Raw genomic sequence first — 228,425 nt, 5'->3', positions numbered from 1 at the left:
AGGTCGGCTGGAGGCAATAGATGCCGCTTATGGCGAAAGGCTTCGCGTATGACCCGCTTTATGGCGTTGCGCGTGACCGAATCGGCCGCAAAGCGCTTGGCAATAATAAGGCCAAGCCGCGCCTGGTCGGGTTGTTGCGATAAGGCAGAGATGCGTGGCGTGCTTACAACGAACAACGCCCCTCTTGCAATCCGCTTACCCTTTAAGGCAGAGGCGTATTCGGAGGGGCGGTGCAGGCGAGCCGTTGCGGGAAACGTAGCCGGCGCGGCAGCAGCGGTTGCACTAGCCATGTTGCTGCCAGCCAGTGCCAGCAAGCGCTGGCTTAAACGGCCAGTTGCTTGCGGCCCTTGGCGCGGCGCGCATTGATGACAGCACGGCCACCACGCGTTTTCATGCGTACGCGAAAGCCATGGGTGCGCTTGCGTCGGGTAACTGAAGGCTGGAAAGTGCGTTTCATGGAAAATCCAAAATAAAGAGCTTCGTCTATGCCCCCGTGGCTACGGCTCGCGTTTTAAACGGTGCGTGGCCCCTAGAAGCAGCATTCGACGTTGGGGGTTATTCAATTTTTTAAGGGGTCAGCCCGCCATTTCATCAAATTTTGGGTGCTTAGTCAAATGCTTAGCGCTAATACTAGCGGTATGTTGTAGCCTGCCTTGTGGATAACTATGGGCCCGACAGGGTAGAATCGAGGTTTACCAAAGTGGTGGACATGAAAGAATTTTGGCAGACTTGCGTCCAACGCCTGGAGCAAGACCTTCCTCCGCAACAAATCAGTGCATGGATACGACCCCTGGTTCCACTTGCCTTCGACGAAGCGCAAGCGGTACTGCGGGTGTCTGCGCCCAATCGTTTCAAGCTCGACTGGGTGCGCAAGAACTTTTCCCATCAAATCGAAGTCCTGGCAACCGAGTGGTTCGAGCGTCCGGTGCAAGTGGCCTTTGAATTGGCCAGCGGTACCGCCACGCGCACCGCGCCTGCGGGTCGCCTGCCCTTGCCCCCAAAGGCAGGCAACGGAGCGCAGCCCGATGCGTCGGCGAAAGCGCCGGCACCACCCTTGGCAGCCAGCTCTGTAGCGGCTGAACTCGCCCACGATCGGTCGCGGCTTAATACCGACCTGACCTTTGGCAACTTCGTAACCGGGAAGGCCAATCAACTGGCGCGCGCTGCCGCCTTGCAGGTGGCTGAAAATCCCGGCGTTTCGTACAACCCCCTCTTTCTATATGGTGGCGTGGGCCTGGGTAAAACCCATCTTATCCATGCCATCGGTAATGCTTTGCTGGCCAACGGCAATGGCACACGCGTTCGGTATGTGCATGCCGATCAGTACGTCTCGGACGTGGTCAAGGCCTACCAACGCAAGGCCTTTGACGAGTTCAAGCGCTATTACCATTCGCTGGACTTGCTACTGATCGACGACATCCAGTTTTTCGCGGGCAAGAACCGTACCCAGGAAGAGTTCTTCTATGCTTTTGAAGCCATGGTGGCGCAGCGCAAGCAAATCATCATTACCTCCGATACCTACCCCAAAGAACTGTCCAACATCGATAGCCGCCTGATTTCCCGCTTCGACTCTGGCCTGACGGTGGCCATCGAGCCGCCCGAGCTGGAAATGCGCGTGGCAATACTGCTGCACAAGGCAGAAACCGAAGGCGTGACCATGCCGGAAGAGGTCGCCTTCTTTATTGCCAAGCATCTGCGCAGCAACGTGCGCGAGCTTGAAGGCGCGTTGCGCAAGGTGTCCGCGTATGCGCGTTTTCATGGTCGGGAAGTGTTGACCGTGGACGTATGCAAGGACGCCCTGAAAGACTTGCTGTCGGTATCCAACGGCCAGATCACTGTCGAGAACATCCAGAAAACGGTGGCCGACTTCTACAAGATCAAGGTGGCCGACATGTATTCCAAGCGTCGCCCCGCCAATATCGCCATGCCGCGCCAGGTTGCCATGTATTTGGCCAAAGAGCTCACGCAGAAAAGCCTGCCTGAAATTGGCGATCTGTTCGGGGGGCGGGATCACACCACCGTGCTGCACGCAGTACGTAAAATCGCCGACGCGAGGTCCAAGCAGACCGAGCTTAACCATGCACTACACGTATTAGAACAAACCTTAAAAGGATAACCATGCAACTTGTACAAGCGACTCGTGATGCATTGCTCAAGCCGTTATCGACAGTAGCCGGCATTGTTGAAAGACGGAACACGCTTCCCATCCTGGCCAACATCCTGCTGCGCAAAGAAGGCGCCAACGTGGCCTTCATCGCGACCGACCTGGAAGTGCAGATCACCACCCATGCCCAGTTCGGCATCGGCGATGACAACGAGTCGACCACAGTTGCCGCGCGCAAGTTGCTGGACATCTTGCGCGCCTTGCCCGATACCGGCGACATCAAGCTGGGCCTGGCCAGCGCCAAGCTGTCGGTGCAGGCCGGCAAAAGCCGCTTCGCGCTACAGACCATGGGCGCCGCCGAGTTCCCCACGCTGGCTCAGCCCGAGCAATGGGATGTCTCGTTCTCGCTGCCGCAAAAAACATTGAAGCACTTGTTCAACATGGTGCACTTTGCCATGGCCCAACAAGACATACGCTACTACCTGAATGGCCTGTTGTTTGTGTTCGAGCCCGGCTTTGTACGCGCCGTTGCCACAGACGGCCACCGGCTTGCCCACAGCGGTACGGCGGTCGAAGGCATCAGCAGCCGGCACGATGTCATCGTGCCCCGTAAAACCGTACTCGAGATGCAGCGGCTGTTGTCTGAAACCGACGACGAAGTCTCCATCGACGTGGCGGCCGGCCAGATCCGCTTTCGCTTCGGCGATGTCGAGCTTGTCTCCAAGCTGGTCGAAGGCAAGTTCCCCGACTTTACCCGCGTCATACCCAACAACTATACGCGCCACTTTTCCATCAATCGCGAAGCGCTGCAAGGCAGCCTGCAGCGGGCTGCCATTCTTACCACCGATAAGCTCAAGGGCGTGCGGCTGCAGTTATCCGATAACCAACTGCGCATCTCGTCGACCAATGCCGAGCAGGAAGAGGCTTTGGAAGAACTGGACATCGATTACGCCCACGAGCCGCTGGATGTGGGCTTCAACGTCAGTTACTTGCTGGACGTCCTGGCCAATGTGAAGACCGACGCCATCACTTGGTCGGTCCAGCCCGATGTCAATGCATCGGCGCTTATCACATCGCCCGACGACGACCAGTTCAAGTATGTCGTCATGCCCATGCGCATTTAAGCGACTCTCCGTTATGCACGCTGGGAAGCGTACCGAACCGCCGGTTCGGCGCGCTTCGATAGCCGCAAGGCTTATATAAGGTTCAAAACTATGTCAGACCAAACCATGACTGCTGCCGTACCCGGGTACGGCGCCGACTCCATCAAGATGCTCAAAGGGCTCGAGGCTGTGCGCAAGCGGCCCGGCATGTACATCGGCGACACATCCGACGGCACAGGCTTGCACCACATGGTTTTTGAAGTCGTCGACAACGCCATTGACGAAGCGCTGGCCGGATACTGCGACGACATCGTCGTCACCATCCATGCTGACAACAGCATTTCGGTCAGCGATAACGGCCGAGGCATTCCCACCGACATACACAAGGACGACGAATTTCATCGCAGCGCCGCTGAAATCGTCATGACCGAGTTGCATGCGGGCGGCAAGTTTGACCATAACTCGTATAAGGTTTCGGGCGGCCTGCATGGCGTGGGCGTCTCTTGCGTGAACGCACTGTCCGAATGGTTGCGCCTGACCATCTCGCGCAATGGCCATACCCACGAGATGGAGTTTCGTCGTGGCGAGCGGGTAGCGCCATTGGCTGTCATTGGCGATTCCGATACCACGGGTACGCGTGTGCAATTTCTGGCTGATAGCCAGATCTTCGAGAACATGGAGTACCACTACGACATCCTGGCCAAGCGCTTGCGCGAACTCTCGTTCCTGAACAACGGCGTGAAGATCCGCCTGCTGGACGAGCGCAACGGCAAGGAAGAAAACTTCGCCTTCCTGGGCGGGGTAAAAGGCTTTGTTGAATACATCAACCGCAGCAAGACAGTACTGCACAGCAACGTTTTTTCGGTCAGCACCGAATCGCAAGGAGGCGAGACGCCAATTGGTGTGGACGTCGCCATGCAATGGAACGACAGCTATACCGAAACCGTCTTGTGTTTCACCAACAACATCCCCCAGCGTGACGGCGGTACCCACCTTACCGGCCTGCGCGCCGCCATGACACGGGTCTTGAACAAATACATCGCTGACAACGACATGGCCAAGAAGGCCAAGGTCGACACCAGCGGCGACGACATGCGCGAAGGCCTGGCCTGCGTCTTGTCGGTGAAGGTGCCCGAGCCGAAGTTCAGCAGCCAGACCAAAGACAAACTGGTGTCCAGCGAAGTGCGCCCCGCAGTCGAAGAGGCCGTTGCCCGTACGCTGGAAACCTGGCTGTTGGAGAACCCCAACGACGCCAAGGCGCTGTGCAACAAGATTATCGAAGCCGCCCGCGCCCGTGACGCCGCCCGCCGCGCGCGTGAAATGACACGCCGTAAAAGCGTGCTGGAAGGTGCCGGCTTGCCGGGCAAGCTGGCCGACTGCCAAGAGAAAGACCCCGCCCTGTGCGAAATTTACATCGTCGAGGGTGACTCTGCCGGGGGCTCGGCCAAGCAAGGTCGCGACCGTAAATTCCAGGCCATCCTGCCGCTGCGCGGCAAGGTGCTTAACGTAGAAAAAGCTCGCTTCGACCGGCTGATAGCCAGCGAACAAATCACCACGCTGATCACCGCCCTGGGAACCAGCATAGGCCCCGACTTCAATATCGACAAGCTGCGCTACCACCGCATCATCATCATGACTGACGCCGACGTCGATGGCGCGCATATTCGCACTTTGTTGTTGACGCTGCTGTATCGGCAAATGCCCGAACTGGTCGAGCGCGGCCACATTTATATTGCACAGCCGCCGCTATACAAAGTGAAGGTCGGCCGCGAAGAGCGCTATCTGAAAGACGACGCCGAAGAGGCGCAGTTCATGCTGCAGGTTGCCCTGAAGGATGCTGCGCTTATCGTGAGAGAAGGCGCCGAGCCCATCACCGGCGATGCCCTGGCTGAGCTCGCGCGCCAGTACATCATGGCCGACTCCGTCATCAACCGCCTGGCACGCCACACAGACATGCCAGCGCTGTCGGCCATGGCCGAAGGCGTCGAGATCAACCTTGACAGCGCCGAGCAGGCTGCGGCGTCGGCTGCCCGACTTTTCGATGCTATCGACGACCCTGCGCTGCCGGGCAGCGTAACCGTTAGCGTCGATGAGAACGAAGAGGGCGACTCCTGGCGTTTGATCTTGCGACGCATGCACCATGGCAACGTACGCGTCAGCGTTTTCGACCGCATGTTTGTACGCGGCGCTGATTACGCCACGCTGTCCAAGGCTGCCCAAACCTTCCTTGGCCTGATGGGCGATGGCGCCCTGGTCGCGCGCGGCGAAGGCGAACGGCGCAAGGAAAAATACGTGTCTGACTTCCGCGAGGCGATGCAGTGGCTGCGGGCCGAGGCGGATCGCAGCATTACCAAGCAACGCTACAAGGGCCTGGGCGAAATGAACCCCGCGCAGCTATGGGAAACCACCATGAATCCGGCAGCTCGCCGTTTGTTGCGCGTGCAGGTGGAAGACGCGATCGCTGCGGATGAAATCTTTACGACTCTGATGGGCGACAACGTGGAGCCGCGTCGCGCGTTTATTGAGACGCATGCTCTGCAGGCGGCGAATATTGATGTGTAGGGGTGTGCTGGTTTTGGGAAAAGTTGATCAACGCCAATACTGATTCTAAAGAGGCTTTCCGTGCTTTCATTTAGCGCAGCACGATCTTCTCTGGTCCAAAATGCGTGTTGTCCACCGCTTCGATTACCGCGGCATCCAGGCGCCCAGCCGCGCCGGCCAGGCTGAGACGGGCAAGGGCATACTCCAGACGGGCTTGGGTGAGATCGAGCTGCGAGCGGTAGATTTGTTCTTCGGCATCCAGAACGTCGATTATGCTGCGCGTACCCACTTGATAGCCCATCTTTGTTGCCTTTAGAGCTTCGGCGCCAGACTTCACCGCAAGCTCCAGCGCTTCGATACGGTGGGCGCCGGTAACCACCGCCTGGTATTGCCGGGTGACTTCTACGGCCACGCGCTCGCGGGTGGCCGCAAGTTCCTGCGCAGCGCGCTCATGATTATGCCGCGCCTGCTTGACTTGGGCGCTGACCAGCCCACCCGAGAAAATGGGCAGGGCCAGTTGAATGCCGATGGACGTGCTTATGCTCGATTGGTCGCGCGTCGATATGGTTTCGGCAGCGACTTTTCGTCGTGCCGCTACGATATCCAGCGTAGGCAAATGCCCACCGAATGTACGATCGATTTCCTGATTTGAAATACGCAGGTTTTCTTGGCCTGAACGGATCTCCGCATTATTCTGGATAGCCAACGCCAGCCAGTCGTCCTCTGTGGCGGGGACAAGGGGCTGCGGAGTGAAATTGCGCTTGAGCGCGCTAAGCTGTACCGGGAGATAGCCCAGCATTTCTTGCAGCTCGCGCTGCGCCACGATGAGCCCATCTTCGGCCTTGATCAGGTCGGCGCGAGCCAGATCACGCCGGGACCGGGTCTCGCGCACGTCGGGTATGGTGCCCTCGCCACCTTCAAAACGCCGCTGTGCGGCCTGTAATTGTTTCTCGTTGGCTTGCCACTTTTCTTTGGCCAACGCTACGTTTTCGTAGGACAGCAAGGTCTGGAAATATCGGTTGATCAGGCGTATCGAGCTGTCTTTTGCTTTGGTTTCGAAAATGGCCAAGCTGTAGTCCGCACGTGCGTGGCCTTGACGATACTCGGCAATCCGGCTCCAGTTGAATACTGTTTGAGTGGCTTTGATCTCGTTGGTACGACTCGTGTAGTCCAAGTCGGTACAGGTGGGCCCGCACGCTCCGGGCGTTTCCAGTGTGCCGCGAATTTTATGGCGCCCCAGCGTAGCGGTGACCTGCGGCAGCAAACCGGCCCGGCCTATTGTCCTGTTGGTTTGACCCGCTTCCCGTTCACTGATGGCTGCATGATGCGTGGGGTCGTTTTGCATAGCCATCCGCCAAGCTTGCGACAGCGTCAGTGTCGTTTGCTCCGGCGCGGGCGGCACAGCCGCTGCGGAAGCCGCCACAGCAGTCAGACACCATGCCAATTGACAAACGAGTCCTGTAATGGTCAGAGCCCGGCGCATTCTACTGTTCCTTGAAGGACTTATCGAGCCTTTCCAGGAAGGGCTTGAGAAGGTAGCTGAGCATGGTGCGTTCGCCGGTGCGAATCAGCACAGAAGCCGGCATGCCTGGACGAATGTCATTAGGTCCCAGCATAGTCACGCCCTCGGGCGTGACTTCGACCTGAGCCAGGTAGTAAGGCATTTTGCTTTCAGGATCCGTCAACCGATCGGCCGACACGGTCAGTACATTTCCGGGAATGTTAGGTGTCTTTGCATGATTGAACGCCGGAAAGGTGATTTCTACGCCCAGGCCGGGCGCGACCTTGTCGATTGCTTGCACGGGCACCTTCGCATGAACCAGAAAAGCGTGTGCGTTCGGAACCAGTTCCATCAACACAGTGTCCGGCCCTATTACCCCACCGACGGTATGCACGCTTAGGTTCTGTACGTATCCGTCGATGGGCGCCCGAATGTCGGTTTCGCGCACTGTGTAATCCAAAGAAGCCATCCGGTCGCCCAGTGCGGCGGCCTCTTTTTGCACGTCCGATAGCTGTGATTGCACTTCTTTTTGATACTCCTGGCCTCGTTGCAAGATACGAAGCTTCAGCTCTGCGATCTGATTGCGCGCACGCCCGACTTCAACTACGTCGCCTGACAGGGCGGCCCGTAGATGCGAGGCGTCCCGCTCCAGTTCCAGCATGCGGTTACGGGGTAGATAGCCTTCCTTGGCCAGCTCGCGCACGCCCTTCAACTCGCGATTGATGAAGCCTACTTGGGCCCCACGATTGGCGTGCACCTGGGTCAGCCCCTTAAGCTGTGCTTCAGCGCCTCGCTGACTTTCTACAAGAATCGCGATTTCGCCATGGAAGGCTTTGCGGCGAGTATGGAACAGGCGCGCCTGGGCGCTCGTGGCTTCGATAAAACGCGGATCGTCCTTGAAACGCGCCACCAGCTCCGCATCATTGGCAATGGAAGACGAGCCGTCACCCTCGGCAAGGAGCCTGGCTTCGATCGCCTTTGCGATGATGTATTGCGAGCTGACCACACCCTGCTCGGCGAGGGCGCGGGTACGGTTCAGGCGCAGCAATACTTGGCCGGCACTGACTTTGTCCCCCTCGCGGATCAAAATTTCCTCGATCGTGCCGCCTTCAAGGTGCTGTATGGTTTTGCGATTGCCCGCCACGTGCACCGTTGCGTCGGCGGGTACGCCGGCATCCAGGGGTGCAAACGCGGACCAGTAAATGAAACCCCCAAAGCCTATCAGCAGCACAGCCAGGCCCCAGCGCAGCGGTGCATGCGTATTGGTATCCACTTCGAGGTCTGATCCGTCGATATCGTTTTTCGTGTATTGGTTCATGATCATCCTACGCGCTGGCAACAACATGGAGGGAGGCATGCGTTGGGGCTGGCGCATTGGCTGCCGCAGACGGTGCCTGCTGCTGGCGCAGCGCATTGAGCACTTCTTCGCGCGGACCATACATTGCCATCGCGCCATCACGCATCACCAGCAACTTGTCGACTGCTTTCAGGACATTCATCCGGTGTGTGACGACGATAACGGTTGCCGCGCGGCGCTTCAGATCGTTAACCGCCTGTACCAGGGCCGTCTCACCCGAGTCATCGAGGTTAGAGTTCGGCTCATCCAGTACGACGAGGGCCGGATCGCCATAAATGGCCCGAGCCAACGCTACACGCTGCTTCTGTCCACCTGACAATGAGGCGCCATTGGCGCCCAGCCTCGTGTCATAGCCCTTGGGAAGGCGCAAAATCATGTCATGAACCCCTGCGCGCTGCGCGGCCAGGACGATGTCCGCGTCAACGCCTGCACCGAAGCGGGCGATATTCTCCGCCACGGTGCCTTCGAACAGTTCGATATCTTGCGGCAAATAGCCCAAGCAGGGCCCGAGTTGGTCTTTATTCCATCGGAAGACGTCCGCCCCGTCCAGACGCACATGACCTCGATTGGCCTGCCATACCCCTACCAGAAGACGCGCCAGGGTCGATTTTCCCGAGGCCGAGGGCCCGATAACGCCTACGACTTCACCGGCATCAACGCTAAAGCCCAGGCCTTTCAGAATCAAGTCTTGGCCACCCGGGGCGGTTGCAAACACGTTGTCAAGTTCCAGGCGCCCGGTCGGTGCTGGCAGACTAGTGCTATCGCCCCGTGCTGGAGCCGCCTTCAGCATTTCATCGAGCCGCTGATAAGCGACTCGTGCACTCAGCAACTGTTTCCATGAACCGATGACAGCCTCGACCGGCCCCAAGGCCTTGCCCATCAGGATCGAACAAGCGATCATCATGCCGGCCGTGATGGTCCCTTCGATCACCAACATTGCGCCTGCGCCCAGGCTCAGCGACTGCAGGGAAATACGGACGAAGCGGGTAAAGGAGTTGATGCGTGCACTGCGGTCGGACGCCAGTGTTTGAAGAGAGAGCACGCGCTTGTGCTGACCGAACCAGCGAGACTGTAAGCCGGGCAGCATGCCCATCGACTCGATGACTTCAGCGTTGCGCAAATGATTATTGGCAAACAGCCCGGCCGCTATGGAAGCGCGGTTAGCGTCGGCCAACGGCTTTTGCGTTGAGGCGTTCGTGATGTAGGCCAGCACGAACAGAATGAGAGAGCCTCCCAGGGTTAAATAGCCCAGCATAGGGTGGACCATATACGTCACTGCGATATAGATCGGCGTCCAGGGCGCATCGAAGAATGCGAACAGTGCATTGCCAGCCAGGAACTGTCGCAAGTTGCCCAAGTCCTGCACGGCCTGCGACGGACTGCCTCCGGCGCCAATAAGGCTACGTTCGAACGCTGCGGTAAATACTCGGGTATTGAGCATCATGTCGAAACGGTTGCCAACGCGGATCAGCACCGAAGAGCGTGAAAACTCCAGAAAGCCTGACAGCAGGAACAATCCCAGCACCAACAAGGTCAGCATCTGCAAAGTGGTTTCGTTGGCGCTGGCCAGCACCCGGTCGTACACCTGGAGCATATAAAGCGCTGGCGTTAGGGCCAGGACATTGATGACACAGCTAAAGGCGGCCAGACAGTAAAACGTCTTGCGAAACCCGTGTAGCGCCTCGTTCAGCTCCGTGCGGCGGGATGGTTTCATCATCGATGCTCCTTGTTTATTGTTCTGAGCGTGCTACCAGCACACTGCCGCGAGGGGTGTTGTCGATCAGCGATACGACCTTGTTCAGATAGGTATCGTTGAGTTCGTCAAACGTGTTGCTATGCAGGTCTCCCACCGCCGCGGCCAGGCTGAGACGTGCCAGCAGGTATTCCAGTTGGGCCTTGGCCAGCTCGTACCGCGTCCGATAAAGTCGGTCTTGCACCTTCAGCACCTCGAGATTGCCGGTGATGCCAACCATGAATCCTTTCTGGGCCGAATGCAGACTAAGCTCGCCAGATGCCACCGCAGCGCGTAGCGCCTCGATATGATCAGCTCCCGCCTGCACATTCGTGTACTGGCGTGTAACCTCTGCGTCGGTTCTCTCCAGCGTGGCTCGAAGCTCATGCTGCAGGCGGCTCCGTTCGGAGCGGGCCCGCGCCACATTCGCCTTGCTATAGCCGCCGGCAAATAGTGGGATGCTGATTTGAATGCCGATGGAAAAGGTGTTGGTTCTTTGGTTTAATGCGGACAGATCCTCGCTGTTCGACCTGCCATAGGCGACCACCAGGTCTGTGGTCGGCATATACCTGCTGGCGGCCACATCGACTTCGGTACTGGCCACCCTGATGGCCAGCTGTGCGGCCTGCACATCGGCGTTGTCGCTGCGTGCCTTATCGAGCCATTCATGTAATTTGGCCGGCCTGAGCGGCGGCAGCGGGAAGTCGTCGCCCAGCGTGGCCAGGTGAGTGGGCACGATACTCAGCAAGGTCTCGAGCTCTCGCAAGGCTACAGTCGATTGGTCAGCCGCTACGATCAGATCCGCGCGTGCCACGGCCAGGCGTGCCTCGGTTTCCTGTACATCGATCCGTGTAGCTTCGTGCTGGCGATACAGGGACTCGATCGCGGCGGCTTGGCTTTGCAACGACGTCGTCAACGAGCGCTGTAGCGCCAGACCCTCGTAGGCAAGCAGGGTGTTGAAATAAGCGATCGCCAGTCGCATGCCTGCGTCCTGGCGTTTGACCTCGAATACAGCAGCGCCCATGTCGGCCCGCGCGTTGCCGCGCTGATAATCGGCGTAACGACCAGGACTCAATAAGGATTGCTGCAATTGGATGTATGCGTTGTATGAGTCGTAGTCGAGTCTGGAGCCCGACTGCCCGTCCAGAAAATCAAGACGAGTAAGGCTTCCTGTTACCCGGCTGCGCTGGTAGCCGGCCTGAACCTGGGGCAGCAGGCCGGCCCGCCCTTGAGCCCGCTCGGTCTGCGTAGCAGCCTGTTCACTGATGGCTGCCCGATAAGCGTGATCGTACTCAAGAGCGGCGCGCCAAGCCCTGGACAGGTCCAGCACATCGCGTTGCGCAGTGGCAACTGGCGCGCTCCGCGCTTCGGCGTCTGCGCCTTGCGCCCATGCACCGCTACACGTCAGGAAGAGCATCGTAATGCCAACCCAACGACAGCGTCGCGTTCCAGTGGGTATTGTGCTCGTGAGCATATTGTTTTTATCCCGGCAAGGCCTGCGGGCTGTGGCTGTCTGCGCCGGCCATCAGCCCGCACGGACCGGATTTCTCCGGTCCGATTGCTGCTTTAGCAAAGGAAGTAATCCTCGATGGGCGGAACAGTATTGACCAGCGCACCGCCCGCGTCGCCCTCCGTTGCCAGAATGAAGGAATCGATGCCGATATCTTGGGGATTGATATCCGAAACCATCATGGTGTCGCCCAGGATCGTCAACAACATATCGTCCCCTGAGGCCGTGACCATCACCTTGGAACTGAACGTGTTAGCGGTGATACCCAACTCGCGCAGATCGATTCTGTCATCGCCGATCGAAAAGTCGGAGATCCGGTCGTCGCCACCGAAGACGAAGATATCATCGCCGGAACCGCCGATGAGGATATCGTCACCCAGCCCGCCGTGCAGAATATCGTTCCCCGACCCACCGTTCAGAATGTCGTCGCCCGAACCGCCTTTAAGCGCATCGTCGCCGGAGCCGCCATTGAGCACATCGTCGCCGGCACCGCCATCCAGGACGTCGTTGCCTGACCCGCCGTTAAGAACATCGTCGCCAGATCCTCCGGTCAGACGATCATTTCCCGAACCGCCGCTCAGAACGTCGTCGCCAGACTTGCCGCTCATCCGGTCGTCACCTGATCCTCCATTCTGCCGACCGCCGTCGCTTCCGATCCCCTCAGTACGGTCATCATCGTGGTCGTCGTTGTCGCTGAGGGCATCATCGCCTTCCTGATCATCGTCATCGTCCCCGACATCCTCATCTTGATCGGCTTGATCGTTCTGATTTTGATCGGAAATGAACTGATCACCGCTAGCGAGGCGGATGGTCGGCATGCTGTCGCTGGCGAACGTAACGCTATGGTCGGCGCTGCTGATTGTGGTCAAGCCGTTTGTGCTGATAACCGTCGAGCCTTCCTGAGTCATACCCGCCGGAAGCTCAATGACATCCTGCGCACGCAGCGCGCCGATGATCATATCGTTGCCGCCGTTGGAGCGGAACACGATCCGGTGCGCCGAAAGCAACGAGTTGATATCGACCGAATCGTCGGCGGCGCTCCCATCGATCGTAATCGTGTTGAAGTCCAGGCTGGTTTCAGTGAAATCGCCCACAACCTGTATGAGGTCGCCGGCGTTCAGGCCGCCACCGTTGCCGCCGGGCGCCGTTACGTGTAGCGTGTTGACGCGAATTTCTTCGATGTTGTCCAGCTCGGCGATCACCAGGCCGTTGCGTGCAACCACAATCTCGGTATTCGTCGCAAGGACGAGACCCGCTATGGCCGCGGTTGCGGCGGTACGAGTGTAGATCGTGAAGATTTCGGGGCCCGCCACGCCATTCAGTTGGTAGGTGTCGACGCCCTCTCCGCCGTTGACAAGATCACGCCCGCCTGTGCCGCCGGTTTGCGTAATCGTATCGTTGCCGTTGCCCCCGTGAATCATGTCGTTTCCGGCACCGCCATTGATGGCGTCGGCTCCGTTCATGCCGAAAACGACCTGTGAACCGGCGGTTCCGTTGAGCCCGTTCAGGGCGGGGTTGCCGGCGTTGGTACCATTGACCACGGTGTAGCTGACGCCATTGAATTGGAGGGCTTCGACATTGGTCAGCGTGTCGACGCCTTCGGCACCGGTATTGTCGGTTACCGTGATCGTGCCGCCCGTGCGTTCCATCGAAAAGTTGTGCGCCGCGCCCACGTACACTGCCGTATCGCTGCTGCCAGCGCCTCCGTCCATTGTGTCGTCGCCCGCTCCGCCGTTCAAGGTATCAAGGCCTAGGCCGCCATGCAGGCTATCGTTACCTGCGCCGCCATCGAGCGCGTCGTCTCCGCCGGCGCCGGTCAGCGTGTCGTTTCCGGCACCGCCGAGCAGAAAGTCGTTGCCGTTGGCCCCGTTGGCGATATCATCGCCCTGTGTGCCCACGAACAGATCGGCTGCGCTTGTACCTGTCCAGTTGTCGCCCACGATGCCGGTGGGTGACGAGAACAGGGTTTCGATGTTTCCCTTGCCATCGGTGAACGTCGCAGAGACCCGCAAGCTGGCACCGACCTGGCCGGCCACGCCGTCTGCCGGCGTAAACGTCGCGTCGATTGCACCAACGATATCGCTCCACGTCGCGCCGCCGTCGGTAGATACCTGCCATTGGTAGTCAAAGCCGCCGGTGCCCAGCCCGTTTTCGTCGACGATGCCCGTGGTATCAACCGTAAGCGGCTGACCTTCGGTGGGTGTTGCATCGCTGATAACGGGCGCGCCGGTGGCAGGAATGTTGAAAAGCTGGTCAACCTGGTAATCCACCGTGCCGCCATTGCCATCCGAGAAGCGCAATACCTCTATATTGAAGAGCCGATCTACTCCGTCGGATACGGCGTTGACGATGTTTCCCTCGTCGCCATCCGGGCCCGCGTCTTCATCGAAGCCGCTATGATCAACCGTAATGCTTCCATCGGCATTGCGAGTGAAGGAGTAGTTTTCCACTACATCGGTATAGACGGCGGTGTCGATATCGGAGGCGACATTTCCGTCGAGAATCTCCCGCACAATACCGAGATTTCCAGGGTTGATCGTGCGATCGAACACCAGGGCATCAAGGGTACGCCCGTCGAAAAGTACATTGCCGTCGGCGTCATACACGGGGTGCCCCATGCCCTCCGCAGAACCTATTTCGCTGCCATTCGCATCATGGACTGCGATCCGGACGTTCAGCCAACGGTCGCCGTCGATGACGTCGTCGCCAGCTAGACCCTTGATGACATCGCTGCCGCCACCACCGAGCAGAATGTCCGAGGCGTCGGCTGTGTCCATCACGATGGTCTCTTCCACACCGGCGACTGTGACAGTCGTGCGCTCCTTGTGGGCAACAAGTTCCGAAAGGCCGGAGATGAGAGAGACGTTCTTCTCGAGCAACGCGTTCGAATAGGAATCGAGGGTGCTGTTCTCGGCGGGAATGGCGGCGGTGTTGTCTAGCTCGGCTCGCGCATTCGTGGGCAATACGCGGCCAGTAAGGGTATCGTCATGAACCCATCCTGACAGGCCTTCGACCAGGTCGAAGCGATCACGGAGAATGAAGGCCTCTTGTGTGCTGAATAAGGGAATGCCCAGATCCGAGTTGGCGGCGCTTTCGTCCCCCTTATGTATCGCCCAGTCAAATCCCGCCATGCCGTTGCTGCGTTGTATGCCGTCGTTCTGGAACATGATGTCATCACCCGACTCGGCATCGTAGTCGGTGTCGTTGCCATTACCATTCAGTACATCATGGCCGATGATGGACGAATTGAAGAATAGTTCGGAGTTGTCGCCCGCCAGCGTGTCGAAGCGGCCGCCACCCTCTATCCAGTCGTCGCCCTCGTTGCCCATCAGAAAGTCGACGCCGTCTCCTCCCAGAATGAAGTCGTTGTCTCGGCCACCCAGTACATGCTTGCCGTCGGGCCCGGCAATGATGAAGTCTTGCCCTTCGTTCCCGAAAATAAGGGCCATGCCGCTGCCGCCGTGTATGGCGTCGTTGCCCTTTTCTCCGTGCAGAAAGTCGGCCATCCCGATATCAGTGCCGGAGTTCGTGATAACGTCATCGCCGTCGCCACCGTGTACGTGGTCCACGCCATAGCCGGCCTCAATCGTATCGTTGCCGCCACGCCCCCAAATGCTGTCATCGCCGTCGCCGGCCTGCAGCACATCGTCCTCTTCAGTGCCGCCCAGCACAACATGCTCGCCGCCATGATAGATAAGAACGTCATTGTCGCCATCGCCATCCAGATCCTTGCGCACCACCTTCGGGCTGATCGCATTGAGAATCGGATCGTCGAACAGAGGATCAGCGCCGATCTGCCGCGACTGATCCATCTCGATCGTATGGTCCGGCGTCGAGAAGATATCGCCTGGCAACGCGGTGGCGTTCTCATCGCCCAGGTCGGTGGCACGCATCATCATCTTGCCAAACGAGTTGTTTTCCAGCTCGTTCAATAAGTTCAGACCTTGCACGCGGGACAGGTAATAGAAGCGATCCCCATCCTGCAGGTTTTCCAACTGCAGTTCGAAGACAAAACTAAAGGTGGATCCCAGCATGCCGCCGAAGTCCATGTGCTTTTCTGCCAGGCCGCCCACCCAGAGATCGATATCGTTAAGACCCGTCTCGGCCACGCTCCACGCGCCGGTCGAATTCAGGAAGTCCAGGCGGTCCAGGGGCGCATTGGCCCCTCCCAGCACTAGATCGCTTGCCGCGATTCGTTTGCCTTCTATGCCGGTCTGCGCAATGATGCTGGAGTGCGTGCCATAGGCGGCGATGAAGTTCACGATAGAAGCGGGATTCTTCAGATTCAGCGCAAAATCGGCCCAGCTCTCGTAAGGTTTAAGTTGCGTATCCTGGTTCGCCATCTGGTAAAACTGGGCACGCGCCTCGTTCAGCGACGGCAGGCCAGTGTCCCGGCCTCGCGCAATATTTATTGCAGGAAGATCCAGCGGTATGCCCAGCAACTGATTACGCAGCGCGTTCGTCACGAATTCGTCGATCTCGTTGCCGGCCTGGCGCGACATGCCGCGAATGATGGCACCCGCTGCGGTGTCGTGGTCGACAATCACGTTGCCGGCCTCGTCCACAGCGCCCAGCTCCAGCGGATTAAGGAAGCCGTTGAACAGAGGGATGGGGTTGAACGTACCGTCGCTCTCGATCCGATCGATGTTTTCATTTAGCATCGAATGGCCGAAGCGGTACACAGCATGCGCAAACTCGGCAAAGATCGCCGGATTGATGTCGGCCGAAGGTTCAAATACGAACGCATCGATGTCCGGCTGCATCTTGCGGGCGTACTCTTCAAAGACAAGATGTTGGTATTCCATTTCATTGGTGAACCGGCCGGCCTGGAACAGCCGTTCGCCGTTCCAGACCAGGGCGTCGATATCGGCCTGGTTCGTCGGCACTTCCGTTACGGCTTGCAGCAGCCATTCGTTCAGAAAGGCCAAGTCGTTGGACTCGAGAATGACGTCTTTCGTATGCTCGACCAGCCGATTGTGTTCGGCATGGAAGACATGGTGAATGGTGCTAAGGCCGATATTTTCGTTGCCCCGTCCGTCGCCGGTAATGTAGTGGGCGTCGAGCATTTCGTTATCGTAGGCCAGTTGCCGGCCCCCAGCGCCGTAGGCGCCGGCGTAGCCGACCAGATCGTCGGCATCGGTTTGAAGCACGCCATTCAGATCAAAAATGGGTACGGCAGCATGCGCGATATCATCCAGGAAGGCATGGTCCACACGCACTGCCATCGCCGTGCTGGCAGGCGCCCCGGGTGTCCCGGAAACTACCTCGTCATCATCAGTATTGGGAATGCCGTCAGGTCCCAGACCCACAACGATCTGCGGATACCCGTCGCTGTCGGGAATGAAATTTCCGTAAGGGTCGACCCGTAGCATAGGGATATTGCCGATATCGGCGTCCGTCAGCTCAATACCCAAAATATCGCGCGCCTGCGCTTTTATGTCAGCCCACGTCGCCAGGCCACGCGCGCCTTCCAGCAGATGCCCCGTTGCTACCGGCCTGCCATCGAGCAGGGCATACTCGCGCAGAAACACCTGATGCGATGGATCGGATGTATAGGTCTGATTTTGATCGACCCACGGTGTCGTGATGTTGTCCGGCTCCAGCGTGGCTCGGGACATCGCCATGAAGTTGGCGGGAGAACCTGGTACGTATAGCGGGTCATCCGCCTGTAGCGGAATAAAGATCGTGCCGTTCCCGGCTTTTGGGACCAGATCAAGACCGTGATCGAAGAACTGGCCAAAAAGGGTAAACAGGCCGTTGAATGGCGCAGAGTCGCCGATATCCGGCGAAATATTCGGGAACTGGTAGGTGACAACTTGCACGCCGTTGCCATCCAGCAGCGGCACTCCATTATTGAATACCGGCGTCTGTTGGACTTCGTAGCCTGCGTCGCGCCATTGCTGCGCAACGATAACTGCCGCGGGATTATTGCTGGTCTGGTCGACGATGAGGTTGGAAATCAGACGGGGATCGGCGTCGACAACGTTGCCGGTTTCGCCGTAATCGTTATTGTTCGTGATGGGGGCCAGGCTGTCGTCGCCCTCGTTACGGAAGACGCGCTCTGTGAGCGGGATGAAAGGCTGGTCGGCTGCACCCCAGGTTTCACGCCCCGCGATCAGATTATTATAGGTACCGTCGACCGTGCGCAATCCATACGGTTGCAGGTGAGGCTGTAACGGGGCGGCCCCCACTGCACCGGCCGCTTGCCCGGCCTGCGCAACGAGCTGTGCAAGGTCCCCGCCGTTGGCATGGGCCTCGGCAATACGGATTTGTTTGAGAATGAACTCTAGATCGTGTTTGACCAGTGTAACCATGACATTATCTCCTCGGGTAGTAGCGCATTCAGCGCACTTTTGTTGATCTTTAGAAAGCCTACCTACGACACTCCACAGTTACACGTGGATAAAAAAGTGAAGCAAAAAGAAAGCAGACGCGCGGAACAACGACTTGTATGTCTTAATGTTTCCGTAACGACTGAGCGGGCAGCTTAACTGTGCTCGAGTCCGCGCGTCGAGAGGGACAGATGGAGGGGGCCAATGGGTGTAAGCCCCAGTCAATGGCCGGGGTAAGCACTAGGCTATTAGGCTTAAATCGAACGGTTTTTTAATGTGTTTTCTTGGGCGTTCAATCTTGGCGCGGGAGATTCGATCTAAGCGAGTCGGTCGCGAACGAGCGGCTGGGTTCGGAGATTCTGGCCGCAAGATGATGTGCCCTAAGCCGGCTGGCCAGGGCTAAGTGGGGCTGGGACGATCATCCTGAAAGCAGCCCCGGGGTAGCGTCACGCCCTTTTCATGAACAAGTCCTGGAAGATCAGTGGGCCCCAAGTCTTGTCGCGAGCGTGCACAAGCTTGCCGCCCTCTTCGAGCTTCCCAAGATTGACAGGTGCGAAGCCAAGCTGCTCGGCGAGGGCCGCAACCGTCGCTATTGCGCCTTCATCGTCGCCGCTTAGAAACACGACTCTTCTGCCACCTTGTACCGCCGGATCCTGGTCCAGTGTGGCTGCGGCTAAATGATTGAACCCCTTAACCAATTTTCCACCGGTGAAAGCTTGCGCGACGGCCTTGGAAGAGGGCTGTCCTCCTAAATCCTCAGGAGACACGCCGTAGGTATTGGTCACGTCAATGATGATCTTTCCCTTCCAGGTCGGCAGCGCCTTCGCGACATCCCGGTGCGCCTCGTAACGGACGGCCAGAAATACGATGTCCGCCTTGACGGCTTCCGCCAAGGTTGTTGGAATGACCTTGGCTCCTATCGCGGCTGCGGTGGATGCAAAGCTTTGCGGGTCGCGGGTGGTTGCAACAGATACCTCGATGCCGCTACGGGCGAATGCCTTGGCAAGAGCCTGGCCGATCTGGCCGAAGCCAATAATTGCGTAGTTCATGGTTTGTCCTTTGATTAAATTTGCGTCAGGTTCGACGAATAAACATGCTAGACCCATCACTTGCAAAAAACAAGTGATATACGCAAATTAACTTGTAAAAGGCAAGCAAGGTTATAATCCACCTATGAAAACAGCGTGCAAGGAAAGCCTTAGGTCGACTTGCCCGGTGAACTACGGTGTGGAGGTCTTCGGCGACAGATGGTCGCTCCTGATCATTCGAGACATCGTTTTTTCCGGCAAGAAGACCTATGGCGAATTCATGAAGTCGGCAGAGGGCATCGCGACCAACGTCCTGGCCTCAAGGCTGGCTTTTCTTGAGCAGCAAGGGATACTGTCGAGGGCTCCCAGCCCTAGCGACCGGCGCAAGGATTTCTACACGCTGACTGAAAGAGGTCTGGACCTTATTCCTATCCTGCTTAGCATCATCATGTGGAGCGCAGAGCACGATACGACGTCATCCGTACGGCCACCCAAAGAGCTACTGGCCCGTTTGAAGCGCAGCCCGATGGAAGTCAGCGATGAGGTGAAAGCCTTGGTTCGAGACGGGGGGAGTGTCTTTCCCAAGGCGGTGCAGTAAGCAAGATCGTGGCGGCACGCCTAGCGCAGCGCTGCGACCTTCACCGCGACCGCCCCGCAGGCTTGTACAAACTCGGGGTCATGACTGGCGAACAGTACGACGCGATCCCGGCCCCAGGTGCTGAACTGTTCAGCCAGCACGCTGCGAGCCTGCTTGTCCAAGCCGTTGCTGGGCCCGTCTGCGATGATGACGACCGGATTTCCCATGGCTGCGGCAGTCAGGAAGACCTTCCGCCGCGTACCCGTCGACATCTGCTCGAAACGCTTGTCCAGATGCGGCTCCAGTCCCAAGCGGTATGCCAGGTCCAGCACGGCATGATTGAGCGTTGTGTTTTTTTCCGAGGCGACTTGCTCGAGCAACCCGCGCCCTGTCTGGGATGAAGAAGCCAGGCAATCGTCCGGCACGTAGGCCAGGCGGGCCTGCGCTTGCAGCGGCGCCTGGATCAGCGAATGCCCGTCTATCCAAACGTCCCCGTCGTCCGGTGCAATAACGCCCGCGATAATGCCAAGCAAGGTCGATTTACCGGTGCTCTCTTCTTCGCACAGCGCGACGCATCCCGGCGGGAAGCTATAGGTGAGCCCCTGGAATAGTTGATGGTCGCCGTAGCGTTTGCTGAGGTTGTCGATGCGTAGCATGCCGTGAAGTGTACATGCTGGGTCTGTGCTCAACGCCGCCCCGTCAGTTCCTTTATCTCGTGCAAGGCACGGTGGGCAGCATGCTCGCCTTCCTCTATTGCTTGCGCTGCGCGGTGGTAGTCCATCAGCGCAAAGTTGGCCAGCCGGGGGCGGATGAGTACGTCGGCAGGTTCGCCGGCCAGACGGCTGCGGGTAATGCGTACTTGCATGATGTTCAGGCTGATGCTCAGCACATCGAGGATGGAGGGCATTTGGGGGGAGGCGGGCGGCCCGCTACGCAGGCGTCCCAGCTTCATGGGAAGCTTGTCCAATACCGTTGAAAACGTACTGGATGGCTCGGCCGCCTTGGGCTGTTCCGGCGGGTCACTAAGGTCGAAATGTCGGCCTATCAGGTCGGAGTTCAAATCGACGGCGATGACCAGGTCGGCGCCCATGGCGCGACATAGCGATACCGGCACGGGGTTGACCAGCGCGCCGTCAACCAGCAGGCGGCCATCTATCTGATGCGGCTTAAACAGGCCGGGCAAGGCGGTCGAAGCGCGCAGCGCATCAATAACAGAACCCTCCCGCAACCAGACCTCACGCCCGGTGACGAGCTCGGTGGCAACGGCGCCAAAGGCTTTCGGAAATGAGGCAATGTCTTTGTTGCTGAGGTGGGTGCGAAGAAAAGCGAAAAGCCTTTCGCCATGGATCAGGCCGCCGTTGATCGTGAAATCGAGCAGTCCCATGACCCCTTGCCAGGTCAGGCTGCGGACCCACTTCTCCAGGGACTCCAGTTGTCCATCCGCGTAGGCAGCCCCTACCAGCGAGCCGATAGAGGTGCCGCAGACGATGTCTGGAACGATGCCCGCTTCTTCAAGTACTCTGATGATGCCGATGTGCGACCAGCCCCGTGCCGATCCGCTGCCCAGCGCCAGGCCGATCTTGGGCTTGGTAAGTTGCATGGAGTTCTCTTTATTGGTTTGAGTGCAATGGCAAGCCTAGTGCGGCGGGCCGAGCAAATCAAGCACTAGGTATAAGTGCGAACCAATCAAGAGACAAATCGATATTGGAAGCGGGTTTAGTCTGGTTTGGTCGGCGGCGGCTCGGTCGTACCGAGATCGCTGACGTCATTGTCTTCGTCGACATCAACGTCATCCGCCGACGATATGTTGATGGGCTCGTCCTTGTCCGTCGTTACGTCTGGCTCTGGCTTCGGCTGTTTCTTGACGGTGTCTTCGTTTTGCTTGGTGGTCATTTGCTATCCCCCGTTTGAACTTGGTCAGTCCGGCTAGCAAGCCTCATGCCGCCCGGTGGACAGGCATTTAATGGCGTTTCACGGAGCAAGCACATATACTGTTTGGCTTTCCGTAAGCAATATTATCTTTATCGCCCATACACCGGCGTAGCCTAATGCAAACAAAGAATAAAAACCTCGTGCCGGATGCGACTGTGCCGGATCTTTTCGACGTGGCCCCGACGTCCTTGTGGCTGGAAGACTACAGCCGCTTGCGTAGCTTGTTCGAAACCTGGAAGTCTCAAGGCATTACGGACTTGCGTGCCCATTTGGACGGGGATGCCGCGCGGCTGCAGGAGTGCGCCGCAAGCATAAGCGTATTGCGCGTCAATCAGCGCACGCTGACCCTTTATGGTGCAGCGTCGTTCGAGGAATTGGCAGATCGCCTTGACTACGTGCTGTCTGACATCACGGGTGGCTCCTTTATGGACGAGCTGGTCCAGTTGTGGTCGGGTAACGGCTCGTTCGAGAGCAAGACCGTCAACTATGCGCTTGATGGGCGACGCCTGGACATCCAGCTAAAAGGCGTCGTGTTGCCTGGGCACGAAGCTACCTGGAGCCGGGTGCTGCTAACGGTGGACGACATCACCGAGCTGGAGCAAGCGCATCAGCGGGTGTTGGCCAGCCAGCAATATGCGGAAGGCGTCTTTCAGCAAGCGCCCGTGTCGCTATGGGTGGAAGATTTCTCGGGGGTGAAGGGCTTGCTGGAAGAAATCCGCGAGCAAGGCATTACAGACTTCCGGACCTTTACCGATGTCCATCCAGAGTTCGTCGATCGCTGTCTGGCAGAAATAAAGGTTCTGGACGTAAATCGCTATACGCTTTACATGTATCACGCGCCCGATAAGGCCGACTTGCTGGCACGTTTGCCTGAAGTGTTCCGCGACGAAATGCGGCCGCACTTCAGAGAGCAATTAGTCGATTTATGGCAGGGGACTTTGTTTCAGCAACGAGAGGTGGTGAATTACTCGCTGGATGGCAATGCACTACACATACATATGCAGTTCTCGGTCTTTCCCGGCCGCGAGCACGATTGGGGCCTGGTGCTGTTGGCCCTGACCGACATTACGGCGCGCAAGAAGGCAGAGGCCTATCTGGAATACCTGGGCAAACACGATGTACTGACCAAGTTGAAGAACCGCTCTTTCTACGTGGAAGAACTGGCACGGCTTGAGCGGATTGGGCCGATGCCCGTTACGGTAATCATCATCGACTTGAACGATTTGAAGGATACCAACGACAGCTTGGGACACTCTGTCGGCGATGCGCTGCTGCGCCGCACTGGCGAGGTGCTGACCAAAGCGATAGACAAGCCATGGCAGGCGGCTCGCATCGGTGGCGACGAGTTCGCCATCCTGATGCCGGCGACAGATGAACAGACAGGCCAGCTGACGCTGGACAGCATTCAAAAGTTGATCGACCTGAACAACCAGTTTTACGGTGGTCCCTCATTGAGTTTTTCCATGGGGATTGCAACGTGTCAGCCGGGCGAACGCCTGGATGCCGCCTTGCGGCGCGCCGACATGGCCATGTACGAGGCCAAGCGCGACTACTATTCCGGCGAGCGGGCAAATCGGCGTAAACCTGCTGCCTGATTGCGGCTTGCCGCTGGGCCGCTGGCTTAGGCAGCGAAAAGCGGCAATACGATGGGGTATAGCGAGGCCACTAGTAACAAAGCCATGCAACGGTTGAACCACTGGATCGCCGCAGGCTTGCGCAGGGCGCGGCGCACCGCGCTGCCGCACAAAGTCCACAGGCTGATGCTGGGGAAATTGATGAGCGACAGGACGATCACCGCAGTGATCAGGTTGCTTAGAAATGGCTCGCGCGGCATGTAGGTGGCGATGATGCCCACGGCCATGATCCATGCCTTGGGGTTTACCCACTGAAAGGCAGCCGCTTGCAGGAAGGTGAACGGCTTGCCGGCGGTTTCTCCTGCTTCGACCGCGCCGGCGCGCGCTATCCGCCAGGCCAGGTACAACAAGTAGACCGCGCCGATGTACTTCAGGGCGACATATAGGCCAGGCATGGCTTCAAAAACGGTGCCCAGTCCCGCCCCCACCAGCAATAGCATGATGGCGACGCCTAAAGTGATGCCCAGCATATGGGGCAGGCTGCGGCGATAACCGAAGCTTGCGCCTGACGCGGTCAACATGACGTTGTTCGGCCCGGGAGTGATGGAGTTCACGAAGGCAAAAAGTGCTAGCGACAATAAGACATTGGACGTCATGGAAACGGCTGGAAAAATGGCTGGGAAGGTGTCATGCTAAGCGATAATCGCAGTACAGTACCGGTACAGTTTTGCGGTTCACTATTGCAACTGGCTTGGTTCATTTTGCATGACACTTTCTACGGGTATCCCGATGCTGACCTGGACTCCCATGCGTCGGTCCGGTGTATCGCTGGCAGACCAGCTGGCTACACATCTGGCCGAGCGTATTCGTAACCATGGCCTGCGGGCCGGCACTCGCCTGTCTTCGGTGCGCACGATGGCTCAGGAAGCGGGACTTAGTCGCTTTACGGTGGTGCAAGCCTACGAGAAGCTCGCCGCGCAGGGCCTGATAAGATCGCGGCGCGGGGCGGGTTTTTATGTGCTGGCGCCGACACCGGCGATGGCTGCTTCCGCTGAAGCCGCTGGCCTGCCGCCCGACCCAGAGGCTGCCTTCGATACCCTCTTCCTGCTGCGCAGCATGTTTCGCGAAGTCGCAGGCATGCCCGTGCCCAGCACGGCGGGTCTGCTGCCGCCGGCGTGGCTTAACCACGAGATGGTATCTGCGGCGGTGCGCAATGTGGGCCGCAGCGGTGGGCGCAGCCTGCTGGGCTACGGGGTGCCCAAAGGCTTGCTGGCGCTGCGTCAACAAGTGGCTTCAGGCCTGCAGGCGCAAGACGTGCCGGCGCATCCGGACCATCATCTGATGACAGTGGCCGGCGTTACCCACGGGCTGGACTTGATCTCGCGTACGTTTATTCGCCCGGGCGACACCGTGCTCGTGGAGGACCCTGGGTGGTTCATGATTTTCGGTCGTCTGACGGCGTTGGGCGCGCGTGTGGTCGGCGTACCGCGCCTGCCCGATGGTCCGGACGTCAGGGCGCTTGCGCAACTGGCGCAATTGCATAAGCCCGTGCTGTTCATTGTTAATTCAGCGGTGCACAATCCTACAGGTCATACCTTGTCGGCCGGGGTGGCGTACGAAGTGTTGCGCATTGCCGAGCAGTTCGACTTTCTGCTGGTAGAGGATGACACCTATGCCGATCTCCATCCGGGCGAACCCATGCGATTGGCCGCATTGGACAGGCTGAACCGGGTCTTGCTGGTGGGAGGTTATTCCAAAACCTTGGCGGCAAGCCTGCGTGTAGGCTACATAGCGGGCAAGCGGGATCTTATCGATCGACTGACGGATACGAAGCTGCTGGGTGGCTTGACCACGCCACAGCTGGGCGAGCAGGTGGTATATCGCATACTCGTGGAAGGCCAGTACCGCCGCCATCTTGAGCGATTGCGTGTCCGCGTCAATGACGCCCGGGACGAATGCCTACGCCGTCTGCTCGCCATGGGCTGCACCATTCCGCATGAACCTCATGCCGGCATGTTTGTGTGGGCGGATTGCGGCATGGATACTGAAGTGCTTGCGCGGCGGGCCGCGGCGCGGGGCTTGCTGATCGGACCCGGCGTGCTGTTCTCACCGACCCAAACGCCCTCGACCCATTTTCGCGTAGCGGTGTCGCTGGTAGAGGACGACAAGGGACTGCGGGTGCTGCAAAGCCTCCTCGGGCGGGATGATGGCAACCGCGATACGTGAACGCTGTTATTCGTACTGCACGCCGTGTTCTCGCGTAAAGTAGTTCTTCGGGGCGACAGCCCCTTAACCTTCAGGAGATACCCATGTCCGTAGAAAAAGTCCTTTATCGTGCACAGGCCACAGCCACCGGCGGTCGTGATGGTCGGGCTGTGTCATCCGACGGCATTCTTGACGTGAAGCTCGTGACCCCCAAAGAGCTGGGCGGTGCGGGTGGCGAAGGCACTAATCCCGAGCAGTTGTTCGCTGCCGGCTATTCCGCGTGCTTTCTCGGAGCGCTGAAACTTGTCGCCTCGCGCGAGAAAGTCTCTTTGCCCGATGACACCAACATCCAGGGCACGGTGGGTATTGGCCCCATTCCCGATGGCTTTGGCATCGAAGTGGAGCTGAAAATTTCGGTGCCTGGCATGGCGCGCGATCAAGCGCAGGCTCTGGTCGATAAGGCCCACATCGTATGCCCCTATTCCAATGCCACGCGTGGCAATGTGGATGTGACGCTTACCGTTGTGTAGTTGACAGCGCCGCGTGCCTGAAGCAGTCGGTCGTGTGGTCCATGAACCCGCCGACCGCTTGCAGGTAGGAATGACAAATGGTCGGGCCCACGAAAGTGAACCCGGCCTTTTTAAGCGCCCGGCTCATGGTTTGCGCCTCCGGCGAAATTACCGGAATGTCTTGATGAGCAGCGTAGTGATGGATAACGGGCTTGCCGCCGACAAAAGACCATAAGTAGTCGACGGGGTCGGATAGCTCCAGCCAGGCGCGTGCATTGCTGCGTGCCGCATTCAATTTCAAGCGGTTGCGGATGATGCCGGCGTCTTGCATCAGGGTCTCGATGTAGTCGTCGCTCATGGTTGCCAGCGCCTGGGCATCGAAGTTGAACATGACATCGCGGTAATGCGGCCGCTTTTTCAGCACGGTAATCCACGACAGACCCGCCTGAAAGCCTTCCAGCAGCAGTTTTTCGAATAGGTGCCGGGCGTCGTGGGACGGCACGCCCCATTCGGTATCGTGATAGGCTTGGTAGATGGGATCGTCGGAACACCAGCGGCAACGTTGCATGCGGGAATTGTAATGCGTCTTTAGCCGCCGCAGCCTCCGCAACATTCGCCATCTTCGCCATGCACCGGCTTGGCAATCTGAAAGCCGGCATCTTCGACAGCCACTTGCAAGCGCTGGGTCGACACCAGGAATTCGTCGAACGACACCGTGGCCCGGTTTTGGTCGAATGAAACCTTGGCGTCTTCGACGCCTTTGACCGCTTTAAGCGCCTGGGCAAGTTTGGCGGCACAGTGTTCGTCTTGCATGCCAGCAAGCTTAAGCATACCTATCTGCATATCCATTCCTTGGAGGTGTATTGAAGATGCATCGTAGGTATCGCCTTATGTTCTGGCAAGCTTCTCCTGACGCGCAAAGTGGGTATGGATCGCTGCTTGGGTGCATGCCGCCACGCAGCGTTGCGGATATCGAGGCGCCCGGGTATCATCTGTCGCGTCGTACAACAAGCATGCAGAAGAGACCGGCTCCACGCCGGCGCCGACGGAGCAACCGCCCCGGAAACTCTCAGGCAACAGGACTGCATGCCTACTGACAATCTGGAGAGCGGCCCAAAGTGGCCCACCGAAGGGGAACTGGCCGATACGGCAGTGAAACTCTCAGGTACCAAGACAGATGGGGCGTTGCCGTCATAAGGCGGCAGCCACCATTCCATTGGAGCGCTCTCATGCACCATGTAGCCGTTATTGGCGCCGGTATTACCGGCGTTACCTCAGCCTATGCCCTGCGCAAATTGGGCTGCGAAGTTACCGTTATTGATCGCCAACGCTATTGCGCCATGGAGACCTCTTACGCCAACGGCGGCCAGCTCTCGGCCAGCAACGCAGAAGTCTGGAACAACACCTCCACCCTGATCAAAGGCATACGCTGGATGTTTCGGCGCGACGCCCCCTTGTTGGTGAACCCCTCGTTCAGCTGGCACAAGTACTCGTGGATGGCGGAGTTCATGCGCAATGTGTCCAACTATCGCCAGAACACGGTCGAGACGACCCGGCTGGCCATCGCGGCCCGGCAACACCTGTATCAGATGGCTGAAGAAGCAGACATCGACTTTGACCTGGAGCAGCGGGGCATACTGCACCTTTATTACGACCGCAAAAGCTTTGAGGCGGGGCGCCGGGTCAATGCCTTGCTGCGTGAGGGTGGCCTGGAACGACACGAAGTCGATCCGCAGGAAGCCCAGCGTCTTGAGCCGGCTGTACAGCGCGATTGTTATGGCGGCTTTTATACGCCTTCTGACGCCACGGGTGATATTCACAAGTTCACCTGCGGCCTGGCCCAAGCCTGTGAGCGTATGGGGGTGCAGTTTCGTATGGATTCCGAGGTGACATCCATTACGCCTCAGGGCCGTGGGCATCGTGTCTTGCTGAAGCAAGCCGGCGGTACCGAGCAAGAACAGCTTAGTGTGGACGCCGTCGTCATTTGTGCCGGGACAGCAAGTCGGCGCTTTGGCGCGATGCTGGGCGATCGCATCAATATCTATCCGGTAAAAGGCTACTCCATTACGGTCAATCTGGATGACGAAAGAAGTGCCCAGGCCGCGCCATGGATCAGCCTGTTGGACGAAGAGGCAAAGATCGTGACCAGCCGCTTGGGCCGGAACCGCTTTCGGGTTGCCGGTACGGCGGAGTTCAATGGCTACAACAAGGACATACGCGCTGACCGCATACAACCGCTAACCGACTGGGTCCGGCGCAGCTTCCCCAATGTCGACACCTCGCGCGTGGTGCCGTGGACGGGCCTGCGCCCCATGATGCCCGACATGATGCCCCGTGTGCGCGCTGGCAAGCGGTCCGGTGTCTTCTATAACACCGGGCATGGACATCTTGGCTGGACGCTATCAGCCGTGACTGCCCAGATGCTGGCCGGGATGGTGACCACGCAACGGGCATGATCCGCGGGCATTCACCTATAATCCGCTGTGTATTCATCCAGCGGTCATTATGGAACCCGAGCCCACCCCGACTCTTGCCCCGCGCCGTATCGCCCATGTCGATATGGACGCGTTTTATGCCTCGGTAGAGCTGCTCCGCTACCCCGAACTGCGGGGGCGGCCGGTGGTCATAGGTGCAGGGTCGGCCGCGCAGCCGCGCGTGCTGGCCGATGGCAGCCGGGAGTTCTCCTATCTGCGCGGCTATGTCGGTCGCGGCGTCGTGACCACCTCAACTTACGAGGCGCGCGCGCTGGGCGTGTTTTCGGCCATGGGCATGATGAAGGCGGCCCAATTGGCACCCGAGGCCGTGCTGTTGCCCACTGACTTTGCCGCCTACCGCCGTTACTCCGGCCTGTTCAAGAACGCCGTGGCAACCGTTGCGCCGCATATCGAAGACCGCGGTATTGACGAAATCTATGTTGACCTGACCTTGCTGCCGGACGACACGCTGACGCTGGCCCGGCGCATCAAGACGGCGGTGCGCGAGGCCACCGGCCTGACCTGTTCCATCGGCATCTCTCCCAACAAGCTGTTGTCCAAGATCGCCTCCGACCTCGATAAGCCTGACGGCATCACAATTATTTCTGAAGACAACTTGTTGGGCCGGATCTGGCCCTTGCCGGTGGGCAAGGTGAATGGCATAGGCCCCAAGGCCAATGCGCGTCTGGCTGCTATCGGCATCGAAACCATTGCACAATTGGCGCAGGCTGCGCCCGATTTGCTGCAGCAGCATTTTGGGCTGAGCTACGCACGCTGGTTATTGAGCGTTGCACACGGCATTGATGACAGGCCGGTCGTCACGCATTCCGAGCCCAAGTCGATCAGTCGAGAAACCACCTTCGAGCGCGACCTGCATGTGCGCCACGATCGTGCCCTGCTTTCGCAGGTCTTCCTGGAACTATGCACGCGGCTGGAGTCGGACCTGTCGCGCAAGGGCTACGCCTGCCGCAGCGTCGGTATCAAGCTGCGCTTCGACGACTTCCGCACAGTGACCCGCGACATTACCTTGCCGTCTGCCATTGTTGACGGAGCCGCCATCCACAGGGCAGCGGGCTTATGCCTGAAGCGGATTCCTCTGGATCGCAAGATCCGCTTGCTCGGCGTACGTGTCAGCGGGTTGCGGTCCATTACCGAACTGGAGCGTGACCGGCAGGCGCAAGAGCCCAGGCAATTGAGTCTGTACTGACGCTGTCAGACGTCGTACATGAGCTCGACGCTGTCGCCTATGCCCAGCCGGGTTCCCGGGCTGACCCCTGCCACGACCGCGTTGACGCCAAACAGCACGCCTTCTGGAAACTGGCGATGCTCGGCCAGGGTGATGCCCGGTTCCGTACCGACCTTGGCTGTGAGGTGATCAATGTTGGGCACAGGACAACGGCCGCAACGCTTGACGAAAGCAAAAGTCAGGACACCCGCGCGCATGCCGGCCAAGTAGTCCTCTTCGTAAGCGGGCAGGCCGGACAGGACAACGTTGGGCCGAAAGCGGTTCATCGGTACGGGTTCGTGGCCCTTGGCCTGCAAGCGTTGGTTCAGCTCGTCCAGCGAGCCCTGGTTGGTGACCAGCAAGGGGAAGCCATCGGCAAAGCCAAAGCGATGTTTTGCGGGAAAACCAGGGGCTCCATCTTCGTGGCGTGCGCGCCACGCATTGACGTGATCAGGGCTGGCACAGCGTTCTGCTTCAGGATGTACTCGCAGCAGGCGGCAGGGCAGCTCGAGAAAGTCGCTCAGCCACTTCGCAGCGGCATCACCTTCGTCGAACCCCAGTGTGTGACTGCGCCAGATGGTGACGGGAATCTGGGTGGGTTCGGAAGTGTCCGTAAGCCAGGGCACCGTCAGCACCGGCATGCCCTGCGCATGCAGGGTAAGGTCGCCGGCGGAAGAAAGGTGTGGGCGTATGAGGGCCATCCTGGGGTACTGCCGCTGCGTCATGAAAATGCCGTGCCCATCGACAATGACCCATTGCCGGTCGCGATGCAGTCCGCCCTGGCTGAGCCCCACTTCAGAGTGTGCGATGCCGGCGCATGATTTGACGGGATAGGTGTATAGACTAAGGATGGAGACAGTCATAATCGGATCGCAGTAAAAAACGGACTTGTGATGGTGCTTGCCTGAAGCATAATACCGTTTTCATGAAGCACGCTGCGAAGGAACTCTATGCCCTTGAAGGATTGGTTGGCCGCGCTGGTGGTCATTACGGCGTGGGGAATGAACTTCGTTGTCATCAAGGTGGGGCTGGACGAAATCCCGCCTTTGTTGTTGGGTGCGCTGCGCTTTACATTGGTCGCCTTTCCCGCGGTTTTTTTCATCAAGCGGCCCGCCTTGCCGTGGCGCATCATTGTCCTGTATGGGCTTACGATCAGTCTTGGACAGTTCGTGTTCCTTTTCACCGCCATGTCGGTCGGCATGCCGGCGGGCCTGGCGTCGCTGGTGCTGCAATCACAGGCATTTTTTACGGTACTGATAGCGGCGCTTTTGCTGGGCGAGGGCGTGCGTCGCCATAATGTGCTGGGCATGCTGGTGGCTGTTGCAGGTTTGGTATTGATACATCAGGGGGCTGACGTCCGTACGATGTCGATGTTGGGTTTTGTGCTGACCTTGTTCGCTGCGCTGAGCTGGGCGATGGGCAATATCGTGGCCAAGACGGCCGGCCGCCAGATCGACATGGTGGGCCTGGTGATATGGGGCGCTTTGATTCCGCCCATTCCCTTTCTTGTCTTGTCGTGGTTCCTTGAAGGCCCGGACTTGATGCTGGCCAGCCTGGCAGGCATCAGCTACGTGGGGGTCGGTGCTGTCATTTACCTGGCGCTGGTGGCTACGATCGTTGGCTATGTGTTGTGGGGGCGGCTGCTGACGCATCATCCGGCCAGCAAGGTGGCGCCGCTAAGCCTGCTGGTTCCCATCATTGGGCTGGTGTCCTCGGCCGTGCTGCTGGACGAACGGCTGGCCGCTGTGCAGTGGGTTGGTGGGCTGATCGTCATGGCCGGTCTGGTCATCAATGTATTCGGCGCCAGGGCCCTGGCCCTTATGCGTTCGGCATCCAGGCCCTGATGTTGGCTCACGGCGCTTGTGCCTCGCTGGGCTAAAATCAAGCTTGCACATACGCTTCTTTTCACTTCTTTCGAATACAGGATGCCACATGGAATTTGATCGGTCGGGCGTAGACGCGCTTATGGATATCACCAAGCGCCCCGAGCTGGTTTTTGTGCGCGGGCAGGGCTCGTGGCTAGAAGATCACACCGGCAAGCGATATCTCGACTTCATGCAGGGTTGGGCGGTCAACAGCCTGGGGCATTGCCCCCCACAAGTGGTCAAGGCCTTGAGCCAGCAGGCCGAGCAGTTGCTCAACCCCTCGCCGGCGTTTTACAACGCGCCTTCCATGGCCCTGGCCACGCGGCTGACTGCTGCGTCGGTGTTTGACCGTATTTTCTTTGCCAACAGTGGTGCCGAAGCCAACGAAGGCGCCATCAAGCTGGCGCGCAAGTGGGGGCAATTGCATCGTGGCGGCGCCTATAAGATCATCACTTTCGAGCACAGCTTCCACGGGCGCACACTGGCGACCATGTCGGCGTCGGGCAAGCCTGGTTGGGACACCATCTTCGCACCTCAGGTCGATGGCTTTCCGAAAGCGCGCCTGAACGACCTGGCTTCAGTCCGCGCGCTGGTCGACGAGCAAACGGTTGCCATCATGCTGGAGCCTGTTCAAGGCGAGGCCGGTGTGGTGCCGGCAACGACCGAGTTCATGCAGGGCTTGCGCAAGTTGGCCGACGAGCAAGGCCTACTGCTTATTGTGGACGAGGTCCAGACGGGTTTCGGACGCACGGGCAAGCTGTTCGCCTACGAGCATTCCGGCATCACACCAGACATCATGACGCTGGGTAAAGGGATAGGCGGCGGTGTACCGCTGGCAGCGCTGTGCGCGCGCGAGGCGGTGTCCGTGTTTGCCCATGGCGATCAGGGCGGTACTTACAACGGCAACCCGCTGATGACAGCGGCCGGCGTGGCGGTATTCGATGCCTTGACGGCGCCAGGGTTCATGGCGTCCGTCAATGCGCGGGCCACGCAGTTGTCCCAAGGCTTGCAAGCCTTGTCGGACAAGTGGGGCATGAAAGGTGAGCGTGGCATGGGCTTGCTGCGGGCGCTGATGCTGGATCGCGACGACGGGGGCGCCATAGTCGAAGCCGCTCGCGACTGGGCGCCCGAGGGCCTGCTGTTGAATGCGCCGCGGCCCAACCTGCTGCGCTTCATGCCGGCCCTGAACGTAAGCGCCGACGAGATCGACGCGATGCTGGCGCGGCTTGACGAAGTTATCGACAAGATCCGCGCCGGAGCCGTGCTTACTGCGCCTTGACGACCTGGCGCCATTGGTGCAACAAGGGTTCGGTGTAGCCGTTGGGCTGCTCCAGACCCTTGAAGACCAGGTCGCAGGCAGCCTTGTAGGCAGCCGAAGTCTCGAAGTTGCCTGCCATGGGGCTGTACAGCGGGTCGCCCGCATTTTGCGCATCGACCACTGCCGCCATGCGCTGCATGGTTTCTTCGATTTGTGCTTTGTCGACGACGCCGTGGCGTAGCCAGTTGGCCATGTGCTGGCTGGAAATGCGCAAGGTGGCGCGGTCTTCCATCAAGCCCACATCATGGATGTCGGGCACCTTGGAGCAGCCGATGCCCTGGTCTATCCATCGAACGACATAACCCAGGATGCCTTGCGAGTTATTGTCCAGTTCTTGCTGGATTTCTTCTGCGGACCAATTGGTGTCGGTCGCAACCGGAATAGTCAGCAGCTTGTCCAGCAGGGCTTCCGACTTGCCTTCCATATTGCGCTGTATTTCTTGCACATCGGCTTGATGGTAATGCAGCGCATGCAGCGTGGCAGCGGTCGGTGAAGGCACCCAGGCGGTGTTGCCGCCGGCCTTCAGGTGGCCGATTTTTTGTTCCAGCATGTCGGCCATGAGGTCGGGCATGGCCCACATGCCCTTGCCGATCTGAGCGTGACCGCGCAAGCCGCAAGCCAAGCCGGTTTGTACGTTGTTCTTTTCGTAGGCGTCTATCCAGACGCTGCGCTTCATGTCGCCCTTGCGCACCATGGGGCCGGCCTCCATGGAGGTATGCATTTCGTCGCCGGTGCGGTCCAGGAAGCCCGTGTTGATAAAAGCCACGCGTTCACGCGCGGCAGCGATGCAGGACTTCAGGTTGGCACTGGTACGGCGCTCTTCGTCCATGATGCCCATCTTGATGGTATTGGGCGCCAGGCCCAGCAGCGCTTCTGTGCGCGCGAACAGCTCGTCGGCGAACGCAACTTCGGCCGGGCCGTGCATCTTGGGCTTGACGATGTAAATCGAGCCCGCGCGCGAGTTGCCGCGTGCCTTGAGATCGTGCATGGCAATCAGCGAGGTGAAGACGGCGTCCATGATGCCTTCGGGTATCTCGCGGCCTTGCTCGTCCAGGATGGCCGGATTGGTCATCAGGTGGCCCACATTGCGTATGAACATCAGCGAGCGGCCATGCAGCGACTGTGACTTGCCGTCCAGATCGGTGTACTCGCGATCGGGATTCAAGACGCGGGTAAACGACTTGCCGCCCTTGGCGACTTCTTCGGCCAGATCTCCCTTCATCAGGCCCAGCCAGTTGCGGTACGCCAATACCTTGTCCTGAGCGTCGACGGCGGCGATGGAGTCTTCGCAATCCATGATGGTGGTCAAGGCCGCTTCCATCAGGACATCCTTGACGCCTGCGGCATCTTGCTTGCCAATGGGATGCGTGGGATCGATTTGTATTTCGAAGTGCAGTCCGTTGTGGCGGAACACCAGTGCTTCGGGCTGTGTAGGCCGTCCGCGATAACCCAGTAGTGCCGCGGGCGATGCCAGGGTGGTTTCGGTTTCGTTGCCCAGTGTCACGCGCAAGCGGCCGTCCACCACGGAATAGCTGGTGGCGTCGGCGTGCGAGCCTTCAGCCAGCGGGATGGACTCGTCCAGGAACTGTCGCGCAAACGCGATGACTTTGCCGCCGCGCACGGGGTTGTAGGCGCCGGCGCGGGTCGCCCCGTCGGCTTCCGAGATGGCATCGGTGCCGTACAGTGCATCGTACAGGCTGCCCCAGCGGGCATTGGCCGCATTCAGAGCATAGCGGGCATTGGTGATGGGCACCACCAGCTGCGGACCGGCTTGTTGGGTGATTTCAATGTCGACGCGATCGGTCTTGATGCTGACATCGGCAGGGGCATCTTGCAGGTATCCGATCTCGCGCAGAAAGGCCTGATAGGCGCTTTGATCCTGGATGGGGCCGGGGTGCTGGCGATACCACTTGTCCAGCTCGGCCTGCAGGCGATCACGTTCGGCAAGCAGTTCGCGGTTCTTGGGCGCCAGCTCGTGTACGAGTGCATCCAGGCCGGTCCAAAAGGCTGCGGGCGTCAGGCCGGTGCCGGGCAAGGCTTCCTGTTCGATGAATTGGTGGAGTTCGGAGGCGACTTGCAGGCGTTCGCAGGACGTTCTTTCAGTCATGGCATTTCCTTGTAAGGTTCAAAAATTCGGGCGCACACGAGTCGGCGGATCCAGGCAGCCTGTCTGTATAGGCTTTGTAATCTGGAGCGAGTAGACTGTCGTCAGGACGCGGATGGAAGCAGGTGGGTGCCGTGTCGTCGCGATGAGGCGGGCGCTGTCCTATTATGGACTGTTGCTTAAAAGTACTCAACACCACGCAAAGTCACAGGACTTTATACAAAAAGTTATGTAATCGAATTGGCGCAGGCATGCGTCAGATTGCGATACTCGTACCTGGAAGGAGCTCACCATGAGCCAACTAAAACTTATCGGCGCGCCCTCTGCATTGTTGTTGCTGGAGGGCTGGGCGGCGGTGGAGGGCCGCGACGCCATACACAAAACCTTTATTTTCAAGAACTTCAATGAAGCCTTTGGCTTCATGACGCAAGTAGCGATGCAGGCTGAAAAGCTCGATCACCATCCCGAGTGGACTAACGTCTACAAGCGGGTCGCTGTCACCTTGACGACGCACGATGCCAAAGGCGTAACCGAACGCGATGTGGCCCTGGCGTTGTTCATGGATCAGCTGGCCTAGAGTATCTGCGCGTCTATCAAGGCCACCAGCGCCGACACCGTAATCAAGGACAGTACCGTCGAGATCAGGATGGCGCGTGAGGTCACGCCCGGTTCGCGCTCGTAAAGCTTGGCCAGCATGAAGGGGCCGGTGCCCACCGGCAGGGCGGCCAGCAGCACGGCTACGGCGGCCCACATGGGCGGCATCTGGAATACCCAATACACCAGCACGAAGGTCACCAGAGGATGCAGCAGCAGCTTCAGGCCGACGATGCGCCATACGGCACCGTGTCGTTCGTTTGGACTGCCCTGCGCCAGGAACAGGCCTATGGTTACCAAGGCACAGGGGCTGGCTGCCGCTCCCAGCAGCGTGGTGAACTGCGTGACGGCATAGGGCAAGGGCTGGCCCACCAGGGCGACGAGCAAGCCCAGCAGCGGCGCGGCGACCAATGGGTTACGCAGCAGCGAACGTCCCACCTTGCCTGCCGTGCGCCATACGCTGCGCGTTTGCAGCAGATCGATTTCAATCAACATGATGGAAAAGGCGAACAGCACGCAAGCGGTCAGCAAAATAGCCAGGACGACGGCCGGCAGGCTTTCAGGGCCGAAAACAATAAGGCATAGCGGTATGCCCATGAAACCGGCATTCGAGTACGAGGCGGCCAGTGCTTCGATGCTGACATCGGCCAGGCGGCCGTTGCGTCGACGATCCAGCAGGCACGAGGCCCCGAACACCACTGCAATGGCGAGCAAGGATCCGGCCAGGTAGCCCGGCTGATTGATCTCCTGCCAGCTGATTTCCGCCATGGCCTGGAATAGCAGCGCCGGCAGCGCCATCCACACCACAAACTTGTTCAGGCTGTCGACGGCGCCAGGGCCCATCAATCGCTTCTTGGCGGCGACATAGCCCAGCAATATGAGCGCGAACAGCGGGAATACAGCATTGAGGATGACGCTCATGGATCAGTACAGTCGTTTAGGCAGGCAGTGTATTAAAGCAAAAATTCGTTGCACACGGCTGCGGGTACCTTAATGGCCATATAGTGTCATGAAAGGTTTATATACTGACATTTTCACCGGTAGCATAATCATGTTTGATTCCACGGATGTTTTGGGCAACACGGTTTTGCCCCCCGTAATCCCGTATGCCAGCTTTACCGACGCCCGAGCGGCAGTCGAGCGGCTGGTTCAGATTTACGCGCGCAACACGGCCTTCATTCGCGACGGCTTCAGCCGCTATGCCAAGGGAGAGTTCACCGAGCCGCAGCGAGTGCGCGCCTACTACCCCGCCATACGCATACAGGTCAATACTTACCAGGAAGTGGATAGCCGCTTGTCGTATGGCCACGTGGTCGAGCCGGGGTCTTATATGACCACCGTGACGCAGCCCGCGCTGTACTTCGATTACCTGCTCGAGCAGATCGGCTTGCTGCTCAAGAATCACGGCGTACCGGTAGAGATCGGCGAATCCAGCATGCCCATCCCCCTGCACTTTTCCTTCGGCGATGGCGAGTACGTAGAGGCCGTGTACTCGGACAAATTGCTGGGCGAATCCTTGCGCGACCATTTCGACGTTCCCGAGTTGGCCGTTACGGACGATGCCATCGTCAACGGCACCTGGATAGGCGCAGCCGGCCAGCCGCAGCCACTGGCGCCCTTTACGGCCCCTCGCGTGGACTACTCCTTGCATCGCCTGCAGCACTATACGGCGACGGCGCCAGAGCACTTCCAGAACTTCGTCCTGTTTACCAACTACCAGTTCTATGTGGACGAGTTTTGCCAGTGGGCGAAAGAGTCCCTCGCGCAGGGTGAAGGTGGTTACACCGCCCTGGTCGAACCGGGTAACGTCGTTACGCTGGCGGGTGCAGACGCGCAGCGAGTCGGCACGCCGCTGATGCGCGGGCCGCAGATGCCGTCCTACCACCTGGTGCGCGACAAACACATGGGCATTACGTTGATCAACATCGGCGTTGGCCCGTCCAATGCCAAGACCATTACCGACCACGTTGCCGTGCTGCGCCCCTCGGCCTGGCTGATGCTGGGCCATTGCGCCGGACTGCGCACCACGCAGCGCCTGGGCGACTATGTGTTGGCCCATGGCTATGTGCGTCAGGATCACGTGCTGGACGACGACTTGCCCACCTGGGTGCCGGTGCCGCCACTGGCCGAAATTCAGATTGCCCTGGAGCAAGCGGTGGCCGATGTTTCCGGGCTGGAAGGGTGGGAGCTGAAGAGGATCATGCGTACCGGTACCGTCGCCTCTATCGACAACCGCAACTGGGAGCTGCGCGATCACCACGAGCCGGTACAGCGACTGTCGCAATCGCGGGCGATCGCACTCGATATGGAGTCGGCCACTATTGCGGCCAATGGCTTTCGGTTTCGGGTGCCCTACGGCACGCTGCTTTGCGTATCCGACAAACCGCTGCATGGCGAGTTGAAGCTGCCCGGCATGGCCAGCGACTTTTATCGCACCCAGGTCGGGCAGCACCTGCATATCGGCATACGCGCGCTGGAACTGCTGCGCGACATGCCCAAAGAACGTCTGCATTCGCGCAAACTGCGCAGCTTCATCGAGACTGCATTCAAATGAAAAGCATCTATCTTGCCGGCTTTGATGTCTTCCGACCGGACGCCCGCGAGTGGGGCGCGACACTAAAAGAACTGTGCAACAAGTATGGTTTCGAAGGGCTTTACCCGCTGGACAATAACGCGCCCAGGACACTTGCCGGCGCTGACCTGGCCTTGTGGATTTATCGCGCCAATATTGCGCTGATACAGCAGGCCGACATGCTGCTGGCCAATGTAAATGCCTTTCGCGGCGCGGAGCCCGATTCGGGTACAGCTTTCGAAATTGGCTACGCCGTGGCGCTGGACAAGCCAGTGTGGGCTTATACCGACGAGGCGCGGCCTCTGGTCAAGCAATTGCCCGCCATACGCCAGCCGGGCGGAGCCACCTACACCGACACGCATGGCTACACCATAGAAGACTTTGGCCTTAACCTGAACCTGATGTTGGCGTGCAGTACGGAAATTGTGATCGGTACGGCTGAAGACGCCCTGGCCGAGATGGCCGGGCACGCCTGATTGCTGCCCCGGCCCTGGGCGTATGCCCGGGGCCGGCTACAGCGGCTGCTTATTTCTTGCGGGCAGCGATGTCTTTTTGTGCCTGGGAGACCAGGTCTTCACCGACAGTCTTTTTCCATTTGTCGAACACGGGTTGGGTAGCCTTCACGAAAGCATCGTGTTGCTCGGGCGTCAGGTGGGTGACGGTAACGCCGTGGCTTTCGATGTCTTTCAGCATGGAAGCGTCGTCTTGGGTAACGCCTTTGCGCGCGATAACGATTTGCTGCTTGCCGGCTTCAACTGCAGCTTCGCGAACAATTTTGCGGTCTTCCTCGGTCCAGGACTCCCACACCTGCTTGTTCACGACAAATATCAGCGGGTCGGCAACGTAGTTCCAGAGCGTCAGGTATTTTTGCGCGACGTCATACAGCTTGGCGCCGGCGTAAATGGACAGCGGGTTTTCTTGCCCGTCCACCGCACCGGTTGCCAGTGCCGGCTGTGCATCAGCCCAGCTCATTTGCGTAGGATTGGCACCCATAGCTGTGAACGTGTCGATGTAGAGCGGCGAACCGACCACACGCAGCTTCATGCCTTTCAGGTCGTCCGGCGCCTTGACTTCACGCTTGGAGTTGCTGAGCTGCCGATAACCGTTCTCGCCCCATGCCAGTGGCACGACGCCGGCTTTTTCCACGATGTCGAACAGATCCTTGCCGACCTGGCCATGGATGAGCGCGTCGATGGCGGCGTAATCGGGCATCAGGAAAGGCAAAGAGAACAGATTCAGTTGCTTGACTTGCGGTGACCAGTTGATGGTCGACCCGATGGCCATGTCGATCAGGCCCTGACGGATGGCCGTGAACTCGCGCGTCTGGTCGCCTTGCACCAGCGAGACGCCCGGATACAGTTTGATATTGATACGGCCATCGGTGCGCTCACGCACCAGGTCTGCCCAGATCTGGCCGCCCTGCCCCCACGGGAAGGTGGTGCCGACCACCAGGGACATCTTGTATTCGGATTTATAGTCGGCCGCGCTGGCGGTGGACGTCGCTGTAAGCGCCGCCACCGAACAAGCGATGGCGCCAAGCAAGGTACGGATTTTCATGGTGTCTCCTCTATGGGGTGAAATCAAATCAGTGGTGTCAACAGCAAAAATGCCGACTGCGATGAGGCGGCAAGAAATCAGTATCCCAGATAACGGGGCAGCCATAAGGCCAATTCGGGGAAGGCAATGACCAGGATCAGCGTCAGGCTCATGGAACCGAGTAGCCACACCACCCAGCGCACGGTGCTTTCCATGGGCACTTGCGCGATGCGGCACGATACCATCAGGTTGACGGCCACGGGCGGCGTAAATTGGCCCAGGGCGACCATAAGCGTCAGCAGCACGCCGAACCAGACCGGATCCCACGAGAACGCCTGGGCGATGGGCATCAACAGCGGCACGAAGATCAGGAAGATCGAGATCCCGTCCAGGAACATTCCCAATACCATCAGCAGTACCACCAGCAGTGCCATGATGCCGTATTCGCCCAGGCCTGAACCGACGATGGCGCGGGCAATGGGATCGATGACGCTCAAGGTGGACAAGGCCCAGGCAAAAATACCGGCCAGGGTGACCACCATCATGATGACGGCGGACAGTTCGGCGGCTTCGCGGAAAATCAGGAACAGGTCGCGCACCTTGATGGTACGGTGCACCACCATGCCCACAAACAGGCCATAAAAAACGGCGACGACGGCAGCTTCGGTGGGCGTGAAGTAACCCATGCGCATGCCGCCCAGGATCAGGACGGGGGCGATCAGGCCCCACGCTGCGCCAAACAGGCTGGGCCAGAACGGCGGGCGCGGCAGGCTGGCTTCCAGTGTTCCCATGTTGTGCCGCCGGGACAGCCATACGGCAGGAATGATCAGGGTGATACCGGCGATGATGCCGGGCACCATCCCGGCCGCAAACAGCGCCGGCACCGAGGCTTGTGGAACCAGGACCGAATACACGATGAAGGCAATGGACGGCGGTATCAGGATGTCGGTGGAAGCACCCGCAGCGACGATACTGGCTGAAAACGGGCGCGGGTAGCCGGCCCGGTTCATGGCGCCTATCATCACCGCTCCGACGGCGGCGGCGCAGGCCGGCCCCGACCCCGAAATACCGCCCAGGAACATGGCAACGGCAATGGCCACCAGGGGCAGCATGCCTGGCCCGCGTCCCACGATGGCGATGGCGAAGTTGACCAGGCGGCTGGCCACGCCTGAGCGATCAAAGATGGACCCGACCAGCACGAACATGGGGATGGCCAGCAGCGGATACTTGGCCAGCCCGGCGTAGAAGCTTTGCGGCACTGCCATCAATCCGAACCATTGGGTGTCCAGGTTGGACATCACGATGGCCAGCGCACCGGCCACACCCAGCGCCACGCCGACCGGCAGGCCGATGACCATCAACACGGCAAATACGATGAACAGCGTCGTAACTATCATTTGCCGTCCCGCAACAGGCGGCGCAGTATGCCCGCCACGCGCAAGGTGATGGCGCCGGCCAGGACGGGCATCCAGACCGTATACCACCAGTTGGGCACCCCTATGGCAGGCGAGGTGTCGCCCCAGGTGTAGTCGTCGAAAACCATGCGGCCGGACAAGATGGTCAGCAACACGAAAAAGAGCAACACGATGGAGTTGCCGATGATGGCAAGCCGGCGCCGGCGCTGCGGCGGTCCGCCGTCGGCATAGACTTCAATGCGGATGTGTTGGTTGCGGACAAACGCGGTGGCACCTGCCGTCATGGTCAGGATGATCAGCAGGAAAACAGAGATTTCCTCGGTCCAGGCAAAAGAGCCATCAGTCATGTAGCGCACGATCACATTGATGAAGGTGATCAGCGCCAAGCCTGCCAATACCAATACCGAGATCCAGTCTTCGACCTTTAGCGGTACGCGTACAGGGGGGTCGACGATCTCGGGAAGGATGGGCTCAACGATCTCGTCGACAGGTTCTTGTTGTGAAGACATGGGTGCAACGACCAGCGGCGTAAGAATTTGCAATAGCCGACATGCTAACTTGCCGCGTGGGTTTTAGTACTTCGGGGTTTCCCGCGCTTGCCGTGATACTTAGCGCTTGCGCAGTGCCAGCATGGTGCCCCGACAGTTCGCCGTGCCGCACAGGCAACGGTATTGCTCGCGCAGCTTCTTGGTAATGCGACCGTCCATGATCAGGCCGTAGTCGTAGAACAGCTCTGACCCGGCCGCAATGTCTTCCAGGGCGACGACGTATACGCGTTTGCCGCTATCGTCTTCCTGCGCCTCGCAGTTGGGTCCGCAAGAGTGGTTGATCCATTTGGCGTCATTGCCGCGCTTGCCGCCGTTGATGATCTTGCCGCTGCTTAACGAGAAGAAAAAGGTGTGGAAGGGATCGTCCGGGTTGACCGGATGCATCTCGTCGGCTTCTTCCGAGGTGATGCGTTGGCCGCGGTACTCCAGGATTTGTGTGCCGGCCGGGATGTCCCTGGCGGCGAACACGCCCTTGCCGTGCAAAGTGGACTTTTTTACCGTGTGCCAGGGTGGGGTTTTTTGCGTCATAGTCCTGCGGAGAGTGGGCCAGCGAAAAGGGAATAAACTGACAGAGTCTATTATCTTATGCAATATCCAGGCGTAACGTGAATTCTTCTACTGAAACAGCCGGCCGCAATGGCGCTCAGGCCTTACTCGACACCTTGATCAGTCTTGGTGTCGACACCATTTTCGGCTACCCCGGCGGGGCCGTGCTGCCGCTGTACGATGCGCTTTACTCGGAGCCGCGCATACGCCACGTACTTGTTCGTCACGAGCAAGGAGCCGTGCACGCTGCCGAAGGTTACGCGCGCTCGACGGGCCGCCCGGGTGTCGTGGTGGTGACGTCGGGCCCCGGCATGGCGAACACCACATCGGGTTTGCTGGATGCCCTGTGCGATTCGATTCCCGTCTTGTGCATCAGTGGTCAGGTTGCCACCGGCGCTATCGGTACCGATGCTTTTCAAGAATGCGACGCTATCGGCATCTCGCGTCCGGTCACCAAATGGAACGCGCAGATCAGGCGTACCGAAGATGTCGTCAGCCTGGCGGCCAAGGCATTCAAATTGACGACCTCCGGGCGCCCTGGGCCCGTGTTGCTGGATTTCCCCAAAGACATACAGATTGGCCTCGTGCCCGAATCGGCCTTGAGCGCCGAGCTGGTAGAGACGCCGGTGGGCGTGGAGACCACCAGCCCGGCGTCCGAGGCGGCCGTCAAGCGCGCTGCGGCGCTGATCGCCAATGCCAAGCGTCCGGTCTTCTATGGCGGTGGCGGCTTGATCAATTCCGGCGTTGATGCCTGTCAGGCCTTCGCCGCCCTGGTGCAGGACACCGGCGCGCCTTGCACACTGACGTTGATGGGCTTGGGCGCCTACCCGGCGGACGACAAACAGTTTTTGGGCATGCTGGGCATGCACGGCACGCTCGAGGCCAACCTGGCCATGCATCATGCCGATCTCATCGTTTGCGTGGGCGCGCGCTTCGACGATCGCATTACCGGTCGCCTGTCGGACTTTTGCCCGCATGCCAGCAAGATTCATCTGGATATCGATCCGGCCTCGATCAACAAGGTGGTGCGGGCCGATGTCGCCATGGTGGGCGACTGCTATCCCCTGCTCCGGGCCCTGCGCAAAGAGCTGTCGCAAGCCGTGCTGGCGCCCGACAGACTGGACGCCTGGTGGCAGCGCATAGCCGTGTGGCGCGCCCAGGAATGCCTTAAGGTGCCAACGGCAGCCGATCACATCCTTCCGCAAGACCTGATGCAGCGTCTGGACCGCGTCTTGACGGGTACGGACGCCATTGTCTCTACCGATGTGGGCCAGCATCAGATGTGGGCCGCGCAATACCTGCGCTTTAATCGCCCCAACCGCTGGTTGACTTCCGGGGGGGCGGGAACCATGGGTTACGGCTTGCCGGCGGCCATAGGAGCCCAAATTGCACACCCCGACAAAATCGTTGCCTGCGTCAGTGGCGACGCCTCCATCCTGATGAACATTCAGGAACTGGGCACTGCGGTACAGCACCAGACCCCCGTCAAGGTCGTCCTGTGCAACAACGGCCACATGGGCATGGTGCGGCAATGGCAAGAGCTGATACACGAAGGGCGCTACAGCCATAGCTATAACGCTTCGCTGCCTGATTTCGTAGCATTGGCACGCGCCTTTGGCTGGGGTGCCGCCCGGGTTGAGAACCCGGCCGAGCTGGATGCCGCTTTGGCCGAATGCATGGCGTATGCCGGCCCCTTCTTCCTGGATGTGGCCGTGCTGGCACAAGAGAATTGCTTTCCCATGATGCCCGCCGGCTACGGACACCAGCAAGTGATGTTGTCCGAAGACACTTGGTATGTAGAAGACTAGCGCCAGGCACGATAGAAAACCCCAATGTTTTTCGAGCCCATATTCGGGTACAACCTTCGCACAGTGTTTTATTACTTTTTTGGTGGAAAAAAATATGCGTAAGTCCTGGTTTTCGAAATTGATGCTCGCTGCGTCCGTGGCAGGTGTTTTTGCTGCGGCACCTGCCCTGGCGGCAACGAACCTGAAGCTGGCGTACGCGCTCTCTACCAACTCCCATTATGGGGCCGGGGCGGATGCCTTGGCCAAGACCATCGAGGGTGAAACCGGCGGCGAATTCAAGCTGGAGCATTTCCCTAATAGTGCGCTGGGCGGCGAGCGCGAAGTCATCGAAGGCCTGCAGTTGGGCACGATCGACCTGGCCATCGTCTCCACCGGCGCAACGCTTAACTTCGTGCCCAATACGGGCGTGTTCGACATCCCCTTCCTGTTTCGCGATCTGACACATGCGCGCAAGGTGCTGGACGGCCAGATCGGCCAGGAAATGCTCGAAGCGTTTCCCAAGCGCGGCCTGGTAGCCTTGGCTTGGGGCGAACAAGGTTTCCGTCAACTTACCAACAACGTGCGCCCCGTGGTCACGCCTGACGACGCCAAGGGCCTGAAGGTGCGTACCACCGAAAACCCCATCCACATCGCGGCATTCCGCGAGCTGGGCATCCTGGCTACGCCCATGGCCTGGCCTGAAGTCGCCACGGCGCTGCAGCAAGGCACTATCGACGGCCAGGAGAACCCGATGTCCGTGATCGTGTCGGCCAAGCTTCCTCAACTGCAAAAGTATCTGTCGCTCACCGCGCACGTGTATGGGCCGGCCCTGGTATTGATGTCGCCCAATGTCTACAACGGCTTGTCGGACGAAGATAAGGCCAGCTTCAAGAAGGCCGGCCACGATGCCGCGCTTGCCATGCGCGCCTATGTCGACGATATCGAAAAAAGCGGTATCGAAGAGGTCAAGAAACAGGGCATGCAAGTCAATACGGTCGACCATGCCGCTTTCGTGAAGGCCGTTCAGCCGGTATACCCCCAGTACTACAAGCAGTTCGGCAAGGACTTGGTCGAGTCCATCCGCAATACTCAATAATTCCTGCGGCAGCAGGGTAGCTTCGTAGGGGCTGGCGCCGACGCCGGCCCCTTATCGTTTGTCAGGAGACACCGTGGCATTTATCGGCATACTCGATCGCACGCTGTTTCGGCTGGTTTCGGGGATCACACAGGTGCTGATCGTATCGTCCGTGGCCGCCGGTTTTTATCAAGTGATCGCGCGCTTCATACTGGAGTCGCCGGCCGACTGGAGCGAAGCCTGGACGCGAGCGTCGCTGATCTGGACCGTCATGCTGGGTATTTCGCTAGCCTTCCGGCAAGGCGCCATGCTAAGTGTCGAGATGCTGCACAGCGCGCTGGGTCCACGTGGCGCGCGCTGGCTGGAACACGTCATCCTCGCCATCTGCGTAAGCTTCCTGGGCTTCATGGCGTGGGTGGGTGCCCAGATGACCTGGCGGGTGCGCTTTCAAACCATGCCCAGCCTGGAGGTCTCCATCTCCTGGGTATATATCGCGATCCCCATCGGTACGGCCCTGGCCATCGTGGCCGTCCTGGCCCATTGGGCGGAAGGGCCCCACAAGGCGGTGGTCGACGAGACCACGATTTAAGCCGGCCATGCAGTTCTCTACCCCCGATACCCACTTACACCAGGTGCAGCCATGTCGCAGTTGATGGTCGTTTCGATGTTGTTGTTCTTTGTGCTGTCTGTACCTGTGGCGGTTTCGATCGGCCTGGCCAGTATGGTGGGCGTGGCCTACGACGGGCAGATGACCTGGCTGGTTGTGGCCCAACAGATTTACGCCTCGCTGGACAAGTATCCCCTGGTGGCCGTGCCCTTTTTCATCCTGGCCGGCAACCTGATGGAGGCTGGCGGCATCTCCGAGCGCATGGTGGACTTTGCCAAAAGCGTGGTGGGCGGCCTGCAGGGCGGTCTGGCCGTCACTTGCGTGCTGACGTGCATGATCTTTGCAGCCGTTGCGGGCTCCAGTGTGGCGACGACCTTCGCGGTGGGCGCCATCCTTATTCCAGCCATGGTCAAGCATGGTTACCCGCGCCCGTTTGCCGCGTCGCTACAGGCCTCGGCCGCAGAACTGGGCGTCATCATTCCGCCGTCCATACCCATGATCCTGTTTGCGGTGGCGACCGACACCTCGGTAGGCGAGCTCTTCATCGCCGGCATTGGTCCGGGGCTTTTGATCAGCGGGTCGCTCATGGTCTATGTCTGGATATATGCTCGTCGGCACGGCTTTGGCAAACATGACGGAGACGGGCGGCTGGGGCTGTGGGCGGCGCTGAAGCGGGCCTGGCTGGCCTTGCTGATGCCTGGCATTATTTTGGGCGGTATCTATGGCGGCATCTTCACACCCACCGAGGCTTCAGCGGTGGCGGTGGTGTACGCATTATTCGTCGGTATCTTTGTTTATCGTCGTCTGAGCTTCACCGTGCTGCGCAAGACCTTGCATCGTTCGGTGGTGTCGACTGCGGTCATCATGTTCATTATTGCGAACGCCGGCGTATTCGGCTTCTTGCTGAACCGGGCCGGCATACCGGCAGCGCTGGGCGAGTGGCTGGGCATGGTGTTCAGTGACAAATACACCTTCTTGCTGGGCATAAACATCGCCCTGTTCACCATAGGCATGTTCATCGAAACGTCCGCGTCCATCGTGGTGCTGGCCCCATTGCTGCTGCCGGTGGCGATGCAGTTCGGTGTCGACCCGGCACACTTTGGCGTCATCATGGTGGTCAACCTGGCGTTGGGCATGATCACGCCGCCGTTCGGGGTGAATTTATTCGCGGCGTGCACGGTGGCCAACATTCCACTGGAGCGGCTGGTGCGGCCATTGCTGCCTTTCGTGGCGGTCGTAATAGCTTGCCTGATATGCATAACCTACGTGCCGCAACTAAGCCTGTTCTTTAAGCAACTGGTATACGGTTAGGCCGCTAGTGCGAGCCATGAGGCGGCCGACTGGACGATGTTGATGGGCGGATCTTGTCCGTCCACACGCAGTAGCCCGCCCTCCTGGTCGGGTGGCTCCAGTGTCTGGAATTGGTTGTCTATCAGCGTGGTGGGAAAAAAATGCGCATTGCCTCGGCTTGCTACGCGGGTCTGGGCGGCCTCGCGTGCGACGTCCAGCCAGATAAAGCGCAAATCGGGCACAAAGTCGCGCAGTTGCTGCCGATAGGCGCGCTTCAGGGCCGAGCAGCTGAGCACCACGCCAGCGTCTTTGCCGGCAGCCAGCTCGCGTCCCAGTACGTTCAGCCAAGTATGCCTGTCCGCATCCGTCAGCGGTATGCCGGCCTGCATCTTGGCTCGATTGCCATCACTGTGGAAGACATCGCCTTCGATGAATTGCCAGTTCAGGTGGTCCGCCAGCAACTGGCCGATGGTGGTTTTGCCGCAGCCCGACACGCCCATGACGACCACCGCAGCGGCTGGAGAAGCAACGGGGTTCGTGGCGGCGTTCAGGGCGGCGGGCGCATCCATGGGCGTTCAGGCGGGTGGCGCGGGGCGTTAAAACGGCGGGTCGTCATCACCGGCCGTGGTGGTGGCCGGAGCGGCTTTCTTTACTGCCTTGCTTGCCGTTTTGCTTGCTTTCTTTGCCGCTGTCTTTTTCGCGGCCGTCTTCTTGGTGGCCTTCTTGGCGGCAGTCTTGGAGGCTGTTTTCGTAGCCGTTTTGCTCGTCGCCTTCTTGGCCGCAGTTTTCGCCCCGGGCTTGACGGGCCGCGGCTCGAATTCGAAGCCGATCTTGCCGCTCTCTTGCTTGACCAGGAAAGCCTTGAACTTGCGGTTGGTGCGGCTGGACACAAATCCATCGAGCAGATCGGTTTTTCCTTCCGTGAGAAGCTTGCGGACCTGGTCGGCGGTGATTTCCTGCTGCAATATCATTTTGCCGGTACGGAAGTCGCAGGACTTTTCAGGGCCCACCGAGCGCTCGCATACATAATTCATGCCGTGCTCATAGACCTTGCCGCTGCACTTGGGGCACGCTCCTAGGGGCTCGCGTCCGGAAAAGTCGACCGGCTCGGTGTCTTCGTCGTCTTTCTGGCCGAAGTCGAACTCAAGCTTGTATTCATCCGTGATGCGCAGTAGTGCGGCAAAGGGCCGGCCCATCTTGCTGATAAAGCCAGGAAGGGGGCCGAGTTCGCGTCGGGTAAGCAGCTCTTCGACCTCGGGGATCTCGAAGGTGCGCCCGCCCGGGTGCTTGCCGATAGAAAAGTCGCAACTGGTGCAGGCGTAGCGGCGATAGTTTTCCTTAACTACACTGCCACACTTGGGGCAAGGTGTTGCCAGCGTTGCATAGTCGCCGGGCACCGTGTCGCGTTCGTACTCTTTGGCCCGCTTGACGATCACTTGCGTCATTTGCGCGATTTCGCGCATGAACTCGTCACGATCGAGTTCGCGTTGTTCGATTTGCTTGAGGCGGTGTTCCCATTCTCCGGTCAGCTCGGGCGAAGTGAGCTCGTTGACACCCAGGCCTGATAGCAGGGTCATCAACTGGCGTGCCTTGGCGCTGGGGATCAGGTCGCGGCCTTCACGGCGCAAATAGCCTTCATTCAGCAGGCCTTCAATAATGGCCGCCCGGGTGGCCGGTGTGCCCAGCCCGCGCTCGGACATGGCTTCGCGCAGGGCCTCGTCGTCAACCAGCTTGCCCGCGCCTTCCATGGCCGACAGCAGCGTGGCTTCCGTAAAGTGTGCCGGCGGCTTGGTGACCAGCGCCTTGGCCTCGATTTCGTCGGTCTTGACCTTTTCGTTGTCCGATACGGCCACCAGGTTGGTGTCGTCCCCCTGCACCTCGCGCCCATAGATGGCGAGCCAGCCAGGCGAAACCAGCACCTTGCCTTCTGTCTTGAAGTGGTGGCCCGATACTTCGGTAATGCGTGTCGTCAGGCGAAACTCGGCGGCCGGAAAGAACACCGCCAGGAAGCGCCGGGTGATCATGTCGTAGATCTTGCTTTCCGCGTCGCTCAGTTCGCGCGGGATCTGCATGGTGGGGATGATGGCAAAGTGATCCGACACTTTCTTGTTGTCGAAAATACGTCGGTTGGGCTTGACCCACTTCTGTTTGCACACCGTTTCGGCAAAAGGCTGTACCGCAGCCGCGGCGCTGGAACCGCCGTCGGACAGAGCTTCCATGGTTTGCTGGACGGTCTGCAGGTAGTCTTCGGGCAGATAGCGTGAATCGGTACGCGGGTAGGTCAGCGCCTTGTGGCGCTCGTACAGCGTCTGCGCCAGCGACAGGGTGGTCTTGGCCGAGAAGCCGAAGCGCGAGTTGGCCTCGCGCTGCAACGAGGTCAGGTCGAACAGCGCGGGAGACATCTGCGTGGACGGCTTGGACTCTTCGTTGACATGACCGGGCTGGTCGCGGCAGGCCATGACTATGGTTTGCGCCGCCGTTTGCGACCACAGACGCGAATCGCGCTGCTCGGGATCACGTTCGTCGCGCGTGAACTTGGGGTCGAACCATCGACCGGTATAGAAGCCTGCAGCCGCCACAAAGGTGGCGTGCACTTCCCAGTAGTCGCGCGATACGAACTTGCGTATGCGCTCTTCTCTTTCGGCAACAATGGCCAGCGTAGGGGTTTGCACCCGCCCTACCGGCGTCTTGAAGAAGCCGCCGTCCTTGCTGTTGAAGGCCGTCATGGCGCGTGTGCCATTGATGCCCACCAGCCAGTCGGCTTCGGCCCGCGAGCGCGCCGCAGCTTCCAGCGGCTTCATGGTGTCGTCATCGCGCAAATTGGCAAAGGCTTCCCGTATGGCTGCCTGGGTCATCGACCGCAGCCACAGGCGCTGGACCGGCTTCTTGACGCCCGAGAACTGCACGATATAACGGAAGATCAGCTCGCCTTCGCGTCCCGCGTCGCAGGCATTGATGATGGCATCGACGTCCTTGCGCTTGAGCAGTTTGATCAGCAGCTTGAGCCGCTCGGCCGAGCGCTTGTCGGTGGGGCCAAGCTCGAACTGGGGTGGAATGACCGGCAGATGCGCAAAGCTCCATTTGCCGCGCACGGGATCGTTGGGCGCAACCAGGCTCAGCAGGTGTCCTATGCTGGATGCAAGAACGTACTGCTCGCTTTCAAAATAGTCGCCTTCCCGTGTAAAGCCACCGAGGGCGCGGGAGATATCAAGGGCGACCGAAGGTTTCTCGGCAATAATGAGCGTTTTAGTCATCTGTTTCCATTCACTGCGTTTCAGCAGCAGTAGCGCGGATCATACGAGGTGAGAATCGCACTATGCAAGTCGAGGGTCACAAAACCAGCCGCGCACCGGGCCTGCGCTGGGAAGAATTCCGGCGCAAAACCGCCTTGGGCGGCCTGCGCTGGGAAGAATTCCTGCGCAAAACCGCCTTGGGCTTGGGCTCGGCATTGCTTGCCAGCGCTGTCATTTGCTGGATCGCCGCCAATTGGCCCCACGCAAGCGCCGGCCAGAAGTTGGCCGGCATCCAGCTATTATTGGCTGCCCTGATTGTAACTAGCTGGTGCCTAGTGTACGTGCAACGCGGTACACGCGACCACAACCTGACCCTGGCAGGGCACATGGTGGGCCTGGCCGCGGTCCTTGTGGGCGGTCTGCTGGCCCTGGTGGGGCAGATCTATCAGACCGGGGCCGATACCTGGCAATTGTTCCTCTTGTGGTTGCTGTTTTCGTTGCCCTGGCTGTTGGCGATGCGTACGGTGTTTCTGGGACTGCTGGGCGTGGCGCTGCTTAATGTCGGCGCCGGTTTGTATTTCGACATGATCGCCGGACGATGGCTGACGGCAGTGCCGGATACGCTGGGCATGGGGTTGCTGCTGGCCCTCCTGAATGTCGGGGCGCTGGCGTTGTGGGAAGCTGCGCAGCAGCGTTTGGGAGATCGTTGGCGCGTGGGCCCCCGCTTGATCGCCATGGCCATCATCGGGTGGCTGTGGGTAGCGACGCTGGCCGGTTTCGATGCCCCGCATGGCACCCTGGGCGCAGTGGTGCCGGGCCTGATGTTGATGGCGCTGATGCACCGGGTGTATAGCGGTCGCCGCGCGGACCCCGCCATGGTGGCCCTGGCCATGCTGGGTGCTTTCGTGTTGCTTGCCATCCCTCTTATTGAGTGGGCTGACGGCTCGGCCTCGCTGGCGGTGGTCATCCTCGTACTGCTGGTGGTGTCCGGCTTCGGTTTGCGTAGCCTGGCCTTGCTGCTGCCCGAGCAAGCCACCCCATGGTTTGTCAGCCTGTTTCGCATAGCCGCCATGATCGTGACCGCCGTGTTGCTGATTGCGCTGCTCGCGCCGGAAGTACCGTCGCTATGGATCACAGGCCTGATCCTGGCCATAGTCGGAGCAGGGCTGCTGTTGACCAGCCGCCACACCTTGCCGCGCGAGGCCGGCATGACACTGGCGGCCAGTGGCGTGCTCATGACCGGCTGGGGCGTGTACGAGATGCACGAGGTCTGGCTTTGGGGCCGCCTTGCCGGCTTGCTGCTTTTCGGCCTGCTCATATATAGAGCCGTGGACAATGCGGCGTTACGCCTGCTGGTGGCCTTTGTTGTGCTCGGGTTGGCCTCGATGCTCACCTGGCCGGACAGCGGCCGCTATGGCCTGTTGGACGGCGCAGCCGCGCATGATCTGGTGGAGGCCGTGCCGGTTTATCTGCGTATGTGGTGGTTAATGGCTGCTGCGGTCGTGGCGCTGGTCGTGGGGCATCAGCGCAAGGATCCGCAGCTATGGCTGCCGGTGGGTTGGGCCCTGGTTGCCTTGTCTCAATTGCTGGCGCTGCTGGCGCCGGCACCTACGGTTTATGGCTTGGTCCACGGGCAAAGCCTTGCGCCGGCCCTGTTCATCATCTGGGCTGCCAGCGCGCTGTTGCCGGTGGTGGTCCTGGCTACCTTGCTGTTGCGTGCCGGGCCTGCCGAGGCACCTCTGCGCGCGGCCGCACCCGCCGCATTGGCCGTGGCCACCGTAGGCTGGATGGGTGCGCCGGGGATCGCCCTGGCCATGCTTTGGCTGCTGCTTGGCCATGCCCTTCGCCGACGAGCCTTGCTTGGGTTCGGCGTGGTTTGCCTGATAGGGTATTTGGCCGTCTTCTATTACCAGCTGGACGCCACCTTGCTGCATAAGGCAATGGTGCTGGCCTTGACGGGTTGCTGGCTGTTGGCTTGCTGGTACTTGCTGGCGCGGCGGCGTGGCCCGGCCAGTAACGCCACTGCCCCAGCCGAGCCTACCGCCGGGGTCAGCGCCTTGTTGGCGCCGGCCTATCTTCCCGGTCGGAGGCGCTTGCAGCGCGCGTTGGGGCTTGCGCTGTTGCCCGCTGGGCTGGTGTTGGTCCTGCTGCTGGTCAACTTGCGGGTGTATCAGGCAGAAAGCCTGCTGGCAAATGGACAGCGGGTTGTGCTGGCGCTGGGACCGGTCGACCCGCGCTCGCTGGTTCAAGGCGACTATATGGCTTTACGCTTTGATGTGGCCGCGCAAGTCAGGCAGGCCTTGGGCGACGCGCCGCCGGCTGTAGCGGCCAGCATAAGAAAGCAAGGGGGCGGCTACCTGGTGCTGCGCGCGGGCGCGGATGGCATATTTACGTTGCAGTCCCTTGTGACGCAGCCGCCTACGGATGGGAACGCAAGCGCCGATGTACCCACCCCGGACACGGCAATACTGGCCTTCGACCTACGCGGCGAGCGGATCCGCATCGTGACAGACGCCTGGTTTTTTGCAGAAGGCCAGGCCGGGCTCTATGCTCAGGCGCGCTTTGGTGAATTTCGCGTGGGGTCCGATGGGCGCGGCTTGTTGCTGCGCCTGCTGGATGAGGCGCAGCGCCCGTTGCCTTAGCGCAAGCCGTAGCGGTGGGCCCACTGCTCCTGCGCCCTGGTCCAGAACGCTTCCACACTGCCAGCTTGTAGCGTGTCAAAGCCCAGGGCCTGCCACGCACGGCCCAATGTGAGCAGGGGATGGCTCAGATCCATGGCGGCGGCATGATTCTGTTTGGAAAGCTTGCGCCCGGCGCTGTCGCGCAGCAACGGCACATGCATGACCTCCGGGTAAGCTATACCCAATTGCCGCGCCAGCATACGTTGGCGCGCCGTTGAGTCCAACAGATCGTGTCCGCGCACAATGTGGGTGATGCCCTGCTCGCCATCGTCGACCACGACTACCATCTGATAAGCCCACAGGCCATCGGCGCGCTTGATGATGAAGTCGCCCGTCTGCGCTGTGACGTCCTGTTGTTGCGGGCCCTGCCACCGATCATGGAAGTGTTCAATGCCCGGCTGCACGCGAAAGCGCCAGGCGCGTGCCCGGCGCCCCGGAGGCAGCCCCCGGCTGCAGGTACCGGGGTACGGTCCCTCGGCCGGCAACTCCTGACGCGTGCACGCGCAGCCATAGACCAGGTCGCGATCGGCCAGCGAAACGAAAGCGGCCTGGTATAGCGCCAGGCGCTGTGATTGCCAAACAATTTCCTCGTCCCAGTGCATGCCCAGTTTCGTCAGCTGGTTCATGATGACGCGGTCTGCGCCCGGCACCACGCGCGGCGTGTCGATGTCTTCCATGCGCAAGAGCCATTGCCCCTGGTGGACGCGGGCGTCCAGAAAGCTCGCCATGGCGGCCAGTAGCGAACCATTATGGAGCGGACCGCTGGGGCTGGGGGCAAAGCGTCCGCGATACGGACGCGCCCCCGGTTCTGCCCATGACGCCATGCAGCCGACCTTGCTTAGTGCGACAGGCGCGTGTGGTCGTCCGCCAGCAATTCTTCGAACACCAGGTGGTCGACCTCGGCTTCCTGGCTCCAAAGGACCATCAGCGCGATGATCTTGATCTTGGCCAGCGAGATAGGCGATTCGTGGGTGGCTTGTGCGCGTTCAATCAGGATCTCGCGCAGGCCGGCTGGCAGAACCCCCGAGTTTTCGAGAAAGGAGATGAAGCCGATGGCCTGGGAGCCGAGTGTTTGGTACTCGTGCTCGGTGAATACGCGGCGGCTGTCGGATTGTGGTTCGCGGGCAAGCTGGGCGCCCTGCTCGGTGCTTTCAGCCAGCCCATGCAGCCAGCCCAGTGCGTCGTGGATGTCTTCGTCCTCGAAGCCCACCGCGGCAAGCTTATGGGCCAGGACATCCGCTTCCGGACAGGCCTGCGGTGTATAGTAGGTTTCGAACAAATAAACCAATATATCGAACATAGGGATACGATTTCCGGTTGCCGTTTTATGAAAGTCAGTAGATATGAAGTTAACCGAAAGTTATGGGTGACTGTACGCTGATTTGCAATGCTGGGCAAATAGCCCTGTTGCGGCAGGCATACGTCCGGCGACAGCTTGTAAACGCACTTTAGGGGGCTAGCTATGGTTGAGGTCAAGCAGGCGCAGGCGCACGAGCCCGAAGCCGCCACTACAACGCTTTTGCCGCCTGCCGCGCATCCGGGCGATGCGTGCTCCTTGGTAGACACGCCTGCATTGCTGCTGGATCTGGATGCATTTGAAGACAACCTGCGCACGATGCAAGTGCTTGCCGAGCGCCACGGCGTTGCCTTGCGTCCGCATGCCAAGGCGCATCGCTGCCCCGAGGTCGCGCTGCGCCAGGTGGCATTGGGTGCCGTGGGCATTTGCTGCCAGAAGGTATCCGAGGCCTTGCCCTTTGTGGCTGCCGGCCTGCGCGACATCCACATCAGCAACGAGGTGGTCGGAGCGGCCAAATTGCGCTTGCTGGCCGAGCTGGCCCGGCGCGCGCGCCTGACGGTCTGCGTCGACGATGCGCAGGCGGCGCAGGCGCTGTCCGAGGCCATGCTGGAGCATAAGGCGAGCATCGGCGTCCTGATCGAGATCGATGTGGGCCAGAAGCGTTGCGGCGTACAGACGCCGGAGGCTACGGTGGAACTTGCCAGCATGCTGCAGTCTTTGCCCGGCTTGTCCTTCCTGGGCGTTCAGGCCTACCACGGCGGATTGCAGCACAAGCGGTCGCTGGACCAGCGCCAGAAGGCCTGCGATAAGGCCGCTCGTCTAGTGCGCCGTCACCTTGATGCGCTGAAGCTGGCCGGCATCCCTTGCTCCATCGTTACGGGGGGCGGAACCGGGACCGCCGTGTTCGACGTGGCCAGCGGCGTCTACACCGAAATTCAGGCAGGCAGCTATGCCTTTATGGATACCGATTACGGCAGCATCGATTGGGGCGAGGCCCTGGCCTTCCGGCACAGCCTGTTTTTGCTGGGCACGGTGATGAGCACGCCGACTGCTGACCGCGCCGTGCTTGACTTCGGGTTGAAATCAACCAGCACGGAAAGCGGCGCGCCCGAACTGCTGGGCCACGATGGCTTGCGCTGTGTGGCCGTGCACGATGAGCACTGCATCTTGCATGCCGCCTCGCCATCGGATCGCCCGGCGCTGGGCCAAAAGCTACGTCTGGTGCCCTCGCATTGCGACCCCACCTTCAACCTGCATGACAGCCTGGTGGCCATCCGCGGCGACAAGGTCGAGGGCGTATGGCCCATCTCGGCGCGCGGCCTTAGCCGCTAGCTGATGGCCGGCTAGTCGGTCAGCGATGCCAGCTCGGCCCCGTCGGCCACCTGATCGCCTACCTCGAAGAAAATTTCCTCTACCGTTCCGTCCGTGGGCGCCATGATGGCGTGTTCCATTTTCATGGCCTCCATCACCAGCAGGGTCTGACCGCTTTTGACGGCGTCGCCCGGCTTTACGGCGATGGCAATGATTTTGCCCGGCATGGGGGCAGTCAACCCGCCGCCATGCGCGCCGGCCGCGTCCTGGGCATGTTCGACCGGGTCGTGTACCTTCAGCACGCGCACGATACCGTCGGCGAAAACGTGGATGTCTTCACCGCGGAAGATGATGGTGCCCGACGCATCGGCGCCGTCCAGCCGGATGCGTAGCTGATACTGAGCTGCATCGACGGCCTGCGCATCCCATTCCAGCGTTTGCGTACTATCGCCGTGGGCCAGCGCCCACGTCGCGCCGTGACGCTTGACGGACACATCGTGAGCGAATTCGCCATCCAGCAGCGTAGTGGTTTGTTCATAGGCCCCGGCGATACGCCAGCCATCGCGTTGCGCCCAGGGATCGGCCGCAGCGGCATTCTGCAGTAGCCGCGAATGACGCAAGCCCCGCTGGGCCTGCAGCCCCGCCAGCGCCAACGCGAGGATGCGGCCGGGGGCCGGCTCGACAGGCGGAAACAAGCTGTCATGTCGCCGTGCGATCAGGCCGGTGTCCAGGTCAGCGCTGGCGAAGGCGCTATCAAGCATCAGCCGACGCAGGAAGGCGATATTGGTCTGTACGCCCACCGCTTGCACCTGTCCCAGCGCCTGCACCATGCGGGCGCGCGCTTGTTCTCGATCGGCCCCATGCACGATCAGTTTGGCGATCATCGGATCGTAATAGGGGCTGATGCTGTCGCCTGCCTGCACGCCGCCGTCCACGCGGATGTCGGCGTTGCGAAAGGCGCTGTGTGGCGGGAAGTTCAAGGCGGTCAGCGTGCCGATGGACGGCAGGAAGCCGTTGTCGGGGTTCTCGGCATAGATGCGTGCCTCGATGGCGTGGCCGGTGATAGCAAGCTCTGCCTGTGTAACCGGCAGGGCTTCGCCTGCTGCAACCCGTAGCTGCCATTCGACCAGGTCGTGGCCGGTGATCATCTCCGTTACCGGGTGTTCCACTTGCAGGCGGGTATTCATTTCCATGAAATAAAAGCGGCCGTCCGGCTCGACAATGAATTCGACGGTGCCGGCACCAACATAGTTGACGGCCCGGGCCGCTGCGACCGCCGCTTCGCCCATGGCCCGGCGGCGTGCTTCGGTCATGCCCGGCGCGGGCGCTTCTTCGATGACTTTTTGATGGCGACGCTGCACTGAGCAGTCGCGCTCGAACAGGTAAACCGCATTGCCATGGGTGTCGGCAAAGACCTGTATTTCGATATGACGCGGCTTTTGCAGATAGCGCTCGATCAAGACCTTGTCGTCGCCGAAACTGCTGGCGGCTTCCCGCTGACACGAGGCCAGCGCTGCCGCGAAGTCGGCGCTGGACTCGACGATGCGCATGCCTTTGCCACCCCCGCCGGCGCTGGCCTTGATGAGGACGGGGTAGCCCATGGCGTCGGCCTGGTCCTGCAGGAACTGCGGGTCCTGGTTGTCGCCGTGGTAGCCGGGCACCAGTGGCACACCGGCCTTGTCCATCAATGTTTTGGCGGCGGATTTGCTGCCCATGGCGGCGATGGCGCTATTGGGCGGACCCACGAACACGATGCCGGCGTCGGCGCAGGCCTGCGCAAAGCCTTCGTTCTCGGACAAAAATCCATAGCCGGGATGTATGGCCTGGGCCCCCATCTGCCGTGCCGCGGCCAGGATGGCGTCGCCGCGCAGGTAGCTCTCGCGCGGTTCGGGCCCGCCGATATGGACCGCGCTATCGCAGGCCGCCACATGGCGGGCCGTGGCATCGGCATCGGAATACACGGCCACTGTGCGCAGCCCCATGCGGCGCGCGGTAGCGGCTACGCGGCAGGCGATTTCTCCGCGATTGGCGATCAGTAAAGTGGTGAACACTTGCGGCTCCTTAGATTACATGCGGAACACGCCGAAGCGGGTGTCCTCGATAGGGGCATTGAGCGCCGCCGATAGGCCCAGCGCCAGCACACGTCGGGTATCCGAGGGCATGATGATGCCGTCGTCCCACAGTCTGGCGGTGGCGTAATAAGGATGCCCTTCCTTTTCGTATTGATCGCGTATGGGCGCCTTGAAGGCTTCTTCGTCTTCCGTGCTCCAGGTGCCGCCCTTGCCTTCGATGCCGTCGCGCCGCACGGTGGCCAGTACGCTGGCCGCCTGCTCGCCGCCCATGACCGATATACGGGCGTTAGGCCACAGAAAGAGTAGCCGGGGGCCGAAGGCGCGGCCGCACATGCCGTAATTGCCCGCACCAAACGAACCGCCGATCAGTATGGTGAACTTGGGCACCGATGCCGTCGAAACCGCCGTCACCATTTTTGCGCCATGGCGGGCGATGCCTTCGTTCTCGTACTTGCGGCCCACCATGAAACCGCTGATGTTCTGCAGGAACACCAGCGGGATCTTGCGCTGGCAGCATAGCTCGATAAAGTGCGTGCCCTTTTGCGCCGCTTCCGAGAACAAGATGCCGTTGTTGGCGATGATGCCCACCGGCATGCCGTGAATATGGGCAAAGCCGGTGATCAATGTGGTGCCAAAACGGGCCTTGAACTCGTCGAATACCGAGCCGTCCACAATGCGGGCGATGACCTCGCGCACGTCATAAGGCTTGCGCGTATCCTGCGGGATGATGCCATTGAGCTCTTGCGGATCGAATAGTGGCTCGGCATAGGGTTTGCGCTGCAGCTGGTCGGGCTTGCGATGGTTGAGCCGCGCTATGGCATTACGCGCCAGGTTCAGGGCATGCAGGTCGTTATTGGCCAGGTGGTCGGCCACGCCCGACAAGCGGGTGTGTACGTCGCCGCCGCCCAGATCTTCAGCGGTAACGACTTCGCCCGTGGCGGCCTTGACCAGCGGCGGACCACCCAGGAAGATCGTGCCCTGGTCCTTGACGATGATGGACTCATCGCTCATGGCCGGCACATAGGCGCCCCCAGCCGTGCAAGAGCCCATGACCACGGCGATCTGGGCAATGCCCTGCGCCGACATATTGGCCTGGTTATAGAAGATGCGTCCGAAGTGGTCGCGGTCGGGGAAGACCTCGTCCTGATTGGGCAGGTTGGCGCCGCCCGAGTCCACCAGATAGATGCATGGCAGGCGGTTCTGCTGGGCAATTTCCTGCGCCCGCAGGTGTTTTTTAACCGTCAGGGGGTAGTAGGTGCCACCCTTGACGGTGGCGTCGTTGCAGACCACGACGCATTCCACGCCGGCCACCCGCCCTATGCCAGTGATCAGGCCGGCACCGGGGGCGTCGTTGTTGTAGACGTCCAGTGCGGCCAACGGGGACAGTTCCAGAAAAGGGGTGCCCGGATCCAGCAGGCGCTCGACGCGGTCGCGCGGCAAGAGCTTGCCACGCCCCACATGCCTGGCGCGCGACGCATCGCTGCCGCCTCGCGCAGTTTGCAGCAGTTTTTGCCGCAAGTCATCCACCTGCACCTGCATGGCGCGGGCGTTATCCATGAAGGCTTGCGAGCGCGGATTGATGCGCGATTCGATCACGGGCATGGCGTTTCCCTCAGGCCATTTCGATGGCCAGCGCCACCGCTTCGCCGCCGCCGATGCACAGGCTGGCAATGCCGCGCTTGCCGCCGGTTTTACGCAGCGCGCCCACCAGCGTGGTCAGCAGGCGTGCGCCCGAAGCACCGATGGGATGCCCCAATGCCGTAGCGCCGCCATGAATGTTCACCTTGTCGTGGGACAGCTTCAGATCCACCATGGCCGCCATGGTGACGACGGCAAAGGCTTCGTTGATTTCGTACAGGTCCACGTCGTCGGCCTTCCAGCCGGTGCGATCCAGCAGCTTCTGGATGGCGCCCACCGGTGCGGTGGTGAACCAGCCGGGCTCTTGCGAGTGCTGGGTATGCCCGACGATGCGTGCCAATGGGGTGGCTCCCAAGCGGGTGGCGGTCGATTCGCGCATCAGTACCATGGCCGCTGCGCCGTCCGAGATGGATGACGAGTTGGCGGCAGTAACGGTGCCGTCCTTTTTGAAAGCCGGCTTCAGCGTGGGGACTTTTTCGGGCATGGCTTTGGTAGGCGCTTCGTCGGTATCGATGATGGTGTCGCCCTTGCGGCCAGCCACGGTTACCGGGGCGATCTCCCATTTGAAGCTGCCGTCTTCACTGGCGGCACGTGCGCGTCGCAGCGACTCCAACGAGAAAGCATCCTGCTGCTCGCGCGTAAAGGAGTATTTGTCGGCGCAATCTTCGGCAAACACGCCCATGGCTGTGCCGCGTTGGTAAGCGTCTTCCAGGCCGTCCAGCGCCATGTGATCGTAGACGGTGGAGTGGCCATAGCGATAGCCTTGGCGGCCGCGCAGTAACAAGTAGGGCGCGTTGCTCATGCTTTCCTGGCCGCCTGCAACCACCACATCGGCACTGCCCGCGACGATGATGTCGTGGCCAAACATGGCGGCTTTCAGGCCCGAGCCGCAGACCTTGTGGATGGTGGTGCAGCCCACGCCCAGTGGCAGGCCGGCGCCCAGAGCCGCCTGACGCGCAGGCGCCTGGCCCTGGCCCGCCTGCAGCACGTTGCCCATGATGACTTCATCGACGTCGTCGCCCGAAATGCCGGCGCGCTCCATGGCGGCCTTGATGACGACGGAGCCAAGTTCGTGGGCGGCCAGGCCGGAAAGGCTGCCCATCATACCGCCCATGGGGGTACGGGCAACGGAAACTAAAACGATAGGATCAGACATGAAGGTCTCCTGAGTGCATGGATTGATAAGTGGTCTGTGCAACCGGCGCTGTCGCATAAGCATGCAGGCGTCGGTCGCTGTCATAAGGGAATATATCTTCGATACGGCCTTGTGCGGCGCGGTCGCGGCAGGCTTGCCACCACTGTGCGTCCAGCAGCGGCGCGTGGTACTTCATGAAGGCGGCGTGTACGCGCGGGTCGCCAAGCAAAAAAGGACGAAACTCTTCGGGAAAGACATCATTGGGGCCGACCGGGTACCAGATCTCTCCGGACATTTCCGCTTCGGGATGGGGGGCGGGCGGTATGCGCCTGAAGTTCATTTCCGTCATGCGTTGGATCTCGTCGTAATCATAAAACACAACGCGGCCCAGGCGCGTAACGCCAAAGTTCTTGAACAGCATGTCGCCCGGGAAGATATTGGCGGCGGCCAGTTCGCGTATGGCATCCCCATAGCCCTTGACTGCTTTCTCCAGGACTGGATCCGCGGCCCGCCCCAGGAAAATATTAAGCGGCGTCATGCGTCTTTCAATATACACATGCCGCAGTACGATGGCCTCGTCGGTTTCTTCGATAAGGCTGGGCACCTGGTCGCGCAGCTCGGCCAGCAGGCGCTCGGAGAAGCGGGCGCGCGGCAGCGCCACCTGCGAATATTCCCAGGTGTCGGCCATGCGGCCCACGCGATCATGCTTCTTGACCATCTGGTATTTGCGCCTGACGGTGGCGTGATCCATGCCATCCTTGGCAATACGATCGCGGATCAGCTTGAATACATAGGGGTAGGAAGGCAGTGTGAACACGGTCATGACCATGCCCTTGATGCCTGGCGCGACATCGAAGGCATCGCGCGAGTGCGCGAGGTGGTGCAGGAAGTCACGATAGAACAACGTCTTGCCCTGCTTTTGCAGCCCGATCGTGGTGTAGATTTCGGCCTTGGGCTTGCGCGGCAGCAGCGTTGTCAGGAAATGCACATAGGCGGCGGGCGTTTCCATGTCGACCAGAAAATAAGCGCGTGTGAAGCTGAACAAGGTGCTCAGGTCATCTGCGCTGTACAGCAGCGCATCAAGCTGGATGTGTCCGGCCGGCGTATGCAGCAATGCGATGGCAAACGGATAGGTCGTGCCCTGGTTGATCAGTCGACCTACGGCATAGGCACCCTTGTTGCGAAAGAACAGCGAATTAAGCACGTGCACCTGGCAGTCGGGGGCGATGCGTTGTCCGGCTCCCTTGGGAAGCTGACGGCGCAGCTCGCCGATGGCCTTGCGTGCCAGTCGGCGGGCATCGGCGGGCAGGTCGGCAAAGGGCGCGGCCAGCCCGAAGTCGGCCATCATCTTGATGATGGCTGGCTCCAGCCCTTCGGTGGTCGGGTAGTACACCCGGTAAGAGGGCAACTTGCTGTCCAGGTATTCAGTCGCCACAGCGGGCCGTACGAACAGGAAATCGTTATGGAAATAGTCGCGATGCAAGATGCGGCACGACACCGAATTAAAGAAGGTTTCGGCGCATTCTGGCTGGCGGTGTCCGGACAGCAAGCCCACGAAATCTGCCTTGACCGCCTGCCAGAAGACCAGTTGCGCCGACGTCAGGCTTTGCTCGGCCGACGCCCCGCGCGGACTGGCGTCGCTGCCCTTCAGGGCGAGCGTCAGTTTGGCGGTGCACTCATGCACCCGCGTGTCGTAGTACTCGATGCGCTCTTGTGATAGCTGCTGTATGCCACGCCAGTTGCCCGATTCAAACAACGCCTTGGCCCGTTGCGCGCCATAACGAAACAAGGAATAGTGACGATTGAACCCATCCAGTATCGTCTGGGCGACCGCCTGCGGCGACAGGCCCGGCCGCGCAAGTTGTTCGACGAACTGGTGGTCTCCGGTATAGGTCATGGCATGCTCATGGGCAATGCCAGTGTGGGGCCCAGCAGTTGGCAACGATGGCGGGTCATGGCAGGTTAGGCGGTTTCGTTGAACAGTTCTCGTCCGATCAGCATACGCCGGATCTCGCTCGTGCCTGCGCCGATTTCGTACAGCTTGGCGTCGCGCCATAGCCGGCCGGTGGGGTATTCGTTGATGTAGCCGTTGCCGCCCAGTATTTGTACGCCCTCGCCGGCCATCCACGTGGCTTTCTCGGCGCAATACAAAATGACGGCCGCACAGTCTTTGCGCACTTCGCGCACATGGCCGGTGCCCAGCCGGTCCAGGTTCTTGCCGACCGCATAGCAGAAGGCGCGACTGGCCTGCAAGGTGGTGTACAGGTCTGCCACCTTGCCCTGGATAAGCTGGAACTCGCCGATGGCTTGGCCGAATTGTTTGCGATCGTGGATGTAAGGCACGACGTTGTCCATGACGGCCTGCATAATGCCCAGCGGACCGCCCGCCAGGACAGCGCGCTCGTAGTCCAACCCGCTCATGAGCACGCGTGTGCCGCCATTTAGCTGGCCCAGGATGTTTTCTTCGGGTACCTCGCAATCCTGGAACACCAGTTCGCCCGTGTGGCTGCCCCGCATGCCCAGCTTGTCCAGCTTTTGCGCTACCGAGAAACCCTTGAAGCCCTTTTCGACGATGAAGGCGGTAATGCCGCGCTGCTGCGCCTCGGGATCTGTTTTGGCGTAAACCACCAGCGTGTCGGCGTCGGGGCCGTTGGTGATCCACATTTTGGTGCCGTTCAATATATAGCGGTCGCCTTTTTTCTCGGCGCGCAGCTTCATGCTGATGACGTCCGACCCCGAGCCCGCCTCGCTCATGGCCAGCGCGCCCACATGCTCGCCCGACACCAGCTTGGGCAGGTACTTCTGTTTCTGGGCGTCTGTGCCGTTGCGATGAATCTGGTTGACACACAAGTTGGAGTGGGCGCCGTAAGACAGCCCCACCGATGCGCTGGCGCGCGAGATTTCCTCCATGGCGATCATGTGCGCCAGATAGCCCATGTTGGCGCCCCCGTATGACTCGTCAACCGTCATGCCCAGCACGCCGAGGTCGCCCAGCTTGCGCCACAAGTCCATGGGGAACTGATCGGTTCTGTCGATTTCGGCGGCACGAGGCGCGATCTCCGCCTGCGCAAAATTGCGGACGGCATCGCGCAACATGTCCAGGTCGGAACCCAGGTCGAAATTCAAGCCGGGAAGATTCATCATGGTCTCCAGAGTCGATTTGCCAGCGGTCTCGGATGAGGCCGTTATGCTTGGTCCGCAACGGTGTTGCCGGTACGCGTGGCCAGGAGGGCCTCGCAATCCTTTTGTTGCCTGCGGATTTCCTTCAGTGTGTCTTCGATGTCGCGTTGTTGCTGCTCCAGCACGCTACGGTGCTTTTGCAATACACCCAGGTAATGGCGCAACTGTATGGTGCTGTCGCCAGGCCCGTCATACATGTCGATCAGGCTGACGATCTCGCTTAACTGCAGACCCAGCCTTTTGCCTCGCAACGCGAGCTTCAGGCGGGTTCGGTCGCGCGCCTGATAGACCCGATTGCGCCCCTGGCGCATGGGACTGACAATGCCGTGATCTTCGTAAAAGCGCAAGGTCCGCGGTGTTACCGCGAACTCTTGAGCAAGTTCGGAGATGGTCCAGGTGAGATCAGGCATGGTAAATGGCAGTTTACGTTAACGTAAACTATGATGCCATAATATGCCGTTCCGGCCTACCCGCATGAACACGGAGACACGATGAACCCTAACGAACAGAAACTGGATTACCCCTGGGGCGACGAGCTGCCACCACCCGGCAAGGCGCAGACCGTGGCTGACGGCGTCCGCTGGATACGCATGCCGCTGCCCTTCGCGCTCGATCACATCAACTTGTGGCTATTGCGGGACCAACTGGACGGGCGCGATGGCTGGACGGTGGTCGATTGCGGCGTTTCGCGCGACGAGCTCAAGACATTGTGGGAGCAGGTGTACGAAGATCAGCTGGAAGGTCTGCCGATACTGCGGGTAATCGTCACCCATATGCATCCGGACCACGTTGGCCTGGCGCACTGGATTTGCGAACGCTGGAATGCGCCCTTATGGATGACCATGACCGATTATGCGCTGGCCCGGCTATGGTCCAGTCCCAACATCAGCGCGGGCGGGCCTAACGGTCAGTCGGCGGTCGAGCACTTCACCCGGCACGGCCTGGCCGATCCCGAAGCCCAAGCCAAGATTCGCGAACGTGCCAATTATTATCCCAGCCTGGTCCCGGATGTGCCCAAGCGCTTTACCCGCATCATGGATGGCGACGACATCGCGATCGGCGGCCGGCAGTGGCGGGTCATCGTCGGTTACGGCCATGCGCCGGAACATGCCTCGCTGTATTGTGACACCTTGCAGACGCTTATTTCGGGCGACATGGTGCTGCCGCGCATATCGACCAATATCAGCGTTTTCGATTTCGAGCCCGACAGCAACCCGCTGCCCTTGTATTTGAATTCGCTGAGCGCTTACGACGATCTGCCCGAAGCAACGCTGGTATTGCCTTCGCACGGCCGGCCATTTCGCGGCCTGCATGAGCGGATCAAGCAACAACATGAGCACCATGCGGATCGGCTGGCTGAAGTTGTGCAAGCATGTGTCACCCCGATGAGCACCATGGACATCCTGCCCGTGATGTTCAAGCGCAAGCTGGATGTGCACCAGTTGACCTTCGCCATGGGCGAGGCCCTGGCTCACCTGCATGCCTTGTATTACGACGGCAAGTTGGGGCGCCTAACAGGCGACGACGGGATCATACGATTCAAGGCTGTGTAGTAAACGCAGCAAGCGACAAATCGCCTTCTTTTTTGTCAGCATTACACGCACGCCGCCCTTTCGGGCGGCGTCGTTGTTTTTGGCGTTAGGCGCCAAGTCGGGCATTCAACGATTACCATTGGATACTCAAGCGGTCGATAGTCTGTACAAAATAGTCGGTAAAGTTGTTGACAATTTTGTATCGTCGGCTGTATATTTCATCTCACGCTCAAGGAGAGCAGCATGGCTGAAGCAACTCGAAGCAAACCGCGTACTAGCACCCAGAGTTCAGGCGGATCAGGGCCCAGCATGGAAGAAATCGTTGAGATTCTGCGCTCGCGCATTGTGAATCACGATCTTCCGCCGGGTTCGAAACTGCGTGAGGCGGTGTTGACGGATGAGTTCAATGTCTCCCGGCCACGCATCCGCGAAGCGTTTGGTGTACTGGAAGACCGCGGGCTAATCGAGCGGATTCCCAATCGCGGTGCTGTCGTCACCCGGCTGGAAGCCGATGAAGTGTTTGCCTTGTTCGAGGTACGCGAAGTTTTGGAGGCGCTTGCCATTCGGTTGGCTACCGAGAAGTCAGACCCCGCTTCCTGGTCCGACATCATCGAGCGCTTTGGAAAAGCAGGAGAAGAGGCTTTGGCGCGGGGCGATTTGGACTTTTACGTCGACTCCGTGAATCTGTTTCGCGAAAGGGCGATCGCGGCGGCACAGAACACCATTTTGGCGTCGCAGATGGAAAGCCTGTATGACCGAACAAAAGTATTGATCAGGCGTTTGGTGCTGGTGCCGGGTCGCGCCGCAGACGGTCTGCGACAACACCAGGAAATATTAAAGGCGATGGCTGCGGGTGATGCAGAACTGGCAGAGCGCTTGAAGCGCGCCAACATCCGTAGCTCAAGGGATAGCTTCTCGCACTATCAGAAATATCTGCTGTAAATGGGCGGCAGTGTTTGAAGGAGGTTGAAGGTGATCGATCAGGACAATGGCGTCAACGATGGCGCCGCCGCGTCAGGCCCACTAAAGGGGTGCCGCGTCGTCGAGCTGGGATCAACCGTGGCCGGGCCCTTCTGCGCCCGCTTGCTCGCCGACTTCGGCGCGGATGTGATCAAGATCGAGCAGAAGGAGGGCGATGCCGTCCGCTCGATGGGTAAGGTAAAGAACGGACGATCCCTTTACGGCGCCTCCATACTGCGCAACAAGCGTATTGTCTCTATCGACCTGCGCCTCCCTGAAGGTCGGGCCTTGGCCAAACGTCTATGTGAAAAGGCCGACATTGTCATCGAAAACTTCCGCCCGGGAACCTTGGAACGGTGGGGCCTTGGCTACGATGAGCTCAGCGCCGTCAACCCTGGCCTGATTCTGGTACGCATCAGCGGATACGGCCAGGACGGCCCGTACAGCCAACGTCCCGGCTATGGCGTCGTGTGTGAGGCTTTTAGCGGCATACGCGAAGTGACGGGCGACCCGGACCGCCCCCCGGCTCGAGTCGCTGTATCCATGACGGACTACATCACGGGGCTCTATGGCGCATTCGGGGCGACGATGGCGATGCTGGAGCGAAATCGCACCGGCCAAGGCCAAGTGATTGACTCTGCATTGTACGAAGCCGCCTTCAGTTTCATGGAGCCTCATATTCCTGCCTTTCAACAGCTGGGCCACATTGCTTCCCGCGCCGGTTCGCGCTTACCCGGTCATACGCCCAACTCGCTCTATACCAGCGCCGAGGGTCGCCATATCCACATTACGGCGGGGTCGCAGTCGGTGTTCCAGCGCCTCGCCCAGGTAATGGGCAAGCCGGAATTGCTGGCTGATCCGCGTTTCGCCACGCCCGTGGCCAGGTCGGACAATGACGACGAAATGGACGCCTTGGTCGATGAGTGGACTAGATCGCTGCCCATGACGGAGCTGGAACGCTTGCTGGACGGGGCCGGTGTCCCAGCATCACGCATCTTCAATCTTGAAGACATCTTCGCGGATCCGCATTATCGCGCTCGGAACATGCTGGTCGAGCCGGAAGACCGGGAGCTTGGGCCGGTAGCCATGGCCAATGTCGTACCCCGTATGTCGCGTACACCCGGCGCGGTGCGCTGGTCCGGCCGCGACATCGGGCAGGATACCGTCCAGGTCCTTGCCGATGAGCTTGGCCTTAGTCCCGAGCAAATCACCGAATTATCCGAAGCGCAGGTCATATACAGTGCCGGCGCATTCACACCAACCAGAGCGGTAGAGGCTTGATCCATGGGTGCAAACGAGTTGAAACAAGAGAACCTGGCCGATGAAGTCAGCGCGGCAGTCGCAGAGCTGCAACGGCGCAAGGCGCTTGCGCTGGGGATGGGCGGCGAAGCCAAGCTGGCTCGCCGTAAAGCAGCCGGCCTGCTGAATGCCCGCGAACGCATAGACTACTTCGTGGACGACGGCAGCTATATAGAAACCGGCATGCTGGGTGTGTCGTCGGTTGTGCCCGCAGACAGGGAGACCACGCCGGCTGATGCCAAGGTTGCGGGCTTCGCTCGTGTGGATGGCCGGCCGGTTGGCGTGGTGTCCAACGACTTTACCGTCAAGGGCTCGTCCAGCAGCCTGACCAACATGAAAAAGATGGGCCACGTGAAGCGCGTGGCAACAGAGCGTGGTTTTCCGCTGGTGTTCTTTGGCGAGTCGTCCGGCGCACGCATGCCAGACAATATGGGATCCAAAGGCATGGGCTCCTTGCTGGGCAATGACCCTCAGCAATATGTACGCCACCGCGAGACACCCTGGGCATCCGCCATCCTCGGTCAATGCTACGGTTCGTCGGCCTGGTATGCCTGCCTGTCGGATTTCACGGTCATGCGCAAGGGCTCGACCCTGGCGGTCGCCAGCCCCGTGCTCGCGTCACTGGCCATAGGCCAGACTGTTGAGCCCGAAGAGCTGGGCGGCTGGAAGCTGCATAGCGAAGTAACAGGGTTGGTGGACGCAGTAACGGACACCGACGAAGAAGCCATCGACCTGATCAAGCGATTTCTATCGTATCTGCCTTCTCATAATCAGGAGTCGCCGCCGCGCGTCCCCGTACCCGAGGGCTCGAACGAAGCGGCGGCCAAGCTGCCCGAAATTGTCCCCGAGAACCGTCGACGGGTTTATGAGGTACGCAAGGTCATCAATGCCATCGTCGACAAGGACAGCTTCTTCGAATTGAAGCCGCGATTCGGCCGCACCGCTGTTACCGCACTGGCTCGCCTGGATGGCCGCACGGTCGGCATTGTTGCCAACAACCCGATGGGCAAGGCGGGCGCCATGGACGTCCCTGGCTGCGAAAAGATTACCCGTTTCCTGGTGATGTGCGACTCGTTCAACATCCCCATCATCATGCTTGTCGACACCCCGGGATTCGTCATCGGCGTAGAGGGCGAGCGCATGAAGGCCCCCGGCAAGATCATGAACTTCATGACCGCATTGCAAATGTGCAGCGTGCCCAAGCTCTCGGTCATTATGCGCAAGAGTTACGGCCAGGCCTATCTGAATATGGGCGGCGGGCGCAACTCGGACGACGTCGTGGCATGGCCCACAGCCGAGGTCAGCTTCATGGACCCGACCTATTCAGTCCAGGTTGTGACCTGGGGGCGGGAGGTCGATGAGGCTACTCAGGAACAGCTGCGCGCCGAGATGGAGCGTGACAGCGACGTATGGGGCATTGCCGAGATGTATGCCGTCCAGGCGGTCATTGAACCGCAAGAAACCCGTGACTACCTGGTGCGCATGCTGGAAGTGCACGAGCTTCGTCGCACCGGCGGCATAGGCAAACATCATATGGCCGCCTGGCCAACGACTTATTAATGCATGGCACCGTACAGCAAAGGAGAATACACATGGCAAGAACAGAAATAGGCTCACCCGTGACTGGCACAGTTTGGAAAGTGGAACGAGCGGTGGGCGACAAAGTGGAAGATGGCGATGTCATCATGATCCTGGAGTCCATGAAGATGGAGATCCCGCTCGAGGCCACATGTGCGGGCGTTATCGCCGAGCTTACTGTCGAGCCGGGGGCCTCGGTAGACGAGGACCAGATCCTGTGCGTGCTCGAATCATGACGGCGGCAGTCAGTTCCAATTCGTCAGCCGAGCAAACGGACAACGAGCTGATTGCTGAACTGCAGTTTCGCCGACAGCAAGGGCAACTGATGGGTGGCCCGGCCGCTATCGAACGTCAGCACGCCGCGGGCCGGATGACAGTGCGTGAGCGCATCGCCGCGCTGATTGATGCAGATAGCTTCCGAGAAGTGGGCAGCCTGGCAGGCACCGGAAAGTACGACGAACACAACCAGCTGGTGTCTGTAACGCCCGCGCCCTATGTTGGTGGGTTGGCAAAGATAGACGGCCGCCCGGTGGCGCTGGGCGGGGAAGACTTCACCGTTCGCGGTGGTACGACATTTGGCAGCGCCCGTCGCAAAGGCGGACAGGGCGGCTTTGTCGAAGATCTGGCCCATCACTATCGTATTCCGCTGGTCAACTTGATCGATGGCGCGGGCGGTAGTGTCACCTCGCTGAAGCGGCGTGGCCACAGTGTCTTTCCGGGCGTTCACGGGTTCGAGCGTTCTGTTGGCCTGCTGGGTACCGTGCCGGTTGTTTCGGCTGTGCTGGGAACCGCAGCGGGTGGTCCTGCCGGCCGCGCGATTTTGTCGCATTTCTCGGTCATGGTGCGCGGCATCAGCCAGGTGTTCGCTGCAGGGCCTCCTGTGGTGAAGCGCTCGCTGGGCCAGGTTATCGACAAGGACGCGCTAGGTGGCGCCAAGGTTGCCGTCGACAAGGCGGGCACCATACACAACGCCGCCGCGAGCGAGGCAGAGGCGTTCGAGCAGATACGCCGCTTTCTAAGCTTCATGCCCTCCAATGTCTGGGAGCTGCCGCCCGTTGTGCAAAGCGCCGACCCTCAGGATCGTTGCGACGAACGTCTGGCCAGCATCGTTCCAGAGAAACGCACGCAGGCCTACAACATGCATCGCCTGCTGCGTATGGTGGTCGATCAGGATTCGGACTTCGAAATCCAGCCCACTTACGGCAAGTCCGTCATTACGATGCTTGCGCGGCTGGACGGGCGCCCAGTGGGGATTATTGCCAATAACCCCATGGTCTATGGCGGTGCCATGGACGTGCACTCGGCCCGCAAGCAAATTCACTTCATGGAGCTGTGCGATACCTTCCACATCCCTCTGGTGTTTTTTGTGGATGTGCCGGGTTTCATGGTGGGATTGAAAGCCGAAGAGGAAGGCACGCTGCGCGAAGGAATGCGCGCCGTCTATATTGCGGGAAATCTGCGTGTGCCCACCATCACGTTGGTTATTCGTAAATGCTACGGCATGGCCGGCATGGCAACCTGCAACAAGAACGACGTGGACATGAAGCTTGCTTGGCCTTCTGCAGAATGGGGTTCGCTGCCGGTGGAAGGTGGCGTGGCGGCTGCATTCCGTCGCGAGATCATGGCCGCGCCCGACCCCGTCGCCAAGGAAAGGGAGATGGAGGCCGAACTGAAGCCCTATGCCTCGCCCTTTCGCACTGCCGAAGCCTTCGCGGTCGAGGAAATTATCGATCCCCGTGAAACGCGACCAGTGCTCTGCGAGTGGATTGCCCTTGCAGAAATGCGTCTGCGCGGCGACCTCGGACCGAAAGCCCGCAGCGGCGTGCAACCCTAGTTAATGCATATATAAATAGGACGTGCTGAAACCATGGCCAAGAAACTGCTGATTGCCAATCGTGGCGAGATCGCCTGCCGCATCATTTCCAGTTGCAAGAAGCTGGGCCTGCAAACGGTGGCTGTCTATTCCGAAGCTGATGCCCATGCCATGCACGTCGAGCTGGCGGATGAGGCGGTGCTGGTCGGCCCGCCGCCTGCTCGTGAAAGCTACTTGCGGGTCGACGCGATTCTCGACGCTGCGCGCCGCACCGGTGCGGACCTTGTACATCCAGGTTATGGCTTCCTCGCGGAAAACGCAGATTTCGCCCAGGCCGTCATGGATGCCGGCTTGGGGTGGGTGGGCCCGTCTCCCGCTTCAATTATTGATATGGGCGACAAAGAACGCGCCCGCGAGATCGCGCGCCTTGCCGGTGTACCGATACTGCCCGGCAGTCAACGCTTTGCCTTGGGCCAGACTGAGGCCGTGATGGACGCGGCCCAGCAAGTCGGCTATCCCTTGCTCGTCAAGGCGGCCGCAGGCGGCGGCGGGATAGGCATGCGTCGTGTGGACGAGGCGACCCAGTTGCTGTCGGTGGTTGAGGCCACTCAGTCTATGGCAGGCAAGGCTTTCGGCGATTCCAGTGTGTACCTCGAGCGCTATGTTGCCGCCGCACGGCACATCGAAGTGCAGGTGTTTGGCTTTGGGGACGGCCAAGGCGTGCATCTTTACGATCGCGATTGCTCCGTGCAACGGCGTTTCCAGAAAATTATTGAAGAGGCGCCGGCGCCTGGTGTTCCAGAGGCAGTGCGTGCGCAGCTTTATGGCGCTGCATTGGCCCTGGTCGCTCAGCAGCGTTACAGCGGTGCCGGGACGGTCGAGTTCATCTACGATAGCGAACGCCAGCAAGCCTACTTTCTTGAAATGAACACGCGCATACAGGTCGAGCATCCCACCACCGAGATGGTCACGGGGGTCGACCTGGTCGCATGGCAAATACTTCAAGCATTGGGCGAACTCGCCCCAGTCAGCCAGGACGCCATTGCGCTGAATGGCCACGCCGTCGAGTGTCGCCTCTATGCCGAGCGGCCAGAGAAAAATTTTCTACCCTCACCGGGGCTGATAGAGACACTGGCTTGGCCTATGAAGCAGGAAGGCTTGCGGGTTGACACCGGCGTGCGTGCGGGCGATCGCGTGACGCCCTACTACGACCCCTTGGTTGCAAAGCTCATTGCGCATGGCATCGACCGCAGCGAGGCCATTGCGCGCTTGCGGCTGGCCTTGGAGGGCTTGACCGTAGAGGGACTGTCAACGAATGCCGAGTTCCTGCACCGGGTTCTGTCTGATGCTGATTTTTCTGCAGGTGGAGTCACCACGGCCTATGTCGGCCACTTTCTCGAGGTGCAGAAGCAGAGAAGCAGGAAGGCGGGATAGTGTTTTATGGCCAAGCTACCAAGCAGAAGTGGTCTGGTTTACAAGATCGAGATAATTAAAGCTACAAAATAGTTGACAATATTGGCATCAACTTATATCGTCTGTTGAAGCACGGACCAACGCGGAGTCACTTATGGCGTCCAGTTCCAGAGCTACATCGGCAACACCGGCTGTTACGCCCTTGCGCAAGGTCGCGGTAAAGAGCACGGACCGCCCGGACGTTCTCGCAATATTGCGAGAACGCATTGCGCGTTACGAACTGCCGCCCGGTTCAAAGCTTAACGAGTACGAACTGGCCAAGGAGTTCGATGTGCCGCGTACACGCATACGTGATGTTTTCACAGCGCTGGAACAACGTGGCCTGATCGAGCGCATACCCAATCGCGGCGCCATGGTGGCGCGGCTAGAGCCGCAGCAGGTGTTCCACATTTACGATATGCGCGAAGTGCTGGAAGGCTTATGCGCGCGGCTGGCCTGCCAGAATGCCGACCCGGCGTCGTGGCAAGATCTGCTTGACCAGTTCTCTGGACCGGTCGAGGTCGCAGTCAAGAATGGCGACTTCGAGGCGTATACCGAAATTTACGATAGCTTCCGTCGCCGCTGCATCGAAGCCGCGGCCAACCCGGTCCTCGCGCAAGCGCTGGACAACATTTACGAAAAAACGCAGGTACTCATCCGCCGCATCATCATCTTGCCGGGGCGCGGTGAGATCGGCGTGCGGGAACACCGCGCGGTGCTGGAGGCTATGCGCCGTGGGGACTGCGACGCCGCCGAGCAACTGCGTCGGGCCAACATACGCAACGCGAAGAAGTTTCTTGCGCGTTATATCAAGTACGTCCTGTAAAAGGGCGAGCGCTACGCCAGAAGAGCGCCACGAGTAGTGAAACAACACCGCGGGACAAACAGCGGAACATTGATCCAAAGGAGAACAAAATGAAGACAAAACCATACCTACAATTGGCGGCCGGCACCTTATGCGCCCTTATGATGGCCGGCGCAGCGCACGCTGAAACCAGCGAAGTCACGCTGGCGCGCCAGTTCGGCATCGGCTATTTGCCCTTGACGGTAATGAACAACAACCAGTTGGTCGAAAAGCAGCTTAAGGCAGCAGGCTTGGCCGACACCAAAGTGACCTGGTCACGGTTTGGATCCGGCTCTGCCGCCAATGACGCCCTGCTGTCCGGGCAGCTGAATTTCGCCGCGGGCGGCACGGGCCCGGCGATTATTCTTTGGGACAAAACGCGCACAAACGTGAAGGTACACGGCGTGGCCGCCCTAAGTTCCATGCCGAACCTGCTGGTCAGCATTGCGCCCGAGATCAAGACCATTAAGGACTTTACCGAGAAAGACAAGATCGCCATGGCGGGCGCGGGCTCATCGGTGCAAACGGTATATCTGCAAATGGCTGCTGCCAAGGAATGGGGAAAAGAGAACTACAAGAAGCTCAATTCCCTAATGGTGAATCTACCGCATCCAGAGGGGCTGAATGCAATGCTGTCTGGTTCGGCAGGCATCCGATCCACCTTCACGACGCCACCGTTCCAATATATGGCGCTGGATAAGGAAGGGGTGCATGTCGTATTGAATTCCTACGACATCATGGGCGGGGCCAACACGTTCTTGATGGTATGGGGCACCGACAAGTTCCGCACCGAGAACCCTAAGACCTTCAAGGCCGTTCTGGACGCACTCAAAGAGGCGACAGACTGGATCAATGCGAATCCGCGTGAGGCGGCAGAGCTTTACGTGAAGGATACGGGGGGCAAGGAAGCTGTCGAATTCATCGAGAAGATGATTCGCGACCCCGAGATCCACTACACGCTGGCGCCCGAGCGCGTCTTGCCATACGCCCAGTTCATGAATGACGTGGGTACGCTCAAGAATCGTCCGGAAGCCTGGACCGATCTGTTCTTTCCCGAAATCCATGATCTGAAGGGAAGCTAAGTCGCTCCGGCGCGCCAGGATTTTTGCTGGCGCGCCACTTAGGATAGAGGTTGCAAATGAATCAGCATGATGTGCAAGGGTCGCTACTTGAAGTTCAGGGCGTGACGCTGCAATACAAGACCGTAGAGCATTTAATTACGGCAACCTACAAAGTCAGTTTCAGTGTGGAATCGGGCGATCGATTCGTGCTGCTGGGACCTTCCGGCTGCGGCAAGTCTTCCTTGTTGAAGGCTGTGGGCGGTTACCTGACGCCTATTGAGGGCACCATCCGGCTGCAAGGCCGCGAAGTGCAACGCCCCGGCCCGGACCGCATGATGGTTTTCCAGGAATTCGATCAGCTGCTGCCCTGGAAGACCATAGCCGAGAATGTCGCTTTTCCTTTGCATGCCAGCGGAAAGCTGAACAAGCGAGAAGCGCGCGAGAAAGCCTTGGAATATATCGCCAAGGTCAATTTGACCAAGTTTGCTGACAGCCACCCGCATATGTTGTCCGGCGGGATGAAGCAACGTGTAGCCATCGCGCGCGGCATGGCAATGGAGCCGGCCATTCTTTTGATGGACGAGCCGTTTGCCGCGCTGGACGCCTTGACCCGCCGCAAGATGCAGGACGAGCTACTGCAGTTATGGGACGACACCAAATTCACGGTTCTGTTCGTGACGCACTCCATTCCCGAAGCCATACGAATCGGTAGCCGCATATTGTTGCTGACACCGCACCCCGGGCAGGTGAAGGCCGAACTGAACAGCCTCGCGCGGGACGAGCACGATCCGGCCCTGCATCAGGCGTTGGAAGACAAGATCAACCACATGCTGTTCGCCGACAAGGTCGAAGATGAACGGGAGGTGCATCATGCCTGATTCTATCGAGATGAGGCGGCCACGCCCCGAAGTCCACTACGAGCCCATCGCCTCGGAGTCTTTCGGAATCGTCGAGAAGCCATTGTCTGCATGGGAGCGTGTGTCCAACATCGGTGGCATACGCAAGCTTTTTATTCTTGTGGTCCTTGCCGTGATCTGGCAGGTCTACGCAAATAACCTGAACAACCCCTTGATATTCCCCACGTTCGTGGACACGGTGAGGGCGCTGTTCGAGGGTATTGCGTCGGGCGGACTGCTGCTTAAGGCCTGGACATCCATACGCGTACTGCTCGTCGGCTACGCAGTGGGAATCGCGTTGGCTGCTTTGCTGACGGTATTGGCCATTACCACACGCATCGGTACGGACATCCTCGAAACACTGACGGCAATGTTCAACCCTCTGCCAGCCATTGCCTTGTTGCCCTTGGCCCTGATCTGGTTTGGACTGGGCGAGGGCAGCTTGGTCTTTGTACTGGTGCACTCGGTGCTGTGGGCGGTCGCGTTAAATACCCATTCGGGCTTTCTGTCGGTCTCGCCTACGCTGCGGATGGTGGGGCGCAACTACGGCCTGGGCGGATTCCGCTACGTGTGGCGCATACTTATTCCGGCGGCCTTTGCAAGCATCTTGTCCGGACTGAAGATCGGTTGGGCATTTGCCTGGCGAACCCTGATTGCCGCGGAGCTCGTTTTTGGAGTCAGTTCCGGCTCGGGGGGCCTGGGCTGGTTTATCTATCAGAACAAGAACATGCTTGAAATACCCAGTGTCTTTGCAGGATTGTTCATGGTGATACTCATCGGCCTGTTTGTCGAGAACGTCATATTCAACTCTCTGGAAAAGTGCACGATTCGGCGCTGGGGCATGCAAAGCTAAATAGAGCAAAGTGATCCCCGACTGGGCGTTGCAGCACCTGCCCTCGCTGCCCATATTTGCTGTACTGGCCGGCGCTACCTTTGTCGGTAGCGCCATGAGGGGCTTCTCGGGATTTGGCGCCGGCTTGCTGATGGCGCCGGTGTTCAGTTTGCTGATGTCACCCACCGATGTCGTGGTGCTGGTGCTAAGTCTGAATCTTCTGACCACCTTTCAGATGCTGCCAGACGCTTTGCGTAATGTCGACTGGCGGCTGGTTGCGCGCCTGTTCGTTCCCTCATTGCTGGGCTTGCCTATCGGTCTTGCCATGCTGCATATGGTGGACCCTGCCGTCATGCGCAAGACGATCGCTGTCATTGTGATTCTGGTCGCGCTTCTGATGTTGGCCGGGTGGCATTATCGTGGTCGGCGTGGCCTGGTTCAGGACACAGCAGCCGGTGCCTTAAGCGGCGTTATGACGGCCATCGCTGGCATAGGCGGGCCGCCGGTCATTCTATATATGTTATCGGATCGCTCTTTGCCAATGGCCGTGCTGCGGGCAGTAAGCTTGGTCTATTTCAGTATGGCGCAAGTCGCAACCCTGGTGCCATTAGCTGTCGGTGGCTTACTTACGGCCCAGCAGGGCGTCTATATTCTGCTCTTGTTGCCGGCTGCTGTTCTGGCCAGCTTGTTGGGGGCCCTCTTGCATCGGTGGTCTATGGGCCAGCATCAAGAACGAGTGAGACGGGTGTCGCTGTTCATGTTGTTGGCTATCGGTTTGACCGCCTTGGTGGTGTAGCCGCGCCGGGCTACCGATGAGACATCGCCAGCTTCACGGCCAGTCCCAGGAACACCACGCCCGCCGCCCGGTTAAGCAGTTTCTGCCATCTCGCGGAAGACTGCATCTTCTCGCCCAGGGCACCTGCGAACCAGGCCAGCACGCCAAATACCAGTAGCGTTGCCAGCATGAAGAGCGCACCAAGCAATAAGGTTTGCAGCGCCACCGAACCCCGCGCAGGCGTGGTGAACTGCGGCAGAAAGGCAAGAAAAAAGATCGACACCTTGGGATTGGTCAGATTCATGACTATCCCGCGCCGATACAGCGCAAGGCCGCTGCTATGCAAGGGCTTGTCATCTGTGGTCGGGCGACCGTTGGCGGTCAAGGCCCCCCACGCCAAATAAACCAGGTAGGCGGCGCCGGCAAGCTTCAAAAAATTAAAGGCGGTTGCGGATGTCGCAAAAATGGCGGCCAGCCCGATGGCGACTGCAGCAGTGTGACCGATAAGGCCGGTGCACAGCCCCAGCACCACCAACATGCCCGAGCGGCGACCCCACATGGCCGACTGCATCACGACAAAGACGTTGTCGGGTCCGGGCGCCAGCGCGAGCAGCACGGCGATGCCAAAGAACGATAGGGCGATGTCGAAAGTCAGCATGATGCGCCGTAGCGGTATCCATTATCATCGGGGTTGGATTATCTGGAATTCTTTTACCACACACCATGGCCAAACCCACCTCTGCCCGCCTGGACACCCTGCTGCAACATACTGGCATGGCCAGCTTCGATCCCGTAACGGGCGCTGCCCCGGTAGCTTTGCCTTCCATGCGCACCAGTACAGTACGTTTCGAGAATCTGGCGGCGCTGGACAAGGCGCAGGCGGCCAAAGCCAGGGGCGAGCGCCGCGTAACCTATGGGCGCATGGGCATGGATACCCATGCCGCGCTCGAGGACGTGTTCTGCGAGCTCGAGGGGGCGGACCGCGCCTTCCTGGCGTCGTCCGGCCTCGCCGCGATCACGCTGGCCATGTTCAGCCTGCTTGATGCTAAAGATCACGTGCTGGTGGCAGACTGCGCCTATGGCCCTGTTCGCTATCTGGACAAGACGGTGCTGTCGCGCATGGATATCGAAGTTAGCTACTGCCATGCCACCGTCGCGCAATTGCAGGGGCAACTGCGGCCCAACACGCGCATGCTTTACGTGGAGTCGCCGGGCTCCTTGCTGTTCGAGATGCTGGACATCCCTGCGCTGGCCAGCTTTGCGCACGAGCATGGGCTGATACTGGCTGTCGACAATACCTGGGGCTCCGGCTATATATACCGCCCGCTGGATCTGGGCGCGGACGTATCTATCGTGGCAGGCACGAAATATGTGGGCGGGCACTCCGACCTGATGCTGGGCGCCGTCATGGCCAAGGACGCCGGTCTGATCAAGCGCCTGGGCGAAACCCATTATGCGATGGGGTATTCGATCAGTGCGGACGACGCCTGGCTGGCCTTACGCGGCGCGCGCACACTGCCTATCCGGATGCGGCAAAGCGCCGACAACGCGTTGCGCGTGTGCGCCTTCCTGGCAAGTCGTACCGAAGTCGAACGCATTTATCATCCGGCTCTGCCGGGAGATCCCGGGCATGCGCTCTGGAAGCGGGACTGCACCGGTTCCAACGGCATGCTTGCCGTAGAACTGAAGCTGTCCAACGATCAGGCCCGGCGTTTTGTGGATGGCCTGGCCTTGTTTGGCATTGGCTTTTCATGGGGCGGCTTTGAAAGCCTCGTCCAATTGGTGGATACCTCGCTTCTGCAGGGCCACGGCTACTGGCGGCAGAGTGGAAACGCCGTAGTCCGCCTGCATATTGGCCTGGAGTCGCCGGAAGACCTGATTGCCGATATCGCGCAGGCCTTGCATGCTGCTACCGGAGAAATCAATCCCAGCGTTGGCGATACGTAAAGGTAGGCAGCCGCCAATGAAAATGGATGGCCAGCAGACGCAAGCTCAGGCCGCTGGTGAAGCAAATTGCCGTATTAAGGTTCATGCCTACGCCCTGCGCTTTCAGTATCAGGAAAAGCGCACAGACGGCCAGCGAAACGCTGGCATATAGCTCGCGCCGGAATACGACCGGCACTTGGTTGCAAAGCACATCGCGCAAGATGCCCCCGCTGATGCCGGTGATCATGCCGGACATGATCACCACGACAGTCGGGTAACCCAATGCCAGCGCAATATTGCTGCCTATCAGCGAGAACGCGATCAAGCCCATGGCATCCAGCGCAAGAAAAATGCGATGCAGGCGATGCATGTAGCGCGCTATCACCGTAGTCAATAGCCCGGCGCCCAGCACCAGGTAGACGTACTCGGGGTGCTGGGTCCAGCCTATGGGGTAGTGGCCAAGAATGACGTCGCGGATGGTGCCGCCGCCCAGGGCGGTAACGAACGCAATGACGGCCACACCAAAGATGTCCATATGGCGACGTCCGGCCGCCAGCGCTCCGGACATGGCCTCGGCGGTAATGGCGACCAGATAAATAACGAGCATCAACTGGGTGTCGAGCTCGTGGACGGTTTCCACCGCTTAGCTGCGGCTGACTTCCTCAACCAGCCGTTGCGCCTCTTCTATGGTCGCCTCGTAGCTGTTGGTCATGGTGGGGGACGTTACATACTTGCCGCCCACGGCAATGCTGGGCGTGCCTTCTATCTTGTACAGTTTTGCCAGCTCGTTGGCGCGCGACACTTTGGATGTGATCCCGAACGAGTTAAAGACATCGATGAACGCTTGCTTGTCCACGCCCTTGCTGGCGGCCCAGTCGGCGATCGCGTCGGCTTCGTAGATGCGCTTGCGCTCTTTGTGTATGGCGGTGAAGACCTCGGCGTGCAGGTCAAGGCGATCGAGGGCTTCCAGCGAGTAGTAAAGCCGCTGCAGGTCTGCCATGCTGGCATTGAAGGCTACCGGAACGGGCTTCAGCACGACGTTGTCGGGTAGCGTTTTGGCCCACTTCTGCACCATGGGTTCTATGGTGTTGCAGTGCGGGCAGGTATACGCAAAGAACTCCAGCACTTCGATCTTGCCGGTGGTGTCGGACGGCTGTGGCGGCTCTACCGTTACGTAATTTTCAGCGGCCTGGGCCACGCCCAGCGGCGCAAACAGCGCGCCGGCGCTGACGGCGGCAATGGCAAGCGAGCGGACTAACAGGTTCTTTAGCGACATATGGATTTTCCTGGTGAATCAAAGCCATTAAGACTCAAAACATACTGACAAGTTCATCGGGTGGTGGCCGGTCAAGGGCGCACCACCGAAGACTCGATTTTTTCGGCGCCCAGTCGGGCGCGAGAGCGATTCATTTCGTCTATACCCTTGAAAGGCCCGACGCGCACACGATTGATGGTAGCCCCATTGGATTGTGCTTGTTGCACTTCGGCGGGCAGTCCCATCAATAAGATACGGGCTTTCATGGCCTCGGCGTCTTTCTCGGATCGGAATGCGCCGGCCTGCAGGAAGTAAGTCGTTTGGGTTTTGGCAGCCGCTGCTGGCGCCGGGGTCGCAGGCGCCTCGGTGCCGGGTACCGGTGTAGTCGTGGGTGCCGAGCGGGCCGGGGCAGGCGGCGCATCGCCGCTGGCCAGGCTGGCGATGAGATCGCCCAGGTTGTCCCCGCTGCGGTTCGCGCCGGCGACACCGGGCAGCGGCAAGGGAGGTGTGGCGGTAGGGCCGGTAGGCGCTACACCGGCCGCGCCGTCCTTGCCGTACAGGCCAATGTTGGGGTCGGGCGCGTTACGCACATCGGGCAGCAGCGTTTTAGCCGGGTCGCGGCTGGCTTTGTCGACGAAAGGCATGGGCACCTGGGTAACAAACAGCGCGACTGCCACAGCGGCCGCCAAGCCGAAGATCAGGCCGATCATGATGCCAAAAAGCGTGCTGCCGCCGGATTTGGAGGTGGTCTTGCGACTGTTGCGTGCCATAAGCGGGTTTACATCCTTTCGGGGGCGGACACCCCAAGCAATTCGAGGCCATTGGCGATGACCTGGCCGGTAGCGCGTGCCAAACGCAAGCGTGCCAACTTCAGTTCCGTGTCGTCCACCAGCACGCGCTCGGCGTTATACCAGGCATGGAAATCGGCGGCGCAGTCGCGCAGCCAGAATGCCAGGTGATGCGGCGCGAGTTCTTGTGTTGCCAGTGCCAGGGTGGCCGGGTATTCGGCCAGGCGCTGCAACAAGGCGAACTCGGTGGGAGCCACCAGCTTGTCTACCGCTGCCGTCGGAATGCTGTCGTGCAGTTGGGCCGATTGCGCCAGCATCGAGCAGATGCGGGCATGGGCATACTGAATATAGTACACCGGGTTCTCTTCACTTTTGGACAAAGCCAGATCGATATCGAAGACGAATTCCGAGTCAGCCCGACGCTGGCTCAGGAAGTAGCGCACGGCGTCGCGTCCCACCCAGTCGATAAGGTCGCGCATCGTGACGTAGCTACCCGCGCGCTTGGAGATCTTGACTTCAGCGCCCTCGCGCACCACTTTCACCATCTTGTGAAGGATGTAGGCGGGGAAGTCCTTGGGTATGCCTATGTCCAGGGCTTGCAGGCCGGCGCGCACGCGGGCGATCGTGCCATGATGGTCGGTGCCCTGGATGTTGATGGCCCGGTGAAAACCCCGCTCCCATTTGGCCACGTGGTAGGCCACGTCGGGCACAAAATAGGTATAGCCGCCCTCGGACTTGCGCATGACACGATCTTTGTCGTCGCCCGTGCCCAGCTCGGTGCTGCGCAGCCACAAGGCGCCTTCGCTTTCATAGGTATGGCCGCTGGCGATGAGCTCTTGCACGATTTTGTCGACGCGGCCACTGGTGTAGAGCGAGCTTTCCAGATAGTAGTTGTCGAACTGCAGGCCAAACGCTTGCAGGTCCAAATCTTGTTCGCGACGCAGATAAGCCACGGCGAACGCGCGGATATCGTCCAGCTCGTCTACGTTGCCGCTGGCCGTGACGGCCTGGCCGTCGCTGGCCTGGACCACAGCCCCTGCCTGGAAATCCCTGGCGATGTCGGCGATATAGTCGCCCTTATAGCCATCCGCGGGAAAATCGTCGGCGTCGGGCGCAATGCCCTTGGCGCGCGCTTGCACGCTGACTGCCAGGTTATCGATCTGGTTGCCCGCGTCGTTGTAATAGAACTCGCGCGTGACGTCCAGGCCCTGCGAGGTAAACAGGCGACATAGGGCATCGCCCAGTGCTGCTTGCCGTGCGTGACCGACATGCAGCGGCCCGGTAGGATTGGCCGAGACAAACTCCACCATGATCTTGTCTGGCGACGGCGGGCGATGCCCAAATCGGGGGCCGTCGGCAGCAATGGCATTCAGTACTTCGTGCCGCGCTGCCGTCGAAAGCCGGAAGTTGATAAAGCCCGGGCCGGCAATTTCGGCGCTATCTATAAGCTGCGCGCTTGCCGGCTGGGCCAGCAAGATGTCGACGATTTGCTGCGCCAGTTCGCGCGGGTTGCGTGCGGCTGGCTTGGCCAGTTGCATGGCCACATTGCTGGCCACATCGCCGTGCGCGGCAACCTTGGGCCGCTCCAGGAGCACCTTGGCTGTGGCGTCGGGCAGTATGCTGCGCACGGCATCCTGGATCAAGGAGATTAAGTGTTGTTGTTGCCCTGCAAGCATAAGACCGGTTCTGTATTGGTAACGAAAGGCGGCGCTGCTGGAAGGCCAGTCGCGCACGGTGCCGGCCGCCTGATTATCCTGGGCGCCGGGAAGGCCTAAATGATAACGTGAATTGCCGCTAGGGGCTTATGGGACCCCAGCCCAGTTCATCGTGCAGCCACCGTGCATAGCCCGCCATGTCGACCATCCCGACTGCAGCGCCGGCCTGCCTGCGCCAGTCTTCCAGTCGCTGGATCAAGGCTTCGGTTTGTGCGCGCTGTTCGCGGCCCAAGCGGGCGTGGTCGTCCTGATAGGCGTGTTGCCGTTCGCCGCTTGCAAAGGCCACGCTGCGATCGCCGTCTTGCACACTGCGCGCGGCGACAGAGCGGTCGTCGTGCAACACGGGATGGGTAATTTGCCGATCTGCCGGGTCGGACAGATCGAACATCAGCGCTGCGGCACGGGCTTGCCACAGCATCCAGTTAAGGGCCACGTCAGACAGGTCCGCCTGATGGTGGATGCCGGAAGACATGCCGCGCAGCACACCGCCGCCGATATCAGCATGGGCGCCGATGAAGGGGGCCTCGATAACGTTATGCCCATGGGCGTCGCCGGCGCTGGTCAAAGGCAATAGCCAGCGTCGCTCGTGCAGGGCTACAGCATGGGCCACCCATTCCCAGGCCGGAGAAATCGACAAATCGTATTGGGCGTTGTTCAAGCCGCCCAGTCCGAACTGGGCCACGGTATCGAACAAGCCCATGAAACGCAGGTCTACACAGGCGCTGATTACGCCACGCAGCGTGTCCTGAAACGCGAATAGCGTGCCGGTCATGTGCTGATTGATCAGATTGCCGAAGTGGCGGGCCAGGGCAGCGCCGCGCGAGTAGCCGATGATGTCTATCGGGATGTGCTCGCCCGTGTTGCTGGACTGATGCAAGACATCCAGCAGGGATTGCCACTGGTTCTCGATGATCTGCGGCGCGCTCGAGGCCGTGGCGGCATCCCAATCGATGGAGGTCGAATTACCCGGGCCGGCGTGGTAGTAGACGGGCCCATCGCGGTACGCCTGGCTTAGCTTCCAGACGTTGCTTTGTGTTTGAGGGCTATGCCGGGTGCCGTCGAAAGCAAACAGCAGCAAGCCCAGGGGGTCGACATGGCGGCGTGGTTGCTGGTCGGCATACCCGAGCGCCTGGCTGCCCGGTATCGGCCCCAGGGGGTCGGGCTCGAGATAGTGGCCCCATTCGGGCAAATAGGTGCGCAGCACGTTGTCGTGCCAACCGGTAGCGGCGTCAAAAATTTGCCCGGGCAATCGTAGGTCGATATCAAGGTCGCCCGCCAGGCGTTGCGCTTGGCCCATGGGGGTATAGCTGGCCAGCCACCGTAGCTTGCCCTGATGATCGGTGATCAGTCGCGGCGCGCCGATAAGGTCGGCGTGTACAAAGTTCAAGGTGGCTTGCCTGCTGTCGCCGTCGATATAGTCAATGAAGCCGACTGGCGTGTGATGCGCATAGATGTAGCGCCGGCCGACCGGCAGGCGTGGCGTTTGGTCGTCGGCTTCCGTCTTGCCAAGGACTGCATCGGGCGCCTGCCTGGTATGGCCGGGCAGTTGAGCGACCACTCGGTTATCCAGATAAAGAAAATGCTGGCTGCCCGTGGGGCCATGGCTGACGATACGGTGCCCATAGGCGTTGTGGTGGTACTGGGCAATTACTGTATTGCCTTCGTCCACCTGCTGTAGGCGCCGGTTGGCCCCAAAGCGCAATGTGCGACTACCGATGGACGTGGGCAGGCCGGAGACATCGCGCTTGATGGCCGGCTTCATGCTTATGCCCTGCACCCGCTTTGCGGCCAGGCTGCCATCACTATGCCAGGCATACCAATAAGGCTCAGGCGGGTCTCGCGCCGCCTCGTTGTCGTCCTGCCTTGTGCGCGTTGCGACGGCCAGGCGCCCCTGGGTATCGTAGCCGTAGGACCAGGTTTCGTCGTGCTTGGCATCCGGAACGGCATGGTGCTCGAGCGCCAGCCGCCCTTGCCCATCGTACTGCGTGCTTGTAGTCCATACGGGCTGATCGCCACGCAATAAGCGCAGTTGGCCAGCCCGGCCGTCGCGGTCCAGCAGGGTGACCAGGCGTAGTGCATTGCCGTACTGGTATCCCGCCTTGCCGGCGTTTGTGGCGATTACCACATGGCTTTTCCCGCCAACATCATGCCAGTGGATATTGGTGAGCCTGCCGTCGGCGTGCCATTCGTAGCCTAGCGAACCGCCTTCCGGCAGGTGGTGTCTGACGAGCCGGTCTGCGGTGTCGTAGTCGAATGATTCCGTATAGCGTATTGCGGCACTGTGGGCGGTGGCGGGCCGCTTGACCCGACGCTGTTGCAGGCGTTGATGGTCGTCGTAGCGGCGCAATTCGGCTTCTTGCGGGTGCTCGACGCGCATCAATTGCCCGCCGCGCCAGCTTAGCGAACTGACGACCGCCTGCCCGCCATGGTTGCGTTCAAGCACGCGATGAGGCCGCTGCGCGCCATCGTGGAAATACATGACATGGTCGCCGTTTGCATAGTCGCGGCGGACAGGCCGGTGCGCGCGGTTGTACGCCGTGGTCTCCATGCCCGTGAGCGTGGATTGCCACGAGTGCATGGCGCCGCCGGCCTGATAGTTCAAGACCAGCCCGGGCCAGCCCGAATCCGCGATCTGCAAGCTGCGTATCACGCCATGCTGATCGCGCTGCAACAAGGTGCCGTCCAGTTCGGTCAGGCGGCCTGCCTGGTCGTATCGAACGCCGCTGCGGGACAACGGGCAGGCCGGGCAGGCCCTGCTGCTGATTTCAGTCAGCCGCAGGCGTTGGCCATGCGCGGCCGTGATGAAACGTGTTTCTCGCCCTTGGGCGCCATGCACCGCAGTGAGCCCGGACGGCGTTTCTGGTGACCGTAGATACTGAAGGCTTAGCTTCTGCGCCGTGCTGTCTGGCGGCCCCGCGATGGACAGTATGGCTCTGCCTTGGGCATCGTATGCCCAGGTATTAAGGCGGCGTTGGTGTTGTTGGTCGGCCGAGACGATCTTGATGCCTGTCAGTGCGTGGTCGTTGCCGGCCTGGCGCTGGGCCTCGTAAAGATATCGCCGCTCCATGCCATCGGGGCGCAGCACTGCTGCCAGCCGCAACGCGTGTTGCCCGGGCTGGTGCTGGTAACTAAACCGGCCTATGGGTGTGTCGATATGACGCAAGCGGCGCTGGCCGTCCGCGATGTCGTAGGCGAAAGTCAGCGCTATCCCTCTTCGGTTGCTGATGCGCGTTATGGCGTGCTCCAGCGGACTGCCAGGGGGTTCGCGCTGTATGTCCACATGCAGCTGGCCATCGTGATGTATGCCCACCAGGTAGCCTTGTGCGTTGAAAGTAAGGCGTCGTCCGTTGGGCCAGGCCCATACCCATAAACCACCCTGGCTTGACAGGCTGCCGTGGTGCCCAATGGCGCTGGTAGCGTGGCTGTTGAGGAAGACAACACGGCTGCCATCGGCCTGTTCGATTTGCCAGCGCCGCCCCACGCGCCGCAAACGCGTGTCGTAAGACAGCTGCCAGCCGGCGCCCAGCCATGACGGGCGGCGATCTTGTGCGTTGTAGTGCCGCACGATTTCGATGCCCGGCGCCCAAGGCCCGGCAGGGAGGTCGGTTTCCTTCTGGTACTTGTTGCCGGTGGCCAGGTGTATGGGGTTACCGATGCCTAACTGCAGCGATGGCTCGGTATTACCGGCGCTGGCCACCCCGCCCTGCGCGCAGGGTTCCCCCAGGGGCGACGGGCCGCAAGTTCCCTGGGCCGGCGCCCAACTTGGTGCGCACGCCCAGGCCAGCAGCAAGAGCCGGATCGCAGGTTTCATGAAGATATCTCGCACGGCAAATTATGCGGATATTTTCTGGCTTGGCAGCCTCTTGAAGATGCTGTAGTGTAGGCATGTGTCTATTGAGGGAAACCGAATATGCTAGTTGTCTTTCACTCTAAAGCTGCCGCTGAAGTGCTCATGTTTGCCAAGGATGCCTTACCTATCCTGCAAGCCGCCGGCAAGCCCTATACCGACACGCTCCCCGAGCGCGGGGTTATTATCCGCGACCAGTTGGAATCAGCCATCAAAGGTATTGAGCAGGCCATGGCGATCGACACGTCGTCGGACGAAACCGACGACAACGACGATAACGACTCGAAAGAGCATCCCATATCGCAGCCAGTCAGTTTTCGTCGGCGTGCCTTCCCCCTGCTGTCCATGTTGCGTGTCTCGCATGAGCGCAATGTGGACGTCACGTGGGAGCCCGCTCCCACGTGGTAGTTTGCTTAAGGGCTAACTGCCGGCCTTGTCGCTGGACTGCGCGCTGGGGCTGACCGCCCCGGCGCCGCCTGATTCGCTGCCACCGCTGGTGGCGCCACCACTTGGCGATGTGCCGCCCGCGCCGCTGATGCCCTGGGCCCGTCCACCCGGCGTCGATCCGCCGGTGCCGCCGCGCTGCACCCGTATGCGGTTATCTACATCCTGTACGCCTGCGCAATCATCAGCACAATCTTCAATGGCATGTTTCATATACCGCTCAGGCACCGTGCCTGACAGCGTCACATGTCCCTGTGCTACATCGACCGACACCTCGCTGACATCAATGCCGCTATGGGCCAGGCGCTCGCAGACGTCTTCCCGTATGCGCTCGTCCGAACGCTGATAACCCTTGGGCATATAACGCTGTGAACGACCGCCTTGACTTTCGGAGGCGTCGCCGCCGAACCGGTCGAATCCGCGGTAAGAGCCGCCCTCCCAGTTGGCTGCTCCACCGCCGGGCGACTGAAACCGTTGGCCGCCACGGTAATTGCCTTCTGATTCTTCGCCGCCTGGATAAGGCAGATCGCGCCCGCCGTGGCGCCCGCCACGACCGCCGTAGCCGCCGCCACCGCCGTATCCCGAACTGCCATAGTCGTCGCCGCGTTGAAAGCCGCCCAGCTCGCCACCTTGACCGGCGCCAGTTCCTCTGCCGCCACGGCTACCGCGCGCACCATAGTCGCCGTATTCTCCGTCGTATCCGCCGTAGCCGGTTTCCGGGCCAGACCGTTCATGTATGCCGTATTGGGAGCTTCGCCGTCCACCCGCTCCGTCGTCGTCCATATTGCCGTAGTTGCTGCGCTCGAACTGGTTACGTCGCTCTTGGCCGCTTTGAAATAGCGACGACTCTGCTCGGTGCTGTCCCCGCTCACGGTACCCGCCGCCTTGCCAATCGGGCTCGCCGAAGTCGCGTTCATCATAGTCTCTGGCGCTACCTTGGCCGAACTCACGGCCACTAAAATCGCCGCGACGGCGCTGATCGTCGTTACGCATAGCATTCTCCTTTAAAAGTCGTTCCGGACGAGCCTTCGGCTCATCGTCATCGGTACAACTGCGGGCAAGTGCCATGCCATTCGACTCATGCTGCGGCCACAGCGGCAGACATAAAAAAACCAGCCTCGAGAGGCTGGTTGGATAAGAGGTGCCCAAACGCTGCTGCGGCGGCTAGTTATGCAGGGCTATGCCGCCAGGGCGTCCACCCCTTCGGCGACCACATGCCGGTTCACAGCGCTAAGAATGGCCATGAATGAGGCGGTGACAATGTCTTCATGTATGCCCACGCCGAATCCTGTGGGGGAATCGCCTACGCGCAGTTCTACATAGCTGGCCGCCCGCGTATCCGTGCCGGTGCCGATGGCGTGCTCGTGATAGTCCATGATGCGCACGCCCGCGCCCAGGGCGTTGACGAAGGCAGAAATCGCGCCGTCGCCTTGCCCTTCCAACTGACGAACCTCGCCGTTGTGCTCGAGTTCAACCTCGATGGCAAACTGTTTGCCGCTGCCCGCCTTGGGATCGCCCGTGATGCGGTGACGCACCAACTGCCAGGGCTGATTGCGCTGCAGGTATTCTTCATTGAAGATGTCAAACACCTTTGCCGCCGTCACTTCAGCGCCTGTTTCGTCTGTGACGCGCTGAATGGCACGGCTGAACTCAATTTGCAAGCGGCGCGGCAAGACCAGCCCGTGCTCTTGCTCCAGCAGGTACGACACCCCGCCCTTGCCTGATTGGCTATTGACCCGGATGACGGCATCGTAGCTGCGGCCCAGGTCGGCCGGGTCGATCGGCAAATAGGGCACTTCCCATGGAGCGTCCGCTTCCTGCCGGGCAAACCCCTTCTTGATGGCGTCCTGGTGCGAGCCCGAAAACGCCGTGAAGACCAGGTCGCCCGCATAGGGGTGGCGAGGATGGACAGGCAGTTGGTTGCAGTACTCGACGCAGCGGCGCACTTCGTCGATGTCGGAAAAATCCAGACCCGGATGTATGCCTTGGGTATAGAGGTTAAGCGCCAAGGTGACCAGGTCGACGTTGCCGGTGCGCTCGCCGTTGCCGAACAGGCAGCCTTCGATGCGATCGGCGCCCGCCATGACGGACAGTTCGGCAGCGGCTACCGCCGTACCGCGGTCATTATGTGGGTGCACACTAAGGACAATGCAGTCGCGCTGAGCCAGGTTCTTATGCATCCATTCGATCTGGTCTGCATACATATTGGGCGTCGTGGCTTCGATGGTGGCAGGCAGATTGAAAATAATCTTTGATTCCGGCGTGGGCTGCCATGCCTGCGTCACCGCATTGCAAACTTCCAGCGCGAACTCGGGTTCGGTGGTGCTGAAGACTTCGGGGGAATACTCGTAACGCCAGTTGGTTTCGGGATGCTGACGGGTCAGTTCCTTGATCAGGCGGGTGCCTGTCAGTGCGACTTCCTTGACTTCGTCTTTGCTCATGCTAAAGACAATCTTGCGAAAGGCCGGGGCGCAGGCGTTGTACAGGTGCACGATGGCGTTGCGGGCGCCTGCGGCAGACTCGACCGTGCGTCGGATGAGGTCCTCACGAGATTGCGTCAATACGATGATGCTGACGTCGTCGGGTATGCGGTCTTCGTCGACCAGTTTGCGCACGAAATCGAAGTCGGTTTGCGATGCAGACGGAAAACCCACTTCGATTTCCTTGAAGCCTATCTTCAGAAGCTGCTCGAAAAACCGCAGCTTGCGCTCGACGCTCATGGGCTCGATCAGAGACTGGTTGCCATCGCGCAGATCAGTGCTCATCCAGATGGGCGGTTTCGTAATGCGCTTGCTGGGCCAGGTGCGCTCGGAAAAGTCGCGAGTAAAGGGGACGAACGGACGATATTTATCGGACGGGTTCGAAATCATGGAAAGCCTCGTTGGAACTGGATATTTGTTTGTCGCCACCACCGGAGCTTCGTGCAACACGCTCTTTAAGATCAATTACGGTAGAGGTGGAAAAAGATGTGGCCGGAAAGGGCTGCCGAACTGCCACGCGTCGCTAGGCTCGGCAACCGATCGGTAGTAGCAGCGAAAGCGATAGGGCGGGAACGCCAATGAGGCTACGCAGGGCTGCGCAGGGAACACGCAACGCGCCGTCGGCAGAAAAACTGCTGGCGGCGACGTTAAAAGAGGAGGCGTGTTGCGAACTCATGCCCTATAGTCGATCATATTTTTAGACGCTTGGCAAGTCTTTAGCGCCTGCCGGGGCGCTCGGCGCATCGGCTAAAAGCGCTGCCTGTCGTCGTGCCAGGGTGATCTTGGCGTATCGACCATTGCGCAGCTCGGCGGCGGTGCGTTGCAGATCGCCCACGGTCAGTGGCTCGCGCGGGTCGCGCCAGGACCAGCGCAGGACCTCGCGCGCGGGCTCGGACAGGCGGGTCGCCAACATCTGTACGGTTTCCTCGCGAAGGTGCCTGGCGCGAGCACGGTTTAACGCCGCCCGTACAAAACCGTACAAAAAATAGGCAATAATAAGCGTACACAAGGCGACCACCGCCCACCAGAAGAAGGGGTTGTATTCTTTTAGCAGGGTTACCACCCGGGCCCCTAGTGCATGCAGGCCCTCGTAGTTGATACCGCGGCCAAATTCCACTAGCCGGTTAAGCAGGTCATACCAGACCAGCGCCACGACGGCGATGACTACGGCACACAAGATCTTTTGACCTGCGGTTAGTTTCAGCAAGGTCGTACGCAGCAGTGCGCGATCCTGGCTGGTGGGCTGCGGTGGTAGATTGGTTGATGTCATACGGCGTATTTTAACTATGCAATCGCGTCAGTCTCTGGAACTTCGTCAACATCAGCAGTTGGCGCTGACCCCTCAGCTGCAGCAATCGATACGATTCCTGCAGTTGTCGGCGCACGAACTGGAGCTGGAAGTGGCCCAGGCCCTGCTCGAAAACCCGCTACTCGAACGTGACGAAGAGTATGACACCGTTACGCCCGATACGGTAGCGGACGATGCCCACGCGCAGGAAGACCGATGGGATACCCCTGGCGCCTCCAGCGGCAGTGACGGCGCGGGATCGTCCGACGCTCCCACACGTCCAGAAACGGCCTTGGCTGTAAGCTTGCAGGAGCACCTGCACGAGCAATTGCGGCTGACGCGTGCCCAGGCCCGCGATACCGCCCTGGTGTCCCTGTTGATCGATGAACTCGATGAAAACGGCTACCTGCCTACACCACTGGAAGAGATTCTGGATTGCCTGCCCAAGGCGCTAGGCGTGAGAGCCAGCGAATTGCAGGCCGCTTTGAACCTGCTTCAGTCTTTCGACCCTCCAGGGGTGGGCGCTACTTCTCTTGGCGACTGCCTGTGCCTGCAATTGCGCCAATTGGCGGGAGGGTCGGATACCGGCATTCCCGGGGATGTTGTCGAGTGTGCCCAGCGTATAGCGCGAGAACACCTGGCCCTGTTGGCCACCGGCAATATGACCAGGCTGCGTGAAGCGCTGGATTGTCCGCTGCCCCTCTTGCGCGCCGCACATGCTTTGTTGCTGCAGCTTGAGCCCAAGCCGGCACGCGACTGGGCGAGCTCGACGGCCGACTACATCGTCCCGGATGTATTGGTGCAACGCGTGGGGGATCGCTGGATCGCCAGAATAAACCCCGCAGTCATGCCGCGCTTACGCGTTAATGCACTGTACGAAGGCATGCTCGCCACATCTACCGCGACCACCGGCCTGCACAGCCAATTGCAGCAGGCGCACGGCTTGATCAAGAGTGTGCAGCAGCGCTATGTGACGATATTGCGTGTGGCGCAGGCCGTGGTTGAACGGCAACGCGATTTTTTCGAACATGGCACCGCTGCCATGCGGCCACTGGGTCTGCGCGATATTGCCCAGGAGCTGCAAATGCACGAATCCACCGTATCTCGCTCGACCAAGCAGAAATACGCACAGACCCCTTGGGGCGTCATAGAACTGAAGCGTTTCTTTGGCGTGGCCTTGCAGACCGACGATGGCGAGGCCACGTCCGCCACAGCGGTGCGCGAACTGATCCGCAAGTTGGTAAGCAATGAACCCCCTGGCAAGCCGCTTTCGGACAGTCAGATAGCCTTGCGGCTGGCCGACCAAGGCGTCGTGATTGCCCGCCGTACCGTGGCCAAGTACCGGGAAGCGGCAGGCATCGAACCGGCTATCTTGCGCAAGGCCCGAGCCGCGCTGGATCCGGTGTAGTGTTTTGTGCCACAGGATGATTTTTCAGATTGATCTTTCGCGCAATCTGGATGATAATTGTTCTCATGTTCATTTGTATCTGTAACGCCATCACCGAACGCCAGGTTCAGACTGCGGTCGCGCAGGGCGCCACCACGATGTCAGACCTGCAAGGCCAGCTTGGCGTTGCGGCCTGCTGCGGCTGCTGCGCCGAGACGGCGGCAGAATACCTGCCGGGTGGTCGCTACGCTGGCCAGGTCATGCACCAGCACGATGCCGGCGCATTGGTGTGCGATGCCGCCAACGACGCACGTATCGTGGCAACATCCATGGTCGAAGTGGCCGTCCGTCGCGCCTGAAGTTTCTGGTAACGATTTTCCGCGGTCGCAATGGCCGCGGGTCGGGCTGTGCCCTCTGAATTCCCCAACCATTTCCGGTGCCGCCATGGTAGCCTTACGACTGACTTTGCTTCAGGAGTATGGCCATGAAAGGCGACACAACCGTAATTCAACATTTGAATGCGCAGCTCAAGAACGAGCTTACCGCCATTAACCAGTACTTCCTGCATGCACGCATGCTGGATCACTGGGGTCTGACCAAGCTTGGCAAGCACGAGTACGACGAATCCATCGGGGAAATGAAACACGCAGATCGACTGATAGAGCGTATTTTCATGTTGGATGGCTTGCCCAATCTGCAAGATCTGCACAAGCTCATGATCGGCGAGGACGTGCCTGAAATCCTGTCCTGCGACCACAAGCTGGAATCGGCTGCGCAGGCCACCGTCAAAGAGGCCATGGCCTATTGCGAGTCGGTGCGCGATTTCGTCTCTCGCGATCTGTTCCAGGACATCCTGAACGACACTGAAGAGCATATCGACTGGCTGGAAACCCAGATGGAATTGGTCGAGAAGGTAGGCTTGCAGAATTATCTGCAGTCGCAAATGGGCGAATAGCCTCTTTAACTGCTGACTAGAACGACTTGCTTGGGCAGTCGGCTACACGACCCCAGGCATTGTTCGGTTGGCAGTATTTATTGCGAGCGGCCCAGGCACAACTGGGCCGATCAAAAAAGCCCAGGGCGCTGCACGCCTGTAAATCTTGTCTAAGGCTGGCCTGCCACGATTGATTGCTTGGCGTGACGACCGCCGGGGGCGGCGGTGGTGGCGGCGCCACTTCTATCGGCTGCAGCGCGTGCTCGCCATGGGCGCTATTGCCTCCCAGACCCAGTCCGCCGACATCGGCAATACCTTGCAGTGTCTGACCGGCGCCATGGTCGGCAATCATTTGGGCTTCTTCCATGCTGATCATGGTGGTCGCCAGCTCGATATTGGTGGTGGCTTTGGTTTCTTCCAGCGACGTCGGTGGGATCTGCCAAGCGAATTGCTCGGGTGGCTCAGGCACGCCCAACTGACCGTTGGTCAGCGGCTGCGGCGGTTGCGCCACGTAGGGCCGGCCATCCGCATCCAGTACGGGAACCTCCGACAGCTCGGGGAACTCTGGAACTGGCGGCGCGACTGGTCCATGCGCCACGAGCCAGTCGCCCAGACGTATTCCACCCCAGGCTGAAGCCCCTGCGGCAATGACCAATACTGCAAAAATAACTCGCCAGGACATGATTACCCTCTGTCTGGAAAACGACGCCCAGTATACGGGCTGGGCGCCAAAGCAAAAAATCGCAGACAGCGTTGCTGGTTAAGCATTTTGCCCGAAGACGCGTCCACCGTGCTCGCGCATGGCGTGAAATTCCACGCCGGGGTAGAGTTCTTGCGCGACGCGAAGCTGAGCGGGGGAGCTGGCCAGGAAAGCGGCAGCATCGACGACATCATAGGCGATGTTGGCAGCATTGGCATTCATGAATTTTCGCAAGACAGCAGGGTCCTCGGCTGTAAACCAACGTGCCATGTTGTAACGCGAAGGCATCATGCGGGCGTCCACTTTGTATTCGGTCTTGAGCCTATGGGCCACGACTTCAAACTGCAGTTGTCCGACTGCGCCGAGCAACAGGGCGCCGCCCGAGGCCTCGGGCCTGAACACCTGGATTGCACCTTCTTCGCCCAGTTGAGTAAGCCCGATGCGCAATTGTTTGATGCGTAAGGGATCTTTGACTTCGACTGCCTGGAACAGTTCGGGCGCAAAAAAGGGCAAGCCGGTGAACTGCAGGGTTTCGCCTTCCGTCAATACGTCGCCAAGCTGCAGCACGCCATGGTTGGGGATGCCGATCACGTCACCAGCGTAAGCCACGTCCAGAAGTTCGCGACGCTGCGACAGGAAGGACACGACGTTATTGGGGCGCATTTCTTTACCGTTGCGAGCGATCTTCAGGCGCATGCCGCGCTCGAAGCGGCCCGAGCTGACCCGCACGAAAGCGACGCGATCGCGGTGGGCCGGATCCATATTGGCCTGTACCTTGAACACCACGCCGCTGAATTTTGGCTCATCGGGCTGCACTTCGCGCTGTATGGCGGTACGCGGACCGGGCGTGGGCGCCAGATCCACCAAGGCATCCAGCACCTCCTGTACGCCGAAGTTATTGATGGCCGAACCGAAAAACACGGGTGTCTGCTTGCCGGCCAGGAAAGCGTCGTGGTCGAATTCAGGCGCGGCGGCCTGTATCAGTTCGATCTCTTCATTGGCTTTGGCGTAGGCATCGCCAAAACGACTGGCGATCTCGGGATTATCCAGGCCGTCTATCATTTCGTCCTGCGCGCCACGCTTCTCTTGCCCGGCACGGAAGACCCGCATGCGATTGCGCCGTATGTCGAACACACCGCCGAACGAGCGGCCCATACCCACGGGCCACGAGAAAGGCACGGCGTCCATGCCCAGGTGCGATTCAATCTCGGACAGCAGGTTAAGCGGCTCTTGCACCTCGCGGTCCAGCTTGTTGATGAAAGTAATGATGGGCGTGTTGCGCGCACGGCAAACTTGCAGCAAGCGGATGGTTTGAGGCTCGACGCCGTTGGCCGCATCGATCACCATCAGGGCAGCATCGACTGCCGTCAGTACCCGATAGGTATCTTCAGAGAAGTCCTGGTGACCCGGAGTATCGAGCAGGTTGATGACGCAATCGCGGTATTCCATTTGCATGACCGACGAAGCGACGGAGATGCCGCGCTGCTTTTCGATTTCCATCCAGTCGGACGACGCATGGCGGCTGGCCTTGCGGGCCTTTACGCTGCCTGCGATCTGGATCGCGCCCGCGAACAGCAGCAGCTTCTCGGTAAGCGTTGTTTTACCCGCGTCGGGGTGAGAAATAATGGCAAATGTACGTCGTCGTGCGACTTCTTGGCTGATGCTCATAATTTGATTTTAGCGCGACCCCCGACCGATCCCGGCCGAGGACTGCCGGATTGCGTTTGGTTCTATTTATGGTGACTGAACGAGGCCAGCACGGTACCGGCCAAAATGAACATGGCGCCGAAACCGCGATTAAGCCAGCGGATATGGCGCGGACTGCGCAGCAGCTTAAGGATGCGCGCGGCCAGCGTTGTGTAGCAGCCCATGGCCACCAGGTCCGTCAGGCATAGCGTGGCCGCCAGGGCGGCATACTGCATGGGTAGGGGCGCCTGCAGGTTCAGGAACTGCGGCACCACGGCCAGCAGGAATACCGTGCCCTTGGGGTTGGTGATATTGATCAGGCATCCCCGCAGTATCAGCTCCCGACGCTTGAAAGGCGCCGGATCATGGGTCTGAACCGCAACCGGCGCGGCATCCGTGCGGAACTGCTTCCACCCAAGGTAAATCAGATAGGCCACGCCCAGCCATTTGACGATGCCAAAGGCGAATTCGGACGCGGCCAACAAGGCGCCCAGGCCCACCGCCACGATCAGGAACTGAATCAAGATGCCCAGGATTAACCCGACGGTAGTCCAGTAACCGCGACGAAAGCCATACTTCAGGCCGGACGCCATCGCCGAGATCGCACCTGGCCCGGGCGAAAACGAGATCGCCCAGGAGGCAGCAAAGAAGGCAAGCCAGGTGGAGAAAGCCATGGAAGACCTGGCGTGTTACTTACCCAGCAGCGCGGCGCGCAAACCCGTGTTGCCACGGCCGCCATCGGCAGCCGGACGCGGGGTGGCAGCATGGTTGCCGGCAGGCCGGCGGGCCGCTTGGCGAGGCGCCGAGCCGTCGCCACGCGGCGCCGCAGCAGAACGTGTGCCGGTGCCGTCGCTGCGTCGTGCATCGCCGGAGCGTTGACCGCCAGGGCGGCCATTGCCGCGACCACCGTTGCCGGCGCCGCCACGGGGCGCATTATTGCGGCGGGGGCGGTCCTCATCGGCTCGCACGTGTGCGGGTTCGGCCTTGACCATATCGACGGACCATCCCTTGATGGTGGTGCGCTCGATGGGGCGGTTGATGAGCTTTTCGATGGCAGTGAGCAGCTTGATCTCGGACTTGTCCACCAACGACATGGCCGAGCCCTCCGTGCCCGCGCGGCCGGTGCGCCCGATACGGTGCACATAGTCTTCCGGAACGTTGGGCAGCTCAAAATTGACCACATGCGGTAGCTGGTCGATATCGATACCGCGTGCGGCGATGTCGGTGGCAACCAGCACGGCGACCTTGCCGTCCTTGAAGCCGGCCAGTGCGCGGGTACGTGCTGCCTGGCTCTTGTTGCCGTGGATGGCAGCGGCCGCCAGCCCATCCTTGACCAGCTTTTCAGCCAGGCGGTTAGCGCCATGCTTGGTGCGTGTGAACACCAGCACTTGATGCCAGCCGCTTTCGCGGATGATGTAGCTGAGCAGGTCACGCTTATGGGATTGTTCGGTCAGCACCATGCTTTGCGAAACAAGTTCGGAAGCCGTATTGCGACGCGCAACAGAAATTTCTATCGGGTTGTTCAACACGCCCTTGGACAACTGACGGATTTCATCCGAGAAGGTGGCCGAGAACAGCAAGTTCTGCCGCTGCTTGGGCAACAGGGCCAGTATGCGGCGGATGTCGCGGATGAAGCCCATGTCCAGCATGCGATCGGCTTCGTCCAGCACCAGAATTTCAACGGCAGACAAATCCACGGTTTTCTGTTGTGCGTGATCTAGCAGGCGGCCGGGCGTGGCAACGAGGATGTCCAGCGGCTTGCGCAGGGCATTGATTTGCGGATTGATGTTGACGCCGCCAAACATCACCATCGACCGGATGGTGGTGTGCTTGCCGTAGGTGCGCACGGACTCTTCCACCTGGGCAGTAAGCTCGCGGGTGGGGGTCAGGATCAGCACACGGGGCTGGCCGGGCTTGCGTGTTTGCAGCGGGTTCGTCAGCAAGCGGTGCAGGATGGGCAGGGTAAAGCCAGCCGTCTTGCCGGTGCCCGTTTGCGCTGCGGCCAGCAGATCGCCGCCTTTCAGTACTTGAGGTATGGCTTGCGCCTGGATAGGCGTAGGGTGTTCGTAACCGGTTTCGGTAACGGCACGCAAAAGAGGTTCCGCCAGCCCGAGGGAGGAAAAAGGTGTTTGGGTATTCAAGAAAAACTCCAGCGACAGCCTATCGCTCGAGTTGAGAGATACCAATCTAGGCAGACGATAAAAGTAGTTGATTAGCAAAAAAGCTAAAGGCAAGGCCAGAATGGCTTGCAGACAGTATGCTGACTGGTGCGGCACACAAGGCGGTATTGTAGCGTACATATGGCGCATACAGAAATTTTTCGTGACGGCCCTGCATGGCGGGGGCAAATTAGGGTAAGTTTCCGGGATAACGTCTTTCGCTGAGCCTATCCATGAAACGCATCCTTTTGTTTGTCCTTCTGCCTTGCCTGTCCTTACTGCTGTCGGGCTGTGGCTACAACGAGATCCAGCGGTTGGACGAGCAGGTCAAGGCGGCCTGGTCGCAAACGCTGAATCAGTACGAGCGCCGGGCCGAGCTGGTGCCCAAGCTGGTCAACTCGGTCAATGCCTACATGGTCAACGAGCGCGCGGTGCTTACACAGGTAACCGAGGCCCGAGCCAAAGTGGGCAGCATACAAATTAATGCGCAAGACCTGGACAACCCGGCGGTCATGGCGCGGTTCAACGAGGCGCAGGGACAACTGTCGTCGGCGCTGTCGCGGCTGATTGCTGTCTCCGAGAACTATCCGCAACTCAAGAGCGACGGCCTGTTCAGGGACTTGATGACGCAACTTGAAGGCACCGAAAACCGTATTGCCACAGAGCGCGGCCGCTACGTGGAGGCGGTGCAGCAGTACAACCTGGCCATACGTCAATTTCCCACGCTGATCACCGCCAAGATTTTCGGCTATGACACCATCGAGAACTATGGCGTGTCCAGGCAGGACGAGATCACCCGCGATCCCGAGGTCAAGTTCAGCCTGCCCGAGCCGGCCCGGCCATGATGCGCTATTTGCATGCCCGTAGCTGCCTGGCAGGGTGGTGTGCCATGGTGCTGGTTTTGTTGATGGGCGCCTTGCCGGCTCGATCGGCACTTGCGCAAGCAGTGCCCGTACCCGAGATCAGTGGCTGGGTGACCGACCAAACGGCCACCCTGGATGCCAGTACCCGGTCGCAACTGGACGCGCTGCTGTCAGACCTTGAACAGCGCAAGGGCGCGCAGGTGGCTGTGCTTATCGTCCCGACGACAGGTGAAGACACCATAGAAAGCTACGCCAGACGAGTTTTCGACAGTTGGCGTATCGGCCGCGAGAAAGTCGACGACGGCATCCTGCTTGTCGTGGCCAAGGAAGACAGGCGCTTGCGGATCGAAGTCGGATATGGCCTGGAAGGCGCCGTGCCCGATTTGCTGGCCGGCCGCATCATCCGTGAGCAGATCACTCCGCATTTCAAGCAGGATGATTACGGCGGCGGCATCATGGCGGGCGTCAACAGCCTGGTAAAGCTCATTGATGGTGAACCGCTGCCGGCTCCTGCGCCGGGTGCCGAGGCCGGGGTGGATGAGGACGAATCGCCGCTGATCATGTTGGCGCCACTGGCTGCAATGAGTGTCTTCATGCCGGCCGGCTTCGCCGCCTTTGCGGTGGGCATATTTGTTTTCCTGATGTTCAACAGCGTTGTGGCCGGTGTCATCGCGGCGGTGGTGGCCTTGTTGCTTAGCTTGATCGGACGCCGCTTTGGTGCCGGAGGGCGCGGTAGCGCCAGTCGGGTATCACGCCGCGGCGGCGTAGTGGGAGGCCTGGGTGGCGGCTTCGGAGGCGGCTTTGGCGGCGGGGGTTTCGGCGGTGGTGGCGGGTTTGGCGGCGGCGGCTTCGGCGGAGGAGGCGGGGGCGGCGGTGGTGGTAGCGGGGGCGGTGGCGCTTCCGGCAGTTGGTGAATCGGGCAAGGAGGCGCCGTGCAACATCGTAAGGCAAGCTGGAAGCAAGTTACCGGTCTGGCAGGTATCGAAGGGCATTGGCTGCGCCGCAAGCACTTTACCCCGCAGTTGCTGGCACAAGTGGCCGAACACATAGGTCAAAGCGAGGCGGGGCACAGCGGTGAGCTGATGTTGGCGATCGAGGCGGTCAGCCCGCGTCACGAACCCGACAGCCGCTTGCGGGCACTGGAAGTTTTTGGCCGTCTACGCGTGTGGGACACGCCGCTGGATACCGGGGTACTGCTTTATCTGGCGCTGGACAAGCACCACATTCACATTGTTGCCGACCGAGGGGTCACGGCATCCGACGACCTATGGCAGGCCGTGTGCGAGCGGCTGCAAGAGCGCCTGAAGCGCAAGGACTACGGCCCTGGCCTGCTTGCCGCAATCGAGGACATCGAGGAAATCCTTTCCAGCCATTGTCCGCCCTTGCCGCTGGACGGGGATCAGGCCAACAACCTTCCCGATGCCCCGGTGATGCTTTAAGGAAACGCTTCCTCAGGGCTTACTGCAAGACGGCTTCGTCCTGAGCCAACTCACGCGCCAACAGGCGTAGGGCTTCCTGGCGTCTGGCAGTCGCCTGGTGGTCGTCAGCCAGGGCCGACCACTGCGGTTGGCTGCGCGCTTCGATCAGTACTTCCGGCAAATTCCGCCGTCCCCAGCCCTTATCCTGTTTGCCCAGGTCTGCCTGTAGCGCAATAGGCGTTTGCGCGGCATGGCCGCGTTGTTCCAGCGCCCTGACCAATACCAGCTGGCGCAGCGCAAGCAGCCGCAATACATTGTCGTCGACGCTGATTTCCTGATAGCCCTGCAGTCGGCCCAGGATGCGCTTGCCCAATTTGTCGACGCTCTGCCAAAGACCGCCAGCGGCAGCCCCCACGACGGTCGCCGCCCCCAGGCTGATACCCGCCATGAAGACATCCACGGTTGCGCCCGCCATGGCGCCGGCCGCCATGCCCTTGCCGACATGGATGCCCACCTCTTTCAGGGCCTGGGGGTGGAACAGGTCCATGCCCCAGCGCTCGCCTTCCAGGGGCAGGCTATGAGTGGGAAAGTCGCGGCGGCTGAAGTTATAGCGTTTCAACAAGGCGCGTACGCAAGCCTCTTCGCGAGCCCGCACGCGTTTACGCAGTTCCTGCGTAGCCGTCTTGATGGCATCCTGCTCGGGCTGGCAGCTAAGCCTGAACGCCGCAGCGTCGATCAGCAGTTCAGCGACCAGGCGCATGGCGTCGTCATGGCGCAATTGGCGTTGCTCTGCCACGTCTTGCTTCAGTCGTTGCAGTGCGGGCGCATAACGGTCCATCAACAGCGCGAGCTTGTCGCACAATTGCGCTTCGCCATCCAGGGCCGGCGCCACCGTGTCAAATTCCACCGTGGCGTGCAGGCCCAGCCTGGCCAATGCGTCGCGCCACGAGGCCAGACGCTGTTCAGGGCTATGGGTGAAGTTCAGCACGGGCAATAGCGGGTGGCCGCAACTGGCAAGAACGGCCAGTTCGTCCTTGTGCTTGCCCAATACGGGGTCTCGGACATCGACCACGTATAAGCCGGCATCGCAGTCCAGCAGCTTGCGCAGCACTCGCGCCTCTTGTTCGAAGCGCCGTTGGCTTTCGGGGCTGTCCAGAAAGCGCCGTATGCGTTCCGGCCCGTCAATGCGTTCGGATGCCGGGGCCAGTTGCTCCAGGTAGTCCAGCAAGGCCATGCCATCTTCCATGCCCGGGGTGTCGAACAGTTCGACCACCGCCGTGCCTTCGACAAGCAGCCTGGCGCCTTCCACATGGCGTGTCGTCCCCGGATGGTCTTCGACTTTGCCAAACTGCGGATCGCGGGTAAGCGTACGCAGCAAAGACGTCTTGCCGGTGTTGGTGTGGCCGACGACAGCGAGTCGCAAAGGACGATCAAGCTGCGTCATGGGGACCTCGATTTGCAGCCAGGGCTGGTTTGCCGGAGGTCAGCCACTGCGCCGCCTCGGTGATATCGGTATGAATCTGCTCGATGGTGAAGCCGGCGGCCAGCAAGCGCTCTCGCCATGCGGAGCTGCGAGTGCCATCCCGGGCATCGGAGCCGGCAAATGCCACCGCCGCTTCCGCAGCCAGGCCGGTAAGCTCTACCAATAGCGCAATGACGCCACGATCCGGAGTTTGCCGGGCGTCGCAGACCATCAGCAGGCGCTGCGGGCGTTGTGTTTGCAGGCGCTCCAGCATGGCTTTGCGTTCGGAGCGACTGTCCAGCACGCCCAGGTCGATGGCGCCGGCAGGGAAGGGCGCCAAGGGTGGCGGCATATCGGCAGGTAGCTCGATACCAATCGCCACATGCTCGCCCGTGATTGACGCGGCATGCCGATGCGGCGCTACGCGTGATTGATAGCCGGGCTGCTCGGGCGCATCGATACCGGATCTCTCGCTGGAGGGGGCCAGCCGCTCGCGCAGTTCCGCGTAGCCCGGCAGGCCGACGTCCAGCTCGAGGTTCGCCAGGCGCGCTTTGGTCCGCCAGGCGCTGAGTGCCAGGCAGATCAGTCGCGGCAGCAAGCCATAGACGACGATGCAGCCCAGCAACCAGCCCGACCACAAGGCTTGAGTGGCGTCGGGCACCTGTTGCAAGCCGTCGCTGGCGCGTATCATCGCCTCCGTGGGCATGGGAAAGCCCAGCCTGGCCGGCAACCAGCCCAGCGCCGAGGTCAGCCATACAAAGGCGTCGGGCGACAGAACGGTGGTTTCCCAGTTGAATTGGTAGCGACGTGCGGACAGCATGGCGAGCAGCGTCAGCAGCAGGCTGCCGGTTGCCAGACTCCACCATCCATGACTGACGGCGCCCAGCAGCCATCGCAAGCTGCGATTGCGGGCCAACAAGCCCACCAGTGCCCGCGGCACCAGGGCGGCGTCGGGTCCGCGTGCCAATTTGCGGGTCAGCCACAACCAAGATTCGCCCAGCCACGAGCCTCCGGCGCTGTCGCCAATCAGAAAGCTCATCAGCCAAAATAGCAGGGCCAGCAGGTTAAGACCCAGCGTGCCGACCAGCGCCAGCACCAGGTTTACCGGGCGGGTGCCGTCCCCAAGAGCGCCGAGCGCCGCAGCACCGCCCGCAACCATTGCAACAAGGGCCAGAAGCAGCAGCGCAATCCGGGCGCCGCGTCTCCAGCGTATGAGTAGTTCGTGATGTTGCTCGCGTTGGCCAAGATAGTGGGCGCGCAGCAGAATTTTGCGAGTGAGCTCGCCGCCATCGGCGCGCACGCGCCGCACTTCAGCGGCGTCTTCCACTGGCCCCCATAGCGCTTCGCGCAGACGCAGGGTTTCGGCAAGCCAGTGTGCTTGCACGTCCTGCATGCTGCGGCCCTCAGGCATTGGTATAGGCGGCGACCATGGGGGCCAGTGTGTTGATGATCATGCCCTCAATACTAACGCTTGCGGACGATCAGGCCATAGATGAAGAGGACGATAATGGCGCCTATGATGGATCCGATCCAGCCGGCGCCTTCTCCCGGCTCGTACAAGCCCATCGCGCCGCCGAGATAGCCCGCGACGATGGAGCCGACAATACCGAGGATGATGGTCATGATGATGCCCAGCTTTTGATCGCCCGGCATCAAGGCCCGTGCAAGCAAACCGACAATAAAGCCCACTATGATCATGCTGATGATACCCATGGTGTTTTGTCCTTTTTTGGTGGTTGTGGAAAGCTTAGCGGTACAGCAAGAACTAGTGGGTATCATAGGGACGGCGCTAGCGACCGTCCAGCAGGCGCTTCTGTATTTGGTATCCAAACGTTAAAGCGTAGGGGTTGGCGCAACACCGGCCAGGTCAGCCGACTTCTTCTGCGGCTTCCAGGCCTTCCCGAGACAGATAGTCCAGGGTAGGCATCAGTGACAGCAGATGGCGGGTGTAGTCGTGCTTGGGGGCCGAGAACAAGGTCTCGGTGTCTGCCACTTCAAGCAGTTCGCCGTGCCGCATCACACCAACGCGGTCACACATCTGGCGTATGACGGGCAGGTCGTGGCTGATGAACAATATGGTCAGGCCCAGCGACTCCTGCAGGTCTTTCAGCAGGTTAAGGATTTGAGCCTGTATCGATACATCCAGCGCAGAGGTCGGTTCGTCGCAAATAAGAAAACGTGGGCGTGTAGCCAATGCGCGGGCGATACAGATGCGTTGACGCTGGCCCCCCGAGAACTCGTGCGGATAGCGCATCAAGGCCTTGTCTCCCAGGCCCACATAGTCGAGCAACCCGCTGACGATTTGTCGCGTGATCTTCTCGGTGCTGGCCAGCTTGTGAAAGCGTATGGGTTCGGCCACGATGTCCAGGATGCGCATGCGCGGATTCAAGGACGAGAACGGATCCTGGAACACCATCTGTATCTGGCGGCGAAACGCATTCATCTGCTTGCCATCGTTCAACTCGGTGATATTGACGTCATTGAAGGTCACCGAACCGCCGCTGCTTTCATATAGCCCCGCTATCAGCCGAGCTATGGTCGACTTGCCCGAGCCTGACTCGCCCACCAGGCCGAACACTTCACCTTCCTTGATGGTCAGGTTGACATCCTTGACGGCCTGCAGCATGACGCGCTTGCGTTTAAAAAAGGATTGCTTGAGCACGAAGCGCATGCCCAGGTTCTCGACCTTCACCAGCGGCGCGCCCGACGATTTTCCGAAGTCGCGTTGCTGACCCATCCAGCGGGTGGCGATCGCCAGATTGCTGCCGTCGCTTGCCGTCTGCACATCTTCGATATAGGTAACCATGGGAAAGCGGCGCAGCTTGATGTCGGAGCGCGGCACGGCCGAGATCAGGCTTTTGGTATACAGGTGTTGCGGCGTTCCGAGTATTTGTCGGGTGGGCCCTTCCTCCACCAGCCGGCCACGGTACAACACCGCGACCCGGTCGGTGGTTTCCGCAATCACGCCCATATCGTGCGTGATCAGGATCATGCCCATCTGCTTTTCTTTGCATAGCTTGCGCAGCAGATCCAGTATCTGCGCCTGTATGGACACGTCCAGCGCTGTGGTCGGCTCGTCGGCGATGATGACCTCTGGCTCGCAGCACAAGGCCAGCGCGATCACCACCCGTTGCCGCATGCCGCCCGAGAACTGGTGCGGGTAGTGGTTCAGGCGGATGTCGGGCTCTTCGATGCCCACGCTTTCCATCAGGGCGACGGCCCGGGCGCGCGCTTGTTGGTGGTCCAGATGCAGGTGCACTTGCATGGTTTCGACCAGCTGGCTTTCTATCGTCTGCAAGGGGTCCAGCGACGTGAGCGGATCCTGGAAGATCATGCCTATGCGTCGGCCTCGCACCTTGCGAAACGCCTGCCGAGGCAGCGCATCGATGCGTTCGCCATTCAGCAGCACCGTGCCGCCCGTCATTTTGCCCGGATGCTCCAGCAGGCCAATGACGGCGTTGCCTATGGTCGATTTGCCTGCGCCCGACTCGCCCACCACGCCGAGGATCTCGCCTTTCTCCAGCGACAGGCTGACGTCCTGGATAGCCACCACGTTGCCGCGGCGGCTGGAGAACTCGATGTGCAGATTGTTGATGTCCAGTAATGCCATGTGCGCCACTTAACCCAAGCGGGGATTGAGCGCGTCGCGCAGCCAATCGCCCAGCAAATTGACCGACAAGGCAAGCAGCACCAGCGCAATGCCGGGGAAGATGGAAATCCACCAGTCGCCCGAGAACAAGTAACTGTTGCCGATACGGATCAGGGTGCCCAGCGACGGCGTGGTGGGCGGAATGCCCACGCCCAGGAAGGACAGCGTCGCTTCGGTAATGATGGCCACCGCCAGATGTATGGTGGCGATCACCAGCACCGGCCCCATGACGTTGGGCAAGATGTGGCGTCGCAGTATGGGGAAGGGGCGCATGCCGATCAAGCGGGCTGCCTGCACATATTCCTTGTTGCGTTCGACCATGGTGGCGCCGCGCACCGTGCGCGCATACTGTACCCAGCCCGAGATGCCGATCGCAAAAATCAGCACGTATAGCGACAGGCTGTCTTGCGCATCGCGCGGCAGCAGGCCGCGGGCAATGCCGTCCACCAGCAGGGCGATCAGGATGGCGGGAAAAGACAGCTGCACATCGGCAATACGCATGATGACGCTGTCGATGCGCCCGCCGGCATAACCGCTGATCAGGCCGAGCGACACGCCCAGCACCAGCGAGAACAATACGGACGCCACACCCACCAGCAGCGAAATGCGGGCGCCGTACAAAATGGCCGATAGCATGTCGCGGCCCTGATCGTCGGTACCCAGCCAGTAGCGCGCGTCGCCTTCCGCATTCCAGACCGGCGGCAAGTTGGCATCCAGCAGGTCCAGGGTGGCCAGGTCAAAAGGGTTGTGGGGTGCCACCAGCGGCGCAAACACCGCGCCCAGGCACAGTATGAGCGCTACAGCGGCGGAAATCATGGCCGTGGGCGAATGACGGAAGCTGTAAAAGATGTCGCTGTTGGACAGGCGGGACAGTAGCGTGGTGGCCATAGTGTTTCGCGGGGCCTTCTAGTTTTTCTGCACGCGCAGGCGCGGATCGACGGCAAAATAAAGCAGGTCGACGATCAGGTTGATGATGACAAAGAAGAAGGCGATAAGCAGCAGATAGGCAGCCATGACAGGGATGTCGACGGCGCTGATGGACTGGATGAACAGCAAGCCCATGCCCGGCCACTGGAACACAGTCTCGGTAATGATGGAAAAGGCGATGATGGACCCCAGCTGCAGGCCGGTAATCGTAATAACCGGCACCAGCGTATTTTTCAGCGCATGGCGAAAATTGATCATGCGTTCGGGCAGGCCGCGCGCGCGGGCAAACTTGATGAAGTCTGTTTGCATCACTTCCAGCATCTCGGCCCGCACCAGCCGCATGATCAGCGTCATCTGGAACAGCGCCAGGGTAAAGGCCGGCATAATTAGCGACTGCCATCCGCTTTTGGTCAGAAAGCCGGTAGACCACCAGCCCAGTTGCACGACCTCGCCCCGGCCAAAGCTGGGCAGCCATCGCAGCATCACGCCAAAGAAAAGAATCATCAAAATACCGATCAGGAAGGTCGGTAGCGATATGCCGATCAGCGACAGCGTCATGAAGCTGCGCGACAAGAAGCCCTTGCGCCTGAGCGCGGTATAGATGCCCATGGGTATGCCGCAGAACAGCGCCATCAGTGCAGATACGAACGACAATTCCAGCGTGGCCGGCATACGGCTTTGGATAAGCTCGCTGACCGGCCTGCGCTGGCGGTACGACATGCCGAAATCTCCCTGGATCGCATTCTTGACGAAGCGAAAGTACTGCACCAGGAAGGGGTCGTCCAGGCCAAGCTGCTTGCGCATCTCGGCCCGCTGCTCCATCGTTGTGTCCTGACCCACCATGTTGTTGATCGGGTCGCCCACGTAGCGAAACATGGAAAACGCGATCAACCCCACAGTCAGCATGACGAAAACAGACTGAACGACCCTGCGTGCTACGAAACCGAACATACTGGCCTAAGGCATGACCACGTTGCGGATGTCGAGCACATCGTCGGCGCGTTGAGCCACTGTAATGCCCTTGCGCACGCCCCACGACATCGGCTGCTGGTGCAGCGGCAGATAGCCGTAGTCGTTATGCAACATGGTGAAGGCTTCCTTGATCATGTTGTTGCGCTTGGCCTGATCGGTTTCGACGTCGATCTTGGCAGTCAGGGCGTCGATTTCCTTGTTGCAGTAACCGCCCAGGTTGAACTGGCCGGCGCCCGCCTTGGTATCGCGGCAAGCCACCAGGTTGGTCAGTGCGTTGGCGGCATCAATCGAGCTTGGCGTCCAGCCCAGCAGGTACATGCTGGTGTTGTTGCCGGCCTGCAGCAGCACCTTGGCAAAGTACTTGGACTTGGTCTGGGACAGCAGGTCGATCTTGATGCCGATACGCGCCAGCATGCTGGCCACCGCCTGGCACACTTTCTCGTCGTTCACATAGCGGTCGTTGGGGCAATCCAGCTGCACACTGAAACCGTCCGGGTAGCCGGCGTCGGCCAAGAGCTTCTTGGCTTGTTCGATGTCGGTTTTATAAGGCGCGCCGAACGATTCATCGTAGCCGTTGATTTTGTCCGCGATCAGTGTGCCCAGCGGTTTGGCCGCGCCACGCATGATCTTCTCGTTGATGATCTTGGTGTCCACCGTCAGGTCGATCGCCTGGCGCACGCGCTTGTCCTTGAAGGGGTTCTTGCCCTTGACGTTCGAGAACAGCAGTTCGTCACGGTGTTGGTCCATGCCGATGAAGATGGCGCGGGCCTCGGGTTCGTTCAGGACGTCGACATTGGGCTCGCTTTCCAGGCGCGGCCAGTCTTGCACCGGTACGGGCATGACCAGGTCCATTTCGCCCGAGATCAGCGCCGCCACGCGGGTGGATTCCTGTGAAATCGGCTGGAAGACAATCTCGCTGACATTGGTGGGCATCTGCTTGTTCCAGTAGCCGTCAAAGCGCTTGAGCGTGGTCTTGACGTCTGGCTGGCGGTCCACCACCATGAAGGGTCCGGTGCCGTTCTCGTGTAGGTTGGCGTAGTTGCTTTCCCCGCCTTTCACGTTGGTTGCTTCGGTGGTGTTGTTCTTTTCAGCCCAGCCCTTGCTCATGATGTACAGGAAGGTCCAGTCGCGCGGCAGGATGGGGTTGGGGGTAGGCGTGATGACTTCAACAGTGTGATCGTCGATCTTGTTGATCTCGGCCGCCTTGGCGCCGTAGCCCTTCATGTCGGAGCCCTGCGTCAGGCTGCGCTTCCACGAGAAAATGACATCGTCAGCGGTGAAATCGCTGCCGTCATGAAACTTCACGCCCTTGCGCAAATGGAACACCCATTTGGTGGGCTCGGGGTTTTCCCATCGTTCGGCCAGCATGGGCACCAGCTTCAAGTCCTTGTCGTAGCCGGTAAGCGTTTCATAGAACCAGCCCTGAAAGCCCAGGGTGAAGGTTTCGTTCAGCGACATGGGGTCCAGCGACATCATGTCGCCCTGGTAGGCCCATTTCAAGGTCTTAGCCTGCACGTCGGCGGCTGGGCCCAGGCCCAGGCTTAATGCCAGCGTGGCCGCGACGGCGGTGTGCGTGAACAGTTTGTTTAGTTTCATGGGTTGTCTCCTGCCTTTCGTATTAGGTAGTGGTGTGTTGGTATGCACCGTTAATCGGCGGAATCTAGCGTGCAAGCTGGTCGGTCAACTCCTCCAGAAATGCTTCGCAAGCCGTGACCTGCGAGATGTCGATGTATTCGTTGGGCTGATGCGCCTGGTCGATGGAACCAGGGCCGCACAGCACCACAGAAAAGCCCCGTTCCTGGAATTGTCCGGCTTCGGCCGCATAAGGCACGACATCGCCGTGCGCGTGGCCGCAAAGATTAAAAACAAGTTCTTGGGCGGGGCCGCCCTGATCTTTCAATGGTGGCGCGTCGGCCAGTATCTCGGTGCTGATGGCCGCGGCCGGGGCGATCGCTTGCATCGCGGGCAGCAGACTGTTGGCATACGCCTCGAAGCGCTTCAGGTAGGCGCGCCAATCGTCGCCGGGCAGGCTGCGTATGTCCCAGACAAAACTGCACTCGCGCGAGATGATGTTCAGTGCCGTGCCGCCATTGACCACACCCACGTGCAGAGTGGTGTAAGGGGGTTCGAACCGGTTGGCCGGGTCGGCGGCCGCCTTGTTCTCGGCCATCATGCCGTCGATGAAGGTAATGAGCTTGGCCGCCGTCATGACGGCGCTGACACCGCGTTGCACCTGGCTGGAATGCGCCTCGTGCCCGATAACGGTGGTGCGCAGTGCTGCTATTCCCTTATGGGCCACGATGGGCCGCATGCTGGTGGGCTCGCCCACAATGACGGCATGCGGCTTGGCGATGTCGGTAACCAGCTTGTCTATCATGGACGGCGCGCCGAAACAGCCGATTTCCTCGTCGTAGCTAAGCGCGAAGTGCACGGGCCGCTTCAGGCCCTTGCGCAGCATGTCGGGCACCATGGCCAGGGCGATGGCGGAAAAGGCCTTCATGTCGCAGGTGCCACGTCCATACAGCCGCCCGTCTTTCTGCACGATAGTGAAAGGGTCGGTGTCCCAGGGCTGGCCGTCAACGGGTACGACATCGGTATGGCCGGACAACACGATCCCGCCTTCTTCGTTTGGCCCCACAGTGGCATAAAGGTTGGCCTTGGAGCCCTCTGCATTGCCCACCAGGTGGCTTTGGACACCATGGCTGGCCAGGTAGTCGCGAACGTAATGGATAAGCGCCAGATTGGAGTTGCGCGAGACGGTATCAAAACCGACTAACCGGGTGATCATGTCCAGCGACTGAGACTTCACAGAGTGGCTCCATAGTCTTGAAAGTTGGCAGGGATGTATAGCGGTTCGATCTTAGTCAAGCGGATGCTTGAACGTCAATGATTCGGGATAGGGGTATGCCCTTGAGCAGACCAGCGGTCAAACGGCACTTGACCGCCGTGGCGCCGCTGGTTCAACTGACGCCATCGTGTCCTCGAAAGGAGCAGGTTTTATGAGCAGCGAAGAACGAAGTCCACATCGACCGGACTCGGCGCCGGCCTTGCGGCTGTTTTTTGGTTTATGGCCGTCACCAGAGGCCGCGGCCGAAATGTCGAAATGGGCCGAAGACGCCCATGCGCTTTGCGGCGGGCGGGTAATGCGCCCGGACACCTTGCACATCACCTTGGCCTTCCTGGGCTCCACATCGCCTGAGCGGGCAGAGCAATTAATGCGCGAGGTGCCAACGTGGCCGGCTGTGGTGGATGATCTGATATTGCAACGCTACGGACGCTTCACGGGCCCGCGTATCGTCTGGGCTGGTCCGGGGCGCTCGGACGCTGATCGTGTCCCCTGGCTGGACAGCCTTTATGACGAGCTTTGGGGGCGCTTGGCTGCGCTGGGCTGGCAAAAGCCCGCGTCCACATTTCGTCCGCATGTGTCGCTGCTGCGCAAGGCCGGGCCCTGCGCCCTGGACCAGTTAGGCCGCCCCCCGCTGTTGTGGCGTCCCCAGCGCTGTGTGCTGGTGGCATCGACCCCATCGCCGGGCGGCTCTCAGTATCAGGTGTTGGCGGCCATGCCGTTGGCGGGCCTGCAAGACTGAACTGCCCCGGCGGGTATGGCTCTTGCTGGTCAGCCATCCTACATCCGCAAGCCGCAAAGGGGCAGACATGGCAAACTCGAATACGCAAGGTGGACAAGGCGCAGAGTCCAACAAGAAGCCGACTCCTGTGCCGACGGACGACAGCCCACGTCGGGAGGACGAGCTGCTTGGAGACCTATTGCAGGACCCGTCACCCGAGGACGACGGCAAGCTTAGCGGACAGGACGAAAAGGGAGTGATTCCGGGCAAGAAAACGCCGGACTGAAGGAGGACCATCATGCAACTGGAAGGATCATGCCATTGCGCCGCGGTGCAGTTCGCCGTCCAAAGCATCAATCCCTACCCTTATCAGCGTTGCTATTGTTCCATCTGCCGCAAAACGCAAGGTGGGGGCGGGTTTTCCATTAACCTCAGTGCGGATGCGCGCAGCATGAAGCTGACTGGCGGCGAGCATATCTCGATTTACCACGCCTTGATCGCGCAACCCGATCACGAAGAGCGCCGCAAAAGCACGGCCGAGCGTCACTTCTGTAATCGCTGCGGCAGCGCCCTGTGGCTGTTCAGCCCAGAGTGGCCCGACCTTATTCATCCTTTTGCGTCGGCCATAGACACCAATTTGCCTGTTCCGCCTGAACACACCCATCTTTTCCTGGACGACAAGGCTTCCTGGGTAGAAGTGGCAGCGCGTCCCGCCGACAAGATGTTCAGGGGCTATCCGGAAGAATCGATTGCCGACTGGCACGAGCGCCTGGGCCTGGATACGCAATAAATAACGTTATGGAGATTTACCATGGTGACAGACAAAGACCTGGAACGGGCCCGACAGGACAAAGACTTCGAGGAAGAAGTCAGCCTGACCGGGACCGGCCTGACGGAGCCCAACCTCGGGCCAAGTGATTCCTCTGATTCCGGTAGCGATATGCCGGCCAGTTCGCCTGACACCGATAGTGATCGGCACAATACGGGGGAGCGACCGCAGGTCGAAAATACGGGCGAAGAACCCTTGGAAGACGACGTGGAGCCCGACAAGATCGTGTCCGAAGATAATGCCGGCCTTGCGTATACGCCGCCTGATCCGGAGCGTAACGGTGGTTAAGCGCAGCAGTCTGGCGGCCGTGCTTGCGACTGGCGCAATCCTGGCAACGGCGGCGCAAGCGCAACTGCCGCCGGTACAGACCGCAAACGGCGTGCAGTATGTCACGGGCGGCTTCGGCCAGGACGAGTCCAATGCGCTCAAGCAGGCGCGGTCGGACTATACGCTGGCCCTGACCTTTGCCGTCGCCGCGTCGGGCAGCGCATCGTCACCCTATGCGGGCAACGTCCAGGTGCGCCTCAGCGAAGCCGATGGCAAGGTCGTGCTCGATACGTTGTCTACGGGGCCTTATTTCCTGGCTGATGTAAAGCCGGGTGCCTATCAGTTGGTCGTCACCTACGAGGGCAAATCGCAAAGCAAGGATGTCACCATCGTGGCAGGCAAGACCACAGACCTGAAATTTACGTGGAGCCGGCCTGCGTCAGGTCCTGATTGAGCTTCTGTTTAGCGGCTGCGGCATTTCCGGTAAAAGTGGGCCGCCACGCTAAGGCAGACGCCGGCGACGACACCCCAATATAGGTGGGGCAGTGCCAGCAAGGTAACCAGGAAGGTGACGACGGCGATCACGCCATCGGACGCTTTGGCAGCAAACAGCTGTCGGAATGCGTTCAGGTCCAGCAGCGTCAGTACCGGTACGATAATGATCGCGGCCAGTACCGATTTGGGCAGGTGGAACAAATACTCGGTTAAAAACAATAGAAAGGCCAGCACCGTAGCAGCCGCGAATAAAGTCGACCATGCACTGACAGCGCCGCTGTACAGATTCAGGGCAGAGCGCGAAAACGAGCCGCTGACGGCAAAGGTGCCCGAGAATGCAGCGGTGACTTTTGCCAGCCCCTGGCCCAGAAGTTCTTGGTTTTCGTCCCATTGTTCATTGGTTTTTCGAGCCAGGACCCGACAGCTGGACATGGCCTCTGTGAAGCTGATCAGTGCGATGATCAGGGCTGCCGGCAGCAGATGGCGATGGCTGTCCAGAGAGATCGCCGGCGGTATGGCCAGCGGCGGCAGGCCGGATGGCACATCGCCAACCACATTGCCGCCGGCTGACGAATAGCCAACCATCGTGCTGACCGCGATGCTGCCTATCGTTACGATCAATATGCCCGGCAGTCGCGGCAGAAAGCGCCTGAGGGCCAGCAGCAAGGCGATAGCGGTGCAACCGAACACTGGCACTATCGGTATGGCGGCTGCGTTGCGCAGGCGCTCCATGATGCCGGCAGATCCGCCTGGCGATAGCTCCATACCCAATAGAGCCGGCAATTGACTGAAGATGATGATGACCGCTGCCGCGTTGATGAAGCCCACCATGACTGGCGTTGATACCAGGCTGGCGATACGGCCACCACGGAAGGCGCCCAGCAAAAACTGCATGATGCCGGCATACAGCGCCAGCCAGATTGCCAGTGCTACCCATTGTGGGCTGCCCGGCTGGGCGATGGGGGACAAGGCGCCGTACACCAGCAGGCTGGTCAGGGCGACCGGCCCAACAGCCAGCAAGGCCGACGAACCCCAGAGCACGCCGACGACGCTGGGCAGGAGCGCCGCGTACAGACCGGTATGGGCAGGCATGCCGGCCAGCGTGGCGTAAGCCAGCGCCTGCGGAATCAGCACCAGTCCCACCGTGATACCCGCCCAACAATCGCGGCCCAAGGTCTGGCGATTGGGTCTGGGCCAATTAAGGAAAGGAAAAAAGCGGCGTAGCACAGGCGTAAGCATAGGCCAACTGTGGGGGCTCAGGTCAGGCGTAAGCGTGTGGCACCAGGAAACTGCTGACGGCCTGCAAGTCTGGTGTAATGCCCAGGCCGGGTAGCTCGGACAAGGTGACGGCACCGTCCACCGGTCGCACGAGCTCGCCGGCAAACAGGTCGCGCAAAGGGTTGGGGTTGGAGTCGACTTCGACGAATCCGGCACCGCCTATGGCAGCCTTCAGTTGCATGGATGCGACCAGGCCAACCCCGCCGCCCAGCCAGTGAGGGCAAAACAGATGGTCGCTGGCCAGTGCCTGCTTGCCCACTGCAAGGCAGCCACTGAAGCCGCCCCATTTTCCCAGATCGGGCTGCAGGACGGCGAAGGCGCCAGAGGCAATGGCCGACGTAAACTCTGCCTCGCCGCGCATATTTTCGCCCGCTGCAAGTGGGATTTTGGAGGCGGTGGCCAGCTTCCGCCATTGCGCAAAGGTGTGGTCCACCTGTATGGGCTCTTCCAGCCACAGCGGATTGCACTCGGCCAGCAGGCCACTCATTTCGATGGCGGTGTCTGGGTCCCAGCCCTGATTGGCGTCTATCATCAGCGCGGTGTCAGGACCGAACATGCTGCGCAGCGCGCGCAAATTGGCCAGATCCCGCTCAGCGCCGAAGCCCACCTTCAACTTGAATGCCCGATAACCCTCATCCCTTTTCTGCGCGGCCAGTTGCTCTGGCGCAGTGGGGCTGAGCCCCGAGGCGTAGACCTGGATCTGCCGGCTTCCGCCCAGCAGCTTCCATAAGGGCTGATCCAGGCGTTTGGCGGCCAGATCCCACATGGCAATATCGGTTCCGGCGATGGCTTGTGCCATGGTGCCGGGCTCGCCGCTCTGCAGGCCCAATACATGCAAGCGTCTTGTCAGTTCTTCGAACGCCTGCGTGGGATGCGACCAGCTGCGCTCTTGCAGTATGGGCGCAATGCACGAGTCGACCACCCGCGCGCGATGCTCTGCGCCCACACCCGGAAAGTTGCACCAGACCTCGCCCCATCCGACGGCGCCTGCGTCGTCTTCGATGCGAATCAACACCGCCGGCCGGTCGTGCATAATCCCGAACGACGTTTGCACCGGATCGGTGATCGGCGCCCTGTAGACCAGCGTGTCGATTTTTGCGACGCGGATGGGGCCAAGCTCGGAGAGGGAAATCATCGAATCAACCTGCCTTTATTCATGCTTTGATGTAGACGGCGTGCTCGGTCGTGTAGAAATTAACCGCGCTCGATCCGACCGAATAGGCGCCCACGCCAGAATGCTTGATGCCGCCAAACGGCATGTGGTTCTCGGGTATGGTGCCGTGATTCACATGCAGCATGCCGTGTTCGCTTTCAGCGATAAACCGCTGGACCAATGCAAGGTCGTTGGTAAATAGGGCCGAAGTCAGTCCAAACTCGACGCCGTTAAGTATGGCAAACGCTTCGTCTATGGTGTCATAAGACAGGACGGAGATTACCGGGCCGAAAATCTCTTCGCGTGCCACCGACATCTGCGGCCTTACCTCGCCAAGTATGGTGGGCTCATAAAAGTAGCCGCCGTCGCAACCGGGCACCTTGGCCGCCTTTCCGCCGGTCAGCACCCGGGCGCCTTCGGCCACGCCGGCTTCGACCATTGCCACAACCTTGCCCAACTGTTGGGCGTTGTTCATAGGCCCCATCGTTACCCCAGCTTGCGTGCTGCTGCCCAACACCTGCTTGCGCGCCCGCGCCACCAGGCCGTCTTGCACAGCCTGCAATAGCGGCGCGTGAACCAGCACGCGACTGATACTCGTGCAGCGTTGGCCGGCGCACTGATAGGCCGCGCCAATGATCTGATCGAGGCAGGCGTCCAGGTCATCCGCGTCATGAACGATGGCGGCGTTCTTGCCGCCCAGCTCCAGCGCCACCTCTGCGAGGTTCTCGGCTGCTGCAGCATAGACTTTTTTCCCTACCGGCACCGAGCCGGTAAAGGCCACCCCGTCTATGCCCGGATGCGAGGCCAGCGCCTGTCCGGTTTCCGCCATGCCTAGCACGACCTGCAGCAGACCATCCGGCAAGATGCCTTGCGCGGCGGTAGCCACGATGCAGGCCGTCGCGGGCGTGTACTCGGAGGGCTTCAGTATTACGGCGTTACCGAAGACCAGCGCCGGTACGATCTTGCGCATCGGCGCCATGATGGGGAAGTTCCAGGGCGTAAGCGCAGCGATAATGCCACGGGGGCGGCGTATGACGGAATTTCGGAAACCCGCCCGCGAAGATGGCATGGCTGGGCTGTGACTGCGTGCCGCTTCTCCGATCATGAAGCGTGCTTCGGCGCAGGACTTATCAGTCTCGCCGCGCGACTCGACCAGCGGCTTGCCTTGTTCAAGCGAAATCGCTTGCGCCAGTTCGTCTTTCTTGGCCTCGATGGCAGCGACAAACTTCTCGACGATGACGCCGCGCTCTGTAGGCGGCAGGCTGCGCCAATGCGCTTGTGCGGTCCGGGCAGCGCGTACCGCCTCGTCCACCTGTGCGGCTGTGGCGGCTGTATAGCTGCCGACGACTTCGGCCGGACGTGCCGGGTTGTGTGTAGTAAAAGCCGCAGCCAAGCCGCGACGCCACTGACCGTCGATCAGGTTACCGTATTCAAACATTTGTCATTCCTGTCTTGTTGCGCTGGTATCAGAATGGGTCGTTCAGCACGTGGTGTGCACCCTTTTCACCGATCAGGATGGCGGCTGCATTGGTGTTGGCGGACACCATTTCCGGCATCACTGAAGCGTCGATGACACGTAGTTGCGTCACTCCGTTAACCTTCAGTGTCGGGTCCACCACAGCGCGTTCGTCCGAGCCCATGCGGCAGGTCCCGACGGCGTGGAAAACCGTACCCCCGCCTTCTCGTGCAAAGGCAGTAATTTGCTCGCGTGTTTTTCGATGGGATCCTGGCAGGACTTCGCCATCGATCAAGTCGCGGAACGCAGGCTGGTTATAGATTTCGCGCAGCGTTTCTATGCCTGCGGCCAAGGTATTGCGATCGATCTCTTCACTGAGGTAGCGGGTCTCGATGCGCGGTGAAGCAAACGGGTCGGTGCTTTGGATCTGCAGGCGTCCGCGTGAAGCGGGCCTGCATTGGCTGGCCGACGCGGTAAAGCCGGGGTAGTTGTGCAGCGGCGTGCCGGGCTTGTCTACCGACAATGGCATGACATTGAACTGCATGTCGCTGCGCGCGTCGCTGGCAAATTCGGTCCGTGCGAACCCGCCGACTTGTCCGGCTCCGACCGTCAGGGGGCCACTGCGCTTGAAGTACCACTCCAGCCCCATAGCGGCCAGCTTGACCGGATTGCGCACGTCATTGTTAAGCGACAGTTTTTTCTTCAGGCGTACGATGGTGCGCGCCTGATAGTGGTCTTTCAGGTTCTCGCCCACTTCAGCAGCGTCGACCCGTACGGGTATGTCTAGTTGCTCTAGCAGGTTGGCGGGACCAATGCCCGATAACTGGAGCAACTGCGGCGACTGAATGGCACCCGCGGCCAGGATCACTTCACGGTCGGCACGCGCCTGCTGAACCTGGCCCTTGTGCAGCCATTCGACGCCCACGGCCTTGGTGCCTTCAAAAAGCACGCGCGTCGTGTGCGACTCGGTCAGCACAGTAAGGTTGGTCCGGCTTTGGACCGGGCGCAGGAAGGCCACGGCGGCACTGGAGCGCCAACCATTTTTCAGTGTCAACTGATACGGGCCCACGCCATACTCGGTGGCGCCATTGAAGTCCGGATTAAACGGCAGGCCGAATTGCTGGCCGGCTTCGACCCATGCCTGGCAATAGACGTGATCGTTCTTCAGTCCCGAGACGCCCAGCTCGCCGCTGCCGCCGTGGTACTCGCTTTCGCCACCTTCATAGCCTTCCGAGCGCTTGAAGAAGGGCAGCACGGATCGGTAATCCCAGCCGCGTGCGCCCATTTGGCTCCAGCCGTCGTAATCGGCGTGTTGCCCGCGGATATACAGCAGGCCGTTTATTGAGCTTGAGCCGCCCAATACTCGACCACGCGGCCACACGATGTTCCGCCCCGCGGTGCCTTCGCACGCCTCGGTGTCGAACTGACGCGAGAACCGCGGATCGTAAATGGTGCGGAAATAGCCGACCGGTAGATGCAGCCAGAAATTCTTGTTGGCCTTGCCCGCCTCAAGCAAAAGCACCTTTACCGACGGATCTTTTGAAAGACGGTTGGCCAGGACGCAGCCTGCCGAGCCGGCGCCCACGATAATGTAATCGTAGGCGCCGGCTGTAGAGTCCTGCCGGGTGTGCGTGTTGTTCATGCTTTGACGATGTCGAGGTAAAGGCTAGGATCGAAGTAGGTTGAAGCAGGCACGGCGTTCGGGATGTTGGCGAAGTCGACAAAAAAGTCGGTTACCTGCTGCAGCCACTGGGTGACCGTGCCGTCCTTGTACATCTTGGCCCATTCCTGCGAAGTGAACATCTTCTGCGCCTGGTATTGTTCCTTGATGTCCGACAGCGGAACACGGGGATAGTATTTTTCCTGGATCAGCGCCAGGGATTCGTCGGTGTTATTGATCAGATGGTCGTTGGCCACTGTCCAGGTAGAAATGATCCGCTTGAGCGTGTCCTGGTTTTTCTCGAAGAAACCGTTGCCGGCGGCCCAGCCACCCGTGATCGCCGCTTCAGGATAGTAGGCCGAAGCATCGACCAGCATTTTTGCGTCTGGCACGCGGCTGCGTACCGAGATATTGAACGGAACCCACAGTGCGACAGCCGGAACCGCCTTAGAAATAAAGGCGGTCACCGCATCTTGCATACGTTGATTGACGATCTGCACGTCGTTCTTGGGGTCTACGCCGTTGGCGCGCAAGGCCTTGTCCAGGAACACGTGGGCGGTAGTGCCGGCCGTCGTCGAGATCTTCTTGCCTTTCAAGTCGGCGAAGCTATTGATGCCCATGTCCGGGTGTACCCATAGCTGAGCCGTGGCGAACTCGACGTTGTTGATCAGAAACGCTTTGCCCTGACCGCGAGCGGGGAAGTTCGACAGCACGGCGCCCGTGGACAGCACATCGATCGAGCCGCCGCTCATAGCCTGGAAGAGCTCCAGACCGGTTTGAAACTGAATGAATTCCGGGTTCAAACCATTCTTTTCCCATAGGCCCATCGAATCGGCCAGCCATAGCTGCCCATCGACTGCCAGGGTGTGCAAATAGCCCACTTTCAGTTTGCTGGGCGCTTGCGCGCGAACGATGGAGGGAGCGGCAATCGCCACGGCGGATGCTGCGCTTAGTTCAAGAAAGCTACGACGTTTCATGGGGTATCTCCGTTTATTATCGGAACGAGTCCGTTTAGTCAGGCGGTGGCCTTGGGCTTGCCTTGTGCTTCTTGCGCCGCGTACTCGCGCATCACCGAATCGTGTATGTGTGAGCGCAACGCGTTGAATTCCGGTGTTTCCTGTAAGGAACGATTCCGGGGGTAGGGGAAGGGGATATCAACCACCTCCCTTATCTGTGAGGGGCGGGCCGAAATGACCAGCACCTTGTTCGAGAGATAGACGGCTTCTTCAACCGAGTGCGTGATCAGCATGACGGTCTTGCCCTCGGCATGCAGAATCTCCAGCAGAAGATCGTGCATGGCGCTACGGGTTTGCGCATCAAGCGCGCCAAAAGGCTCGTCCATCAGTACGAATTCGGGCTGGACCGCATAGGTGCGGGCAAGCGCCAGACGCTGGCGCATCCCGCCTGAAAGCGTCTTTGGGAAAGCTTTGCGGAAATCCGCCAGGCCCATCAGGTTCAGGTAGCGTTCCACGATTTCCCGCTTTTCTGCTGCCGACACTTTTACGCTGTTGGCTTTCAGCTCGAGCCCGAAAGCGATGTTCTGCTCGACGGTAAGCCAGGGAAACACCCCATATTCCTGAAACATGACGCCGCGGTCAGGCCCGGGGCCTTCGATTTCCTTGCCGTCCAGTGTGACGGTGCCGCGGGTCGGCTTGAGGAATCCGGCAGCCATGTTCATCAGCGTCGTCTTGCCGCAGCCTGATGGCCCCACAAGAGAAATGAAATCGCCCTGCCGGATGCTGAAAGACATGTCGCGCACGACCGCAAGGGGGCCGTTGGCTGTTTGAAAGTCCATCGACACATTGTCGAAACCGATGCGTTCTATTTGCTGTTCCATGTTTAATGCTCCGCCTTGTCTTGCCAGCTTACGAGTCGGTTCGAGATCCGACGCAGCGCGATGTCCATAAGCAGCGCCAGTGCGCCGATGCTGATAATGCCCAGGTAGATCGTGCGCAAATCGAAGAAGGCCGACGCGTTCTGGATCATTGCGCCCAGCCCCTGTTGGGCTGCCACCAGTTCGGAGGCGACCAGCGTGGCCCAGGCAACTCCCAGCGCCACGCGCAGGGCAGTAAGCATGTGCGGCACCGTCATGGGCAGCATCACTTTTCGGAAGATTTCCAGGTCGGTGGCGCCTAGCGTGCGGGCGACGCGGATGTAGACCGGGCTGATCTGAATCATGCCCTCATACATCACGATGACTGCCGCAAAGAAAGAGGCATAGAACAGGATGGCGACCTTGGCCACCTCGCCGATTCCAAGATACACAATCGCCAGAGGGATCAAGGCGATCGGTGGCAGGGCACGGAAGAAGTTGATCAATGGATCGACAAAGCGGCGCACAGGCTTATACCAGCCGATCAGGAATCCCACGGGTACCGCCAGCAGCATACCCATCACCAGGCCGAGCACCACGCGCTGCACGGACATCCATACATTAATGAGGTAGTCGCCTTCGTTCAGGTGGATCCATAGCGTTTGGGCCACCTCGGTCGGTGAAGGCAGGAGCGTGGGGTTGATCAGTCCGGTCATGCGCAGCAGCGACCAGAACACCAGTAAAAAAATGAAGGGAAGAGCCGCCCAACCAAAATTGGCCAGGGCGTTACTGCTTTTATTCATGGATGTCTCCGGAGAAATTACTTTATGGCTGTTTTAGCGACGGTTTCTTTATTGGCCGTGCGCTTGCGGCCCTGCATGAGGTCGACATCGATTTGGATCATCTGCGCGGGGTATTGAATGTGCGCGTAATAAATGATGCGTTCTTGCTCGTCCAGCAAGCTGCGGCATACGTCGGCGATGGGATCGCCAACGCCGATGTCCAGATGCGGGGCGGTCTCTTCATCGCACACGGTAATACGCATAATCTGGCGACCATGAACGACGTCGACACCGGGCATCGAGACCAATTGTTGTACTGCCGGCTTAAGCTGGAAGCCTTTTGGGTCCGCTTCAAAAATGTCTTTTGCCACGTAGATGTCGATCAGGCAGTAGGGCTCGTCGTTGTAGTAGTGGACGCGCCGCATATGTTCGTAAGCTGGTCCAACGGTGCCGAAGTCCAGCGCGGGCTCCAGCTTGGATGCTTCGTGGTCTATGGAAAGTAAACGGATCTTCAAGTTGCCAACGGTATCGACAAGCTCGTCGAAGTTGTTGGGCAGCTTGAACCAGCGCTGGGCGGACAGATCCTTGGCCACGAAAGTGCCAACGCCGCGCGTACGCCGCACGATGCCCTGGTTTTCCAGCTGCGTAAGCGCTGCCCGCAGCGTTATGCGCGAAACCTCGTACTCGTCGGCCAGCTTCTCCAGCGTCGGAATTTGCGCACCGTAAGCCCATTCCTGGCTTTCGATTTTTTGCCGCATGAGCTTGGCGACCTGCAAATACAGGGGCATCCGGCTTTTATGGAAGACGTTAGGTTCTATAGACATAAAGTCATGGTAATAGACACAATCAGGCTTCGTCAATAGGGGCGAACATCAGTATCTGGCTTTGCTGATCCTGTAACATGCCCCTGAGGCGACACGCATCCTTGAGACAGGAGCAGCTATGACGAACGTGAATGCAGCATCCACCGAAGCGCATTGGCTTTCGGGCTTGGCCACGTCCATGCAGGACGAGCATGATTACGCGCCGCAAGTAGAAGGCGCAATTCCGCCCGGGCTGACGGGCACGCTGTTCCGCAACGGCCCCGGCCGCTTCGAACTGGGGGGCGTGCGCAAGAAGCACTTGCTGGATGGCGACGGCATGATACAGGCGTTCGACCTGGATGCAAGCCATGTCCGGTATCGCAACCGTTATGTTCGTACCGAAAAATACATCGCCGAAGAAGCCGCTGGAAAACTGATTTTTCCTACCTGGACCACGCGCTCGCCCAGAGGCTTGCTAAGCAACGTTGGCAACAGGATCAAGTCGCAGGCAGGGGTGACCGCGGTCGTCAAGAACAACATGCTTTACGCCTTTGATGAAGTCGGACTTCCTTACGGGCTGGATCCAGACACCCTTCAGACGCTGGGCCAGCAAGCGGTGGGCGAGCCCACCGCCCGGGTCGACTACAAGGCACACACCAAGACGGATGGCCATACCGGCGGATGGATACTGCTGGGCGTAACTTACGGCCGCAGCATGCATCTGCACATCGCCGAACATAATGCGCTAGGTTCATTGCGCTTCAGTCAACGCGTGCCGGCGCCGCGCTCGGCCTATTTCCATGACTGGTTTGCCACCCAGCATTACATCGTGGTGTCCCTGCAGCCGGTGCAGCCTTCTTTCGCTCGTTTCCTTACCGGTCTGGACAGCTTTACGGACAGCATGCGTTGGCGGCCCGACAAAGGCAACTTACTGATGGTGATCGACCGCAATGCGGTACAGCCGCCTGTCATCATCCCTGCTCCGCCCACCTTCATGTGGCATGCCCTGAACGCCTATGAAATCGGCAATAGCATCGTGGCGGACTTTGTCGGCTATGACGCGCCCGATCATTTCCTGGGCGAACACGCCGCCTTCCGCGCCATTATGGACGGGCGGGGCGGCGACCAGAATTACTCCGGCACCCTTCGACGCTACATCATCAACCTATCGCAGCGTAGCGCAGTAGAGGAAATCGTCAGCAGCGAGAATCATGAATTTCCCATGATCGCACCAGAGCGCGGATGCACCCCGCATCGCTACGGCTATTTCACCACCGCGCGCGGGCCCACCGTTTTTCATAATGGCCTCGCCCGCGTAGACATGAACACAGGCGCCCGCGAAGTCTTCCACATGGGCGACAAGGCGCACCTGGGCGAACCCATATTTGTTCCCGACCCGAAGGCCCAGGATGCCGAACAAGGTTGGCTGTTATCCGTCGGCCTGGACGGCGCGACGGGCCGCTCGTTTCTGGCGATCCTGCGGGCGGACCGCATCGCGGATGGTCCGATTGCCGTATTGCGTCTGCGTCATCCCACGCCGCTTAGCTTTCATGGCTGGTGGAAGGGGCAAGGGCATGCTTAGTTTGCGTAGGGTATGCCTTGCGGTGGCCTTTCTTGTTGGAGGGCTACTATTGGCAGTGGCCGCGGTGGCGGCCGAGCTTACCGTCGTGGTGCAGGGGGTCAATACGCCACAAGGCAGGGTGGCCGTAGCGTTGTTCGCGCAAGCCGAGGGTTTCCCCAAAGACGACAGCCTGGCGCTAGCCCGGATGATGGTTCCTGTCGATCCCCAGGCGAAGAAGGCAAGCGCGGTGTTTCCGCGCCTGGCACCAGGCCGCTATGCGGTGTCCGTTTTTCATGACCACAACGATACGGGCAAGCTGGAGACCAATCTGTTCGGCATCCCGCTCAAGGGCTATGGCTTCTCGCAGAACGTTAATCCTTCAATGCGGGCAGCGCGATTTACCGAGGCGCAGTTCGAGCTACCCGAGCCCGGCAAGACGATCGTTATTGACTTGATTTACAGGTGACGGCCAGGGGGCTTCAGTCGCCGACCAAACCGGAGAGACAAAGCCCCGCAGGGCTCTTGGGGTCCCCCAGGGCGAGGACAATGGTCATATGGTTCAGGCCGGGCTGGGCGATAAATTCCGCCTCTGGAACATCGTGCTGCAACAAAGACGCAAAGCGCTTGCCCTGGTCGTGATACGGCGGGGTGTCCATTTGCGCGAGCATCACGATGCGACGTGGCCCAGGCAATTGCTGCGATGTTAACGGCGACCACGCTGAGGCTTCAGCTGTGGTCATCTTGGCCTCGTCTTTCAGAAAGCTGCCGGGAATGTCCGTCAGATCATAGATGCCGCTAACCAGAAGCAGCCCTCGCAGCTCAGGCAAATTAACGGATGTGCTTTCCTGTGGGCCGATAGCGGCAAGATAGCTGGCCAGATGGGCGCCGGCCGAGTGGCCGCTGGCTGTCATCCTGGCCGCGTCTGCGCCGAGCTCCGACGCCATCGCTGCCAATTGCCGGGCGGCTGCGCGAACTTGGCCAACAATGGCGCCCAGCCGGGTGGCCGGCATCAAGTCGTAGGTAACCATGGCGGCAATTCCGCCTGCCGCCAGCACCGGCGCCGCGATCAATCGGTGATCTTCCTTGCTGCCCGAGCGCCAGTAACCCCCGTGGATGAACATATGTAGCGGCGCGCCTTTGGCAAGGCGTGGCGGCAAGATGATGTCCATTCGTTCACGCAGCCCGGGGCCATAAGGCACGTCGTGCCGAATATCGACCCGCGCGGCCAGCTCGCGCGATCGCGCTGCCGTTTCGGCGACGATGTCGTCAAAGTCCGGGATGAAGTCGCGATTGCGGTAGAGGTCCTGAGCCATGTTCAAAAGTCTACCGCAAAGTATTTTGGTTCCATGAACTCCAGGATGCCGGTTACGCCGCCTTCGCGCCCCAGCCCACTTTGCTTGACACCGCCAAAGGGGGCGGCAGGGTCCGACATCAAGCCACGGTTGATCGCGATCATCCCGCTTTCGATGCCCTTGCCCACCCGTAGTGCACGGGACAGATCGGCCGAATAGACATAAGCGGCCAGACCATACTCGGTATCATTCGCCAAGGCGATGGCCTCTGCTTCGTCCTCGAATCGATAGACACAGGCGACCGGACCGAATATCTCCGCATGCGCGATCTCCGCGTCCAGGGGCACCTTGTCCAGAACGGTAGGTGGATAGAAATAACCGTTACCCGGTAGCGGTTTGCCGCCAGTATGCACACGCGCGCCTTGTGCCACGGCAGCCGAAACCAGGCGGTCCAGCTTGGCCACGGCAGCGGTCGTGATCATCGGTCCCACTTCAGTGGCTTTATCGGTACCAGCACCGACCCGTAGGGCGGCCATGCGCTTGGTCAGACCAGCAACAAAGGCGTCATGGATGCCTGATTGCACATAGAACCGGTTGGCAGCGGTACAGGCCTCACCCGCATTGCGCATCTTGGCCACCATGGCGCCGTCCAGCGCCGCTTCCAGATCGGCATCGTCGAAAACCAGGAATGGCGCGTTGCCGCCCAACTCCATCGAGCACGAAACCACTGTCTTTGCTGCTTCAGCCAACAGCACTCTGCCGACCCCGGTGGACCCGGTGAACGACAGCTTGCGCACGCGCGGGTCAGCCAGCATGGCGTTCGTGATGGCGGCCGGTTGTGTGCTTGTCAGCACGTTGACCACGCCCGGCGGCACACCCGCCTGGGCGCCTAGCCGTGCCATCGCGTAGGCCGTCAGCGGGGTTTCAGAGGCGGGCTTCAAGATCACCGTGCAGCCGGCGGCCAGCGCCGGACCGATCTTGCGGGTGGCCATCGCGGCAGGAAAATTCCAGGGTGTGATCAGCACCGCGATGCCGATCGGTTGGTGATCGACCAGGATATGATGCGCGCCTGAGGGCGCATGACGAAACTCGCCAGGAATCCGCACTGCTTCTTCGGCATACCAGCGGAAGAATTCGGCGGCATAGGCGACCTCGCCACGTGCGTCCGACAGTGCCTTGCCATTTTCCAGGGAGATAAGTCTGGCCAGCTCGTCAGCGTGCTCGGTCATCAGTTGGAACCACCGGCGCAGAATCTCCGCTCGCTGGCGGGCTGGTGTCGAACGCCAGTTCGCAGCCGCGGCCTCGGCAGCATCGATGGCGCGCATTGCCTGCTCGGTGCAAGCGTCTGGAACCTCGGCCAGCAGATCGCCGGTGGCGGGATCCACAACAGGGATGCCGGTGCCGGGCAACCATTCGCCCGCTATATAAAGGCCTTGTGCATGAAGGGCCGGGTCGGCGTAGTCCTGGCCGTGTAGGGTGTCTGGTGCCATTATTGAAGGTTCCTGTCTTGCTGAATGAGGTTGGCGTCGCCCGAAAAGGCGGCGTCCAGAAGCTGACGCATGTCACGGCGATCAAGCTGACGGGGGTTATTCTGAATCAGCCTTTCGATGCCGCAAGATTGCTCTGCTACCCAGTCCAGTTGGTCTTCCGCCAGGCCAAGCTGGGCCAGCGTCGAGGGAATCCCTATCCGTCCGAACAGCGCCGAGATGGCTGGGATGACAGCCGCCCCGTCGGGTAGATTCATTACAGCGGCCATCTGCTGCAATTCTTCACCTATCGCCGGGCGATTCCACTCCATGACCCAAGGCATCAGGCAAGCCACGCCCGCGCCATGGGCGGTGTGAGTAAGGGCGCCGGCCGGGTACTGTATTGCATGAGCGGCTGCCGTGCCGGCGACGCCAAAAGCCAGGCCGGCAAAGGTTGCGCCCTGCATAACTTGCCCGCGTGCCGCCACATTGCTCCCGTCACGATAAGCGGCTTCCAGGCCTTGCCACAGCAGCGAGATCGCCCTAAGCGCGAATTGGTCCGATAAGACGTTTTTGCCAATGAACACGCGTTCCTGTGTCAGCTGTGGGGTGACGGGGCGGCGGGTGGCGGTAAATGCCTCGATGGCATGGGTCATGGCATCGGCACCCGCGATGGCGGTCAGTCCGGACGGGCAGGTCAGCGTTAGCTCTGGATCGCAAATCGCCGCAGTGGGGATCAAATGCGGGCTGGAAATACCCACCTTCAGACTGCGCTCGCTGTCGGACAGGACGGCAACCGGTGTGACTTCAGAGCCGGTGCCGGCCGTTGTCGGAATTGCGATCAGTGGCAAGATCGGCCCCGGGACTTTCAGCTCACCGTAGTAATCTTGTGGGCGCCCACCGTGGGTCAGCAATAGCGCCACGCATTTGGCCATGTCCAGGCAAGAGCCGCCGCCCACGCCGATGACGAGGTCCGGCGCGAAGTCGCGGGCTGCGTCGGCGATCAGAACAGTGGTTTCCGCCGGCACGTCGGGCAGGGTGCCGCTTTCGATGCGCAGCATCAGGCCCTTGCCTTCCAGATCGGTAATCATCGCGAGAAAGTCTGCATCCGACGCCAAGCGCTCATCAGTGACCACCAGCGCCCGACGGCCCAAGCCTTTGGCTACCAGGCCCAGCGCCCGGCGCTGCCCGGCTCCAAATATCAGTTCGCGCGGCGATCTGATCGTGCCAAAATTTTCCATGGTCTCTCTCCTTTTTATGTCCATTTGCAGTCGCCGCCCACACGTTGCAGTTCATCCAGAAGCGCGGCGGGAATATCGATCCCATCGCGTAAGGCCGCTATACGGCGGTGGCGCGCGCCATCTCCGGGCACGGCCACAGGCCGGTCAGGGTGTAGCGGGCGCGAAGCGCGTATGGCGTTCAGATATTCCGTCAACCCCGCGGCAAGGCCATCACGCGTACCCGGGTCAATCAGGATCAGCAGGTCGCCCTTGTTCGCCGGTTCGGACGCGTCCAGCGTGCCGCGTATCGCCGGGGCGAGGTCTGATCCTGCAAGTGCCGCCACCAACAGTTCAAAGGCCAATCCAAGTCCGTAGCCCTTGGCCTGGCCGAACGGTGCGATAGCGCCATGCTTGGCGGCCAGGGCATCGGTCGTAGGGCGGCCCGAGCTGTCGACGGCCCAGCCATCGGACAGCGGCTCGCCACGCAAGGCGTGGCTGTGGATCTTGCCCATGGAGACAAGGCTGGTTGCCAGATCGAGAACAAACGGCTCATCCGCCGTGGGAATGCCGATGGCAATCGGGTTGGTGCCCAACATGGCCTGGGTGCCGCCATAAGGGTGGACGAGTGCTTCACTGGTGGAAAGCACAATGCCAATGACGCCGCGTGCGGCGGCTTGTTCCGCGTAGTACGCGAGCATCCCGATGTGATTGGCATTGCGGATGGCGGCGAGTGCAATACCTGCAACTTGCAATCGGGGCATCATGGCTTCCAGCGCCGCCATCATGGCGATAGGGCCAAGTGCGCGTTGCCCATCAACTTCCAGCACGGCCGTGGTCCGCCAATGATGCAGGCCGACTGCAGCCGGGACAGCCAGCCCCTTATCGATGCGCGCGAGCAGGCGCGGTAAACGCAAGAGCCCATGCGAGGGCAGGCCTCGCAGCTCCGCTTCGATCAGGACGTCGGCTTGCAGGCATGCAGCGTCGGGCGGTGTGCCGCGATCTTCAAGCAGCCGCGCTGCGCACTGCCGTGCCCGCGCTTCCATTATCATATCGTATAGGATATTTTATTTGACATCCGATATCTTATATGCCAACATTTTTACATGTCAAGAACAACTGAACGAGGCTGCGAACGACCATGGTAGCGCTACGAGAAAAGCAGGCTGGGGCATTGGTACGCCCGCCAAGTGTGGTGGACGGTGTCTACGACAGCATCTACGAACGCCTTATGTCACTGGAGATCGCTCCCGGTGCGCGCATGCCAATCGACGTCATCGCGCGCGAGCTGAACGTGTCCCAGACGCCGGTTCGCGAGGCGCTCTCGCGGCTAGAGCGCGAGGGCCTGGTTCACAAGGCGCACCTGATTGGCTACAGCGCCGCCCCACAACTGGGGCGCAAGCAATTCGAGGATTTATTCAACTTCCGTCTGCTGGTAGAGCCCGAGGGCGCCCGATTGGCTGCCCTCAACATGACCCCCGTTGCGCTTAACCACATTGAAGAGATTGCCGCCGACATGGCGCATGGCGATGCGCCAGTCGACCGAACCAGTCGCTACTCGCGCTTTGCCCGTACCGATGCGCATTTTCATGACGAAATTCTGCGCATCGCCGGAAATGAAGTCATCCGCTCAACGCTATTCAACCAGCACGTCCACCTGCATTTGTTCCGCCTGATGTTCCATAGCCGGGTCACCCAAGAGGCACTCGAAGAACACGAGAACCTGTTGGCAGCCTTTCGTGCGCGCAATGCCGCGGCTGCAGAAGCGGCGATGCGCGTACACATAGAGCGTTCGCGCGACCGGTTAATGCTGGCCTTCGAATAAGCCATGGCTGCCACGCTTCCCATAACCGCCACGGCCCAAATGGCAGACACGTCTACCGATCCGCCGGCGCTTGCTGCTGCGGGTCTGACCAAGACCTATGGCGCCATCACCGTGCTCTCCAATGCCACCTTGGATATCCACGCGGGCGAGGTCCACGCCATCATCGGCGAGAATGGTGCGGGCAAATCCACGCTCATGAAGCTGCTGTCCGGCTATGTGCCGCCCACGGAAGGCCGCCTGCTTATGGCCGGGCAGCCTGTTGACTTCGCAGATGCTGCGGTTGCGGAGGCTGCAGGCGTGGTGCTGGTGCACCAGGAAATCCTGCTGGCGCCAGACCTGACCGTTGCAGAGAATCTTTTCCTTGGTCGTGAGCTGTCGCGTGGTGCCATGGTCGACGACCGCGCCATGAACCAGCGTACTGCCGAAGTCCTTGCTTCCATCGGCGCGCACTGCCGCCCTCGCGACCGCGTGGGTAATCTCCCGCTGGCGCAACGGCAACTGGCACAAATTGCCCGGGCGCTGCTGGAACCGCGCAAGGTAGTGATATTTGATGAACCCACCGCCGTGCTGGCCAACGACGAAGTGGCGGCGCTGTTGGATGTCGTTCGCGGACTCAGGGCAAACGGCGTTGCGGTCCTTTATATTTCACATCGCCTGGACGAGGTCGAGGCGCTGGCTGATCGAATAACAGTGTTGCGCGACGGAAAAATGATAGGCACCTGGCCCGCGTCCGACCTGACGCAGCGCAAGATGGCTGAATTGATGGTCGGCCGCGAACTGGACGTGCTGTATCCGGCAAAACGTCCCCAGCCGTCGGGCAGTCCACTGCTGTCGGTGGACCAATTGTCTGTCGATCATGGCGCGGTAGAAGCCAGCTTCGCAGTTCGACGCGGCGAAGTCCTGGGTATCGGCGGCATGATAGGCTCCGGCCGCACCGAGCTATTCGAGGGGCTGTTGGGTCTTCGGACAGCTCATGCCGTCCGGATCGACATGGCGGACCTCCCCGTCCAGCACCGCTCCGTCAAGGATTGGCGGGAACACGGCCTGGTTTACCTGACCGAAGACCGCAAGGGCAAGGGCCTGTTGCTGGAAGAGCCGCTCGCACCCAACCTGACACTCCAGGCACTGGATCGTGTCCACACGCGCCTTGCGCTGGATCGAAGCAAAGAGACCCGAGCACTGCAAAAGGCAGTGGGCGACTACGACATACGCGTGGGATCGCTTCATCTGAATGCCGGTCAGCTGTCCGGTGGAAATCAGCAAAAACTGCTGCTGGCAAAGGTAATGATGACCGACCCCTCGGTCGTCATCATCGACGAGCCTACCCGCGGCATCGATATCGGCAACAAGAGTCAAATTTACGACTTCATCGACCAACTGGTTCGATCAGGCAAAGCCTGCATTGTGATTTCGTCGGAACTCCCCGAACTGGTCGGCCTTGCCGACCGGGTTCTGGTCATGCGTGCAGGCCGCGTCGTGGCCGAACTGACCGGCGATCACATTACCGAACAGAACGTCGTCTACGCAGCCACCAGCGGCGATGCACACGAGGCAAGCCCACAAGACCGTTTAAACAGAAACGGCGCAGGAGACCAAAATGACAAGCACAACATCGAATATCCCAGTGGCTAGGCCTTCTGGCCGCATCCCCTGGGCCGCCTTGGGCCCATTCATTGCCTTGGCAATAGTGCTGTTGGTCGGCGTCATGCTGAACACCAACTTCGCTACCGGGACCAACATTGCCAACGTGGTGACACGTTCGGCGTTCATCGCCATTATCGCCATTGGCGCGACCTTCGTGATCTCGTCGGGCTGCCTGGATCTGTCGGTGGGCTCCATGATGGCCTTCGTAACCGGCATCATGATACTGATCATGAATCGGTTTGAACCCTCGATGGGCGCCAATGCGATCTTCATGGGGGCGGGCGCAGGTCTGGTGGTCGGTGCCGCCTGTGGGCTGCTGAACGGGGTGATCGTCACCGTAGGCAAGATCGAACCCTTTATTGCCACGCTGGGCACCATGGGGATCTTCCGCGCGCTGATCACATGGATGTCCGACGGCGGCTCTATCCCCATGGATAGGGCGCTGCGCGATCCTTACCGCCCGATTTACTTCGGCGACGTATTGGGCATTCCGATACCGGTGGCCATTACCTTGGCCGTGGCGCTGGTCGGTGCCTTCATCCTGTATCGCACCAAATACGGGCGCCGTTGCACGGCCGTGGGATCCAGTGCCGATGTTGCCCGCTTCTCGGGCGTGTCGGTTACCAAGGTTCGGACCATGGCTTTTGTCATACAGGGGCTGTGCGTGGCCATCGCCGCGATCTGCTATATCCCGCGTCTGGGCGCCGCGACGCCCACCACCGGCCAGCTATGGGAACTGCAGGTGATCACCGCCGTGGTGATCGGCGGCACGCTGCTACGCGGTGGCAAAGCCCGAATCTGGGGAACCGTCGCCGGTGCATTGATTCTGGAGGTAATCGCGAACCTGATGGTGCTGTCCAACATGGTTTCCGAATACCTCGTCGCCGCCGTGCAAGGCGTGATCATTATCCTCGCGATGCTTGCGCATCGCTTCATCAAGTAGCCGCCACGAGGAGGGGTGGAGGCTTTCAAGGAGAAAGAATTGACAACCATAATCAGGAGAGACAAATGAAAGCGATAACCAAAAAGGCACTTGGCCTGCTGTCCGCAGTCAGCCTCGTGGCACTAACCACCACCGGTGCCTTGGCACAAGAGAAAAAAACCATAGCCGTGTCCATCCCCGCTGCGACGCACGGCTGGACCGGCGGCGTTGTGTATCACGCGGAACAGGCCGCCAAAGAAATCAAGGCGGCATTTCCGAATATCGACGTGGTGGTGAAGACGTCGCCTTCGGCAACGGCGCAGGTATCGGCGCTGGAAGACCTGGCGGCCAGCCGCAAGCTGGATGCGCTGGTCATTTTGCCTTTTACGTCGGAAGAACTGACAGGCCCTGTTGAACAGGTCAAGGCGGCCGGTACCTTTATTGCGGTGGTCGATCGCGGCCTGACCGACCCCACCATACAGGATCTATATGTCGCCGGCGACAATATCGCCGTGGGAGCCAACACGGCGAAGTGGCTGGCTGACAAGCTGGGCAACAAAGGCAAGATCGTCGTGTTGCGTGGCATCCCGACCGTCATTGACGATGAGCGGATCAAGGGATTCACCGATGTGATGTCCAAGACTGACATCGAGATCCTGGATATTCAGTATGCCAACTGGAACCAAGACGAGGCCTTCAAGCTGATGCAAGACTACCTGGCCAAGTATCCGCATATCGATGCGGTCTGGGCCAATGATGACGACATGCTGTTGGGCGTGCTTGAGGCGATGAAGCAATCTGGCCGCAAAGAGATCCAATATGCGCTGGGTGGTAACGGCATGAAAGACGTCATCGAGCTGGTAAAAGCCAAAAACGCCATCACGCCTATCTCGACGCCTTATCCGCCATCGATGATCAAATCGGCCATCTACATGACGGCGGCCCAGTTTACCGGTCAGGCACCCATGCGCGGCAACTTCAAGCTGGATGCGCCGCTGATCACCCCAGAGAACGCAGATCAGTTCTATTTCCCTGACAGCCCATTCTGATGCAAACAGGCCGGGCCACCAAGCCTGGCCGCTCTAACTGCCCATAGGAGGACTATATGAACGGCAAGAAAATCCTCATGCTTTGCGGTGAATTCACCGAGGAATATGAGATCTTTGTTTTCCAGCAAGGCATGGAGGCCGTAGGCCATACCGTCCATGTCATTTGCCCGGATAAAAAGGCGGGCGAGATGATCCAGACATCGCTGCATGACTTCGAGGGACACCAAACCTATATCGAGCGCTTCGGGCATCTGGCCGAAATCAACAAGACCTTCTCCGAGGTGAACCTGGACGAATACGACGCGGTATATTGCGCCGGCGGGCGCGGGCCGGAATACATCCGGACCGACAAGCGCATTCAAGCCATGGTCCGTCATTTCCACGAAGAGAAAAAGCCCATCTTCACGATATGCCATGGTGTTCAGATCCTCGTCGCGGTAGACGGGGTCATTCGTGGCAAGAAAGTGGCGGCCCTGGGCGCCTGCGAGCCGGAAGTCATTCTGGCGGGCGGCACCTATATCGACGTCAAGCCGCATGAGGCCTATGTCGACGGCACCATGGTCTCGGCCAAAGGCTGGACGGGTCTGGCCGCTTTCATGCGCGAATGCATGAAAGTACTGGGAACCCAGATCACGCATACGTAAGCCGCAAGAACAGGCAAACAAGGCCAGTCGCGAACGACTGGCCTTTTGCTTGAGCGCTAGTTAAACAGCCTTCTGACAAGAAAGGCTTGTGACCCGGTGTCGATGCCGCAGCCAGATCATCAAGGCCAGGCCCATTGCAGAAAGAACAAGGCCTGCTTGCGTTGGAACGGTGGCCAGGACGGCAATGGACAGCCACGCGGCGATGTCGACAAACCGCCAACGGCTGACGCGTGCGCCACCAAAGAGATAGGCAAACGATGCCACGAATATGGCGCCGCTAAGCGCAGCTTCGAAATAGCCCACACTGAAGCTGGGGGTGAGCATAAGCGGGTACAACAGGAACAAAAACGGGATGACATAGGTGACAGCCCCTAGCGTGACTGCCCGGCGTGCAACGGCTACCCAACGCTCGCCCGCCAATCCCGCCGCCACGAAGACTCCCACGCAAACGGGCGGGGTGATGACAGACAAAGTCGCGTAGTAAAAGACGAACATGTGTGCCGCGATGGGACTGACGCCAATTTTAATGAGCGCGGGCGCGAGTGTTGCCGCGACCAGCACATAGGCAGCAGTTGTGGGAATGCCCATGCCCATAATCATGCATACTAGCGCGACAACCAGACCGATCATCAGTACAGGTGCGTTACCGTCGCCCACAATCATCGATGACAGCGTTACGCCGACCCCGGTGAGGTTGATCATGGACACTAGAATTTGCGCGCCTGCAAGCAGAATACCGACGATGATCAGTCCGGTCGCCCCCTCGTCCAACGCGCTGCGAGCTTGGCGCAGTATGGGCGCTAGCATGTTCGGATGCTTTTCCGTAGGGGGTGACTTCTTGGCAGAAGTCGATTGCAGTCGTTGCGAGACTGCTGCCACGAACATGCCGGCCACTGCACCCGCAATGCCATAAAACGCCGCCGTCTGCAGTGACATACCTTGCAGAATACCGATGGTCAGTCCAGCAATCGACAAGACGATAGAAGCCAGCCGGTCGACACGCAGAATAGTCGCCCATGCTGGAATCTGATCATCAGGCACTTGCCCCAGCTTCTCTTCTTGTGCCGTGACATGCACGGTGGCAAAGACACCCCAATAGAACAGTGCCGCCGGTAGCGCGGCTGCCGCAGCGATTGACAGGTAGTCGCTGCCGATGATTTCCGCCATGATGAAGGCAGCTGCGCCCATGATGGGAGGCGCCAGTTGGCCGCCAGTCGAGGCAACCGCCTCGACTGCGCCGGCAAGGGACGCCGGATAGCCCAGCCGCTTCATCAAGGGAATCGTAAAGGCGCCCGTGGTCGCGACGTTGCCGACCGCGCTGCCACTGACCATGCCGAATAACCCCGAAGCGATGGTTGCGATCTTGGCCGCCCCCCCAGTGGACCGACCGCTGACACGCAGGGCCAGATCCATAAACGTGGCGCCGCCACCCGAATGCAGCAGAAATGCACCGAACAGAGAGAAGATCGCAATAATTGTCGCCGCCACCCCGAGCAATGAGCCCCAAAGGCCTATATCGCTAAGCAGCAGCGTTTCGGTAATGAAATACACGTCAAAGCCGCGATGCCCCAGCGGCCCCGGAATATGCTGGCCCAGAAGCGCATAAGCCAGTCCCACGGCGACCATGGCCGGAAAGATAAGACCAATGGCTCGTCGTGACAGATCGAGTATGGTTACGACTAGCACAATGGTCATGCCGATGTGAAGCGTGCCGGCAGTGGGCAGACTGTTCATGATCGTGTCTGCGTTAAGCACGACCCACACACAGCTTGCGGTGGCCAGCAGGCCAAGCGCTGCATCTATCGCAACGCCCAGCCTCCACCACGGTGTGCCATTGAGCAATGGGTATCTGAGCAAGGCCACAAGAATGACCAGACCCAGGAAAATGGACCGCTGAACCAATGCGTCCCTTGCGCCAAAGATCGCCGTGCCTAGAACAAACAGACTCAAGGCCAAGGTCAGGGCAGTTGCCGCTTGGGATCGTAAAGGATGCATCGCCATGTATTCGCTATCGTCTTCAGCGAGCGATCAGTCGGTCAGGAACGTCCAGGCCGCGCTCCTTGAAGTAACGAATGGCGCCAGGGTGCAGAGGGGAGGCGGCATACTTTAACGTCATCTCGGCAATGTCCACGTCAGCAACATCTGCGAACGCGGCAGCTTGCACGGTCTTGTCTTCACAGATCGCCTTGACGATCTGGTAGACCGTCTCCTCATCCATTTGCGTAGAGGCAGCGGCACCGACACCGAAGCCCCAGGTTGTGTAGGCGGCGGTTCCTACGGAACTGTCTGCCGGCACGTCAACCATGGAGAGTTCAGGCATTGCCTCTTTGATTTTGTCTCGCTGACTGTCGGTCAAGCCCAGGATTTGAATAGGCGTAAAAGTGGCGATCTCGCGCGAGGACGCGTCCAGCTTCATGCCAGCCCCCGACTTTACGTAACCCACCGAGCGGTTGTCTTTGACGGCATCGACGATTTCACCGGTTGAGCCCCGTACCACATCCGGCTGGATGCCGAGCACTTCGAACACGGCGTCCGTGGTTTTTTCAGTGGCGGAGCCTTTGAGACCCGTGTTGAACTATTTTCCGTTCAGGGCTTGCAGATCGACGATGTTGGCGTCCTTTCTGACGATCGCGTTCTGGGGCGCCATGGTGTAGATCCACAGTAACCGGCTGTTGTTGGGTTTGCCGGCAAAGTCGCCGGTGCCTGCATTGGCGTGATGGATCACATTGGTGGTCACCAGTGCAAAGTCGACCTGATTACGCTCCATGCGTCGCAGGTTGTCCATGGTCGCACCGGTTTCGGTCACGGATGTGTCTACGCCTTTCACTTGTTTATTAACGACTTGCGAGACAGCGACAAAGTATCCGTAGTGGCTCGATGACGACGACGTTGTGCCAATAAGCAGCTTTTTGTCCTGCGCATGGGCAGTCAGGGGAAGCAGGCTTAGGCAGGTTGTTACGGCAGCGGTCATCAGCATGGCCCGGCGCCATGTGGAGTGAGCTTGTTTCATCGTTTGTCTCCTTGCGGTTATCAGCCATTTTTGGCTGTTATGGAAATAGGCTGGCTTAAGCTTGCTCAAGCCTTGCATCAAGATAAGAATGGCTCGTTTTCGCCGACCAGCAACGAGGCCAATTGCTCTGGAACGTCGATCGGCAGATCCAGCAGTAGGTACGAGAGGCTTTTGCCGTGTGCATCAAGGTTTAAGGCACTATTAACACCACCGTCCAACACACCGTCAAGCACGAAGTTCATTGCGTGTAGTTGGGGAAGCAGGTAGCGTCGAATGGTTGTGGGAGAACGATGGGCAAACAGCTTGGCCACGGCTGCTTCCGTTACCTGCTCCACCAACAATTCCCATAGCTCGGGCCTCCAGGCGATTACGCTGATGTTGGAGCGATCTCCTTTGTCGCCAGTGCGGCCATGGGCGGCGCGATACAGAGGTACAGTAGTCATGAGGATCAGTGCTCGATAAATACATGTCGCATGCGAACATGGCCGCGCATCACGGTGTGGCTTTCCAGGCCCAAACGCGCCCGGATGCTGGTGCGCACGCCGCCACCACCGGCAGGCCCGCAGGTGTACAAGGCCGTAACTTCGCGCGCCAGACGTTCTGCGGCTGTGCGGTCTTGATGGCTAAGTGCCACGCGCAGACGTACGTCGCGCCCATGGCCGGGCTTCTGTTGCGTATAGCTTTTCCCGCCATCATCAGCAAATATGCTCAGCACGCCTATCAGGTCTACACGCAACTTTCCCAGCCCTGCCAGGCGTTCGCGCAAGATATCAGCAGCCAGCCTGGCCCTTGCCTCGGCTCTTGCGCCGGCATAGGAGATTTCCCCCTCGGCCAACCAGCCGTTTTCATAGCAGATATTGACTTTCAGCTCGGCGGGGCGGGGGTGTCCGCGTACCCCGGCAAGGCGGATTCGGTCCGGCCCCACTTCGGTGACGGTGGCCGATCCGATGTCAGCTACGACGTCGGGTGTCATATAGGCCGTTGGATCGTGTATTTCGTAGAGCAGTTGTTCCTTTACACCATGCGTATCAATGCGCCCGCCCGTGCCCGCCGGCTTGCCGATAATGCAACTGCCGTCGGCATGGATTTCGGCCACTGGGAAACCGATGTTGGCCAGGCCGGGCACATCTTTGATCCCGGGATCGGCGTAATAGCCGCCGCAAACCTGCGCGCCGCACTCCAGCAAGTGGCCCGCCATTGTGCCGCCGGCCAGCTTGTCCCAGTCGCTCATGGTCCATCCAAAATGCGCCAAGGCGGGACCCAAAACCAGAGACGGGTCTGCTACCCGACCGCAGACCACGATGTCGGCGCCTTCATGCAGGGCCTGGGCAATAGACTCTGCTCCGAGGTAGGCGTTGGCGCTGACCACACGGCGCCCGGGCAGGCGAGCCCGCCATTGCAATTCATCATCTTCGAGCAGATCATCGCCCAGAACCACCGCCACGCGCGGTGCTCGAAGATGGAGCCGCGCAGCCATCGCAAGTATGTGTCGGGCCGCTCCTTTCGGATTGGCTGCGCCAAAGTTGCTCACGATCCGAATGCCGTGCGTGAGGCAGCGCCCCAGGATGGGCTCGAGCAGATCGTCGAGCAGCGGCTCATAGCCCGCTGAGGGATCCTGGCGCCTGGCAAGTTGCGCGAGCGCCAGGGTGCGTTCAGCCAAGGTCTCGAAGATCAGGACGGCCGGCCCGGCGGTCTTGATGAGCGCATCGACCACGGGTCCAGTCGCATCGGTGCGGTCGCCCGAGAACCCGGCGGCACTACCGACATATAGGACGTCGCTACGCCCGGAGGCGATGGGTTGAGGCAAAGGGGGGAACTCCAATAAAGCGCCTGGCAAGCGCGGATGCTTTCGGTCAAGAGTAAGTAACTTGGGTAACAGCTTAGGTTACGTGGGGTATGCTGTAAATTCGAATATTTGGATCTGTTTATCCAAAATACAAATGAATGCCAGACTACATACCCATCAGTTACGCGCCTTTCTTCATTTGGCGGAATTGAAAAGCTTCACGCGTGCAGCAGCGGCATCGCACTTGTCACAACCTGCCTTCAGCGCCTTGATCCGTGCGCTTGAGGCAGAGGTAGGAGCACGCTTGTTTGATCGCAGCACCCGCTACGTGGCGCTAACGATTGAGGGCCGTGAGTTCCTGGGCGGCGCTCAGCGCGTGCTCAACGAAATGGAGGCCGCATTGGCCAGCGTGCGCGAGCGGGTGGAACTCAAGCGTGGACGGGTTGCGCTTGCATTGCTACCGTCATTGGCTGCAGGCTGGTTACCGGACGTGCTGGCTGCCTTTCATGCGGAGTTTCCCGATATTGAGCTCGATGTGTTCGATGTGCTGTCAGAAAATTGTATTGAGAGCGTTCGATCCGGGCGGGCGGACATAGCGATCGCGGCCACGCGGGTAGATACCCCGGAGTTGGGTGCCGAGCCGTTTCAAACAGATGAGTTTTTTCTGGTTGCCCGACGTGGGCATCCCTTGCTGGGTCGGGCCAAACTAAAGCCGCGAGACCTCTTGCCCTTCGATTTTATTCATCTATCGCGGGACAGCAGCGTGCGACAGTATCTTGATGCGGCGACTTTACCGCTGCAAATGCGCACGCTAATTGAAGTTGATCAATTGGCGACCGTAATGGGCATGGTGCGCGCCGGGCTCGGCATCAGCGTAGTGCCTGCACTGACGCTATTTCATTTTCAACATCCCGATATCGAAACACGTCTGCTGCGGTGGCCCGGCCTGCGTCGGTCCATCTACCTGATCAAAAGGCGCGATCGCGGGCTATCGGTTGCTGCCGATGCGCTCTACCAGCGGCTGGTCGATGCCAGGAAATAAAGCGGGCAGCGGACCGTGTCGTTGCAACCTGGCGAATCTATCGCTGTTCAGTGAGTGCCAATAGGCATACAGCGGTACACGGAAAAGCAAAAGGCCAACCCCGAGAGGTTGGCCTTTTACATGAATCTGGTGCCGGTTAGAAGAGTCGAACTCCTGACCTTCGCATTACAAGTGCGCTGCTCTACCAACTGAGCTAAACCGGCGAACGCATAATTCTACTAGAATTTCGGATTCATGTTTTTTTAAAGAGTCGCGCCATGTCATTGCCTGTGAATCGCTTCAAACAAGCCATCGGTTCGGGTCAGCATCAACTGGGGCTATGGGTGTCGCTGGCGCATGCCTATAGCGCCGAGGTCGTCGCCGGCGCCGGTTTTGACTGGCTGGTATTCGACACGGAGCACTCCCCCAACGATGTGCCCACCGTGCTGGGGCAATTGCAGGCAGCAGCGGCTTATCCAGTGTCCTGCATCGTCCGGCCCAGCTGGAACGATCAGGTGCAGCAGAAGCGGTATCTTGATATTGGCGCCCAGACGCTATTGATTCCTTATGTTCAGACAGCCCAGGAGGCCGAACAGGCTGTTGCCGGTATGCGCTACCCGCCGCATGGAGTTCGCGGAGTGGGTGGCACCATGCGCGCCAGTGGTTTTGGCCGCATGACCGATTACGCCCGGCACTGCCAGGAGCAACTGTGCCTGCTGGTCCAGATCGAAACGCTCGAGGGGCTGAACAATTTGGAAAGTATTGCCGCTGTGGATGGCGTGGACGGCATATTCATTGGGCCCGCCGATCTTTCCGCAAGCCTGGGTCATCCCGGCGAGTTGCAGCACCCAGAGGTGCAGAAAGCGATAGAAGACGCGATCGGCCGAACGCGGGCTTGCGGCAAGGCCCCGGGCATCCTGACGTTCGACGAAACGCTGGCGCGTCGCTACATGGACCTGGGCAGCTTGTTTACGGCGGTCGGGATGGACGTGGCAATTCTGGCGCGGGCCACCGAAGCTTTGGCAAACCGATTCCGCCTTGCGGCCAAGCAATAAAAAGGCGCACTTGGAAGTGCGCCTTGCTCTACTTACTTCACTACCTTCAGCCGCGGCGGTTTGGGGTCGTCGTCGGGAGAGTCCTGCCTTCCGGCCATGACCGCTTCCGAATTGTCGGCAACAACCCTTGCCGTGCTTGTACCGCCCGCCGCAGCGTCGCTGGGATGGGGTGCCGATTCGGCAACGTCAAAGCCCATGCCGGCGCCGGTTTCGCGCGCATAAATGGCCGACACTGCGCCCACGGGAACAAAAATCTGCTCGGTAACCCCGCCGAAGCGGGTTTGGAATTCGATATAGTCGTTGCCCAGGGTTAGCCGGTTGGTTGCCAGCGTGCCGATATTCAGCGTGATCTGCCCGTCGTGTATATGCGCTGGCGGCACGATGGTGTTGGCGTCCACAGTGACTACGATATGCGGCGTATAGCCGTTATCCGTGCACCACTCGTGCAGCGCTCGGATGAGGTAAGGCTTCGTTGATGACTCTTGCATAGTCTTAGCGGCGCATCACCTTTTCCGACGGGGTCAGCGCTTCGATGTAAGCCGGGCGCGAAAAGATGCGTTCGGCGTATTTCTGGATCGGGGCAGCGTTCTTGGGCAGCTCGATGCCGTAGTGATCCAGGCGCCATAGCAGCGGTGCAACCGCCACGTCCAGCATGGAGAACTCTTCGCCGAGCATGTACTTGTTTTTTAACAGCAGCGGGGCAAGTTGTGCAAGACGGTCGCGGATATTTTGGCGCGCGAAATCTTGCGCTTTGGTATCCGTAGAGCTGCGGTCTTCCAATACCGAGACGTGGACGAACAGTTCTTTCTCGAAGTTGTACAAGAACAGCCGGGTGCGGGCGCGCATGACGGGATCAGCCGGCATCAATTGGGGATGCGGAAAGCGCTCGTCGATGTATTCGTTGATGATGTTGGACTCGTACAGCACCAGGTCACGCTCAACCAGAATGGGCACTTGACCATAGGGGTTCATGACAGCAATGTCTTCTGGCTTGTTGTACAGGTCGATGTCACGGATCTCGAAGTCCATGCCTTTTTCGAACAGCACAAAGCGGCAGCGTTGGGAGAACGGGCAGGTCGTTCCAGAATAGAGCACCATCATGTCGCGGATTCCAATCGTAGAATGAAGAACAAGAACACCCACCGAAGTGGGGTTCCGAATAGGGAAATAGGCGTATCAGCATACGCCTATTTCGTGACCGGTAGGGGGTCCTTGATGCAGCGCATGCCCGCGCTACCGGTTTGGCGGGCTTACTTGACGTTTTTCCAGTAGGCAGCGTTCAGGCGCCAGGCGACGACAAAGAAGATGGACAGGAACAGCAGAACCCAGACACCCAACTGGCGTCGTTCGCGTTGCATGGGTTCGGCCATCCAGCCCAGGAAGTTGCTGATGTCAGCGACGTCTTGGTCGAAGGCAGCCGCCTGGCGCGGGTTCTCGGCGGTGAACACGGCCTCGCTGATGGCGGCGCCCGTGTAGTCCTTGAGCACTTCGCTCTTGACCTCAGAGAAACCTTGGGCGTCGTAGCTTGCGGTTGTGCGCTCCCATTGCATGCTGCCATCCGCCTGGGCGGCTTCATGGATGGTGACCTTTTGCAGCGAACGCGGGCCCTGGAGCTCCCACATTACGTGGGGCATGCCCACGCTTGGGAACACCAGGTTGTCCCAACCGGTGACCTTGGAGGTGTCGCGGTAGAAGGTGCGCAGGAAGGTATAGACGTAGTCGACACCCGATGGACCCATGGTGGTGGACTTGGCGCGAGCGATCACCGACAAATCGGGGGGCGGCGCGCCAAACCAGCGCTTGGCATCTTCTGGTGTCATGGCGATACGCATGAGGTCGCCGATCTTGTCTGTCGTGAACAGCAGGTTTTTCTTGATCTGCTCGTCAGTCAGGCCGATGTCGGTGAGCTTGTTATAGCGCATCGAGTTGGCGCTATGACAGCCCAGACAGTAGTTGACGAAGAGCTTGGCCCCGTTTTGCAGGGAAGACATATCGTTGATGCGGTCGGGTGCGTGGTCTAGCCTGTACCCACCTTCTGCAGCGACTGAAACCGCGCAGACCAGTGATAGAGCAATGGTACCTAGCAACTTTTTAATCATGATCATTCCGTAACGTGTTGGTTGCCTTAATGAGCTTGAAACGTGACGCGGTCGGGCACTTGCTTGAACGTGCCCAGACGGCTCCAGACGGGCATCAGGAAAAAGAAGCCCAGATAGATCACGGTACCGATTTGGCTCATGAGGTTGAACGTCGGGTTGGGTGCCTGCGTACCGAGGTAGCCCAACACCAGGAAGTTGACGATGAAAATACCGTACAGATACTTGTGCCAGGTAGGGCGGTAGCGGATGGACTTGACTGGCGAATAGTCGAGCCATGGCAGGAAGAACAGGATGACCACAGCGCCGCCCATGGCGACCACACCCCAGAACTTGGCGTCGATGGCGCGGAACAGTACGGCAACGATCAACAGGACGACCGGTACGGCGATGCGCATGATGCCCTTCAGGTTGCCCTTCAGGAACAAGGCGGCAGCGGCGATGACGGCCCCGGCAACCAGCACCCAGGTGAAGTCGGCCGTGGTGGCACGCAGCATGGAATAAAACGGCGTGAAGTACCACACCGGCGCAATGTGCGGTGGTGTCTTCAGGGCGTCAGCCGGGATGAAGTTGTTGTATTCCAGGAAGTACCCGCCCATTTCGGGGGCAAAGAACATGATCGCCGCGAAGATGATCAGGAAGCCCGCCACACCCACGATGTCGTGCACCGAGTAATACGGGTGGAAGGGGATGCCGTCCAGGGGGCGACCGTAGCGGTCTTTGGGGCCTTGCTTGATTTCAACGCCGTCCGGGTTGTTGGAGCCTACTTCATGCAAGGCAATGATGTGTGCAACCACCAGGCCGATCAGCACCAACGGAATGGCAATGACGTGGAAAGCGAAGAAGCGGTTTAGTGTGGCGTCCGATACGACATAGTCGCCGCGAATCCAGATAGCGAGTTCTGGACCGATGAAGGGGATGGCCGCGAACAGATTGACAATGACCTGAGCGCCCCAGTACGACATCTGGCCCCATGGCAGCAGGTAGCCGAAGAAGGCTTCAGCCATCAGGCACAGGAAGATGGCAACGCCGAAGATCCAGACCAGCTCGCGCGGCTTGCGGTACGAACCGTAGAACAGTCCGCGCAGCATGTGCAGGTACACGACCACGAAGAACATGGAGGCGCCGGTGGAGTGCATGTAGCGGATGAGCCAGCCCCATGGCACTTCGCGCATGATGTATTCGACAGATTCGAATGCAAGCTTGGCGTCGGGCTTATAGCTCATGACCAGGAAAATGCCGGTGACGATCTGAATGACCAACACCAGCATTGCCAACGACCCAAAGAAATACCAAAAATTGAAATTCTTGGGGGCATAGTATTCCGACATGTGCTCTTTGAACATGGTAGTAAGCGGAAAACGCCTATCTATCCAGCCTAAAAGTCCTGTCGTCTCGACGGTTTTGTCGCCAGCCATGAAACGGCTCCTTATCTATCTTTACGGCGTATAACGGATTCTGTTCGCAAGGCGTTCGCGGACGCCTTTTAACGTATCAGGCCTTGTTGTTTTCGTCGACGCCAATGGTGATGCGCGTACCATCGGCCGAGAACACATAAGGCGGAACTTCGAGGTTGTCGGGCGCGGGTTTGTTCTTGAAAACGCGGCCGGCCAAATCGAAGTAGGAGCCGTGGCAAGGGCAGAAAAAACCACCTTCCCAGTCGGAGGGCAACCCGGGCTGAGGCCCAGGCGTGAATGCCGGTGAAGGCGAGCAACCCAAGTGTGTGCAGATACCTACACAGACGAAGAGCTCGGGCTTGCGCGACCGGTATTCGTTAACTGCATATTCGGGGGTGTAGCCCGGGCGCTGCGAATCGGGGTCGGCAAGTTCAGCGTCGTTGTCACCCAGGTGTTCGAGCTGTTCGGGCGTACGGTGCATGATCCATACGGGCTTGCCGCGCCATTCGACGGTGATCATCTGGCCCGGAGCAATATTGGACACATCAACCTCGACCGGTGCGCCGGCTGCCCGCGCCTTCTCGGAGGGGGCAAAGGAACTGACAAACGGAACTGCGGTGGCCACACCTGCGACGCCACCGACTGCACAGGCTGAAGCAACCCAGAAACGGCGCGAAGGATCGGGCGGTAGCGTGGGATCAACCGCGCCGGAATCGTCGAGCTGTGTCGTAATCTGACTCATTCTTGTATCCTTTTCATGCCCGGGCAGGGCATACCAATTTACTGTTTTTGGCTATGTAGTGTCTTTTCAACCGCGTATTATAGCGTTAGCCCGGTTGCGGGTGTAACCGCTAAGGAAAGACAACATGAGCAAAGCACGAGGTTTCCTCCAGGAATTTCAAGAGTTCGCCGTAAAAGGCAACATGATAGACCTGGCAGTGGGCGTTATTATCGGCGCCGCATTCAGCAAAATCATCGACTCATTGGTCAAAGACATCATCATGCCCATCGTTGCTTTTGTTGTTGGGGGCGAAGTCGATTTCACCAATCAATTCTGGGTGTTGCGCGCGCCGGCAGACTACGCCGGGCCCGAAACCTACGACGCCTTGACCAAGGCGGGGGCAGTCGTGCTGTCGTGGGGAAGCTTCCTTACAGTACTGATCAACTTCATACTGCTGGCCTTCGTGGTGTTTTGCCTGGTCAAGGCCATTAATGCGGCACGTGTGCGGGTGGCCCGGCAACAGGAAGTGGTGCAGGCGGAGGCTCCGCCACCCGCTGATGTTGCGCTATTGACCGAGATTCGCGACCTGCTGCAAAGGAAGTAAGCGCTTAGATCGGGTTGTCGATATCGACGAAGTCTACGCGTACGCCGAATTCGTCAGCGATGGCCCGACCCAAGGCCTGTACGCCGTAGCGCTCGGTGGCATGGTGCCCCGCGCCCAGGAAGGCGGTGCCGGTTTCTTGCGCCATGTGGAAGGTCGGTTCCGACGCTTCGCCAGTAATGTAGGCGTCCGCCCCGGCGTCGATCGCAGCCTGCAGCATGCTCTGGGCGCCGCCGGTACACCAAGCGATAGTCTCGATTTTTTGTTGTGCATTCCCGACAATCAAGGGTTGGCGTTGTAAGGCATTGCAAATTCTGTGACTGAGTTCGCCCAGCGTCGTGGCGGGCTGGCAGCGGCCCAGCCATACCAGCCCGTCCGGACCGCAGGTCCGAGCTTGCCCGGCCTCGTCAAGGTCGGGTACCAAACCGAGCAAACGGCCCAGTTGCGCGTTGTTGCCGAGTGTTGGGTGTGCATCTAGCGGCAGGTGGTAGGCGAATAGGTTGATATCATGGGCCAGCACCGTGGCCAGGCGCTTACGTTTTGGCCCGCGCACCACGGCGCTTTCGTTCTTCCAAAACCAGCCGTGGTGCACCAGAATGGCGTCGGCATTGGCCTGTACGGCGGCGTCCAGTAACGCCTGCGACGCAGTAACTCCGGTAATAATGTGGCTGACCGTGGCTTTGCCTTCAACTTGCAGTCCGTTGGGGCAATAATCCTTGAAGCGTTGCGTTTGCAAGGTCGCATTAAGCCAGCCCGCGAGTTCTCGTGTAGAAACTTGATTCATTGCTTGTTTTTTCCCTTATTGCCTTATGCGTCGATTGTGGTTGCTATTTGCCCAAACGGTAACGGTTTGCCTGGGCGTCCTGTTTATCGTGGCAACCTTGCGCCCCGATTGGATGAGTTCCGCGCCTACGCCGCCTGCAAAACCGTCTGCACCTGCACCCGGCGCAACGGCGCCGGTGGGCCAGGTGTCGTATGCCGCCGCTGTGGCCCAGGCCACGCCCTCCGTGGTGAACATCTATACCAGCAAGCATATCAATGTACCGCTGATTCCGCTGCCGCCAGACCCGGAGCTGGAAAGGTTGTTTCGCGACATCCCGGGATTCAGTCGCCGCAAGGAATCGACCAGCCTGGGCTCGGGCGTGATCGTACGCGGCGATGGCTACATCTTGACCAACTACCATGTGATCGAGGCGGCCGACACCATAGCGGTGGCCTTGAGTGATGGCCGGGAAACTTCCGCTGAGCTGGTCGGTGCCGACCCTGAAAGCGACTTGGCGGTACTGAAGATTCCGCTGCCTGATCTGCAGCCGATTTCCTTCAATGGCGAGCACAAGGTGCAGGTAGGAGACGTGGTACTTGCCATCGGCAATCCGTTCGGTGTGGGGCAGACCACGACGATGGGGATCGTTTCGGCGCTGGGGCGCAATCGTCTGGGCATCAACATCTATGAAAACTTCATCCAGACGGATGCGGCAATCAACCCGGGCAACTCCGGCGGAGCATTGATAGACACCAGCGGTCGGCTGGTCGGCATCAATACCGCAATTTATTCGGAAACCGGCGGCTCGCTGGGCATAGGGTTCGCGATCCCGGCGCAGGCGGCGCACCAGATCCTGGAGCAGATTATCCAGACCGGGACGGTGACACGCGGTTGGTTGGGCATAGAGCCCCAGGACATCACGCCAGATCTGGCCCGGGCGTTTCACCTGAAGCAGACGGACGGCGTGATTATCGCCAGCGTTCTACGCAACGGGCCAGCCTGGCGGGCCGGCATCCGGGTCGGGGATATTATTTTGGCCCTGGATGGGGAGCCTGTGGTGGATTCGATAGGTTTCTTAACGCAGATCGCGCCTTTGCCGCCGCGAGGCGAGGCCAGGTTGACGATACTCCGGGATGGGAAGAAGCGGGATATTGAAGTTCAGATTGGGACTCGGCCGCGGATTCGGAAGCCTTGACGGCCTATCTGCTTTGACCTGCTTTACGTGTTCTAAACCGGCCTGGGGCGGGTGGGACTGATTAGGCTAGACGGTCACGGTTCCGGCTGCGCCGTAACTTCCCGGCGTCTGCGCCATGACGGGGCGCCCGCGGAAGTCGCAACGTCGGGGCAGTGCCCCGACACCCGCGTTGCTCCAACAGCCGCGGGCTTGCCTCCCCGTCATGACACAGACACCGGCGTGCCCTAAAACGCCCAATCAGCCCCACCCGCCCCAGACCTTGGCGTTATGAGCATAGCCGCGATGGGGCGGTCTTCGTGATTTGGCTTTGGATGTCTTGGATGCGGCAATATTGAAGCGTACGACTGCAACCCATCTTGCGATTCGGAAGCGGTGTATCAGAGCGACGTATCAGTTAATCGTAGCGGCCACCACGCGAGCTGCACTGACGACCTGCGCGTACGTCACGCCACAGCCCACCCTTGCGACTCGAAAGAATAGTGAGTCAATCCATACCGGCAGGGGTGGTGCAAGGCCATTCTGGCGCTTATGCCGCGCCGGTTAGCGGTTTCGGGACGGGGGCCTAAGAGGGCGCGCTGTCCGAAGGGAAAAACAGTCCGGGGGACTGTTTTTTTCAAGTTCGCGCCCGTCCCCCGGAACGGGACCGCTAAACGGGAAATCCCGGCTTCAGCCGGGATCGCAGGGCATCAAGCCAGAATGGCCTTGCACCACCCCAGCCTGCTTGTTAACAGCAAACAAACCTTCCGAGCCATTCTGCAGTCGTAAAGTACGCAGTAAGGCAGCTTTGCGGATACAGCCTCACGCAACTACGACCGATCACTCATTCCGCGCAGCAACCTCAGCATCATCGTCAGCGTCCTTCTCTGTATCATCCAACGCCTCCCGCTTCTTCAGTGCACTGGCCACCAGCACCCCCAGTTCAAACAACAAACACAAGGGCACGGCCAGCATGAACTGGCTGACCACATCAGGCGGCGTTACCACCGCGGCGATCACAAAGGCGCCCACGATTACATAGCCGCGCGCCGAGCGCAGCTTCTGTACCGTGACCACCCCGCTCTTCACCAGCAGAATCACCGCAATCGGTACTTCAAACGTAACCCCGAAAGCAATGAACATCGTCATCACGAAGCTTACGTAAGCTTCGATATCCGGTGCCGGTGTGATCGACTCGGGTGCGAAGCCTGCAATAAAGTGGAAAACCGTCCGGAACACCACGAAATAACAAAACGCCATGCCCAGCAGGAACAGCAGCGTGCTGGAGGCGATCAGTGGTAGTGCCAGGCGCTGTTCGTGTCGGTACAGGCCGGGCGCGATAAAGGCCCAGGCTTGGTACAGCACCACCGGCAAGGCCACCACGAATGAGGCCAGCAGGGTTACCTTGATGGGCACCATAAACGGCGTAATGACGCCCGTGGCGATCATGCGCGTGCCTGTTGGCAGCGAGGCCAGCATGGGCTGCGCGAGCACATCGTATATTGCAGAGGGGCCAGGGTAGATCGCCAGCACGATGAAGACGCCCACCACGGCGATAACCGCGCGCATCAGCCGAGTTCGCAGCTCGACCAAATGCGATATGAAGGTGTCCTGGGAAGCTTCCTGTGTCACGTCGGCGTCTCTGTTTTTGTTTCTGCTTTTGTTATGGCGCCAGCGTCGGTGCTCACTGATACGGCGGGCGTTGTCGACGTGCTTGCTGTGGTTTCGGAGCGCGCTGTCTCGACCAGTGACTCGACCGAGGCGGATGCTTCGTTCAAGGCTTGTTGAGCTTCGTCCAGTGGTTTGCGCAAGTCGCCGGTGGCGTCTTTCAGGGAAAGCTTGACCGACTTGGCTGCGTCATCCATTTGGTTCTTCAGCGCATTCAGGTCATCCAGGTCGACCTCGCGCTGAATATCCGTTTTAACGTCGCTGACGTAACGCTGCGCACGGCCGACCAGGTGGCCGATCGTACGGGCGACCTTGGGCAGACGTTCTGGGCCGATGACGATCAGCGCAATCACGCCGATCAGCATAAGCTCGCTAAAGCTGACGTCAAACATAGCTTACGGATTCACGTCGGTTTTTTCTTTGGCCTGCACGTCTATCGTGTCGTTATCGCTTTGAACGCGTTCTGTGGTGACGGCTTCAGGCGTTTTGTCTTCGTTGGCGTCTTTCATTCCTTTCTTGAAGCCTTTTACCGCTCCGCCCAGGTCTTCGCCCATGTTGCGCAGTTTCTTGGTGCCGAACACCAAGGCGACAATGACCAAAACAATAAGCCAATGCCAAATGCTGAAGCTACCCATAATACAAGTCTCCGTTCAGGCGGCTGGAGCCGCACGTTTTGCCCAGGGGCGCGGGCCCCCGATAATATGTAAATGAAGGTGGGCGATTTCTTGCCCGCCTTCTGTGCCGGTATTGGCTACTACCCTGAAGCCGCCGTCTGGCCCCGGTGTGCAGCCGTTCTCGGCTGCAAGCTTGGGCGCCAGGGTCAACATTCTACCCAACCAGCCGGCGTCTTCCGGTACTACGTCGTGCAAAGACACGACGTGGTGTTTTGGAATTAACAGCAAGTGTACGGGAGCGGCAGGATTTATGTCGTGAAAAGCAAAAAATTCTTCGTCCTCGTAAACCTTCTTGGACGGAATTTCGCCTCTGGCGATTTTGCAAAACAGGCAATTATCACTCATAAGTTTTTCCAAGGTCAGTTGACGGGTCGGCTGGCTTTCTCAGCCAGCCCTGATGTCCCTTCGCGACGCGCGAGCTCTTGCAGTACCTGCTCGGGGCGCAGGCCGTAGTGCGCCAGGGCCACCATACAGTGAAACCATAGGTCGGCGGTTTCGGCCACGATGCGGTCTGGAGCGTTGTCTTTTGCCGCCATGACCAGCTCGGTGGCCTCTTCGCCGATCTTTTTCAGGAAGGCATCGGGGCCGCGCGACAACAGCTTGGCGGTGTACGAAGCGGCGGGGTCGCCTCCGTTGGCGGGCAGGCGTGATTCCAGGGTGTCTGCCAGTCGGGCAAGCACCGTTGCAGTGTCTGTCATTTGTAGATGAGCTCGGGGTCTTTCAGTATGGGGTCGACGGCTGCCCAGGTGGCTTTGCTCGATGTGCCGTCCAGTCGCCGGTAAAAGCAGCTTGCTCGCCCGGTATGACAGGCAATGTTGCCCTCTTGCTTGACCTTCAGCAGGACGACATCGCCGTCGCAATCGAGGCGGATTTCGTGCACCACCTGCACGTGACCGGACTCTTCCCCCTTGCGCCATAGGCGCTGACGCGAACGTGACCAATATACTGCCTGACCGGTGGCAACCGTTTCGTCCAGTGCCTCGGCATTCATCCAGGCCACCATCAGCACTTTGCCGGTGGTGGCGTCCTGGGCGATGGCGGGTATCAAACCCTTATCGTCGAACTGAATGGCGTCCAGCCAGGGGGAGTTTTGTGTCATGCCGTCAATCGTACCTTAATACCTTGCGCCGCCATAAATTCTTTGGCTTGCTGCACGGTATATTCTCCGTAGTGAAAGATGCTGGCGGCCAGCACGGCACTGGCGCGCCCTAGCGTGACGCCGTCGGCCAGATGCTGCAAATTACCGACGCCGCCCGAAGCAATGACCGGAATCGGCACGGCGTCGGCCACGGCGCGCGTCAGCTCCAGGTCGAAGCCGGCCTTGGTGCCGTCGCGGTCCATGCTGGTCAGCAAGAGTTCGCCGGCGCCGTAGCGCGCCATCTTGCGGGCCCACTCCAGGGCATCGATGCCGGTGGCCTTGCGACCGCCGTGCGTGAAGATTTCCCACTTGGGTGCTTCGCCTTCGGCTGATACGCGCCGCGCATCCATCGCCACCACAATGCATTGCGAGCCATGATAGTCGGCAGCCTCTCGCACCAGCGACGGGTTGGAAACCGCGGCGCTGTTGATTGACACCTTGTCGGCGCCGGCATTCAGCAGGCGCTGGATGTCGCCGACCTGGCGCACGCCCCCGCCCACCGTCAGCGGGATGAAAACCTGTTTGGCCACGGATTCGATGATGGGCAGGATGACGTCGCGCTCGTCGCTGGTGGCGGTGATATCCAGGAAGGTAAGCTCGTCGGCGCCCTGCTCGTTGTAGCGCTGGGCGATCTCGACGGGATCGCCCGCATCGACCAGGTCGACAAAGTTCACGCCCTTGACGACGCGGCCCGCGGTAACGTCCAGACAGGGGATGATGCGCCGGGTCAGGGCGTTGTCGTTCAGGGCGGTGTCCACTGCGGTCATGCCGTTCCCAGTTCGTCCGCCATGTTCTGGGCGGTGGCGAAGTCCAGCGTGCCTTCGTACAGGCTGCGGCCCAGGATGGCGCCCTCGATGCCTTCACCCTCGACGGCGCACAGCGCCTCGATGTCTTTCAGGTCGGTTACGCCGCCCGAGGCAATGATGGGGATGGTCACATGCTGGGCCAGCTTGACCGTGGACTCGATGTTGACGCCCGTCAGCATGCCGTCGCGACCGATGTCGGTGTAGACGATGGCCTCGCAACCGTAGTCTTCGAACTTGCGCGCAATGTCGAACACATCGTGGCGGGTAAGTTTGCTCCAGCCATCGGTGGCCACCTTGCCGTCGCGCGCATCCAGGCCCACGATGATGTTGCCCGGGAAGGCACTGCAGGCATCGCGCAGGAAGCCAGGGTCTTTGATTGCCGCGGTGCCGATAATGACATAGGTAATGCCGGCATCCAGGTAGCGCTCTATGGTGTCCAAGTCGCGTATGCCACCGCCAATTTGTACCGGGATGTCGTCGGCGACGGCGGCAATGATGGACTTGATGGCGGCCTGGTTCTTGGGCTTGCCGGCAACGGCGCCGTTAAGGTCCACCAGGTGCAAACGCCGGGCACCCTGGTCCAGCCACTGGGTCGCCATGGCGGCCGGGTCTTCCGAAAAAATAGTTGCGTCGTCCAGGTCGCCCTGGCGCAGGCGCACGCAACGCCCGTCTTGAAGATCGATGGCGGGGATGAGTAGCATGATGTTATGGATTCCAATCGACAAAGTTCCGGTAAAGGCGCAAGCCAGGGCTGGCACTCTTTTCCGGATGGAACTGTACTGCGAAAATGTTAGCCGCTGCCACCGCGCAGGTAAAGCGCAGGCCGTAGTGGCTTACCCCAACAGTCAGTGATTCGTCCGCCGGAGCGGCGTAGTAGCTGTGGACAAAATAAAAGTGAGTCTTGTCGGGTATGCCCGCCCATAGTGGGTGCGGCCGTTGCTGCTCTACCTGGTTCCACCCCATATGCGGAACCTTAAGCAGCTCGCGCTCCTGCGAGGGCGTGTCGTTGCTGGCAAACTGGGGGCCGGCAAAACGCTTGACGACGCCGGGGAAGATATCCAGGCACGGTACGTCGCCTTCTTCGCTGACGGTGAACAGCATTTGCTCGCCTACGCATACGCCCAGCAAGGGCTTGTTGCGCGCGGCCCGCAGGACGGCTTCACGCAGCCCCGATACCTCCAGGGTGCGCATGCAGTCGCGCATGGCGCCCTGGCCAGGAAAAACCACCCGCGAGGCGCGGTCTATGTCTTGCGCTTTACGGCAGATCTGTATGTCGGCATTGGGGGCTGCTGCCTGCAGGGCGCGAGCCACTGAATGGAAGTTGCCCATGCCGTAATCAACAATGGCGATAGTATTCACGGTGTTTGGCCGTTAATGGGTTGCGAAGAACCAGCCTGTGTGTCGCCTTACAGGACGCCTTTGGTCGATGGGACAACGCCGGCGTTGCGCGGGTCGGCTTCGGTCGCCATGCGCAAGGCGCGGCCAAATGCCTTGAAGACGGTTTCGCATTGGTGGTGCGAATTCTCGCCGCGCAAGTTGTCGATATGCAGGGTAACCAGCGCGTGGTTTACAAAGCCCTGGAAAAACTCGCGCGCGAGGTCGACGTCGAACTGGCCGATGTGCGAGCGTGTGAAGGGGATGTGGTAATACAGCCCGGGCCGGCCCGAGAAATCGATAACCACGCGCGACAGGGCTTCATCCAGCGGGACATAGGAATGGCCGTAGCGGCGCAATCCGGCTTTGTCGCCGACGGCGGCGGCGAAGGCCTGGCCCAGCGTAATGCCCACGTCTTCAACCGTGTGATGGTCGTCGATGTGCGTATCGCCGTCGCAATGGATGTCCAGATCGATCAGGCCATGGCGGGCGATCTGGTCCAGCATGTGGTCCAGAAAGGGCACGCCCGTGTTGATGGTCTGGCGGCCGGTGCCGTCCAGGTTGATCGAAACGCGTACGCGCGTTTCGTTGGTGTTGCGGGTGATATCGGCAGTGCGCATGTCAGGTAAGGGTATCGGTTGGAGTAAGGCGGTATTCGGCGCTGGCGGCGTGGGCTTGCAGCCCTTCGCCGTAAGCGAGGTTGGCGGCCACGCGGCCCAAAACTTGCGCGCCTTCCTGGGAAACCTGGATAAGGCTGCTGCGCTTCTGGAAATCATACACGCCCAGCGGCGAAGAGAAGCGCGCAGTGCGTGATGTAGGCAGGACGTGATTGGGTCCGGCGCAGTAATCGCCCAGTGCTTCCGAGCTGTAGCGACCCAGGAAGATGGCGCCCGCATGGCGGATCTTGTCGGCCCATTGCTGGGGATGCTCGGTGGAGATCTCCAGGTGCTCGGGGGCGATGTCGTTGGCGATGGCGCAGGCTTCGTCCATGTCTTTGACTTGTATCAGTGCGCCGCGCCCGGCCAGGCTGGCCCGGATGATGTCGGCGCGCGGCATGGTGGGCAGCAGGCGCGCAATGGCGGCTTCGACCTCGTCCAGGTAGGCCGCGCTGGGGCTTAGCAGTATGGCTTGGGCCAGTTCGTCGTGCTCGGCCTGCGAGAACAAATCCATGGCGATCCAGTCGGCCGGCGTGCTGCCATCGCCTAGAATCAGGATTTCGCTGGGGCCGGCGATCATGTCGATGCCCACCGTCCCGTATACGCGGCGCTTGGCGGCTGCCACATAAGCGTTGCCTGGGCCGACTATCTTGTCGACCGGCGTGATGGTCTGGGTGCCGTAGGCCAGCGCGGCCACGGCTTGGGCGCCGCCTATGCCCCAGATGCGGTCCACGCCGCTGATTGCGGCAGCGGCCAGCACAATGGGGTTGCGTACCCCGTCGGGGGTGGGCGTGACCATGATGACTTCAGGCACGCCCGCCACTTTCGCCGGCACGGCGTTCATCAGTACCGAAGACGGGTAGGCCGCCTTGCCGCCAGGCACATACAGGCCGACGCGGTCCAGTGGCGTGATCTTCTGCCCCAGCATCGTGCCGTCGGGTTCGGTATAGGTCCAGGTTTCTGCGCGCTGTCGCTCGTGATAGCTGCGTACCCGTTCGGCGGCTGTTTCCAACGACGCGCGTTGTTCAGCAGGCAAGCCGTCCAGCGCCGTCAGCCACTCGCTGCGGTCGATTTCCAGTGCCGCAACGGTGTCAGCCTGTACGCGATCAAAGCGACGTGTGTAGTCCAGCAGCGCGGCATCGCCTTGCGCACGCACCTGCTTGAGAATGTCGGCGGTTGCACGTTCGATGGACTCATCTTGCGACGCATCAAAGGCCAGCAAGGTATGCAGGCTGGCATGAAACTGTGGGGACGACGTATCCAGGCGGTGTATCAGTGACATGGCGACTTCCTAGGGGCCTTTGGAGGCCGATGCGCGTGCAAAGGCCTCGATCAGGGGTTGCAGCTTGGCGGCGCGGGTCTTCAGCGAAGCCTGGTTGACGATCAGGCGCGCGGAAATATCGGCCACGTCTTCCACGGCAACCAGCTTGTTCGCCTTCAGTGTGCCGCCGGTGGAGACCAGGTCGACAATCGCATCGGCCAGCCCTACCAGCGGAGCCAGCTCCATGGACCCATACAACTTGATGATGTCCACGTATACGCCCTTGCGGGCGAAGTGTTCGCGTGCCGCCCTGACATACTTGGTGGCGATACGCAGGCGCGAGCCCTGGTGTACGGCCGCTTCGTAATCGAAACCTTCGCGTACCGCCACGCATAGCCGGCAGCGCGCGATGTTCAGGTCGATGGGCTGGTACAGGCCGCCGGCATGTTCCGCGGCGTGTTCGTACAGTACGTCCTTGCCCGCAATGCCGAAGTCGGCGGCGCCATACTGCACGTAGGTGGGAACATCCGAAGCGCGCACGATAATCAGCTGAAGATCAGGACTGCTGGTGGGCAGGATAAGCTTGCGCGAAGTTTCGGGGTTTTCGCTGACCTGGATGCCGGCTGCAGCCAGCAGTGGCATGGTTTCATCGAAAATGCGTCCCTTGGACAGCGCCAGGGTCAGCGGACGATCAAGGCTGGCGGGGCTCATGCGGCCTCCCGGCGTAGGCGTTGCACGTCCGCGCCGATGCCGCGCAGTTTTTCTTCCATGCGTTCGTACCCCCGGTCCAGATGGTAGATGCGCTCGACTGTGGTTTGGCCGAATGCCGCAAGACCGGCAATGACCAGGCTGGCCGAAGCGCGCAGGTCGGTGGCCATAACGGTAGCCCCCGACAATTGCGGGACGCCGGTCACTACCGCCGTGTGCCCGTCGATGTCGATCAGAGCGCCCATGCGCACAAGTTCTTGTACGTGCATATAGCGGTTCTCGAAGATGTTCTCCACGATCACGGCCGTGCCGTCGGCGATGGCATTCAGGGCCATCAGCTGCGCTTGCATGTCGGTCGGAAAGCCCGGGTACTCGCGTGTGCGAAAGCCGGTGGCTTGGGGACGTTTGTTCATGGAACCGCGGATCCAGTCGTCACCGCACTCGATGCTTAAACCGGCCTCTTGCAGTTTATCGATAATGGCGCCCATGGTGTGCGGAGCCGCGCGGCGCAGCATGATGTCGCCCCCTGCGGCGCCCACCGCGCACAGGAAGGTGCCGGCTTCGATGCGGTCAGCCACCACTTGGTGGCTGGCGCCATGCAGGCGCTCTACGCCATCGATGGTGATGCGGTCGCCGCCCTGGCCTTGAATACGCGCTCCCATCTTGTTCAGCAGTTCTGCCAGATCGACGATCTCGGGCTCGCGGGCGGCGTTTTCCAGGGTGGTGCGGCCTTCGGCCAGCGTAGCGGCCATCATCAGGTTTTCAGTACCCGTAACGGTAACCATGTCGGTGCGTATGGAAGCGCCTTTCAGGCGCTTGGCCTTGGCCACGACAAAGCCGTGTTCGATGCGGATGTCGGCCCCCATCGCTTCAAGACCCTTGATGTGCTGGTCGACCGGACGCTGGCCGATGGCGCAACCGCCCGGCAGGCTGACACGCGCCTCGCCGAAACGCGACAGCAAAGGTCCCAGCACCAATATCGAAGCCCGCATGGTCTTGACCAGCTCGTAGGGAGCCTCCAGGCTGTCCACCTGGCTGGCATCCAGCGTAAGCTGCCCATCGCCATCGCGCGCAGACTTCACGCCCATGCGGCCCAGCAGACGCAGCGTGGTGCCGATGTCGTTCAGGTCGGGTACGTTGTGCAGTGTGATCGGGTCGGCGCTAAGCAGGCTGGCGCACAGATTGGGCAAGGCGGCGTTTTTAGCGCCCGATATATTGACTTCGCCATTCAGCCGATTGCCGCCAGTGATCTGCAGTTTATCCATTCGGGTTCGCCTTGTATTCCTCAGGCGTGAGGGTGCGCATCGACAAGGCATGGATCTCGGCTTTCATGCGTTCGCCCAGGGCGGCATAGACCAGTTGATGGCGGGCAATGGCCCGCTTGCCTTCAAAGTCAGGGCTGACGATAACGGCTTCAAAGTGTGATCCGTCGCCCCGGACTTCCAGATGTTCGCAATCGAGGTTGTCGGCAATGTACTGACGCACTTGGTCGGGAGTAGGCAACATAAGATCAATTCCGCAGTTTATAGCCGCTGGCCAGCAGGCGCAGCGCAAAGATGCAAAGGGCAAGGAATACGGTGCCCACGACAGCCAGGCTATGCCATGGCGAGATGTCCGATACGGCGAAAAACCCGTAACGGAAGCCATCTATCGTGTAAAAGACCGGATTCCAGTGAGAAACGGCCTGCCAGAAGGGCGGCAAGCTGTGTATAGAGTAAAACACACCCGACAAAAAGGTGGCCGGCATGATCAGGAAGTTCTGGAAGGCGGCCAGCTGGTCGAACTTCTCGGACCACAGGCCCGCGATAATGCCCAAGGTGCCCATGATGCCGCAAGAAAGGCCGGCAAATACCAGAATCCACGCCAGGTTGGCCACCGGCAGTTCTACAAAGAACAGCGCCACCAGCCACACGCAGGCTCCCACGCACAGGCCCCGCACGATGGCCGCCAGCACGTAGGCGCTAAAGATTTCGCGGTGCGAAAGCGGCGGCAGCAAAATGAAGACCAGGTTGCCGGTAATGCGGCTTTGAATCAGCGACGACGATGGGTTGGCAAAGGCGTTTTGCAACATGCTCATCATCATCAAGCCCGGGATCAGGAAGGACGTGTAGGGCACGGTGCCATAAACCTGCACCCGACCTTCCAGCACATGCGCGAAGATCAACAGATACAGCAGGGCCGTCAATACCGGCGCGGCGATGGTCTGGAAACCGACCTTCCAGAAGCGCAGCAGCTCTTTGCGCAGCAGCGTGGGAAAGCCCGAGCCCAGATCGTGACGGGGCGCAATGCGTGGTGTAGCGCTCATGCCGTTACTCCCAGGAACTCATCGTCGTGCATGATGCGCACGAACGCGTCTTCCAGATCCGAGCCGCCTACGCGCGCCAAGAGGGCCGCCGTGGTATCCAATGCCACCACCCGGCCGGCCTTCAACATGGCGATGCGCCCGCACAGGGCCTCGGCTTCTTCAAGATAGTGGGTGGTCAGCAAGATGGTGTGACCTTCTTTGTTCAGGCGGGCAATGAACTCCCATAGCGTCCGGCGCAGGTCCACGTCCACGCCTGCGGTCGGCTCGTCAAGAATAATGACAGGCGGCCGGTGCACCAGCGCTTGCGCCACCAGTACACGGCGCTTCATGCCGCCGGATAAAGCCCGCATATTGACTTCGGCCTTATCCAGCAGGCCCAGGTTGCTCAGTATCTCGTCGATCCAGTCGTCATTGTTGCGCAGGCCGAAATAGCCGGACTGTATGCGCAAGGTCTCGCGCACGGTAAAGAAAGGGTCGTAGACGATTTCCTGGGGCACCACGCCCAGCGAGCGGCGCGACTGGCGGAAGTCAGTCACGACATCGTGACCGCAAACGCTGGCGCTGCCGGTGGTGGCACTGGCCAGGCCGGCCAATACCGAGATAAGGGTGGTCTTGCCGGCGCCATTGGGGCCCAGCAGTCCAAAGAACTCGCCGTGCTCGACGGTAAAGGTGACGCTGTCCAGCGCCCGGAAGCCCTGTTGCTGCGGCGTTGACGTCAGCCGGTCCTTCCAGCTGCGGCGGCGCGGGGCATAAACTTTTGAAACGTTATCGAGAATAAGGGCAGGCATGGGCACACAAAAAAAGCTCGGCTCGAATGAGCCAAGCTTTACATTATAGTAGGCCGCAGCCGGCCTTATTTATTGCCGCTGTTCAGGGCGTCAATCAGGCCTTGTATGCCATTTTGCGAGATCTGCTGAGCGAACTGGTTACGGTAGTTCTGGATCAGCCAGATGCCTTCGACGTTAAGGTCGTAGATTTTCCAACCTTGTGGGGTTTTCTCGAGGCGGTAATCGACCCCAACTGCCGGCCCGTTGCCTTGCGACAGCGTCGAGCGGACGACCACGTCGTCGGCATTGGCGTCGCCCCGGAAAGGAAGGATGGCAATGGACGAGCGTTGATCCACGTTGGCCAAGGCGCCGCTATAGGTGCGTACCAGCGTGCCACGGAAGGCCTCGACCAGGTCTTTTTGCTGCTGCGGCGTGGCTTGACGCCAATAGCGGCCTGCGGCCAAACGCGTGGTCTTCTCGAAGTTGACGTAGGGCAGCACGTATTGGTCGATGACCTGATTGATGGTGTTCAGGTCGCCCGACTGCACGGCGCGGTTCTTTTTGACCTCGGCCAGTGCATTATTGGCAACGACTTCCACAAACTGGTTGGGAGAGGCGTTGGCGTCGACCGGGTCTTGTGCCAGGGCAGCGCCCGAACCCGCGAAGAATAAGCCCATGACGCCTGCGGTCAGCAGGCGAGTCAGGCGGCGGGAAAAAAACAAGGATGAAAATTTCTGCATAGTCCCTCTGGTTTACTGTGCTGCCGGGGCACCAGCATTGGGCGCGGCGCCGGCATCCGTGGCGGGATCGTCGCCATAGTCGGGCAGCGAGTCGTCGGAATAATCGGGCAGGGTGCTGTCGTTGCGGCGGCTATTTACCTGCGCATTGCGGCGTTGGATATAAGCATCGCGAATGAAGCTGTAGCGGTCAAGCGCAACGTCGTTGACGAGTTTGTCGGCGTTCAGCAAATTGGCACGGGTGTCGACGGCATACAGGGCAATGATGGAATTGCGCAGCGGTATGTTGTCGATCTCAAATACCGGGGTAATTGGCGAAACCCCTGCGGCGAAGGTGCCCAAGGTGGCCGTGCCATCGCGTACCGAGCTTGATCCCAGGAAAGGCAGCACGACGTAGGGGCCGGAATCGAAGCCCCACACGCCCAGCGTGACGCCGAAGTCATTGGGTATGCGATTGGCACCGTTCATGGAGGCGACGTCAATACAGCCGCCCAGGCCCATGGTGCTATTGAACAGCACACGGCCCAGGGTGTTGATGAAGTCGTGTCCGCGCCCTTGCAAAAAGCTGTTGATGGCCGACCATACATCGCCCACGTTGCTGAAAATATTGTGTATGCAGTTTTGCGCCGGATCAGGCATAAGCTGATCGTAGCCTGTTGCAATAGGCTTCAGGAATGCACGATCGACGGTGTCATTGAAAGCATACATGCTGCGGTTATAGCTCTCCCACGGATCATCCGGCGAGGGGTTGCTGACAGTGGCACAGCCGGTCGCCAGAGCGGCGGCGCCCACCAGGCTGCCCAAGCGTAACAGGCGTTGTGCATAGGGGCGGGGCATACGAGTAGAGTGTTTCATTTTTATTGTCCGTCGGGGGCAGGCTGCGATTGTAAACTGTCGGCGGAGCCTTCTTTACTGGCAGAACTGTAAAGGAATTTACTGATCAGTTCTTCCAGTACGACGGCGCTTTGCGTGTACTGAATCTGGCTGTCTTGCGTCAGCATCTTTTCTTCGCCGCCGGGGGTAATGCCTATGTATTGCTCGCCGAGCAGGCCCGAGGTCAGGATCGATGCCGACGAATCGGTCGGAAAGCTGTATTGCTCTTCCAGGTCCAGGGTGGCCACGGCCTGATAGCGTTCGTTGTCGAACCCTATGCTGGCCACGCGCCCCACGACCACGCCGCTGCTTTTGACGGGGGCCCTGATTTTCAGGCCGCCCAAGTTGTCAAAATGAGCCTGCACCTGATAGGTGGGGGCAAACGAGAAAGAGCTCATATTGCCGGCGCGCAGCGCCAGGAAGACCAAGGCAACCGCACCCAGCAATACAAACAGGCCTACCCAAAAATCGGTTTTTTCACGCGTCATGATTGATCCGTCTTAATCGTTAGTTGCTGAACATCAGCGCGGTCAGTACAAAATCCAGTCCCAGTACCAGCAGCGAGCCGCTGACCACAGTGCGAGTCGTGGCGCGCGATACGCCTTCGGGCGTGGGCTTGGCTGTCCAGCCGGCATGCAGCGCCACCAGCGTGACGGCTATGCCGAAGACCACGCTTTTGATGACGCCGTTAAGCACGTCTTTGAATACATCCACACCGCCTTGCATCTGCGACCAGAATACGCCCGGATCGATGCCTATCAGCACCACGCCGACGATCCAGCCGCCGATAATACCCACCATGGAGAACACCGCAGCCAGCACCGGCATGGCGATCACGCCGGCCCAGAATCGAGGCACCAGGACGCGGCGTATGGGGTCTACCGCCATGACTTCCATGGCGGCAATTTGCTCGCCCGCCTTCATCAGGCCGATTTCAGCCGTTAGCGAAGTGCCCGCGCGGCCCGCGAAAAGCAGGGCGGTTACAACCGGACCGAGCTCGCGGGTCAGCGACAGGGCAACCAGCAGGCCCAGGGCTTCTTCCGAGCCGTATTTGTTAAGCGTGTAATAACCCTGCAGGCCCAGCACGAAGCCCACGAACAGCCCCGACACAGCGATGATCAGCAAAGAGTAATTGCCGATAAAGTGGATTTGTTGCGATACCAGGCCAGGGCGTTTGAAGACTGCGCCACTGCGCTTGAGTATGGCGCCCGTCAGGCGCATGAAGGCGCCCAGGCCGCTGACGCTGTCGCGCACCTGTCTGCCTAGCGTGGCAATGGCTTGCACCGGAGAGGTCATGAGCGCCCCGTATGTTGGTCCAACCACTTCGTAAATGCCGGGGAAGTGGGGTAGTTGAAGGCTATGGGGCCGTCGGGAGCGCCGTCTAGAAACTGACGTACATAGGCGTCTTGCGAGTCAGACAACGATTGCGGCGTGCCGCTGGCGATCAAACGGCCCTGGCCCACCATATAGACGTGGTCGGCGATGGCGAACGATTCAGCCACATCGTGCGTGATCAGGATGGAGGCGCACTTGAGGCGATCAGTCAGGTTGCGTATCAGTTGCGCGGTAATGCCCAAAGAGATCGGGTCCAGTCCGGCAAAGGGCTCGTCGTACAGGATCAGTTCGGGTTCCAGCACAATGGCGCGCGCCAGCGCAACGCGCCTGGCCATGCCGCCGGAAATCTCCGAAATTTTCAAGTGCGCAGCCGCGCGCAGGCCGACGGCGTCCAGCTTGTCGAGCACGCGTTCCGTAATTTGCCCTTCCGATACCCGAGTGTGCTCGCGCAGCGGGAAAGCCACGTTCTCGAACACGTTCAGGTCGGTAAACAGGGCGCCCTGCTGAAACAGCACACCCATGCGCTGGCGCAGCTCGCGCAGCTTCTCGCCGCGAGCCTGACCGATGTCGCTGCCAAAGACCCGTATGGTGCCGCGCTGCGATGCAATCTGGCCGGTAGCGGCCCGCAGCAGCGTGGTCTTGCCCGAACCGGAACCGCCCATCATGGCCACGACCTGGCCGCGCGCGACTTCCAGGCTGATGCCCTGCAAGACGGTAAAGTCCCCGTAGCCCAGGGCTACGTCGGTGAACGTTACGATAGGTTCAGAGGCAAGGTCGCTATTCATGGGCCATAGGGCGCGTTGATATCAAGCCTTGCATTGTATCGTTTTGTCGCGCGACTGCAGCTTTAGCGTGGCAACACGCTAGCTCCCATCAAATATTCATCGACGGCCCGGGCGCATTGGCGGCCTTCGCGGATGGCCCACACCACCAGAGACTGGCCCCGGCGCATGTCGCCGGCGGCGAACACCTTGAGCGCGCTGGTTTGGTAATTGTCGGTGTTGGCGTGGGCATTGCCGCGGGCGTCCAGGTCCACACCGAAGGCTTCCAGCACGTTCTTTACCGGCGAGACGAAGCCCATGGCCAGCAGCACGAGATCGGCCTGCAGTTCAAACTGCGAGCCCTCGACTTCGCGCATTTTCATTTGGCCGGTGGCCTTGTCCTTGAACCATTCGATGCGGGCGGCAATCAGTTTCTCGACCTTGCCGTTCTTGCCTTCGAAGCTCTTGGTGGCGATAGCCCAGTCCCGTTCGCAGCCTTCCTCGTGCGACGAAGAGCTGCGCAGCTTGATGGGCCAGTAAGGCCAGGTCAGTGCCTTGTCTTCCACCTCGGGAGCTTTGGACATCAATTCGAACTGGGTCACCGATGCGGCGCCCTGCCGGTTGCTGGTGCCGACACAGTCCGAGCCGGTGTCGCCGCCGCCGATCACAATCACATGCTTGCCTTTGGCGGTAATCTGCTTGCTCAAGCGGTCCCCGTTGGTGGCCTTGTTCTGCTGGCGCAGAAAGTCCATGGCGAAATACACGCCGTTCAGCTCGCGCCCGGGCACGGGCAGGTCGCGCGGGGTTTCCGCACCGCCAGTCAGCACGACGGCGTCAAATTCGGCCTGCAGTGATTCGGGTGTGCGGCTATGCAGCCCTTCTTCGGCATGTTCGGGGGTGCCTACATAAGTCGATGGGCGAAACTCCACACCCTCGGCTTCCATCTGTGCCAGGCGGCGATCAATATGTGTTTTCTCGAGCTTGAAATCGGGGATGCCGTAACGCAGCAGCCCGCCGATGCGGTTGCTCTTCTCGAACACCGTGACGGCATGGCCGGCGCGGGCCAACTGCTGGGCGCAAGCCAGGCCGGCGGGGCCGGACCCGACAACGGCAACGGTTTTACCGGTCTTGTAGGCGGGCGGCTGCGGAACCACCCAGCCTTGCTCCCAACCCTTGTCGATAATGGCGTGTTCGATCGACTTGATGCCTACCGGGTCATCATTGATGTTAAGCGTACAGGCGGCTTCGCAGGGTGCGGGGCATACGCGGCCGGTGAACTCGGGGAAATTGTTGGTTGAATGCAGCACATCCAGCGCGCGGCGCCAATCCTGCCGGTACACCAGGTCGTTCCAGTCGGGGATGATGTTATTGACCGGGCAGCCGCTGGTGCAAAAAGGGATGCCGCAGTCCATGCAGCGTGCGCCTTGCTGTTTTGCCTCATCGTTGGTCAGGGTGTGTACGAACTCGCGCCAGTGTTGCAGGCGCACCTTGGGCGCCTCGTAGGTTTCCTTGATGCGTTCGAATTCCAGAAAGCCGGTAACTTTGCCCATGTTTATTCCTTAGGCGGCAATAGGTTGGGGGTTGGCCGAGCGCCACAGCTCGCCCAGCGCACGTCGATACTCTATCGGCATGACCTTCACGAAGAACTGCCGCGAGCGGGCCCAGTCGTCCAGCAGATCGCGCGAGCGGAAGCTGCCGGTATAGCGATAGTGGTTCTCGATCAGGCGGCGCAATATGGTTTCGTCGGTTTCTCGCTCGCCGTCCCGTACGGCACTGTGCCAGGAGTCCATTGCTGCCAGCTCGTCCTGGTCAGCGTGCGATTGCAGGCGCTCAAGCTCCACCATGGCCAGGTTGCAGCGGCTGCGCAAGCTGTCGTCCGGGTCCCATACATAAGCTATGCCGCCGGACATCCCGGCAGCAAAATTACGGCCAGTTGCTCCCAGCACCACAACCGTGCCGCCCGTCATGTATTCGCAGCCATGATCGCCGGTGCCCTCCACCACAGCAGAGGCGCCCGAGTTGCGCACGGCAAAGCGTTCGCCGGCGACGCCATTGAAATAGGCTTCTCCCGACAGGGCGCCGTACAACACCGTGTTGCCGGCAATGATGTGGTCGGGGCCGAAGCCGCGAAAGTCATTGGGCGAGCGAACGATGATGCGGCCGCCCGACAAGCCCTTGCCGACGTAATCGTTGGCCTCGCCGACCAGGTCCAGTGTGATGCCATGGGCCAGGAAAGCCCCGAAGCTTTGTCCCGCCGAGCCGTTGCACTGGATGTGTATGGTGTCGTCCGGCAGGCCTTCATGGCCGTAGCGCGCGGCCACCACGCCAGACAGCATGGCGCCTATGGTGCGATTGCGATTGCGCACCGGGGTAATGAAAGAGACCTTTTCGCCGCGTTCGATCGCGCCGCGGCTGCGTTCTATCAGTTGATGGTCCAGCGCGCCGTCCAGCGCGTGGTCCTGTTCTTCGGTCTGGTGCAGCGACACGGTGGCCGGCACGGCGTGGAAGACACGGCTGAAGTCCAGGCCCTGCGCTTTCCAGTGCTCGATGCCCGGGCGCATGTCCAGCAAATCGACGCGGCCGACCATGTCGTCGAAGCGACGGATGCCCAGTTGCGCCATGATTTCGCGCAGCTCTTCGGCCACGAAGAAGAAGTAATTCACAACGTGCTCGGGCTTGCCCTGGAACTTCTTGCGCAGCACAGGATCTTGCGTGGCCACGCCCACTGGGCAGGTGTTCAGGTGGCATTTGCGCATCATGATGCAGCCTTCCACCACCAATGGTGCCGTCGCAAAACCGAACTCATCCGCGCCCAGCAAGGCGCCGATGGCAACATCGCGGCCGGTCTTCATCTGGCCGTCGGCCTGTACGCGGATGCGGCTGCGCAGGTTGTTCAGCAGCAAGGTTTGCTGCGTCTCGGCCAGGCCCAGCTCCCACGGCGTGCCGGCATGCTTGATGGACGACACGGGCGATGCGCCAGTGCCGCCGTCATGGCCGGCAATGACCACATGATCGGCCTTCGCTTTGGCCACACCCGTCGCCACGGTGCCGACGCCAACTTCCGACACCAGCTTGACCGAAATCGAGGCGCGCGGATTCACGTTTTTCAGATCGTGTATCAGTTGCGCCAAGTCTTCAATGGAGTAGATGTCGTGATGCGGCGGTGGCGAGATCAGGCCCACACCCGGCACCGAATAACGCAACTTGGCGATGTATTCCGACACCTTGTGCCCGGGCAGTTGCCCGCCTTCGCCGGGCTTGGCGCCTTGCGCCATCTTGATCTGGATTTGGTCGGCACTGGACAGGTACTCGGCCGATACGCCGAAGCGTCCCGAGGCCACCTGCTTGATACGCGAACGCAGGGAGTCGCCCGCTGCCAGCGGTACATTGGCTTCGATGCGATCCGAGCCCAGGAAGGAAGCCAGCGTATCGCCTTTCTTGATCGTGCTCTTGCCGGCGCGCATTTCTTCGCGATAGCGCAGCTCGTCTTCGCCGCCTTCGCCGGTGTTGGATTTGCCGCCGATGCGGTTCATGGCAACCGCCAGCACCGTGTGGGCCTCGGTGGAGATCGATCCCAGCGACATGGCGCCTGTGGCGAATCGCTTGACGATGTCCTTGGCGGGCTCGACCTCTGAAAGCGGAATGGCGCGGGCCGGATCCACCTTGAACTGGAACAGGCCGCGCAGTGTCATGTGACGGCGCGACTGGTCGTTGATAAGCTGGGCATATTCCTTGTAGGTGCTGTAGTTGTTGGCACGCGTGGCATGCTGCAGCTTGGCGATGGAATCGGGTGTCCATGTGTGGTCTTCGCCGCGTATGCGCCAGGCGTAATCGCCGCCGGCATCCAGCGTATTGGCCAGGACCGGGTCGTCGCTGAAGGCGGCGCGGTGCATGCGCAATGCCTCTTCGGCCACTTCAAAAATCCCTATGCCCTCTATGTTGCTGGGCGTGCCGGTAAAGTATTTGTTCACCAGGCTGGCGTGCAGGCCCACGGCTTCAAAGATTTGCGCCCCCGTGTACGACATATAGGTGGAGATGCCCATCTTGGACATCACTTTGTTCAAGCCTTTGCCGATGGCCTTGATGTAGTTCTTGATCGCCAGCTCGGGGTCGGGCAGGGTGGCCAGCGACTCCAGCGCCAGATAGGGGTGTATGGCTTCTGCGCCGTAGCCGCCCAGCAGCGCCACATGATGCACCTCGCGCACCGAACCCGTTTCCACCACCAGACCGGTGTTGGTGCGCAGGCCCGCGCGTATCAGATGCAAGTGGATGGCTGAAGTTGCCAGCAGAGCCGGGATGGCCACATGTTCGCTGTCGACATTGCGGTCGGTGATCAGCAGGATGTTGTAGCCGCTGCGCACCGCATCGGCGGCGTTCGAGCACAAGGCCGCAATACAGGCCTCGATGCCGTCCGGACCCCAGGCGACGGGGTAGGTAATGTCCAGCTCGAAGCTGCGGAACTTGTCGGAGGTGATCTTGGCGATGTTGCGAATCTGCGCCATCGCCGCGAAGTCGAGCACGGGCTGAGCCACTTCCAGGCGCAGCGGTGGGTTGACGTTGTTGATATCCAGCAGATTGGGTTTGGGGCCTATGAAAGACACCAGCGACATCACCAATTGTTCGCGTATGGGGTCGATGGGCGGGTTGGTCACCTGCGCAAACAACTGCCTGAAATAGTTATAGAAGGGCTTGCTGCGGTTGGACAGCACGGCCAGCGGCGCGTCGTTGCCCATGGATCCGGTGGCTTCCTCGCCATAGGTGGCCATGGGTTGCAAGATGAACTTGAAGTCTTCCTGCGTCCAGCCAAAAGCCTGCTGCCGATCCAGCAGCGTGGCAATTTTTTGCGGAGGCTCCTCCACCGTTTGCGAAGGCAGAGACTCCAGCTTCAGGCGCAGCCGCTCGATCCACTGGCGATAAGGCCGCGTGTTGGCCAGTTGCGACTTGATTTCCGTATCGTCAATGATGCGGCCCTGCTGCAGGTCGATCAAAAACATCTTGCCCGGCTGCAAACGCCATTTCTTGACGATGCGGTGTTCAGGCACAGCCAGGGTGCCGGCCTCGGACGCCATGATGACCATGTCATCGTCGGTAATCAGGTAGCGGGCAGGGCGCAAGCCGTTGCGATCCAGCGTGGCGCCGATCTGGCGCCCGTCGGTAAAGGCGACGGCCGCGGGGCCGTCCCACGGCTCCATCATGGCAGCGTGGTACTCGTAGAATGCCCGCCGGTTCACGTCCATGTCGGTGTGCTGTTCCCACGCTTCCGGAATCATCATCATCATGGCGTGAGCCAGCGAGTAGCCGGACATCACCAGCAGTTCCAGGCAGTTGTCGAAGGTTGCAGTGTCAGACTGCCCTTCGTACACAATGGGGTAGAGCTTGGGCAGGTCGGCGCCCAGTACGGCCGACTGCATCATGCCTTCGCGGGCGCGCAACCAATTGAAGTTCCCCTTGACGGTATTGATCTCGCCGTTGTGGGCGATCATGCGGTAGGGGTGGGCCAGTGGCCAGGCCGGAAAGGTATTGGTGGAAAAGCGTTGGTGCACCATGGCCAGCGCCGACACGGCGCGGCTGTCGGCCAGGTCGCGGTAGTAGCTGCCTACCTGGTTGGCCAGCAACAGGCCCTTGTAGACGACAGTGCGTACCGAGATGGACGGCACGAAGTATTCCTGGCCATGGGCCAGTTGCATGTGCTGGATGGCATGGCTGGCCGTCTTGCGGATGACATACAGCTTCCGCTCCAGCGCGTCGGGCACCATGATGTCGGGACCGCGGCCGATGAACAGTTGGCGGATGATGGGGGCGCAAGCGCGCACGGTGGGCGACATGGGCATGTCGGTGTCTACGGGCACATCGCGCCAGCCGAGTACGACTTGCCCTTCGTCGCGCACGGCGCGTTCAAGCTCTTGCTGACAGGCCAGGCGCGAGGCGGTTTCCTTGGGCAGGAACACCATGGCGACGCCGTATTCGTCGGGGGGCGGCAGGTTTACGCCCTGGGTGGCCATGTCGGCACGGTACAGGGCATCTGGAATCTGGATGAGGATGCCGGCGCCATCGCCCATCAGTTCGTCTGCGCCGACAGCGCCGCGATGGTCGAGGTTCTCCAGGATCTTCAGGCCCTGCTGAATGATGGCGTGACTGCGTCGGCCTTTGATATGGGCGACGAAGCCAACCCCACAGGCGTCATGTTCGTTGGCAGGGTTGTAGAGGCCCTGACGGGGGATGACGCGCGGGCGGTGTTGTTCTGGCATGGTGGGACTCACGGAATGGTGCAGTGCGAGATATTCAAGATACAGCCAGGAGCGGCGGTGCGCAATAAAAAATAAAGGGGGTGCGTCCCTGTTTTTTGTGCCATCCTTTGTGGCCTATTTAAAATAGGGACGTATCTAGGTGCTTGTTCTGGTTCGGGCAGCTGGCTTTGAGACACCTTCGTCATGGCAGTCGCCTTGTTTACGGAGGCTGCCAAGACGCCAAAAAATGTTGCGGCATCGCCCATTTTCCCGTTCGTGTTCTTAAGCCGGCATGGGCGGGCAAGCGCTGTTGCGGCTTAATGGTCACGGTCCGGCTTACGCCGGACTCCCCGTCCGATCAGCGCTATCGGGGCGCCCGCAGAACTCGCGCCATCGAACAGCCCCCGGCTGTTCGAAAACTCGGCGCTCAAACAGCTGCGGGCTTGCCTCCCCGATAGCACCGATCGGACGGCGTGCCCAATGCGCCTACACAGCGCTTGCCCGCCCATGCCTACGAGATGCGCGAGGTGGGAGGTGGTGCTTCTAAGTCGGGCGCCGGTGGCTTGGCATTGTCGGGAAGACCTTCTATCGTATGTGTCTTCAATATCCATGGGCCCATAACATGACGATTGCGACCTTATCCAGTAGTTATCGTATTTCCATTCCGAAGTCGGTATGTGATGCTCAAGGATGGGCTGCAGGCCAAGAGTTCGCGCTCATCCCCAAGGGCAAAGGCGTATTGCTTATGCCTGTTCCCAGTCGTGAAGAGCTCGCCGGGATAGCGAAAGGCGCAACGCCCGCAGAATATCGTGATCGCAATCTTGAGACTCCGTAGAGGTCTGGGCGGGCAGGCGCTGTGGCGGCGCATTGGGCACGCCGGGTGATCAGTTCATATCGGGGGACAAGCCCGCAGCTGTTTGAGCGCCGCGTTTTCGGACAGCCGGGGGCTGTCCGATGGCGCGAGTTCTGCGGGCGCCCCGATATGGACTGATCGACCGGGAAGTCCGGCGCAGCCGGACCGTGACCATTAAGCCGCCACAGTGTCTGCCCGCCCAGGCCGACTAAAGAAACCAAATAGCGACTCTATAAAAACCTCAATCACTCCCGCTCTGGAGCCCTTTCCCGATTCATATCATGCAACACCAGCGCCAGCTGATACTGTAGCCGCAGCCGCGGGTTCAGGATGTCGCGCCGGGTAAGGGTATAGATCTGCGAAATCCGGTAGCGGACGGTGTTGTGGTGGACATGCATCAATCGCGCCGTCTCACGGTAATTGCCATTGTTGTCCAGGAACACCCGCAGCGTTGCTACCAGCCTGGACCTGCGCTTACGGTCGTACTGCAGTAGCGGTTGCAGCCATTCATCAATAAAGCGCCGAATGTCGTTCTGCATGGCGGGATGCGACAGCAGACGGTAAAGACCTGTTTCGTCATGCAGCTTCACCCGACACTTCTCGCCTGACTTCAAACTGTGGCCCAGCGCGTACTCCGCTTGCTCGTAAGCGCGGTCCAGGTGGATTACCCCGGTGGCCTGGCTGATGCCCGCGTTCCAGTCGGGCGCTGCCTGGAACTTTGCCACTTCCGCGATATAGCGTTCGATGCAGCCGGCTCCGCCGTCCAGATGCAGGTCTGATTGTTCCGTTTCTGGCACCAGTAGCAAAAAGCGTGTGCTGTCCAGGCTGCTAACCAATAGATGGTCATCATCCATCTTTGCGTGGAACAGGCTGGCTACAGCACGAAACACATGCTCGTCGAGATTGTGAAACTTGATAACGGCGGCGAAATACCGGTCGTGCAGCGGTATGCCTTTCTCTTTGCCCCGCGCGATATGTGCCTGCCGCGCGCCTTCCGACAACTGAGGATCGACCAGCGTATGAACAAACTCGTTGTGCTTCTCCCGCGTAATACTGATGTTGGCACGCCGCTGCAACAGGCTCATGGAGATGGCTTCGCGGGCGTGGACCAGGCAATGAAGCAAGGGCGGGTCTATCGGCTCTCCGGTTTCCAGGGCTGCAATATAGGCATGCGGGTCAGCGCCTTGGTCCAGCCGAATGTAGACAACATTGAAGTCAGCGCTGCGCTTGCGCATTACGCCGGGGCAGGATGCTACATGTTCTGCTGCGGTGTCGGGGCAGCGCAGTATCTGCATGACATCATCCACTTTTGCGGCGACCTCAGGCAACCATACGGTGTGAGCATCGGCCGGGCTGGTCAACAGCACAGGGCGCCCCAGCATGGAATAAAGCAAGGCCATCAAGCTTTCCAGCCCGGCCCCCGAGAACAGCTGCTTGGTGAACTGACTACGTATCTCTTCCGACCGGATCAGATGTTGCGCATCGGTGTCGAGCACGCGCGCAAAGATCGGGCTGATGATCTCGATCCAAGCGATATGGTCCGGTACCCTGAAGATCGGAAAAGCAAGCTCGTTCGCCCGCGCGATCATGGCGTCGGGCAGGGTGGTCATGTAGCGATGTAGCTTCAGGCCCAAGCCGGCCACGTTTCTTGCCACGAGCTCCTCCACCAGCATGTTCAACCCATTACGCCGTTTAAGTAGTGGAAAAGTCGAGGTAAGAGCCAGTTCATGTCCCTGTAACCATAACGATGCGTCAGGGGCGTCAAGGACGGTTACGGATTTGATGTTGCGGCCCAAGCCGTCGTGCCCAGCAATAACATCGGCACCGCGCATCACGTCGATACTGAGCACATCTTCTACTGTAAGCCACATCTTTATCCTCGCTATATGCCGTCTATGGAGTTGGGCCTTCGCGTTAGCTTAACGCAGCTTTGTGCCATTGGTACAAAAATTCCGCCTCAATTCTATTGACATGGCGAATAGGCGCGCTCTAGCCCCCTCCATATAATCATTTCGAAACATGAGAGGAAGCCAGTATGCCAGTGGAGGAATTGATGTCCCGCGATCAACGGTCAGAAATCGAGGAATGTGTTCAATTCCTGCAAGAAGCCGTGCGCTGTGACACCGTAAGCAAGGTAGGGGATGAACACGTTCTGGCCCGCATGTTGGCCGCGCGCATGGAGCAAGAAGGCATCTCCTGCACCATACACACCTTGGACGATAAGCGTGCCAACCTGATTGCCCGCGTAAGCAGTGGCCGTCCTGGGCCCTGTGTCGTGCTAAGTGGGCACATGGACACCGTCCCCGTGGGCAGTGTTGCCTGGCAGCATGGTCCCTTTGATGCCGTCATCGAAGACGGAAAAATGTACGGCCGCGGTACGGTCGACATGAAAAGCGGCCTGGTTGCCCTGATGTATGCGCTTATTCGTTTTGCGCGCCGCCCGCGTGATTCCTGGTCGGGTGAGTTGATACTGGCGGCTACGTCGACCGAGGAAACAGGAGCAGAGGGCGCCAAGGCCATGGTCGCAAACCAGCAACTGCCCGAATTCGACGCCCTGATCATCGCGGAGCCTACCGATACCCGCCTGGTTATCGCGCACAAAGGCGCCTTATGGACGCGGGTTTGCAGCTGTGGCAAGGCTTCGCACTCGTCCATGCCCGAGATGGGAATCAACGCGATCAATAAACTGTTTCCCTTCTATGCGGGTCTTTCGGAAGTCGACATTTCCAGTGACCCCCACGAGCTTCTCTCGCCCCCGACCATGGCGGTCACGCTGATCAATGGCGGCAAGCAGGCCAATGTCATCCCGGACCGATGCGAAATTACGCTCGATATGCGAACGTTGCCCGATCAGAACCACAGTAGCTTGATGGGCCAGATGAGGGCCTTGGCAGGCCGGGTCAGTGCAGCGGACAAGGATACAAACCTCGAGTTCGAAACCTTGCTGGATGTACCAGCGGTATCCACCGACCCCGGGTCTGACCTGGTGTCCATAGCCCGGCAGGCATTGCTAAGCGCCGGAGCATCGTCTGACGACGCCCGGCCGCGCGGGGCTCAGTACTTCACCGATGCTTCCGTTTTGCAGGCCTTGGGAAAAAACATTATTGTGCTTGGCCCTGGCGATCCCAAGCTGGCGCACCAGGTTAATGAACATGTGCACGTCAATGACTACATAGCCGTCATTGATATTTACGACGAAATCCTCAAGAAGTACATGGCGTAACGAGGGTCGTTTTTTTCAAAACCACAGCTGGAGGAGCAAACCATGATCAATAAGCGATTGAAATTCATACCCAAGGCAGCAGTATTGGGACTATTGGCCGCAGGCTGTATGTTAGGTGCTGTCGCGCAAGCGAAGGTCACCTTGAAGGCGGGACACATCTCGGCGGTCGGACATCCCTGGCATGAGGCCTTGGTCGGTATGGCCGAAGACGTCAAGACGGCAACCAATGGCGAGGTAATCATTCAGGTGTATCCCAGTTCGCAACTGGGTGGCGAACGAGAAATGGCCCAAGGCTTGGGCTTGGGCGTGCTCGAAATGGGGCTGTTTGGTACCGGAGCCCTGCAGGCGTTGGACAAGCGCCTAATCATTGAAGAGCTGCCGTACGCCTGGCCAACTCGCGAGCACGCTTACCGTGCATTGGATGGAGAGTTGGGCGATGCCTTGGCCAAAGTTCTGGCCGAGCAGAAGATCACGACACTAAGCTGGTGGGAAAGCGGATATCGCCACATCACCAACTCGGTCCGTCCCATCCAGACGCCCGAAGACCTGAAGGGCATCAAGCTGCGCGTGCCAGAGGCAGAGATGCGCATCGATACTTTCAAGATCATGGGCGCACTGCCTACGCCGATGCCGTTCTCGGAAGTGTTCTCTGGCTTGCAGCAAAAAGTCGTGGACGGTCAGGAAAACCCCTTGGCTACCATCTACGCTTCCAAGTTCTATGAGGTACAGGAGCATCTTGCGCTGTCAGGCCACATCTGGGGTTCTGCAGTCTTGACCATCTCCACCAGTGCATGGAACAAGCTTTCTGATGAGCATAAGGCTGCCATCCAGACCGCTGCGGACAAGTGGAAGCTTAAAGAGCGCGCCATGATCGCCAAAAGCGATGATGAAGCACTCCAGAAGATGAAGGCGGCCGGCGTCAAGGTCACTACACCCGATCCGGCTCAATTCCAGAAGGCTGTTCAGCCAGTTTGGGACAAGTACGAGGGTACCTTCGGCAAGGACCTGATGGATTTGGTTCGTAAGTACGCTGGTTAAAACGTAGCCGCGCGCCGCCTCAGCGGCGCGCTCGCACGCTTACAACGGAGTTAAGGATGTCTATGCGCGCGTTAAGACTCGCCATGTCCAACTTGGTCAAATGGACACTCGTCGTCATGCTGCTTGCCATGACGACGGTGCTATTTGCGCAGATTGTTTTTCGTTACTTCTTTGAATTGCCACTGGTGTGGTCAGAGGAGATGGCACTGGTCCTGATGCTATGGATCACCTTTCTTGGCGCAGCCCTGTTGCTCGAAACCAAGGAGCACATCAGCATAGATTTCCTGGTCGAGATGATGCCTGCGGCTTCGCAGCGCATACTGGCCATCCTGGCAGCCATTCTGTTGCTGATATTCAATATTGCACTGACCTATGGTTCGTTTCTGGTCGTCGAGGCCACGGCTTCGTCGATTACCCCCGGCATGAAAATATCTGTCGGATGGCACTACGGCGGTGCCATGGTGGGTGGGTTTCTGCTGGCGGTGGTATCGCTTGAGCAACTGGTGCAGTGTTGCCGCGCGCCGGCTAGCAAGGAGCTCTCTTCATGACCGCGACAATTCTTCTTGTCACCTTGCTGGTACTGATTCTTTTAAACATACCCGTGGCGTTTGCCATTGGTGTCACCTGTGTCGGTTATTTGCTGTTCAGTGACATCAGCCTGGCCATACTCGGCCAGCGTGTCAGTCAAGGCATTTATTCCTATCCCTTCCTGGCATTACCCATGTTCGTGTTTGCGGGTGTGCTGATGGAGTTCGGCGGGATCACGCGGCGCCTGATGCGCCTGGCTAACGCGCTAATTGGGCATATTGCAGGTGGTTTAGCCGCTGTCACCGTACTGGGCAACGCGCTGTTTGGGACCTTATGCGGGTCGGCCATTGGCGGCACGGCAGCCGTTGGCTCCATCATGATTCCCGCCATGAAGGAAAAGGGCTATTCCGCCTCCTTCTCGGCGTCGCTGCAGGGCTGTTGCGGCATTCTGTCTTCACTTATTCCGCCCAGTCTGACCATGGTCATCATGGGCGTGACCGGCAACATCTCGATCGCTGATCTCCTGATAGGCGGCTTCCTGCCCGGCGTGCTGATGGCAGCATTACTGATGGCAGTGGCTGTGGGTATAAGCAAACGCAGGGGTTATGGGCAAGGCAGCCAGGTAGAGGCCGGCGAGCTGGGACGGGCATTTGTGGGGGCCTTGCCTACATTGATGCTGCCGGTAATTATTCTTGGCGGTATCTTTGGCGGCATTGTTACGGTCACGGAAGCCGCAGTGCTGGCCGTGGTCTACGCCTTCTTCCTGTCCTGCTTTGTCTATCGCGAGATTCGCTTCCAGGACCTGCCCAATGTCTGCATGAAGGTATTGCGCATTGCTGTGCCCATACAACTGATCGTGGCCATCTCGGCCATGTTCGCCTGGATCGTGACTACCGAGCAAATCACGCAGAATTTCGTGATGCTGTTCACGCAGATGACCTCGGATCCGCTGATGTTCCTATTGTTGATCAGTGGCTTTTTGCTGATCCTGGGAACGTTCATGGAAAGCAATGCGCTCATCATCATCTTGATCCCCATCCTGATGCCTGTGGTCGCACAGTACGGTATAGATCCCGTGCACTTTGCCATCCTGTTCGTAACCAACCTGTGCATAGGCGCGGTTACGCCGCCGCTGGGTGTTACGCTGATGACAGCCTCTAAGATCGCCGAGATTCGTCTATCGGAAGCCTGCAGGAGCTTGTGGCCATTTCTAATGGCCATGGTCGCCACCCTTGTGTTGGTGGTGCTCGTTCCCGGGCTGTCGACATGGTTGCCATCATTGATGCGCTAAGCGCTGCAAGGAGAATACATTGACCGATAAAGCCGCTATTCAGATTCGTGATATTGATCACGTTGCCACAGCCATTAACGAGCTATTGCCGAACGAGACGGTGAAGATACGCGGGGTGGGTGACGAATACGAAGTCGTAGCCAAAGAACTCATACCTGTGGGGCACAAGATTGCTCTACGCGATATTGCGCTGAACGAAGAGATCCGAAAGTACGGAGAAGTCATCGGATCGGCTACCAGCCCGATAGGCGCCGGCCACCATGTGCATGTGCAGAATTGTCGCGGCCTGAAAGCGCGACGTTTTTCGGGCCCTTCCGAAGGAGAAGATCGAAATGCTTAACACCAAATTTATGGGTTATCGGCGCAGTAATGGCGCCATAGGCATACGTAACCACGTGCTGATCATACCGACGGTTTCCTGTGTCAATCGTGTGGCCATGGACATTGCCAACAAAGCCGGCGGTGTTACTTTCATGCACCCCTATGGCTGTACCTTTGATGCTGAAGAAAATTTCATCACAGAGCATTCCTATATAGGCCACGGGCTGCATCCCAACGTGGGTGCGGTGCTGGTTTTAAGCTTGGGATGCGAGACAGCTTCAGCGGCTCGGGTGGCGGAAGAGATCGCCAAGTCCGGCAAGCGCGTGGAAACGCTTATTGTCCAGAAGGTGGGTGGTTCGCGCAGTACCGGCACCGCCGGTATAGAGATTGTTCGTGAAATGCGTCGTGATCTCGATGCCCAGCCTCAAGAAGAGGGCGATCTGTCCGAGTTGCTGATCGCATTGGAGTGCGGTTCATCCGACGCCTTCTCGGGCTTGACGGCCAACCCCGCCGTAGGCGAAGCAGCAGACATCATCGTCTCGCATGGCGGCACCGTAATCCTGTCCGAGGTCACCGAGATGGTGGGCGCCGAGCAGGTGCTCGCCCGACGCGGCAAAAGCGATCAAATCAAACAAGATCTGCTCTCTTTGATCAAGAAATACGAAGTGGATTTGTCCATGTCCACCGAGGACGATAGCGGCGTGTTCATTTCGCCCGGAAATATCGCCGGAGGGCTGACCACGATCGAAGAAAAGTCCTTGGGATGCATCTATAAGGCGGGCACCAAGGCCATTACCGAGATCGTCGATTACGGCGTCGCCCCTACCCAAAAGGGCGTCATCATCATGGATACCCCGGGGTTTGACATTGCCTCTGTCACGGGCAAGGTCGCGGGCGGTGCACATATGGTGTTGTTCACAACCGGCAAAGGCACGCCTACAGGCTCGTCTATTGCCCCTGTGATCAAGATCAGCTCCAACAACAAGACCTTTCATCATCTGAACGAAGATACCGACATCAGCGCGGGTGATGTACTTGAAGGAACCAAGACGCTGAAGCAAGTAGGCGTCGAGATCGCCGACCTCGTCATGGACACGGCGCGGGGCAAGGAAGCCAAGGGCGAATACTTCAACATACAAGAGTTCGCCATCCCGAACGTTAGCGTCGTCAAGAAAGAAGTCATACACGCCAAGCTGGCCAAACTTAACGATTTCCGGTTCGTACAACCATGAAACTAGCTTATATGTATGCCACACCCGATGTGCGGCATTCACAGGTAACCGCCATCCAGGGCGACATCGCGCCCACGCTTGCCCAGATACGGCAGGTGGGCTACGAGGGGGTGGAGTTTCTGGTCTGCGACCCGGCCACCATCGACGTTGCGGCGATCCAGAAGGCGGTGCGCGACACCGGGCTTGATGTGCCGGCCGTATGCACCGGGGAAGTCTATGGCGAGGCGCGCTTGTCGTTCGCCGATACGGATGCCGGCAAACGGCAGCAGGCACGCGACCGCATGAAGGCAGCGATGGAGTTTGCCGGACGATTTGGCGCTGCTGTAAACGTAGGCCGCTTGCGCGGACGCTACCAAGAGGGTGTCGATCCAGCCCAGACGCTGGAATGGATCAGCCAGGCGATCCGCGAGTGCGCACAAGAGTTTCCCGATACTCGTATCGTGATGGAACCCGTCAACCATCTTTACGCCAACTGCCTGATGGGCACGCAAGACATGCTCGACTTCGTCGATAGCGTTGCATTGCCCAATGTCGGCATCATGCTGGACATGGTTCATATTCTTATCGAAGGCGAAGACGTCGGTGCCTCGCTGCGCCTGGCGCAAGAGCGGCAGTGCCTTTGGCATTTTCACGTCAGCGACTCTGATCGCCTGCCCATGGGTGACGGAAGCTACGACATCGGCGCGGTCATCAAGGCACTGCGTGAGGTTTCTTACGACGATTACGTCACCGTCGAAACCTTCCAGATTCCGGATAGCCAGCACGCTATCCAACAAAGTTACAACACGCTACGCCCGTATTTCGGGGCTTAATACTTATCTGATTATCCAAAGGTACATACATGAGATTCGCGCGGTTTTCCAAAAACGGGCAAACAACATTCGGCGTTGTCGAAGGGGACGCAGTAAAGGCTTTACGTTCCGGTCTGTTCGAGACGCCGGAATACACCGGCGAAGAATACGCGCTGGCCGACGTACAGTTGCTGGCCCCGGTACAGCCGGGCAAGCTGGTCTGTGTGGGCCTTAACTATCGCCTGCACGCCGAAGAGTCCGGTGTTCCCGTTCCTGCGGAACCCATGCTGTTCATGTGTTCGCCCGAGGCGATCATCGCAAACGGCGACACCATTGTGCTGGACAGCGACAAAGACCGCGTGGACTTCGAGGCCGAGATCGCAATTGTGGTTGGCAGCCGCTGCAAGAACGTATCGCAAGACCAGGCCAAGGACCATATCTTTGGCTATACCTGCGCCAATGACGTGTCCAATCGCGATCTTCAACGCAAGGATGGCCAGTTCACGCGCGCCAAGTCTTTCGACACCTACAAGCCCTTGGGCCCCTGGATAGAAACCGAGCTCGACCCTGACAACGTCGCGATACAGCTGTGGCAAAACGGCGAATTGCGACAATCGTCCAATACGAATGACATGATCTTCCCGATCAAGCGCATCTTCGAGTTCGTGTCGAGCATCATGACGCTTAATCCGGGTGATGTCATCATCACCGGAACCCCGTCCGGCGTCGGCCCCATGAAGCGCGGCGACACCATCGACATCGAGATCGAAGGTATCGGCCGGCTTAGCAATACGGTGAAGTGATTCTCGACCTCGACCAAGAGTACGACAATGTAAAAAAGGTGGCGCCGGAGTATTTCCGGCGCGTGCTGGCGCAGCTGGACGCAGCAAACACTGCGGCAAGGCGCAAGCATCGGGCCGTGCTGGACGTCCCCTATGGGGCTTCCAGTCACGAACGCCTTGATATTTTCCAGGCCGGGAGTTCCGGCATGCCCGTGCAGGTATTCTTTCATGGCGGGTACTGGCATTCGCTCGATAAACGCGATTTCAGCTTTATTGCCGACGGGCTGGTGCCACACGATGTGACAGCCGTAGTCGTCAACTTCCCCCAGTTACCCGCCGTGCGCATGGACGCACAGATTGCAGCGTGCCGCCGCGCACTGCTTTGGGTGTACGACAACATCGATAACTATGGCGGCGACCCACAACGACTATCCGTATCGGGCCATTCCGCCGGCGCCCACATCGCGGCCATGCTGCTTGTGGACGACGCCGAACAAGGCACCGACGCGAGGCGACCTATCGTCGACCGCGCCTGCCTGGTCAGCGGGATCTACGACTTGAATCCGATCAAGCGCTGTTTCGTCAACGATACGCTGCAGCTTTCCGCAGAAGAGGTCGCCAAAAACAGCCCCGTCACGATGAGACCTCAGGGGGCCTGCGCCTTGGCCCTGGTCGTGGGCGGAGACGAAGGGCGAGAATACCTGCGGCAGACTCATGATCTGGCACGCGCTTGGCGTAACCTAGAACCCCATCTTTCACTTAGCGCCCTCGAAGGTGAAAATCACTTTTCGCTCAGAGTGCAGTTTGGCGATCCGGACAGCAAGGTAATAAAGCTGGCTGTGGGGTCAGTTCCAAGGTACTAAACAGCCGCTGCTGCGTCCGTGTTCTTGCGTGGCCGCCCGCGCGGCGCCGGCGCGATTCTGCGTGTGGCGCGTGAGCGCAGGTCTGCCAGGAAGTCGGGCTCGCCCAGTGCCCATTGGCCGAAGAGCGCGTCGCGGATACGGGTGGATTGACTGCTGGGCAAGCCATCGGCCAGGCGCTCGGCGTATCTGGCTTGGCGCGCGAAGGGTGTGTTGCCCAGTTGCCAGTAGTCTGGATGATCGGTCAACAGCGCGTCGTATCGGTGGTCTGTACCGGTGTGGGTGGCTGCGGACGACCAGGGCCAGGCTTGAGGGCGGTCCACATAGTGCAGGGTGACGGGTAAAGATTCCAGCCAGACCTGGGTGGGAACAAGCCAGTGGCCCGGTTGGATCAGGGCGCTGCGGTAGCGGCTGGAAAACACACGGCCGTGGCGCATGCCGGCGGCTATCCTGCGGCCCAGCGACTGTATCAGTTTGGGCAATGCTTGCGCATCGGGCGGGGTTCCCAGCAAGCTGATGCGGTCATTCAGCAGCAGCCAGCCGTGCACGGCAACCTGGTATTCACGGGCATCCCGCTGCAGCCACTCGTGTAGCTGATCAAGCTGGGCTGATGGGGTGGGGTCGTGAATGGCGGCCAACGGACGCACGAACTCGGCCTGCACCAATTGTGGAATATGGGGTGCGTAAAGGCGTGGTAAGCGAGCCATGGCGGCGTTTTGATAAGGTTGTAAGCGACTAATTCTACCGCGCTCTTTACATGGCATTGCAGATGCATCGGCCTGGATAATGAACTAATCTAAATATTCGATGTAGGTGGGCCACGTCTATGGGGGTGCTTATGCAGTCTAGTGAATCCGGGCAATCGCAAGTTTCGAAGGGCGGCCGTTTCCAGCTACGCAAGGTCGCGGTATGCGGCGCGGGCGTGATGGGGGCGCAGATTGCGGCGCACTGCATCAATGCGGGCGTACCCGTGGTGCTGTTCGATCTGGCTGCCAAAGAGGGCGACAAAAACGCTATCGTGAAAAAAGCCATCGCCGGCTTGAAAAAACTTAATCCGGCGCCGTTGGGTTCACCCGAGCTTGCTGACGCGATCGTGCCGGCCAATTACGATGAGCATCTGTCTTTACTGGCTGAATGCGACCTCGTAATTGAAGCGATTGCCGAGCGCCTGGACTGGAAGCGCGACCTGTACGAGAAGCTGGCGCCGGCAATACGGCCCGACGCGATCATCGCCAGCAATACCTCGGGGCTATCCGTTACTGAACTGTCGCAAGCCTTGCCCGAGAATCTACGGCATCGTTTTTGCGGGGTGCACTTTTTCAATCCGCCGCGCTACATGACGTTGGTGGAGCTGATTCCAACAGCCCATACCGAACCGCGCCTGCTTGATCTGCTGGAAACCTTTTTGGTGTCGCAACTGGGCAAGGGCGTTATACGGGCTCGCGATACGCCCAATTTCGTGGCTAACCGCATCGGCGTCTTCGGCATTCTGTCGGTTTTCACGCAAGCCGAGAAGTACGGGCTTAGCTATGAAGTGGTCGACGAACTGACGGGTACACGCCTGGGGCGGGCCAAGTCGGGCACTTTCCGCACGGCCGACGTTGTGGGGCTGGACACGCTGGCCCACGTTATTCGCACCATGGACGAACAACTGCCCGATGACCCCTTCCATAGCCAATACAAGGTCCCGCCCACCCTGGCTGCCCTGATCGAGCAAGGGGCGCTGGGCCAGAAAACCGGCGCGGGCTTTTATCGCAAGGAAGGCAAGGCCATCCTGCGGCTGGATCCGGCCACAAAAAGCTATGTGCCGGCCGACGCCAACATTGACGAGGGCGTGGCTGCTATCTTGGCCGAGCGCGATCCGGCGGCAAAGCTAAAGGCGCTGCACGATTCCGCGCATTCCCAGGCGCAATTCCTGTGGGCGGTACTGCGCGACAGCTTCCATTACAGCGCGGTCCACCTGGCCGACATCGCCGACACGGCGCGTCAACTGGATCTGGCCATGAAGTGGGGCTTTGGTCATGCCCAAGGCCCATTCGAAATCTGGCAAGCGGCCGGCTGGCACGATGTCGCGCAATGGATCAATGACGACATCGCTGCCGGCAAAACCTTATCCAATGCACCGTTGCCCGAGTGGGCCACCCGCGGTCCCGTTTGGGAAGCGCAAGGCGTGCATACGTCGGCCGGCTCGTGGAACCCCACCGACAAGCGGTTTGAAGGGCGCAGCACTTTGCCGGTGTACGAACGCCAGATCGGTGCGCCGCGCCTGGTCGGTGAAACGCCCAGCCTGGATCCCACCATCGTGTTTGAAGACGAAGCCGTGCAATGCTGGACCTTGCCGGCCCCGCAGCCTCGCGATGTCCTCATCTTGTCCTTCAAGACCAAAATGCACACACTTAGCCCAGCCGTGGTGCGTGGCGTACTGCGGGCCGTAGACTTGGCCGAGGCCTCGTACAAGGCGCTGGTGATCGGGCAGCTTACCGAGCCATTTTCCGCTGGCGCCGACCTGAAGGCGATGCTGCCGGTTTTCGAGCAGGGCGGCCCCGACGCCGTCGAACCCATAGAGCGCGAGATGCAAGACATGGTGCTGCGCGTTAGATACGCGCAAGTTCCTGTCGTTGCCGCCGTGGCCGGGATGGCACTGGGTGGTGGTTGCGAGCTTTCCGTACATTGCGCCAGGCGCGTCGCACATTTTGAATCTTATATCGGCCTGGTGGAGGTCGGCATCGGCTTGGTGCCGGGGGCCGGCGGCTTGACCTATGGTGCCCGCAGAGCGGCTGAATTGCAGGCCGAAGCGGCGCCCGACGCGCCACTGCTGGCGTACCTGAAGAGGTTTGCGCTGGCTGCGGCCACGGCGCAGGTGTCCAAGTCGGCGATCGATGCGCGCAATATTGGTTATTTGCAGCCCTCCGACCCCATCGTCATGAACCGCCACGAGCTGTTGTATGTGGCGGCTCGTGTGGCGCTTACCATGGCCGAGAGCGGCTGGCGTCCACCCTTGCCCGCACACTTCCCCGTTGCAGGACGGGACGGCATCGCCACCTTGCAGGCGCAACTGGTCAACATGAAGGTGGGCGGTTTCATTTCCGAATACGACTACGAGGTGGCGCTGCAAGTGGCTACCGTTATTTGCGGCGGCGATGTTGACCCGGGCGCGCTGGTCGATGAAGCCTGGATGCTGCGGCTAGAGCGGCTAGCCTTCCTGCACCTGCTGACACAGCCCAAGACCCAGGAGCGCATCGCAGGCATGCTCAAAACCGGCAAGCCGGTACGCAACTGAAAGGACCGAAAATGCCATCCATACAACAAGCTTATATTGTCGCGGCAACCCGTAGCCCCATCGGCAAGGCGCCGCGCGGCGTCTTCATGCACACGCGTCCGGACGAACTTCTGGCCACCGTCATTAACGGCTTGCTGGCGCAGGTGCCCAACCTGGACCCGGCCGCCGTCGAAGACGCCATCGTGGGCTGCGCCATCCCCGAAGGGCCGCAAGGCCTGAATGTGGCGCGCATCGGCGCCTTGTTATCCGGCCTGCCCTCGTCCGTGGCGGGCGTTACCGTCAATCGCTTCTGCGCTTCCGGCCTGACTGCCATCGCCATGGCGGCAGACCGCATACGCGTGGGCGAGGCCGATGTCATCATTGCTGCCGGGACCGAATCCATGAGCCAGGTACCCACCATGGGTGTCAACACCTCGTTCAGCCCGGAAATTTTCGCGCACGACGAGAACCTGGGCATAGCCTTCGGCATGGGACTGACGGCAGAGCAGGTCGCCAAGCAATGGAAGGTGTCGCGCGAAGACCAGGATGCCATGGCGCTGCGCTCGCATCAACGCGCCATCGCAGCGCAGCAGGCCGGCGAGTTCAACGACGAAATCCTGCCTATCGAGGTGGTGCGGCGTCTGCCTAATCTGTCGGCCGGCAAACGCGCCGGCAGCAGCAGGCAGGACGACGACTTCATCGTGCAGCGCATGATGGTCACGCAAGACGAAGGCCCCCGGCCCGATACCAGCCTGGAAGCACTGGCCCGACTGCGTCCGGTGTTTGCAGCCCGCGGCAGCGTGACAGCCGGCAATAGTTCGCAAACCTCGGATGGCGCCGGCGCCTTGCTGGTGGTGTCCGAACGCGCGCTCAAGACACATAAGCTGACGCCGCTGGCCCGCTTCGTGTCCTTCGCTGTAAAGGGCGTGCCGCCCGAGATCATGGGTATCGGCCCCAAGGAGGCCATACCGCATGCGCTGAAGTTGGCCGGCCTTAGACTGGACCAGATCGGCTGGATAGAACTTAACGAGGCTTTCGCCGCACAGGCGCTGGCCGTCACACGCGATCTGGGCCTGGATCCCGAGCTGACCAACCCCCTGGGTGGCGCCATCGCCTTGGGTCACCCGCTGGGTGCCACCGGTGCCATACGTGCCGCCACTGTCATCCACGGCATACGTCGCCGCAAGCTGGACTACGGCATGTTGACCATGTGCGTGGGCACCGGCATGGGGGCGGCGGGGATTTTCGAAAGGGTTTAAGGCGGGCTCAGCCTGTTCATATCAGCGGCCAAGGTGCTAGGACGAGAGCTCCCAGCCCCTCCATTTGCTTGGAGCGGCGCGCTGATACGGAGCAGGATAATCGAGCGTCACACCGAGCTGTCGGGCCGCAAGCCATGGCCAGCGCGGATTGGCGAGCATTGCGCGTGCGATGGCGATCATATCGGCTTTGCCCTCCTTGATGATCGCCTCCGCCTGGTTTGCGGAATGAATCATTCCGACCGCGCGTACAGGAACATTAGTGCATTTGCGAACCTGTTCCGCAAACTCTACTTGGTAGCCAGGCTTGACGATGATCGTTGCAGTGGGGTCCAGGCCTCCGCTGGTCACGTCAATGTAATCGCATTGCCGCGCTTCCAGTTCCTTCGTGAAAGCGACAGTCTCTTCGATCTCGATTCCGCCCGGCATCCAATCCGAGCCAGTGAGGCGCACACCTAACACCGTATTGGGGCAGGCTGCCTTGACCGCATCAAATACTTCCAGCGGAAATCGCATGCGGTTTGCGAGGCTGCCGCCATAGTGGTCGCTACGTTGGTTCGAAAGCGGCGACAGAAACTGATGGAGCAAGTACCCATGAGCGGCATGAAGTTCCAGCACGTCGATGCCGATGCGAACGGCGCGTATGGCATTGTCGACGAATGCATCCTTGATGCGAGCCAGATCCGCGCCCTCTGCCGTACGGGGCGTTTGCCAACCGTCCCGGAAGGGGAGCCCACTGGGGGCCACGGTTTGCCACGGAGACTCGTGCGGCGAGAGCGGCACCCCCCCCTGGGAGTCCACGGTGGCAGAGCCTTTTCTGCCCGAATGCATCAGCTGGATGCCCAGTGGCGTGTCGCTGTAACTTCGAATTGATCTCACGACTTGGCCCAGCTTCGCTTCGTTGTCATCGTTGTATAAGCCCAGACAGCCGTGCGTGACACGCCCGACTGGTTCGACACAAGTGCCTTCTATCATGAGGAGCCCCGCGCCCGAGGTGGCCAGCATGCCTAAGTGCATGGCGTGCCACGGGGTAGCGCTGCCGCTGTCGGCACTGTATTGCGCCATCGGTGCTATGACGATGCGGTTGCTGAATACTTTTTGCCCTAGTTTTATTGGGCTGAAGAGAACACTCAAGGCGGGCATCCAAAGGAAGGTGGAAAATGAAGGTACAAAAGTCCAGACTGTCAGGCGCCGCTAAGCGCGCGCGTGGCCTCTATGACCCGAGGACCAATGCGATGGCAGAACGCCTCCGGCGTCCATTCTGCCAACGACGCGGAGACGTGGATTGCAGCGATTGGCCTGCCTTTGGAATCGAGTATGGCGGAGGCAATAGCGATCTCGCCAAGCAGCCACTGCTCTACGGCAACGGCATAACCGTCTTGCCTGGCTTGCTTAATACACTGCCAAAGCTCCTTCACGTCTGTTGTCGACTTGACGGTTCGTGGCTGAAGATCGGAGCGCGCCAGGATACTGTTTACTTCGTCATCGGGCAGGTGGGCCATGATGGCGCGGCCGCCAGACGATAGGAAGGTTGGTACGCGCCTTCCGGCCAGGTTCGCGTAGAAGAAATCCCGCTTGCTGAGCAAGCGGTATGCATAGATGACCGTCAGGTCATCAAAAAGACTGAGGTCGACTCGCTCTTGTAAGTCTCTGCGCAAGTTGACCAGTATGGGCGCGGCGCGTTCGATCAAGGGGTTATAGCGAAGGTAGTCGAATGAGCGCTCGAGGATTTTCTTTCCGGGCACCAGCCCGCGACCATTGTGCGCGCGCTCAAGATAGCCTAAGGCCTGCAGTGTGTAGCAAATACGCTGGGCGCCGCTTTTATCGATTCCGACCAGCTGCGCGATTTCTGCAAGAGTCAGGGGGTGCTGGGCTTTCCCGAAAGCCTCCAGTACCAGGAAAGTGCGCTCCACCGACTTCATGAATACTCGGTCGTCAACCTGAGCGCTTCGCGGGGCTGCGCTGTTTAAGGTCTCGGGCGCTGCGGGTGCGGAGCCTGTAGTCGATTCCGTGGTCAATGTTTCGTCTATGTGTTTCTGCACCTCTTCCCCTCGGAAAATGCTAAGCAACGTGCCCATTATAGACGTGCATAAGTGAATTTTCCAAATCGATCGATTTGTGTATCAATACGAATTGTCGCGGCGTAGCACCCGGATTTTGCCCCAGTGGAGCGCTGCGATCGCCTTCCATGCTGGGGTTAACCATAATTGTGCTGGCCTTGGGCGAAGTGCAAAATTCAATCGTTCGATTTGATAGGCAATACGGTTGAATCGATAAAAAGCATAGGCAGGCAGTTTGAGGCTTTGTCCGGGCCGCGTCCCGGGAAGAATTCATTTCAGGGGTTTTCTGATGGACACACCAAAAACGGTAGCGTTATCTGAATTTGTAGGCGTCGAGGTGCTGGGTCGAGTCCAGGACTACATGAACGATCGAGGCAAAGATGTTCTTTATGAGCTCTTCCTCCAGCATCGCGTTTTGCTGTTTCGCAACCAGGAGCTTGATGGGGAAGAGCAGGTGCGGTTCGCCGAAATGTTTGGCGATCCTTCGCGTCGCGACTATATGGCGAAGGCAGAAGGCGGCTATGCGCATATCTCCAACAGCCGGCCTGATGGCATCCTGAGCAACGGCGAACTGTTCTTTCATGCCGACCATTGCTTCTACGCCGATCCTTTGAAGGCCATCTGCCTGTACGCAATCGAAGTCCCGGAATCGGGTGGTGAGACCAAGTTCGCTGATGCCGCCGAGGCCCTCAAGCGCATGCCAGCTGAACTTCGGCAACGCATCGAAGGGCGGACAGGGCTGCACTTGTACGACTATGCCGGTGATTACGGAAACAGAATGCTGGAAGAAAATACCAGTGCCGACGCGCCCAGGCATGAGCATCCGATCGTATGGCGGCACCCGGAAACGGGCAAAGAAATCCTCCTGGTCAACAAGATATCAACAGCCAAGATCATGGGGCTTCCAAGGCAGGAAGGAGACGACCTTCTGGAAGAGCTTGCCTCATACGTCGACAACGAAGATCTGACGTACTGCCATAAGTGGCGCCCGGGCGATCTGCTGATTTGGGATAACCGTGCTTTGCAACATGCCCGCATGGACTTCGACCCGTCACAAAAGCGCACCATACGCCGAGTCCCGCTTGTCGAGTTTGGCGGCGTCTAAGGCGATCTAACCTACATCAGATGAAACAAGCATGAAATACAACCCCGAGCAGCCGCTGGCTATCACCTACTTTGATGCCATACCGGCCTTTTTGTCTGGTTCGGATACCCCCAGGGATTATCTGGAGCGCTGCCTTGAAACCATTGCCGAAAAGGAGCCCACTGTAAAAGCCTGGGTAACCTTGAACGAAGAGGGTGCCCGGCAGGCTGCCAATGAGGCGACCCAGCGATACAAGGCCGGCAAGCCGCTCTCCGCTATTGATGGAATGCCGTTAGGCATCAAAGACCTGATCCATACGAAGGATATGCCTACAAAAATGGGCAGCCCTTTGTACGAGAACAATCATACCTATACTGATTCGTCAGTCGTGCAGGCATTGCGTAGCGCGGGAGCCGTTGTGCTCGGCAAAACCGTAACGACTGAGATGGGCATGTCTCATCCCGGCCCGACAACCAACCCCTACGACTCCAGCCGCACACCTGGCGGTTCCTCTAGTGGCTCCGCTGCGGCAGTAGGCGCCGGCATGGTGCCCGCCGCGATCGGAACTCAAGTCATAGGGTCCATAATCCGGCCTGCGGGCTATTGCGCCAACTATGCGCTCAAGCCGACCTATGGTGCCATTAATCGCGGGGAAAGACAGGGCTATAGCCAGAGCCATCATGGCGTGCATGCTGGCAGTCTTGAGGATATGTGGCAGGTTGCCATAGAGGTGGCCATGCGCGCTGGTGGAGATCCAGGGCATCCCGGCCTGTTTGGTACCGCAATCAATCCACGGGCGGAACGCCCGACGCGCCTGATCGTTATGCAGGGAGAGGCGTGGTCCCGGGTAGATCCGCTTGCTAGAACCGGCTTCGAAAAACTCGTCGACGCCATCCGGGCCAGCGGCGTGCAGGTTCTGTGGGGCGACGACAACCCCCTGATCCGGGCCTTCGAGGAGAGCGTAGCCGACTGTATGGCCTTGTGTCGCGATATATGTGGATACGAATTGCGCTGGGTGCTCGAGAACCTGGTTGAGCGGCATCCGAACGATCTAAGCGACAGCCTCACCGGCCGCCTCGAGTTGTCCCGGAAAATGACTGTAAATGACTATAGGGCACTGCTTGGACAACGAGATAATATGCAACGTCGCCATGCTGCGTTGGCGGGGTTGGGCGACGCCCTGATCAGCCTGTCGTCACTCGGTCCGGCACCCAAGATGGGGGACGCTACTGGCAGCGACCCGGGCATAGACCACACGACTGGGTCACCCATAATGAACGCTCCTTCCTCAGCGTTGTGGGCTCCAACCGTTACTCAACCGCTATTGGCGGTAAATGGTATGCCGGTTGGTATTCAGTTGCTCGGGCAACTCCATACGGACGAGCGACTGGTTCGGCTTGCTGCATGGTTGCGCGATAACGTCACCCCGGTATCTGTCCATTGATCTTGCAAAGGCACTTGACATGCTTTTATCGGTAGAAGACCTGAACGCCCATTACGGCAAAAGCCATGTGCTGCAAGGCGTGGATTTCACTATCGGTGAAGGCGAGATCGTTACGCTGCTTGGTAGAAACGGGGCTGGCAAAACAACAACTCTGCGCAGCATAGCGGGCCTGATCGAACCAACGTCCGGCCGAGTAAGCCTTGAAGGCAAGGACTTGGCTGGCCTTCCTGCGCATGAAATCAATCGCATGGGCGTTGCTTTGGTTCCGGAGCATCGAGGAATCTTCTCACAATTGACCGTACACGAGAATCTGACCATTGCCGCGCGCCCCGGCCCGACCGCCTGGACGGTTCCAAAAGTCTATGAGCTGTTTCCTCGTCTTGGAGAGCGGCGGCGAAACGGCGGTGGGAAGTTGTCCGGTGGTGAACAGCAAATGCTGTCAATCGGACGGGCTCTTCTTACTCACCCAAAGCTATTGCTCCTGGACGAGCCGACTGAGGGTTTGGCACCTGTCATTGTTCAGCTCTTGGTTCAGACCTTTAAAGAGATCAGCAACTCCGGTATCTCGATCCTATTGGTCGAGCAAAACTTGAAGGTATGCGCCGAACTGGCCAGTCGCCATCATATCCTGGTGATCGGTCAGAGCGTGTTCTCGGGCACTTACGAAGAGTTGACACAAGGCGATCTGATCGAACGCCATCTAGGCGTCGCGACATAGCCTTATTTAATTGAATTTATGCAGGAGCAGGCCAATGAAATGGATGAATGGTGCCAAAGCGGTAGTGCTACTTACCTTCGATTTCGATGCGGAAACCCTGTGGCTGTCCCGTGACGCGTCAAACTGGGAGCGTCCGGGTACGCTCTCGCAGGGCGGGTACGGAGCAAAGGTGGGCGTACCCAAGATACTGGAACTGCTACGCGACGAAGATTTGCCAGCCACCTTTTTTGTGCCGGGCTGGACTGCGCAGTTTCACGCCGAGCGCACGCAGATGATAGTGAAGGACGGCCACGAAGTTGGCCATCATGGTTATCTGCACGAATGGGTGGACCCCAAAGATCCTGGAAGAGAACTGGAGGCGCTGGAGAAGGGGCTGGAAGCGTTGCATCAAGCAGTAGGTGTGCGACCAAAAGGCTATAGGTCTCCCGCTGGTGAAACCAGCCATAACGTATTCAAGCTTCTGAAAGAGAAGGGTTTTCAGTACGACAGCTCCATGCTGGACGACTACCAGCCCTATCGCACAACCTTACTCGATGGAACGCGGGGCGTCATAGAGATTCCCTGGCATTGGTCGATCGATGACGCGATTTACTGCCTGTTTCATATCAAAAGCCCTCGAGCCGTGTTCACCAATGAACACATACTCCAGATATGGAAAGACGAGTTCGATGCCATTCGAGAATGGGGGGGCGTCTTCAATCTGGTTATGCATCCTCAAGTTATCGGACGACCGTCGCGAATGCAGCTCCTGCGTGACTTCATCGCGTACGTAAGGCAGTTTCCCGACACCACATTTGCTCAGTGTTCCGAAGTGGCGCAATGGTATGCCGACCACGAGCCGGAATTTGTTCCTCAACCCCACGCAGTTCAATTCCGCCCCGATTCGGTCTAGACGCGATACGCGTGCTGGCGAGTCAAACACCTCAGTACAGGAGAACACAATGCAGCGCAGAACATTCCTCAAGCGAACAGCAGCCACTGCTGCAATGATGTCCGGCCCTTGGATTGGCGGACGCGCCTTTGCGAAAGAGAAAGCCACGATAGCCGGCACGGTTTCTATGTCGGGTCCGTTTGCTAGCGTGGGTACGCCTGTAGACGTAGGGAACCGACTTGCTGTCGAGGTGTTCGGTCAAGGCTTGCCGGTGGAATTGGGATACATAACGTTGGACGACCAAAGTGATCCGGGCAAAGCTGTGCGCTCGGTACAAGAAGCGCACGCACAGGGGGTGAGGCACTACGCAGGTACGTCAAACTCAGCCAGTGCCCTCGCCATCTCGAAAGAGCTTGAGAAGTCCGGCGGCATTTACACCAATCAGGCCGGTGCAGACTCCATGACGGGTACTGACTGTGCAAGGTCAACGTTTCGGTGGCCGGCTGGCACCTATGGTGCGGTAGAGCAGTCCGTGCGCCCTCTTATTGAGCAGATGCCCGATGCCAAGCGCTGGTACACCATTACCGGTCAATATGTCTTCGGTGAATCGCTGCTGCAATCCACCAAGAGTGTGCTGGCCGAAATGGGTTGCGAGCACATAGGCAATAGCTACCACTCGTTGTCCGAGAAAGAGTTTTCCGGCTATATCGCCAACGCCATGGCTGCTCAACCTGACGTCCTGTGTATCAGCAACTTCGGCAACCAGACCATGGACGTGATTCGAACCGCCGTGAGTTTCGGCATGAAACGCAATACCACGATTATTGTTCCATGGTCCACCGGGCTGGATCAGTTCCGAGCCCTGGGGTCCGATGTCATTGAAGGCTTGTACTTCGGCACCCAGTATTGGCACGACCTGAAAACCCCGGGCAATGAGCGCTTGCTCAAGGCCTACAGCCAGAAGCACAATGACCGCCCCATCCATAGTTTTGCCACCGGCTATGCAACCATACAAATGCTTGCCGAAGCCATGAAGAAGGCGGGCACGGCCGACTATCGCGAGATGATCAAGGCGATGGAAGGTTTGGAGTATGAAGGCATCAGCGGAGTCGAAAAAGTACGTGCCGGAGACCACCAAGTACTGAAGGACTGCTATCTCATGAAGGGTAAGGCGCGCAGTGCCATGAAGGACGAGTTCGACTTCGCCGAGATCCTCAGTTCCGGAAAATCGTTCCTGCCGGTAGAGAAGACCGGCTGCAAACTGGCCTCAACCTAACACTCTAGATAATGCAAATCTACTTTTTCCAGCTGCTCAATGGCATCGGACTTGGGATGATCTATTTCCTGATGTCCGTCGGCTTGTCCATATTGTTCGGCTTGATGAATTTCGTCAACTTCGCCCACGGAGCCTTTTATCTGTTGGGCGCTTATATCTGTTACGAAATCGTCAGCCGCACAGGCAGCTTCTACTTGTCCATGTTGGTAGCGCCGCTTTGTATTGCGGCGTTGGGCTGGATCCTGAACAAGAGTTTGCTGAACAAGGTCATGGCGCTGTCGCACAGCGCCCATATTCTGATTACGTTCGGAATCATGCTGATCATTCAAGAGGCGGTGGTGTTTATATGGGGGCCTCTGCCGCAGAACGTGCCAGTGCCCGCCGAGCTGGCAGGGGTGTTTATAGTTGGTAACTTTGTCTACCCACAATACAGGCTCTTTATCATCGTCTTTACCGCGATAGTTGCCGTCCTTCTCTATCTTTTGCTGGAAAAGACCAAGTTCGGGTCATTGTTGCGGGCATCCAGCCAAGAGGCACCCATGGTGTCCCTGCTAGGCGTCAACGTGGCCCGCATCTTCTCCGGCGGGTTTGCGTTGGGTGGTCTGTTGGCGGGTCTAGGCGGAGTCATGGCGGCACCGCTCCGAGGTGTCGACCCTGCCATGGGATTCGACGCCTTGGCGATCGCATTTGCAGTGGTTATTGTTGGCGGCCTTGGGTCTTTTACAGGAGCGTTGTTTGGAGGGCTTCTGGTTGGCATAGTGCAAAGCTTAATGAGCACTGTCTGGCCTGAGGGCGCGCGTCTGATGATTTACTGCGCTGTTGGTGCTGTTCTGCTGCTCAAGCCCAACGGTTTGCTTGGCAAGAGCTGAGCCCCTCGCAATCTGGAGTACATAATGCGTTGGAATATTATTGGGCTGGCCCTTGTTATTGCCGTGACTTTAGCTATGTCGGGGTCAGCATCGCTGTCGAGCGAGATCTTTATCTTCGCCATCGCTGCGTTGGGTTTCAACGTGTTGTACGGGATGACTGGCCTGTTATCGTTTGGACAAAGTGTGTTCTTTGGCGGGGCCGCGTATCTGTCGGCGATGTTGACGGCAACGCTTCCCTTCAGCGCTCCCCTCGTAACGTTAATCGGCGGTGCGATCGGGCTTATCCTGGCTGTTCTGTTTGCCCTGCTTGCAACCCGCGTCAGAGGAATTTACCTGGTCATGTTGACCCTGGTGCTTCAGCAGGTCGGATATTTCCTGGCCCTGACTTTCAAAGATTACACTGGCGGCGAGAATGGCTTGGCGGATGTGGTCCGGACCGACATCACACTGTTCGGTCACGTGCTTTTTGATCTGCAGTCACCGGCGGCATTCATGATCTATACCGCATGTGTGCTGATCGTTGTTTTTGTGTTCATTCAGCGCTTATCGCTCGCGCCGCTGGGCAGCGTCTTAAATGCCTTGCGCTTGAATGAGGTACGCACCGAAGTTCTTGGCTACCGCACGAAGTATTTCATGATTTCCGCATTCGCAGCTTCGGGCTTTATAACGGGTATGGCAGGTTCGCTGTACGCCATGCTAATGCGTTTCGTTCCCCTGAACAGCGTCGATTTCGAAACAGCAGAAAAGCTTGTCATTATGGCAATTGTCGGCGGAGTGGGCACCACTCTGGGGCCGGTCGTAGGGGCTGCCATATTCCTGCTGGCAGCGGATCTTCTTGCTCCCATTTGGCCGCGATGGCTCATGCTGATGGGTGCGCTGATGATCTTCGTCATTGTCGTGCTTAGGGGGGGGTGGTGGACGTTCTGGTGCAGCGTATACAACAGTGGCAGTCGAACCGAGCGGCGGCATTGCCGCTGCAAGTGAAGGATAGGTCATGACCGAGACAGTGCTACGTGCGCGTAAGCTTACTGTTCGCTATGGTGCTTTTCTTGCGGTAGACAGCGTTGACCTGGACGTCGTGCCCGGCAGCGTCCATGCGATCATCGGCCCCAACGGCGCAGGTAAAACCACCTTGTTCAATGCCTTAAGCGGGCTAGTCGGGATTTCCTCGGGCCAGATCGAGCTTCGCGGTGAAAGAATTGACGGCTTACCGGTATCGAAGCGCTTGCAGCGTGGACTATCACGTTCCTTTCAGGTCACTAATCTTTTTTTCGACCTGACGGTGCACGAGAACATGCGGCTGGCGCTTCAGGGAAAGTCAGGCTTGGGCGCATTCAACTTCGTAACGCAATGCAGTAGTCAGGCTTCCCTTGTCGAGGGCGCGCATCACCTGCTCGAGCGTTTTTCGCTTGAACACAAAGCACGGTCATTCGCTGGCGAGCTATCACATGGCGAACAGCGCCGACTCGAGATCGGACTGGCACTGGCCAGCAATCCGTCGGTACTTTTCCTGGATGAGCCAACCGCGGGAATGGGCAGCGAAGACATCGACTTCACCAAGCGTTTCCTTAGCGGCTTAGTCGAAGCAGGCGGACTCACGATAGTGTTGATTGAACACAATATGTCGTTGGTCATGGACATCAGCGACACTATCACGGTGCTCCAACAAGGACAGAAAATAGCAGAGGGCTCTGCGGATGTTATCCGCGCCGATGCAGCAGTTCGAGCCGCATATCTCGGCGAGTAACTCATACTGAAACCAATACGGGAAAGCAAACATGGCATGTCTGTCCGGAAGAACTGCGCTTATAACTGGAGCGGCGAACGGTATCGGCGCATGTATCGCCAGACGATACGCACAAGAGGGCGCCGTTCTGGCGCTGGTCGATGTCGACCAGGAAGGCCTTGAACGGATACGTAAAGAACTTGAAGAGATCGGAACACGCGTTGCTGTTGCGTTGTGCAACGTCGCCGATCCGAAAGAGGTGGACCGCGCGGTAAGCGAACTTGTCGATGTTGTAGGTCCGATCGACATCCTGGTGAATAATGCCGGTGGTAGTGGTCCTCATCCTTGCCTTAATATCGATGACATCAGCGAGGACGTATGGGACTACGTCATGAACCTTAATCTGAAGAGCGCATTTCTTTTTAGCCGGCGAGTGGCCCCGGCCATGAGGGAAAAAGGCTACGGTCGCATCATCAATATGTCGTCCACGCTGCGCGACGGTATGGCGGGCCCCTTGAAGACTGTTAACGCCCGCTTGCCGTATGCCACGGCCAAGAGTGCGCTGGTAGGTTTTACCCGGCAACTTGCAAAGGACCTTGGCCCGTATGGCATTACCGTGAATGCGCTTGCACCCGGACTGATACACGCTGATCCCGAGGCCAGAATCGCCAAGAAGTATCGTTCGCTTAGCGAAAGCGAACAACGCAAGATGACGGCCGATATTCCTGTGGGCCGTCCGGGTACAGGAGAAGAGGTCGCCGATGCTGCACTGTTCTTCGCGTCGAGCGGCAGCAGCTACGTATCGGGCGACCTCATGCAGGTTAGTGGGGCCTTGTAAAGCTTTCCTGCCGAGCGGCTAAAATTCGCCGACGGGCGGCCGCTGGCTGCCAGCATTGCAAGGAAAGCGCCATGAAGGTGCACGATACCGCGCTCGCGGGCGTCAAGCGTATAGAACTTGAGGTTTACCACGATGAGCGCGGCAGTTTTCTAGAAAGCTATCACGCGCAGCGCTACGCAGCGGTCGTGGGCACGCACCGCTTCGTCCAGGACAACTGCAGCTATTCCGGGCGCGGCGTCCTGCGCGGCCTGCATTATCAAGTCAAGCATCCGCAAGGCAAGTTGCTACGCGTGTCGCAGGGCGAGATTTTCGACGTCGTCGTGGACTTGCGCCGCGATTCGTCCACCTTTGGGCGATGGGAAGGCATGGTGCTTGCCGCTGATGGGCATACGCAGCTTTGGATACCGCCAGGCTTCGCCCATGGTCTTTACGTGTTGTCCGACAGCGCCGTGGTCGAATACAAATGCACCGATATCTACAGGCCGGACGACGAGGCCTGCCTACGTTGGAACGATCCAGAATTGGCCATCGCCTGGCCTGAGGGTGCCAAGGTGCTCTCGAGCAAGGATCGTAACGGCGCCAGCCTGACACAGCTGCACGAAGAGGGCCGCCTGCCCTGATCCATACGCCAGCAAGAGGAGCAGCCATGAAGATTCTGCTAACAGGGGCACGAGGCCAACTGGGCCGTTGCCTGCAGGACCGCTATCCGGACCAAGCCCACTTGCTGATGCCCGACCGGCAAGAGCTGGACATGTCACAGCCGGCCTCCATTGCGGAGTATGTGCGACAAGCGCAGCCAGACTGGATCATCAACGCGGCGGCCTATACGGCCGTGGATCGCGCCGAGACCGAGCCCGACTTGGCGCTTGCGGTCAATGCGACGGCGCCGGCCGAGTTGGCGGGCGTCGCACGCGAAGTTGGCGCGCGCCTGGTGCATGTTTCCACCGACTACGTGTTTAATGGCTCGGCGGTCCAGCCTTATGGCGAGGCCGATCCAACCAACCCGCTAAACGTATATGGCGCCACCAAGCTGCAGGGCGAGAAAGCAGTGCTGGCCGCCATGCCTGCAGCATGCGTCATACGGACTTCGTGGGTGTATAGCGAATACGGCAATAATTTCCTGAGGACCATGCTGCGAGTGGCCGAGCGCTATCAGGCAAAGGAGGAGCCGCCATCGTCACCCATACGGGTGGTGGATGACCAGATTGGCTGTCCGACTTATGCGGGCGACCTGGCTGACGCCATACTGGCTATTCATGGCATGTCGCAGCCGGTGTCCGGGCTTTATCACTATTCCGGCGCCACCGTGTTGTCGTGGTTCGTCTTTGCAAAGCGCATCTTTGACTGCAAGCACAGCATGGACGCTAGCTTTGTGGTGCCGGCGCTGGAGCCGATACCGACCAGCGACTATCCAACACCTGCTGCCAGGCCAGCGTCATCGGTGCTGTCTTGCGAGAAGATCGCGAGCCTGGGCATTGAACCCAGACCGCTGGAGCAAGCGCTGGCTTATGTGATGGCGCGCGTGTAAGCCTTATTTACGTTGTAGCCGTACCTCGTCGACCTTCATGTGCTTGTGGCACCACGTGACAAGACCTTCAAACAGGTTGGCGTGCTTTCCTTGCCCATCATTCAAAATGGCATAGTAGGCTTCCTCCACCTCTAAACCGAATGAGTGCGCGCGAACCAGCGTTTTGCTTTCAAGCTCTTGTGTGATCAAGGGTGCATGAACCAGCGCGACGCCTATGCCGCTCAATGCCGCCTGGACGCATAACGAAGTACTTTGAAAAAGTACGTTCTTGTCGACGGCGATGGTTTGCCCGAAGGCCGCGTCGCTCCAGCGTTCCCAGATGCCGGGCCAGTTCCTGGCATGCAGCATGGTGATCCCTTGTGTATTTGTTACTCGCAACGCGCCATTAAGCCGCTGTAGATAAGCCGGCGAGCAAACCGGAATGGCCAGGTCGGGTGCGAGCAGGCGCGCGCCGTTGTTATGTTCAAGCGAACTGGGCAGTGCATAGCGAAACTCAAAATCACAGGTGCTTTGATGGCTGCTGCTTTCATCGACTGCTCCACCCGCCCAACTTATGATCTCAAAGCCGACACCCTTGAAGCGGTCCAGGAGATCCGACATTTTTGGCAAGAGCCACAGGCTTAAGAAGGCCTGGGTTGCCAGAATACGTACCGGAGCCTGCTGCTGTTCTTCGCGCGACCTTCTTAGAGCATTCTGCATATGCCTTAGCGCCGCTGTGATATCGAAATGAACCGACTCGGCAAACTCTGTCGGCTTCATTCCGTGGGGAGATCTTACAAACAGCTTTTGCCCAAAAAGACGCTCCAGTGCATTGATCTGATAGCTGACTGCTGGTGGTGTCAGGTGCAGATGCTCGGCCACCTTGTTGACGCTGCGCAGTATGAACAAGTGCTTGAAGACGTTCAAGGCAGCCGTCGAGGGCAGGTGTTCGCTCATACAGACGTCACCAAGGCACCAGATACCGCGCAATCGCTCATCATCACAGGCGCCTCCTTCTACGGGCGGGGCTATTAAAATTATTTTTCGTTGTCGGAAGAAATTTTCAAATATTCAAAGGAGGGGTAAGACCATACAATCAATTGAGTATAAAAAATAATTAGCCGTAGTTCCACTCCGTAATATCACCGTGGCGACCGCTGGTTTAGTCCTGGCGTGCGTATTGAAGATTCAAGGAGATTTACATGGCAGAGACATCTTTAACCCGCAAGCCCCTTCGATGGGCGCGTTGGTCCTTACTTATATTCTTGTTCTGCGGTCTCTTACGCGGTCCGGCCTTCGCCGCCGAGGCGCCGCCGTCGGGCTCGCCGGAAGTATGGACGTATCTTAATAGCCTCGAGCCAACCAAGCGTCTTGAAGTGATGGAAGCGCAAGCTCGCAAGGAAGGTCGTCTGACCGTTTATGGTGCCTTGGGAATTGATAGAGCCGACGTGCTAATTAGTTTCTTCAATAAGCAATACCCGGATATGAAGGTTGACTTTGTACGCCTGCGCGAGCCGGAAATCGTGCAGCGCGTTAACACCGAAGCGCGGGCTAAACGGGTCGGTGGCGACGTTGCCATTTCGAGCGTAGGTTGGCTGGATTTGCTCAAGGACTCACTGGGAGCATATGAGCCCACGAGCTGGCAAGACTTTGATTCGGGCTTTGTTTTCGGTAGCGGCCAGGACGGCTGGACGGCAGTTGCCTACGAGGTGTTGCCATCGACCATCGCGTGGCGTACTGACCGCGTAAAGAATGAGGAAGCGCCAAAGACGCTGGAGCAAATTGCCGATCCAAAATGGAAAGGGCGAGTAGGCACCACATCGCATCTGCCAGCGCTGGTATCGGGGCTGAACGACGCTCTTGGGGAGCAAAGCGCAAAGAACCTCGTCGATAGGCTTGCACAACTGGACAATCGCTTGTATCCAAGTATTGCCTCGCTCGCGGACGGCTTGGCCCAAGGTGAGATCGACGTTGCTTGGAATATGGGGGCGCATCGGCCGGTCCGCTTGAAATTCCAGGGAGCACCGATCGACTTCGTCATGCAAGACCCGCTGTTGGGCCAGGGCATTACCGTGTCGGTGATCGACGGCGGCAGCAATTCCTATGCGGCTGCGCTGTTTATGGAAGTGTTAACTCGTGCGAATACCTTAGAAGCCATTGACCAAGCAGAAGGAGGCCGCTTATTTGGCAACAACAAAGGCACGTATGAGATCGACTTGGCGGCCTTGCCACGCTTGACCATCTTCCAGCCGATTTCGCCGGAACGGTTTGAAGAGCTGAGCCGCTCGACAGAAGAACAATTCCTGCGCCGCTAACTGTTGTCGACCGTTACGTGCAATTCCGTTTTCGTTTCATTAGCGAGGAAGACTTATGAAGTTAGTCAGCTTTGCCGCCCCCCTGGCGCGCATCGGTTTTCTGGAGGGTGACAATGTTGTCGACTTCCAAGCGTCCTATGGCTTGTACCTGCAAGACCGAGAGCGGGTGGGCAACGCCGCCCACGTAGCAAGAACGTGCATCCCGGACAGCCTTAATGATTTCATAAGACTTTACAGCGGCAATATGCGGCGTTTCGAGCCGTTGATGGCTTATGCCCAGCAAGAGCGTGGCCGTCTTGCCGCCCTAGGCATTGCCAGGCCTCTTGCTCAAACCACTCTGCTTGCTGCGAACCCCGACCCGATCAAGATAGTGTGCTGCGGTAATTCGTACGCCCGGTATCTGACTGAATGGGGCTTGCCAAAAGAAGAATGGCCCCAGGATGTGAAGATCTCCTTCCTGAAATCGCCCGCATCCTTGGTGGGCCACGATGACGAGATCAGGTTTCCACCCGATTCCGAACAATGGGATTACGAGAACGAGCTCGCTATTGTTATCGGCGCGCATTGTTCCGACATCGAAGAGGCGGACGCGTCGCGCTATATTTTCGGCTACACCATACTGAACGACGCTTGCGTGCGCGACATACCATCCTGGACGGGCCGCTATGATTCTCCTCGCGGCAAGGCCGGCGATACATTCGCGCCCTTGGGTCCTTGCATTACACCGTCCGAATATCTGCCGAAGTCCCCCAATGCTTTGCATATCCGTACAACGGTAGACGGAGAGGTGCGCCAGGACGACACCACGGCGGGGCTGTTGTGGCCGGTAGAGCGTATTGTTGCGTTCGTATCACGCTACATGACGCTATCGCCGGGCGACATCCTGGCTACGGGAAGCACCAGTGGCAACGCTTTGGTTTGCGGGAAATGGCTGAGGCCCGGACAAACCATCGAATGCGAAATCGAAGGTATTGGTGTGTTGCGCAGTCGTATCGCTCGTCGCGAATGGACTGCCGCACTGTGAGATCTTGGCTTGCTCCGATCAGATTGGCCCAAGCGGCCAGTCTGATTGTAGTGAGCTTGCTTGTTCTGCCTCCGCTGCTTGTTCTATTAGTAAGTGCGTTCTCATCGCAGCCGCCCGGAGCCGCCCTGTCATTCTCCTTTGATAATGCCGAGCGAGCCTTTTCAAATAAGTATCTTTTCGGATCGCTGCTCAATTCGCTGATCTATGCCGCCTGCACCGCTAGCCTGGTGCTAATAATGGGTATCTTCCTGGCATTCGCAGTGGAGCGCACGAATTGCCGCTTTTCGCGCTATGCCGAAGTGTTCTCGGTGATTCCGGTACTCATGCCGGCGGTAACTTTGGTGAGCGCGTGGATCATGTTGTTGTCGCCGCGCAGCGGCTTATTCAATCAGATGTACCAGGGCATCACCGGCGCCACGACGCCGCTATTCGATGTCTATTCTTTTCACGGCATGATATTAGTGGGCATCCTTCAAGAGCTACCGCTGGCTTTCTTGTGGCTGCAGCCGGTGTTCCGCTCCATGAACCCGGATCTCGAGGAGGCGGCACGGATCAGCGGCGCCTCGCATTGCCGGACCATGCTGGCGGTAACCTTGCCGTCGATTGCGCCCGCCCTGCTCGGCGCATGGCTAATGTTCTTTATATACAGCTTTGGTGCCTTGTCGGTGCCGATATTGATCGGCCTGCCATCGAAGATATTTCTGTACTCCACCGAGATCTATCTCGCGTCCACAAAAATACCTACGAACTACGGTGCGGCAAGCTTCTACAGCATTCTGTTGTTGGCCATGACAGCCGTCGCCATCGTGATCTACAACAGATTGATGGGGAGCAAAGATCGCTACGCCACGATACGGGGCAAGTCCTTCAACCCCAGGCGTTTCCAGCTCGGCCCCTATCGTGTCTGGGTCGACGCGGCCATGTTTCTTGTTGTCATGCTGACGGCGGGCCTACCGATACTGATACTGATATGGAATGCCTTCATGCCATATCCACAAGTACCCACGCTGGACAGCCTAAAGACGGCTACTTGGCAAAATTTTGGCAACGCGTTGAATTACGGCCCCGCCATGCGAGCCATCTGGAATAGTTTTTGGATAGGTTCGGTAGCGGGAGTTATCACGACCGCCATAGGCGCAACCGTGGCATGGCTGAAGCTGCGTAGCGATGATCGTTTCAGAATGATGATGCTCAGCGAGCAGATCGGTACGCTGCCCATCGCAGTGCCCGGCATGATCGTCGGGGTCGGTTTAATGTGGCTGTTTCTGACGATTCCGGTTGGCATATATGCCAGCCCATGGATACTCATGCTGGCTTACGTCATCCTTCATTTGCCGTATTCCATCCGCATGTGTGCCTCAGGTCTCGTGCAACTGCATCCCGAACTTGAAGAGGCCGCGCGCGTGGCCGGCGCAAGCTGGTCCAGGGTCTTGCAAAGAGTGGTTCTGGCGCTCATCGCCCCCACGCTGATCTCAGCGGCAATCTACGTGTCGCTCCGGTCATTCCGAGAGTACGCCGCATCGCTTTTTCTGATTACTCCCGGCAATGAGGTGTTCTCGGTAGTGGTGCTGGACATGTGGCAGGGGGGCAATACCAATACGCTGGCTGCCTACACCGTGATGGTGATGATAGGGCTGATGCTGATGCTTGTCGCCATTAGTGTCCTGAATCGACGATTGGGCGTGCGTCATGCCGTACCCCTTGCCAAGGTTTAACAGGAGATCACTGCGTGAAAATACTGAAAGCGGCGCCGGGCCTCGACCCTCACAATTATCTTGCCGCCCAACTGCCGGACGATGTCGTCACTGAGGCCGATTTTTCGCGCCCACTTGGAGACCAGGTAGCCGATGCTGAGGTGCTATTGCTGCGCGATGTACCCATTACGAAAGAAGTCATCGACGCTGCGCCCCGCCTGAAGCTCCTTCAGCGGTACGGACAGCATATCGTGGATGTCGACATCGCGTATGCCCGCTCCCGGGGTGTACCGGTAGCTCGCGTGCCCTCGTCGATATCGAAGTCGGACGTGGTCGTGGCGGAGCACGCCTTTTATCTCATGATGGCCCTTGCCAAGCGGCAGATTGAATCGCAGCAGGCATTCGGAGAAGGGCGGCTGGGCTTTCCCGAGACTCAATTACTGGCTGGCAAAACATTGGCATTGATTGGTGTCGGCGGTACGGGTGCACAATTGGCCCGCATGGCGTATTCGTTTGGCATGGAGGTCCTTGCCAGTAAGCGCAACCTGTCCGACTTGGACGGTGCCGACGCTTATATTAAGCAAACTTGGCCAGCGGCGCATATGCAAGAGATGCTTTCCGCTGCCGACTATGTATCGCTGCATCTACCCCTTAATCGGGGAACGCGCGGCACGATCGATAACAAGGTCTTCCATGCCATGAAGGCCTCGGCTTATTTTATCAATATCGCCCGAGGGGAAATCGTCGATAAAGCTGCTTTGCTGCGAGCTCTAGACGAACAGCGGATTGCGGGCGCGGGAATCGACGTATTTTGGGACGAGGATAATTTCAATCCAGCGGAGTTCGAAGGACTTAAGAACTTGCTCTGTACTCCACATATCGCTGGCGCGAGTGTCGATTGTCTGCATGCCTTGGCCGACGCGGTGGCTCTTAACGTGAATCGCATTCGTGACGGCAAGGCGCCCTTGTACAGTGTCGAGGACGGTGATGACTGAAATGATCTCGTTGGAAAGCATAGTCAAGACGTATCCTGGTTCCCGGGTACCCGCTCTTAAAGGCGTGTCGCTTGATGTGCGCGATGGCGAATTTTTCACTTTGCTGGGTCCTAGCGGATGCGGCAAGACGACCTTATTGCGGTGTATCGCTGGGCTCGAGAATCCCGACGCGGGCGCTATCCGCATCGGTGGGGCGGCTGTGTTTGATTCTCATCGGGGGCTCAACACGGGTCCGAACAAGCGCAATATCGGCATGGTGTTTCAGTCGTATGCGATTTGGCCCCATATGACTGTCTTCGAGAATGTTGCTTTTCCTTTGCGCTGCCGCGGCGAACGCGATCTAAAAGCCAAAGTCATGCATGCCATGGAGGTGGTGGGACTCGAGGCCTTTGCCGATCGTTATTCTTCAAGACTCAGTGGTGGGCAGCAGCAACGGGTAGCACTTGCCCGCGCAATCGTCGCGCAGCCGGACGTAATGCTGCTGGACGAACCCCTTAGTAACCTGGATGCCGCACTTCGTGGGCAGATGCGCGTAGAGCTACGACGTTTGCAGCGCGAGGTGGGTATCACCACTGTGCTGGTCACGCACGATCAGCACGAAGCTTTGGCGATGTCCGATCGAATTGCCGTGATGTCGGGCGGCGAAGTGTTGGAGGTCAACGATCCACGCGAGCTCTACGAGCGCCCATCCACGATCTTTTCAGCGCAGTTTCTGGGTAATGCAAATCGTCTGCAGGGCACCCGCGCGGAAGGCTCACATACGGTGTCCACCCCCATCGGGGTGTTGAGCGTCGACACGCTTCCTGCAACGGGCGACGTCGCTTGCTTCGTCAGGCCGGAACACATAGAGCTTCATCTTCCGTCGACCCTCAACGGCGTGCCCAACAGTTTTAGCGCCACGGTTACCGAAATAAGATACGTCGGTGAGTATTGCGAGTGTGATGTGACGATCAATGGCAAGGACGGAGCGGTAACGCTACGCGCGCGTATGGCCTTGTCGGATGCCTTTCAGTCGGGAGCCGCCTGCATTGTCAGGCTTCCCCCTGAGTCCATCCATTGCATTCCCATTACCGCAGCGACTCTTTAAACCTCTTTACCCAATGCGTCGTCGAGGCATCGTGCTTGGGATCTGCCGCTTTGCCGGACAGCTCGCCCGCGATACCTTTCGCCAGCATCTTGCCGTACTCTACGCCCCACTGATCAAACGGGTTGATGCCCCAAATCACCGCCTGCACAAACACTTTGTGCTCGTAAAGGGCCAGCAAGGCCCCCAGCGTGTAAGGAGATAAACGCGGCAAGACGATAAGGTTGGATGGCCGTCCGCCGGCATGGACTTTGTGGTGGGCTAGCCAGCGTGCGCGCTCTTCCGGTACACCTTCGTTAAGACTGTCTTGCAAGACTTCTTCAAAGCTCTTGCCTGTCAGCAGGGCCTCGCGCTGGGCCAGGCAGTTGGCCAGCAGGCTTTTATGATGCTCTGGCCAGCCATGGTCGGCGTGTTGGCATACGATGAAGTCAACTGGCGCGCCGTCGCTGCCCTGGTGCAGCCACTGAAAGAAGGTGTGCTGCGCGTCGGTGCCCGGCATGCCCCACACAGCGGGGCCGGTGGGCACGCCCACGGGTTCGCCCGCCAGGTTCACCGACTTGCCGAGTGACTCCATTTCCAACTGCTGTATGTAGGGCACCAGGTTGGCCAAGCGGAAGTCGTAGGGCGCGATGTTCAGCGACCCATAGTCCAGGACGCTGCGGTTGACGATGCCCGACAAGGCCATCTGCACTGGGGCGTTCTCGGCAAACGGGGCTTCCGCAAAGTGCGCGTCCATGGCGGCGGCGCCTGCCTGCATGCCGGCAACCACATCCGCGCTGACCGCCAGGGCGGTGGTCAGACTGACAGCCGACCACAAGGAGAAGCGGCCGCCGACCCAGTCCCAAAACTTGAAAATATGGGTGTCGGGTACGCCCCATTCGCGCGCGACATCGGGGCGTGCGGTAATGGCGACCACTTGCTGATAGGGGTCGCTGACGCCAGAGCCTTGCAGCCACTCGATGGCCCGTTGGCCGTTCTGCAACGTCTCGGCCGTGGTGAAGGATTTTGACGCCAGGACAATAAGGGTGTCGTGCGGGTCGAAGCCCGCCAAACCACCCTCGATGGCGTGGCCGTCAATATTGGCTACAAAGTGCACTTGCCGCCAGGTGCCAGCGTAGCCGAATGCGCTGACCGCCAGGCGCACACCCCAGTCGCTGCCCCCGATGCCTATATGCACGATGTTGCGCCAACGGCGTTCCGAGTCGGCCATACGCACGAATGCATTCAGCCGCTGACGCTCGGCGGCTATTTCTTCGGTGGGGGCGGGGGCGCGCAAGGCGCTGTGCCAGGCGGCGCGCTCTTCCGTGACGTTGGCGACGCCGCCCGTAAGCAGGCGTTCGCGCATCTGCGGAAAATCGCGCGCAAGCAATAAGGCCTCGGAGGCAGCGGCAAGCCCGGGTGAGCTACCTTGTCCGCTGATATCGATGTCGATGTCGGCGGCCCTGATGACGCGCAATGCATTGACGTCGATGGTGACTGCCGAAGCCGCTTTCTCGAAGGCAATCCATTCGGGCAAGCCGGCTAGTGTCGGTTGCTCGGGGAGATCTCGCGAGTAATCTGTGGCAGTTTGTTTGCTGGTCACCGGCGTTCCTTCGGCATGTCGATCGTTAATCGATTGTAATGCCTTCAGGACTGCCGTTTATGCAAAATGCAAGCCGTGTCTCCGGCTGTTTCAGTGCTTAACGGCGACGCTGGCTGGGGCCGCCTGGTGCACGACCGGCGATATGGCGGAAGGTGATGCGACCTTTGCTGAGGTCGTAGGGGGACATTTCCAGCGAGACTTTGTCGCCTGCCAGAATGCGGATGTGGTGCTTGCGCATTTTTCCGCCGGTGTACGCGACAACGGGGTGGCCGTTATCCAGGGTGACACGAAAACGAGAGTCGGGCAGAACTTCAGTTACGAGACCACCCATTTCGATCAATTCTTCTTTAGCCATATATGTTTCCTGTAAAAATTTAAGGAAAGCACCATCGCGCCGGACTCGCGCTGCGTATCATCCGACAGACCGCCGACGGCGGCTAAAGGGCGAACAGGTGCTTCGTAACGCCATGTTGGCGTTGGGTGCTGCGGCCATAAAGTGGCCGTGTATGGAGTTGTGCGTTGGTGCAATGTGCGGCTGTATTTAGCTTTAGCACTGCTTGGGGTAATTACCAATACACACCAGTAGCAATGTTAGCATGGCGGGCTTGCAAAAGCCAGTTTTTTATGTCATATGCGACGTTCAGTGCATGGGACGTCGCGTCATACATACGCGATAATGGCGCTTTGCCTTCTTCAGAGTGCGCAACATGTCTTCGACCATCCTCGTTACTGGCGGTACGGGTTTCATAGGAAGTCACACTACCGTGGCCCTGCAGCAGGCCGGGTATCGGGTCTTGATACTGGATAACTTGTGCAATAGCAGCATGGCGGTTCTGGACTCGATTGCTGCCATCACGGGCACTCGTCCCGAGTTCATGCTGGGCGACGTATGCGATGCCGAGTCCTTGCACACTGTTTTCAAGCGTAATGACATCGTTGCTGTGCTGCACTTTGCCGGCCTGAAGGCCGTGGGCGAATCCACACGCATACCGCTGGCGTATTACGACAACAACGTGCATGGTAGCGTCCAGTTGCTGGCGGCCATGCAACGGGCTCAGGTGCGCTGCTTTGTGTTTTCTTCCTCGGCCACCGTTTACGGCGATCCGCAAAAGCTGCCACTGACCGAAGACCATCCTCGATCCGCCACCAATCCCTATGGGCATACCAAGCTGGTGGTGGAAGACATCATGGCCAATCTGCATGCCAGCGAAGACGGCTGGCGCATGGCGCGCTTGCGCTATTTCAACCCGGTCGGTGCCCACCCCAGCGGCCTGATAGGCGAAGCGCCGCAAGGCACGCCCAACAACTTGATGCCTTATGTCGCGCAAGTGGCCACGGGCCATAGGCCCAGCCTGCAGGTGTATGGCAACGACTACAACACCCCGGATGGCACGGGCGTACGCGATTACATACACGTAATGGACCTGGCCGCAGGCCACGTGGCCGCCTTGCGTCATTGCCTGGATGCCAAGCAGGCCTTGTTGACGGTAAACCTGGGCACGGGCAAGGGCTATTCGGTACTGGAGATGGTACGCGCGTTTGAGGCGGCCAGCGGTCGGCCTGTGCCTTACGATATCGTGGCCCGTCGGCCTGGCGACATTGCGGCTTGCTGGGCCGATACCGAACTGGCTCATCAGACGCTAGGTTGGCGGGCCACCAAAGAGATCGATGAAATGTGTGCCGACGCCTGGCGCTGGGAAACCCAGCGCGCCCAACGCAAGTAGCTTAGGCTCTGTGCCGGTATTGCCGTGTATGGGCTTTGTCCTTGTGGCCATGCGCCAGCGGCAGGGCGGTTTTGTACGACACCTGTTTCAGTGCGAAGCTGGAGCGTATCTTGTCGATGCCGGGTATGGGCGTAAGCTGCTCCAGAATGAAGTGTTCCAGCGCCCCGATGTTGGCCACAGCCACCCGGATCAGGTAGTCCGAATCGCCAGTCATCAAATAGCACTCCATCACTTCGTCGTGCTCGGCAATGCGTTGTTCGAAGTTGGCCAAGGCTTCCTTGTCTTGCGACTTCAGGCTGATAGAGATGAACACGTTAAGTCCCAGGCCCAGGGCCGCCGCGTTGGCCAGGGCAACATAGCGCACGATAATGCCGGCCGCCTCCAGTGCCTTGACGCGAGCCAGGCAGGGCGATGGCGACAGATGCACGCGTTTGGCGAGCTCTACATTGCTAAGCGAGCCGTCGCGTTGCAACTCGCCCAGTATCCTCAGGTCGGTTGCATCCAGTTTCATCTGCCGAGTATTGTCGTTCATGCGGCATTTTATGCTGAATTCTGCCGGTAAGCTTGGCAGCATCAAAAGCACATGCTGCCTTGATTATCGGAGAATAGGGCGTTGTCATCTGATCATTCTGGACCTTGGCCATGAGTTCTCCCATCCCTACCAACATGTTGCTGCCCAACGCCGTTGATATCGATCCCGAAGAGACAGCGGAGTGGCATGAGGCTTTCCAGTCTTTGGTCGAAGCCCATGGCCCGCAGCGCGCCGCCTTCATGCTGGACGAGCTGGCTCGGCTGGCTGCCAGCCAGAGCGTGCGCTGGCGGCCCACGCTGGGCACGCCCTATGTCAACACCATACCGGCGGCGCAACAAGCAGCCTTCCCGGGCGACCTGGCCATGGAAGAGAAGCTGGGTGCATTGATGCGCTGGAACGCGCTGGCCATGGTGGTGCGCGCCAACGCCGCGTACGGAGAGCTGGGCGGCCATATTGCCAGCTATGCCAGCGCTGCGGATCTGTTCGAGGTTGGCTTCAACCATTTCTTCCATGCCAGGTCCGAACAGCATGGCGGCGACCTGGTCTTCTTGCAGCCGCATAGCGCACCGGGCGTTTATGCCCGCGCTTACCTGGAAGGACGGCTGACCGAGCAAGACCTGTCCTTTTATCGGCAAGAGCTTACTGCTCCGCAACATGGGGCGCGCGGGCTATCCAGCTACCCCCATCCTTACCTGATGCCGGACTTCTGGCAGTTTCCCACTGGCTCTATGGGCATAGGCCCCATCAGCTCCATCTATCAGGCGCGCTTCATGCACTACCTGACCGACAGAGGCCTGCTGAACTGCACCGGGCGCAAGGTATGGGGCATATTTGGTGACGGCGAAATGGACGAGCCCGAATCCATGAGCGCTTTGACGCTAGCCGCACGCGAGCGTCTGGACAATCTGGTCTGGGTCGTCAACTGCAACTTGCAAAGACTGGACGGCCCGGTGCGCGGCAACAGCCGGGTCATCGACGAGCTGGAGCGGTTGTTCCAGGGCGCTGGGTGGAACGTCATCAAAGTGCTGTGGGGCAGCGACTGGGACGGCCTGTTCGCACGCGATCACAGTGGCGCCCTGATGCGTGCCTTGTCCAACACGGTGGACGGCCAGATGCAAACCTTTGCCGCCAAAGACGGCCGCTATAACCGCGAACATTTTTTTGGGCAGACGCCCGAGCTGGCGCAGCTGGTTGAAGGCATGAGCGACGAGCAGATCGACGCCTTGCGTCGGGGTGGCCATGACCTGGTCAAGATCCATGCCGCCTATGCGGCGGCCGCCACGCATACCGGCACGCCTACGGTGATACTGGCGCATACCAAGAAGGGCTACGGCATGGGCAGCGCCGGCCAGGGCCGCATGACGACTCACTCGCACAAGAAGTTCGAAGACACCGATTTGCTTGGCTTCCGCGATCGCTTCAAGCTGCCTTTGACCGACGAACAGACGCTGGGCTTAAGCTTTTACAAGCCGACGCCAGACAGCCCCGAACTGCAGTACCTGCGCAAGCGGCGGGAGGCCCTGGGCGGGCCCATGCCCGTACGCCACACGGCTGCTCCCGTGCTGGACCTGCCGGCCATCGACAACTATGCCGGCTTTGCTGCCAAGGAGGCCGGCCGCGAGATGTCCACCACCATGGCCTTCGTGCGCATGCTGGGCGGTCTGCTGCGCGATGCACAGTTGGGGCCACGCATCGTACCCATCGTGGCGGACGAAGCGCGCACCTTTGGCATGGCCAATCTGTTCAAGCAAGTGGGCATTTATTCCAGCGTCGGCCAGCGCTACGAACCCGAAGACATTGGGTCCATCCTTAGCTATCGCGAAGCCATCGATGGCCAGATTTTGGAAGAAGGAATCAGCGAAGCGGGCGCGATCTCCAGCTGGGTGGCCGCAGCCACCAGCTACAGCGTGCACGGCATCGCCATGCTGCCCTTCTATATCTATTACTCCATGTTTGGCTTCCAGCGCGTGGGCGACCTGATCTGGGCCGCCGCCGATCAACGCCCACGCGGCTTCCTAATCGGCGCAACGTCCGGCCGCACAACCTTGGCCGGGGAAGGCCTGCAGCACCAGGACGGCAGCAGCCACCTGATGGCAAGCACCATCCCCAACTGCAAATCGTATGACCCCGCCTTTGCCGGCGAGCTGGCCGTTATTGTTGATCGCGGCATGCGCGAAATGGTTACCGAGCAGCGGGATGTTTTCTACTACATCACCATCACCAACGAAAACTATGCACAGCGGCCCTTGCCGGACGGAGCGGCAGAGGCTGTGCTGCGCGGGGCCTATCTGTTCGAGCGCGTCGAAGCTGATGCGGCCGCCTTGGCAGGGGGCGCCGCGCCGCAGCGGGTCGTGCTGCTGGGCTCGGGCGCCATCTTCACCGAAGTGCTGCAGGCGGCAAAGCAGTTGGCCGCGCGCGGCATCGCCAGCGACGTGTACAGCGTGACCAGTTGGACAGAGTTGGCACGAGACGGCCAGGGCCACCAGCAGGCTTACATTACCGGCCTGCTGGAAGGCTCCCCAGCACCCATAGTTGCGGCCACCGACTACGTGCGCCTGCTGCCCGAATCCATACGGGCCTATCTGCCGCCAGGGCGCCGGTATGTCACCCTGGGCACCGACGGCTTTGGTCGCAGCGACACCCGCGCTGCACTACGGAAATTCTTTCAGGTTGATGCCAATGCCATCGAGCAGGCGGCCCTGCGCTCATTGGCATAGCACTGGGCGACCTGATATGCTTTCGGGAAAACCCCAAAAGAAAGCGCTCGCCCCTGAATGAAACCCGCAACAATGCAGTTGATTCTGATCGGCATCATGGCCATCTGGGGCTTGAACATCTCCGCCATCAAGGTGCTGACGGATTACTTCGACCCCCTGCTTATCGCCGTCATTCGCATGATCATGGCGGCTGTGGTTATCAACATCGCCGTCGTCTGGACGCGCCGTCCCATGCCGCTGTTGGACATTACATCGGGCCAGTGGCTGCGCCTGACCTTATGCGCCGTGCTGATGGTTTACGCCAACCAGATCATGTTCACGACCGGCATGCAGACCGCCAGCGCCACGAACTCGTCGATTGTCCTGGCACTTAGCCCCTTGGTGGCCTCGCTGCTGGCCGCCTTGATTTTCCGGGAAACGCTGACCGGCGTGCGCGTGTTGGGCATCGCGCTGGGCTTTGGCGGCGTGTTTGCCGTGGTCTTCAGCGGCCAGGGGGCGGCGCTATCTGGCCCCACCTGGGGCGATGTCTTGATCTTTGCCGCCATGCTCAGCTTCGTGGGCGGCGGCCTGTTAATCCAGGATCTGGCACGGCAGTTCAATGCCCTGACCATCAGTTGCATCATCTACACCATAGGCGCTGTCTTCCTGTGCGTGCACGTTTCCTTCAGCAGCGTCCCCCTTGATCTGGCGGTACTGGCCGCGCCTGGCGTGTGGCCCTGGTTGCTGATGATCTTCTCGGGTGTGATGGCTACCGCTGTTTGCAACGTGATCTGGAATCGCGCCATCGCCGAACTCGGCGTGGCACGCACGTCCGTGTTCCAGTACTGGATACCCGTGTTTGGCGTGGGCTTTGCCATGCTGTTGTTGGGCGAACCGTTCTCGTGGTGGCATCTGGTGGGCCTGGTCGGCATTTTGCTGGGGACCTACCTGGGTACCCGCCGGCCGAGGGTTCGATGATGACGCCGGTGCTGGTCATCCATGGCGGCGCGGGCGCTATCTCGCGCGTTTCTGCCAGCCCGCAGGTATTGCAAGAGTACGAAACGGCCTTGCTGGCAGTGCTAGAGGGTGCCAGTCGTGTTTTAGCGGAGCAAGGCAGTGCGCTGGATGCCGTCACCGAGGCCGTGCGCCTGCTGGAAGAATGCCCCTTATTCAATGCCGGTCGTGGCGCTGTCTTTACCAGCGATGCACGGCACGAGCTGGACGCGGCCATCATGGATGGGCGCACGCTTGCCTGCGGTGCAGTGGCCAACGTCAGCACACTGCGCAACCCCATTCTGGCAGCGCGCGCCGTCATGGAACACAGCCCGCATGTTTTGTTTGCGGGCGCCGGCGCCGAAGCGTTTGGTGCGCAGCACGGGTTGGAAATCGTCCCGCCCGATTTCTTCTCCACCACAGCACGCCGTGAACAACTGGAGCGCGTGCGCCGTACCGGCGAAGCCACCATCGCCTTGGACCACGACGCCCCGCTGGACGAAGGCAAGAAGATGGGCACCGTCGGTGCAGTGGCATTGGACGCTTATGGCAACCTGGCCGCCGCGACCTCCACTGGCGGCATGACCAACAAGCGGCCCGGCCGCGTCGGCGATACCGCCATTATTGGCGCCGGTTGCTATGCCAATAATCAAACATGCGCCGTGTCGGCCACCGGCACCGGCGAAGCATTCATGCGCCTTGTCGCCGCCTACGACGTGTCGGCGCGGATGCAGTATGGCGGGGCTTCGTTGGACGACGCAGCGCGCCATGTCGTGGCGCATAGCCTGCCAGCCGTCGGCGGAGCGGGCGGACTGATTGCCGTGGACGCGCAGGGCAATCTCGCCATGCGGTTCAATACGCAGGGCATGTATCGCGGCTATGTGCGGGTGGGGCAGGATGCGGTGGTGAAAATTTACCGTTGAAGCTATAGGCCCTGCCGTTCCGCTACGAGCAGTTACAGAGTTGCTGCAGAACTATTACAGAACAGACCGATACGGCCGTAGTTATTTCACGCTGCTGCAAACTGACGTTTTCGCCTTGCCCGGTTAGATCAGGCTGACTACGCTGGCTTCACTGACATTAATAGGAGTCGTCATGAAGCTGCATCGTAATTTTGTTCGCGTCGCCACCGTCGGATTGTTGGCCCTCACATTGGTCGGGTGTGCGCACCACGACCGCAAGACTAGCAATACCTTGATGGGTGCCGGTCTGGGTGCCGCTGCCGGTGCAGTGGTAACTGGCGGCGATCCTCTGTATACCTTAGGTGGTGCAGCAGCGGGCGGGTTGCTGGGCAACGTCCTGACTGAAGATCGTCAATACCGCGGCAAGGAAAGCCGCAGTCGCGGGCGCGGCCATAAGAAACACCACCGGGGCCGACGCTGAGGTAGCAGCGGCACAGCGAGTGGGGGGTCAGGCAATTCCGGTTACTAGCACCAGCGCTCGCTCGACCGCCCGCATTCTTTCGTCGTCTATCCGCCCGAAGGTTTTGCCTATTTTCGCCCGAGGGATAGTTGCAATCTTATCTGCCATGACTTGAGACAGGGCTTGCAGCCCATTGCTCAAGTCCGGCTCTATCGTGATGCGAAAGAGGGCGTTACGCAGCTCGCTGGTAATCGGGCATACGATTACGCTTTCCAGCTCAGCCAAGAGATTGGATTGGATGATTAAGGCCGGGCGAGGCTTGCCATAGTCCCCTTGTAAAGACACTGTTACTAGATCGCCACGAACAGTCACTGCCAGCCTTCAGTTTGCGCAGCAGCCGCTTCGACGAACCCCAACATGTCGTGCTCGGCTGGATCATTCTTTAGCTGGCGACATTGTTGCTGAAGCTGCTGCGCGATCTCGGGTATGCGAGTGTCAGGAACCCACATCTGAATTGGGCGCAGACCTGCAGCGCGCAGCTTGGCGCGATGGCGCTCTACTTTGCTTATCGTCGGCATGGTCGTCCTGTTAAAGTGGCTAAGCGGGGTTACATGTTACCTTGCATGGAGCGATTAAACAATATGCAGGCGTTGCTTGCACAGCGGTTCAGCATTAGGGAATCAAGAGCTTGACGCTGGCAAGACCGAATCATTGGCCGATGTAGTGGCCAAACTGAAAGCCAGTAGAGACTCGAGTTGATGCCAGGCGCACGAACGGCTATAAGATCTTGCCGACTTCGCGCGAAGTGAAGATTGATGTGCGGATGAGCTGGTTTAGGTCGCGATCCAGCCAACGAAAGGCGGCGGAAACTATCAACTACAAGCCCAGCCGCTCTCGCTGATAGCTGCCATCCTGCACATGCTGGCACCATTCTCGGTTATCCAGGTACCACTGCACGGTTTTCCGGATGCCTGATTCGAAGGTCTCTTGCGGCGTCCAGCCCAGCTCTTGCTGGATCTTGCTGGCGTCTATGGCGTAGCGCATGTCGTGGCCGGGGCGGTCTTGCACATAGGTGATCAGATCCCGGTATTGCGCCACGCCCGCCGGCTTGGCGGGGGCGAGCTCTTCCAGCAAATCGCAAATGGTTAGCACTACCTCGATATTCCGCTTTTCGTTGTGACCGCCCACGTTGTAAGTCTCGCCCAGCTTGCCCTCGGTTACTACCTTGTATAGCGCACGGGCGTGGTCTTCGACGTATAGCCAGTCACGCACCTGCAAGCCTTTCCCGTAGACCGGTAAGGGCTTGCCCTCCAACGCATTCAAGATCATCAACGGGATCAGCTTTTCGGGGAAGTGATAAGGCCCGTAATTGTTGGAGCAGTTGGTAATAATGGTGGGCAAGCCATAAGTGCGACGCCAGGCTCGCACCAGATGGTCCGAACTGGCCTTGCTGGCAGAATAGGGCGAGCTGGGGGCGTATGGCGTGGTTTCGGTAAACAAGTCTTCCGGGTCTTCCAGGTCGCCGTATACCTCGTCCGTAGAAATATGATGGAAGCGGAAGCCGTCGCGGGCGGCACCTTGCAGGCCGGCCCAGTATTGCCTTGCGGCTTCCAGTAGGGTGTAAGTGCCCACAATATTGGTTTCGATGAAAGCTGCCGGCCCATCGATAGACCGGTCCACATGCGATTCCGCCGCCAGATGCATCACCGCATGCGGCTGGTGTTGCTGGAACACGCGGTCCAGCGCCCCACGATCGCAGATGTCGACTTGTTCGAAAGCGTAGCGGTCGCTGCCAGCCACTTGCGCCAGAGACTCCAGGTTGCCGGCGTAGGTAAGCTTGTCCACGTTGATAACGGCATCGCCTGTGTCGCGGACAATATGCCGGACCAGTGCCGAGCCGATAAAGCCGGCACCGCCGGTGACAAGGATTTTCATGAATTTTCTTCTAGCGTAACGAGGTTAATTGTAGGTGCAGGTCTGGTGCCGACTGTTTAGGCTTCGCCCGACTCAACTACTTGGGCGCTACCGCGAGATCTGGGATCTGGCCTAGGACATACCGAACGCAGGCCGTCAATATGCTCGTTGAGGTCATCGGGTATGGGACGCCACATGGGATCCAAAACAAAGTCTATTCCCTCGCGCCGCGCGAGCTTGGCTGCTGGGACAAAGTCAGCATCGCCAGCGACTAGAACAATTTTGGAGACTTGTTGTTTAAACGTCAAAGAGGCGATATCCAAGCCTATTCGCATGTCCACACCCTTCTGGCGAAGGTCAAGCTCAACGTCAGCGTCCGTAAGCTCCTCAAGCGTTTTCTTGCCTTTTAACAAATCTGTCGCGCTTGCAGGTTTAAGCCTCCAGTCAGCATGTGTCAGGTTACCCAACCGCAGAGCTAGCTTCCTCTTTTTTAGTAAGGCGTGGTGAAGTTGATGTCTGAATTTCGCTTCTTCTCGCTTAAGTGCATGAGTGCGTATCTACAGGCCAAATCTGCAGCTCTTTTGCCATCGTATAGATTGTGCGGCTCGATAGCACGAAATCGCTTGATGAAGTAAGCGCCATCAATCAGTATCGCTGCAGTCATAGCGTACGACCCCGTTGGGCAAAAGAAAAGCCCAGAGGTTCGGCGGTCACGGGATGTGTGTGGCGCTTACTGCTAAGGGCTTGATGTGGAAATTATACGGAAATCCCTGGCAAATATCTAGAGCTATGGATATTTTGATCCTCCGGTGGAGTACTTCGGCTCAATACGGAACGCGTAAAATAAGCAGCATGACAGCACCCGCCGCCGATCAACCGACCCCCTGGCATGTGGCCTACACCAAGCCGCGCCAAGAGAACGTCGCCAAAGATAACCTCGAACGCCAAGGGTTCGAGGTGTATCTTCCCTTGTTCAAGACATTCAAGAAACCCCGCCAGATGGCTGATAAGGCAGCAACCGAAAAGTTGCTGACTTTCGAGCCCATGTTTCCGCGCTATATTTTCTTCAGGCCGACCAGCGCTCAGCAGTCCATGGGTACGCTGCGCTCGACCCGGGGTGTGTCTACTGTGGTGATGTTTGGTAATACGTTTGCTCAGGTCCCCCTGGATCTACTGGATTCAATCCGGCTTGCGGAAAGCCTGCGCAACGAGGCGGGGCTGGAAGAGGTCAGCCCTTACAAGCCGGGCAGTTGGGTTCGCCTGCGCGATCCGGCGCTGTCGGGCCTGGAGTGCCTGGTTCAAGAGGTATCGTCCGAGCGGGTTACGGTGCTGCTGCAGATACTGGGTCGGCAGAAGTCGCTGAAGGTGGACTTCAGGCAGATTGAAGCGCTGTAGCGGCAAGCGCCCATAGCGCCTAAAACCGCGTTTGCACACCCATCATGAAGATGTCCCGCTGGTTGTCGTTGAACGCCACATTAGAGCGATTGCGCGCATGCATGTACTGGGCTCGTACCACCAGGTTGCGGCCCGCCCATCGGCTTACATCCCATAGCGCGGTCAGGCCGACAGTCTGTTGACGGTCGTCCCGTACATCGGGAAAGAAGGCCATGGCTTTGTCATAAGTGACATTGGTGTAGCGATAGTTGGCGATAAATTCCAGATCGTGCCGCGCTTTCCAGACGGCATACACGGATGGGCCGTTGGTTCGTCGCGAGAACACGTCTTCGTTGGCATGTTCGCGCTGCAACACGTATTCCGCGCCCAAGTTCCAATCAGGAATCAATTGGGTGTTAACGCCCAAACCGGCATGCAAGCCGTGGGCGTCGCGCCGCCTGTCTACTTGTACCCGCCGATCGAAATAGCCGGTGCTGAAGGTAAGGTTCACCTTGTGGATCACAGCCTTGGACACGCGCCCGACCACACCAGTGTTCGCTTCTTGCAGACGGCTATCCTGGCGTATGTACCGGATGCTCGGTTGCAGGCTGGCCGATACCCCATGCTGCTGGTTGCGGTAGATCAGTGCCGTGGCCAGCGTCAGGCTGTCGTTCGTAAAGTTGGCATCTTCGAAATAGTCGGTGCGCGATACGCCGCCCTGGAACAGCAGCGAGAAGCGCGGACTAAGCCGGTGGGCATAGCTGCCATTGAGGCTGGTGTTGGCGCCCCAAGACGACTTGGGCATTGCTTCGGGTACCAGGCGAAACTGTATCGGGGTGGTGCCCACCACGGCGGGGACGATGTCAGACGTTGGGCCGCCGTTGATGTTGCTGTCGTGTATAAGGCCGGCGAATAGCTCGATTGCCCAGGGCTTGCTTGCCGTGCCGGCGATCAACGCCGCCGGATCGTTGGCGCCCAGCCGTTCGGCTAGGTTTTGCATAATGGGCGAGGCTTCGTCGCCAGGCCCGACGCGCGCTGCATCTGCAAACAGGGGCCCGGCAAGCCCGGGTTGACCGGCTTTCACATATAGGGCTGCCAGTTCGGCTCGGGGGCGCGTGGCATTGGGCAGCAAGGCGATCAACTGGCGGTAATAGGCAATGGCCTCTTGCGTGTTGCCTGAAGCATCGGAGCAGCGCGCCAGCAGGTACAGGCTGTTGGCATCTGCGGTCGCTGCGCCGCCAGCGCGCTTCAGTATGATGCAGGCGGCCCCGGGCCGATTCTCTTCCAGCATCAACTGGGCCAGGGCGTTGCGTTGAGCCGTGACGGTCGCTGATGCGCTGCTCTGGGCGTTTGCGGCGCCTGCCGCGAAGGTGGCCGTCATAGCCAGGCCCGCAAGTGTCGATAGCGACACGCTGGCGCGTCGTTTCCAGTGTTTGGTTTGCATAGTTTATGTGCCGGTGTTGGTGCTAGCGTTTGCCGTTGAAGGTGCCGTCCGCCGATGCCGATCCGCTATCGAAGTCTATGCCCCAGGTGCCGCCCACTTCTTCTGCGGCCGGCCCGTAGAACATGCCATTGATATCTACGCCAGTCACAATAAGCGGATTGGGATCCAAGCTTGCTCCATAGCTACCGCTTGCCGCACTGACCGAAGTGAAGCTGTTGCCCGGCTGCTGGATCGTGAAAATTGCCGCGCCCATGTTGTTATCGAAGAATATTGACGATTCAATCTGCTCGGCACTGAAATCGGCCACCATGGTGAGATCACCGTTTAGAGCCGTTCCATTGGCAAAGGCGCCGCTAGCCCGGCCGTTGTATAGCGCAGTGCCGGTGAAGGGCATATCCGAAATGGGCGTAACGAACCCGGCATCGAAGTACGGATACATAGCGACCTGATCGGCACTGGTCGCCGCCTGTACGACGGATTCTTCTACCAGTTGACCGATAAGTACTTCATTGGCGATTTGATCCGTCCAGGCAAGGTTGTCGTTCGACTCGGGTGGCGCATCCGGATCGGCGGCGCCTGAGTCGGTAGTGGTTTGATCGGTGTCCGCCCCAAGCATGCCGGCCAGGTCTTGATTGGTGACTTCGCCTTCCGGGTTGGCGTCGGTGGGATCGACCATGTTTTGGTCCAATACCTGGTCGCCCAGGATGGCGACCGACGCTGTAAAGGCTGCGTTAATAAGCTGCTCGCGAGTTGCCGGCTGGGTGTAATCGGAGAACCCGGGCATAATGCCGGCCTCAACCGCAGCCTTTATGTACCCTTGCGCCCAATCGCTTGCGCCCGGCACGTTGGGGGTGTTGTCCATGTTCTGGTCCAGCTCCAACAGCTCTACCACCAGTTTTGCCAGATCTTGTAGGCTTACATCCCCGCCCGGACTGAATACTCCCTCGGGTGACTGGGGAGTCTGGTCGGCACCTTGAAGGTTGGCGATGTCCCAGCTGGAACGAGATGTGTCGGAAAAGTTCGGTTGCTGCGGAGGGCTGGGCACTGCTTCCAGACCCATGAGCAAGGCAGCGACTCGCGCGAACTGCGCGCGGTTCATATTTTGATCGATCGCCGCGTCAGCCGACGTCCCAGTAATAATACCCTTGGCCGCGAGGGCATCGAACTTTTCCTGGGTGGTAAGACCTTCGCCATGCGCCAAGGCGCATACGCTTGATAGCAGCAGCGTTGCTGCATATTTGAATGGTGTCGTCACTAAGGGCTCCTGGCGAGCAGGAATATAGCGCGTAACGTTTGCTCGCAATTATTATTATTTGTAGCGTTGGGTAGTCTACGGCCAGATGGTCAAACACGCAACAGAAAATGTCGGTTACCGTAGTGGCTAATCAAGTTGCCGGGCTCTACATTTGCCTGCACGGGGAATGATCCAAACTACGCTTCAACCAAGCTGGGAAACCGCGGTCTCAGCCAGCGTTTTCTTCTTTTTCGCGCTGATGTTGGCTGTGCCGTCGGGTTATTCGTACGGCGCTGCCGCCCTGTTACTGCTGAGTCTTGTCTGGCTTGTCCAGCATCGCAGTCTGCGTATAGACGCTGCAGATAAAACCCTTTGTTATCTGCAGCTTGCTGTGTTTGCTGTAAGTCTGATCATGCTGCTGGTTCACGACAACGCAGCCCGTAGCCTGGATCAAAACAGCAGGTGTCTCCTGGCCATCCCGATACTCATCTTTCTGCGTGCTGTGCCGCCCCGGCTGGAAGCGTTATGGGCGGGGCTTGTTGCCGGTGCAATTGCAGCCGCCTGCGTAGCAGCTTGGCAAGTTCATTGGGCCGCTGTCACCATCGACCGGGCTACCGGCTTTGTGACCAGCGCCGTGCCTTTCGGGAATATGGCGTTGATGTTGGGGCTGCTATGCGTTGCGGGGATGCCGTGGGCGAGGTCCCAGCAACGGTCGCACCAGCCATACTGGATTGCAGCGCTACTGCTGGGCGCCACGGCCGGAGCTTACGCGTCGGTGGCATCGGGCTCGCGGGGTGGCTGGTTAGCACTTGCACCCGTTGCGCTGATTCTTATGGCAGCGTTCGTGACACGACGCAACGCGGCTCGCTGCACTCTTGGCATTGCTGCATTGGCCGCGGTACTGGCTGTAATGTGGACTATGCCCGATAGCACAGTGCGTCAACGCTACGACGAAGCCGTGGTAGAAATAAGCAGCTATGTGCAGGAAAACGATTCCCGCTCTTCCATAGGAGGACGGCTGGAGATGTGGCGGGCGGCTGCCGCCAGTATTCCCGAGCGTCCACTGTTGGGCTACAGCCGCGCCGAGTATCCCCAGCATCTGCAAGTGCTTATCGAGCAGGACCGCGTTGCCCCTTATGCGGCGGAACTTGTCAACACACACAACAACTATTTAGAGGTTTGGCTGTTCGAGGGTCTGCCGGGCTTATTGGCCTTGCTGGCCCTCTATGGCTTTCCATTGTGGTTCTTCTGCCAGAGGCTGCGATCAGAAGATCGTACGGTGCAGTCGCTGGCGGTGGCCGGCGCTGTGCTTCAGGTGGGCTTTTTCACGTTCGGGCTGACCCACGTGATTCTAGGGCGCAATAGCGGGGTGGTTTTCTTTACGGTTACGCTGGTGATTCTGTGGGCGGGGCTACGAAAACGAGAAGCCTACTTCTAGTAACTACAGTGAGAGGGTAAGCTGCGCGCCGGGATGTGACGCTCACTTAGATTCCTACCACCTATAGCTGATGGCCAAATGATATAAAATGCGGGCCTACACCGATGATCGGCGGTCGAATAGGCCTGTCGCATACTTCCCATCCAGCTGCTTGGTTTGACGGGAGGAGGTCAGAACGACGTGTCGAAGCCGGCATGCTCCTAACTGACAACCTAAAAAGTCCGATAACATGATAGGCACGCCATCCGCCTTCAGATTAGTATGAATATAGTGTCTAGATGAGTGCGACCCTCCCCTTAGAATCACGCCGCTGCTTCTCTTTGGCCGCGTCCTTGAGCGCCTTTCTCTTTTACGCCCTCTGCTTCGTACTCCCTTCGGGGTACTCATATGGGGCCGGCTTGGTTTTGCTCGCGAGCGTTTGGTTTTTTATTAGCAACAAGACAGTGAGCGGCCTCTCGGTCGAAGATAAGCGCCTAGCCTTAGTGCTAGGCGGCACCTTTCTAGTGGCGCTCGCGGCCTTCCTAGGCCATGGAAACAAGCCCAAGACGCTAGACCAAGTCAGTCGATGTTTGTTACTCATTCCAGTATTGTTCTTTTTGATAAAGATACCGCCTAGGGTAGGCTACTTATGGTCGGGTGTTGCCGTCGGAGGGATTACAGCAGCATGTATAGCGGCTTGGCAAAAGTTCGGCTTAGGCATCGAAAGACCATCAGGTTTCATGACTAGTGCTATACCTTTTGGCGACCTAAGTCTTGTCACTGCTTTCCTATGTTTGGGTGGTCTGCTTTGGGAGCGGCCCACCGATGGAAGAGCAATGAATAACCTCAAATTCGCAATGCTGTTGTGTGGTTTTCTTTGCGGTATTTTTGCTTCATTTGTCTCAGGAACGAGAGGTGGATGGCTCGCTGTGCCGTTGGTTCTGGTTCTTTTTTGCACTTCACTCCTGCCCAAGATGGCGGTTCGACAGAAGATTACAGGCGTGCTTATAGTGCTTGTCGGATTGGGCGGTACCTTCGGCGTATTGCGCGACGATTTGTATGCTCGCTACGACACGACCGTAACGGAGCTCCAACAGTATGTTGAAGGAGACCGCTCCGCTACGTCCATTGGCCTAAGGTTAGAAGCGTGGAGCGTCGCAGCGGCTCATATTGCTCAACGACCGATATTAGGGTGGGGCCACGAGGAATACATCAACTCAGTAGAAGCGCTCACCCAAGAGGGGGAGATTGGCCGGTCTGTCGGTGGCCTTTCGAATACCCATAATAACTATTTAGAAGTTTGGCTGCACCAGGGCGTCTTTGGCTTGGCGATGCTCATAGCTTTATACTCGCTGCCATTTTTCTACTTCTGCAAGAGGCTCGGTTCGGACCGGCGGAATGTAATGGCCCTGGCAATATCCGGGGCTTCCGTAGTTGCATCCTTCGCAGTGTTTAGTCTTACACAGGTTATTCTGGGTCGGAATAATGGAGTAATCTTCTACCTCCTGTCGGTCGCCTTACTCTGGGGCTGCATGAGAAATGAAGAGGGCCGGGTCTGGTCTGATGGCGACCCCAAAGGTGGATTGATTACCGGCATAGATGAACTGCCAAGTTGAAGCAACAGGCAATACGAGCCTACGTGAGTGAATTTAAGATGGGAAAGCCTAAGGGCAAAATATTGTTAGTCGCATATGGCGGAGGCCATGTCGCGATGCTCGCCCCCATCGCTTTAGCATTGATGGAAGCGCGCCGCGAGTTCGTTTTCCTGGCGATGACGACAGCTCGCGAGCACCTCGAACGGCTTGGAATTCCGAGCATCGGTTTCAAGGATTTTCCAGAGGCGCAGAGCTCCACTGTGCGACAACGGGGTTTAGCACTGGCCTCGGATATTCCGCGGGGTGGTAGTGTTAGCCTCGAAGAGTCGGTGGCTTACCTGGGGCTTAACTTTCAAGCCTTGGTGGAAGAGCATGGCGAAGAGCGCGCCAACGCGCTGTACTCCAAGCATGGCCGCCAAGCATTTTTACCCGTAAATCTCCTGAAGAGCCTTATAAGGCGCGTAGGAGCCAGCATTGTTGTCGCCACTAATTCACCTCGAGCTGAGCAAGCGGCTATTGTGGCTGCAGGTGAGATAGGTATCCCGTCGGTCTGCGTTATCGACATGTTTGCCCTTCAGGAAATTGCCTGGATAGGCCAATCTGGTTACGCTGACCGCCTCTGTGTACTCAACGAACAGGTCAAAAGCCTATTCTTGGAAGCGGGACGTGAACCTTCCGAGATCATCGTCACTGGTAACCCGGCTTTTGATAGCCTGATGGACGAATCTGTAAAGATTGCCGGCCAACAAATGCGTGAGAAACGCGGCTGGGGGGACGGTCTAATTACCATCTTATGGGCATCGCAGATGGAGCCACAACGTCACCCGTTCGACGGCCGAGTGGGCGATCCGGAGTTGCCCCGGAAAGTCGAGGCACAACTGCGGATTTTTATAAAATCCAACAAGCGCTTCAGGCTGGTCGTTCGCTATCATCCGAGCGAGCATGTTCAGTTTGCGCAGGGTAGCGAGCGAGTGGAACTTAGCGTCTCATCCGAACCAATTGACGTTTTGCTGCATGCTGTTGATCTCGTCGTTGTGTCAGCCTCAACGGTAGGCCTTCAAGCTTTCATCGCTGGCCGCCAGGTAATATCGGTGGACTGCTCCATCTGGGCTAAAGATGCTCCGTTCTCGCAGATGGGAATCTCGCATGGTGTTCAGGAAATTGGCGAGCTGTCGCGGGCGATTTTGGATATTACTAAGCGGCAAGATAGCGACCATGGTCGTGTGTCGCGCCTGGGTTTAGAGGGTACGAGCGCGACCCAGCACGTGGTCCAGGTAATTAATTCCTTGTTAAAGATGTAGTAGCTTTGGAGAATTTAATGGAACGTATTTTAGTACCGCAAGAAACCGACAAAAGTTTATTTAGTAATGATCGTTCCGACTTGCAAACAAAGTATGGGCTCCCCAAGCACGTGCAGTACTGCACCAAGTGCGTGATATCGAATCAAAGGCCGAATTCTGCTGTGGAGTATACCCACACGAAGGCATCGAAGAAGGCCACGATTCATTTTGATGATGCCGGTGTTTGTGACGCGTGTAACTTTGCAGAGAAAAAGCGTACGGCGATAGATTGGGCCGACCGAGAACGTCAGCTAAGGGAGCTCTGCGATCGTCATCGTAGCAATGACGGCAGTTATGACTGCATCGTTCCGGGTTCCGGCGGCAAGGACAGCTTCTACGCTTCGCATATCCTACGTACTAAGTATGGCATGCATCCTTTAACCGTGACCTGGGCACCTCACGTTTATACTGAATGGGGATGGAAGAACTTTCAGCGGTGGATACATGCCGGTCACGATAATCTTCTTATGACCCCGAATGGGCGGGTCCATCGGCTGCTAACTCGGCTTGCGGTAGACAACTTGTTCCATCCGTTCCAAGCGTTTATGTTCGGACAAAAATCATTGGCACCGAAAATGGCGCTGTTGCATAAGATTCCGCTCGTTTTTTATGGTGAGAATGAGGCTGAGTATGGGAATCCTATTGGCGATACCGACACCGCGAAACGGGACTGGTCGTACTTTACCGCTGGAGATCAATCTAAAGTTAGCCTTGGCGGTGTGTCCATAGCCGATCTAAAGAGCCATTTTGGTGTTGAGCAGCAAGACTTATTGCCCTATCTCCCTGCCAATCCAGAAGAAATAGAGCGACAGAAAGTCGACGTCCACTACTTGGGGTATTACTTAAAGTGGCATCCTCAAAGTTGCTACTATTACGCGGTAGAACACGGGGGCTTTGAAGCCTCTCCTGAGCGGACGCCCGGAACCTATAGTAAGTACAACAGTATTGATGACCGGATCGACGACTTTCATTATTACACTACAGGCGTCAAATTCGGTATTGGACGTGCGAGCTATGATGCAGCACAAGAGATCCGATCTGGAGATATAACTCGTGACGAAGGCGTCGCGCTTGTTAAGCGATTCGATCACGAGTTCCCTGAACGATTTGCAGACGAAATATTTCAGTATCTCAGCGTCCCGGAAAATGAATTTCCGGAGGCTAGCAAAATGTTCGAACAACCTATTATGACTCGTGACTATTTCATGAGGCTTGCTGATACTTTTCGGAGCCCTCACCTATGGAAGTGGGAAGGCAATGTATGGTCGTTGCGACACGCTATCAGTTAATAAGAACGATATCTTAGGGTAGGATTACATGAGTAATTTGCGGCTCATCCCACGATTGGATATTAAAGGACCGAATCTAATCAAAGGCATTCGGTTGGAGGGACTTCGTGTGGTGGGAGACCCGCAAGAGTTTGCCCTGCGCTATTACGAAGCTGGTGCTGACGAGCTGATTTACATGGATATTGTCGCAAGCCTATATGGAAGAAACAATCTTGCCGCAATAATTAAAAGAGCGGCTGACCAAGTATTCATTCCGATCACAGTAGGCGGAGGGATTCGCTCTGTAGACGATGTGCGCGAGATGCTGCGTTCCGGAGCCGACAAGGTTGCAATTAACACGGCGGCCATTGCGCGACCAGCGCTTATATCAGAGGTGTCCCGCCGGTTCGGATCCCAAGCTATGGTGTTGTCAATCGAAGCCAAGCAGGTAGCGCTTGGGAAATGGGAAGCATATACCGACAACGGGCGTGAGCGTACGGGGTTCGATGTGGTCGAGTGGGCTGCGCGGGGCGTGGCGTTGGGCGCGGGCGAGGTACTTGTTACGTCGGTAGACCAAGAGGGCACGCGTAAAGGATTTGATGTGAAGTTGATCCGAGCCGTCAGCGAAGCGGTAACTGTTCCGGTTATTGCAAGTGGGGGAATGGGACATGTTGACCATATGGTTGCGGTGGCTCAAAGTGGGCTTGCCGCGGCGGTCTCGATGGCTAGTGTTGTGCACTACGGCTATATCCCGCTAGAACAAATACGCGCCGCAGCAATACACGCGAAGTTACCTGTGAGGAAGATTTAGATATGCCGAAGGTAACGCTCCTGGATTACGGCATGGCGAACTTGCTCAATGTCGCGCGCGCGTTTGAGTATTGCGGTGCCGAGGTGAAAATAACGACGGACGCCGGAGAGGCTCGGCGAGCGGATCGTCTTGTAGTACCTGGGGTTGGCGCCTTTGAGGATAGCCTTATAGAGATTCGTGATCGGGGCTTTGATGATGCCATTCACGGGTTCATCGGCTCCGAACGACCTCTTTTTGGGATTTGCGTCGGTATGCAAATGTTGTTCGACGTCAGCGACGAGTTTGGCGAGCATGCTGGTTTAGGTGTTCTGCCCGGGCGGGTGAGGGCTGTGCCGAACATGACAACCAATGGGGCGCCTCAAAAGGTACCTCATATTGGGTGGAATCATCTAATTTCACCGCTTTCTCAAAGGAACTGGAGTGACACCTTGCTGCACCCATACGTGGGCTTACATCCTGCCGTATATTTCGTGCACTCATTTTCGCCGGAACCGAGCGAAGTATCACATCGCTTGGCCGACTGTATGTATGGCGGGCACCGAATATGCGCAGCAGTTCAACATGAGAACATCATGGCTACGCAATTTCATCCTGAGCGTAGCGGTAAAGTTGGTCTGCTATTACTGCAGCGGTTTATGGATTTGTAGGTCGGTTGCGTGGGTGACGCAAACTCGTCATTGCGCGGATACACGGAGGTTTGGGTGAGTACGGTATTAGTAACAGGAGCCGACGGCTTCATAGGCTCGCATCTAACAGAGTTGTTGGTGAAGGAAGGTTATACGGTTAAGGCATTATCGCAATATAACTCTTTCAACTATTGGGGATGGTTAGAGGATGTCGATTGTCTGCCCCATATAGAGGTCCTGAACGGCGATGTGCGGGATCCAAATTATTGTGACCATATTACAAAAGGGGTCGACGTAGTTTTTCATCTCGCGGCACTGATCGCAATACCATACTCATATATCGCGCCGGATAGCTATGTCGATACGAATATTAAGGGCACACTCAATATCTGTCAGGCGGCTAGGAATAACAGTGTGGAGCGGATAATCCATACCTCGACGAGTGAAGTCTATGGAACTGCTCAATATGTTCCCATTGATGAGAGGCATCCGTTGCAGGCCCAGTCTCCGTACAGTGCCTCAAAGATTGGTGCCGACGCCATGGCAATGAGCTTTTTCAACGCATTTGATTTGCCGTTGACTATCGCTCGCCCCTTCAATACCTACGGTCCTAGGCAGTCAGCACGGGCTGTGATTCCCACAATAATCAGTCAGATCGCGGCTGGTCATCGGCAAATTAAACTTGGCGACGTTACACCGACACGGGATTTCAACTATGTGGCCGACACTTGTCAGGGTTTCTTGAAATTAGCTCGCTGTGATCAAGCCATCGGTGAAACGGTAAATATCGGATCAAACTACGAGGTTTCTATAGGGGACACGCTTAACATTATCAAGGAGATCATGGGTAGCAATGTGGAATTCTTGACAGAAACCCAGCGAATCCGCCCCGAGAAATCAGAGGTATTCAGGTTGTGGTGCGATAACAAGAAGCTAGTCGATCTCGTCGGTTTTAAGCCAGCATTCTCGCTTCGCAGTGGCCTTGAAGAAACCATTGAGTGGTTCACAAGGCCAGAGAACTTAGCCAAGTACAAGGCCGGTATATATAACGTCTAGGACAATATGTTTGACGCCATCATAAAATTCGTTCGCGAGCAGTACGCGACGAATGATTTTGTACCGTTGCACGCGCCGGTTTTCAGAGGGCGAGAGCAGGAGTATGTGACGGAGACGATAACTTCGACCTTTGTATCCAGTGTAGGGACATTTGTCGATCAGTTCGAGCATGATGTTGCTGCGTACACCGGTAGTGCACGGGCGACTGCCACGGTGAACGGGACGGCTGCACTGCATACCGCCCTGATGCTTGCAGAGGTCGGTAGAGGTGATTTAGTGATCACTCAGCCGTTAACCTTCGTCGCCACCTGCAATGCTGTGGCGTATTGCGGGGCGGAGCCAGTTTTTATTGACGTTGATCGTGCAACGTTAGGTCTCTGTCCCCATGCTTTAGCAAAGTGGTTAGAGACCCACGCATTCGTCGGCGACGACGCGTTATGTCATCGTAAATCTGATGGCAGAATAATTCGGGCATGCTTACCCATGCATACGTTCGGGCACCCCGTAGCTCTTGACGAGATGGTGGCGGTATGTGCGTTGTGGAATATCGCATTGATAGAAGATGCAGCCGAGTCGCTTGGGAGCCTATATAAAGGAAGGCATACCGGCACCTTCGGAAAACTGGGTACGTTAAGCTTCAATGGGAATAAGATAATTACAACTGGCGGTGGCGGAATGGTGCTGTCAGGAGAAGCTTTAGGGTCGCGTGCCAAGCACATTACGACCACGGCAAAGAGGCCTCACCCGTACGAGTTCGACCATGATGAAATTGGCTTTAACTATCGACTTCCTAACATTAACGCTGCATTGGGGTGCGCGCAACTAGAGCAGCTTGATAAGTTTATCTGCGCAAAGCGGGAACTTGCCTCCCGTTATCGTGAGTTGCTCCGAAGCTCTCAGATTCGCTTTGTCGAAGAGCCTGAGAATTGCAGATCTAACTATTGGCTTAACGCTGTCATATGCGAAACGAAAGCGCAGCGTGATGCAATGTTAAAGGCTACTAACGAAGCCGGCGTAATGACGCGGCCCATCTGGAGGCTGATGACTGGCTTGTCCCACTATAGCAACTGCCAACGTGGCGACTTGAGCAACGCTCAGTGGTTAGAAGAGCGCATCGTAAATGTACCGAGTAGCGTTCTTCCCGAGGGCAGTCTATGATTCGAACAGTAGCGGTATTCACCGGCACCCGAGCCGAATACGGGCTACTTTACTGGTTGCTGAAGGATATACAGGCGTGCGCCGACTTCGACTTGCGCATCATTGCAGGAGGCATGCATTTCTCTCCCGAGTTTGGAGAAACCTGGCGACAAATAGAGGAGGACGGCTTTCATATTGATGCTAAGGTGGAGCTCCTGCTTTCATCCAACTCATCGGTAGGGGTCGTGAAGTCGATGGGAGTCGGCATGATAGGGTTTGCTGACGCATTAGATCGCTTGCGTCCGGATATCCTATTGGTGCTTGGCGATCGGTTCGAAACAATCGCGATTGCTCAGTCTGCCCTAATCATGCAAATTCCGATTGGCCACATACATGGTGGTGAAATTACAGAGGGTGCCTACGATGACGCAATCAGGCACGCGATTACGAAGATGGCCAGTTTCCATTTCGTTGCTGCTGAGCCGTATAGAGAGCGGGTAGTACAAATGGGAGAACAACCGGACCGCGTACTCTGTGTAGGGGCAGTCGGTTTAGACCACATTACCCGATCTACTAGGCTGACGTTGCATGAATTAGCGACTTCGTTGCGATTTGACCTGCGACGGCCCTATTTTTTAGTGACGTATCATCCGGTCACTGCTGCGAACGAGGATCCAGTTAGCGTCTTTAAATGCTTGCTCGAGGCGCTAGACTTTTTCCCTGATTATCAGGTCATAATCACGTACCCGAATGCAGATAATGGCGGCCGTTACATTATTCCCCTCTTAAAGCAGTATGCTGAAGAGCATCCATCCAGGATACTGGCCATTGCTTCATTAGGCTCTGAGCGGTACCTTAGTGCGATGTCGTACGCCGCAGCTGTGGTTGGTAACTCGTCCAGCGGAATCATCGAAGCTCCCGCTCTGAACCGCCCCACTGTCAATATTGGAGTTCGCCAGGAGGGACGCTTGGCTTCGGCCAGCGTAGTGAACTGTGGCGTAGATTTACCTTCGATTAGGGGTGCCTTAAATGTGGCGCTATCCGAGGCGCATTCAGACGCAATCAAGAAGGCAAAGAATCCATATGGTCAGGGGGATGCCGCTGCGGCCATTGTCCAGTTCTTAGCGAGTAGCAAGTTCGATGTCCCAAAGAAATTTTATGACTTGGAATGATTTATGAGCGACCTCAACGGCGGGTCCGTGTACATCATTGCCGAAGCGGGCGTGAATCACAACGGACGCAAGGACCACGCATTCTCATTGATTGATATTGCTGCCGACGCGGGCGCGGACGCTGTGAAGTTTCAGACCTTCAGCGCGAAGAAACTGGCTTCCAGGAGCGCGCCAAAGGCAACGTATCAGAAAGCCCAGACCGATCATAACGAGAGCCAATTGTCTATGCTCGAGAAGCTCGAGTTGCCGTATGAGTGGCACGTCGAGTTGCAATCCTATGCTCATCGTAAAGGCATCGAGTTCTTGTCTACAGCGTTTGATATTGAGAGTCTACGGTTCTTAAATACGCTGGATATGCCCCTCTACAAGATACCGTCAGGCGAACTGACGAACGGCCCTTTACTCTGGCAGTTCGCGCGGATGGGCAAACCGCTTATTCTTTCTACAGGTATGGCGCTGCTAGGGGAAGTCGAAGAGAGCTTGGCTGTGGTCGCCCATGCCTTGTGCTCGATAAATGAACCATCCAACTTCGAAGAGGTCTGGCGTTGCTGGAGTAACGAGCAAAATCGAAGACGCTTACAAGGACATGTCACTTTACTGCACTGTACCTCGCAATACCCTACGCCTCCCGAGGAAGTTAACTTATGTGCGATGGACACATTGGCGCATAGCTTTGGGCTTCCAGTCGGATATTCTGACCATACTGAAGGTACCCTTTTCCCCGTTGCTGCTGTTGCCCGCGGAGCGCGCGTAATAGAGAAGCACTTCACCATTGATCGTGGGATGAGCGGACCGGATCATCAAGCTTCCCTCCAGCCGGATGAACTCCGTGAGATGGTCCGCGATATTCGTCAGCTTGAACGTTCTTTAGGAGATGGCAGGAAGGCGCCTCAGGCGAGTGAATGGGACACACGATCTGCTGCTCGTCAACAAGTAACGGTGACGCGGGACATTAATAGGGGTGAAGTATTGAGCCGTGAAGATCTCACGACTGCCCGTTGTGGAGGCGGCAGACCCGCCAACGGATTGTGGGATAGTGTCGGGATGCAGGTAAGCCGAGGCTACAAGGCCGGGGACAGCATAGATATATGACCGATCTTCGATCCTTGGTTCTGTTGGGCGCAGG

At 59.2% G+C, this 228,425-nt stretch carries 211 protein-coding genes, 1 tRNA gene, 1 pseudogene and 1 riboswitch (2 of these 214 only partly in view); of the genes and pseudogenes, 101 read left to right on the top strand and 112 right to left on the bottom strand.

Annotated elements, in window-relative coordinates; genetic code table 11:
• Both rnpA and rpmH read right to left on the bottom strand, forming a co-directional pair.
• A protein-coding gene (rnpA, locus tag CKA81_RS14355) for a ribonuclease P protein component (protein ID WP_128355904.1) crosses the window boundary here: on the bottom strand, positions 1-290 show its 5' portion. It extends 103 nt beyond the left edge of the window; only the first 290 of its 393 coding nucleotides appear in the window; its start codon is at positions 288-290; its stop codon lies beyond the left edge, outside the window.
• A 32-nt stretch (positions 291-322) separates the two neighbouring features.
• Positions 323-457 carry a 50S ribosomal protein L34 gene (rpmH, locus tag CKA81_RS14350; protein ID WP_128355903.1) on the bottom strand — a complete coding sequence of 45 codons (135 nt, stop codon included), beginning with the start codon at positions 455-457 and terminating at the stop codon, positions 323-325.
• A 252-nt stretch (positions 458-709) separates the two neighbouring features.
• Between rpmH and dnaA the strand changes: the two genes are divergently transcribed.
• The 3 genes from dnaA to gyrB all read left to right on the top strand — a co-directional run bounded on the left by dnaA (position 710) and on the right by gyrB (position 5,769).
• Positions 710-2,116 carry a chromosomal replication initiator protein DnaA gene (gene dnaA, locus CKA81_RS14345; RefSeq protein WP_128355902.1) on the top strand — a complete coding sequence of 469 codons (1,407 nt, stop codon included), beginning with the start codon at positions 710-712 and terminating at the stop codon, positions 2,114-2,116.
• Between the two features lie 2 nt (positions 2,117-2,118).
• Complete coding sequence (gene dnaN, locus CKA81_RS14340; RefSeq protein WP_128355901.1) at positions 2,119-3,228, top strand: DNA polymerase III subunit beta; 1,110 nt, start codon at positions 2,119-2,121, stop codon at positions 3,226-3,228.
• A 90-nt stretch (positions 3,229-3,318) separates the two neighbouring features.
• Positions 3,319-5,769 carry a DNA topoisomerase (ATP-hydrolyzing) subunit B gene (gene gyrB / locus CKA81_RS14335; protein WP_128355900.1) on the top strand — a complete coding sequence of 817 codons (2,451 nt, stop codon included), beginning with the start codon at positions 3,319-3,321 and terminating at the stop codon, positions 5,767-5,769.
• 70 nt (positions 5,770-5,839) lie between these two features.
• Here gyrB and CKA81_RS14330 read toward each other — a convergent pair whose 3' ends face one another.
• The 6 genes from CKA81_RS14330 to CKA81_RS14305 all read right to left on the bottom strand — a co-directional run bounded on the left by CKA81_RS14330 (position 5,840) and on the right by CKA81_RS14305 (position 19,229).
• Positions 5,840-7,093, bottom strand: coding sequence for a TolC family outer membrane protein (locus tag CKA81_RS14330; RefSeq protein ID WP_164878414.1), 1,254 nt, complete (start codon positions 7,091-7,093; stop codon positions 5,840-5,842).
• A gap of 139 nt (positions 7,094-7,232) precedes the next feature.
• Positions 7,233-8,567, bottom strand: a complete 1,335-nt coding sequence (locus tag CKA81_RS14325; RefSeq protein WP_199287547.1) for an HlyD family type I secretion periplasmic adaptor subunit — start codon at positions 8,565-8,567, stop codon at positions 7,233-7,235.
• Positions 8,568-8,574: 7 nt separating this feature from the next.
• Positions 8,575-10,323 carry a type I secretion system permease/ATPase gene (locus tag CKA81_RS14320; RefSeq protein WP_128355897.1) on the bottom strand — a complete coding sequence of 583 codons (1,749 nt, stop codon included), beginning with the start codon at positions 10,321-10,323 and terminating at the stop codon, positions 8,575-8,577.
• 13 nt (positions 10,324-10,336) lie between these two features.
• Positions 10,337-11,812 (bottom strand): TolC family protein, encoded by a 1,476-nt coding sequence (locus CKA81_RS14315; protein ID WP_128355896.1) that lies wholly within the window; start codon positions 11,810-11,812, stop codon positions 10,337-10,339.
• 92 nt (positions 11,813-11,904) lie between these two features.
• The gene (locus CKA81_RS14310) at positions 11,905-18,162 is read right to left on the bottom strand and encodes a peroxidase family protein (RefSeq protein WP_128355895.1); all 6,258 of its coding nucleotides are present in this window, start codon (positions 18,160-18,162) and stop codon (positions 11,905-11,907) included.
• A 464-nt stretch (positions 18,163-18,626) separates the two neighbouring features.
• Positions 18,627-19,229 (bottom strand): NADPH-dependent F420 reductase, encoded by a 603-nt coding sequence (locus tag CKA81_RS14305; RefSeq protein WP_128355894.1) that lies wholly within the window; start codon positions 19,227-19,229, stop codon positions 18,627-18,629.
• 166 nt (positions 19,230-19,395) lie between these two features.
• Between CKA81_RS14305 and CKA81_RS14300 the strand changes: the two genes are divergently transcribed.
• Positions 19,396-19,806, top strand: coding sequence for a winged helix-turn-helix transcriptional regulator (locus CKA81_RS14300; RefSeq protein WP_317135163.1), 411 nt, complete (start codon positions 19,396-19,398; stop codon positions 19,804-19,806).
• A gap of 20 nt (positions 19,807-19,826) precedes the next feature.
• Here CKA81_RS14300 and CKA81_RS14295 read toward each other — a convergent pair whose 3' ends face one another.
• The 3 genes from CKA81_RS14295 to CKA81_RS17115 form a co-directional block, all read right to left on the bottom strand.
• On the bottom strand, positions 19,827-20,441 hold the full coding sequence (locus CKA81_RS14295) for an ABC transporter ATP-binding protein (RefSeq protein WP_128355892.1): 615 nt from the start codon (positions 20,439-20,441) through the stop codon (positions 19,827-19,829).
• Between the two features lie 29 nt (positions 20,442-20,470).
• Positions 20,471-21,385, bottom strand: a complete 915-nt coding sequence (rssA, locus tag CKA81_RS14290) for a patatin-like phospholipase RssA (protein WP_128355891.1) — start codon at positions 21,383-21,385, stop codon at positions 20,471-20,473.
• Positions 21,386-21,501: 116 nt separating this feature from the next.
• Positions 21,502-21,678 (bottom strand): hypothetical protein, encoded by a 177-nt coding sequence (locus CKA81_RS17115; RefSeq protein WP_164878413.1) that lies wholly within the window; start codon positions 21,676-21,678, stop codon positions 21,502-21,504.
• A 155-nt stretch (positions 21,679-21,833) separates the two neighbouring features.
• Here CKA81_RS17115 and CKA81_RS14285 point away from each other — a divergent pair, with 155 nt between their 5' ends.
• On the top strand, positions 21,834-23,312 hold the full coding sequence (locus CKA81_RS14285; RefSeq protein WP_128355890.1) for a sensor domain-containing diguanylate cyclase: 1,479 nt from the start codon (positions 21,834-21,836) through the stop codon (positions 23,310-23,312).
• Positions 23,313-23,338: 26 nt separating this feature from the next.
• Here the strand turns inward: CKA81_RS14285 and CKA81_RS14280 are convergent, their stop codons facing one another.
• Complete coding sequence (locus tag CKA81_RS14280; RefSeq protein WP_128355889.1) at positions 23,339-23,947, bottom strand: LysE family translocator; 609 nt, start codon at positions 23,945-23,947, stop codon at positions 23,339-23,341.
• A gap of 109 nt (positions 23,948-24,056) precedes the next feature.
• Here CKA81_RS14280 and CKA81_RS14275 point away from each other — a divergent pair, with 109 nt between their 5' ends.
• Positions 24,057-25,517: an aminotransferase-like domain-containing protein gene (locus CKA81_RS14275; RefSeq protein WP_128355888.1), complete on the top strand. Its 1,461-nt coding sequence runs from the start codon at positions 24,057-24,059 to the stop codon at positions 25,515-25,517.
• 83 nt (positions 25,518-25,600) lie between these two features.
• On the top strand, positions 25,601-26,026 hold the full coding sequence (locus CKA81_RS14270) for an organic hydroperoxide resistance protein (protein ID WP_128355887.1): 426 nt from the start codon (positions 25,601-25,603) through the stop codon (positions 26,024-26,026).
• Here CKA81_RS14270 and CKA81_RS14265 read toward each other — a convergent pair.
• Together CKA81_RS14265 and CKA81_RS14260 are read right to left on the bottom strand one after the other, a co-directional pair.
• Positions 26,013-26,573 (bottom strand): DNA-3-methyladenine glycosylase I, encoded by a 561-nt coding sequence (locus CKA81_RS14265; protein ID WP_128355886.1) that lies wholly within the window; start codon positions 26,571-26,573, stop codon positions 26,013-26,015. The two genes, CKA81_RS14270 and CKA81_RS14265, sit on opposite strands and share 14 nt — an antisense overlap.
• Before the next feature lie 20 nt (positions 26,574-26,593).
• The gene (locus CKA81_RS14260; protein WP_228255730.1) at positions 26,594-26,836 is read right to left on the bottom strand and encodes a heavy-metal-associated domain-containing protein; all 243 of its coding nucleotides are present in this window, start codon (positions 26,834-26,836) and stop codon (positions 26,594-26,596) included.
• A gap of 175 nt (positions 26,837-27,011) precedes the next feature.
• Positions 27,012-27,100, top strand: a riboswitch (glycine riboswitch).
• Positions 27,101-27,234: 134 nt separating this feature from the next.
• On the opposite strand from CKA81_RS14260, the gene CKA81_RS14255 reads away from it, so the two are divergent.
• On the top strand, positions 27,235-28,461 hold the full coding sequence (locus CKA81_RS14255) for a D-amino acid dehydrogenase (protein ID WP_128355884.1): 1,227 nt from the start codon (positions 27,235-27,237) through the stop codon (positions 28,459-28,461).
• A 49-nt stretch (positions 28,462-28,510) separates the two neighbouring features.
• Complete coding sequence (dinB, locus tag CKA81_RS14250; RefSeq protein WP_128355883.1) at positions 28,511-29,686, top strand: DNA polymerase IV; 1,176 nt, start codon at positions 28,511-28,513, stop codon at positions 29,684-29,686.
• A gap of 5 nt (positions 29,687-29,691) precedes the next feature.
• On the opposite strand, the gene CKA81_RS14245 is transcribed toward dinB, so the two are convergent.
• Complete coding sequence (locus CKA81_RS14245) at positions 29,692-30,567, bottom strand: MOSC domain-containing protein (RefSeq protein WP_128355882.1); 876 nt, start codon at positions 30,565-30,567, stop codon at positions 29,692-29,694.
• Positions 30,568-30,654: 87 nt separating this feature from the next.
• Here CKA81_RS14245 and CKA81_RS14240 point away from each other — a divergent pair, with 87 nt between their 5' ends.
• Positions 30,655-31,548, top strand: coding sequence for an EamA family transporter (locus CKA81_RS14240; protein WP_128355881.1), 894 nt, complete (start codon positions 30,655-30,657; stop codon positions 31,546-31,548).
• 88 nt (positions 31,549-31,636) lie between these two features.
• A complete protein-coding gene (locus CKA81_RS14235; protein WP_128355880.1) occupies positions 31,637-32,848 on the top strand; it encodes an acetylornithine transaminase in 1,212 nt (403 codons plus the stop codon).
• Here CKA81_RS14235 and CKA81_RS14230 read toward each other — a convergent pair.
• Positions 32,835-34,994 carry a malate synthase G gene (locus CKA81_RS14230; protein WP_128355879.1) on the bottom strand — a complete coding sequence of 720 codons (2,160 nt, stop codon included), beginning with the start codon at positions 34,992-34,994 and terminating at the stop codon, positions 32,835-32,837. The two genes, CKA81_RS14235 and CKA81_RS14230, sit on opposite strands and share 14 nt — an antisense overlap.
• Positions 34,995-35,283: 289 nt before the next feature.
• On the opposite strand from CKA81_RS14230, the gene CKA81_RS14225 reads away from it, so the two are divergent.
• The gene (locus CKA81_RS14225; protein ID WP_128355878.1) at positions 35,284-35,568 is read left to right on the top strand and encodes a 4a-hydroxytetrahydrobiopterin dehydratase; all 285 of its coding nucleotides are present in this window, start codon (positions 35,284-35,286) and stop codon (positions 35,566-35,568) included.
• Here the strand turns inward: CKA81_RS14225 and CKA81_RS14220 are convergent.
• Positions 35,565-36,506, bottom strand: a complete 942-nt coding sequence (locus tag CKA81_RS14220; RefSeq protein ID WP_128355877.1) for an AEC family transporter — start codon at positions 36,504-36,506, stop codon at positions 35,565-35,567. The genes CKA81_RS14225 and CKA81_RS14220 overlap by 4 nt on opposite strands.
• Before the next feature lie 130 nt (positions 36,507-36,636).
• Here CKA81_RS14220 and CKA81_RS14215 point away from each other — a divergent pair, with 130 nt between their 5' ends.
• Positions 36,637-38,139: an AMP nucleosidase gene (locus CKA81_RS14215; protein ID WP_128355876.1), complete on the top strand. Its 1,503-nt coding sequence runs from the start codon at positions 36,637-36,639 to the stop codon at positions 38,137-38,139.
• On the top strand, positions 38,136-38,633 hold the full coding sequence (locus CKA81_RS14210) for a nucleoside 2-deoxyribosyltransferase (protein ID WP_128355875.1): 498 nt from the start codon (positions 38,136-38,138) through the stop codon (positions 38,631-38,633). Before CKA81_RS14215 ends, CKA81_RS14210 begins: the two co-directional genes overlap by 4 nt.
• Positions 38,634-38,682: 49 nt before the next feature.
• On the opposite strand, the gene CKA81_RS14205 is transcribed toward CKA81_RS14210, so the two are convergent.
• From CKA81_RS14205 to CKA81_RS14190, 4 genes are all read right to left on the bottom strand, one after another.
• Positions 38,683-39,714: a DctP family TRAP transporter solute-binding subunit gene (locus tag CKA81_RS14205; RefSeq protein WP_128355874.1), complete on the bottom strand. Its 1,032-nt coding sequence runs from the start codon at positions 39,712-39,714 to the stop codon at positions 38,683-38,685.
• A 77-nt stretch (positions 39,715-39,791) separates the two neighbouring features.
• A complete protein-coding gene (locus tag CKA81_RS14200; RefSeq protein WP_128355873.1) occupies positions 39,792-41,090 on the bottom strand; it encodes a TRAP transporter large permease in 1,299 nt (432 codons plus the stop codon).
• Positions 41,087-41,617, bottom strand: a complete 531-nt coding sequence (locus tag CKA81_RS14195) for a TRAP transporter small permease (protein WP_128355872.1) — start codon at positions 41,615-41,617, stop codon at positions 41,087-41,089. The genes CKA81_RS14200 and CKA81_RS14195 overlap by 4 nt, the downstream gene beginning before the upstream one ends.
• A 99-nt stretch (positions 41,618-41,716) precedes the next feature.
• Positions 41,717-42,184 (bottom strand): SET domain-containing protein, encoded by a 468-nt coding sequence (locus tag CKA81_RS14190; RefSeq protein ID WP_128355871.1) that lies wholly within the window; start codon positions 42,182-42,184, stop codon positions 41,717-41,719.
• 77 nt (positions 42,185-42,261) lie between these two features.
• Between CKA81_RS14190 and ilvB the strand changes: the two genes are divergently transcribed.
• From ilvB to CKA81_RS14170, 4 genes are all read left to right on the top strand, one after another.
• Positions 42,262-44,010 (top strand): biosynthetic-type acetolactate synthase large subunit, encoded by a 1,749-nt coding sequence (gene ilvB / locus CKA81_RS14185; protein WP_128355870.1) that lies wholly within the window; start codon positions 42,262-42,264, stop codon positions 44,008-44,010.
• A gap of 94 nt (positions 44,011-44,104) precedes the next feature.
• Positions 44,105-45,085, top strand: coding sequence for a TRAP transporter substrate-binding protein (locus tag CKA81_RS14180; protein WP_128355869.1), 981 nt, complete (start codon positions 44,105-44,107; stop codon positions 45,083-45,085).
• A gap of 73 nt (positions 45,086-45,158) precedes the next feature.
• Complete coding sequence (locus CKA81_RS14175; RefSeq protein ID WP_128355868.1) at positions 45,159-45,653, top strand: TRAP transporter small permease; 495 nt, start codon at positions 45,159-45,161, stop codon at positions 45,651-45,653.
• A 51-nt stretch (positions 45,654-45,704) separates the two neighbouring features.
• Complete coding sequence (locus CKA81_RS14170) at positions 45,705-46,982, top strand: TRAP transporter large permease (protein WP_128355867.1); 1,278 nt, start codon at positions 45,705-45,707, stop codon at positions 46,980-46,982.
• Here the strand turns inward: CKA81_RS14170 and CKA81_RS14165 are convergent.
• Together CKA81_RS14165 and CKA81_RS14160 are read right to left on the bottom strand one after the other, a co-directional pair.
• Positions 46,979-47,530, bottom strand: a complete 552-nt coding sequence (locus tag CKA81_RS14165; protein ID WP_128355866.1) for a gluconokinase — start codon at positions 47,528-47,530, stop codon at positions 46,979-46,981. The genes CKA81_RS14170 and CKA81_RS14165 overlap by 4 nt on opposite strands.
• Positions 47,531-47,557: 27 nt before the next feature.
• Entirely contained in the window at positions 47,558-50,215 is a 2,658-nt protein-coding gene (locus tag CKA81_RS14160) for a DNA topoisomerase III (RefSeq protein ID WP_128355865.1), read from the bottom strand.
• 62 nt (positions 50,216-50,277) lie between these two features.
• On the opposite strand from CKA81_RS14160, the gene CKA81_RS14155 reads away from it, so the two are divergent.
• A complete protein-coding gene (locus CKA81_RS14155; RefSeq protein WP_128355864.1) occupies positions 50,278-52,836 on the top strand; it encodes a GDYXXLXY domain-containing protein in 2,559 nt (852 codons plus the stop codon).
• Here CKA81_RS14155 and gluQRS read toward each other — a convergent pair.
• Both gluQRS and CKA81_RS14145 read right to left on the bottom strand, forming a co-directional pair.
• Positions 52,833-53,699: a tRNA glutamyl-Q(34) synthetase GluQRS gene (gene gluQRS / locus CKA81_RS14150; RefSeq protein ID WP_128355863.1), complete on the bottom strand. Its 867-nt coding sequence runs from the start codon at positions 53,697-53,699 to the stop codon at positions 52,833-52,835. The genes CKA81_RS14155 and gluQRS overlap by 4 nt on opposite strands.
• Before the next feature lie 14 nt (positions 53,700-53,713).
• Positions 53,714-54,175 (bottom strand): DUF494 family protein, encoded by a 462-nt coding sequence (locus CKA81_RS14145; RefSeq protein ID WP_128355862.1) that lies wholly within the window; start codon positions 54,173-54,175, stop codon positions 53,714-53,716.
• Positions 54,176-54,337: 162 nt separating this feature from the next.
• Here CKA81_RS14145 and CKA81_RS14140 point away from each other — a divergent pair, with 162 nt between their 5' ends.
• Positions 54,338-55,504 carry a DSD1 family PLP-dependent enzyme gene (locus tag CKA81_RS14140; RefSeq protein ID WP_128355861.1) on the top strand — a complete coding sequence of 389 codons (1,167 nt, stop codon included), beginning with the start codon at positions 54,338-54,340 and terminating at the stop codon, positions 55,502-55,504.
• Between the two features lie 11 nt (positions 55,505-55,515).
• On the opposite strand, the gene CKA81_RS14135 is transcribed toward CKA81_RS14140, so the two are convergent.
• The 6 genes from CKA81_RS14135 to CKA81_RS14110 form a co-directional block, all read right to left on the bottom strand.
• Positions 55,516-57,534 (bottom strand): acetyl/propionyl/methylcrotonyl-CoA carboxylase subunit alpha, encoded by a 2,019-nt coding sequence (locus CKA81_RS14135; RefSeq protein WP_128355860.1) that lies wholly within the window; start codon positions 57,532-57,534, stop codon positions 55,516-55,518.
• A 15-nt stretch (positions 57,535-57,549) separates the two neighbouring features.
• A complete protein-coding gene (locus tag CKA81_RS14130) occupies positions 57,550-59,157 on the bottom strand; it encodes a carboxyl transferase domain-containing protein (RefSeq protein WP_128355859.1) in 1,608 nt (535 codons plus the stop codon).
• 10 nt (positions 59,158-59,167) lie between these two features.
• The gene (locus tag CKA81_RS14125; RefSeq protein WP_128355858.1) at positions 59,168-60,349 is read right to left on the bottom strand and encodes an acetyl-CoA C-acyltransferase; all 1,182 of its coding nucleotides are present in this window, start codon (positions 60,347-60,349) and stop codon (positions 59,168-59,170) included.
• Entirely contained in the window at positions 60,342-62,225 is a 1,884-nt protein-coding gene (gene aceK / locus CKA81_RS14120; RefSeq protein ID WP_128355857.1) for a bifunctional isocitrate dehydrogenase kinase/phosphatase, read from the bottom strand. The genes CKA81_RS14125 and aceK overlap by 8 nt, the downstream gene beginning before the upstream one ends.
• A 65-nt stretch (positions 62,226-62,290) precedes the next feature.
• The gene (locus tag CKA81_RS14115) at positions 62,291-63,469 is read right to left on the bottom strand and encodes an isovaleryl-CoA dehydrogenase (RefSeq protein ID WP_128356825.1); all 1,179 of its coding nucleotides are present in this window, start codon (positions 63,467-63,469) and stop codon (positions 62,291-62,293) included.
• Positions 63,470-63,513: 44 nt separating this feature from the next.
• The gene (locus tag CKA81_RS14110) at positions 63,514-63,918 is read right to left on the bottom strand and encodes a MerR family transcriptional regulator (protein ID WP_128355856.1); all 405 of its coding nucleotides are present in this window, start codon (positions 63,916-63,918) and stop codon (positions 63,514-63,516) included.
• An 81-nt stretch (positions 63,919-63,999) separates the two neighbouring features.
• On the opposite strand from CKA81_RS14110, the gene CKA81_RS14105 reads away from it, so the two are divergent.
• The 12 genes from CKA81_RS14105 (at position 64,000) to CKA81_RS14050 (ending at position 76,571) form a co-directional block, all read left to right on the top strand.
• Positions 64,000-65,061 carry an MBL fold metallo-hydrolase gene (locus tag CKA81_RS14105; RefSeq protein ID WP_128355855.1) on the top strand — a complete coding sequence of 354 codons (1,062 nt, stop codon included), beginning with the start codon at positions 64,000-64,002 and terminating at the stop codon, positions 65,059-65,061.
• A gap of 288 nt (positions 65,062-65,349) precedes the next feature.
• Positions 65,350-65,982 carry a GntR family transcriptional regulator gene (locus CKA81_RS14100; protein ID WP_228255729.1) on the top strand — a complete coding sequence of 211 codons (633 nt, stop codon included), beginning with the start codon at positions 65,350-65,352 and terminating at the stop codon, positions 65,980-65,982.
• A 30-nt stretch (positions 65,983-66,012) separates the two neighbouring features.
• Positions 66,013-67,281, top strand: coding sequence for a CaiB/BaiF CoA transferase family protein (locus tag CKA81_RS14095; RefSeq protein WP_128355853.1), 1,269 nt, complete (start codon positions 66,013-66,015; stop codon positions 67,279-67,281).
• A 3-nt stretch (positions 67,282-67,284) separates the two neighbouring features.
• Entirely contained in the window at positions 67,285-68,859 is a 1,575-nt protein-coding gene (locus CKA81_RS14090; protein ID WP_128355852.1) for an acyl-CoA carboxylase subunit beta, read from the top strand.
• A gap of 32 nt (positions 68,860-68,891) precedes the next feature.
• Positions 68,892-69,113, top strand: a complete 222-nt coding sequence (locus tag CKA81_RS14085; protein ID WP_128355851.1) for an acetyl-CoA carboxylase biotin carboxyl carrier protein subunit — start codon at positions 68,892-68,894, stop codon at positions 69,111-69,113.
• Positions 69,095-70,711: an acyl-CoA carboxylase subunit beta gene (locus CKA81_RS14080; protein ID WP_228255728.1), complete on the top strand. Its 1,617-nt coding sequence runs from the start codon at positions 69,095-69,097 to the stop codon at positions 70,709-70,711. Before CKA81_RS14085 ends, CKA81_RS14080 begins: the two co-directional genes overlap by 19 nt.
• Positions 70,712-70,744: 33 nt before the next feature.
• Positions 70,745-72,124: an acetyl-CoA carboxylase biotin carboxylase subunit gene (locus tag CKA81_RS14075; protein WP_128355850.1), complete on the top strand. Its 1,380-nt coding sequence runs from the start codon at positions 70,745-70,747 to the stop codon at positions 72,122-72,124.
• A gap of 133 nt (positions 72,125-72,257) precedes the next feature.
• The gene (locus CKA81_RS14070) at positions 72,258-72,968 is read left to right on the top strand and encodes a GntR family transcriptional regulator (protein WP_128355849.1); all 711 of its coding nucleotides are present in this window, start codon (positions 72,258-72,260) and stop codon (positions 72,966-72,968) included.
• Positions 72,969-73,057: 89 nt separating this feature from the next.
• Complete coding sequence (locus CKA81_RS14065; protein WP_128355848.1) at positions 73,058-74,068, top strand: ABC transporter substrate-binding protein; 1,011 nt, start codon at positions 73,058-73,060, stop codon at positions 74,066-74,068.
• Positions 74,069-74,124: 56 nt separating this feature from the next.
• Positions 74,125-74,925, top strand: coding sequence for an ABC transporter ATP-binding protein (locus CKA81_RS14060; protein WP_128355847.1), 801 nt, complete (start codon positions 74,125-74,127; stop codon positions 74,923-74,925).
• Positions 74,900-75,796 carry an ABC transporter permease gene (locus CKA81_RS14055; RefSeq protein WP_394342516.1) on the top strand — a complete coding sequence of 299 codons (897 nt, stop codon included), beginning with the start codon at positions 74,900-74,902 and terminating at the stop codon, positions 75,794-75,796. The genes CKA81_RS14060 and CKA81_RS14055 overlap by 26 nt, the downstream gene beginning before the upstream one ends.
• 10 nt (positions 75,797-75,806) lie before the next feature.
• Positions 75,807-76,571 carry a sulfite exporter TauE/SafE family protein gene (locus CKA81_RS14050; RefSeq protein ID WP_128355845.1) on the top strand — a complete coding sequence of 255 codons (765 nt, stop codon included), beginning with the start codon at positions 75,807-75,809 and terminating at the stop codon, positions 76,569-76,571.
• Between the two features lie 10 nt (positions 76,572-76,581).
• Here CKA81_RS14050 and CKA81_RS14045 read toward each other — a convergent pair whose 3' ends face one another.
• Positions 76,582-77,208, bottom strand: a complete 627-nt coding sequence (locus CKA81_RS14045; RefSeq protein ID WP_128355844.1) for a LysE family translocator — start codon at positions 77,206-77,208, stop codon at positions 76,582-76,584.
• Positions 77,209-77,273: 65 nt separating this feature from the next.
• On the opposite strand from CKA81_RS14045, the gene metC reads away from it, so the two are divergent.
• On the top strand, positions 77,274-78,497 hold the full coding sequence (metC, locus tag CKA81_RS14040; protein WP_128355843.1) for a cystathionine beta-lyase: 1,224 nt from the start codon (positions 77,274-77,276) through the stop codon (positions 78,495-78,497).
• On the opposite strand, the gene CKA81_RS14035 is transcribed toward metC, so the two are convergent.
• From CKA81_RS14035 to CKA81_RS14015, 5 genes are all read right to left on the bottom strand, one after another.
• The gene (locus CKA81_RS14035) at positions 78,472-79,083 is read right to left on the bottom strand and encodes a trimeric intracellular cation channel family protein (RefSeq protein ID WP_128356820.1); all 612 of its coding nucleotides are present in this window, start codon (positions 79,081-79,083) and stop codon (positions 78,472-78,474) included. The two genes, metC and CKA81_RS14035, sit on opposite strands and share 26 nt — an antisense overlap.
• Before the next feature lie 36 nt (positions 79,084-79,119).
• Positions 79,120-79,752, bottom strand: a complete 633-nt coding sequence (locus CKA81_RS14030; protein WP_128355842.1) for a thiol:disulfide interchange protein DsbA/DsbL — start codon at positions 79,750-79,752, stop codon at positions 79,120-79,122.
• A 71-nt stretch (positions 79,753-79,823) separates the two neighbouring features.
• Positions 79,824-80,501 carry an SPOR domain-containing protein gene (locus CKA81_RS14025; RefSeq protein ID WP_128355841.1) on the bottom strand — a complete coding sequence of 226 codons (678 nt, stop codon included), beginning with the start codon at positions 80,499-80,501 and terminating at the stop codon, positions 79,824-79,826.
• 8 nt (positions 80,502-80,509) lie between these two features.
• Entirely contained in the window at positions 80,510-82,195 is a 1,686-nt protein-coding gene (gene argS, locus CKA81_RS14020; RefSeq protein WP_128355840.1) for an arginine--tRNA ligase, read from the bottom strand.
• A 118-nt stretch (positions 82,196-82,313) separates the two neighbouring features.
• Positions 82,314-86,045 carry a phospholipase effector Tle1 domain-containing protein gene (locus CKA81_RS14015; protein WP_128355839.1) on the bottom strand — a complete coding sequence of 1,244 codons (3,732 nt, stop codon included), beginning with the start codon at positions 86,043-86,045 and terminating at the stop codon, positions 82,314-82,316.
• Positions 86,046-86,144: 99 nt separating this feature from the next.
• Between CKA81_RS14015 and CKA81_RS14010 the strand changes: the two genes are divergently transcribed.
• Positions 86,145-86,489 (top strand): DUF1840 domain-containing protein, encoded by a 345-nt coding sequence (locus CKA81_RS14010; RefSeq protein ID WP_128355838.1) that lies wholly within the window; start codon positions 86,145-86,147, stop codon positions 86,487-86,489.
• Positions 86,490-86,501: 12 nt separating this feature from the next.
• Here the strand turns inward: CKA81_RS14010 and CKA81_RS14005 are convergent, their stop codons facing one another.
• From CKA81_RS14005 to CKA81_RS13995, 3 genes are all read right to left on the bottom strand, one after another.
• A complete protein-coding gene (locus tag CKA81_RS14005; RefSeq protein ID WP_128355837.1) occupies positions 86,502-87,518 on the bottom strand; it encodes a BON domain-containing protein in 1,017 nt (338 codons plus the stop codon).
• A 185-nt stretch (positions 87,519-87,703) separates the two neighbouring features.
• The gene (leuA, locus tag CKA81_RS14000) at positions 87,704-89,395 is read right to left on the bottom strand and encodes a 2-isopropylmalate synthase (protein ID WP_128355836.1); all 1,692 of its coding nucleotides are present in this window, start codon (positions 89,393-89,395) and stop codon (positions 87,704-87,706) included.
• A 307-nt stretch (positions 89,396-89,702) separates the two neighbouring features.
• Complete coding sequence (locus tag CKA81_RS13995; protein ID WP_128355835.1) at positions 89,703-90,275, bottom strand: hypothetical protein; 573 nt, start codon at positions 90,273-90,275, stop codon at positions 89,703-89,705.
• 16 nt (positions 90,276-90,291) lie between these two features.
• On the opposite strand from CKA81_RS13995, the gene rpoN reads away from it, so the two are divergent.
• The 3 genes from rpoN to bfr all read left to right on the top strand — a co-directional run bounded on the left by rpoN (position 90,292) and on the right by bfr (position 92,635).
• Positions 90,292-91,701, top strand: a complete 1,410-nt coding sequence (rpoN, locus tag CKA81_RS13990; protein ID WP_128355834.1) for an RNA polymerase factor sigma-54 — start codon at positions 90,292-90,294, stop codon at positions 91,699-91,701.
• A gap of 65 nt (positions 91,702-91,766) precedes the next feature.
• Positions 91,767-92,039, top strand: coding sequence for a (2Fe-2S)-binding protein (locus tag CKA81_RS13985; protein WP_128356818.1), 273 nt, complete (start codon positions 91,767-91,769; stop codon positions 92,037-92,039).
• 125 nt (positions 92,040-92,164) lie between these two features.
• A complete protein-coding gene (gene bfr, locus CKA81_RS13980) occupies positions 92,165-92,635 on the top strand; it encodes a bacterioferritin (RefSeq protein ID WP_128355833.1) in 471 nt (156 codons plus the stop codon).
• Between the two features lie 16 nt (positions 92,636-92,651).
• Here the strand turns inward: bfr and CKA81_RS13975 are convergent, their stop codons facing one another.
• From CKA81_RS13975 to CKA81_RS13960, 4 genes are all read right to left on the bottom strand, one after another.
• Positions 92,652-93,296 (bottom strand): hypothetical protein, encoded by a 645-nt coding sequence (locus tag CKA81_RS13975; RefSeq protein WP_128355832.1) that lies wholly within the window; start codon positions 93,294-93,296, stop codon positions 92,652-92,654.
• A gap of 78 nt (positions 93,297-93,374) precedes the next feature.
• Complete coding sequence (locus CKA81_RS13970; RefSeq protein WP_128355831.1) at positions 93,375-94,982, bottom strand: peptide chain release factor 3; 1,608 nt, start codon at positions 94,980-94,982, stop codon at positions 93,375-93,377.
• Positions 94,983-95,044: 62 nt separating this feature from the next.
• Entirely contained in the window at positions 95,045-95,674 is a 630-nt protein-coding gene (locus tag CKA81_RS13965) for a LysE family transporter (protein ID WP_128355830.1), read from the bottom strand.
• Between the two features lie 15 nt (positions 95,675-95,689).
• Complete coding sequence (locus tag CKA81_RS13960) at positions 95,690-97,141, bottom strand: DEAD/DEAH box helicase (protein WP_164878412.1); 1,452 nt, start codon at positions 97,139-97,141, stop codon at positions 95,690-95,692.
• A gap of 251 nt (positions 97,142-97,392) precedes the next feature.
• Here CKA81_RS13960 and CKA81_RS13955 point away from each other — a divergent pair, with 251 nt between their 5' ends.
• From CKA81_RS13955 to CKA81_RS13945, 3 genes are read left to right on the top strand one after another with little or no spacing between them, the layout of a single operon-like run.
• On the top strand, positions 97,393-98,004 hold the full coding sequence (locus CKA81_RS13955) for a LemA family protein (RefSeq protein WP_128355829.1): 612 nt from the start codon (positions 97,393-97,395) through the stop codon (positions 98,002-98,004).
• Complete coding sequence (locus CKA81_RS13950; protein ID WP_228255727.1) at positions 98,001-98,936, top strand: TPM domain-containing protein; 936 nt, start codon at positions 98,001-98,003, stop codon at positions 98,934-98,936. Before CKA81_RS13955 ends, CKA81_RS13950 begins: the two co-directional genes overlap by 4 nt.
• 18 nt (positions 98,937-98,954) lie before the next feature.
• Entirely contained in the window at positions 98,955-99,461 is a 507-nt protein-coding gene (locus tag CKA81_RS13945; protein ID WP_128355828.1) for a TPM domain-containing protein, read from the top strand.
• 19 nt (positions 99,462-99,480) lie between these two features.
• Here the strand turns inward: CKA81_RS13945 and CKA81_RS13940 are convergent, their stop codons facing one another.
• From CKA81_RS13940 to argE, 8 genes are all read right to left on the bottom strand, one after another.
• Positions 99,481-100,884 (bottom strand): GTPase/DUF3482 domain-containing protein, encoded by a 1,404-nt coding sequence (locus CKA81_RS13940; RefSeq protein ID WP_128355827.1) that lies wholly within the window; start codon positions 100,882-100,884, stop codon positions 99,481-99,483.
• Positions 100,871-102,295 (bottom strand): DUF2868 domain-containing protein, encoded by a 1,425-nt coding sequence (locus CKA81_RS13935; RefSeq protein WP_164878411.1) that lies wholly within the window; start codon positions 102,293-102,295, stop codon positions 100,871-100,873. The genes CKA81_RS13940 and CKA81_RS13935 overlap by 14 nt, the downstream gene beginning before the upstream one ends.
• Positions 102,296-102,366: 71 nt before the next feature.
• A complete protein-coding gene (locus tag CKA81_RS13930; protein WP_128355825.1) occupies positions 102,367-102,615 on the bottom strand; it encodes a GlsB/YeaQ/YmgE family stress response membrane protein in 249 nt (82 codons plus the stop codon).
• Positions 102,616-102,769: 154 nt separating this feature from the next.
• Positions 102,770-104,512: a dipeptide ABC transporter ATP-binding protein gene (locus tag CKA81_RS13925; protein WP_128355824.1), complete on the bottom strand. Its 1,743-nt coding sequence runs from the start codon at positions 104,510-104,512 to the stop codon at positions 102,770-102,772.
• Between the two features lie 9 nt (positions 104,513-104,521).
• Positions 104,522-105,439: an ABC transporter permease gene (locus tag CKA81_RS13920; RefSeq protein ID WP_128355823.1), complete on the bottom strand. Its 918-nt coding sequence runs from the start codon at positions 105,437-105,439 to the stop codon at positions 104,522-104,524.
• Between the two features lie 18 nt (positions 105,440-105,457).
• Positions 105,458-106,429, bottom strand: coding sequence for an ABC transporter permease (locus CKA81_RS13915; protein ID WP_128355822.1), 972 nt, complete (start codon positions 106,427-106,429; stop codon positions 105,458-105,460).
• Positions 106,430-106,435: 6 nt separating this feature from the next.
• Entirely contained in the window at positions 106,436-108,046 is a 1,611-nt protein-coding gene (locus CKA81_RS13910) for an ABC transporter substrate-binding protein (protein WP_128355821.1), read from the bottom strand.
• Between the two features lie 64 nt (positions 108,047-108,110).
• Positions 108,111-109,259 (bottom strand): acetylornithine deacetylase, encoded by a 1,149-nt coding sequence (gene argE / locus CKA81_RS13905; RefSeq protein WP_128355820.1) that lies wholly within the window; start codon positions 109,257-109,259, stop codon positions 108,111-108,113.
• Positions 109,260-109,449: 190 nt separating this feature from the next.
• Between argE and thpR the strand changes: the two genes are divergently transcribed.
• From thpR to CKA81_RS13880, 5 genes are all read left to right on the top strand, one after another.
• The gene (gene thpR, locus CKA81_RS13900; RefSeq protein WP_128355819.1) at positions 109,450-110,037 is read left to right on the top strand and encodes an RNA 2',3'-cyclic phosphodiesterase; all 588 of its coding nucleotides are present in this window, start codon (positions 109,450-109,452) and stop codon (positions 110,035-110,037) included.
• 67 nt (positions 110,038-110,104) lie between these two features.
• Positions 110,105-110,302: a hypothetical protein gene (locus tag CKA81_RS13895; RefSeq protein WP_128355818.1), complete on the top strand. Its 198-nt coding sequence runs from the start codon at positions 110,105-110,107 to the stop codon at positions 110,300-110,302.
• Positions 110,303-110,314: 12 nt separating this feature from the next.
• Entirely contained in the window at positions 110,315-110,806 is a 492-nt protein-coding gene (locus tag CKA81_RS13890) for a GFA family protein (RefSeq protein ID WP_128355817.1), read from the top strand.
• A 21-nt stretch (positions 110,807-110,827) separates the two neighbouring features.
• Positions 110,828-111,133, top strand: coding sequence for a MatE family transporter (locus CKA81_RS13885; protein ID WP_228255726.1), 306 nt, complete (start codon positions 110,828-110,830; stop codon positions 111,131-111,133).
• Positions 111,126-111,566, top strand: coding sequence for a carboxypeptidase-like regulatory domain-containing protein (locus CKA81_RS13880; RefSeq protein WP_128355816.1), 441 nt, complete (start codon positions 111,126-111,128; stop codon positions 111,564-111,566). The genes CKA81_RS13885 and CKA81_RS13880 overlap by 8 nt, the downstream gene beginning before the upstream one ends.
• A gap of 8 nt (positions 111,567-111,574) precedes the next feature.
• On the opposite strand, the gene CKA81_RS13875 is transcribed toward CKA81_RS13880, so the two are convergent.
• Genes CKA81_RS13875 through CKA81_RS13840 form a run of 8 tightly spaced genes read right to left on the bottom strand, consistent with a single transcriptional unit; the run spans position 111,575 to position 120,573 of the window.
• A complete protein-coding gene (locus CKA81_RS13875) occupies positions 111,575-112,846 on the bottom strand; it encodes a SulP family inorganic anion transporter (protein WP_128355815.1) in 1,272 nt (423 codons plus the stop codon).
• Positions 112,847-112,868: 22 nt separating this feature from the next.
• Positions 112,869-114,020, bottom strand: a complete 1,152-nt coding sequence (locus CKA81_RS13870) for a mandelate racemase/muconate lactonizing enzyme family protein (RefSeq protein WP_128355814.1) — start codon at positions 114,018-114,020, stop codon at positions 112,869-112,871.
• Between the two features lie 19 nt (positions 114,021-114,039).
• Complete coding sequence (locus CKA81_RS13865) at positions 114,040-115,476, bottom strand: aldehyde dehydrogenase family protein (RefSeq protein ID WP_128355813.1); 1,437 nt, start codon at positions 115,474-115,476, stop codon at positions 114,040-114,042.
• A 28-nt stretch (positions 115,477-115,504) separates the two neighbouring features.
• The gene (locus CKA81_RS13860; protein WP_128355812.1) at positions 115,505-117,136 is read right to left on the bottom strand and encodes a GMC family oxidoreductase; all 1,632 of its coding nucleotides are present in this window, start codon (positions 117,134-117,136) and stop codon (positions 115,505-115,507) included.
• Positions 117,133-118,131: an ABC transporter substrate-binding protein gene (locus CKA81_RS13855; protein ID WP_128355811.1), complete on the bottom strand. Its 999-nt coding sequence runs from the start codon at positions 118,129-118,131 to the stop codon at positions 117,133-117,135. Before CKA81_RS13855 ends, CKA81_RS13860 begins: the two co-directional genes overlap by 4 nt.
• 38 nt (positions 118,132-118,169) lie before the next feature.
• Positions 118,170-118,991, bottom strand: coding sequence for an ABC transporter ATP-binding protein (locus CKA81_RS13850; RefSeq protein WP_128355810.1), 822 nt, complete (start codon positions 118,989-118,991; stop codon positions 118,170-118,172).
• 2 nt (positions 118,992-118,993) lie between these two features.
• Entirely contained in the window at positions 118,994-119,770 is a 777-nt protein-coding gene (locus tag CKA81_RS13845) for an ABC transporter permease (protein WP_128355809.1), read from the bottom strand.
• Positions 119,771-119,787: 17 nt separating this feature from the next.
• Complete coding sequence (locus tag CKA81_RS13840; RefSeq protein ID WP_128355808.1) at positions 119,788-120,573, bottom strand: GntR family transcriptional regulator; 786 nt, start codon at positions 120,571-120,573, stop codon at positions 119,788-119,790.
• 118 nt (positions 120,574-120,691) lie between these two features.
• Here CKA81_RS13840 and CKA81_RS13835 point away from each other — a divergent pair, with 118 nt between their 5' ends.
• A complete protein-coding gene (locus CKA81_RS13835) occupies positions 120,692-122,134 on the top strand; it encodes a carotenoid oxygenase family protein (protein WP_128355807.1) in 1,443 nt (480 codons plus the stop codon).
• A complete protein-coding gene (locus CKA81_RS13830; RefSeq protein ID WP_164878410.1) occupies positions 122,127-122,579 on the top strand; it encodes a DUF2141 domain-containing protein in 453 nt (150 codons plus the stop codon). Before CKA81_RS13835 ends, CKA81_RS13830 begins: the two co-directional genes overlap by 8 nt.
• 13 nt (positions 122,580-122,592) lie before the next feature.
• Here the strand turns inward: CKA81_RS13830 and CKA81_RS13825 are convergent, their stop codons facing one another.
• From CKA81_RS13825 to CKA81_RS13810, 4 genes are read right to left on the bottom strand one after another with little or no spacing between them, the layout of a single operon-like run.
• On the bottom strand, positions 122,593-123,426 hold the full coding sequence (locus CKA81_RS13825) for an alpha/beta hydrolase (RefSeq protein WP_128355805.1): 834 nt from the start codon (positions 123,424-123,426) through the stop codon (positions 122,593-122,595).
• A gap of 2 nt (positions 123,427-123,428) precedes the next feature.
• The gene (locus CKA81_RS13820) at positions 123,429-124,895 is read right to left on the bottom strand and encodes an NAD-dependent succinate-semialdehyde dehydrogenase (RefSeq protein WP_128355804.1); all 1,467 of its coding nucleotides are present in this window, start codon (positions 124,893-124,895) and stop codon (positions 123,429-123,431) included.
• Positions 124,895-126,112 carry an iron-containing alcohol dehydrogenase gene (locus CKA81_RS13815; RefSeq protein WP_128355803.1) on the bottom strand — a complete coding sequence of 406 codons (1,218 nt, stop codon included), beginning with the start codon at positions 126,110-126,112 and terminating at the stop codon, positions 124,895-124,897. Before CKA81_RS13815 ends, CKA81_RS13820 begins: the two co-directional genes overlap by 1 nt.
• A gap of 14 nt (positions 126,113-126,126) precedes the next feature.
• Positions 126,127-127,134 carry an Ldh family oxidoreductase gene (locus CKA81_RS13810; RefSeq protein ID WP_199287546.1) on the bottom strand — a complete coding sequence of 336 codons (1,008 nt, stop codon included), beginning with the start codon at positions 127,132-127,134 and terminating at the stop codon, positions 126,127-126,129.
• A 95-nt stretch (positions 127,135-127,229) separates the two neighbouring features.
• Between CKA81_RS13810 and CKA81_RS13805 the strand changes: the two genes are divergently transcribed.
• The 5 genes from CKA81_RS13805 to CKA81_RS13785 all read left to right on the top strand — a co-directional run bounded on the left by CKA81_RS13805 (position 127,230) and on the right by CKA81_RS13785 (position 132,172).
• A complete protein-coding gene (locus tag CKA81_RS13805) occupies positions 127,230-127,913 on the top strand; it encodes a GntR family transcriptional regulator (protein ID WP_128355801.1) in 684 nt (227 codons plus the stop codon).
• A 3-nt stretch (positions 127,914-127,916) separates the two neighbouring features.
• Positions 127,917-129,545 carry a sugar ABC transporter ATP-binding protein gene (locus CKA81_RS13800; RefSeq protein ID WP_128355800.1) on the top strand — a complete coding sequence of 543 codons (1,629 nt, stop codon included), beginning with the start codon at positions 127,917-127,919 and terminating at the stop codon, positions 129,543-129,545.
• Positions 129,511-130,500 (top strand): ABC transporter permease, encoded by a 990-nt coding sequence (locus CKA81_RS13795; RefSeq protein WP_128355799.1) that lies wholly within the window; start codon positions 129,511-129,513, stop codon positions 130,498-130,500. The genes CKA81_RS13800 and CKA81_RS13795 overlap by 35 nt, the downstream gene beginning before the upstream one ends.
• A 65-nt stretch (positions 130,501-130,565) precedes the next feature.
• The gene (locus CKA81_RS13790) at positions 130,566-131,528 is read left to right on the top strand and encodes a substrate-binding domain-containing protein (protein ID WP_128355798.1); all 963 of its coding nucleotides are present in this window, start codon (positions 130,566-130,568) and stop codon (positions 131,526-131,528) included.
• Between the two features lie 56 nt (positions 131,529-131,584).
• Positions 131,585-132,172, top strand: a complete 588-nt coding sequence (locus CKA81_RS13785; protein ID WP_128355797.1) for a DJ-1/PfpI family protein — start codon at positions 131,585-131,587, stop codon at positions 132,170-132,172.
• 60 nt (positions 132,173-132,232) lie between these two features.
• Here CKA81_RS13785 and CKA81_RS13780 read toward each other — a convergent pair whose 3' ends face one another.
• From CKA81_RS13780 to CKA81_RS13765, 4 genes and pseudogenes are all read right to left on the bottom strand, one after another.
• Positions 132,233-134,173: a TRAP transporter permease gene (locus CKA81_RS13780; protein ID WP_128355796.1), complete on the bottom strand. Its 1,941-nt coding sequence runs from the start codon at positions 134,171-134,173 to the stop codon at positions 132,233-132,235.
• Positions 134,174-134,189: 16 nt separating this feature from the next.
• Positions 134,190-135,143, bottom strand: a pseudogene (locus CKA81_RS17370) (TAXI family TRAP transporter solute-binding subunit).
• A 116-nt stretch (positions 135,144-135,259) separates the two neighbouring features.
• On the bottom strand, positions 135,260-135,625 hold the full coding sequence (locus CKA81_RS13770) for an AtuA-related protein (RefSeq protein ID WP_128355795.1): 366 nt from the start codon (positions 135,623-135,625) through the stop codon (positions 135,260-135,262).
• Positions 135,626-135,630: 5 nt separating this feature from the next.
• The gene (locus CKA81_RS13765; protein WP_394342515.1) at positions 135,631-136,989 is read right to left on the bottom strand and encodes an acyclic terpene utilization AtuA family protein; all 1,359 of its coding nucleotides are present in this window, start codon (positions 136,987-136,989) and stop codon (positions 135,631-135,633) included.
• 133 nt (positions 136,990-137,122) lie between these two features.
• Here CKA81_RS13765 and CKA81_RS13760 point away from each other — a divergent pair, with 133 nt between their 5' ends.
• Positions 137,123-138,010, top strand: coding sequence for a LysR family transcriptional regulator (locus tag CKA81_RS13760; RefSeq protein ID WP_128355794.1), 888 nt, complete (start codon positions 137,123-137,125; stop codon positions 138,008-138,010).
• A 127-nt stretch (positions 138,011-138,137) separates the two neighbouring features.
• Here CKA81_RS13760 and CKA81_RS13755 read toward each other — a convergent pair.
• Positions 138,138-138,213, bottom strand: a tRNA-Thr gene (locus tag CKA81_RS13755).
• Positions 138,214-138,267: 54 nt separating this feature from the next.
• Between CKA81_RS13755 and CKA81_RS13750 the strand changes: the two genes are divergently transcribed.
• Positions 138,268-139,044: an aldolase/citrate lyase family protein gene (locus CKA81_RS13750; RefSeq protein WP_128355793.1), complete on the top strand. Its 777-nt coding sequence runs from the start codon at positions 138,268-138,270 to the stop codon at positions 139,042-139,044.
• A gap of 32 nt (positions 139,045-139,076) precedes the next feature.
• On the opposite strand, the gene CKA81_RS13745 is transcribed toward CKA81_RS13750, so the two are convergent.
• The 5 genes from CKA81_RS13745 to petA form a co-directional block, all read right to left on the bottom strand.
• Complete coding sequence (locus tag CKA81_RS13745; RefSeq protein WP_128355792.1) at positions 139,077-139,532, bottom strand: ClpXP protease specificity-enhancing factor; 456 nt, start codon at positions 139,530-139,532, stop codon at positions 139,077-139,079.
• Between the two features lie 4 nt (positions 139,533-139,536).
• Positions 139,537-140,145: a glutathione S-transferase N-terminal domain-containing protein gene (locus CKA81_RS13740; protein ID WP_128355791.1), complete on the bottom strand. Its 609-nt coding sequence runs from the start codon at positions 140,143-140,145 to the stop codon at positions 139,537-139,539.
• Positions 140,146-140,294: 149 nt separating this feature from the next.
• Positions 140,295-141,149, bottom strand: coding sequence for a cytochrome c1 (locus CKA81_RS13735; protein WP_180016180.1), 855 nt, complete (start codon positions 141,147-141,149; stop codon positions 140,295-140,297).
• A gap of 20 nt (positions 141,150-141,169) precedes the next feature.
• Positions 141,170-142,558: a cytochrome b gene (locus tag CKA81_RS13730; protein WP_128355789.1), complete on the bottom strand. Its 1,389-nt coding sequence runs from the start codon at positions 142,556-142,558 to the stop codon at positions 141,170-141,172.
• A gap of 76 nt (positions 142,559-142,634) precedes the next feature.
• The gene (gene petA / locus CKA81_RS13725; RefSeq protein WP_128355788.1) at positions 142,635-143,279 is read right to left on the bottom strand and encodes a ubiquinol-cytochrome c reductase iron-sulfur subunit; all 645 of its coding nucleotides are present in this window, start codon (positions 143,277-143,279) and stop codon (positions 142,635-142,637) included.
• Between the two features lie 124 nt (positions 143,280-143,403).
• Here petA and mscL point away from each other — a divergent pair, with 124 nt between their 5' ends.
• Positions 143,404-143,862: a large conductance mechanosensitive channel protein MscL gene (gene mscL / locus CKA81_RS13720; RefSeq protein WP_128355787.1), complete on the top strand. Its 459-nt coding sequence runs from the start codon at positions 143,404-143,406 to the stop codon at positions 143,860-143,862.
• A gap of 4 nt (positions 143,863-143,866) precedes the next feature.
• Here the strand turns inward: mscL and CKA81_RS13715 are convergent, their stop codons facing one another.
• Positions 143,867-144,643, bottom strand: coding sequence for a Nif3-like dinuclear metal center hexameric protein (locus CKA81_RS13715; protein ID WP_128355786.1), 777 nt, complete (start codon positions 144,641-144,643; stop codon positions 143,867-143,869).
• Between the two features lie 25 nt (positions 144,644-144,668).
• Here CKA81_RS13715 and CKA81_RS13710 point away from each other — a divergent pair, with 25 nt between their 5' ends.
• Entirely contained in the window at positions 144,669-145,817 is a 1,149-nt protein-coding gene (locus CKA81_RS13710) for a S1C family serine protease (protein ID WP_128355785.1), read from the top strand.
• An 816-nt stretch (positions 145,818-146,633) separates the two neighbouring features.
• Here CKA81_RS13710 and tatC read toward each other — a convergent pair.
• The 23 genes from tatC to CKA81_RS13595 form a co-directional block, all read right to left on the bottom strand.
• The gene (gene tatC / locus CKA81_RS13705) at positions 146,634-147,362 is read right to left on the bottom strand and encodes a twin-arginine translocase subunit TatC (protein WP_394342557.1); all 729 of its coding nucleotides are present in this window, start codon (positions 147,360-147,362) and stop codon (positions 146,634-146,636) included.
• A 59-nt stretch (positions 147,363-147,421) separates the two neighbouring features.
• Complete coding sequence (tatB, locus tag CKA81_RS13700; protein WP_128355783.1) at positions 147,422-147,853, bottom strand: Sec-independent protein translocase protein TatB; 432 nt, start codon at positions 147,851-147,853, stop codon at positions 147,422-147,424.
• Between the two features lie 3 nt (positions 147,854-147,856).
• Complete coding sequence (gene tatA / locus CKA81_RS13695) at positions 147,857-148,096, bottom strand: Sec-independent protein translocase subunit TatA (RefSeq protein ID WP_128355782.1); 240 nt, start codon at positions 148,094-148,096, stop codon at positions 147,857-147,859.
• Positions 148,097-148,111: 15 nt separating this feature from the next.
• Positions 148,112-148,480 (bottom strand): histidine triad nucleotide-binding protein, encoded by a 369-nt coding sequence (locus CKA81_RS13690; protein WP_128356808.1) that lies wholly within the window; start codon positions 148,478-148,480, stop codon positions 148,112-148,114.
• Positions 148,481-148,494: 14 nt separating this feature from the next.
• On the bottom strand, positions 148,495-148,833 hold the full coding sequence (locus tag CKA81_RS13685; protein ID WP_128355781.1) for a phosphoribosyl-ATP diphosphatase: 339 nt from the start codon (positions 148,831-148,833) through the stop codon (positions 148,495-148,497).
• Positions 148,830-149,234 carry a phosphoribosyl-AMP cyclohydrolase gene (gene hisI / locus CKA81_RS13680; protein WP_128355780.1) on the bottom strand — a complete coding sequence of 135 codons (405 nt, stop codon included), beginning with the start codon at positions 149,232-149,234 and terminating at the stop codon, positions 148,830-148,832. The genes CKA81_RS13685 and hisI overlap by 4 nt, the downstream gene beginning before the upstream one ends.
• Positions 149,231-150,040, bottom strand: coding sequence for an imidazole glycerol phosphate synthase subunit HisF (gene hisF / locus CKA81_RS13675; protein WP_128355779.1), 810 nt, complete (start codon positions 150,038-150,040; stop codon positions 149,231-149,233). The genes hisI and hisF (CKA81_RS13675) overlap by 4 nt, the downstream gene beginning before the upstream one ends.
• On the bottom strand, positions 150,037-150,780 hold the full coding sequence (gene hisA, locus CKA81_RS13670; protein WP_128355778.1) for a 1-(5-phosphoribosyl)-5-[(5-phosphoribosylamino)methylideneamino]imidazole-4-carboxamide isomerase: 744 nt from the start codon (positions 150,778-150,780) through the stop codon (positions 150,037-150,039). Before hisA ends, hisF (CKA81_RS13675) begins: the two co-directional genes overlap by 4 nt.
• A 4-nt stretch (positions 150,781-150,784) precedes the next feature.
• Positions 150,785-151,438 (bottom strand): imidazole glycerol phosphate synthase subunit HisH, encoded by a 654-nt coding sequence (gene hisH / locus CKA81_RS13665; protein WP_128355777.1) that lies wholly within the window; start codon positions 151,436-151,438, stop codon positions 150,785-150,787.
• A gap of 47 nt (positions 151,439-151,485) precedes the next feature.
• Positions 151,486-152,073: an imidazoleglycerol-phosphate dehydratase HisB gene (gene hisB / locus CKA81_RS13660; RefSeq protein WP_128355776.1), complete on the bottom strand. Its 588-nt coding sequence runs from the start codon at positions 152,071-152,073 to the stop codon at positions 151,486-151,488.
• A 1-nt stretch (position 152,074) separates the two neighbouring features.
• Positions 152,075-153,391: a histidinol dehydrogenase gene (gene hisD / locus CKA81_RS13655; protein WP_128355775.1), complete on the bottom strand. Its 1,317-nt coding sequence runs from the start codon at positions 153,389-153,391 to the stop codon at positions 152,075-152,077.
• Positions 153,392-153,400: 9 nt separating this feature from the next.
• On the bottom strand, positions 153,401-154,081 hold the full coding sequence (gene hisG, locus CKA81_RS13650; protein WP_128355774.1) for an ATP phosphoribosyltransferase: 681 nt from the start codon (positions 154,079-154,081) through the stop codon (positions 153,401-153,403).
• A complete protein-coding gene (gene murA / locus CKA81_RS13645; RefSeq protein ID WP_128355773.1) occupies positions 154,078-155,343 on the bottom strand; it encodes a UDP-N-acetylglucosamine 1-carboxyvinyltransferase in 1,266 nt (421 codons plus the stop codon). Before murA ends, hisG begins: the two co-directional genes overlap by 4 nt.
• Positions 155,336-155,584, bottom strand: a complete 249-nt coding sequence (locus CKA81_RS13640) for a BolA family protein (RefSeq protein WP_128355772.1) — start codon at positions 155,582-155,584, stop codon at positions 155,336-155,338. The genes murA and CKA81_RS13640 overlap by 8 nt, the downstream gene beginning before the upstream one ends.
• A gap of 4 nt (positions 155,585-155,588) precedes the next feature.
• A complete protein-coding gene (locus CKA81_RS13635) occupies positions 155,589-156,383 on the bottom strand; it encodes an ABC transporter permease (protein ID WP_128355771.1) in 795 nt (264 codons plus the stop codon).
• Positions 156,380-157,171 (bottom strand): ABC transporter ATP-binding protein, encoded by a 792-nt coding sequence (locus CKA81_RS13630; RefSeq protein WP_128355770.1) that lies wholly within the window; start codon positions 157,169-157,171, stop codon positions 156,380-156,382. The genes CKA81_RS13635 and CKA81_RS13630 overlap by 4 nt, the downstream gene beginning before the upstream one ends.
• 65 nt (positions 157,172-157,236) lie before the next feature.
• The gene (locus tag CKA81_RS13625; protein ID WP_128355769.1) at positions 157,237-157,890 is read right to left on the bottom strand and encodes an MlaC/ttg2D family ABC transporter substrate-binding protein; all 654 of its coding nucleotides are present in this window, start codon (positions 157,888-157,890) and stop codon (positions 157,237-157,239) included.
• A gap of 12 nt (positions 157,891-157,902) precedes the next feature.
• Positions 157,903-158,742 (bottom strand): MlaA family lipoprotein, encoded by an 840-nt coding sequence (locus CKA81_RS13620; RefSeq protein WP_128355768.1) that lies wholly within the window; start codon positions 158,740-158,742, stop codon positions 157,903-157,905.
• Between the two features lie 2 nt (positions 158,743-158,744).
• On the bottom strand, positions 158,745-159,248 hold the full coding sequence (gene mlaD, locus CKA81_RS13615) for an outer membrane lipid asymmetry maintenance protein MlaD (protein ID WP_128355767.1): 504 nt from the start codon (positions 159,246-159,248) through the stop codon (positions 158,745-158,747).
• A 19-nt stretch (positions 159,249-159,267) separates the two neighbouring features.
• Positions 159,268-160,056: a lipid asymmetry maintenance ABC transporter permease subunit MlaE gene (gene mlaE, locus CKA81_RS13610; RefSeq protein WP_128355766.1), complete on the bottom strand. Its 789-nt coding sequence runs from the start codon at positions 160,054-160,056 to the stop codon at positions 159,268-159,270.
• Positions 160,053-160,880 (bottom strand): ABC transporter ATP-binding protein, encoded by an 828-nt coding sequence (locus CKA81_RS13605; protein ID WP_128355765.1) that lies wholly within the window; start codon positions 160,878-160,880, stop codon positions 160,053-160,055. The genes mlaE and CKA81_RS13605 overlap by 4 nt, the downstream gene beginning before the upstream one ends.
• Before the next feature lie 62 nt (positions 160,881-160,942).
• Positions 160,943-162,406 carry a glutamate synthase subunit beta gene (locus CKA81_RS13600; RefSeq protein ID WP_128355764.1) on the bottom strand — a complete coding sequence of 488 codons (1,464 nt, stop codon included), beginning with the start codon at positions 162,404-162,406 and terminating at the stop codon, positions 160,943-160,945.
• A gap of 9 nt (positions 162,407-162,415) precedes the next feature.
• Positions 162,416-167,104 carry a glutamate synthase-related protein gene (locus tag CKA81_RS13595; protein WP_128355763.1) on the bottom strand — a complete coding sequence of 1,563 codons (4,689 nt, stop codon included), beginning with the start codon at positions 167,102-167,104 and terminating at the stop codon, positions 162,416-162,418.
• 601 nt (positions 167,105-167,705) lie between these two features.
• On the opposite strand from CKA81_RS13595, the gene CKA81_RS13590 reads away from it, so the two are divergent.
• Complete coding sequence (locus CKA81_RS13590) at positions 167,706-167,918, top strand: AbrB/MazE/SpoVT family DNA-binding domain-containing protein (protein ID WP_128355762.1); 213 nt, start codon at positions 167,706-167,708, stop codon at positions 167,916-167,918.
• Between the two features lie 263 nt (positions 167,919-168,181).
• Here the strand turns inward: CKA81_RS13590 and CKA81_RS13585 are convergent, their stop codons facing one another.
• Positions 168,182-169,807: a PucR family transcriptional regulator gene (locus CKA81_RS13585; RefSeq protein WP_128355761.1), complete on the bottom strand. Its 1,626-nt coding sequence runs from the start codon at positions 169,805-169,807 to the stop codon at positions 168,182-168,184.
• A gap of 182 nt (positions 169,808-169,989) precedes the next feature.
• On the opposite strand from CKA81_RS13585, the gene CKA81_RS13580 reads away from it, so the two are divergent.
• The 9 genes from CKA81_RS13580 to CKA81_RS13540 all read left to right on the top strand — a co-directional run bounded on the left by CKA81_RS13580 (position 169,990) and on the right by CKA81_RS13540 (position 178,005).
• The gene (locus tag CKA81_RS13580; RefSeq protein WP_164878409.1) at positions 169,990-171,159 is read left to right on the top strand and encodes a M20 family metallopeptidase; all 1,170 of its coding nucleotides are present in this window, start codon (positions 169,990-169,992) and stop codon (positions 171,157-171,159) included.
• A gap of 42 nt (positions 171,160-171,201) precedes the next feature.
• A complete protein-coding gene (locus tag CKA81_RS13575; protein ID WP_128355759.1) occupies positions 171,202-172,197 on the top strand; it encodes a TRAP transporter substrate-binding protein in 996 nt (331 codons plus the stop codon).
• Positions 172,198-172,280: 83 nt separating this feature from the next.
• A complete protein-coding gene (locus CKA81_RS13570) occupies positions 172,281-172,745 on the top strand; it encodes a TRAP transporter small permease (protein ID WP_164878408.1) in 465 nt (154 codons plus the stop codon).
• Positions 172,742-174,016, top strand: a complete 1,275-nt coding sequence (locus CKA81_RS13565) for a TRAP transporter large permease (protein WP_128355757.1) — start codon at positions 172,742-172,744, stop codon at positions 174,014-174,016. The genes CKA81_RS13570 and CKA81_RS13565 overlap by 4 nt, the downstream gene beginning before the upstream one ends.
• Before the next feature lie 19 nt (positions 174,017-174,035).
• Positions 174,036-174,356, top strand: a complete 321-nt coding sequence (locus tag CKA81_RS13560; protein ID WP_128355756.1) for a UxaA family hydrolase — start codon at positions 174,036-174,038, stop codon at positions 174,354-174,356.
• The gene (locus tag CKA81_RS13555) at positions 174,349-175,569 is read left to right on the top strand and encodes a UxaA family hydrolase (protein ID WP_128355755.1); all 1,221 of its coding nucleotides are present in this window, start codon (positions 174,349-174,351) and stop codon (positions 175,567-175,569) included. Before CKA81_RS13560 ends, CKA81_RS13555 begins: the two co-directional genes overlap by 8 nt.
• A complete protein-coding gene (locus tag CKA81_RS13550) occupies positions 175,566-176,381 on the top strand; it encodes a sugar phosphate isomerase/epimerase family protein (protein WP_128355754.1) in 816 nt (271 codons plus the stop codon). Before CKA81_RS13555 ends, CKA81_RS13550 begins: the two co-directional genes overlap by 4 nt.
• Before the next feature lie 29 nt (positions 176,382-176,410).
• Entirely contained in the window at positions 176,411-177,163 is a 753-nt protein-coding gene (locus tag CKA81_RS13545) for a fumarylacetoacetate hydrolase family protein (RefSeq protein WP_128355753.1), read from the top strand.
• Positions 177,160-178,005 carry an alpha/beta hydrolase gene (locus tag CKA81_RS13540; RefSeq protein ID WP_128355752.1) on the top strand — a complete coding sequence of 282 codons (846 nt, stop codon included), beginning with the start codon at positions 177,160-177,162 and terminating at the stop codon, positions 178,003-178,005. The genes CKA81_RS13545 and CKA81_RS13540 overlap by 4 nt, the downstream gene beginning before the upstream one ends.
• On the opposite strand, the gene CKA81_RS13535 is transcribed toward CKA81_RS13540, so the two are convergent.
• Positions 178,002-178,709: a hypothetical protein gene (locus CKA81_RS13535; RefSeq protein ID WP_128355751.1), complete on the bottom strand. Its 708-nt coding sequence runs from the start codon at positions 178,707-178,709 to the stop codon at positions 178,002-178,004. The two genes, CKA81_RS13540 and CKA81_RS13535, sit on opposite strands and share 4 nt — an antisense overlap.
• A 131-nt stretch (positions 178,710-178,840) precedes the next feature.
• Between CKA81_RS13535 and CKA81_RS13530 the strand changes: the two genes are divergently transcribed.
• Both CKA81_RS13530 and CKA81_RS13525 read left to right on the top strand, forming a co-directional pair.
• Positions 178,841-181,282 (top strand): 3-hydroxyacyl-CoA dehydrogenase/enoyl-CoA hydratase family protein, encoded by a 2,442-nt coding sequence (locus CKA81_RS13530; RefSeq protein ID WP_128355750.1) that lies wholly within the window; start codon positions 178,841-178,843, stop codon positions 181,280-181,282.
• Positions 181,283-181,293: 11 nt separating this feature from the next.
• Positions 181,294-182,520, top strand: a complete 1,227-nt coding sequence (locus tag CKA81_RS13525) for an acetyl-CoA C-acyltransferase (protein ID WP_128355749.1) — start codon at positions 181,294-181,296, stop codon at positions 182,518-182,520.
• Positions 182,521-182,556: 36 nt separating this feature from the next.
• Here the strand turns inward: CKA81_RS13525 and CKA81_RS13520 are convergent, their stop codons facing one another.
• Complete coding sequence (locus CKA81_RS13520) at positions 182,557-183,651, bottom strand: NADH:flavin oxidoreductase/NADH oxidase (protein WP_128355748.1); 1,095 nt, start codon at positions 183,649-183,651, stop codon at positions 182,557-182,559.
• Between the two features lie 50 nt (positions 183,652-183,701).
• The gene (locus CKA81_RS13515; protein ID WP_228255725.1) at positions 183,702-184,439 is read right to left on the bottom strand and encodes an IclR family transcriptional regulator; all 738 of its coding nucleotides are present in this window, start codon (positions 184,437-184,439) and stop codon (positions 183,702-183,704) included.
• A gap of 427 nt (positions 184,440-184,866) precedes the next feature.
• Between CKA81_RS13515 and CKA81_RS13510 the strand changes: the two genes are divergently transcribed.
• The 11 genes from CKA81_RS13510 (at position 184,867) to rfbD (ending at position 194,931) form a co-directional block, all read left to right on the top strand.
• A complete protein-coding gene (locus tag CKA81_RS13510; protein WP_128355746.1) occupies positions 184,867-185,682 on the top strand; it encodes a TauD/TfdA dioxygenase family protein in 816 nt (271 codons plus the stop codon).
• A 31-nt stretch (positions 185,683-185,713) separates the two neighbouring features.
• Positions 185,714-187,105, top strand: a complete 1,392-nt coding sequence (locus CKA81_RS13505) for an amidase (RefSeq protein ID WP_128355745.1) — start codon at positions 185,714-185,716, stop codon at positions 187,103-187,105.
• Positions 187,106-187,124: 19 nt separating this feature from the next.
• Entirely contained in the window at positions 187,125-187,823 is a 699-nt protein-coding gene (locus CKA81_RS13500; RefSeq protein WP_128355744.1) for an ABC transporter ATP-binding protein, read from the top strand.
• Between the two features lie 34 nt (positions 187,824-187,857).
• On the top strand, positions 187,858-188,715 hold the full coding sequence (locus CKA81_RS13495; protein ID WP_128355743.1) for a polysaccharide deacetylase family protein: 858 nt from the start codon (positions 187,858-187,860) through the stop codon (positions 188,713-188,715).
• A gap of 49 nt (positions 188,716-188,764) precedes the next feature.
• The gene (locus tag CKA81_RS13490) at positions 188,765-189,970 is read left to right on the top strand and encodes an ABC transporter substrate-binding protein (RefSeq protein WP_128355742.1); all 1,206 of its coding nucleotides are present in this window, start codon (positions 188,765-188,767) and stop codon (positions 189,968-189,970) included.
• Positions 189,971-189,981: 11 nt separating this feature from the next.
• A complete protein-coding gene (locus CKA81_RS13485) occupies positions 189,982-190,839 on the top strand; it encodes a branched-chain amino acid ABC transporter permease (protein WP_128355741.1) in 858 nt (285 codons plus the stop codon).
• A gap of 24 nt (positions 190,840-190,863) precedes the next feature.
• Complete coding sequence (locus CKA81_RS13480; protein WP_128355740.1) at positions 190,864-191,823, top strand: branched-chain amino acid ABC transporter permease; 960 nt, start codon at positions 190,864-190,866, stop codon at positions 191,821-191,823.
• A 10-nt stretch (positions 191,824-191,833) separates the two neighbouring features.
• A complete protein-coding gene (locus CKA81_RS13475; protein ID WP_128355739.1) occupies positions 191,834-192,586 on the top strand; it encodes an ABC transporter ATP-binding protein in 753 nt (250 codons plus the stop codon).
• A gap of 31 nt (positions 192,587-192,617) precedes the next feature.
• Entirely contained in the window at positions 192,618-193,403 is a 786-nt protein-coding gene (locus tag CKA81_RS13470) for an SDR family NAD(P)-dependent oxidoreductase (RefSeq protein WP_128355738.1), read from the top strand.
• A gap of 71 nt (positions 193,404-193,474) precedes the next feature.
• On the top strand, positions 193,475-194,023 hold the full coding sequence (gene rfbC, locus CKA81_RS13465; RefSeq protein WP_128355737.1) for a dTDP-4-dehydrorhamnose 3,5-epimerase: 549 nt from the start codon (positions 193,475-193,477) through the stop codon (positions 194,021-194,023).
• A 26-nt stretch (positions 194,024-194,049) separates the two neighbouring features.
• On the top strand, positions 194,050-194,931 hold the full coding sequence (gene rfbD / locus CKA81_RS13460) for a dTDP-4-dehydrorhamnose reductase (protein WP_128355736.1): 882 nt from the start codon (positions 194,050-194,052) through the stop codon (positions 194,929-194,931).
• Positions 194,932-194,934: 3 nt separating this feature from the next.
• Here the strand turns inward: rfbD and CKA81_RS13455 are convergent, their stop codons facing one another.
• Positions 194,935-195,867, bottom strand: a complete 933-nt coding sequence (locus CKA81_RS13455) for a LysR family transcriptional regulator (RefSeq protein WP_128355735.1) — start codon at positions 195,865-195,867, stop codon at positions 194,935-194,937.
• Between the two features lie 245 nt (positions 195,868-196,112).
• Here CKA81_RS13455 and CKA81_RS13450 point away from each other — a divergent pair, with 245 nt between their 5' ends.
• The 5 genes from CKA81_RS13450 (at position 196,113) to CKA81_RS13430 (ending at position 202,025) form a co-directional block, all read left to right on the top strand.
• Positions 196,113-197,225 carry an ABC transporter substrate-binding protein gene (locus CKA81_RS13450; RefSeq protein ID WP_128355734.1) on the top strand — a complete coding sequence of 371 codons (1,113 nt, stop codon included), beginning with the start codon at positions 196,113-196,115 and terminating at the stop codon, positions 197,223-197,225.
• A 55-nt stretch (positions 197,226-197,280) separates the two neighbouring features.
• Positions 197,281-198,249 carry a fumarylacetoacetate hydrolase family protein gene (locus CKA81_RS13445; protein ID WP_128355733.1) on the top strand — a complete coding sequence of 323 codons (969 nt, stop codon included), beginning with the start codon at positions 197,281-197,283 and terminating at the stop codon, positions 198,247-198,249.
• A 236-nt stretch (positions 198,250-198,485) separates the two neighbouring features.
• Positions 198,486-199,964, top strand: coding sequence for an ABC transporter permease (locus CKA81_RS13440; RefSeq protein ID WP_164878407.1), 1,479 nt, complete (start codon positions 198,486-198,488; stop codon positions 199,962-199,964).
• A gap of 14 nt (positions 199,965-199,978) precedes the next feature.
• The gene (locus tag CKA81_RS13435; RefSeq protein ID WP_164878406.1) at positions 199,979-200,938 is read left to right on the top strand and encodes an NAD(P)-dependent oxidoreductase; all 960 of its coding nucleotides are present in this window, start codon (positions 199,979-199,981) and stop codon (positions 200,936-200,938) included.
• Positions 200,931-202,025: an ABC transporter ATP-binding protein gene (locus tag CKA81_RS13430; protein WP_128355730.1), complete on the top strand. Its 1,095-nt coding sequence runs from the start codon at positions 200,931-200,933 to the stop codon at positions 202,023-202,025. The genes CKA81_RS13435 and CKA81_RS13430 overlap by 8 nt, the downstream gene beginning before the upstream one ends.
• Here CKA81_RS13430 and pgi read toward each other — a convergent pair.
• Positions 202,006-203,604 (bottom strand): glucose-6-phosphate isomerase, encoded by a 1,599-nt coding sequence (pgi, locus tag CKA81_RS13425; RefSeq protein WP_228255723.1) that lies wholly within the window; start codon positions 203,602-203,604, stop codon positions 202,006-202,008. The genes CKA81_RS13430 and pgi overlap by 20 nt on opposite strands.
• Positions 203,605-203,701: 97 nt before the next feature.
• Positions 203,702-203,959 carry a translation initiation factor IF-1 gene (gene infA, locus CKA81_RS13420; RefSeq protein ID WP_013744218.1) on the bottom strand — a complete coding sequence of 86 codons (258 nt, stop codon included), beginning with the start codon at positions 203,957-203,959 and terminating at the stop codon, positions 203,702-203,704.
• A gap of 352 nt (positions 203,960-204,311) precedes the next feature.
• Between infA and galE the strand changes: the two genes are divergently transcribed.
• Entirely contained in the window at positions 204,312-205,328 is a 1,017-nt protein-coding gene (galE, locus tag CKA81_RS13415) for a UDP-glucose 4-epimerase GalE (RefSeq protein ID WP_128355729.1), read from the top strand.
• Between the two features lies 1 nt (position 205,329).
• Here the strand turns inward: galE and CKA81_RS13410 are convergent, their stop codons facing one another.
• Entirely contained in the window at positions 205,330-205,839 is a 510-nt protein-coding gene (locus tag CKA81_RS13410) for an Lrp/AsnC family transcriptional regulator (protein ID WP_128356804.1), read from the bottom strand.
• A 131-nt stretch (positions 205,840-205,970) separates the two neighbouring features.
• On the opposite strand from CKA81_RS13410, the gene mdeB reads away from it, so the two are divergent.
• The 4 genes from mdeB to CKA81_RS13390 all read left to right on the top strand — a co-directional run bounded on the left by mdeB (position 205,971) and on the right by CKA81_RS13390 (position 210,932).
• A complete protein-coding gene (gene mdeB, locus CKA81_RS13405; RefSeq protein ID WP_128355728.1) occupies positions 205,971-208,577 on the top strand; it encodes an alpha-ketoglutarate dehydrogenase in 2,607 nt (868 codons plus the stop codon).
• Between the two features lie 57 nt (positions 208,578-208,634).
• On the top strand, positions 208,635-209,534 hold the full coding sequence (locus tag CKA81_RS13400; RefSeq protein WP_228255722.1) for a DMT family transporter: 900 nt from the start codon (positions 208,635-208,637) through the stop codon (positions 209,532-209,534).
• A complete protein-coding gene (locus CKA81_RS13395; RefSeq protein WP_128355727.1) occupies positions 209,531-210,472 on the top strand; it encodes an isoaspartyl peptidase/L-asparaginase family protein in 942 nt (313 codons plus the stop codon). The genes CKA81_RS13400 and CKA81_RS13395 overlap by 4 nt, the downstream gene beginning before the upstream one ends.
• A 172-nt stretch (positions 210,473-210,644) precedes the next feature.
• The gene (locus CKA81_RS13390; protein ID WP_128355726.1) at positions 210,645-210,932 is read left to right on the top strand and encodes a hypothetical protein; all 288 of its coding nucleotides are present in this window, start codon (positions 210,645-210,647) and stop codon (positions 210,930-210,932) included.
• A 27-nt stretch (positions 210,933-210,959) separates the two neighbouring features.
• Here the strand turns inward: CKA81_RS13390 and CKA81_RS13385 are convergent, their stop codons facing one another.
• The 4 genes from CKA81_RS13385 to CKA81_RS17480 all read right to left on the bottom strand — a co-directional run bounded on the left by CKA81_RS13385 (position 210,960) and on the right by CKA81_RS17480 (position 213,160).
• A complete protein-coding gene (locus CKA81_RS13385; protein ID WP_128355725.1) occupies positions 210,960-211,283 on the bottom strand; it encodes a type II toxin-antitoxin system PemK/MazF family toxin in 324 nt (107 codons plus the stop codon).
• Positions 211,280-211,489: an antitoxin MazE family protein gene (locus tag CKA81_RS13380; RefSeq protein ID WP_128355724.1), complete on the bottom strand. Its 210-nt coding sequence runs from the start codon at positions 211,487-211,489 to the stop codon at positions 211,280-211,282. The genes CKA81_RS13385 and CKA81_RS13380 overlap by 4 nt, the downstream gene beginning before the upstream one ends.
• A gap of 298 nt (positions 211,490-211,787) precedes the next feature.
• Positions 211,788-212,846 (bottom strand): dTDP-glucose 4,6-dehydratase, encoded by a 1,059-nt coding sequence (gene rffG / locus CKA81_RS13375; RefSeq protein WP_128355723.1) that lies wholly within the window; start codon positions 212,844-212,846, stop codon positions 211,788-211,790.
• Positions 212,847-212,902: 56 nt separating this feature from the next.
• Positions 212,903-213,160 carry an NYN domain-containing protein gene (locus tag CKA81_RS17480; protein ID WP_317135172.1) on the bottom strand — a complete coding sequence of 86 codons (258 nt, stop codon included), beginning with the start codon at positions 213,158-213,160 and terminating at the stop codon, positions 212,903-212,905.
• Positions 213,161-213,677: 517 nt separating this feature from the next.
• On the opposite strand from CKA81_RS17480, the gene nusG reads away from it, so the two are divergent.
• Positions 213,678-214,220 carry a transcription termination/antitermination protein NusG gene (gene nusG, locus CKA81_RS13365; protein ID WP_128355722.1) on the top strand — a complete coding sequence of 181 codons (543 nt, stop codon included), beginning with the start codon at positions 213,678-213,680 and terminating at the stop codon, positions 214,218-214,220.
• A 19-nt stretch (positions 214,221-214,239) separates the two neighbouring features.
• On the opposite strand, the gene CKA81_RS13360 is transcribed toward nusG, so the two are convergent.
• Positions 214,240-215,643: a surface lipoprotein assembly modifier gene (locus CKA81_RS13360; RefSeq protein ID WP_128355721.1), complete on the bottom strand. Its 1,404-nt coding sequence runs from the start codon at positions 215,641-215,643 to the stop codon at positions 214,240-214,242.
• 22 nt (positions 215,644-215,665) lie between these two features.
• Complete coding sequence (locus tag CKA81_RS13355; protein ID WP_128355720.1) at positions 215,666-216,898, bottom strand: transferrin-binding protein-like solute binding protein; 1,233 nt, start codon at positions 216,896-216,898, stop codon at positions 215,666-215,668.
• Positions 216,899-217,064: 166 nt separating this feature from the next.
• On the opposite strand from CKA81_RS13355, the gene CKA81_RS13350 reads away from it, so the two are divergent.
• The 11 genes from CKA81_RS13350 to CKA81_RS13300 all read left to right on the top strand — a co-directional run.
• Positions 217,065-218,315, top strand: coding sequence for an O-antigen ligase family protein (locus CKA81_RS13350; RefSeq protein WP_128355719.1), 1,251 nt, complete (start codon positions 217,065-217,067; stop codon positions 218,313-218,315).
• Positions 218,316-219,130: 815 nt separating this feature from the next.
• A complete protein-coding gene (locus CKA81_RS17110) occupies positions 219,131-219,910 on the top strand; it encodes an O-antigen ligase family protein (protein ID WP_164878405.1) in 780 nt (259 codons plus the stop codon).
• Between the two features lie 23 nt (positions 219,911-219,933).
• On the top strand, positions 219,934-221,190 hold the full coding sequence (locus CKA81_RS13340; protein WP_128355717.1) for a glycosyltransferase family protein: 1,257 nt from the start codon (positions 219,934-219,936) through the stop codon (positions 221,188-221,190).
• 17 nt (positions 221,191-221,207) lie between these two features.
• The gene (locus tag CKA81_RS13335; RefSeq protein ID WP_128355716.1) at positions 221,208-222,518 is read left to right on the top strand and encodes an N-acetyl sugar amidotransferase; all 1,311 of its coding nucleotides are present in this window, start codon (positions 221,208-221,210) and stop codon (positions 222,516-222,518) included.
• 28 nt (positions 222,519-222,546) lie between these two features.
• Positions 222,547-223,308 (top strand): imidazole glycerol phosphate synthase subunit HisF, encoded by a 762-nt coding sequence (gene hisF, locus CKA81_RS13330; RefSeq protein ID WP_128355715.1) that lies wholly within the window; start codon positions 222,547-222,549, stop codon positions 223,306-223,308.
• A gap of 32 nt (positions 223,309-223,340) precedes the next feature.
• Positions 223,341-223,955, top strand: a complete 615-nt coding sequence (gene hisH / locus CKA81_RS13325; RefSeq protein ID WP_237183391.1) for an imidazole glycerol phosphate synthase subunit HisH — start codon at positions 223,341-223,343, stop codon at positions 223,953-223,955.
• 54 nt (positions 223,956-224,009) lie between these two features.
• Complete coding sequence (locus tag CKA81_RS13320) at positions 224,010-224,990, top strand: NAD-dependent 4,6-dehydratase LegB (protein ID WP_128355713.1); 981 nt, start codon at positions 224,010-224,012, stop codon at positions 224,988-224,990.
• Positions 224,991-224,996: 6 nt separating this feature from the next.
• Positions 224,997-226,148, top strand: coding sequence for a LegC family aminotransferase (locus tag CKA81_RS13315; RefSeq protein WP_128355712.1), 1,152 nt, complete (start codon positions 224,997-224,999; stop codon positions 226,146-226,148).
• Positions 226,145-227,299: a UDP-N-acetylglucosamine 2-epimerase gene (neuC, locus tag CKA81_RS13310; RefSeq protein WP_128355711.1), complete on the top strand. Its 1,155-nt coding sequence runs from the start codon at positions 226,145-226,147 to the stop codon at positions 227,297-227,299. The genes CKA81_RS13315 and neuC overlap by 4 nt, the downstream gene beginning before the upstream one ends.
• A 3-nt stretch (positions 227,300-227,302) precedes the next feature.
• Positions 227,303-228,391 (top strand): N-acetylneuraminate synthase, encoded by a 1,089-nt coding sequence (neuB, locus tag CKA81_RS13305; protein WP_128355710.1) that lies wholly within the window; start codon positions 227,303-227,305, stop codon positions 228,389-228,391.
• Positions 228,388-228,425 carry the 5' portion of an acetyltransferase gene (locus CKA81_RS13300; RefSeq protein ID WP_128355709.1) on the top strand. It continues 622 nt past the right edge of the window, so 38 of the gene's 660 nt are visible here — the first part of the coding sequence; the start codon lies at positions 228,388-228,390; its stop codon lies off the right edge, out of view. The genes neuB and CKA81_RS13300 overlap by 4 nt, the downstream gene beginning before the upstream one ends.

Origin of the sequence: Pollutimonas thiosulfatoxidans, from assembly GCF_004022565.1 — a bacterium.
Taxonomy (GTDB): Bacteria; Pseudomonadota; Gammaproteobacteria; order Burkholderiales; family Burkholderiaceae_B; genus Pusillimonas_D; species Pusillimonas_D thiosulfatoxidans.
Note: the sequence above shows the minus strand (reverse complement) of the source record. Positions and strands in the feature narration are given on the sequence as shown.

Bases quoted from the DNA above. Each gene is read 5' to 3' on its own strand.
- CKA81_RS13855 (WP_128355811.1), bottom strand. From the start codon at position 118,131: ATGAAACGTCGTAGCTTTCTTGAACTAAGCGCAGCATCCGCCGTGGCG.
- CKA81_RS13490 (WP_128355742.1), top strand. From the start codon at position 188,765: ATGCAGCGCAGAACATTCCTCAAGCGAACAGCAGCCACTGCTGCAATG.
- CKA81_RS13535 (WP_128355751.1), bottom strand. From the start codon at position 178,709: ATGGCTCGCTTACCACGCCTTTACGCACCCCATATTCCACAATTGGTG.
- CKA81_RS13845 (WP_128355809.1), bottom strand. From the start codon at position 119,770: ATGAATAAAAGCAGTAACGCCCTGGCCAATTTTGGTTGGGCGGCTCTT.
- CKA81_RS13740 (WP_128355791.1), bottom strand. From the start codon at position 140,145: ATGATGGTGCTCTATTCTGGAACGACCTGCCCGTTCTCCCAACGCTGC.
- CKA81_RS13600 (WP_128355764.1), bottom strand. From the start codon at position 162,406: ATGGGCAAAGTTACCGGCTTTCTGGAATTCGAACGCATCAAGGAAACC.
- CKA81_RS14125 (WP_128355858.1), bottom strand. From the start codon at position 60,349: ATGTCTGATCCTATCGTTTTAGTTTCCGTTGCCCGTACCCCCATGGGC.
- CKA81_RS13495 (WP_128355743.1), top strand. From the start codon at position 187,858: ATGAAATGGATGAATGGTGCCAAAGCGGTAGTGCTACTTACCTTCGAT.
- CKA81_RS17480 (WP_317135172.1), bottom strand. From the start codon at position 213,160: ATGCGAATAGGCTTGGATATCGCCTCTTTGACGTTTAAACAACAAGTC.
- CKA81_RS13530 (WP_128355750.1), top strand. From the start codon at position 178,841: ATGCAGTCTAGTGAATCCGGGCAATCGCAAGTTTCGAAGGGCGGCCGT.
- CKA81_RS13780 (WP_128355796.1), bottom strand. From the start codon at position 134,173: ATGGCGATGCATCCTTTACGATCCCAAGCGGCAACTGCCCTGACCTTG.
- CKA81_RS13565 (WP_128355757.1), top strand. From the start codon at position 172,742: ATGACCGCGACAATTCTTCTTGTCACCTTGCTGGTACTGATTCTTTTA.
- rffG (WP_128355723.1), bottom strand. From the start codon at position 212,846: ATGAAAATCCTTGTCACCGGCGGTGCCGGCTTTATCGGCTCGGCACTG.
- CKA81_RS14305 (WP_128355894.1), bottom strand. From the start codon at position 19,229: ATGAACTACGCAATTATTGGCTTCGGCCAGATCGGCCAGGCTCTTGCC.
- hisG (WP_128355774.1), bottom strand. From the start codon at position 154,081: ATGAGCCCCGCCAGCCTTGATCGTCCGCTGACCCTGGCGCTGTCCAAG.
- CKA81_RS14025 (WP_128355841.1), bottom strand. From the start codon at position 80,501: ATGGCACGCAACAGTCGCAAGACCACCTCCAAATCCGGCGGCAGCACG.
- dnaN (WP_128355901.1), top strand. From the start codon at position 2,119: ATGCAACTTGTACAAGCGACTCGTGATGCATTGCTCAAGCCGTTATCG.
- murA (WP_128355773.1), bottom strand. From the start codon at position 155,343: ATGGATAAACTGCAGATCACTGGCGGCAATCGGCTGAATGGCGAAGTC.
- CKA81_RS13830 (WP_164878410.1), top strand. From the start codon at position 122,127: ATGCTTAGTTTGCGTAGGGTATGCCTTGCGGTGGCCTTTCTTGTTGGA.
- CKA81_RS13315 (WP_128355712.1), top strand. From the start codon at position 224,997: ATGTTTGACGCCATCATAAAATTCGTTCGCGAGCAGTACGCGACGAAT.
- leuA (WP_128355836.1), bottom strand. From the start codon at position 89,395: ATGATTTCGAACCCGTCCGATAAATATCGTCCGTTCGTCCCCTTTACT.
- hisH (WP_237183391.1), top strand. From the start codon at position 223,341: ATGGCGAACTTGCTCAATGTCGCGCGCGCGTTTGAGTATTGCGGTGCC.
- CKA81_RS13500 (WP_128355744.1), top strand. From the start codon at position 187,125: ATGCTTTTATCGGTAGAAGACCTGAACGCCCATTACGGCAAAAGCCAT.
- CKA81_RS13850 (WP_128355810.1), bottom strand. From the start codon at position 118,991: ATGGAACAGCAAATAGAACGCATCGGTTTCGACAATGTGTCGATGGAC.
- CKA81_RS13965 (WP_128355830.1), bottom strand. From the start codon at position 95,674: ATGGCTTTCTCCACCTGGCTTGCCTTCTTTGCTGCCTCCTGGGCGATC.
- CKA81_RS13730 (WP_128355789.1), bottom strand. From the start codon at position 142,558: ATGGCTGGCGACAAAACCGTCGAGACGACAGGACTTTTAGGCTGGATA.
- CKA81_RS14325 (WP_199287547.1), bottom strand. From the start codon at position 8,567: ATGAACCAATACACGAAAAACGATATCGACGGATCAGACCTCGAAGTG.
- CKA81_RS13440 (WP_164878407.1), top strand. From the start codon at position 198,486: ATGGGTATCTTCCTGGCATTCGCAGTGGAGCGCACGAATTGCCGCTTT.
- neuB (WP_128355710.1), top strand. From the start codon at position 227,303: ATGAGCGACCTCAACGGCGGGTCCGTGTACATCATTGCCGAAGCGGGC.
- CKA81_RS13590 (WP_128355762.1), top strand. From the start codon at position 167,706: ATGACGATTGCGACCTTATCCAGTAGTTATCGTATTTCCATTCCGAAG.
- CKA81_RS13510 (WP_128355746.1), top strand. From the start codon at position 184,867: ATGGACACACCAAAAACGGTAGCGTTATCTGAATTTGTAGGCGTCGAG.
- CKA81_RS13915 (WP_128355822.1), bottom strand. From the start codon at position 106,429: ATGTTCGGTTTCGTAGCACGCAGGGTCGTTCAGTCTGTTTTCGTCATG.
- hisA (WP_128355778.1), bottom strand. From the start codon at position 150,780: ATGCTACTCATCCCCGCCATCGATCTTCAAGACGGGCGTTGCGTGCGC.
- CKA81_RS14030 (WP_128355842.1), bottom strand. From the start codon at position 79,752: ATGTCGCTAAAGAACCTGTTAGTCCGCTCGCTTGCCATTGCCGCCGTC.
- CKA81_RS14240 (WP_128355881.1), top strand. From the start codon at position 30,655: ATGCCCTTGAAGGATTGGTTGGCCGCGCTGGTGGTCATTACGGCGTGG.
- CKA81_RS13640 (WP_128355772.1), bottom strand. From the start codon at position 155,584: ATGTTGCCTACTCCCGACCAAGTGCGTCAGTACATTGCCGACAACCTC.
- CKA81_RS13515 (WP_228255725.1), bottom strand. From the start codon at position 184,439: ATGAAGTCGGTGGAGCGCACTTTCCTGGTACTGGAGGCTTTCGGGAAA.
- CKA81_RS13795 (WP_128355799.1), top strand. From the start codon at position 129,511: ATGACAAGCACAACATCGAATATCCCAGTGGCTAGGCCTTCTGGCCGC.
- tatA (WP_128355782.1), bottom strand. From the start codon at position 148,096: ATGGGTAGCTTCAGCATTTGGCATTGGCTTATTGTTTTGGTCATTGTC.
- CKA81_RS14315 (WP_128355896.1), bottom strand. From the start codon at position 11,812: ATGCTCACGAGCACAATACCCACTGGAACGCGACGCTGTCGTTGGGTT.
- CKA81_RS13630 (WP_128355770.1), bottom strand. From the start codon at position 157,171: ATGCCTGCCCTTATTCTCGATAACGTTTCAAAAGTTTATGCCCCGCGC.
- CKA81_RS14195 (WP_128355872.1), bottom strand. From the start codon at position 41,617: ATGTCTTCACAACAAGAACCTGTCGACGAGATCGTTGAGCCCATCCTT.
- CKA81_RS13470 (WP_128355738.1), top strand. From the start codon at position 192,618: ATGGCATGTCTGTCCGGAAGAACTGCGCTTATAACTGGAGCGGCGAAC.
- mlaD (WP_128355767.1), bottom strand. From the start codon at position 159,248: ATGACGCGTGAAAAAACCGATTTTTGGGTAGGCCTGTTTGTATTGCTG.
- CKA81_RS14200 (WP_128355873.1), bottom strand. From the start codon at position 41,090: ATGATAGTTACGACGCTGTTCATCGTATTTGCCGTGTTGATGGTCATC.
- CKA81_RS13910 (WP_128355821.1), bottom strand. From the start codon at position 108,046: ATGAAACTAAACAAACTGTTCACGCACACCGCCGTCGCGGCCACGCTG.
- hisD (WP_128355775.1), bottom strand. From the start codon at position 153,391: ATGTCACTGATACACCGCCTGGATACGTCGTCCCCACAGTTTCATGCC.
- CKA81_RS13595 (WP_128355763.1), bottom strand. From the start codon at position 167,104: ATGCCAGAACAACACCGCCCGCGCGTCATCCCCCGTCAGGGCCTCTAC.
- CKA81_RS13620 (WP_128355768.1), bottom strand. From the start codon at position 158,742: ATGAAACACTCTACTCGTATGCCCCGCCCCTATGCACAACGCCTGTTA.
- CKA81_RS14160 (WP_128355865.1), bottom strand. From the start codon at position 50,215: ATGACTAAAACGCTCATTATTGCCGAGAAACCTTCGGTCGCCCTTGAT.
- CKA81_RS13760 (WP_128355794.1), top strand. From the start codon at position 137,123: ATGAATGCCAGACTACATACCCATCAGTTACGCGCCTTTCTTCATTTG.
- CKA81_RS14215 (WP_128355876.1), top strand. From the start codon at position 36,637: ATGTTTGATTCCACGGATGTTTTGGGCAACACGGTTTTGCCCCCCGTA.
- CKA81_RS13785 (WP_128355797.1), top strand. From the start codon at position 131,585: ATGAACGGCAAGAAAATCCTCATGCTTTGCGGTGAATTCACCGAGGAA.
- CKA81_RS13975 (WP_128355832.1), bottom strand. From the start codon at position 93,296: ATGTCCTGGCGAGTTATTTTTGCAGTATTGGTCATTGCCGCAGGGGCT.
- CKA81_RS13545 (WP_128355753.1), top strand. From the start codon at position 176,411: ATGAGATTCGCGCGGTTTTCCAAAAACGGGCAAACAACATTCGGCGTT.
- CKA81_RS13810 (WP_199287546.1), bottom strand. From the start codon at position 127,134: ATGGAAGCGCGGGCACGGCAGTGCGCAGCGCGGCTGCTTGAAGATCGC.
- CKA81_RS14255 (WP_128355884.1), top strand. From the start codon at position 27,235: ATGCACCATGTAGCCGTTATTGGCGCCGGTATTACCGGCGTTACCTCA.
- CKA81_RS17110 (WP_164878405.1), top strand. From the start codon at position 219,131: ATGAATAACCTCAAATTCGCAATGCTGTTGTGTGGTTTTCTTTGCGGT.
- metC (WP_128355843.1), top strand. From the start codon at position 77,274: ATGGCCAAACCCACCTCTGCCCGCCTGGACACCCTGCTGCAACATACT.
- gluQRS (WP_128355863.1), bottom strand. From the start codon at position 53,699: ATGGCGTCATGGGCAGAACCGGGGGCGCGTCCGTATCGCGGACGCTTT.
- mscL (WP_128355787.1), top strand. From the start codon at position 143,404: ATGAGCAAAGCACGAGGTTTCCTCCAGGAATTTCAAGAGTTCGCCGTA.
- CKA81_RS14075 (WP_128355850.1), top strand. From the start codon at position 70,745: ATGGCCAAGAAACTGCTGATTGCCAATCGTGGCGAGATCGCCTGCCGC.
- CKA81_RS13860 (WP_128355812.1), bottom strand. From the start codon at position 117,136: ATGAACAACACGCACACCCGGCAGGACTCTACAGCCGGCGCCTACGAT.
- mlaE (WP_128355766.1), bottom strand. From the start codon at position 160,056: ATGACCTCTCCGGTGCAAGCCATTGCCACGCTAGGCAGACAGGTGCGC.
- neuC (WP_128355711.1), top strand. From the start codon at position 226,145: ATGATTCGAACAGTAGCGGTATTCACCGGCACCCGAGCCGAATACGGG.
- CKA81_RS14130 (WP_128355859.1), bottom strand. From the start codon at position 59,157: ATGCCCGTGATCGAATCGCGCATCAATCCGCGCTCGCAAGCCTTCATG.
- CKA81_RS13555 (WP_128355755.1), top strand. From the start codon at position 174,349: ATGCTTAACACCAAATTTATGGGTTATCGGCGCAGTAATGGCGCCATA.
- CKA81_RS14285 (WP_128355890.1), top strand. From the start codon at position 21,834: ATGCAAACAAAGAATAAAAACCTCGTGCCGGATGCGACTGTGCCGGAT.
- CKA81_RS13715 (WP_128355786.1), bottom strand. From the start codon at position 144,643: ATGAATCAAGTTTCTACACGAGAACTCGCGGGCTGGCTTAATGCGACC.
- CKA81_RS13815 (WP_128355803.1), bottom strand. From the start codon at position 126,112: ATGGAAAATTTTGGCACGATCAGATCGCCGCGCGAACTGATATTTGGA.
- CKA81_RS14140 (WP_128355861.1), top strand. From the start codon at position 54,338: ATGGTTGAGGTCAAGCAGGCGCAGGCGCACGAGCCCGAAGCCGCCACT.
- tatB (WP_128355783.1), bottom strand. From the start codon at position 147,853: ATGTTTGACGTCAGCTTTAGCGAGCTTATGCTGATCGGCGTGATTGCG.
- galE (WP_128355729.1), top strand. From the start codon at position 204,312: ATGTCTTCGACCATCCTCGTTACTGGCGGTACGGGTTTCATAGGAAGT.
- thpR (WP_128355819.1), top strand. From the start codon at position 109,450: ATGAGCAGCGAAGAACGAAGTCCACATCGACCGGACTCGGCGCCGGCC.
- CKA81_RS13735 (WP_180016180.1), bottom strand. From the start codon at position 141,149: ATGATCATGATTAAAAAGTTGCTAGGTACCATTGCTCTATCACTGGTC.
- CKA81_RS14190 (WP_128355871.1), bottom strand. From the start codon at position 42,184: ATGACGCAAAAAACCCCACCCTGGCACACGGTAAAAAAGTCCACTTTG.
- CKA81_RS13935 (WP_164878411.1), bottom strand. From the start codon at position 102,295: ATGCAGGACGTGCAAGCACACTGGCTTGCCGAAACCCTGCGTCTGCGC.
- CKA81_RS13585 (WP_128355761.1), bottom strand. From the start codon at position 169,807: ATGTGGCTTACAGTAGAAGATGTGCTCAGTATCGACGTGATGCGCGGT.
- dnaA (WP_128355902.1), top strand. From the start codon at position 710: ATGAAAGAATTTTGGCAGACTTGCGTCCAACGCCTGGAGCAAGACCTT.
- CKA81_RS13995 (WP_128355835.1), bottom strand. From the start codon at position 90,275: ATGACATCAACCAATCTACCACCGCAGCCCACCAGCCAGGATCGCGCA.
- CKA81_RS14085 (WP_128355851.1), top strand. From the start codon at position 68,892: ATGGCAAGAACAGAAATAGGCTCACCCGTGACTGGCACAGTTTGGAAA.
- CKA81_RS14275 (WP_128355888.1), top strand. From the start codon at position 24,057: ATGACACTTTCTACGGGTATCCCGATGCTGACCTGGACTCCCATGCGT.
- CKA81_RS14230 (WP_128355879.1), bottom strand. From the start codon at position 34,994: ATGACTGAAAGAACGTCCTGCGAACGCCTGCAAGTCGCCTCCGAACTC.
- CKA81_RS13950 (WP_228255727.1), top strand. From the start codon at position 98,001: ATGATGCGCTATTTGCATGCCCGTAGCTGCCTGGCAGGGTGGTGTGCC.
- CKA81_RS13925 (WP_128355824.1), bottom strand. From the start codon at position 104,512: ATGGCATTACTGGACATCAACAATCTGCACATCGAGTTCTCCAGCCGC.
- CKA81_RS13940 (WP_128355827.1), bottom strand. From the start codon at position 100,884: ATGACGCAGCTTGATCGTCCTTTGCGACTCGCTGTCGTCGGCCACACC.
- CKA81_RS13575 (WP_128355759.1), top strand. From the start codon at position 171,202: ATGATCAATAAGCGATTGAAATTCATACCCAAGGCAGCAGTATTGGGA.
- CKA81_RS13890 (WP_128355817.1), top strand. From the start codon at position 110,315: ATGCAACTGGAAGGATCATGCCATTGCGCCGCGGTGCAGTTCGCCGTC.
- nusG (WP_128355722.1), top strand. From the start codon at position 213,678: ATGACAGCACCCGCCGCCGATCAACCGACCCCCTGGCATGTGGCCTAC.
- CKA81_RS14105 (WP_128355855.1), top strand. From the start codon at position 64,000: ATGAACCCTAACGAACAGAAACTGGATTACCCCTGGGGCGACGAGCTG.
- CKA81_RS13840 (WP_128355808.1), bottom strand. From the start codon at position 120,573: ATGTCTATAGAACCTAACGTCTTCCATAAAAGCCGGATGCCCCTGTAT.
- rpmH (WP_128355903.1), bottom strand. From the start codon at position 457: ATGAAACGCACTTTCCAGCCTTCAGTTACCCGACGCAAGCGCACCCAT.
- petA (WP_128355788.1), bottom strand. From the start codon at position 143,279: ATGAGTCAGATTACGACACAGCTCGACGATTCCGGCGCGGTTGATCCC.
- mdeB (WP_128355728.1), top strand. From the start codon at position 205,971: ATGAGTTCTCCCATCCCTACCAACATGTTGCTGCCCAACGCCGTTGAT.
- CKA81_RS13580 (WP_164878409.1), top strand. From the start codon at position 169,990: ATGTCCCGCGATCAACGGTCAGAAATCGAGGAATGTGTTCAATTCCTG.
- CKA81_RS13525 (WP_128355749.1), top strand. From the start codon at position 181,294: ATGCCATCCATACAACAAGCTTATATTGTCGCGGCAACCCGTAGCCCC.
- CKA81_RS13635 (WP_128355771.1), bottom strand. From the start codon at position 156,383: ATGAGCGCTACACCACGCATTGCGCCCCGTCACGATCTGGGCTCGGGC.
- CKA81_RS14065 (WP_128355848.1), top strand. From the start codon at position 73,058: ATGAAGACAAAACCATACCTACAATTGGCGGCCGGCACCTTATGCGCC.
- CKA81_RS14180 (WP_128355869.1), top strand. From the start codon at position 44,105: ATGCGTAAGTCCTGGTTTTCGAAATTGATGCTCGCTGCGTCCGTGGCA.
- CKA81_RS13955 (WP_128355829.1), top strand. From the start codon at position 97,393: ATGAAACGCATCCTTTTGTTTGTCCTTCTGCCTTGCCTGTCCTTACTG.
- rssA (WP_128355891.1), bottom strand. From the start codon at position 21,385: ATGCAACTTACCAAGCCCAAGATCGGCCTGGCGCTGGGCAGCGGATCG.
- CKA81_RS13750 (WP_128355793.1), top strand. From the start codon at position 138,268: ATGTCATTGCCTGTGAATCGCTTCAAACAAGCCATCGGTTCGGGTCAG.
- CKA81_RS13445 (WP_128355733.1), top strand. From the start codon at position 197,281: ATGAAGTTAGTCAGCTTTGCCGCCCCCCTGGCGCGCATCGGTTTTCTG.
- CKA81_RS13835 (WP_128355807.1), top strand. From the start codon at position 120,692: ATGACGAACGTGAATGCAGCATCCACCGAAGCGCATTGGCTTTCGGGC.
- CKA81_RS13400 (WP_228255722.1), top strand. From the start codon at position 208,635: ATGAAACCCGCAACAATGCAGTTGATTCTGATCGGCATCATGGCCATC.
- CKA81_RS14035 (WP_128356820.1), bottom strand. From the start codon at position 79,083: ATGCTCGTTATTTATCTGGTCGCCATTACCGCCGAGGCCATGTCCGGA.
- CKA81_RS14055 (WP_394342516.1), top strand. From the start codon at position 74,900: ATGAACGGGAGGTGCATCATGCCTGATTCTATCGAGATGAGGCGGCCA.
- CKA81_RS13430 (WP_128355730.1), top strand. From the start codon at position 200,931: ATGACTGAAATGATCTCGTTGGAAAGCATAGTCAAGACGTATCCTGGT.
- hisI (WP_128355780.1), bottom strand. From the start codon at position 149,234: ATGACACAAAACTCCCCCTGGCTGGACGCCATTCAGTTCGACGATAAG.
- CKA81_RS14170 (WP_128355867.1), top strand. From the start codon at position 45,705: ATGTCGCAGTTGATGGTCGTTTCGATGTTGTTGTTCTTTGTGCTGTCT.
- CKA81_RS14070 (WP_128355849.1), top strand. From the start codon at position 72,258: ATGGCGTCCAGTTCCAGAGCTACATCGGCAACACCGGCTGTTACGCCC.
- gyrB (WP_128355900.1), top strand. From the start codon at position 3,319: ATGTCAGACCAAACCATGACTGCTGCCGTACCCGGGTACGGCGCCGAC.
- CKA81_RS13395 (WP_128355727.1), top strand. From the start codon at position 209,531: ATGATGACGCCGGTGCTGGTCATCCATGGCGGCGCGGGCGCTATCTCG.
- CKA81_RS14145 (WP_128355862.1), bottom strand. From the start codon at position 54,175: ATGTTCGATATATTGGTTTATTTGTTCGAAACCTACTATACACCGCAG.
- CKA81_RS13970 (WP_128355831.1), bottom strand. From the start codon at position 94,982: ATGAGCATCAGCCAAGAAGTCGCACGACGACGTACATTTGCCATTATT.
- CKA81_RS13870 (WP_128355814.1), bottom strand. From the start codon at position 114,020: ATGATTTCCCTCTCCGAGCTTGGCCCCATCCGCGTCGCAAAAATCGAC.
- CKA81_RS13770 (WP_128355795.1), bottom strand. From the start codon at position 135,625: ATGACTACTGTACCTCTGTATCGCGCCGCCCATGGCCGCACTGGCGAC.
- CKA81_RS13450 (WP_128355734.1), top strand. From the start codon at position 196,113: ATGGCAGAGACATCTTTAACCCGCAAGCCCCTTCGATGGGCGCGTTGG.
- CKA81_RS14225 (WP_128355878.1), top strand. From the start codon at position 35,284: ATGAGCCAACTAAAACTTATCGGCGCGCCCTCTGCATTGTTGTTGCTG.
- CKA81_RS14210 (WP_128355875.1), top strand. From the start codon at position 38,136: ATGAAAAGCATCTATCTTGCCGGCTTTGATGTCTTCCGACCGGACGCC.
- CKA81_RS13865 (WP_128355813.1), bottom strand. From the start codon at position 115,476: ATGTTTGAATACGGTAACCTGATCGACGGTCAGTGGCGTCGCGGCTTG.
- CKA81_RS14260 (WP_228255730.1), bottom strand. From the start codon at position 26,836: ATGCTTAAGCTTGCTGGCATGCAAGACGAACACTGTGCCGCCAAACTT.
- tatC (WP_394342557.1), bottom strand. From the start codon at position 147,362: ATGCGCGCGGTTATCGCCGTGGTGGGCGTCTTCATCGTGCTGGCGATC.
- rfbD (WP_128355736.1), top strand. From the start codon at position 194,050: ATGAAGATTCTGCTAACAGGGGCACGAGGCCAACTGGGCCGTTGCCTG.
- CKA81_RS14220 (WP_128355877.1), bottom strand. From the start codon at position 36,506: ATGAGCGTCATCCTCAATGCTGTATTCCCGCTGTTCGCGCTCATATTG.
- infA (WP_013744218.1), bottom strand. From the start codon at position 203,959: ATGGCTAAAGAAGAATTGATCGAAATGGGTGGTCTCGTAACTGAAGTT.
- CKA81_RS14165 (WP_128355866.1), bottom strand. From the start codon at position 47,530: ATGGATGCGCCCGCCGCCCTGAACGCCGCCACGAACCCCGTTGCTTCT.
- CKA81_RS14265 (WP_128355886.1), bottom strand. From the start codon at position 26,573: ATGCAACGTTGCCGCTGGTGTTCCGACGATCCCATCTACCAAGCCTAT.
- CKA81_RS13790 (WP_128355798.1), top strand. From the start codon at position 130,566: ATGAAAGCGATAACCAAAAAGGCACTTGGCCTGCTGTCCGCAGTCAGC.
- CKA81_RS14205 (WP_128355874.1), bottom strand. From the start codon at position 39,714: ATGAAAATCCGTACCTTGCTTGGCGCCATCGCTTGTTCGGTGGCGGCG.
- CKA81_RS13875 (WP_128355815.1), bottom strand. From the start codon at position 112,846: ATGCTTACGCCTGTGCTACGCCGCTTTTTTCCTTTCCTTAATTGGCCC.
- CKA81_RS13745 (WP_128355792.1), bottom strand. From the start codon at position 139,532: ATGCAAGAGTCATCAACGAAGCCTTACCTCATCCGAGCGCTGCACGAG.
- CKA81_RS13895 (WP_128355818.1), top strand. From the start codon at position 110,105: ATGGCAAACTCGAATACGCAAGGTGGACAAGGCGCAGAGTCCAACAAG.
- CKA81_RS13605 (WP_128355765.1), bottom strand. From the start codon at position 160,880: ATGAATAGCGACCTTGCCTCTGAACCTATCGTAACGTTCACCGACGTA.
- CKA81_RS13485 (WP_128355741.1), top strand. From the start codon at position 189,982: ATGCAAATCTACTTTTTCCAGCTGCTCAATGGCATCGGACTTGGGATG.
- CKA81_RS13885 (WP_228255726.1), top strand. From the start codon at position 110,828: ATGGTGACAGACAAAGACCTGGAACGGGCCCGACAGGACAAAGACTTC.
- dinB (WP_128355883.1), top strand. From the start codon at position 28,511: ATGGAACCCGAGCCCACCCCGACTCTTGCCCCGCGCCGTATCGCCCAT.
- CKA81_RS13335 (WP_128355716.1), top strand. From the start codon at position 221,208: ATGGAACGTATTTTAGTACCGCAAGAAACCGACAAAAGTTTATTTAGT.
- hisF (WP_128355715.1), top strand. From the start codon at position 222,547: ATGAGTAATTTGCGGCTCATCCCACGATTGGATATTAAAGGACCGAAT.
- CKA81_RS14280 (WP_128355889.1), bottom strand. From the start codon at position 23,947: ATGACGTCCAATGTCTTATTGTCGCTAGCACTTTTTGCCTTCGTGAAC.
- CKA81_RS13800 (WP_128355800.1), top strand. From the start codon at position 127,917: ATGGCTGCCACGCTTCCCATAACCGCCACGGCCCAAATGGCAGACACG.
- CKA81_RS13690 (WP_128356808.1), bottom strand. From the start codon at position 148,480: ATGAGTGATAATTGCCTGTTTTGCAAAATCGCCAGAGGCGAAATTCCG.
- CKA81_RS13350 (WP_128355719.1), top strand. From the start codon at position 217,065: ATGATCCAAACTACGCTTCAACCAAGCTGGGAAACCGCGGTCTCAGCC.
- CKA81_RS13505 (WP_128355745.1), top strand. From the start codon at position 185,714: ATGAAATACAACCCCGAGCAGCCGCTGGCTATCACCTACTTTGATGCC.
- CKA81_RS14100 (WP_228255729.1), top strand. From the start codon at position 65,350: ATGGAAGAAATCGTTGAGATTCTGCGCTCGCGCATTGTGAATCACGAT.
- rpoN (WP_128355834.1), top strand. From the start codon at position 90,292: ATGCAATCGCGTCAGTCTCTGGAACTTCGTCAACATCAGCAGTTGGCG.
- CKA81_RS13390 (WP_128355726.1), top strand. From the start codon at position 210,645: ATGAAGCTGCATCGTAATTTTGTTCGCGTCGCCACCGTCGGATTGTTG.
- CKA81_RS13480 (WP_128355740.1), top strand. From the start codon at position 190,864: ATGCGTTGGAATATTATTGGGCTGGCCCTTGTTATTGCCGTGACTTTA.
- CKA81_RS14090 (WP_128355852.1), top strand. From the start codon at position 67,285: ATGGGTGCAAACGAGTTGAAACAAGAGAACCTGGCCGATGAAGTCAGC.
- CKA81_RS14155 (WP_128355864.1), top strand. From the start codon at position 50,278: ATGCAAGTCGAGGGTCACAAAACCAGCCGCGCACCGGGCCTGCGCTGG.
- CKA81_RS17115 (WP_164878413.1), bottom strand. From the start codon at position 21,678: ATGACCACCAAGCAAAACGAAGACACCGTCAAGAAACAGCCGAAGCCA.
- hisF (WP_128355779.1), bottom strand. From the start codon at position 150,040: ATGACCGCAGTGGACACCGCCCTGAACGACAACGCCCTGACCCGGCGC.
- aceK (WP_128355857.1), bottom strand. From the start codon at position 62,225: ATGACCTATACCGGAGACCACCAGTTCGTCGAACAACTTGCGCGGCCG.
- CKA81_RS14310 (WP_128355895.1), bottom strand. From the start codon at position 18,162: ATGGTTACACTGGTCAAACACGATCTAGAGTTCATTCTCAAACAAATC.
- CKA81_RS14005 (WP_128355837.1), bottom strand. From the start codon at position 87,518: ATGCGTAACGACGATCAGCGCCGTCGCGGCGATTTTAGTGGCCGTGAG.
- argS (WP_128355840.1), bottom strand. From the start codon at position 82,195: ATGCTTGCAGGGCAACAACAACACTTAATCTCCTTGATCCAGGATGCC.
- CKA81_RS13550 (WP_128355754.1), top strand. From the start codon at position 175,566: ATGAAACTAGCTTATATGTATGCCACACCCGATGTGCGGCATTCACAG.
- CKA81_RS14320 (WP_128355897.1), bottom strand. From the start codon at position 10,323: ATGATGAAACCATCCCGCCGCACGGAGCTGAACGAGGCGCTACACGGG.
- CKA81_RS13820 (WP_128355804.1), bottom strand. From the start codon at position 124,895: ATGGCACCAGACACCCTACACGGCCAGGACTACGCCGACCCGGCCCTT.
- CKA81_RS14270 (WP_128355887.1), top strand. From the start codon at position 25,601: ATGTCCGTAGAAAAAGTCCTTTATCGTGCACAGGCCACAGCCACCGGC.
- CKA81_RS13410 (WP_128356804.1), bottom strand. From the start codon at position 205,839: ATGAAACTGGATGCAACCGACCTGAGGATACTGGGCGAGTTGCAACGC.
- CKA81_RS13380 (WP_128355724.1), bottom strand. From the start codon at position 211,489: ATGCCGACGATAAGCAAAGTAGAGCGCCATCGCGCCAAGCTGCGCGCT.
- CKA81_RS14045 (WP_128355844.1), bottom strand. From the start codon at position 77,208: ATGCTGACTTTCGACATCGCCCTATCGTTCTTTGGCATCGCCGTGCTG.
- CKA81_RS13920 (WP_128355823.1), bottom strand. From the start codon at position 105,439: ATGGCCACCACGCTACTGTCCCGCCTGTCCAACAGCGACATCTTTTAC.
- CKA81_RS14245 (WP_128355882.1), bottom strand. From the start codon at position 30,567: ATGACTGTCTCCATCCTTAGTCTATACACCTATCCCGTCAAATCATGC.
- CKA81_RS13685 (WP_128355781.1), bottom strand. From the start codon at position 148,833: ATGACAGACACTGCAACGGTGCTTGCCCGACTGGCAGACACCCTGGAA.
- CKA81_RS13930 (WP_128355825.1), bottom strand. From the start codon at position 102,615: ATGGGTATCATCAGCATGATCATAGTGGGCTTTATTGTCGGTTTGCTT.
- CKA81_RS13360 (WP_128355721.1), bottom strand. From the start codon at position 215,643: ATGCAAACCAAACACTGGAAACGACGCGCCAGCGTGTCGCTATCGACA.
- CKA81_RS13985 (WP_128356818.1), top strand. From the start codon at position 91,767: ATGTTCATTTGTATCTGTAACGCCATCACCGAACGCCAGGTTCAGACT.
- CKA81_RS13825 (WP_128355805.1), bottom strand. From the start codon at position 123,426: ATGGCTCAGGACCTCTACCGCAATCGCGACTTCATCCCGGACTTTGAC.
- CKA81_RS13805 (WP_128355801.1), top strand. From the start codon at position 127,230: ATGGTAGCGCTACGAGAAAAGCAGGCTGGGGCATTGGTACGCCCGCCA.
- CKA81_RS14115 (WP_128356825.1), bottom strand. From the start codon at position 63,469: ATGAATCTTCCCGGCTTGAATTTCGACCTGGGTTCCGACCTGGACATG.
- rfbC (WP_128355737.1), top strand. From the start codon at position 193,475: ATGAAGGTGCACGATACCGCGCTCGCGGGCGTCAAGCGTATAGAACTT.
- bfr (WP_128355833.1), top strand. From the start codon at position 92,165: ATGAAAGGCGACACAACCGTAATTCAACATTTGAATGCGCAGCTCAAG.
- CKA81_RS14235 (WP_128355880.1), top strand. From the start codon at position 31,637: ATGGAATTTGATCGGTCGGGCGTAGACGCGCTTATGGATATCACCAAG.
- CKA81_RS13475 (WP_128355739.1), top strand. From the start codon at position 191,834: ATGACCGAGACAGTGCTACGTGCGCGTAAGCTTACTGTTCGCTATGGT.
- CKA81_RS13455 (WP_128355735.1), bottom strand. From the start codon at position 195,867: ATGAGCGAACACCTGCCCTCGACGGCTGCCTTGAACGTCTTCAAGCAC.
- CKA81_RS14295 (WP_128355892.1), bottom strand. From the start codon at position 20,441: ATGCTACGCATCGACAACCTCAGCAAACGCTACGGCGACCATCAACTA.
- CKA81_RS13570 (WP_164878408.1), top strand. From the start codon at position 172,281: ATGTCCAACTTGGTCAAATGGACACTCGTCGTCATGCTGCTTGCCATG.
- hisB (WP_128355776.1), bottom strand. From the start codon at position 152,073: ATGCGCACTGCCGATATCACCCGCAACACCAACGAAACGCGCGTACGC.
- CKA81_RS14330 (WP_164878414.1), bottom strand. From the start codon at position 7,093: ATGCAAAACGACCCCACGCATCATGCAGCCATCAGTGAACGGGAAGCG.
- CKA81_RS14060 (WP_128355847.1), top strand. From the start codon at position 74,125: ATGAATCAGCATGATGTGCAAGGGTCGCTACTTGAAGTTCAGGGCGTG.
- CKA81_RS14110 (WP_128355856.1), bottom strand. From the start codon at position 63,918: ATGCCTGATCTCACCTGGACCATCTCCGAACTTGCTCAAGAGTTCGCG.
- CKA81_RS14010 (WP_128355838.1), top strand. From the start codon at position 86,145: ATGCTAGTTGTCTTTCACTCTAAAGCTGCCGCTGAAGTGCTCATGTTT.
- CKA81_RS13710 (WP_128355785.1), top strand. From the start codon at position 144,669: ATGCGTCGATTGTGGTTGCTATTTGCCCAAACGGTAACGGTTTGCCTG.
- CKA81_RS13625 (WP_128355769.1), bottom strand. From the start codon at position 157,890: ATGCAGAAATTTTCATCCTTGTTTTTTTCCCGCCGCCTGACTCGCCTG.
- CKA81_RS14015 (WP_128355839.1), bottom strand. From the start codon at position 86,045: ATGAAACCTGCGATCCGGCTCTTGCTGCTGGCCTGGGCGTGCGCACCA.